This is a genomic window from Pseudoalteromonas sp. HF66, from assembly GCF_011806445.1.
In the GTDB taxonomy this organism is placed as follows: Bacteria; Pseudomonadota; Gammaproteobacteria; order Enterobacterales; family Alteromonadaceae; genus Pseudoalteromonas; species Pseudoalteromonas apostichopi.
This window is the reverse complement of record NZ_JAATOU010000002.1, coordinates 57,672-288,357: the sequence shown is the minus strand read 5'-3', so window position 1 is coordinate 288,357 and position 230,686 is coordinate 57,672. Positions and strand designations below refer to the sequence as shown.

The 230,686-nt window shown below is 39.4% G+C and carries 213 protein-coding genes, 3 tRNA genes and 2 pseudogenes (2 of these 218 only partly in view); 117 read left to right on the top strand and 101 right to left on the bottom strand.

All coding sequences use genetic code 11. The features are described from left to right. Nucleotides 1-743 carry the 3' portion of a 2-methylaconitate cis-trans isomerase PrpF gene (gene prpF / locus HCZ11_RS04145; RefSeq protein ID WP_167657735.1) on the top strand. 427 nt of this gene lie to the left of the window's left edge, so only the last 743 of its 1,170 coding nucleotides appear in the window; its start codon lies off the left edge, out of view; the stop codon is at nt 741-743. A 29-nt stretch (nt 744-772) separates the two neighbouring features. Here prpF and HCZ11_RS04140 read toward each other — a convergent pair whose 3' ends face one another. Further along, nucleotides 773-1,681: an ABC transporter substrate-binding protein gene (locus HCZ11_RS04140; protein WP_130051599.1), complete on the bottom strand. Its 909-nt coding sequence runs from the start codon at nt 1,679-1,681 to the stop codon at nt 773-775. Nucleotides 1,682-1,876: 195 nt separating this feature from the next. Here HCZ11_RS04140 and HCZ11_RS04135 point away from each other — a divergent pair, with 195 nt between their 5' ends. Then, a complete protein-coding gene (locus HCZ11_RS04135) occupies nt 1,877-3,823 on the top strand; it encodes a glycoside hydrolase family 97 protein (protein ID WP_167657734.1) in 1,947 nt (648 codons plus the stop codon). 489 nt (nt 3,824-4,312) lie between these two features. Here HCZ11_RS04135 and HCZ11_RS04130 read toward each other — a convergent pair. From HCZ11_RS04130 to HCZ11_RS04115, 4 genes are all read right to left on the bottom strand, one after another. Further along, nucleotides 4,313-4,389 (bottom strand) — tRNA-Val (locus tag HCZ11_RS04130). Nucleotides 4,390-4,585: 196 nt separating this feature from the next. After that, nucleotides 4,586-4,662 (bottom strand) — tRNA-Val (locus HCZ11_RS04125). Nucleotides 4,663-4,775: 113 nt separating this feature from the next. Next, complete coding sequence (locus HCZ11_RS04120; RefSeq protein ID WP_254869065.1) at nt 4,776-5,795, bottom strand: DUF3080 family protein; 1,020 nt, start codon at nt 5,793-5,795, stop codon at nt 4,776-4,778. Then, the gene (locus HCZ11_RS04115; protein ID WP_167657732.1) at nt 5,770-7,128 is read right to left on the bottom strand and encodes an MATE family efflux transporter; all 1,359 of its coding nucleotides are present in this window, start codon (nt 7,126-7,128) and stop codon (nt 5,770-5,772) included. The genes HCZ11_RS04120 and HCZ11_RS04115 overlap by 26 nt, the downstream gene beginning before the upstream one ends. Nucleotides 7,129-7,222: 94 nt before the next feature. Here HCZ11_RS04115 and HCZ11_RS04110 point away from each other — a divergent pair, with 94 nt between their 5' ends. Further along, nucleotides 7,223-7,849, top strand: coding sequence for a riboflavin synthase subunit alpha (locus tag HCZ11_RS04110; RefSeq protein ID WP_167657731.1), 627 nt, complete (start codon nt 7,223-7,225; stop codon nt 7,847-7,849). 24 nt (nt 7,850-7,873) lie between these two features. Here HCZ11_RS04110 and HCZ11_RS04105 read toward each other — a convergent pair whose 3' ends face one another. Then, a complete protein-coding gene (locus HCZ11_RS04105; RefSeq protein ID WP_130051594.1) occupies nt 7,874-8,077 on the bottom strand; it encodes a CPXCG motif-containing cysteine-rich protein in 204 nt (67 codons plus the stop codon). Between the two features lie 230 nt (nt 8,078-8,307). Next, nucleotides 8,308-9,174, bottom strand: a complete 867-nt coding sequence (locus tag HCZ11_RS04100; protein WP_167657730.1) for a fructosamine kinase family protein — start codon at nt 9,172-9,174, stop codon at nt 8,308-8,310. A gap of 112 nt (nt 9,175-9,286) precedes the next feature. Between HCZ11_RS04100 and HCZ11_RS04095 the strand changes: the two genes are divergently transcribed. Beyond that, complete coding sequence (locus HCZ11_RS04095; protein ID WP_167657729.1) at nt 9,287-9,982, top strand: DUF445 domain-containing protein; 696 nt, start codon at nt 9,287-9,289, stop codon at nt 9,980-9,982. 50 nt (nt 9,983-10,032) lie between these two features. Here the strand turns inward: HCZ11_RS04095 and HCZ11_RS04090 are convergent, their stop codons facing one another. Further along, nucleotides 10,033-10,395, bottom strand: coding sequence for a DUF3718 domain-containing protein (locus HCZ11_RS04090; RefSeq protein WP_167657728.1), 363 nt, complete (start codon nt 10,393-10,395; stop codon nt 10,033-10,035). A gap of 358 nt (nt 10,396-10,753) precedes the next feature. Between HCZ11_RS04090 and HCZ11_RS04085 the strand changes: the two genes are divergently transcribed. The 3 genes from HCZ11_RS04085 (at nt 10,754) to HCZ11_RS04075 (ending at nt 14,272) form a co-directional block, all read left to right on the top strand. Next, entirely contained in the window at nt 10,754-11,539 is a 786-nt protein-coding gene (locus HCZ11_RS04085; protein ID WP_167657727.1) for a hypothetical protein, read from the top strand. Between the two features lie 112 nt (nt 11,540-11,651). Continuing rightward, complete coding sequence (locus HCZ11_RS04080; protein WP_167657726.1) at nt 11,652-13,034, top strand: amidohydrolase; 1,383 nt, start codon at nt 11,652-11,654, stop codon at nt 13,032-13,034. 11 nt (nt 13,035-13,045) lie between these two features. Then, nucleotides 13,046-14,272: an amidohydrolase family protein gene (locus tag HCZ11_RS04075; protein ID WP_130051588.1), complete on the top strand. Its 1,227-nt coding sequence runs from the start codon at nt 13,046-13,048 to the stop codon at nt 14,270-14,272. A gap of 67 nt (nt 14,273-14,339) precedes the next feature. Here the strand turns inward: HCZ11_RS04075 and HCZ11_RS04070 are convergent, their stop codons facing one another. After that, nucleotides 14,340-15,539, bottom strand: coding sequence for an Nramp family divalent metal transporter (locus HCZ11_RS04070; RefSeq protein WP_130051587.1), 1,200 nt, complete (start codon nt 15,537-15,539; stop codon nt 14,340-14,342). A 305-nt stretch (nt 15,540-15,844) separates the two neighbouring features. Between HCZ11_RS04070 and HCZ11_RS04065 the strand changes: the two genes are divergently transcribed. Then, on the top strand, nt 15,845-16,261 hold the full coding sequence (locus HCZ11_RS04065) for an MAPEG family protein (RefSeq protein ID WP_167657725.1): 417 nt from the start codon (nt 15,845-15,847) through the stop codon (nt 16,259-16,261). A gap of 79 nt (nt 16,262-16,340) precedes the next feature. Here the strand turns inward: HCZ11_RS04065 and HCZ11_RS04060 are convergent, their stop codons facing one another. After that, nucleotides 16,341-18,188 carry an ABC transporter ATP-binding protein gene (locus HCZ11_RS04060; protein ID WP_167657724.1) on the bottom strand — a complete coding sequence of 616 codons (1,848 nt, stop codon included), beginning with the start codon at nt 18,186-18,188 and terminating at the stop codon, nt 16,341-16,343. Between the two features lie 157 nt (nt 18,189-18,345). On the opposite strand from HCZ11_RS04060, the gene HCZ11_RS04055 reads away from it, so the two are divergent. The 4 genes from HCZ11_RS04055 (at nt 18,346) to HCZ11_RS04040 (ending at nt 22,050) form a co-directional block, all read left to right on the top strand. Then, nucleotides 18,346-19,176 carry an alpha/beta hydrolase family protein gene (locus HCZ11_RS04055; RefSeq protein ID WP_254869064.1) on the top strand — a complete coding sequence of 277 codons (831 nt, stop codon included), beginning with the start codon at nt 18,346-18,348 and terminating at the stop codon, nt 19,174-19,176. Between the two features lie 3 nt (nt 19,177-19,179). After that, nucleotides 19,180-19,575, top strand: a complete 396-nt coding sequence (locus HCZ11_RS04050; RefSeq protein WP_167657722.1) for a VanZ family protein — start codon at nt 19,180-19,182, stop codon at nt 19,573-19,575. A 61-nt stretch (nt 19,576-19,636) separates the two neighbouring features. Beyond that, entirely contained in the window at nt 19,637-20,545 is a 909-nt protein-coding gene (locus tag HCZ11_RS04045; RefSeq protein WP_130051580.1) for a diguanylate cyclase, read from the top strand. A 119-nt stretch (nt 20,546-20,664) separates the two neighbouring features. Next, entirely contained in the window at nt 20,665-22,050 is a 1,386-nt protein-coding gene (locus HCZ11_RS04040; protein ID WP_130051579.1) for a M28 family peptidase, read from the top strand. Here HCZ11_RS04040 and HCZ11_RS04035 read toward each other — a convergent pair whose 3' ends face one another. Beyond that, the gene (locus tag HCZ11_RS04035) at nt 22,051-24,207 is read right to left on the bottom strand and encodes an ATP-binding protein (RefSeq protein ID WP_167657721.1); all 2,157 of its coding nucleotides are present in this window, start codon (nt 24,205-24,207) and stop codon (nt 22,051-22,053) included. Between the two features lie 223 nt (nt 24,208-24,430). On the opposite strand from HCZ11_RS04035, the gene HCZ11_RS04030 reads away from it, so the two are divergent. The 3 genes from HCZ11_RS04030 to gdhA all read left to right on the top strand — a co-directional run bounded on the left by HCZ11_RS04030 (nt 24,431) and on the right by gdhA (nt 28,524). Then, a complete protein-coding gene (locus HCZ11_RS04030; RefSeq protein ID WP_167657720.1) occupies nt 24,431-26,617 on the top strand; it encodes an LruC domain-containing protein in 2,187 nt (728 codons plus the stop codon). A 2-nt stretch (nt 26,618-26,619) separates the two neighbouring features. Continuing rightward, nucleotides 26,620-27,090, top strand: coding sequence for a hypothetical protein (locus HCZ11_RS04025; protein WP_167657719.1), 471 nt, complete (start codon nt 26,620-26,622; stop codon nt 27,088-27,090). An 81-nt stretch (nt 27,091-27,171) separates the two neighbouring features. Beyond that, a complete protein-coding gene (gene gdhA / locus HCZ11_RS04020) occupies nt 27,172-28,524 on the top strand; it encodes an NADP-specific glutamate dehydrogenase (protein WP_167657718.1) in 1,353 nt (450 codons plus the stop codon). Nucleotides 28,525-28,779: 255 nt separating this feature from the next. Here the strand turns inward: gdhA and HCZ11_RS04015 are convergent, their stop codons facing one another. The 4 genes from HCZ11_RS04015 to HCZ11_RS04000 all read right to left on the bottom strand — a co-directional run bounded on the left by HCZ11_RS04015 (nt 28,780) and on the right by HCZ11_RS04000 (nt 33,466). Continuing rightward, nucleotides 28,780-29,754 carry a transposase gene (locus HCZ11_RS04015; protein ID WP_167657717.1) on the bottom strand — a complete coding sequence of 325 codons (975 nt, stop codon included), beginning with the start codon at nt 29,752-29,754 and terminating at the stop codon, nt 28,780-28,782. 249 nt (nt 29,755-30,003) lie between these two features. Beyond that, nucleotides 30,004-31,719: an AMP-binding protein gene (locus HCZ11_RS04010; RefSeq protein WP_167657716.1), complete on the bottom strand. Its 1,716-nt coding sequence runs from the start codon at nt 31,717-31,719 to the stop codon at nt 30,004-30,006. 222 nt (nt 31,720-31,941) lie between these two features. After that, complete coding sequence (locus HCZ11_RS04005) at nt 31,942-32,388, bottom strand: DUF3010 family protein (RefSeq protein WP_130052294.1); 447 nt, start codon at nt 32,386-32,388, stop codon at nt 31,942-31,944. 64 nt (nt 32,389-32,452) lie between these two features. Further along, nucleotides 32,453-33,466, bottom strand: a complete 1,014-nt coding sequence (locus tag HCZ11_RS04000; protein ID WP_130051572.1) for an endonuclease/exonuclease/phosphatase family protein — start codon at nt 33,464-33,466, stop codon at nt 32,453-32,455. A 249-nt stretch (nt 33,467-33,715) separates the two neighbouring features. Between HCZ11_RS04000 and thrS the strand changes: the two genes are divergently transcribed. From thrS to HCZ11_RS03950, 10 genes are all read left to right on the top strand, one after another. After that, complete coding sequence (gene thrS / locus HCZ11_RS03995) at nt 33,716-35,626, top strand: threonine--tRNA ligase (protein ID WP_167657715.1); 1,911 nt, start codon at nt 33,716-33,718, stop codon at nt 35,624-35,626. Between the two features lie 57 nt (nt 35,627-35,683). Continuing rightward, on the top strand, nt 35,684-36,247 hold the full coding sequence (gene infC / locus HCZ11_RS03990; protein ID WP_130051570.1) for a translation initiation factor IF-3: 564 nt from the start codon (nt 35,684-35,686) through the stop codon (nt 36,245-36,247). A gap of 206 nt (nt 36,248-36,453) precedes the next feature. Further along, a complete protein-coding gene (rpmI, locus tag HCZ11_RS03985) occupies nt 36,454-36,654 on the top strand; it encodes a 50S ribosomal protein L35 (RefSeq protein ID WP_054554888.1) in 201 nt (66 codons plus the stop codon). Between the two features lie 15 nt (nt 36,655-36,669). Further along, nucleotides 36,670-37,029, top strand: coding sequence for a 50S ribosomal protein L20 (gene rplT / locus HCZ11_RS03980; RefSeq protein ID WP_036968189.1), 360 nt, complete (start codon nt 36,670-36,672; stop codon nt 37,027-37,029). A gap of 359 nt (nt 37,030-37,388) precedes the next feature. Continuing rightward, on the top strand, nt 37,389-39,185 hold the full coding sequence (locus HCZ11_RS03975; RefSeq protein WP_167657714.1) for a M14 family metallopeptidase: 1,797 nt from the start codon (nt 37,389-37,391) through the stop codon (nt 39,183-39,185). Nucleotide 39,186: 1 nt separating this feature from the next. Next, nucleotides 39,187-39,828: an MBL fold metallo-hydrolase gene (locus tag HCZ11_RS03970; RefSeq protein WP_167657713.1), complete on the top strand. Its 642-nt coding sequence runs from the start codon at nt 39,187-39,189 to the stop codon at nt 39,826-39,828. A gap of 146 nt (nt 39,829-39,974) precedes the next feature. Next, nucleotides 39,975-40,433, top strand: coding sequence for an Lrp/AsnC family transcriptional regulator (locus HCZ11_RS03965; RefSeq protein WP_036968198.1), 459 nt, complete (start codon nt 39,975-39,977; stop codon nt 40,431-40,433). Between the two features lie 144 nt (nt 40,434-40,577). Beyond that, nucleotides 40,578-42,134: a SulP family inorganic anion transporter gene (locus HCZ11_RS03960; RefSeq protein ID WP_167657712.1), complete on the top strand. Its 1,557-nt coding sequence runs from the start codon at nt 40,578-40,580 to the stop codon at nt 42,132-42,134. A 155-nt stretch (nt 42,135-42,289) separates the two neighbouring features. Beyond that, on the top strand, nt 42,290-43,363 hold the full coding sequence (locus HCZ11_RS03955; protein WP_130051566.1) for a sensor histidine kinase: 1,074 nt from the start codon (nt 42,290-42,292) through the stop codon (nt 43,361-43,363). Next, nucleotides 43,360-44,184, top strand: coding sequence for a LytTR family DNA-binding domain-containing protein (locus HCZ11_RS03950; RefSeq protein WP_130051565.1), 825 nt, complete (start codon nt 43,360-43,362; stop codon nt 44,182-44,184). Before HCZ11_RS03955 ends, HCZ11_RS03950 begins: the two co-directional genes overlap by 4 nt. A 63-nt stretch (nt 44,185-44,247) precedes the next feature. On the opposite strand, the gene pyk is transcribed toward HCZ11_RS03950, so the two are convergent. Next, nucleotides 44,248-45,681 (bottom strand): pyruvate kinase, encoded by a 1,434-nt coding sequence (pyk, locus tag HCZ11_RS03945; RefSeq protein ID WP_130051564.1) that lies wholly within the window; start codon nt 45,679-45,681, stop codon nt 44,248-44,250. A gap of 423 nt (nt 45,682-46,104) precedes the next feature. On the opposite strand from pyk, the gene gndA reads away from it, so the two are divergent. Beyond that, a complete protein-coding gene (gene gndA / locus HCZ11_RS03940; protein ID WP_130051563.1) occupies nt 46,105-47,478 on the top strand; it encodes an NADP-dependent phosphogluconate dehydrogenase in 1,374 nt (457 codons plus the stop codon). Nucleotides 47,479-47,538: 60 nt separating this feature from the next. Here the strand turns inward: gndA and ansA are convergent, their stop codons facing one another. Next, nucleotides 47,539-48,549 carry an asparaginase gene (ansA, locus tag HCZ11_RS03935; protein WP_054561413.1) on the bottom strand — a complete coding sequence of 337 codons (1,011 nt, stop codon included), beginning with the start codon at nt 48,547-48,549 and terminating at the stop codon, nt 47,539-47,541. Between the two features lie 59 nt (nt 48,550-48,608). Then, on the bottom strand, nt 48,609-50,474 hold the full coding sequence (sppA, locus tag HCZ11_RS03930; protein WP_167657711.1) for a signal peptide peptidase SppA: 1,866 nt from the start codon (nt 50,472-50,474) through the stop codon (nt 48,609-48,611). Between the two features lie 199 nt (nt 50,475-50,673). Here sppA and HCZ11_RS03925 point away from each other — a divergent pair, with 199 nt between their 5' ends. The 7 genes from HCZ11_RS03925 to HCZ11_RS03895 all read left to right on the top strand — a co-directional run bounded on the left by HCZ11_RS03925 (nt 50,674) and on the right by HCZ11_RS03895 (nt 55,915). After that, entirely contained in the window at nt 50,674-52,635 is a 1,962-nt protein-coding gene (locus HCZ11_RS03925) for an FAD-dependent oxidoreductase (RefSeq protein WP_167657710.1), read from the top strand. Between the two features lie 61 nt (nt 52,636-52,696). Next, complete coding sequence (locus tag HCZ11_RS03920) at nt 52,697-53,407, top strand: DoxX family protein (protein WP_130051560.1); 711 nt, start codon at nt 52,697-52,699, stop codon at nt 53,405-53,407. A gap of 63 nt (nt 53,408-53,470) precedes the next feature. Continuing rightward, on the top strand, nt 53,471-54,019 hold the full coding sequence (locus HCZ11_RS03915; RefSeq protein ID WP_130051559.1) for an NAD(P)H nitroreductase: 549 nt from the start codon (nt 53,471-53,473) through the stop codon (nt 54,017-54,019). 199 nt (nt 54,020-54,218) lie between these two features. Then, nucleotides 54,219-54,596 (top strand): hypothetical protein, encoded by a 378-nt coding sequence (locus HCZ11_RS03910; protein WP_130051558.1) that lies wholly within the window; start codon nt 54,219-54,221, stop codon nt 54,594-54,596. 83 nt (nt 54,597-54,679) lie between these two features. Continuing rightward, nucleotides 54,680-54,770, top strand: a tRNA-Ser gene (locus HCZ11_RS03905). Nucleotides 54,771-54,822: 52 nt separating this feature from the next. Then, entirely contained in the window at nt 54,823-55,224 is a 402-nt protein-coding gene (locus HCZ11_RS03900) for a hypothetical protein (RefSeq protein ID WP_167657709.1), read from the top strand. Nucleotides 55,225-55,297: 73 nt separating this feature from the next. Beyond that, nucleotides 55,298-55,915 carry an FKBP-type peptidyl-prolyl cis-trans isomerase gene (locus tag HCZ11_RS03895; RefSeq protein WP_130051556.1) on the top strand — a complete coding sequence of 206 codons (618 nt, stop codon included), beginning with the start codon at nt 55,298-55,300 and terminating at the stop codon, nt 55,913-55,915. 227 nt (nt 55,916-56,142) lie between these two features. On the opposite strand, the gene fur is transcribed toward HCZ11_RS03895, so the two are convergent. The 5 genes from fur to HCZ11_RS03870 form a co-directional block, all read right to left on the bottom strand. After that, complete coding sequence (gene fur / locus HCZ11_RS03890; protein ID WP_130051555.1) at nt 56,143-56,586, bottom strand: ferric iron uptake transcriptional regulator; 444 nt, start codon at nt 56,584-56,586, stop codon at nt 56,143-56,145. A 190-nt stretch (nt 56,587-56,776) separates the two neighbouring features. After that, complete coding sequence (gene fldA, locus HCZ11_RS03885; protein WP_130051554.1) at nt 56,777-57,304, bottom strand: flavodoxin FldA; 528 nt, start codon at nt 57,302-57,304, stop codon at nt 56,777-56,779. A gap of 14 nt (nt 57,305-57,318) precedes the next feature. Then, nucleotides 57,319-57,597, bottom strand: coding sequence for a LexA regulated protein (gene ybfE, locus HCZ11_RS03880; protein WP_004586673.1), 279 nt, complete (start codon nt 57,595-57,597; stop codon nt 57,319-57,321). Between the two features lie 2 nt (nt 57,598-57,599). Then, complete coding sequence (locus tag HCZ11_RS03875) at nt 57,600-57,821, bottom strand: DUF2788 domain-containing protein (protein ID WP_036968243.1); 222 nt, start codon at nt 57,819-57,821, stop codon at nt 57,600-57,602. Between the two features lie 99 nt (nt 57,822-57,920). Then, nucleotides 57,921-58,685, bottom strand: coding sequence for an alpha/beta fold hydrolase (locus HCZ11_RS03870; RefSeq protein WP_167657708.1), 765 nt, complete (start codon nt 58,683-58,685; stop codon nt 57,921-57,923). A gap of 131 nt (nt 58,686-58,816) precedes the next feature. Between HCZ11_RS03870 and seqA the strand changes: the two genes are divergently transcribed. The 6 genes from seqA to HCZ11_RS03840 all read left to right on the top strand — a co-directional run bounded on the left by seqA (nt 58,817) and on the right by HCZ11_RS03840 (nt 66,249). Continuing rightward, nucleotides 58,817-59,419 carry a replication initiation negative regulator SeqA gene (seqA, locus tag HCZ11_RS03865; RefSeq protein WP_167657707.1) on the top strand — a complete coding sequence of 201 codons (603 nt, stop codon included), beginning with the start codon at nt 58,817-58,819 and terminating at the stop codon, nt 59,417-59,419. 16 nt (nt 59,420-59,435) lie between these two features. After that, on the top strand, nt 59,436-61,073 hold the full coding sequence (gene pgm, locus HCZ11_RS03860; protein WP_167657706.1) for a phosphoglucomutase (alpha-D-glucose-1,6-bisphosphate-dependent): 1,638 nt from the start codon (nt 59,436-59,438) through the stop codon (nt 61,071-61,073). A 79-nt stretch (nt 61,074-61,152) separates the two neighbouring features. After that, nucleotides 61,153-62,208, top strand: coding sequence for a succinylglutamate desuccinylase (astE, locus tag HCZ11_RS03855; protein ID WP_167657705.1), 1,056 nt, complete (start codon nt 61,153-61,155; stop codon nt 62,206-62,208). Between the two features lie 269 nt (nt 62,209-62,477). Further along, nucleotides 62,478-63,692 carry a thiamine pyrophosphate-dependent dehydrogenase E1 component subunit alpha gene (locus tag HCZ11_RS03850; protein WP_167657704.1) on the top strand — a complete coding sequence of 405 codons (1,215 nt, stop codon included), beginning with the start codon at nt 62,478-62,480 and terminating at the stop codon, nt 63,690-63,692. Continuing rightward, nucleotides 63,692-64,669: an alpha-ketoacid dehydrogenase subunit beta gene (locus tag HCZ11_RS03845; RefSeq protein WP_130051548.1), complete on the top strand. Its 978-nt coding sequence runs from the start codon at nt 63,692-63,694 to the stop codon at nt 64,667-64,669. The genes HCZ11_RS03850 and HCZ11_RS03845 overlap by 1 nt, the downstream gene beginning before the upstream one ends. Nucleotides 64,670-64,677: 8 nt before the next feature. Continuing rightward, nucleotides 64,678-66,249, top strand: coding sequence for a dihydrolipoyllysine-residue acetyltransferase (locus HCZ11_RS03840; RefSeq protein ID WP_167657703.1), 1,572 nt, complete (start codon nt 64,678-64,680; stop codon nt 66,247-66,249). A gap of 61 nt (nt 66,250-66,310) precedes the next feature. On the opposite strand, the gene HCZ11_RS03835 is transcribed toward HCZ11_RS03840, so the two are convergent. Beyond that, entirely contained in the window at nt 66,311-67,483 is a 1,173-nt protein-coding gene (locus tag HCZ11_RS03835; RefSeq protein ID WP_167657702.1) for a putative manganese transporter, read from the bottom strand. A 71-nt stretch (nt 67,484-67,554) separates the two neighbouring features. Continuing rightward, the gene (locus HCZ11_RS03830; protein WP_167657701.1) at nt 67,555-69,180 is read right to left on the bottom strand and encodes a M28 family metallopeptidase; all 1,626 of its coding nucleotides are present in this window, start codon (nt 69,178-69,180) and stop codon (nt 67,555-67,557) included. Nucleotides 69,181-69,290: 110 nt separating this feature from the next. Here HCZ11_RS03830 and HCZ11_RS03825 point away from each other — a divergent pair, with 110 nt between their 5' ends. The 4 genes from HCZ11_RS03825 to HCZ11_RS03810 all read left to right on the top strand — a co-directional run bounded on the left by HCZ11_RS03825 (nt 69,291) and on the right by HCZ11_RS03810 (nt 75,295). Continuing rightward, entirely contained in the window at nt 69,291-70,103 is an 813-nt protein-coding gene (locus HCZ11_RS03825) for a DUF3025 domain-containing protein (protein WP_130051544.1), read from the top strand. After that, nucleotides 70,100-70,888 carry an ABC transporter ATP-binding protein gene (locus HCZ11_RS03820; RefSeq protein WP_130051543.1) on the top strand — a complete coding sequence of 263 codons (789 nt, stop codon included), beginning with the start codon at nt 70,100-70,102 and terminating at the stop codon, nt 70,886-70,888. The genes HCZ11_RS03825 and HCZ11_RS03820 overlap by 4 nt, the downstream gene beginning before the upstream one ends. Next, the gene (locus HCZ11_RS03815; RefSeq protein WP_130051542.1) at nt 70,881-72,089 is read left to right on the top strand and encodes an ABC transporter permease; all 1,209 of its coding nucleotides are present in this window, start codon (nt 70,881-70,883) and stop codon (nt 72,087-72,089) included. The genes HCZ11_RS03820 and HCZ11_RS03815 overlap by 8 nt, the downstream gene beginning before the upstream one ends. A gap of 155 nt (nt 72,090-72,244) precedes the next feature. Beyond that, nucleotides 72,245-75,295 (top strand): ATP-binding protein, encoded by a 3,051-nt coding sequence (locus HCZ11_RS03810; RefSeq protein ID WP_254869063.1) that lies wholly within the window; start codon nt 72,245-72,247, stop codon nt 75,293-75,295. Here HCZ11_RS03810 and HCZ11_RS03805 read toward each other — a convergent pair. From HCZ11_RS03805 to HCZ11_RS03780, 6 genes are all read right to left on the bottom strand, one after another. Next, nucleotides 75,292-76,125, bottom strand: a complete 834-nt coding sequence (locus tag HCZ11_RS03805; protein WP_130051541.1) for a UDP-2,3-diacylglucosamine diphosphatase — start codon at nt 76,123-76,125, stop codon at nt 75,292-75,294. The genes HCZ11_RS03810 and HCZ11_RS03805 overlap by 4 nt on opposite strands. Nucleotides 76,126-76,307: 182 nt before the next feature. Further along, nucleotides 76,308-78,032: a proline--tRNA ligase gene (locus HCZ11_RS03800; RefSeq protein ID WP_130051540.1), complete on the bottom strand. Its 1,725-nt coding sequence runs from the start codon at nt 78,030-78,032 to the stop codon at nt 76,308-76,310. 126 nt (nt 78,033-78,158) lie between these two features. Next, nucleotides 78,159-78,863, bottom strand: coding sequence for a tRNA (N6-threonylcarbamoyladenosine(37)-N6)-methyltransferase TrmO (gene tsaA / locus HCZ11_RS03795; RefSeq protein ID WP_167657700.1), 705 nt, complete (start codon nt 78,861-78,863; stop codon nt 78,159-78,161). A gap of 99 nt (nt 78,864-78,962) precedes the next feature. Beyond that, the gene (locus HCZ11_RS03790; protein WP_130051538.1) at nt 78,963-79,535 is read right to left on the bottom strand and encodes an outer membrane beta-barrel protein; all 573 of its coding nucleotides are present in this window, start codon (nt 79,533-79,535) and stop codon (nt 78,963-78,965) included. A 239-nt stretch (nt 79,536-79,774) separates the two neighbouring features. Continuing rightward, nucleotides 79,775-80,239, bottom strand: coding sequence for an acyl-CoA thioesterase (locus HCZ11_RS03785; protein ID WP_054561436.1), 465 nt, complete (start codon nt 80,237-80,239; stop codon nt 79,775-79,777). A gap of 109 nt (nt 80,240-80,348) precedes the next feature. Beyond that, entirely contained in the window at nt 80,349-81,995 is a 1,647-nt protein-coding gene (locus HCZ11_RS03780; RefSeq protein WP_167657699.1) for an electron transfer flavoprotein-ubiquinone oxidoreductase, read from the bottom strand. A gap of 193 nt (nt 81,996-82,188) precedes the next feature. Here HCZ11_RS03780 and HCZ11_RS03775 point away from each other — a divergent pair, with 193 nt between their 5' ends. Then, nucleotides 82,189-82,938 carry an electron transfer flavoprotein subunit beta/FixA family protein gene (locus tag HCZ11_RS03775; RefSeq protein WP_167657698.1) on the top strand — a complete coding sequence of 250 codons (750 nt, stop codon included), beginning with the start codon at nt 82,189-82,191 and terminating at the stop codon, nt 82,936-82,938. Beyond that, the gene (locus HCZ11_RS03770; RefSeq protein ID WP_130051535.1) at nt 82,939-83,865 is read left to right on the top strand and encodes an FAD-binding protein; all 927 of its coding nucleotides are present in this window, start codon (nt 82,939-82,941) and stop codon (nt 83,863-83,865) included. A gap of 237 nt (nt 83,866-84,102) precedes the next feature. On the opposite strand, the gene HCZ11_RS03765 is transcribed toward HCZ11_RS03770, so the two are convergent. Next, the gene (locus tag HCZ11_RS03765) at nt 84,103-85,035 is read right to left on the bottom strand and encodes a substrate-binding domain-containing protein (protein WP_167657697.1); all 933 of its coding nucleotides are present in this window, start codon (nt 85,033-85,035) and stop codon (nt 84,103-84,105) included. Nucleotides 85,036-85,190: 155 nt separating this feature from the next. Beyond that, nucleotides 85,191-86,588 (bottom strand): asparagine--tRNA ligase, encoded by a 1,398-nt coding sequence (gene asnS, locus HCZ11_RS03760; RefSeq protein ID WP_130051533.1) that lies wholly within the window; start codon nt 86,586-86,588, stop codon nt 85,191-85,193. A 271-nt stretch (nt 86,589-86,859) separates the two neighbouring features. On the opposite strand from asnS, the gene HCZ11_RS03755 reads away from it, so the two are divergent. Continuing rightward, nucleotides 86,860-87,294, top strand: coding sequence for an AAA family ATPase (locus HCZ11_RS03755; RefSeq protein ID WP_130051532.1), 435 nt, complete (start codon nt 86,860-86,862; stop codon nt 87,292-87,294). Between the two features lie 43 nt (nt 87,295-87,337). Here HCZ11_RS03755 and bioA read toward each other — a convergent pair whose 3' ends face one another. Beyond that, a complete protein-coding gene (bioA, locus tag HCZ11_RS03750; RefSeq protein WP_167657696.1) occupies nt 87,338-88,630 on the bottom strand; it encodes an adenosylmethionine--8-amino-7-oxononanoate transaminase in 1,293 nt (430 codons plus the stop codon). A 97-nt stretch (nt 88,631-88,727) separates the two neighbouring features. Between bioA and bioB the strand changes: the two genes are divergently transcribed. The 5 genes from bioB (at nt 88,728) to htpX (ending at nt 93,426) form a co-directional block, all read left to right on the top strand. Continuing rightward, nucleotides 88,728-89,768 (top strand): biotin synthase BioB, encoded by a 1,041-nt coding sequence (gene bioB, locus HCZ11_RS03745; protein ID WP_054553903.1) that lies wholly within the window; start codon nt 88,728-88,730, stop codon nt 89,766-89,768. Between the two features lie 7 nt (nt 89,769-89,775). Then, the gene (locus tag HCZ11_RS03740) at nt 89,776-90,909 is read left to right on the top strand and encodes an 8-amino-7-oxononanoate synthase (RefSeq protein ID WP_167657695.1); all 1,134 of its coding nucleotides are present in this window, start codon (nt 89,776-89,778) and stop codon (nt 90,907-90,909) included. Then, nucleotides 90,906-91,694 carry a methyltransferase domain-containing protein gene (locus tag HCZ11_RS03735; RefSeq protein ID WP_130051529.1) on the top strand — a complete coding sequence of 263 codons (789 nt, stop codon included), beginning with the start codon at nt 90,906-90,908 and terminating at the stop codon, nt 91,692-91,694. Before HCZ11_RS03740 ends, HCZ11_RS03735 begins: the two co-directional genes overlap by 4 nt. A gap of 13 nt (nt 91,695-91,707) precedes the next feature. After that, nucleotides 91,708-92,391 (top strand): dethiobiotin synthase, encoded by a 684-nt coding sequence (bioD, locus tag HCZ11_RS03730; protein WP_167657694.1) that lies wholly within the window; start codon nt 91,708-91,710, stop codon nt 92,389-92,391. A 174-nt stretch (nt 92,392-92,565) separates the two neighbouring features. Further along, complete coding sequence (gene htpX / locus HCZ11_RS03725) at nt 92,566-93,426, top strand: protease HtpX (RefSeq protein WP_167657693.1); 861 nt, start codon at nt 92,566-92,568, stop codon at nt 93,424-93,426. Between the two features lie 38 nt (nt 93,427-93,464). On the opposite strand, the gene HCZ11_RS03720 is transcribed toward htpX, so the two are convergent. Next, nucleotides 93,465-93,668 carry a hypothetical protein gene (locus tag HCZ11_RS03720; protein ID WP_054561447.1) on the bottom strand — a complete coding sequence of 68 codons (204 nt, stop codon included), beginning with the start codon at nt 93,666-93,668 and terminating at the stop codon, nt 93,465-93,467. 80 nt (nt 93,669-93,748) lie between these two features. Here HCZ11_RS03720 and HCZ11_RS03715 point away from each other — a divergent pair, with 80 nt between their 5' ends. From HCZ11_RS03715 to HCZ11_RS03680, 8 genes are all read left to right on the top strand, one after another. Beyond that, nucleotides 93,749-94,228 (top strand): GNAT family N-acetyltransferase, encoded by a 480-nt coding sequence (locus tag HCZ11_RS03715; RefSeq protein ID WP_167657692.1) that lies wholly within the window; start codon nt 93,749-93,751, stop codon nt 94,226-94,228. 81 nt (nt 94,229-94,309) lie between these two features. Further along, the gene (locus tag HCZ11_RS03710; RefSeq protein ID WP_167657691.1) at nt 94,310-94,741 is read left to right on the top strand and encodes a DUF3859 domain-containing protein; all 432 of its coding nucleotides are present in this window, start codon (nt 94,310-94,312) and stop codon (nt 94,739-94,741) included. Between the two features lie 20 nt (nt 94,742-94,761). Further along, entirely contained in the window at nt 94,762-95,172 is a 411-nt protein-coding gene (locus HCZ11_RS03705; RefSeq protein ID WP_167657690.1) for a GFA family protein, read from the top strand. Nucleotides 95,173-95,177: 5 nt separating this feature from the next. Next, on the top strand, nt 95,178-95,489 hold the full coding sequence (locus HCZ11_RS03700; protein ID WP_175580369.1) for an antibiotic biosynthesis monooxygenase: 312 nt from the start codon (nt 95,178-95,180) through the stop codon (nt 95,487-95,489). Nucleotides 95,490-95,773: 284 nt separating this feature from the next. Further along, complete coding sequence (locus tag HCZ11_RS03695; protein ID WP_063529751.1) at nt 95,774-96,133, top strand: group 1 truncated hemoglobin; 360 nt, start codon at nt 95,774-95,776, stop codon at nt 96,131-96,133. Beyond that, on the top strand, nt 96,124-97,008 hold the full coding sequence (locus HCZ11_RS03690; protein ID WP_167657689.1) for a GGDEF domain-containing protein: 885 nt from the start codon (nt 96,124-96,126) through the stop codon (nt 97,006-97,008). Before HCZ11_RS03695 ends, HCZ11_RS03690 begins: the two co-directional genes overlap by 10 nt. Before the next feature lie 66 nt (nt 97,009-97,074). Beyond that, nucleotides 97,075-97,503: a hypothetical protein gene (locus HCZ11_RS03685; RefSeq protein ID WP_167657688.1), complete on the top strand. Its 429-nt coding sequence runs from the start codon at nt 97,075-97,077 to the stop codon at nt 97,501-97,503. Between the two features lie 70 nt (nt 97,504-97,573). After that, nucleotides 97,574-98,182, top strand: coding sequence for a HEAT repeat domain-containing protein (locus tag HCZ11_RS03680; protein WP_167657687.1), 609 nt, complete (start codon nt 97,574-97,576; stop codon nt 98,180-98,182). A 537-nt stretch (nt 98,183-98,719) separates the two neighbouring features. Here the strand turns inward: HCZ11_RS03680 and HCZ11_RS03675 are convergent. Continuing rightward, on the bottom strand, nt 98,720-99,928 hold the full coding sequence (locus tag HCZ11_RS03675; RefSeq protein WP_167657686.1) for a porin: 1,209 nt from the start codon (nt 99,926-99,928) through the stop codon (nt 98,720-98,722). A 171-nt stretch (nt 99,929-100,099) separates the two neighbouring features. Further along, nucleotides 100,100-100,621: a TetR/AcrR family transcriptional regulator gene (locus HCZ11_RS03670; RefSeq protein WP_167657685.1), complete on the bottom strand. Its 522-nt coding sequence runs from the start codon at nt 100,619-100,621 to the stop codon at nt 100,100-100,102. Between the two features lie 207 nt (nt 100,622-100,828). Between HCZ11_RS03670 and HCZ11_RS03665 the strand changes: the two genes are divergently transcribed. From HCZ11_RS03665 to HCZ11_RS03635, 7 genes are all read left to right on the top strand, one after another. Beyond that, nucleotides 100,829-102,415, top strand: coding sequence for an ABC-F family ATPase (locus HCZ11_RS03665; RefSeq protein WP_130052292.1), 1,587 nt, complete (start codon nt 100,829-100,831; stop codon nt 102,413-102,415). Nucleotides 102,416-102,563: 148 nt separating this feature from the next. After that, on the top strand, nt 102,564-103,046 hold the full coding sequence (purE, locus tag HCZ11_RS03660) for a 5-(carboxyamino)imidazole ribonucleotide mutase (RefSeq protein WP_054553887.1): 483 nt from the start codon (nt 102,564-102,566) through the stop codon (nt 103,044-103,046). Between the two features lies 1 nt (nt 103,047). Then, nucleotides 103,048-104,196 (top strand): 5-(carboxyamino)imidazole ribonucleotide synthase, encoded by a 1,149-nt coding sequence (locus tag HCZ11_RS03655; protein WP_167657684.1) that lies wholly within the window; start codon nt 103,048-103,050, stop codon nt 104,194-104,196. 244 nt (nt 104,197-104,440) lie between these two features. Next, on the top strand, nt 104,441-104,671 hold the full coding sequence (locus HCZ11_RS03650) for a DUF2798 domain-containing protein (protein WP_167657683.1): 231 nt from the start codon (nt 104,441-104,443) through the stop codon (nt 104,669-104,671). Next, complete coding sequence (locus HCZ11_RS03645; protein ID WP_167657682.1) at nt 104,668-105,600, top strand: putative sulfate exporter family transporter; 933 nt, start codon at nt 104,668-104,670, stop codon at nt 105,598-105,600. The genes HCZ11_RS03650 and HCZ11_RS03645 overlap by 4 nt, the downstream gene beginning before the upstream one ends. Continuing rightward, nucleotides 105,597-106,760, top strand: a complete 1,164-nt coding sequence (locus HCZ11_RS03640; RefSeq protein WP_167657681.1) for an endonuclease/exonuclease/phosphatase family protein — start codon at nt 105,597-105,599, stop codon at nt 106,758-106,760. The genes HCZ11_RS03645 and HCZ11_RS03640 overlap by 4 nt, the downstream gene beginning before the upstream one ends. Nucleotides 106,761-106,865: 105 nt before the next feature. Then, nucleotides 106,866-109,358, top strand: a complete 2,493-nt coding sequence (locus HCZ11_RS03635) for a prolyl oligopeptidase family serine peptidase (protein ID WP_167657680.1) — start codon at nt 106,866-106,868, stop codon at nt 109,356-109,358. Nucleotides 109,359-109,431: 73 nt separating this feature from the next. On the opposite strand, the gene HCZ11_RS03630 is transcribed toward HCZ11_RS03635, so the two are convergent. Continuing rightward, on the bottom strand, nt 109,432-110,025 hold the full coding sequence (locus tag HCZ11_RS03630; protein ID WP_055021798.1) for a hypothetical protein: 594 nt from the start codon (nt 110,023-110,025) through the stop codon (nt 109,432-109,434). Nucleotides 110,026-110,075: 50 nt separating this feature from the next. Beyond that, on the bottom strand, nt 110,076-110,660 hold the full coding sequence (rrtA, locus tag HCZ11_RS03625; RefSeq protein WP_167657679.1) for a rhombosortase: 585 nt from the start codon (nt 110,658-110,660) through the stop codon (nt 110,076-110,078). Between the two features lie 85 nt (nt 110,661-110,745). On the opposite strand from rrtA, the gene ggt reads away from it, so the two are divergent. From ggt to HCZ11_RS03610, 3 genes are all read left to right on the top strand, one after another. Then, the gene (ggt, locus tag HCZ11_RS03620) at nt 110,746-112,503 is read left to right on the top strand and encodes a gamma-glutamyltransferase (protein WP_167657678.1); all 1,758 of its coding nucleotides are present in this window, start codon (nt 110,746-110,748) and stop codon (nt 112,501-112,503) included. Between the two features lie 174 nt (nt 112,504-112,677). Beyond that, nucleotides 112,678-114,372 (top strand): NAD-dependent malic enzyme, encoded by a 1,695-nt coding sequence (locus HCZ11_RS03615; RefSeq protein ID WP_130052291.1) that lies wholly within the window; start codon nt 112,678-112,680, stop codon nt 114,370-114,372. Nucleotides 114,373-114,506: 134 nt separating this feature from the next. Continuing rightward, nucleotides 114,507-115,223 (top strand): SIMPL domain-containing protein, encoded by a 717-nt coding sequence (locus tag HCZ11_RS03610; RefSeq protein WP_167657677.1) that lies wholly within the window; start codon nt 114,507-114,509, stop codon nt 115,221-115,223. Nucleotide 115,224: 1 nt separating this feature from the next. Here the strand turns inward: HCZ11_RS03610 and HCZ11_RS03605 are convergent, their stop codons facing one another. Further along, nucleotides 115,225-116,577: a DUF2254 domain-containing protein gene (locus tag HCZ11_RS03605; RefSeq protein WP_130051511.1), complete on the bottom strand. Its 1,353-nt coding sequence runs from the start codon at nt 116,575-116,577 to the stop codon at nt 115,225-115,227. 119 nt (nt 116,578-116,696) lie between these two features. Between HCZ11_RS03605 and HCZ11_RS03600 the strand changes: the two genes are divergently transcribed. The 5 genes from HCZ11_RS03600 (at nt 116,697) to HCZ11_RS03580 (ending at nt 119,766) form a co-directional block, all read left to right on the top strand. After that, nucleotides 116,697-117,071, top strand: a complete 375-nt coding sequence (locus HCZ11_RS03600) for an MAPEG family protein (protein ID WP_130051510.1) — start codon at nt 116,697-116,699, stop codon at nt 117,069-117,071. 1 nt (nt 117,072) lies between these two features. Then, nucleotides 117,073-117,978: an ABC transporter substrate-binding protein gene (locus tag HCZ11_RS03595; protein ID WP_167657676.1), complete on the top strand. Its 906-nt coding sequence runs from the start codon at nt 117,073-117,075 to the stop codon at nt 117,976-117,978. After that, nucleotides 117,975-118,607 (top strand): sulfotransferase, encoded by a 633-nt coding sequence (locus HCZ11_RS03590; protein WP_167657675.1) that lies wholly within the window; start codon nt 117,975-117,977, stop codon nt 118,605-118,607. Before HCZ11_RS03595 ends, HCZ11_RS03590 begins: the two co-directional genes overlap by 4 nt. A 45-nt stretch (nt 118,608-118,652) precedes the next feature. Continuing rightward, nucleotides 118,653-119,225: a tRNA-(ms[2]io[6]A)-hydroxylase gene (locus tag HCZ11_RS03585; RefSeq protein WP_130051507.1), complete on the top strand. Its 573-nt coding sequence runs from the start codon at nt 118,653-118,655 to the stop codon at nt 119,223-119,225. Between the two features lie 169 nt (nt 119,226-119,394). Beyond that, nucleotides 119,395-119,766, top strand: coding sequence for a hypothetical protein (locus HCZ11_RS03580; RefSeq protein ID WP_167657674.1), 372 nt, complete (start codon nt 119,395-119,397; stop codon nt 119,764-119,766). Here the strand turns inward: HCZ11_RS03580 and HCZ11_RS03575 are convergent. After that, nucleotides 119,758-120,465: a metallophosphoesterase gene (locus tag HCZ11_RS03575; RefSeq protein WP_167657673.1), complete on the bottom strand. Its 708-nt coding sequence runs from the start codon at nt 120,463-120,465 to the stop codon at nt 119,758-119,760. The two genes, HCZ11_RS03580 and HCZ11_RS03575, sit on opposite strands and share 9 nt — an antisense overlap. Before the next feature lie 408 nt (nt 120,466-120,873). On the opposite strand from HCZ11_RS03575, the gene HCZ11_RS03570 reads away from it, so the two are divergent. Then, nucleotides 120,874-122,451, top strand: a complete 1,578-nt coding sequence (locus HCZ11_RS03570; protein WP_167657672.1) for an ATP-binding cassette domain-containing protein — start codon at nt 120,874-120,876, stop codon at nt 122,449-122,451. Nucleotides 122,452-122,510: 59 nt separating this feature from the next. Continuing rightward, nucleotides 122,511-122,891: a hypothetical protein gene (locus HCZ11_RS03565; RefSeq protein ID WP_167657671.1), complete on the top strand. Its 381-nt coding sequence runs from the start codon at nt 122,511-122,513 to the stop codon at nt 122,889-122,891. Between the two features lie 215 nt (nt 122,892-123,106). Here the strand turns inward: HCZ11_RS03565 and HCZ11_RS03560 are convergent, their stop codons facing one another. Both HCZ11_RS03560 and HCZ11_RS03555 read right to left on the bottom strand, forming a co-directional pair. Continuing rightward, nucleotides 123,107-124,003 carry a hypothetical protein gene (locus tag HCZ11_RS03560; protein WP_167657670.1) on the bottom strand — a complete coding sequence of 299 codons (897 nt, stop codon included), beginning with the start codon at nt 124,001-124,003 and terminating at the stop codon, nt 123,107-123,109. A gap of 57 nt (nt 124,004-124,060) precedes the next feature. Beyond that, complete coding sequence (locus HCZ11_RS03555; RefSeq protein ID WP_167657669.1) at nt 124,061-124,969, bottom strand: hypothetical protein; 909 nt, start codon at nt 124,967-124,969, stop codon at nt 124,061-124,063. A 216-nt stretch (nt 124,970-125,185) separates the two neighbouring features. Here HCZ11_RS03555 and HCZ11_RS03550 point away from each other — a divergent pair, with 216 nt between their 5' ends. From HCZ11_RS03550 to HCZ11_RS03520, 7 genes are all read left to right on the top strand, one after another. Next, nucleotides 125,186-125,323 carry a hypothetical protein gene (locus HCZ11_RS03550; RefSeq protein ID WP_167657668.1) on the top strand — a complete coding sequence of 46 codons (138 nt, stop codon included), beginning with the start codon at nt 125,186-125,188 and terminating at the stop codon, nt 125,321-125,323. A gap of 195 nt (nt 125,324-125,518) precedes the next feature. After that, a complete protein-coding gene (locus HCZ11_RS03545) occupies nt 125,519-126,106 on the top strand; it encodes a hypothetical protein (protein ID WP_167657667.1) in 588 nt (195 codons plus the stop codon). 696 nt (nt 126,107-126,802) lie between these two features. Further along, complete coding sequence (locus HCZ11_RS03540; protein ID WP_130051501.1) at nt 126,803-127,198, top strand: response regulator; 396 nt, start codon at nt 126,803-126,805, stop codon at nt 127,196-127,198. 7 nt (nt 127,199-127,205) lie between these two features. After that, on the top strand, nt 127,206-128,099 hold the full coding sequence (locus tag HCZ11_RS03535; RefSeq protein ID WP_130051500.1) for a MoxR family ATPase: 894 nt from the start codon (nt 127,206-127,208) through the stop codon (nt 128,097-128,099). Between the two features lie 2 nt (nt 128,100-128,101). Beyond that, the gene (locus HCZ11_RS03530; protein WP_167657666.1) at nt 128,102-129,061 is read left to right on the top strand and encodes a DUF58 domain-containing protein; all 960 of its coding nucleotides are present in this window, start codon (nt 128,102-128,104) and stop codon (nt 129,059-129,061) included. Nucleotides 129,062-129,063: 2 nt separating this feature from the next. Beyond that, the gene (locus HCZ11_RS03525) at nt 129,064-131,004 is read left to right on the top strand and encodes a DUF3488 and transglutaminase-like domain-containing protein (RefSeq protein WP_167657665.1); all 1,941 of its coding nucleotides are present in this window, start codon (nt 129,064-129,066) and stop codon (nt 131,002-131,004) included. A gap of 8 nt (nt 131,005-131,012) precedes the next feature. Beyond that, the gene (locus HCZ11_RS03520; protein ID WP_167657664.1) at nt 131,013-132,335 is read left to right on the top strand and encodes a Na+/H+ antiporter family protein; all 1,323 of its coding nucleotides are present in this window, start codon (nt 131,013-131,015) and stop codon (nt 132,333-132,335) included. A 31-nt stretch (nt 132,336-132,366) separates the two neighbouring features. On the opposite strand, the gene HCZ11_RS03515 is transcribed toward HCZ11_RS03520, so the two are convergent. Further along, nucleotides 132,367-134,337 (bottom strand): response regulator, encoded by a 1,971-nt coding sequence (locus HCZ11_RS03515; protein WP_167657663.1) that lies wholly within the window; start codon nt 134,335-134,337, stop codon nt 132,367-132,369. A 173-nt stretch (nt 134,338-134,510) separates the two neighbouring features. On the opposite strand from HCZ11_RS03515, the gene yvcK reads away from it, so the two are divergent. Further along, complete coding sequence (yvcK, locus tag HCZ11_RS03510) at nt 134,511-135,416, top strand: uridine diphosphate-N-acetylglucosamine-binding protein YvcK (RefSeq protein ID WP_167657662.1); 906 nt, start codon at nt 134,511-134,513, stop codon at nt 135,414-135,416. On the opposite strand, the gene HCZ11_RS03505 is transcribed toward yvcK, so the two are convergent. Then, nucleotides 135,381-135,713, bottom strand: a complete 333-nt coding sequence (locus tag HCZ11_RS03505; protein WP_054561483.1) for an Hpt domain-containing protein — start codon at nt 135,711-135,713, stop codon at nt 135,381-135,383. The two genes, yvcK and HCZ11_RS03505, sit on opposite strands and share 36 nt — an antisense overlap. Before the next feature lie 20 nt (nt 135,714-135,733). On the opposite strand from HCZ11_RS03505, the gene HCZ11_RS03500 reads away from it, so the two are divergent. Continuing rightward, complete coding sequence (locus tag HCZ11_RS03500; protein WP_167657661.1) at nt 135,734-136,768, top strand: glycosyltransferase family 4 protein; 1,035 nt, start codon at nt 135,734-135,736, stop codon at nt 136,766-136,768. On the opposite strand, the gene HCZ11_RS03495 is transcribed toward HCZ11_RS03500, so the two are convergent. From HCZ11_RS03495 to HCZ11_RS03430, 14 genes are all read right to left on the bottom strand, one after another. After that, the gene (locus HCZ11_RS03495; RefSeq protein WP_167657660.1) at nt 136,737-138,191 is read right to left on the bottom strand and encodes a sigma-54 dependent transcriptional regulator; all 1,455 of its coding nucleotides are present in this window, start codon (nt 138,189-138,191) and stop codon (nt 136,737-136,739) included. The two genes, HCZ11_RS03500 and HCZ11_RS03495, sit on opposite strands and share 32 nt — an antisense overlap. 103 nt (nt 138,192-138,294) lie before the next feature. Continuing rightward, nucleotides 138,295-139,752: a SpoIIE family protein phosphatase gene (locus HCZ11_RS03490; RefSeq protein ID WP_167657659.1), complete on the bottom strand. Its 1,458-nt coding sequence runs from the start codon at nt 139,750-139,752 to the stop codon at nt 138,295-138,297. Between the two features lie 8 nt (nt 139,753-139,760). Further along, complete coding sequence (locus HCZ11_RS03485; protein WP_167657658.1) at nt 139,761-140,459, bottom strand: AAA family ATPase; 699 nt, start codon at nt 140,457-140,459, stop codon at nt 139,761-139,763. After that, nucleotides 140,456-142,522 (bottom strand): SLBB domain-containing protein, encoded by a 2,067-nt coding sequence (locus tag HCZ11_RS03480; RefSeq protein WP_167657657.1) that lies wholly within the window; start codon nt 142,520-142,522, stop codon nt 140,456-140,458. The genes HCZ11_RS03485 and HCZ11_RS03480 overlap by 4 nt, the downstream gene beginning before the upstream one ends. 1 nt (nt 142,523) lies before the next feature. Continuing rightward, a complete protein-coding gene (locus tag HCZ11_RS03475) occupies nt 142,524-143,381 on the bottom strand; it encodes an OmpA family protein (RefSeq protein WP_167657656.1) in 858 nt (285 codons plus the stop codon). Nucleotides 143,382-143,389: 8 nt separating this feature from the next. Beyond that, nucleotides 143,390-143,710, bottom strand: a complete 321-nt coding sequence (locus HCZ11_RS03470; protein WP_167657655.1) for an STAS domain-containing protein — start codon at nt 143,708-143,710, stop codon at nt 143,390-143,392. A gap of 186 nt (nt 143,711-143,896) precedes the next feature. Beyond that, nucleotides 143,897-145,708 (bottom strand): sugar transferase, encoded by a 1,812-nt coding sequence (locus HCZ11_RS03465; RefSeq protein WP_167657654.1) that lies wholly within the window; start codon nt 145,706-145,708, stop codon nt 143,897-143,899. Between the two features lie 9 nt (nt 145,709-145,717). After that, a complete protein-coding gene (locus tag HCZ11_RS03460) occupies nt 145,718-146,797 on the bottom strand; it encodes a glycosyltransferase (protein ID WP_167657653.1) in 1,080 nt (359 codons plus the stop codon). Further along, nucleotides 146,794-148,269: a GNVR domain-containing protein gene (locus HCZ11_RS03455; protein WP_167657652.1), complete on the bottom strand. Its 1,476-nt coding sequence runs from the start codon at nt 148,267-148,269 to the stop codon at nt 146,794-146,796. The genes HCZ11_RS03460 and HCZ11_RS03455 overlap by 4 nt, the downstream gene beginning before the upstream one ends. A 169-nt stretch (nt 148,270-148,438) precedes the next feature. Then, the gene (locus HCZ11_RS03450) at nt 148,439-149,575 is read right to left on the bottom strand and encodes a glycosyltransferase (RefSeq protein WP_167657651.1); all 1,137 of its coding nucleotides are present in this window, start codon (nt 149,573-149,575) and stop codon (nt 148,439-148,441) included. Next, entirely contained in the window at nt 149,572-150,282 is a 711-nt protein-coding gene (locus HCZ11_RS03445) for an acyltransferase (RefSeq protein ID WP_167657650.1), read from the bottom strand. The genes HCZ11_RS03450 and HCZ11_RS03445 overlap by 4 nt, the downstream gene beginning before the upstream one ends. Then, on the bottom strand, nt 150,275-151,639 hold the full coding sequence (locus HCZ11_RS03440; protein ID WP_167657649.1) for an O-antigen ligase: 1,365 nt from the start codon (nt 151,637-151,639) through the stop codon (nt 150,275-150,277). The genes HCZ11_RS03445 and HCZ11_RS03440 overlap by 8 nt, the downstream gene beginning before the upstream one ends. Next, nucleotides 151,623-153,041, bottom strand: a complete 1,419-nt coding sequence (locus HCZ11_RS03435; protein WP_167657648.1) for a lipopolysaccharide biosynthesis protein — start codon at nt 153,039-153,041, stop codon at nt 151,623-151,625. Before HCZ11_RS03435 ends, HCZ11_RS03440 begins: the two co-directional genes overlap by 17 nt. Nucleotides 153,042-153,050: 9 nt before the next feature. After that, on the bottom strand, nt 153,051-154,202 hold the full coding sequence (locus HCZ11_RS03430) for a glycosyltransferase (RefSeq protein ID WP_167657647.1): 1,152 nt from the start codon (nt 154,200-154,202) through the stop codon (nt 153,051-153,053). Nucleotides 154,203-154,422: 220 nt separating this feature from the next. On the opposite strand from HCZ11_RS03430, the gene HCZ11_RS03425 reads away from it, so the two are divergent. Together HCZ11_RS03425 and HCZ11_RS03420 are read left to right on the top strand one after the other, a co-directional pair. Then, a complete protein-coding gene (locus HCZ11_RS03425; protein ID WP_167657646.1) occupies nt 154,423-155,340 on the top strand; it encodes a glycosyltransferase family A protein in 918 nt (305 codons plus the stop codon). Then, a complete protein-coding gene (locus HCZ11_RS03420) occupies nt 155,337-155,741 on the top strand; it encodes a response regulator (RefSeq protein WP_167657645.1) in 405 nt (134 codons plus the stop codon). Before HCZ11_RS03425 ends, HCZ11_RS03420 begins: the two co-directional genes overlap by 4 nt. Here HCZ11_RS03420 and HCZ11_RS03415 read toward each other — a convergent pair. The 4 genes from HCZ11_RS03415 to HCZ11_RS03400 form a co-directional block, all read right to left on the bottom strand. Next, nucleotides 155,714-156,628, bottom strand: coding sequence for an endonuclease/exonuclease/phosphatase family protein (locus HCZ11_RS03415; protein WP_167657644.1), 915 nt, complete (start codon nt 156,626-156,628; stop codon nt 155,714-155,716). The genes HCZ11_RS03420 and HCZ11_RS03415 overlap by 28 nt on opposite strands. A 145-nt stretch (nt 156,629-156,773) precedes the next feature. Next, a complete protein-coding gene (locus HCZ11_RS03410) occupies nt 156,774-157,208 on the bottom strand; it encodes an acyl-CoA thioesterase (protein ID WP_063705312.1) in 435 nt (144 codons plus the stop codon). A gap of 5 nt (nt 157,209-157,213) precedes the next feature. Further along, the gene (locus HCZ11_RS03405) at nt 157,214-158,032 is read right to left on the bottom strand and encodes a M23 family metallopeptidase (RefSeq protein WP_167657643.1); all 819 of its coding nucleotides are present in this window, start codon (nt 158,030-158,032) and stop codon (nt 157,214-157,216) included. Then, nucleotides 158,025-158,882, bottom strand: coding sequence for a 6-carboxytetrahydropterin synthase (locus HCZ11_RS03400; RefSeq protein ID WP_130051477.1), 858 nt, complete (start codon nt 158,880-158,882; stop codon nt 158,025-158,027). The genes HCZ11_RS03405 and HCZ11_RS03400 overlap by 8 nt, the downstream gene beginning before the upstream one ends. A 207-nt stretch (nt 158,883-159,089) precedes the next feature. Here HCZ11_RS03400 and fabA point away from each other — a divergent pair, with 207 nt between their 5' ends. Further along, nucleotides 159,090-159,605: a bifunctional 3-hydroxydecanoyl-ACP dehydratase/trans-2-decenoyl-ACP isomerase gene (fabA, locus tag HCZ11_RS03395; RefSeq protein WP_130051476.1), complete on the top strand. Its 516-nt coding sequence runs from the start codon at nt 159,090-159,092 to the stop codon at nt 159,603-159,605. Between the two features lie 78 nt (nt 159,606-159,683). Here the strand turns inward: fabA and rmf are convergent, their stop codons facing one another. Further along, complete coding sequence (gene rmf, locus HCZ11_RS03390) at nt 159,684-159,854, bottom strand: ribosome modulation factor (RefSeq protein WP_036968408.1); 171 nt, start codon at nt 159,852-159,854, stop codon at nt 159,684-159,686. Between the two features lie 374 nt (nt 159,855-160,228). Here rmf and HCZ11_RS03385 point away from each other — a divergent pair, with 374 nt between their 5' ends. The 4 genes from HCZ11_RS03385 (at nt 160,229) to gloA (ending at nt 163,148) form a co-directional block, all read left to right on the top strand. Continuing rightward, complete coding sequence (locus tag HCZ11_RS03385; protein ID WP_130051475.1) at nt 160,229-160,861, top strand: TetR/AcrR family transcriptional regulator; 633 nt, start codon at nt 160,229-160,231, stop codon at nt 160,859-160,861. A 60-nt stretch (nt 160,862-160,921) separates the two neighbouring features. After that, nucleotides 160,922-161,914 (top strand): MDR family oxidoreductase, encoded by a 993-nt coding sequence (locus tag HCZ11_RS03380; protein ID WP_130051474.1) that lies wholly within the window; start codon nt 160,922-160,924, stop codon nt 161,912-161,914. A gap of 90 nt (nt 161,915-162,004) precedes the next feature. Next, the gene (locus HCZ11_RS03375) at nt 162,005-162,421 is read left to right on the top strand and encodes a VF530 family DNA-binding protein (RefSeq protein WP_130051473.1); all 417 of its coding nucleotides are present in this window, start codon (nt 162,005-162,007) and stop codon (nt 162,419-162,421) included. Nucleotides 162,422-162,617: 196 nt separating this feature from the next. Further along, on the top strand, nt 162,618-163,148 hold the full coding sequence (gloA, locus tag HCZ11_RS03370; protein ID WP_167657642.1) for a lactoylglutathione lyase: 531 nt from the start codon (nt 162,618-162,620) through the stop codon (nt 163,146-163,148). Between the two features lie 74 nt (nt 163,149-163,222). On the opposite strand, the gene HCZ11_RS03365 is transcribed toward gloA, so the two are convergent. The 11 genes and pseudogenes from HCZ11_RS03365 to HCZ11_RS03320 all read right to left on the bottom strand — a co-directional run bounded on the left by HCZ11_RS03365 (nt 163,223) and on the right by HCZ11_RS03320 (nt 173,958). Further along, a complete protein-coding gene (locus tag HCZ11_RS03365; protein WP_167657641.1) occupies nt 163,223-163,435 on the bottom strand; it encodes a CPXCG motif-containing cysteine-rich protein in 213 nt (70 codons plus the stop codon). Between the two features lie 69 nt (nt 163,436-163,504). Then, a pseudogene (locus HCZ11_RS19760) lies at nt 163,505-163,717 on the bottom strand (DUF6678 family protein); the annotation flags it as partial. 121 nt (nt 163,718-163,838) lie between these two features. Continuing rightward, the gene (locus HCZ11_RS03360) at nt 163,839-165,662 is read right to left on the bottom strand and encodes a phosphotransferase (protein WP_167657640.1); all 1,824 of its coding nucleotides are present in this window, start codon (nt 165,660-165,662) and stop codon (nt 163,839-163,841) included. A 55-nt stretch (nt 165,663-165,717) separates the two neighbouring features. After that, nucleotides 165,718-166,206 (bottom strand): hypothetical protein, encoded by a 489-nt coding sequence (locus HCZ11_RS03355; RefSeq protein WP_167657639.1) that lies wholly within the window; start codon nt 166,204-166,206, stop codon nt 165,718-165,720. Nucleotides 166,207-166,314: 108 nt separating this feature from the next. Continuing rightward, entirely contained in the window at nt 166,315-167,076 is a 762-nt protein-coding gene (locus HCZ11_RS03350) for an SDR family oxidoreductase (RefSeq protein WP_167657638.1), read from the bottom strand. A gap of 9 nt (nt 167,077-167,085) precedes the next feature. Next, on the bottom strand, nt 167,086-167,976 hold the full coding sequence (mmsB, locus tag HCZ11_RS03345; protein ID WP_062569062.1) for a 3-hydroxyisobutyrate dehydrogenase: 891 nt from the start codon (nt 167,974-167,976) through the stop codon (nt 167,086-167,088). A gap of 17 nt (nt 167,977-167,993) precedes the next feature. Continuing rightward, nucleotides 167,994-169,136: an enoyl-CoA hydratase/isomerase family protein gene (locus tag HCZ11_RS03340; RefSeq protein WP_130051466.1), complete on the bottom strand. Its 1,143-nt coding sequence runs from the start codon at nt 169,134-169,136 to the stop codon at nt 167,994-167,996. After that, nucleotides 169,136-169,915 carry an enoyl-CoA hydratase gene (locus HCZ11_RS03335; protein WP_167657637.1) on the bottom strand — a complete coding sequence of 260 codons (780 nt, stop codon included), beginning with the start codon at nt 169,913-169,915 and terminating at the stop codon, nt 169,136-169,138. The genes HCZ11_RS03340 and HCZ11_RS03335 overlap by 1 nt, the downstream gene beginning before the upstream one ends. A 10-nt stretch (nt 169,916-169,925) precedes the next feature. Next, complete coding sequence (locus HCZ11_RS03330) at nt 169,926-171,083, bottom strand: acyl-CoA dehydrogenase family protein (protein ID WP_167657636.1); 1,158 nt, start codon at nt 171,081-171,083, stop codon at nt 169,926-169,928. 110 nt (nt 171,084-171,193) lie between these two features. Next, entirely contained in the window at nt 171,194-172,684 is a 1,491-nt protein-coding gene (locus tag HCZ11_RS03325; protein WP_167657635.1) for a CoA-acylating methylmalonate-semialdehyde dehydrogenase, read from the bottom strand. Nucleotides 172,685-172,776: 92 nt separating this feature from the next. Then, complete coding sequence (locus HCZ11_RS03320) at nt 172,777-173,958, bottom strand: acetyl-CoA C-acyltransferase (RefSeq protein WP_167657634.1); 1,182 nt, start codon at nt 173,956-173,958, stop codon at nt 172,777-172,779. A 341-nt stretch (nt 173,959-174,299) separates the two neighbouring features. Here HCZ11_RS03320 and HCZ11_RS03315 point away from each other — a divergent pair, with 341 nt between their 5' ends. From HCZ11_RS03315 to HCZ11_RS03275, 9 genes are all read left to right on the top strand, one after another. Next, nucleotides 174,300-174,734: a MerR family DNA-binding transcriptional regulator gene (locus HCZ11_RS03315; protein WP_054553803.1), complete on the top strand. Its 435-nt coding sequence runs from the start codon at nt 174,300-174,302 to the stop codon at nt 174,732-174,734. Nucleotides 174,735-174,778: 44 nt separating this feature from the next. Next, on the top strand, nt 174,779-175,954 hold the full coding sequence (locus tag HCZ11_RS03310) for an isovaleryl-CoA dehydrogenase (RefSeq protein ID WP_130051462.1): 1,176 nt from the start codon (nt 174,779-174,781) through the stop codon (nt 175,952-175,954). A 9-nt stretch (nt 175,955-175,963) separates the two neighbouring features. After that, the gene (locus tag HCZ11_RS03305; RefSeq protein ID WP_167657633.1) at nt 175,964-177,571 is read left to right on the top strand and encodes a carboxyl transferase domain-containing protein; all 1,608 of its coding nucleotides are present in this window, start codon (nt 175,964-175,966) and stop codon (nt 177,569-177,571) included. A gap of 10 nt (nt 177,572-177,581) precedes the next feature. Continuing rightward, entirely contained in the window at nt 177,582-178,352 is a 771-nt protein-coding gene (locus HCZ11_RS03300; RefSeq protein WP_167657632.1) for an enoyl-CoA hydratase/isomerase family protein, read from the top strand. 8 nt (nt 178,353-178,360) lie between these two features. Continuing rightward, a complete protein-coding gene (locus HCZ11_RS03295; RefSeq protein ID WP_167657631.1) occupies nt 178,361-180,325 on the top strand; it encodes an acetyl/propionyl/methylcrotonyl-CoA carboxylase subunit alpha in 1,965 nt (654 codons plus the stop codon). After that, nucleotides 180,325-181,230, top strand: a complete 906-nt coding sequence (locus tag HCZ11_RS03290; RefSeq protein WP_167657630.1) for a hydroxymethylglutaryl-CoA lyase — start codon at nt 180,325-180,327, stop codon at nt 181,228-181,230. Before HCZ11_RS03295 ends, HCZ11_RS03290 begins: the two co-directional genes overlap by 1 nt. An 11-nt stretch (nt 181,231-181,241) precedes the next feature. Further along, complete coding sequence (locus HCZ11_RS03285) at nt 181,242-181,940, top strand: CoA transferase subunit A (protein WP_130051457.1); 699 nt, start codon at nt 181,242-181,244, stop codon at nt 181,938-181,940. Nucleotides 181,941-181,951: 11 nt separating this feature from the next. Beyond that, a complete protein-coding gene (locus HCZ11_RS03280; RefSeq protein ID WP_054561524.1) occupies nt 181,952-182,608 on the top strand; it encodes a 3-oxoacid CoA-transferase subunit B in 657 nt (218 codons plus the stop codon). A gap of 388 nt (nt 182,609-182,996) precedes the next feature. After that, nucleotides 182,997-183,875: a LysR family transcriptional regulator gene (locus HCZ11_RS03275; RefSeq protein ID WP_130051456.1), complete on the top strand. Its 879-nt coding sequence runs from the start codon at nt 182,997-182,999 to the stop codon at nt 183,873-183,875. Nucleotides 183,876-183,925: 50 nt separating this feature from the next. On the opposite strand, the gene HCZ11_RS03270 is transcribed toward HCZ11_RS03275, so the two are convergent. Further along, a complete protein-coding gene (locus tag HCZ11_RS03270; protein ID WP_167657629.1) occupies nt 183,926-184,273 on the bottom strand; it encodes a hypothetical protein in 348 nt (115 codons plus the stop codon). Nucleotides 184,274-184,371: 98 nt separating this feature from the next. Further along, nucleotides 184,372-184,824, bottom strand: a complete 453-nt coding sequence (locus HCZ11_RS03265; RefSeq protein WP_167657628.1) for a hypothetical protein — start codon at nt 184,822-184,824, stop codon at nt 184,372-184,374. Between the two features lie 309 nt (nt 184,825-185,133). On the opposite strand from HCZ11_RS03265, the gene HCZ11_RS03260 reads away from it, so the two are divergent. Next, a complete protein-coding gene (locus HCZ11_RS03260; RefSeq protein ID WP_167657627.1) occupies nt 185,134-185,556 on the top strand; it encodes a hypothetical protein in 423 nt (140 codons plus the stop codon). Nucleotides 185,557-185,578: 22 nt separating this feature from the next. Here the strand turns inward: HCZ11_RS03260 and HCZ11_RS03255 are convergent, their stop codons facing one another. The 3 genes and pseudogenes from HCZ11_RS03255 to HCZ11_RS03250 all read right to left on the bottom strand — a co-directional run bounded on the left by HCZ11_RS03255 (nt 185,579) and on the right by HCZ11_RS03250 (nt 188,356). Continuing rightward, complete coding sequence (locus HCZ11_RS03255; RefSeq protein ID WP_167657626.1) at nt 185,579-186,544, bottom strand: DUF5700 domain-containing putative Zn-dependent protease; 966 nt, start codon at nt 186,542-186,544, stop codon at nt 185,579-185,581. Between the two features lie 46 nt (nt 186,545-186,590). Next, a pseudogene (locus tag HCZ11_RS19585) lies at nt 186,591-186,689 on the bottom strand (GNAT family N-acetyltransferase); the annotation flags it as partial. 227 nt (nt 186,690-186,916) lie between these two features. Further along, nucleotides 186,917-188,356 (bottom strand): serine hydrolase domain-containing protein, encoded by a 1,440-nt coding sequence (locus HCZ11_RS03250; protein WP_167657625.1) that lies wholly within the window; start codon nt 188,354-188,356, stop codon nt 186,917-186,919. 127 nt (nt 188,357-188,483) lie between these two features. Here HCZ11_RS03250 and HCZ11_RS03245 point away from each other — a divergent pair, with 127 nt between their 5' ends. From HCZ11_RS03245 to HCZ11_RS03235, 3 genes are all read left to right on the top strand, one after another. Then, a complete protein-coding gene (locus HCZ11_RS03245) occupies nt 188,484-190,556 on the top strand; it encodes a winged helix-turn-helix domain-containing protein (RefSeq protein ID WP_167657624.1) in 2,073 nt (690 codons plus the stop codon). Nucleotides 190,557-190,841: 285 nt separating this feature from the next. Beyond that, entirely contained in the window at nt 190,842-191,261 is a 420-nt protein-coding gene (locus HCZ11_RS03240; protein WP_167657623.1) for a hypothetical protein, read from the top strand. A 193-nt stretch (nt 191,262-191,454) separates the two neighbouring features. Beyond that, nucleotides 191,455-191,922, top strand: a complete 468-nt coding sequence (locus HCZ11_RS03235; RefSeq protein WP_167657622.1) for a hypothetical protein — start codon at nt 191,455-191,457, stop codon at nt 191,920-191,922. Nucleotides 191,923-191,983: 61 nt separating this feature from the next. On the opposite strand, the gene msrA is transcribed toward HCZ11_RS03235, so the two are convergent. Then, on the bottom strand, nt 191,984-193,261 hold the full coding sequence (gene msrA, locus HCZ11_RS03230) for a peptide-methionine (S)-S-oxide reductase MsrA (protein WP_167657621.1): 1,278 nt from the start codon (nt 193,259-193,261) through the stop codon (nt 191,984-191,986). Nucleotides 193,262-193,418: 157 nt separating this feature from the next. On the opposite strand from msrA, the gene HCZ11_RS03225 reads away from it, so the two are divergent. The 5 genes from HCZ11_RS03225 to HCZ11_RS03205 all read left to right on the top strand — a co-directional run bounded on the left by HCZ11_RS03225 (nt 193,419) and on the right by HCZ11_RS03205 (nt 200,638). Continuing rightward, nucleotides 193,419-194,942: a leucyl aminopeptidase gene (locus HCZ11_RS03225; protein ID WP_167657620.1), complete on the top strand. Its 1,524-nt coding sequence runs from the start codon at nt 193,419-193,421 to the stop codon at nt 194,940-194,942. 150 nt (nt 194,943-195,092) lie between these two features. After that, a complete protein-coding gene (gene pxpB, locus HCZ11_RS03220) occupies nt 195,093-195,761 on the top strand; it encodes a 5-oxoprolinase subunit PxpB (RefSeq protein ID WP_167657619.1) in 669 nt (222 codons plus the stop codon). After that, the gene (locus tag HCZ11_RS03215) at nt 195,758-196,693 is read left to right on the top strand and encodes a biotin-dependent carboxyltransferase family protein (protein WP_167657618.1); all 936 of its coding nucleotides are present in this window, start codon (nt 195,758-195,760) and stop codon (nt 196,691-196,693) included. The genes pxpB and HCZ11_RS03215 overlap by 4 nt, the downstream gene beginning before the upstream one ends. Nucleotides 196,694-197,063: 370 nt before the next feature. Then, nucleotides 197,064-198,731, top strand: coding sequence for an asparagine synthase B (gene asnB, locus HCZ11_RS03210; RefSeq protein ID WP_167657617.1), 1,668 nt, complete (start codon nt 197,064-197,066; stop codon nt 198,729-198,731). Nucleotides 198,732-199,063: 332 nt separating this feature from the next. Continuing rightward, nucleotides 199,064-200,638 carry a BCCT family transporter gene (locus tag HCZ11_RS03205; protein ID WP_167657616.1) on the top strand — a complete coding sequence of 525 codons (1,575 nt, stop codon included), beginning with the start codon at nt 199,064-199,066 and terminating at the stop codon, nt 200,636-200,638. A 105-nt stretch (nt 200,639-200,743) separates the two neighbouring features. On the opposite strand, the gene HCZ11_RS03200 is transcribed toward HCZ11_RS03205, so the two are convergent. From HCZ11_RS03200 to HCZ11_RS03175, 6 genes are all read right to left on the bottom strand, one after another. Next, nucleotides 200,744-201,451 (bottom strand): 3'-5' exonuclease, encoded by a 708-nt coding sequence (locus HCZ11_RS03200; protein ID WP_167657615.1) that lies wholly within the window; start codon nt 201,449-201,451, stop codon nt 200,744-200,746. Further along, nucleotides 201,451-203,349: a DUF294 nucleotidyltransferase-like domain-containing protein gene (locus HCZ11_RS03195; RefSeq protein WP_130051439.1), complete on the bottom strand. Its 1,899-nt coding sequence runs from the start codon at nt 203,347-203,349 to the stop codon at nt 201,451-201,453. Before HCZ11_RS03195 ends, HCZ11_RS03200 begins: the two co-directional genes overlap by 1 nt. An 83-nt stretch (nt 203,350-203,432) precedes the next feature. Continuing rightward, nucleotides 203,433-206,510, bottom strand: a complete 3,078-nt coding sequence (locus HCZ11_RS03190; RefSeq protein ID WP_175580366.1) for an efflux RND transporter permease subunit — start codon at nt 206,508-206,510, stop codon at nt 203,433-203,435. 2 nt (nt 206,511-206,512) lie between these two features. Continuing rightward, nucleotides 206,513-207,523, bottom strand: coding sequence for an efflux RND transporter periplasmic adaptor subunit (locus HCZ11_RS03185; RefSeq protein WP_239977600.1), 1,011 nt, complete (start codon nt 207,521-207,523; stop codon nt 206,513-206,515). 137 nt (nt 207,524-207,660) lie between these two features. Continuing rightward, nucleotides 207,661-208,089, bottom strand: a complete 429-nt coding sequence (locus HCZ11_RS03180) for a hypothetical protein (protein ID WP_130051437.1) — start codon at nt 208,087-208,089, stop codon at nt 207,661-207,663. Between the two features lie 159 nt (nt 208,090-208,248). Next, nucleotides 208,249-209,256, bottom strand: a complete 1,008-nt coding sequence (locus HCZ11_RS03175; RefSeq protein WP_055197229.1) for a rhodanese-related sulfurtransferase — start codon at nt 209,254-209,256, stop codon at nt 208,249-208,251. A 199-nt stretch (nt 209,257-209,455) separates the two neighbouring features. Here HCZ11_RS03175 and HCZ11_RS03170 point away from each other — a divergent pair, with 199 nt between their 5' ends. Both HCZ11_RS03170 and HCZ11_RS03165 read left to right on the top strand, forming a co-directional pair. Next, complete coding sequence (locus HCZ11_RS03170; RefSeq protein ID WP_130052288.1) at nt 209,456-210,781, top strand: DEAD/DEAH box helicase; 1,326 nt, start codon at nt 209,456-209,458, stop codon at nt 210,779-210,781. A 2-nt stretch (nt 210,782-210,783) separates the two neighbouring features. Beyond that, nucleotides 210,784-211,614 carry a S1 RNA-binding domain-containing protein gene (locus HCZ11_RS03165; RefSeq protein ID WP_167657612.1) on the top strand — a complete coding sequence of 277 codons (831 nt, stop codon included), beginning with the start codon at nt 210,784-210,786 and terminating at the stop codon, nt 211,612-211,614. A 147-nt stretch (nt 211,615-211,761) separates the two neighbouring features. Here HCZ11_RS03165 and HCZ11_RS03160 read toward each other — a convergent pair whose 3' ends face one another. The 13 genes from HCZ11_RS03160 to gyrA form a co-directional block, all read right to left on the bottom strand. Beyond that, nucleotides 211,762-212,211, bottom strand: a complete 450-nt coding sequence (locus HCZ11_RS03160) for a hypothetical protein (RefSeq protein ID WP_167657611.1) — start codon at nt 212,209-212,211, stop codon at nt 211,762-211,764. Nucleotides 212,212-212,252: 41 nt separating this feature from the next. Beyond that, complete coding sequence (locus HCZ11_RS03155; RefSeq protein WP_167657610.1) at nt 212,253-212,597, bottom strand: hypothetical protein; 345 nt, start codon at nt 212,595-212,597, stop codon at nt 212,253-212,255. Nucleotides 212,598-212,660: 63 nt separating this feature from the next. Next, nucleotides 212,661-213,656: a hypothetical protein gene (locus tag HCZ11_RS03150; RefSeq protein WP_167657609.1), complete on the bottom strand. Its 996-nt coding sequence runs from the start codon at nt 213,654-213,656 to the stop codon at nt 212,661-212,663. A gap of 254 nt (nt 213,657-213,910) precedes the next feature. Further along, entirely contained in the window at nt 213,911-214,144 is a 234-nt protein-coding gene (locus tag HCZ11_RS03145) for a serine kinase (protein WP_167657608.1), read from the bottom strand. Nucleotides 214,145-214,507: 363 nt separating this feature from the next. Then, the gene (pyrF, locus tag HCZ11_RS03140; RefSeq protein WP_063705476.1) at nt 214,508-215,212 is read right to left on the bottom strand and encodes an orotidine-5'-phosphate decarboxylase; all 705 of its coding nucleotides are present in this window, start codon (nt 215,210-215,212) and stop codon (nt 214,508-214,510) included. A gap of 32 nt (nt 215,213-215,244) precedes the next feature. After that, nucleotides 215,245-216,381, bottom strand: a complete 1,137-nt coding sequence (gene lapB / locus HCZ11_RS03135) for a lipopolysaccharide assembly protein LapB (protein ID WP_130051432.1) — start codon at nt 216,379-216,381, stop codon at nt 215,245-215,247. A 2-nt stretch (nt 216,382-216,383) separates the two neighbouring features. After that, nucleotides 216,384-216,665, bottom strand: coding sequence for a lipopolysaccharide assembly protein LapA domain-containing protein (locus HCZ11_RS03130; protein WP_054551349.1), 282 nt, complete (start codon nt 216,663-216,665; stop codon nt 216,384-216,386). 20 nt (nt 216,666-216,685) lie between these two features. Beyond that, a complete protein-coding gene (ihfB, locus tag HCZ11_RS03125; protein ID WP_036968575.1) occupies nt 216,686-216,973 on the bottom strand; it encodes an integration host factor subunit beta in 288 nt (95 codons plus the stop codon). A gap of 65 nt (nt 216,974-217,038) precedes the next feature. Continuing rightward, a complete protein-coding gene (gene rpsA, locus HCZ11_RS03120) occupies nt 217,039-218,706 on the bottom strand; it encodes a 30S ribosomal protein S1 (protein ID WP_054551350.1) in 1,668 nt (555 codons plus the stop codon). Nucleotides 218,707-218,798: 92 nt separating this feature from the next. Further along, nucleotides 218,799-219,512 carry a (d)CMP kinase gene (cmk, locus tag HCZ11_RS03115; RefSeq protein ID WP_130051431.1) on the bottom strand — a complete coding sequence of 238 codons (714 nt, stop codon included), beginning with the start codon at nt 219,510-219,512 and terminating at the stop codon, nt 218,799-218,801. 104 nt (nt 219,513-219,616) lie between these two features. Beyond that, nucleotides 219,617-220,897, bottom strand: coding sequence for a 3-phosphoshikimate 1-carboxyvinyltransferase (gene aroA, locus HCZ11_RS03110; RefSeq protein ID WP_167657607.1), 1,281 nt, complete (start codon nt 220,895-220,897; stop codon nt 219,617-219,619). A gap of 2 nt (nt 220,898-220,899) precedes the next feature. Beyond that, nucleotides 220,900-221,988 carry a 3-phosphoserine/phosphohydroxythreonine transaminase gene (gene serC, locus HCZ11_RS03105; protein WP_167657606.1) on the bottom strand — a complete coding sequence of 363 codons (1,089 nt, stop codon included), beginning with the start codon at nt 221,986-221,988 and terminating at the stop codon, nt 220,900-220,902. 69 nt (nt 221,989-222,057) lie between these two features. Continuing rightward, entirely contained in the window at nt 222,058-224,754 is a 2,697-nt protein-coding gene (gene gyrA, locus HCZ11_RS03100; protein WP_130051428.1) for a DNA topoisomerase (ATP-hydrolyzing) subunit A, read from the bottom strand. Nucleotides 224,755-224,930: 176 nt separating this feature from the next. Here gyrA and ubiG point away from each other — a divergent pair, with 176 nt between their 5' ends. The 5 genes from ubiG to yfaE all read left to right on the top strand — a co-directional run bounded on the left by ubiG (nt 224,931) and on the right by yfaE (nt 230,466). Further along, on the top strand, nt 224,931-225,641 hold the full coding sequence (gene ubiG / locus HCZ11_RS03095; RefSeq protein ID WP_167657605.1) for a bifunctional 2-polyprenyl-6-hydroxyphenol methylase/3-demethylubiquinol 3-O-methyltransferase UbiG: 711 nt from the start codon (nt 224,931-224,933) through the stop codon (nt 225,639-225,641). Next, nucleotides 225,641-226,315 carry an HAD family hydrolase gene (locus tag HCZ11_RS03090; protein ID WP_130052287.1) on the top strand — a complete coding sequence of 225 codons (675 nt, stop codon included), beginning with the start codon at nt 225,641-225,643 and terminating at the stop codon, nt 226,313-226,315. The genes ubiG and HCZ11_RS03090 overlap by 1 nt, the downstream gene beginning before the upstream one ends. Nucleotides 226,316-226,707: 392 nt before the next feature. Beyond that, complete coding sequence (gene nrdA, locus HCZ11_RS03085) at nt 226,708-228,993, top strand: class 1a ribonucleoside-diphosphate reductase subunit alpha (protein ID WP_130051427.1); 2,286 nt, start codon at nt 226,708-226,710, stop codon at nt 228,991-228,993. Nucleotides 228,994-229,063: 70 nt separating this feature from the next. Then, nucleotides 229,064-230,194, top strand: a complete 1,131-nt coding sequence (gene nrdB, locus HCZ11_RS03080) for a class Ia ribonucleoside-diphosphate reductase subunit beta (RefSeq protein ID WP_130051426.1) — start codon at nt 229,064-229,066, stop codon at nt 230,192-230,194. After that, nucleotides 230,194-230,466 (top strand): class I ribonucleotide reductase maintenance protein YfaE, encoded by a 273-nt coding sequence (gene yfaE, locus HCZ11_RS03075; RefSeq protein WP_130051425.1) that lies wholly within the window; start codon nt 230,194-230,196, stop codon nt 230,464-230,466. The genes nrdB and yfaE overlap by 1 nt, the downstream gene beginning before the upstream one ends. Here the strand turns inward: yfaE and HCZ11_RS03070 are convergent. Continuing rightward, nucleotides 230,463-230,686, bottom strand: partial view of a YaeQ family protein gene (locus tag HCZ11_RS03070; RefSeq protein ID WP_130051424.1) — the end only. It continues 304 nt past the right edge of the window; the window shows 224 of its 528 coding nt (coding positions 305-528); its start codon lies beyond the right edge, outside the window; its stop codon occupies nt 230,463-230,465. The two genes, yfaE and HCZ11_RS03070, sit on opposite strands and share 4 nt — an antisense overlap.

The following is a 230,686-nucleotide window of genomic DNA, read 5'->3' as shown; positions in this document are numbered from 1 at the left end:
AAACCATAATAGTACATGTGCCAATTACCAATGGTGAAGTGCAAGAAACCGGTGATTTTGAGCTTGATGGCGTGACATTTCCTGCTGCAGAAGTAAAACTTGAATTTATGGACCCAGCAGACGGTGAAGGCGCATTATTTCCAACAGGTAATTTAGTTGATGAACTTGAAGTTCCGGGTATTGGTATGTTGTCTGCGACGATGATCAATGCGGGTATCCCAACTGTGTTCATCAACGCCAGTGAAGTTGGCTATGATGGTACAGAGCTTCAAGAGGCAATAAACGCTGATGCATCGGCACTTGAAAAGTTAGAAACGATTCGCGCCTACGGGGCGTTGAAAATGGGGCTAATTTCTCATCTTGATGAAGCTAAAGCTCGCCAACATACACCAAAAGTAGCATGGGTTGCACCGGCAAAAACCTATCATGCATCAAGTGGTAAAGTTGTCAGTGATACTGATATTGATTTAGTGGTACGCGCTATGTCGATGGGTAAATTGCACCATGCCATGATGGGCACGGCTGCTGTTGCTATAGGTACCGCTGCTGCCATTCCTGGTACCTTGGTGAACCTTGCTGCAGGTGGTGGTGAGCGTCAGGAGGTAAATTTTGGTCACCCTTCTGGCACATTAAAAGTGGGTGCTGCTGCAACACTTGTTGATGGTAATTGGCAAGTCACAAAAGCAAGTATGAGTCGAAGTGCTCGAGTGCTTATGGAAGGGTGGGTTAGAGTGCCGCAATAGAGCACAATACTTTCAAAATAAAGCGGCGTTTACGCCGCTTTATCGTTTGCGTAGCATTGTTGTTTCATTCCTTGTATAAACTCGTCAAACTTGCCGCTGGCTTGCATCAACTCAATTTCATCATTTAAGTCTTTTAAAACCTTTTGCCAGTGTGGTGTTGATTTACTGACAGAATAATACAGTGGTTTGTATTCAAGTTTAGGTTCTAGCGCTACGAGTGATTCTAGCATTTGCTGTTTACCATTCATTGATAATTCAGACTTATATATGCTTGCTTTTAGTACCTCAAGGTCTGCCACAATCAAGCTGACTCGATTACTTAGTAAAAGGTGGATTAACTGGTATTCATTATTTGCGACGATTGTATCGATCTCTTTATTATCAATCATGGCATCTAATTCTTTAGTGTTTTTATATGAACGGACCACACCAATAGGTAGGTCTTTTACTGAATTTAAATCACCATTAAATGGAATTTGATTTCCTTTTAATGCAACGAATGATAAATCACCTCCAGGAATAGCATGACTCAAAGCGAGTAAATCGTTGCGGGTTTTGTTGAGAAAATTATCAGATACCACATTGTCTTCGATGAAGTATTCCGGAAAGAGAATGTCAGCTCGGCCTAATTCAGCCTCTCTAACAGCACGTGCCCAAGGGTAAAAACTAATATGTACGCCATAGCCTTTCTCTAATAGGGAGCCCACTGTGAATTGGAATAACCAACCTTTGTTACATAGGTTTTCATCAATATAGGGAGGCCAATCTAAGGTTACTAGTTTTAAAACATGATTTGCATCTAGGTTATAACCATAACCACCGTTAAAACGAACAGCTTCTTCAGTCGCTATTTCGCCATTTTTTTGAAAGCTGACAGCCGTTAGGCCTGCAAAGGCTTGAAATGAAGCAAATAATAAAAACACGGTCAGTAGTTTCATAAATTGTCTAAGTTTTTGTTATTTAAATAAAGCTTAGTCTTTTGTAGTAAATATACAACCAATTAACTGTAACATTATTTACTAGGCTAGTGCGTTTTTCGATCACTGCACACATAAATGGGCTAGAATGACAAAACAATCAATTTGTATTATGATATTATTTAGTGGGTTTTTTGCAGCTTAAGGACAACAATAATGATAAAATCAAGTATCTATATTTCACTGCTAGTAAGCTCTTTGCTTGCTCACGCACAACTACCGCTTAGTCTTACAAGTCCTGATGGACAATTAACACTGAAGCTTGAAGAACAGCAAAACCAAATTGTTTATAGTGTAACTTATGGCAAGCAAGTATTTTTGGAACCATCTCAGCTTGGTTTAAATACTAACCTTGGCGACCTTTCACAAAGTTTAAAATATAAGAGCCATACAACGGCTTCTATAAAAGAGAGTTATAAGCTGCATAATGCAAAGGCGAGTGAAATAAACTACACCGCGAACACCTTAAAAGTACAGTTTGAAAACAAAGATGGTAGAGTGCTTGGTGTGCAGTTTAATGTTTCTGATCACGATGTTGCATTTCGTTACCAAGTCACGGGTGTTGAAACAGATACCCGAATCAAGGTGCTATCTGAATTTAGTGCTTTTAATTTACCCGACGATGCAACTACATTTATTAGCCCGCAAGCCTTACCTGAAACAGGCTGGATGCAAACAAAACCAAGTTACGAAGAGCCTTACACCTTTAATGAAGCTCTTGGCACACCGTCAGCGAATGGCGTGGGGTATACCTTTCCTGCTTTATTTAAAAATAGCGATAAAGGTTGGCTTTTAATTTCTGAAACTGGTGTAGATAGCCATTATGTAGGCTCAAAATTGAGCGAAGGCACGAAAGACGGTATTTATCGAGTTTCATTTCCTCAAGCCGGTGAGAATAATGGTATTGGAGCAACCTACGCAGCTATGTCTATGCCTGCAATGACTCCTTGGCGTACTATTACTTTAGGGACCAGTTTAAAGCCTATTGTTGAGTCAACAGTCGCATTTGATCTGGTTAAACCGCTTTATCAAGCAAATCAAGAATATACTATGGGGCGCTCAACATGGAGCTGGATCGTATGGCAAGATCCAAGTATTAACTATGACGACCAAGTAAAATTTATAGATCTCGCTGCATATCTAAATTTTGAATATGTATTAATCGATAGTGGTTGGGATCAAAACATTGGTCGTGACAGAATGGCTAAATTAGTCGAATACGCCAATAGTAAAGGCGTTGATGTTATATTGTGGTACAACTCAAATGGCTGGTGGAATGATGCACCACAAACACCAAAGAATAGAATGAATACCGCGCCTATAAGAAGAAATGAAATGGCTTGGCTACAAAGCATTGGCGTTAAAGGCCTTAAAGTTGACTTTTTTGGTGGCGACAAACAAGAAACTATCAAACTTTATGAAAATATTTTAACGGATGCTAATCAGTACGGTTTAGTGATCACTTTTCACGGCAGTACCATTCCGCGTGGTTGGGAAAGAATGTATCCTAACTTCGTCACATCTGAAGCGGTTCTAGCATCGGAGAACCTTGTTTTTCATCAAAATTCGTTAGATTTACATGCCTATAACGCGACAATTTTACCGTTCACCCGTAATGCTATCGGCGCTATGGATTTTGCCCCAGTGTTTTTAAACAAACGCTTATCTCAAGATCAAACAGTCGGCACTATTCGTAAAACCACAGATACATTTGAACTGGCAACAGGTGTGCTTTATCAATCACCTGTGCAACATTTTGGCCTGACGCCAAATAACCTTGCAGAACAACCTCAATTTGTTATTGATACTTTAAAGGCGATGCCAACGGTATGGGATGAAACACGTTATATCGCTGGCCAGCCAGGTCAAGATGCAACTATCGCAAGGCGTCATCAGCAAACATGGTGGGTAGCAGCTGTGAATGGTGAAAATAAAGCCAAAACATTAGATATCGATTTGCCTATGTTAGCGGGCAAAAAAATCACCCTGTTGTTTGATAAAAAAGATGGCAGTGCTGGTACTAAGCAAGTCACAGTAAGTAACAGTGGTAAGTTAACCTTAAACTTATTAGCTCAAGGTGGGGCAATGATTATTGGTCGCTAAATGTAAGTTTATAGGTGATGAAAAAAGCCAAGTATAAAAAAGCGAGCAGGTTGCTCGCTTTTTTATACCTTTATTTGCTTTGTTAAATTAGACGTGGGTCACAGAGAGCTGGGATGCGCTAATAAACTGAGCTACAGGATATTTTAAATAAGAAAAAATAGAATTGGTACGACCGAGTAGATTTGAACTACTGACTTTTGGACCGGGCCATTAAGAGTGGTAGTGCTCTAATCAACTGAGCTACGGGATATTTTAAATAAGGAAAATAGAATTGGTACGACCGAGTGGATTCGAACCACCGAATATGGAGCGGGTCGTAGAGAGCGGTAGTGCGCTAACCAACTGAGCTACAGGATATTTTAAATAAGAAAAAATAGAATTGGTACGACCGAGTAGATTTGAACTATTGACCTTTGGACCGGGCCATAGAGAGCGGTAGTGCGCTAACCAACTGAGCTACGGGATATTTTAAATAAGGAAAAATAGAATTGGTACGACCGAGTGGATTCGAACCACCGACCTCTACCATGTCAAGGTAGCGCTCTAACCAACTGAGCTACGGTCGTACTGAAATAAAAATCAAGATTGGTACAACCGAGTGGATTCGAACCACCGACCTTTGGACAGGGCCATTAAGAGTGGTAGTGCTCTTTCCTTTAGTTATACCTAAATCATGGTACAACCGAGTGGATTCGAACCACCGACCTTTGGACCGGGCCATTAAGAGTGGTAGTGCTCTTTCCTTTGGTTATACCTAAATCATGGTACAACCGAGTGGATTCGAACCACCGACCCCTACCATGTCAAGGTAGTGCTCTAACCAACTGAGCTACGGTTGTATTTTGATTTGAATAGTTGTTAGCGTGGCTAAACAACGGAGGCTAATATATAGCGACTAGTTGTGTGAATCAAGCAGCTTTAGCTATTTTTGTGCTAAGTGCTGGTTTTTTATTCATAACGGACTAATTTCGCACGCTCGATAGAAATCTTGCCACCAAGAAACATGGCTTTTAGCAGACTGTTTAAGGCGGTGTAAAATTGCGTCATTACTTTCGCTATCCACAAAATGGTCCATTTCAGTGTCACGCCATATTTGATGATAAAGCGGTTGTAGGGTTTCTAATCTACCCACCAAGAATGATTGATAAGGTTGTAATTGCTCTAAATAGAATTTTTTAAATACATTACTTAGCGTTTGTGCCTTTTGTTTATTCTTATTGGCAGGGCAGAGATCATCTTTTGAGTATTGCATAAGTTGTTGTGTTAATTGCTGATTGTAATGTGTTTGCGCGCGTGCCGCCGATATTAACAACTTGTTATATTTAAAACGGCTTAACACTTCTAATTGGCTAATGATTTGCTCTGGGTCTATCTCGTTTATTATACCGGTATTAATTTTATTGTTTAATTTAGCAATCTGCTCCATCGCGCTCACGGTTTCACTAAAACCTGCTGAGTTTTCATCGATGAATGTCGAACTTAGCTGCCAGCTTTGTTTAAATTCGCTTTCGTTTAGCAGCATAGCTTTAAAGTAGTTAGGAAGGTTTGCTTGTTTTTGTGCGGCAGTGAGTTTTATTTTTTCAAACAATTCATCTTGTTTTTCAAAGCTTTCTAAACACTCATTTGCGCTTTGTAAAAATTTAATCTGATAACTTAGAATATTAGCGGGTGTTGCCGTTTTACCAAGCTGGTTATTATGCTCAGCGATGAGTGTAGATAGCTTACACTGTCGTAACTGAGCAAGCTCGAGCATGCCAATAGTTGCTTTTTCATCGTTATCATAAGCGAAATGCTTAACGTTCAGTGTACTCGGTTTAGATAGCTTAAAACTATCAGTTTTGAGCACGTTTTCTAATCTTTGTGCGTAGGTGTGATTTACATCGCCCGAAGAGGGCGTGCAGGCAATAAGTGCCGTGCACGCTATTGCGATAATAGAATTTACAAGGCTATTGGTTTTGCAAAAAAGGTGCATGTTTAAATCGCCTATGAACAGTGAACATCAACATAATTGCAGCGGCACTTAAACCCACAATAATACCTATCCAAAAGCCATGAGGGCCCATCGCTGGAACAATTAAATCTGTACGAGCAAGTACGAAGCCAAGCGCAAAGCCGATCAACCAATACGATACAAAGGTGATATAACCAATTGGTGCCGTGTATTTTAACCCTCGTAAAATACCATTGGCAGAAACTTGCAATGCATCAGGTAATTGATAGATGCAAGCTAACACCATTATTGAAGAAGCAAGAGCCAATACTTCAGGGTTGTCAGAATACAATTGGCTAATAATATCTCGCGCAAAGAAGGTCACACTTGCCAGCATAAAAGCGATTATCGCCGCTAAAATATAACTGGTATTAACAGCATTTCTTAACTGTTGATAATGTTGTTGGCCAAATAGGTTACCTATTCGTATGCTAATTGCAATTGAGAGGCTCAACGGCATCATAAACAGTAATGTAGTAACACTTGCTGCAATTTGATGACCCGCAACGGCAACTGCTCCCAGATGCGCTATAAACAGCGGAATACAAGCGAATAAGGTTACTTCAAAAAACGTGGCCAAAGAAATTGGGATACCTACTTTGGTGATGGTCCATAATGTCGCAGGTTTAGGTCCGGTAAAATTTGCTAACAATGCTTTGGCATCAACCTTTTTACTAAAGTGACAATAAACAACCTGAGTTAGCGCCATTGCTGTAAATACTAGTGCGGTGGCAATACCACAGCCAGCGCCACCATAGGCTTGAAAACCTAACTTACCATGTATAAACACGTAATTTGCTGGAATATTTACCGCTAAACCAATTAAGCTAATGTAAAAAGCAGGTTTGGTCATACCCATACCTTCAGTAATATTGCGATATACACTGAAAAGTAAAAAACCGAAAATCCCCCATTTAACAAAATGAATATATTGCTCGGCTAAATGGGTAATAGACTGTGAGGTATCAAGTTGAACAAGCACGGTATCAGCAAGGCTTGCTAGCCCTAAACCAATAATAGCGAGTATTAGGGCAAGATATAATCCTTGTTGAAAGTAGTGGCTAATACCTTGTTTATCATTTGAGCCAGCAAACTGCGCAATAATGCCAGTTAAAGCCAATAAAATGCCCTGCAGTGCGAGCATTAACGGATTCCAAATACCCGTTGCAATAGAGAGCGCCGCCAAGTCCGTTGCACTTACTTGGCCTGCCATCACGGTATCAACAACCGTCATTAAAATAAGCGTTACTTGTGCCAAAAATACTGGAATGGCTAACGAAATTAACCTTTTGGCTTCCCAACTACAAAAAGACATAATTTACACGACTAAATAAACAGGCAGCCATTGTAATCTATTCATAGATCAATAAAAATCGCAGTTATCTATTTAATGAAGAAAAGAGAAAGCGATGTTCACTGGAATTGTGCAAACGCAAGCTGTTGTGGTTAAGGCTAATAATCAAGGTGGTGTGCTAAGGCTATCATTAAAAGTAGGGCAGCAATTTGCTGAAAATCTGAATATTGGTGCAAGCATTGCCGTTAATGGCTGCTGTTTAACCGTCGTTAAGTTTGACTCTGACTCCCTTGGTAGCTGTGTTATTGATTTTGATGTGATTGATGAAACATTAAAGTTGACCAACCTAGGTATGTTAACTTTAAATGATACGGTGAATTTTGAGCGCTCAGTGACCTTTGGTACTGAACTGGGAGGCCATATCGTGTCGGGCCACATTCATTGTATGGCCGAAATACTGTCAATTAACCACCTTCAAGATAACTGTAAAATGCAATTATCATTAGCAAAAGAGTGGCAAAAATACGTGTTGTATAAGGGATTTGTGAGTGTTAACGGTGCAAGCCTCACCGTAGGTGAAGTAGATGAGCTGGGCTTTTGGCTGCACTTGATCCCAGAAACACTGGCTATTACCAATCTAGATAACTATTGCGAAGGCGATAAGTTAAATATTGAAGTCGATCAGCAAACTTATACCATTATTAATACGGTCGAAAATTATCTAGAGCAACAAGCAAAATAAGTATAGATATATAAAATGAGCAAATTAAAAAATTTGCTCGTCATCGCTATCGACATGTAACTCAAGTTTATTGTGTGCGTAATCTATATGCATATTCAAATGGATAGGGTTGCAGCATGCACTGCAATCTTCATAATAGTCTTGGTCACCGTCGCTAGCATCAAGTGCCACATGAATGTGGTGACCACAATGAGGGCATGAAATCCGTTGTGTGTAATGGTCTTTCATCAGCTTTTACCTTAATCAGGCATGCCTGAGTTCGTTAAATTGCAATCTGAATTAAACTCTAAAACATAAAAAATGAATGTAGATTTAATCAGATTGGTATAACTCACTAACCGAATTGTTTATAAGCGTAGTGCTACAACAAACGGCTAGCATCTTTGTTTATACGCCTTATAAGATAAATATAGTCACGTTTAGTAGTTTATGACATCCATTTTACAGTGATTTCGCGGTTATTTTAGTAGCTGCTGAATATGTTGTTTTGCTTCAGTAAGATAGTGCCCGGCAAATATGTTGGCATTATTGAGCATTGGGTATAGTTGGTAAATAGCTCTACGATGCTCGTAACCTACCTGCAGTGGGTAGATATCGTTATAGGCATCATAAAAGCTATCGGGGAGTGGGGCATAAAGCTCGCTCGTTGCAATATCGCATTCCCGATCACCATAATAACAAGCAGGGTCAAACACACTAGGTACATTATTATAAAAGCCCATATTCCGGCGCCAAAAATCACCGTGTAATAGTGAAGGCTCAACAACATGGCTATGCAGAGCATCTTTAACAAAGGCAATAAAGGTATCTTGATCGACAAGCTCTATGCCTTTTTCTTGTAATAGCTGTAATTGCCAACCTATTCGTTCTTCAGCAAAAAATACATCCCATTTTTTGTGCCAGCGATTAGGTTGTAGAGTTGAGCCAAGAAAGTTGTCGTTATCGAAGCCGAACATGGCTTGAGTATGTTTTTGGTGCAAATTGGCAAGATACTCACCCATTTCATGCCAATTAGTATTATTATGAGGCTGTTTATTAAGCTCTAACCATTCAAGCACCATAAATGAAAACTCTATGTTGCAACCTGTTGTTATGCAATCTGGGATCATAAATAGGCTTTCTTGAGTTAAAAGCTTAAGGTTCAAGGCTTCGCATTCGAAGCGCTCAAGATCACTCAAATGAGCTACTTTCACAAAGAAATGATGTAAATCATCACCAATTTGGAAGTATCTGTCGTTATTTGGCGATTTTAATTGGCGTTTAAAGGTATGCTTAAAATCAAAATGCATCGCTTGGCTAATCTGTTCATTCACTGAATTCCACATAATTTTGTTCGCCTTTTAACCATATAGTTAAACTATGGCAAAAAGACGATGAATTAACAAACCCATAGCGTTAATATTATTAAAGTTTATCGAAGTATTTATGAGGGGTCAGATGAATAAAAGTCTCATTACTAATTTAGTGGCGTTTGCATTAGTATTAGTCGGGTTTTTATTTGAACAAGCAATAGTACTTTCTGTTGGTTTATTTGCGTTATCGGGCGCAGTAACAAACTGGCTTGCTATACACATGCTATTCGAAAAAGTACCATTTTTATATGGCTCAGGGGTCATAACATTAAAGTTTGCCTCTTTTAAAGTCGCTATCCGCAACTTGGTGATGACAGAATTCTTCGCTGAAGAGAAAATCGATCAGGTGATGGCTTTAGCAAAACCAAACATTGATTTAGAGCCTGTGATTAGTGAAGTTAACCTCAGTCCGGCTTATGATTCTTTAATTGAGGTCATCGAAAACTCACAATTTGGCGGCATGCTTTCAATGTTCGGTGGGCGTGATGCGCTAGAGCCAATGCGTGAACCTTTCATTGATAAAATGAAAGCAGCGGTGATTGATATTTCAAAAAGCGACGAATTTAAAATGATTCTTGATGAAAAGCTATTTGCCAACTCTCATCTTGGTGGCTCTTTACATAGTACAGTTGAGCGTTTAGTTGATGAGCGTTTGAATGAGCTTACGCCAACAATGGTAAAAGATATCATTCAAACCATGATCAAAGAACATTTAGGTTGGTTAGTGATTTGGGGTGGGGTGTTTGGTGGCTTATTTGGCCTAATCGCTGCGCTAGTATAATGAAGAAGCTTGTAGCAGGCCTTTAAAGACCTGCTACAGTGAATTAATCATTATTTTGAACCAGCAACAACAATCACTGTGTCATCAGATACTTTAGCGATATCCTGGATAGTTGTTTTTGTAGCTGTTTCAAAATTTAAGTATTTTGCTGAGTTATGAAAACCATAAGTGCTTGCAAACTTATCTGTCGACATATCATTGCAAAGTAGCTTTTCTGTCATTACGCGTTTGCTCAAGCGTAGATCGCGCATTGTGCTTGATACGTTTAATGGTTTGTTAGAGGCAATGGCCATACAGGCTTGCGTGCCAACTGAGTCATCTGCGGCGACAAATTGTGCTGCACTTGCATCAGTTGCTGCTAGTGAAGAACCTAAAATTAATGCTGTACCTAGTGCTGTAGTTAACGTATTCATCTTTCTCTCCAGTTGTTGTCCGTATTACGTTTAGTATGTGCAACCTCGCTTTTATGGATACTTCACACTTCCTGTTTGCTGGGCACGTTTAAAGTATTACGCTAAACAAGAACAATTGCTGTTAATGAAAATCGACAAGATGTAAGTAAGTATGTAGATGTGAACAAGCAAAACTAACCGCTTGATAAGTGCTATTTTAAAGTGTGAATTTTGACACAAATAGGCTGAAATCTTTTTCATTTATTTTATTAAAACGTGTTTTAGCTCGTATTAAAGGCTTAATTTTTACGTGGCTGTTACATTTAAATATTAACTCTACCTTTTCTTAAAAAGGCAAATCAGAGTATAAGGAGCATGAGTGACCACGAAATTAGCAGGCTATTATCAACAAGCCTATGCATCTGAATCAAAACACTTTAATCAATGTTTTTATTGTGGTTGTGAAGCAACTGAGCGAGATTTTTGTCCGCCACTACATATGCTGCAAAGCATTATAGATTTGGGCGAAGAGGCTGAATTTATATCAATTCCAACTTGTTATGAATGCTTTGCATTACTGCATAACGAGCGGGTATTGACCATTGATGGGCGAGTTACAAAACTAAAAAAGAAACTTTCAGCAAAATACGCTAAAGCATTAAGAATTTATCACATGTGGCATGAAAGCGAACTTCACGATATGAGTGATGAATTTGTGCACAGCATAAAAGCTGGTATGAAGTTAGGCGCTGAGGCTGCAGAGCGAATTGCATTCCAAGGTTATAGTTATGCAACCGAAGATGCCAACGTAACAATTCGCGAAAAGCGTGCTGAATTTGATGTGCAAGGAAAAGTCTTTTATGACTTTAAAGACGCGCTCAATTATTGCATTAATGATTTAAATGTAGATCGTACTGAATTTTATAAGCTAGTGGTTGAGGATTATAATGGTGATTTTAATCGTGCTTTAAGCCAATATCGGCATAGGCACGAAAAGGTTACAGCAGCTAATGACGCTGATTCTCTAATCAAAAGCTTTGCGAAGCAGCATAAACAAAACTCTGACTTCGTAACTCGGACTGTGAAACATTTTATCAACAAAGATCCTAGTTTAACGACTGAAGGTGCGTTAGAGCAGCTATATAACAACTACATAAAGAAATAGTGTCCTGTGAGGCTGGTTATTCGTCTTGAATATTGGTGACTGGCCTCGTTTAGTCGCATTAAAGTTAACAATTAGTTAAAGTAATCTAATAATAAAAAAGAGGAACGTAAGAATGCAAAAATTTGCACCATCCTTGTTGGTTATGGCGCTTGGTGTCGCTTTAGCGGGCTGCCAAGACAATGGCCCACAAGATCCAAAAGTCTCAATTAATAAAAATCCATACCCTAGCACCTATCAGCCACTTGCATCACAAAGTACTTTAATCACTAATGCAACTGTTTTAACAGGCACTGGTGAACGTTTAGATAACGCAGATGTTTTCTTTGTTGATGGCAAAGTACAGCAAGTAGGTAAAGACCTTTCTGTACAAGCTGACAAAACGATTGATGCAGAAGGCAAATGGGTAACACCTGGAATTATTGATGTGCACTCACATTTAGGTGCATACCCAACCCCATCAGTGGCATCTCACCAAGACGGCAACGAAATGACCAGCCCAGTTACTGCAGAAGTATGGGTCGAGCATTCAGTATGGCCACAAGATCCTGGTTTCAACCGTGCTCGTGAAGGTGGTATTACGTCATTACAAATTCTACCTGGCTCAGCTAACCTAATTGGTGGTCGTGGTGTAACACTTAAAAATATTCCTTCGCACACAATGCAAGGTATGAAATTCCCTGATGCACCATATGGTTTAAAAATGGCGTGTGGTGAAAACCCTAAACGTGTTTATGGCCGTAAAGGCGTTTTACCATCAACGCGTATGGGTAACATGGCGGGTTATCGCACAGCGTGGATTGAAGCAACTGAGTACAAACGCGAGTGGGATAAGTACGAAAGTGATTATGCCGCGGGTAAAAACCCTGCTGCACCTCATCGCGACATTAAGCTAGATACTTTAGTTGGTGTGTTAGAAGGTGACATTTTAATTCATAACCACTGTTATAAAGCAGAAGAAATGGCCATGATGATCGACCTTGGTAAAGAGTTCGGTTATCACTCAGGCACTTTCCATCACGGTGTTGAAGCATACAAAATTGCTGATTTACTTGCTGAAAATGGTAACTGTGCGGCACTTTGGCCAGATTGGTGGGGCTTTAAAATGGAAGCCTACGACATGGTTCAAGAGAACGTAGCAATTGTTGATGCAGTTAAAAATTCATGTGCAGTGGTTCACTCAGACTCAGATACAACAATCCAACGCTTAAACCAAGAAGCTGGTAAAGTTATGTACCGCGCGAATGATGTTGGTTATGACATCTCTGAGCAACACGCAATCAAATGGATCACCTCAAACGCGGCTAAATCGCTGGGTATTGATGATAAGACTGGTTCACTTGAGGCAGGTAAGCAAGCTGATGTGGTTATTTGGAACCAAAATCCTTTCAGTGTTTATGCTAAAGCAGAGCAAGTATTTATCGATGGTGCCAAAGTTTATGATCGTAATGATGATAAATACCAAGCACAAAGTGATTTCATGCTAGGTCAAAAATAGGAGTAACATTGATGACAAAATTAACTAAATCATTAAAGCTGTCACTTGTTGCTGCTGGCTTATTTTCTGCGACAGCAAGTGCTGCATCGGTAGCGATTGTAAATGCAACACTACACACTTCAACAGAGCAAGGTGTGTTAGAAGGCGCAAGTGTTGTTATTGAAGATGGCAAAATTGTTGCTATTAACCCGGCATCTATCAACGCTGATACAACCATTGATGCAAAAGGCCAAATCGTGACTGCTGGCTTTATCGGCACTATGAACCAATTAGGTCTAGTAGAAGTGGGTGCTGTTGCAGGTTCACGTGATGGTGGTGACGACAAAGCAGGTATCGATTTTGATCCAAGCCTTGCATTCAACCCACGTAGTAGCTTGATCCCTTATGCACGCAAAGGCGGCATTACTCAAGATGTGATTGTACCAAACGGCGGTGAAAGTATATTTGCTGGTCTTGCATCTGTAGTTGATTTATCTGGTAGCTTTGAAAGTGTAAATAAAAAACAAGTTGCACTTGTTGTTCACCTAGGCGAAAAGAGCAAAGGCTCACGTGCTATGTCGATGAAAACACTTATCGACAAGCTTGAAGGCGAAAAGTCAGCTAAAAAAGATGACAAAAAAGAGCCATCAACAGAGCAAAAAGTCCTAGCATCTGTACTTGCTGGTGATATGCCTCTGATTGCGAGTGTTCAGCGTGCATCCGACATTTATGAACTTGTTAAATTAAAAGAAAACTATGGCATTAACTTAGTGATTCATGGTGGTGACGATGCTGTCGTGGTTGCTGATACGCTAGCAAAAGCTGATGTACCTGTGATTATTAGCTCAATGGCAAACTTACCGGGTAGCTTTGATTCATTACATGCAAACCTTGCTAACGCAGGTAAGCTTGAAAAAGCGGGTGTAAAAGTCATTATTGGTGTTGCCGGTGACTCAAGCCATAATGTTTACCAATTACGTTTTGATGCGGGTAATGCAGTGTCTTATGGTATGAGCCAACAAGGAGCACTTAGTGCAGTAACCAGCAACATTGCTGATGTTTTTGGTTTAAACTCAGGCGCAATTGCTAAAGGTAAACGTGCAAATCTAGTTATGTGGTCGGCAGATCCATTTGAGCTTAACTCACACGTAAGCAAAATGTGGATCAACGGTGAAGAGGTTTCAACAGAAGCGCGTCAAGATAAACTACGCGATCGTTATACAACTGACTCAGCGATGCCACGTGCTTACACAAAATAAGCGCTTTAGATATCAAAAAGGCCGCACATTTGCGGCCTTTTTAATGCATATGTCGTAATAGTAAAATTTAAAAAATTAGATTGCTGAGTTTATAAAGGCTAAGGCCAAATATAAGTAGTAGTACCGGGGCGACTACAAGGTTAACAAGCAAGGAGTTGGTGTGTTCTTTCATGATAGATTTTTGATTAACTAACCAAACAAGGTAACAGGTAACGATTGGGAGTAATAAACCATTAGCCGCTTGCGCAAAGATGATGACCGCAACAGGATCAAGTCCAAGTGATGCGACAAGTGAGCCAAAAACGAGGATAATAATGGCGACAAGTTTAAACCGCATATCACTCATTTGTGTTGACCAGCCAAGCATACCGCAAACAGCATAAGCACCAGCAAGTGGGGCAGTAATTGCGCTAGTTAGGCCAGCTGCACATAAACCGATAGCAAAGAAATAATGTGCCATACCACCTAGGAGAGGCTCTAGTTGCACGGCCATATTAGCCGCTGATATTTTTCCTGCATCGCTACCATAAAACGCCACTGATGCCGTTGATAGAATGGCTAAGGTTATTATACCTCCTAAAGTAATCGAGATACTGGTATCAAGGTTCGTTTCTTTAATTACTTTGTTAATGTTTTTAGAACTATCGTGTTTTTCAGCAAGTACTCCTGAATGTAAAAACAGGTTATAGGGCACAATTGTTGTGCCTATCAAGGCCAGTACCGTGGTAATTGAATCATTTGGTAAGCTCGGTATAAAGCCCTTTAATATCTGATTAAGAGGTGGAGCGGCCATAACGAGCGTTGATATAAACACTAAGCTCATCAACACCACTAAAACAATTAACGCACCTTCAATTACTTTGTGCTTGCCAGTGTACAAAAGCACTGCACTTAATACTGCAATAAGTGGTGTCCATAACATTGGGCTGACAGATGGCATAATTTCTTGCAGCCCTAAACTTGCACCAGTCAGATTGCCCGCTTCATAGGCAGCACTACCAATACCAATGGCGCTGATCACTAATATCGCTGCGAGTGCTTTAAAAATAGGTGTTTGAATGGTTGTCCTAAGTGCAGACGCTAAATCTTGCCCAGTAGCTACGCCGAGACGGGCAGCCATTGATTGCAACAAAATAGTTGCTATGACAGAAAACAATAACGTCCAAATAAGAGCAAAGCCAAAATTGGCACCTGCAACACTTGCAGTAGTGATGGTTCCTGGGCCAATAAAAGCGGCGGTGACTAGAAGTCCGGGACCTAAACGCATGATAAAACCTTTTATTATTATTTGTTTAGTGTTTTAACAATAAGATGAAAAACAGCTAACGTTTTAGAAAAAGATCTTAAGGGTATAGAGACTCAAGGTTAGGGTAAAGTAAAAGAGATGATTATCTTTGTAGATATCATCAAAACATAAGAGCACGTTGAAATTGTAAAATTTATACAGTTTACGAAGTAATGGTGTAATACATTTGAAGTTGATAAAAATTGTATCTATAAATCAATAGGTTATTTTGGTCGGGTTTTTGCAATATATAGGCTTACTTGTTGTTGAATAAAAGGATATAAGAAATGCCTGTACTTACTTTTTCAGCCTATTTTGCTGTGTATGTTTATCTAATTATGCTGACTATTCAGTGGATAATCGCGGCTGTCAGTAAAGCAAAGCAGCCAAACGCAGTGCCCGGTAAGATAGATAATTCTTTGAGTCATGATAGCTTTGTGTTTCGCTCGCATCGAACATTTATGAATACTTTAGAAAATAGTCCGTTGTTCTTAGCGACAGTATTTCTGGGTTTTTTTCTAAACTTGAATAGTAGTGCATTTGCGCTTTGTATATGGGTGTATGTGATCGCCAGAATTATCCATATGCTTTTGTATTATATGATAGCAACCGAAAAGAACCCGAGCCCACGAAGCTATTTCTTTTTAATTGCTGCAATGGCTAATATTGTAATGCTGATCTTGATTGGTTTACGCTTAATTTAAAGTGTAAAAAATGAATAACTACAAAGAGGCATGAGCAATTACTCAGTGTTGATGCCTCTTCGTAGAGCGTTAAAATTAACTAATCAACACCAATAAAACCACCAGTTTGATGTGACCACAGAGCGGCATAAATCCCACCTTGTGCAATTAACTGTTCGTGAGAACCTTGTTCAACCACGCCACCTTCATCAAGTACAATGAGTCTATCCATTTGTGCAATAGTTGATAAGCGATGCGCAATTGCTATAACCGTTTTACCCGTCATTAAATCGTCTAAGCTGGTTTGAATTGCCGCTTCTACCTCTGAATCAAGGGCACTAGTTGCTTCATCTAATATCAAAATTGGAGCATCTTTTAACAGTACACGGGCAATAGCAATACGCTGTCGCTGACCACCTGAAAGCTTCACACCTCGCTCACCGACTTGTGCAGCAAAGCCTTTATTACCTTTGCTATCTTCTAAGTCTTCGATGAACTCAAGTGCCTTAGCTTGCTTTGCAGCAGCGAGCATTTCTTCTTCAGTTGCATCTGGCCTGCCATAAAGAATGTTGTCTTTTACAGAGCGATGTAACAGCGAGGTATCTTGCGTCACCATCGCAATATGTTTACGTAAACTTTCTTGGCTTACATCAGCGATGTTTTGACCATCAATACGGATAGTGCCCGAGTCAACATCATAAAAGCGCAGTAATAAGTTCACTAGGGTCGACTTACCAGCGCCAGAACGACCAACTAAACCAATTTTTTCACCTGGTTTTATATCAAGGTTTAAGCCATTGATAACAGGGCCGCGATGGGTTTCGTTAGCCGCTTTACCATAGTTAAATTGCACATTCTCAAAGCTTATCGACCCTTTATCAACGTTAAGGGTGCTCGCATCTGTTTTATCATCTACTTCAATCGGCGTTGATAGGGTTTTCATACCATCAGCAACAGTACCAATGTTTTCAAACAGGCTACTGATCTCCCACATGATCCATTGTGCCATACCGTTTAATCTAAGAGATAAACTCACTGCAATAGCGATAGCCCCAACACTGATGGCACTAATAGACCACAGATACAATGACAAAGCGGCAATGCTAAATACCAGCAAATAATTAAGAGTATTGATAGAAAAGTTCAAGCTGGTAACTAAACGCATCTGCTTATATACCGGCTGTAAAAACACATCCATGCTGTCTTTTGCGTATTGCTCTTCACGCTGCGTATACGAGAATAATTTGATTGTTGAAATGTTAGTATAACTATCAACCACACGTCCGGTCATTTCCGAACGCGCATCTGCCTGCGAGCTGGCTACTTTTTTGAGTTTGGGCACAAAATACATCTGAATTGCAGCATAAAGGACTAACCAAACTAACAATGGCAGCATCAAACGCCAGTCAGATTCAGCGACTAAAAATACCATGGCACCAAAGTAGACTACGATATACATTAGTACATCGAGCAGTTTCATCACTGACTCACGAACAGCTAATGAGGTCTGCATGACTTTTGTCGCAATACGACCAGCAAATTCGTTTTGATAAAAGCTAACACTTTGACGAAGCAAATAACGGTGCGCTAGCCAACGGATAGACATAGGGTAGTTACCCAGTAGCGCTTGATGTAACACTGCTGAGTGAAAAAATACAACTATGGGCAATACTACCAGCAGCACAATTGCCATTTTTGTAAGCTCAGCCTGCTGCTCAATAAATAAGGTATCTGGGGTGTATTGACCGAGCCAATCAACTAATTGCCCCATATAGCTAAAAAGCGAGACTTCTAGAATCGCGAGTGCAGCTGCGCTTAAAGACATTAATAGCAATGAGAGTTCCATGCCTCGTGTATAATGACGACAAAAGGCGAATAAGCTATTAGGTGGTTGAGAAGGTTGCTCTTTCGGAAACGGATTGGTCATCCGCTCAAATAAACGATACATAGACGACGCTTTTTAATAATCAAAGTAACCTTACTATACCATTTGAGTGTATTTTTAGCAGTTCATTTAATTTAAAAACTAATATTAAAATCTATCACTATTCAATTATTTACATCTAGTCGTATAAATGAAAATATAATAAGAAAAAGGAATTATGATGAAAAAGTTTCTCTGTACGTTATCGATCATTTTCAGCTTACCGCTTTATGCTTATCAAACCGACACCTATACGTTTAAAGGTAAAAAAACAGCCATAGAAAAACCTGTGACGGTGACGATACCGGATGGCTATCAAGAATCAAAAAAATACAATGTTATATATGTCTTACATGGCTACAGTGGCAATCATAGTGATTGGACAAAGCTTACAGATATAGAAAAACTAGCAAATCAATATGATGTTATCATTGTTAATCCTGATGGTAACTATGGCTCTTGGTATCTAGATTCAGATATCGACAAAAGTTCGCAATACGAGACTTACATCGCTGAAGATTTAGTCAATTATATAGACTCAACCTATTCGACCAATCGGTCTAAAAGTGGGCGTGCAATCACAGGCTTATCGATGGGAGGGTTTGGCGCGTTGCATATTGCTATCAATAACCAAGCACGGTTTGCTGCAGTATCAGGAATGTCTGCGGGGGTCGATGTTAGGCCGTTTAGTGCAGAGTTTGACCTTGCAAAAGTACTCGGCAGTTACGCTGAAAACAAAGAAAAATGGGATAGCATAGCCATTATTAATAACCTTCATAAAATTGCTGCAGGCAATACGGCATGGAAAAAGGGGGCTGATACCTTACCGATTATGCTTGATATTGGTGTAGGTGATTTTTTTATAGAGCAAAACAGAGCACTACATCAAGCTATGTTAGACCTGCGTATTCGCCATGATTATATTGAACGCCCAGGCATTCATGACTGGCACTATTGGAATAAAGTAATTGCCTATCAATTTTTATTTTTAACCTCTCATATGGCGCCATAAAGGATGTTTCAACGTATTCTTGTGTTAATTGCCATAGGCTTTTTTGGTTTTATAGGTTGGGTTATTTACCTTGCTAATACCGGACAAAAGTCGGTATTTTTTGATCTCGTTGCAGTCATTCCTTACGGTGATAAGTTGGGGCATTTTTGCTTATTTGGTCTACTCACGTTATTCATCAACCTTGCCTTTAAATTTAAGATAATGGCTGTAGGGGGACGACCTATCTATTTAGCTGTGTTGATTGTTAGTACGTTTGTGATTTTAGAAGAGCTAAGCCAGTATTTTGTCGAATCGAGAACATTAGATTTTATCGATTTAATTGCTGACTTTGCGGGTATCGCAGTATTCAGTGCTATTTCAGCTTGGCTTTGCAAAAAGTTATATCCAACTAAGAGCTAAACTTTCAGTAACTTGCTTGGTTTCGTCTATAATCAGTGTAGACCAAGCCTAAAAGTTGCGTATGAACAGAGATACCTCAGATTATTTGTCAGATATTATTGATCTATTACTCGATGCTGTATGCGTAGTTGATGCCAAAGGTACGTTATTGTTTACTAATCCTGCCTTTGAAACAATCTTCGGATACACACCAGAAGAAGCTATAGATAGGAATATGCTGGACTTTGTTTACCCAGAGGACAGGGCCAAAACTATTAATGCCATAAACCAAATTGTGGTCAATGATCAGCATCCACGATTTGAAAATCGTTGGGTAAGGAAAGATGGCAGAGTGGTTCATGTATTGTGGTCTGTCTATTGGTCAAAAGAAAAACAAGTCAGAGTGGCTATCGCTTATGACATAACAGAGCAAAAAAATCTCGAACAAAAACTGATATATATGGCGGGACACGACCCCCTCACCGATCTTCCTAATCGTAGTTATTTAACTACCCAACTTGAAGAGTCATTATCAATTGCAAATACTATTTCAACAGTGATTGCAGTACTTTTTATCGATATAGATGGTTTTAAGCAAGTTAATGATGTTCATGGCCATGGCGCTGGCGACAAACTATTAAAAACGATTGCAATGCGCATTCGTCATGTTTTGAGAAAGGAAGACAGTGTAGGGCGCTTAGGCGGCGATGAGTTTGTGGTTATTCTCAATAGCATTAAACACAAAAGTGATGTTATTAAAATCGTTGATGAGCTAATAGCGGAGATATGTCAGCCTTTAGTTTACAATGATGCGGAGCTTACCTACTCACCCAGTATTGGTGCCGTGCTGTTTCCTGAACATTATGGTGATGCTGAATATTTAATTCAGTGTGCCGATAAAGCCATGTACAAAGCAAAGAATGAAGGGGGGAATCGTATGGTTTTTTATAATGATGGAATAAAGTTACCCGGCGCTAAAAACACAGGTTAGCGTATCATAAACTACAGCAGGTATATGGTTTCAACCTAATAATTTGTTTTCTAACTCATAACTATTGCACGAAATGAAATATTAGTTAGCCTTGAATGATTCATTGAAGGAGTGAAACTATGTTTAAGCGTAAAATAATAACAAATAGTGCTTTTTTTAGCTCATCACTGTTATTGGTAGCGGCGGCTCATGCCACAACACCTCAATATAAAGAACAACAAGCTTTGCATGAAATTGCAAGTGCCGTTTCTAAAACACGTATAGAGCAAGATATTCAAACGCTGGTTGACTTTGGCACTCGCCATACTCTCTCTGAGACGAAATCAGATACGCGTGGTATTGGTGCTGCAAGACGTTGGATCAAGTCTGAGTTTGAGGCGATTTCTAAAGCTTGTGGTAACTGCCTAGAAATCATTGAAGTAAAAGACACTATTTCCGGTGAAAAGCGTATTCCAAACCCGGTTGAAGTTGTCAATATTGTGGCTATTCAGCGCGGTCAAGTTGATGCTAATCGCATGGTTATGATGTCGGGTGATATTGATTCGAGAGCCTCTGATGTAATGGACTATACCTCAGATGCGCCAGGGGCTAACGATAATGCATCTGGTGTGGCTGGCGTGCTGGAATCGGCGCGAGTTTTATCAAAGTATAAATTTAATGGCTCAATTGTTTATGCAGCTTTATCTGGTGAAGAGCAAGGCTTGTTTGGCGGCAAAATTTTAGCTAAATACGCTCAAGATCATAATTGGCGTGTTCATGGTGTTTTAAACAACGACATGATTGGTAACTCAACGGGCATTAATGGGGTAACAGATAACACAACTGCACGTATCTTCTCTGAAGGTACTCGCGTTATAGAAACAAAAGAGCAAGCCCATAAACGCCGTTTTACGGGGGGTGAAGTTGACTCTGCAAGTCGTAACCTTGCGCGTTACATAGATACAATCGCAGACCGCTACATTGAGAACCTGGATACCATGTTGATATATCGACTCGATCGTTTTGGTCGAGGAGGGCATCATCGTCCATTTAACGATGTTGGCTTTGCGGCTGTGCGTATTATGGAAACCAACGAAAACTACAACCAACAGCATCAAGACTTACGTACTGAAAATGGTATTACCTATGGTGACACCATTGACCATGTTGATTTTGCCTATGCAGCGAAATTAACTTCACTAAATGCGGTGACTATGGCTTCAATAGCGTGGGCTCCAGCACCGCCAACGGGCGTTAGTATTTCAGGTGCTGTAAAGCCAAGTACAACCTTAGCGTGGGATGAAAGTGATGATCCAACGGTGGTTAGTTATAAAATCTATTGGCGTTATACCAGCGAACCACAATGGCAATTTAGCCGTGATGTTGGCAAAGTAACAGAAGCAACACTGAAAAATGTCGTGATAGATAACTACTATTTTGGTGTTGCTGCTGTGAACAAAGATGGTATTGAATCACCGGTTGTATTTCCTGGTGATGTTGGCGCATTCGAATGGCCAAACAAATAACTAAATAGGAATAGTTAAGTCATAGCGAACACCACCCAGTTCGCTATGAGCTGCCATAATACGCCAGTTATGGGCTTCGACAATTTGTTTTACAATCGCAAGCCCAATTCCTGAACCTGATTGTTTCACTGTTTTTAAGTCTGGCACTCTATAAAGATGGTCAAAAATCTTTGCTAAACTCTCGTCGCTGACGCCAGGGGCTGAATCTTCATAGCAGATTAATAACCGTGTTTGGTTTTGGCTAATCGTAAAATTAATTTTCCCAGGCTGCTGCGTGTACTTAATCGAATTACTGATTAAGTTTGCAAATAATTGTGAAAGCCTTGTTGCATCACATTCTAGTGTTAATTCATCCGTTATATTTTGTGTGAACCCAACTTCAAACTTATCAAGTTGAATAATCATATCTGCGTGTAAGCTTTGGAAATACTCTGCAGCATTAATTTTTGTTAGGTTGAGCTGAAAACTATTTTGTTCAAGTAGTGATATTTTATTTAAATCACTGACTAAAGTAGCCATGTCGGTGATTTTTTGGTTGAGCTTTTCGTAAGTGAGCTCATTAAATTGAGTTAGGCCTGCTTGAAGGGTTTCAAGGTGTAAGCGTAAACCCGTTAGTGGACCACTTAGCTCGTGAGCAACTTGTGATAATAACTTACTACGTTGACTAATTTGTTTATCTAGATAATTTCGACGCTGTTCAATGAGTTGTTTTCTCTGTCTCACTCTTAATAATGCGATGCCCATTACAGCTAAAAGCAAGCTAAATATTAAAATACTATATAGGATAGTTTGGCGCTGAGAGGCAATAGCTTGGCTTTTTTCATTATCTTGTAGCTTTAAATCTTGAATAGCCAAGTCGCGGTCGCGCATAGCAATGGAGTTTTGCAGCTCAGCTAAACGTTGATTGTAGTTGTTACGGGCAAAACCTTTTTCAAGCTCAGTAATCGTTTTTTGATATAAAAATGCCTGTTGATAATCTGTTTGTTTTTCTGCCACTGTTGTCAGATGCTCAAGGGCAATGATTTGTTTTTGTTGTTTATTCTTGGTTTTACTTAATTGGTAGGCTTGCTCTGCATAATGTTTAGCTTGTTTAAGTTCAGTAGAGCCAATATATAGTTTTGCTAATGTGAGTAACACATCTATATATAAGTGATCGTCATGTTTGAGCTCAGTGATCACTTGTTCTTCAATTGCTAATGCTTGTTCTAGGTTATCCATTTTTAGCAAATTTATAGCAATATTATGGTTTGCCCAGGCAGAATTTCGAGTGCTGTTATAACTCGCAAACACTTGTTGTGCTTGTTTAGCGTAATCCAGTGCTGAAGTGTAGTTTTTTAGCCCATATTCACATTGTGATAGCTTAACAAGACTATGTCCGATATCAGAAAGAGCTCCAGTTTGCTTATCAAAATATAAGGCTGTGTTAAATTCGCCTTTTGCTTTTTCGAATTGTTCTAAATCTAAATAACTTTGCGCAATTGAATAACTCATACCAGCTTGCAGTGAAATAGACGGCGACATTTTCTGAATTACTTCTCGACGTTTTAATTTATATTCGAGAGCAAGGGTCAAACGATCTAACTGTTCAAGGTTACGAGAGTAACCTTGGTATAGTATCTCTTTTTGTTTTAATGTTAATTCGCGTTTATCGTTGTGAATGTACGTCTCTAAAAGGGTTAAGGCTGCTTGGTACTTTCCAGAATTATGATAAGCACTAACAAGGCTCGCCACGGCATCAATCTCATAATCAGTAAATTGCAAACGCTGAAAAAGGGCAACATTTTGTTGAGACAGTTGAATAGCGGTCTCTAAGTCATTTTGTCTGTATGCCAATCGCGCTTTAGCTAGATACAACTCGCTATAAATAGGGGAGTCGTTTTTGTATTGGGGCATGGATTCAAGTTCATCAAAAATAGTTTGCGCTTGTTGAAACTTTCCTAAGTGTATATAAACGTGTATCAATCTAACATTAAAGCTTATTTGCTCTGCAAGGCTGGCAGTTTCGATAAGGTGCTTATCAATACTTATTAAATACTCATAACGTTTTTGATAGTCGCTGATTGTACTGGCTTCATCAATGTTGCTTTGCAGCGTTGATGCAAAAGCACTGCTGAGGTATAAGATACAAAACAGAAGGTAAGAGGTTTTAAGTTTCATAGTGCGGTTTATTATAAATTTATTCCGCATTAGTTTAGCATGCCATTCTTTTAAGTGGGGATGATTCGCTTATGTGACCAAAAAGAGTTGCATTTTGCAATTATCCTTCTCGCATCTTGCAAGTAATTTGGATTGCTCGTTCATAAGATATTGTTACAAAAGTATTTATTTTTTGGAATAGTTGCTGCTTTAAATAATTTCACATCCACAGGAGAGTGTCATTATGAAAAGTAACATAACCGTTTATCTACTATTCGCACTTGCAACGGGCTTCGTAAGTGCAGCACCATTTCAGCAGTGCCCAAGTAAAGCATTTTTGATTCAGGGAAAACCCGCGCAAATGTTTGGCGTTGACCTAGTATCTGCTAAATCTACAGTGCTAGCTGCAACACTCAATTTTACTTCAGAAGCTAACAACGAAAGTGTCAATGCGGTTGGCTTTAATTATAAAGACCAATATATGTATGGCTTTAGTAAACAATCCCCGAAAAGTGTTGTGCGAATTGGTGACGAATACATATTAGAGCGGTTAAATGTAAATGGACTACCAGACACCAACTTTTATGTTGGTGATATTCAGGTAAATAGTGAAACTAATCAGGCTATTTATTATTTATATCACCCTAAATTTGGCTTGTTTGGTATAGATTTAACAGAACCATCTGATGCGTATCAAGCAGAATTAGTAGCGGACTCAGCTAATTGGGGGTTAGCTATTTATGATTTTGCGTTTCATCCTCATAGCAATCTTTTATATGCGGTTGAGTCAAATGGCGACTTATATGAGATAGATTTAGATAATAAGACACCCACTTTTGTCGCAAACCTCGACATAGCCGGCGATACCGGTGCAAATGGTGCCAGTTATTTTGATGTACAAGGCCAGTTTTATTTTAGTAATAACCGCAGTGGTAAAATCCATAAAGTAGATTTAGGTAAAAGCCCTGTAGATGGTTATACACCGACCGCTTCAGTATTTACTTTGGGGCCTACTTCAAACCAAAATGATGGTGCACGCTGCGCTATCGCAGAAGTAAAAGTAACTGATAATTCAATAGACTTTGGCGATGCACCCATGCCATATAAAACAGTACTTGCTGATAGCGGTGCCCGTCATTTGTTTGACCCTAATGAAGACCAATCAAATTTGGTTTATCTAGGCGCATATGTTGATGGTGAAAATATCAACATAGAAGCAGATTTACAGGCATCTCCGGTCGATAGCTCTGATGATGGCGTTAAGTTTGTAACTGATTTCGTTGCTGGCTCTACTAGTCAGGTAATAGTAACAGCCCCTAATGATAATGGTTATTTATATGCTTGGTTTGATTGGGATCAAAACTTCCAGTTTGACTCTGATGAAATTACAGTGAGCAAATATCGCTTAAATCAAGGTGATAACAGTGTACTAGTCGATGTACCTAGTGATGCTGTAATGGGGGCTACATGGGCTCGTTTTCGTGTGACCGATGGCAGTGAGTTAAGCCCAATTACAGCCAGTGGTGGGGTAACAGGTGGCGAGGTAGAAGATTATCCAGTAACAACATATGGTAGCTTGGTATACCCAAGTGAAAATGGCTGGGTAACCCTTGCTTATGAAGATCAATGGCCATTTGCCGGTGATTATGATTTTAATGATTTAGTTGTTAATTATCGTACAAAGTTAATAGAGAAAGATGGCCAAGCGCTTGGTTATAAGATTGAAGGAGAATTAGTAGGAATAGGCGCAAGTTACCATAACGGTTTTGCTGTTAGATTAGCTCAGTCCTCAGGTGGAAGTTTAAAGCGAATATTACGAAACCAAGTAAATGAGAGCGAGATTAGTTTAATTATTAATAATGAAGTGCAAACACACACCGTGTTAGAAGAAGGTGTTGATGATGCCATTCTCATTATAATGCCAGATACTTGGTCGTATGTAAGCAGTCAAAGCGGGTGCAGTTTCTTTCGTACTGAGAATGGTTGCTATACCAGTAGTAAAGTTGGTTTTACTTTGAGCGTTTCTTTAAATACCGGTGTTTCTTCAGTAAATGCACCGAAATACACTTTAGATCCTTTTATATTTGGAGCAGCTGATTTCAGCCATGGGCAATTTTTAAGTGGAAAAGACCCAAGAAGTTGGGAAGTTCATTTAAAAAATCAAGCACCGACAGAAAAGTTTGACCAAAGCTTTTTTAATTACCCTGAAAGTGATGATGCATCAAATAACCTATTTGGATATTACTTTCAATCACCTACTGGTTTACCTTGGGCTATTGAGGTTGGAGCTGAGTGGGCACATCCAAAAGAGAAAGTTGATATAACATTAGCTTACAGCGAATTCAAAATATTTGCAGAGTCATCTGGGCGTGAAAGCACACTTTGGTTTAATAGTGCAAAGCTGGAAAATGTTATTTTACGAGGAAAATAATCATGAAATATTATACTTTAATAACTTTTAGCCTAATGTTGTCAGCATGTGGTGGCGAAAGCAACTCATCAATTAAGACAGAAAGTGCTATACAGACACCCACCACAAGTACAGCTACTGAAACAACTGGAACAGATATAAGTGTAGAAACAGAGACAATGGTGGACTTAATGATTGAACCGGAATTTGATTTAAGTAGCAAAATGGAACTAAGCGTAGATGTTGATTTAAACATGGGTGATAGCAGAGCGTATGTAAATATTTGTCTAAAAGGTGATGATAACAGAGCAGATTACAGCCAGTGCTTACTGCGTGCTCCATTAAAACAAAGCAAATTGTTATCTAGTGTGATGCTTGCAAACAATGCGATACAGCTGGTGGCTGAAGTGTGGTTTTATGACTCTCAAAATGAGCCTCTACGTTTTTATTGGCAGTATGATGATAGGCAACCATCCGTGTTTAGTATTCGCTAAAATAAGTGATCGATATTATGTTTTTTTAAGTTTAATTTTAAGAGACCGATTATTTTCAACAGCTTAAAATAGGATTTTGATATGCAATATATAGAAGAGGTACTGCAAACTGTAAAAGAGTCTAACCCAAACGAACAAGAGTTTTATCAAGCTGTTGAAGAAGTGTTGACATCAATTAGTCAGGTAGTTGAAGCTAATAGTGAATATCGAGAACATGCTATATTAGAGCGATTAGTTGAGCCTGAAAGACAGGTAGTTTTTAGGGTACCTTGGCTTGATGACAATGGCAAAGTCCACGTTAACCGTGGTTTTAGAATTGAATTTAGCTCGACCCTAGGTCCATATAAAGGTGGCTTGCGTTTCCATCCGAGTGTTAATCAAAGTGTGGTTAAATTTTTAGGCTTTGAGCAAGTTTTAAAGAATTCACTGACAGATTTACCTTTAGGAGGAGCCAAAGGTGGTGCTGACTTTGATCCAAAAGGTAAAAGTGATAATGAAATTATGCGTTTTTGCCAGTCATACATGACAGAGCTTTATCGTCACATTGGTGCAAATACAGATATTCCTGCTGGCGATATTGGTGTTGGCACTAAAGAAATAGGTTACTTATTTGGTCAATACAAACGCATCACTAATCAATTTCAAGGTGTACTTACCGGAAAATCAGAAATTATGGGTGGTTCAGCTTTAAGAACAGAAGCAACTGGCTATGGTATCGTTTACTTCTTGAGTGCAATGCTAGATGCTAAAGGTGAGTCCTTAAGGGGTAAGAGGTGTTTAGTGTCTGGAGCTGGTAATGTTGCGCTATATCTGATGGAAAAACTCGATGAATATGATGCAATAATACTAAGTTGTAGCGACTCAAAAGGTACACTGTATTGCAAGGATGGGCTTGACGTGAAATTAGTTAAGCATTTAAAGAAAGAAAAAGGAGCTGAGCTTAGGGATTATTTGAACAAGCATAAAGATGCTGAATTTACGCCTGTTAATCAATACCCTAGTGAAGGTCATCAAGTATGGCAATATGAAGCCGACATTGCACTTCCGTGTGCAACACAAAATGAAATTACCGAAAAAGATGCTTTAACACTTGTAGAAAATAACTGTTTGATCGTGTGTGAGGGCGCAAACATGCCAACCACAGTCGATGCGCTTAAAGTATTTAAAAAGCACAATGTCTTTTTAGGACCAAGCAAAGCAGCAAATGCGGGCGGTGTTGCCACGAGCCAATTTGAGATGGCTCAAAATGCAAGTATGCAAAAATGGCGGCCGAAACAAGTTGATGAAAAGCTTCAGCAAGTTATGAAGTCAATTTTTGATACTATTTCATCGACAGCTAAACAGTATTCTAATGAATACGACCTTGTACTTGGTGCGAATATAGCGGGGTTTGAAAAAGTTGCAGATGCAATGTTAAAACAAGGTGTTGTGTAATGCTTCATAATTAAAAAATATTCTTTTTAGTAATATAAAATGAAATATAAAAAGACACCCACTTTTACTTATGTAAAAAGTAGGTTGTCACAGCCTTTGGTTGAGCACATTATATATACAAATGATATTTAGTTCTTTTTCACTATTTGAATTTAAGTTTTAGTTATTAATTCTAGCTAAAATAAAATTCAAAACGTAGACATTTACGATTTATAAAATAGAGAAATAAAAGTAGTGATTGTATAGTTTTAGAATTTAGCAAAACAAAGTTTGGCTATTAGCTATTGAGCTTCTTCGTTTTCTTTTCATGAGTATTGCATGAGCTGTAATTGCTTGCTCTTTACCAGCTACATTTTTAAATGAACGTGTAAATGAGGTCGTGAGTGAAAGCCAGTTGCTAGCACTTATATTTAACCTTTCTATAATTGGGGCCGCTTCATCAGGTATTTTACCTGGTTTATTATTTCGTATAGAGCGGCCAGTCCAATCAACGAGTTGCAGGTATGTTTTTAGGTCAAATGGCAGACCTTTAGGTGTACGTTTATGTTGCTCACCAGCAAAGCGCATGAGTGCTTTCGGTTGCTTACCTGTTTCAGATGATTGAATTCGCATTTTAATACTTGTGTAGTCGGACTTTTCTGGTAAATCAGCTGCTTTGGCTCTAATCGGGTTTAAGTCAACATAAGCAAGACAAGCAGCAAGCGCAGCTTCATCTAGCAAAGCTTGTGATTTGAAACGGCCTTCCCAAAATCGCCCTTTGCAACCATCTTCTTTATTGGCCTTTCGAGCAATACCTTCATTAAGAACTCGCATAAACCAACTAATACTGCTTAGCCTTTCTCGATAAATATTAATTCGAGCATTTAAAGCTGCGAGCTCCGCCTGTGTAAGTAATTCACCACTTAAATACCGTTGACATAAAAAAGAGCTTTTAAACAACTTGTGCCATCTTATAAGAATAGCTTTATTATTTAATCGCTTAGATTTTTCTAAATTAACATGGAGTACCAAATGAGTGTGATTGCTCATAACAGCATAAGCACAAATATCAATACAAAATATATTGCCAAGCTGAAGTAATTTCGTTTCAACCCAATCGCGCCGGTGCTCATAAGAGCGACCAGTAAGTGGGTCTTTTCCACATAAATAAGCGCGGCGAACGCAACGTGAAATACAGTGGTAATAAGGTGTGTTTGAAAGGCTAATTAAGTTCTTCCGTGGTGTTGCCATGCTCTTCTCCTCCATGAGTTGAACATTTTAAGTTTAGTCATAATTTTGAGAAGTGAGAAATATTAAGTTGGGTGTCTTTTTTAAATTTATCTTTTTAAATTTATTCTTTAGAAATAGAGTTGAGTTTCCTCTTTAGAATTAAAATGGGTGTCTAAATATCTTTTCATAATTTAGGAGTCATAATAAATTTAAAAAGCTCAGGCGTTGCTGAGCTTGGCTGAAATTAGGTTGTATTTTGCAAGCAAATGATTACGAAAAAGCTTTTTCGCTGAGGAGTTCTTGCATTTGTTCGCGCATTTTGAATTTTTGTAGTTTACCAGTCACTGTCATTGGGTATTCTTCAACAAAGCGAATGTATTTTGGTACTTTGAAATAGGCAAGTTTGTCTTTTAAAAATTCGCGAATGGCATTTTCATCTAGCACTGCATCATCTTTGGGTTGTATCCAAGCGCAGACTTCTTCACCATATTTTTCATCGCTAATACCAAAAATTGCTGCATCTTGAATGCCGGGGTAGGTATACAGAACCTCTTCAATTTCTCTTGGGTATATGTTTTCGCCACCGCGGATAATCATGTCTTTGATACGACCAACTATTGCAACAAATCCATCTTTATCCATTACACCTAGATCACCAGAATGTAACCAGCCTTCTTTATCGATAGTTGCGTTAGTTTTTTCTTCGTCGTTCCAATAACAACGCATAATGCCTGCGCCACGGCTACATACTTCACCGGGTATACCTACTTTTTGTACGTCGCCTAATTCGTCGATAATTTTAACTTCAGTATGTGCTAATGCACGGCCTACCGTGGTCACTTGTTTTTCTAGCGGTGAATCGGTTTCTGTAACATTATTGATAGGGCTACATTCAGTTTGACCATAGCCAATTACCACTTCTGTCATATGCATCAAAGTATGAACTTTACGCATTACTTGTTCAGGACACGTAGAACCGGCCATAACACCTGTACGTAGGCTAGATAAATCGTAGTTTGCGAATTCTTTGAGTTCTAACTCGGCAATAAACATGGTCGGTACACCATGTAAACCAGTGCAACGTTCTTTTTCAACCACTTCAAGGGTTGTTTTAGGATCAAATGAATCACCAGGGAAAACCGCGGTGGCACCTTTACTTATACATACTAAATTACCAAGCACCATACCAAAGCAATGATAAAGGGGCACAGGTATACATAGTTTATCCATATGAGTAAGTTTCATCGCTTGTGCCATTAAAAAACCATTATTCAAGATGTTTTTATGCGATAAAGTAGCTCCTTTTGGATTACCTGTGGTACCAGAAGTAAATTGAATATTGATATCTTGGTCACAATGCAAAGTGGCAGCAATTGCATCAAGCTCTAGCTTATGGGCATCTGTAGCGCGTTGCATAATATCGCTAAAACTAAACATCCCAAGTGCTGGCTCGTTACCAATTCGAATTATGTTTTTTAAATGTGGTAGAGCGCTTAAATTTAATTCACCAGGTTCTGAATTACTAAGCTCAGGCGCTAGTTCATTGAGCATGCTAATATAATTACTCGCTTTAAACTCACTTGCTGTGATAAGTGTTGAACATTCAACACTGTTCAGAGCGTATTTTAACTCGTTTGGTCGGTATGCAGGGTTAATGCATACCATTATTGCCCCAATCTTGGCTGTGGCAAATTGGGTTAAGCACCATTCAATATTATTAGGTGACCAAATGCCTACACGGTCACCAGGTTTAACACCGATAGCTAACAACCCCATGGCAAGCTGATTAATCTGATGTTGATATTGTTTATAAGTTAAACGGATCTGTTGATGATGAACCACTATAGCGGGGTGTTCTGGGTAATTGTCGACAATATCATCAAGGTACTGCCCGATTGTTTTATCTATCAAAGGACTGTCTGTGCAACCTTTATAATAACTATGAGAAAGTGGAAGCGCATTACTTTGTGTGTTCTTTGTCTGCATTGTTATCTCCGTGTCCGGTTAATTTGTTGTCGTGGACTTGATGCAAAAGAATTGAAAAACATTGTGGGTGATTTTCAAAACATGCGTACCTAATTAACTAAACATAGATTGTCGACAAATAAAAGCTATATAAGACTAATGTACAGAGGGATTTTGAGATTACAGAAAAGTAAATGGAATCGTGGGTATAAAAAACGTGCCGAAGCACGTTTTATTGTTAGGTTATTGTTCGTCTTGCTTATATGTCTTACGCATTAGGTATACATAGGCACTGATAAAGGCATTTTCCTGGAACTTCTTAAGGCCTGTATCTTCGAAATCGATAGGTAAGGGGTTACGTTTTAGCTGCTCTTTAATTGTCGTTGCAGAAAAAATCTGTACATCCAATTCGTCAATCAGCTGAATAGCTGTTTCCATTTTAAAGCCTTTCGCGCTTCCGGCGAACTTACCTTTTGGCTGACGCTCTTTAATCGCAACAGAGTCAATTTGATAATCTTGCATTAGCTTTCTAAAATCAAACTGAAACTTACGCATAACCTCAGTATCATTACCATTTGCTAAAGTAAAGCGTGTTTGTCTGATGTCACGGATATCAAATACATCATTGTCTTTGGTTAAAATACAAAGTAGTACGTCACTACCTGTGATTTCTACACCGCATGTTCTCATGGTCATTCTCTAAATAACTTAATTTGCGCAATTATAGCAAGTAACGTTATGAAAAACAGTTGCTTTAAAAATGAATTTTTATAGCAATAATACTGTGGTCACTGACACTGATATCTTCGATTAATTGTGTCGGTGAAATATGTTTGTCATAACTTTCATAGTCGAGCGTTTTAACCTTAGAAACTTGGCAATCAGGGTTAAAATGCGCTGAGGCGAGAATGTAATCAAGCACATTACCTTTCCCTTGGTAATAATGGCTGAAGGGTTTTGATTTATTCTCATTAAAACAGCGGCTAAACTCAAAGCTGTCTGTTAAACCAACAACGGGTTCGTTATGTTCTATGCAGGGTTCACAACGAGTTGGGTGAAAACCTTGAGTCATGAATGACAATGTCGGACTGGTAAGTACATCATTAAAATCACCCATAACTAATGTTGCACACTGTTTTTCTCGCTGGGTTTTAAGGGCGTCATAATAAACAATCGATGCTTCTAGTGATCGTGAAATTTGTGATTGCATGGTGCCGACTGTCTGGTGTAGCAAATGCAAAAGTGGATCTTCAAGGTTATGTATATTAAGTATGTGCGCCATTGACTGCACTCGTTGTGATTTAAAATGAACCACATAAAAGCAAACTTCACCAAATTCAGGAAGGTCAATTAAACACTTAATAGGTGTGCGATTAAATTTGAACTCGTTTTGATTATTTAAATACTCAAGTAATTCGGGGCAAGGTGCTAGTGCCTCAACTGATTTAAATGGGTATTTACTTGCAATTGCAACCACAGGGTTGAACAATACTTGCGGGTACAACGCATCATGAGATGGGTTATCGACTGTTTTAAAGTAGTCATAGCCAGCTTCTTTACATTGAACTTCTAAGGCATGTTGACTAAACACTTCTTGAAATGCCACCACATCCGGGCTTGATTCACTCAAAAAATTAGCAACAAACAATTGTTTTTGTTGCCACTGAGTTTTGTTATACCGCTCATGCAATTGATAAAACGAGTAGGGGGGCGCGGTATAATTTAATAAGTTAAACGTTGCAAACTTGAAAGAACGCGAGTTTGACATCTTGATTACCTTAAAAGTATTAACTCATTAAGTATGAAATGAGTTAACTAATTGTCAATTTAGTCTTCTAATTACTTGTATTTGAGTACGTGAGCGGCGACAATGGTCGCTTGTATTTGCGAAGACTCAGTAAATACGAGCTTAATTAGCAATGCTTATTCGTAAAAGCGTTGCAGAGTTACTTAAAATTAATTTTAAAATATTACATGTGATGCATTGTAGGCATCACCACTGTATTAAGGATGTATAATGCCAGTTATTACCCTCCCTGACGGCAGTCAGCGTAGTTTTGAAAACCCAGTAAGCACATATGACGTAGCAAGCGATATCGGTCCCGGACTTGCCAAAGCAACCATTGCCGGTCGAGTTAATGGTAGCCGTGTTGATGCATGTGACTTAATCACCGACGATGCGCGATTAGAAATTATCACAGCAAAAGATGATGATGGTTTAGAGATCATCCGTCACTCGTGTGCGCACCTTATTGGTCATGCGGTTAAGCAGCTTTTCCCTGAAGCAAAAATGGCAATCGGTCCGACCATCGATAATGGTTTTTATTACGATATCGATATGGAACATTCTTTAAGCCAAGATGATTTAGATGCTATCGAAAAGCGTATGCTTGAGCTTGCAAAAACAAACTACGACGTTGTTAAAAAGACCGTAAGCTGGCAAGAAGCACGCGATACTTTTGAAGCGCGTGGTGAAACATATAAGATGGAAATCTTAGACGAGAACATTGCAAAAGATGACCGTCCGGGTTTATACCATCACGAAGAATACATCGACATGTGTCGTGGTCCACACGTACCAAATATGAAATTCTGCCAACACTTTAAAATTATGAAAGTGGCAGGTGCCTATTGGCGTGGTGATTCAGAAAACAAAATGCTGCAACGTATCTACGGCACAGCATGGGCAGATAAAAAGCAACTTAAAGCATATTTAAAACGCTTAGAAGAAGCTGAAAAGCGTGACCACCGTCGTATTGGTAAAGCACTTGATTTATGGCACTGGCAAGAAGAAGCTCCAGGTATGGTGTTTTGGCACAATGATGGCTGGAGTATTTACCGTGAACTAGAAGACTTCGTTCGTGAAAAGCTACGTGAGTACGATTACGAAGAAGTAAAAGGCCCGTTAATGATGGACCGTGGTTTATGGGAAAAATCAGGTCATTGGGACAAATACGCAGATGCGATGTTCACAACTGAATCTGAAAAGCGTGAGTATGCAATCAAACCTATGAACTGCCCAGGTCACGTACAAATCTTTAATCAAGGTTTAAAATCATACCGTGATTTACCATTACGTATGGCTGAGTTTGGTTGTTGTCACCGTAACGAACCATCAGGAGCACTTCATGGCTTAATGCGTGTGCGAGGATTTACACAAGATGATGCGCATATCTTCTGTACAGAAGAGCAAATCATGGATGAAGTTTCTGCATGTATTAAAATGGTTTATGACACATACGAAACGTTTGGCTTTGAGAAGATTGTTGTAAAACTTTCTACTCGTCCAGAAAAGCGTATCGGTGAAGACGAAATGTGGGATAAAGCAGAGCTTGCGCTTGCTGAAGCACTTAAAGCAAACGACATTGAGTTTGATTACCTACCAGGTGAAGGTGCATTCTACGGTCCTAAGATTGAATTTACACTTTATGACTGTTTAGATCGTGCTTGGCAATGTGGTACAGTGCAGCTAGACTTTGCATTACCGGGTCGTTTAGGTGCAACTTATGTTTCAGAAAACAATGAACGTCGTACACCTGTAATGATCCACCGTGCTATTTTAGGTTCAATTGAGCGTTTCATCGGTATTTTAACTGAAGAATATGCTGGATTGTTCCCAACATGGCTTGCTCCTAAGCAAGTAGTGATCATGAATATCACGGATAAACAAGCTGATTATGTGCAAGAAATTGTACAAAAATTAAATAAACTTGGAATTAGAGCCGCTGCTGACTTGAGAAATGAGAAGATTGGCTTTAAAATCCGTGAACATACGTTAAAGCGTATTCCTTACTTACTTGTTGTTGGCGATAAAGAAGTTGAACAGCAAGAGGTGGCAGTACGTACTCGCACAGGTGAAGACCTAGGCAAATTTAGTGTTGATGATTTTATCGCAAAAGTAAGCGAAGAAATTAAAAATCGACAATAAATCATGAGCGTGTAGGGCATAACAAACAGCCAACTACACGCTTTTTATTTTATATTCTTGGAGGATCGTACCATTAGAGGCGGCAAGAAAGGGCAACAAACAGCTCAAAAAAATCGTATCAACGAAGATATTACAGCTAAAGAAGTTCGTTTAATTGGCATTGACGGTGAACAAGCTGGCATCGTGTCATTAAAAGAAGCACAAGCTATGGCTGATGATGCGGGTGTAGATCTTGTAGAAATCAGTCCTAATGCTGAGCCACCTGTTTGTAAGGTTATGGACTACGGTAAGTTCATCTTTGAAAAAAGCAAAGAACTAAAAGAACAAAAGAAAAAGCAAAAGCAGATCCAGGTTAAAGAAATCAAATTCCGTCCGGGCACGGATGAAGGTGATTACCAGGTTAAGCTTCGCAACTTACGCAAGTTCTTAGAAGCGGGTGACAAAGCTAAAATTACTATCCGTTTCCGTGGTCGTGAAATGGCTCACCAAGAAATTGGTATTGAATTATTAAACCGTGTTAAAGCTGATTTGGAAGATGTTGCACAAGTAGAGTCTTTCCCAAATCGTGTTGAAGGTCGCCAGATGGTTATGATGATGGCGCCTGTTGCTAAAAAGCAATAAACGCGGTATATTACGCACCGATTTTATTTCAGGTCTGCAAGTAACAGTTTTCTGTTCACCTGAAATAACCGGTTTAAGTAAGGTTGCACTGCTTTTGTAGTGAACCTTCACCGGACTATGGCAGTAAGTTAGGCCTTTAAAGAAGAGCTATTTTATATCTCTCGCCTGCTTGCTAATGTTTAAGCAATACATTTGGAGTTATTGCAATGGCTTATAAGCTAAAAACTCACAGAGGCGCTGCTAAGCGTTTCAAGAAAACTGCTTCTGGCGGTTTCAAGCGTAAACAAGCGCATCTTCGTCACATTCTGACTAAGAAAACTTCTAAGCGTAAATTACACTTACGTCCTAAGATGATGGTTCATAAGAATGACCATGGTCTAGTTTCACGTATGTTACCATTCGCTTAATAGGAGTCTTCAGAAATGGCAAGAGTTAAACGCGGTGTTATCGCACGTGCACGTCACAAAAAAGTTTTAAAGCAAGCTAAAGGTTACTACGGAGCACGTTCACGTGTTTACCGCGTAGCTTTCCAGGCAGTTACTAAAGCGGGTCAATACGCTTACCGTGACCGTCGTGCTAAGAAACGTACTTTCCGTCAACTTTGGATTGCACGTATCAATGCAGCTGCTCGTCAAAACGGTCTTTCATACAGCCGTTTTATCAATGGTCTTAAAAAGACTTCTGTAGAAATCGATCGTAAGATTCTTGCAGATATCGCTGTTTATGACCAAGTTGCATTCGCAGCGCTTGTTGCAAAAGCAAAAGAAGGCCTAGCGGCTTAATTTCGCTTTTCATAAAGTTTAAAAAGGAGCCTAGTGCTCCTTTTTTTGATCTTATTCCAATCCGCTTAATTAAGTAGTCTATTTTGAGGCAATAAAACCTCGTTGATAACAAGGCGAAAATTTCTTTATTTAGTTGTTCTAAATGAGAAATTTTTAACGCAGTTAGCGACAGGTTTAATCCCTCAAAATGATTAAGTATTATTGCGGGTTGGTATTAAATAATATTCATAAGTAACATCGATTCTGCATAGCGTATGTCGTTTGCTCCATTTTTTTGTTGAATCACCGCAGTTTACGCAATCCCTTCAGATTAGTTGTTATAATTTCCACAAAGAATAAGTACCGCACTTGAGAGTGATATGTTTGCGAGTTTAGTGTTTTTATCTGCTGTAGTAACTTTAGACAGCCACTTACCCCCATTGTTACCATGGCAAGGTGACAGTGTGTCTTTGATGCAAGAAAAAGGGCCATTGACCACAGATTTTGAATTAAGTGAAGGCACTTTATCACCAAATTATGCTGACACTATGGCATTTGTTGATCGCCTTGTTGCGGCAAATCCAACACAGTTCAAAGTCACGACTATTGCAAAGAGTAGCTCTGACCGTGCGGTCAAGATGTTAGTGGCGAATGAGCAAGGCTTATTTGATGCGAAACAACTCGTAGCAGATACAAAACCAACCATTTTGATTCAAGCAGGTATTCACAGCGGTGAAATTGATGGCAAAGATGCCATGTTTATGCTTTTACGCGATATTGCGACAGGTAAACGCCGCGATATTTTGAGCAAAGTAAATATTCTGTTTATCCCTATTTTAAACGTTGACGGTCATGAACGTAGAAGCAAATATAACCGTATAAATCAGCGTGGTCCTATAGAAATGGGTTTTCGGACAAATGCTCTAAATTTAAACTTGAATCGAGATTACACAAAGCTTGATACGCCAGAAGTACGTGGCGTGATGAAAGCAATTAATCAATTTAAACCCGATTTATATGTGGATATCCATGTAACCGACGGCGCTGATTATCAATATGATGTGACCTACGGTTACAACCCCGTTTTTTCCAGTGAGTCACCAAGCGTTTCTGAAGCGTTAGATAACCTTTTTAAACCAGTAATAGACGCAAAGCTTGAAAAAGCAGGCCATATTCCAGGTCCGCTAGTTTTCGTTATGGATAAGCGTGAGTTTAAAAAAGGCTTAGCTGGTTGGGTCGCTACTCCGCGTTTTTCAAATGGCTGGGGGGATTTACGTTCACTGCCAACCATCTTAGTTGAAAATCATTCATTAAAACCCTACAAGCAACGTGTTTTAGGTACCTATGTTTTTATTGACGGTACGATTGATGCTTTAGCTGCAAACGATAAAGCGCTTAATGAAGCTGTTAAAAAAGAGCTTGATTTTAAGCCAACGCAATTAGTCGTTGAGCGTGGTTATGCGAAAGAGCCAGATACTATCGAATTTAAAGGTATCGCTTATTCAAGAACAGAAAGTGCATTGTCAGGGCAGCCTGAAGTTAAATATTTAGGTGAAGCTAAAAACTATGACGCATTACCAATTTTTTGGCAAAAAGACGTTAAAAAGACCGTTAATGTTCCTACAGCGTTTTATATTCCGGCTGCATACAGTCAATTGGTTGCAAAGCTTAAACTTCATGGTATCGACGTAACGACATTGAATGAAGCTATTTCTGAACCATTAACGCAAGCAAGCGTTGCTGATTATTCATTTGCAAAAACGCCTTTTGAAGGACGTTTTCGCGTAGAGGCAACATTTGATTACAATACAGTTGAAAATATCGATATAACAGGCTGGTATAAAGTCTCAACGGATCAGTCCTATTCTGAACTGGCAACGCACTTGTTACATCCTGAAGCGCCTGATTCATATTTTGCGTGGGGTGAGTTCAATACTATTTTTCAGCGTACCGAGTATGTGGAAAATTACGCTTTAATGCCGTATGCACGACAAATGTTAAAAGATAAGCCAGCACTAGCTTTAGAGTTTGACAAAAAAATTCGTGAAGATAAAAACTTTGCAAAAGATGCAGATGCTCGTTTGCATTGGCTTTATGAGCGTACACCATTTTATGATCAAGGCTATTTAAAATATCCAATTTTAATGACGTTTGAGCAGTTACAAAAAGGACAATAACATGAAAATCATAACTGTTCCTGTCACTGGTTTTGCCCAAAACTGTCGAATTATTATTTGTAAGCAGACAAATAAAGCAGCTTTAGTTGACCCAGGTGGTGATGCAGAAAAGCTACAAGCTGAACTTGCAGCTTTAAATTGTCAATTAGAGGCAATTTATTTAACACATGGTCATTTAGACCATGTGGGTGCTGCAAAGCAACTCGCAGAGCACTTCAGTGTTGATATCATTGGCCCACATTTAGATGATAAATTTTGGTTTGATGCCTTACCCATGCAAGCACAAATGTTTGGTTTTACGGCGATTTCGCCATTTTATCCAACGAAGTGGCTAAATCATGGTGATACAATCACAGTGGGTGAACTTGAATTATCAGTACGCCATTGCCCAGGGCATACGCCTGGTCATGTTGTTTTTTATCACCAAGGTTCAGAACAAGTGATAGTAGGTGATGTAATTTTCCAAGGCTCTGTTGGTCGTACTGATTTTCCGAAAGGGGATAGTGCGCAATTAATCGAATCAATTAATTCTGAGATCTTATCATTCTCAGATGAGGTTGCTATTTTGCCAGGCCACGGTCCGAATACCACCGTAGGGCATGAGCGAAAAACAAATCCATTTATTAGTGGACGTTTTGGTTAATGCCAACTCGTAATATTTGCTAAATACTTTATTAAATGGATTGGTATAAAATTGCAATTTTTTTGCATAAATAGTAGAAAATAGGCAGACTGATTTTTAAATCAGTTATATAATTTAACCAGTATTTTTACAGAAAAAGAAATAAAATGTCTCTGAACCAAGTAGATCGCCAAATTTTGGCATTATTACAGCAGGATGCTAGCTTATCTACGGCAGAAATTGCCGATAAAGTTGGTTTATCTCAATCTCCATGTTGGCGTCGTATTGCTAAGCTTGAGCAAGATGGCTATATCAAAGGTAAAGTTGCTTTGCTTGACGAGAAAAAGCTTGGCTTTGATATGTTGGTTTACGCCCATGTTCGTTTATCTAACCACGGTAGAACAAATCTAGCTGAATTTGAGCGTTTAATTATGAGCTATGATGAAGTAACTGAGTGCTACAGCATGGCCGGCACTATGGACTTTATGCTTCGAATTATTTCTAAAGGCATAGAGGGTTACGAGCAGTTCGTACGTGATAACTTATTAAACCTTGAATTTGTACAAGAGGTTCACTCGAACGTAACAATGACTTGTGTTAAGCGTAGTACGTCTCTACCTCTTTAGTCTTTTTCTACTACGTTTTATTTTTTCGAAAACGGTTAGTGCTTTTAGGCACTAGCCGTTTTGTTGTTAATAATTGTTAACTTTTGCAGATTTTGCTAGAATTCTGCGCCTTGCCGAAATGCATTCACTATAAAGAGGATCTTAATGTTTAACTTACTCAGCAAAGCGCCAAGCTCTGCTAAAAACGATATTCTATCAGGCCTGACAGTTGCGTTGGCGTTAGTACCAGAAGCGGTTGCGTTTGCTTTTGTTGCTAATGTAGAACCATTAGTTGGTTTATATGCCGCATTTATTGTTGGCTTAATTACGGCTATTTTTGGTGGTCGTCCAGGTATGATTTCTGGTGCTACCGGTGCACTAGCCGTTGTAATGGTAAGTTTAGTATTAGATCATGGCGTAGAGTATTTATTTGCAACCGTCTTATTGATGGGAATACTGCAAGTGCTCGCGGGTATTTTTAAGCTTGGAAAGTTTATTCGAATGGTCCCGCATCCAGTAATGCTGGGCTTTGTAAACGGTCTTGCTATTGTGATTTTCTTAGCCCAACTAGGTCAATTTAAAGTACCCGATGGTATGGGTGGTCAACAGTGGATGGAAGGGCAAGCACTATATATTATGCTTGGTTTAGTAGCGTTAACTATGGCTATCATTCACTTCTTGCCTAAGTTAACCACTGCAGTTCCTTCATCGTTAGCTGCGATTGTAACCGTGACCGCGATTGTGATTGGCTTTGATTTAGAAGCACGTACAGTTCTTGATTTCTTAAAAGGGATGACTGGCAACGAGCAAGCTACTATTGCCGGAGGTTTACCTGAGTTCCATATTCCTATGGTGCCATTTAACCTTGAAACATTAAAAATTATCTTCCCTTATGCGTTAGTTTTAGCGGCAATTGGTTTAATTGAGTCATTATTAACATTAACTTTGATTGATGAAATTACTGAAACTCGTGGCCACAGTAATAAAGAGTGTATTGGTCAAGGTGCAGCAAATATTACCTGTGGTTTCTTCGGAGCAATGGGTGGCTGTGCGATGATTGGTCAATCTATGATCAATATTAATTCGGGTGGTCGCTCACGTTTATCTGGCATTAGTGCAGCATTAATACTGCTAGCATTCATCATTTTTGCAGCCAGTTTAATTGAAATGATCCCACTTGCTGCGCTTGTTGGTGTTATGTTTATGGTTGTTTTAGGTACTTTCGAGTGGGCAAGCTTCAAAATGATGAAGCGTGTGCCTAAGTCTGATGCCTTTGTGATTGTACTTGTATCAGGTGTAACCGTAGTAACAGACCTTGCAATTGCAGTATGTGTGGGTGTCATTGTATCGGCTTTAGTATTTGCCTGGCAGCATGCGAAACACATTTACACGAGTAACTACATCGATGAACAAGGCTCTAAAGTGTATGAGCTTCATGGTCCATTATTCTTTGGCTCGGTTAAGAACTTTGCTGAGTTATTTGATGTTAAAAATGACCCTGATGATGTGATCATTGAATTCAAACACAGCCGTGTAGCTGATCACAGTGCAATTGAAGCAATTGATAGTCTTGCTGATAAATACGCTAAAGCAGGCAAACAATTACACTTGCGTCACTTAAGCCCAGACTGTATTCAGTTATTACATAAAGCACGTGACTTAGTTGAAGTTAATGTAATTGAAGATCCAAACTATAAAGTTGCTTCAGATAAATTAGCTTAAAAATAAAGCGTTTAAAAAGCGAAGGCTCACAAGGTCTTCGCTTTTTTAATGTCTGAATAATGCGGTAAGGCTATAAAAAATTAAGATAGGCGGCAGTGCTTTGTTCTCGTGACTATCGGTATAATAAAAATAATTATGAAAGGTAATCTTATATTTTGAATTGGCAATCATTAGTTGATAATCGACAACGCTTTTTCTGGGTTTTGCAAATTGCAGGCTGGATAGGGTATGCGTTAGTTAATTATATCGGCTCAAAAGTCTTTGAAATGCGTGATATTTACGTATTTGTTATTGTGTTAAACGCCTATGCAGGCTGTTTAATGACAGTACCTTTGCGTTATATGTACCGTAAAGTGTGGAATGCTTCACCTTGGGTATTGATGCTCGTGGTTTTTGGTGCTTCATATGTTACTGGGACACTTTGGGCTGTAGTACAAAAATTCAATTTATGGGAAATCTACCGTCACGGTTACCGCCCAAATGAGTGGTTTTATTACTTTCAGCAAGGTTTAGATTCGGTTTATATCATTCTTTGTTGGAGTGGTTTGTATTTTGGGATTAAGTATTATCAGCTATTGCAAAGTGAGCGTCAAAAAGCTTTAAAAGCAACCACTATGGCTCATGAAGCACAGCTTAAAATGCTGCGTTATCAACTTAACCCACATTTTTTATTTAATACCTTAAATGCAATCTCCACGTTGATTTTGGTAAAAGAGAATAAAGATGCGAATTTAATGGTGTCTAAATTGAGTGATTTCTTGCGTTATACACTTAATACCGACCCCATTAAAAAGGTGCCGTTAGAACAAGAAATTCATGCATTGATGCTGTACCTTGAAATCGAAAAAGTTCGCTTCGATGAGCGCTTGCAAGTAAATGTTGATGTAAGCGAGCAAGCAAAAGAAGCCTTGGTACCAAGCTTAATCCTTCAGCCTATAATCGAAAACTCGATTAAGTATGCGATAGCGCAATTAAATGAAGGCGGTGTGATTGATATTAAAGCACAAGTTTTTGCAAATGAACTATTATTGGAAGTAGGCGATAATGGTCCTGGCACTGAGCTAAAAAATGGTCAACTAGTTAATTCACATGGCGTTGGCATAGCAAATACACAGGACCGCTTAAAAACACTTTATGAGAACAACTACTCGTTTGTTCTCTCTGACAATACGCCAAGTGGGTTAAAAGTTAATCTGCGCGTTCCGTTTGAAAAGGCTGTTAAGAAATGAGCAAAATTAGAACTTTGATCGTTGATGATGAACCGTTAGCAAGAAAAGGCCTAGCTGTTCGACTTTCTGAGTTTGACGATTTAGAAGTCATTCGTTTATGTAGCAATGGTCAGGAAGCAATTGAAGAATGCTTATCAGGCAACATTCAATTGGTTTTCTTAGATATTCAAATGCCAAATATGAACGGTTTTGAAGTTGCAAGAGCACTTAGCGAGAGCGTAAATCCATTACCAGCTATTGTGTTTGTAACAGCTTTTGACCAGTTTGCAGTAAAAGCATTCGAGATTCATGCGTTGGATTATATTCTTAAACCAGTCGATGACAACAGACTAAAACAGGCGGTAGAAAAAGTGCATACCTATTTAAAAACGCAACAAGATAACGCCCATAAGAAAAAACTAGCGAGCTTTGTTGCAGGTATTACAGGCAATAATTGCGAAGAAATTCTAAAGAAGTTAGCAACGGGCGATAGCCTTGCTGATCGTCGTTATCCAGAATCATTAGCTGTAAAAGAGCAGGGCGAAATTGTCCGTGTGCCAGTAATTACAATTCAATGGGTTGATGCAGCAGGCGATTATATGTGCTTACATTGCCAAGATGGACAAACTCACATACTGCGCAAAACAATGAAAGAGCTTGAACAAGAGCTTGATCCGCAATTATTTGTCCGTGTTCATCGCAGTGCAATAGTGAATACAAAGCAAATTAGCAAGCTTGTTACTCAAGTAAGTGGAGAATACCTTTTAGTGTTAGATAACGGTCAAGAATTAAAAGTAAGCCGCAGCTACCGCGACAAAGTTAAAGCAGCACTTGCTAGTTAACTAATTAAATACAAACAAAAAAGGCGCAATCTATTGCGCCTTTTTTAATGAACATTAAAAAGTTTAAACTGTTACAATCTTCATTGTGTTGGTAGCACCAATTGTTTCCATCGCATCACCGTGAGTTAAAATCACAGTATCACCTGCTACAAGAGCACCTTGCTCAACAAGCGTATTTAGTGCGTCACGAACCATACTGTCATCTTCACATTTTGTTGAATCGAAGAATACAGGGTAAACACCACGGTAAAGCGCTGTCTGACCAAGTGTGTTAGCATGACGTGATAGTGAATAAATTGGTAAACCAGAGCTAATACGCGACATTAGTTTAGCTGTGCTACCTGATTCAGTTAGTGTCACAATCGCTTTTACAGAATCTAGGTGGTTAGCTGCATACATAGCAGATAACGCAATTGATTCAGCATTTGATGAAAAACGGCTGTCTAAACGGTGCTTAGAAACGTGAGTTTCTTTTTGTGATTCTGCGCCTAAACAAACACGAGCCATTGTAGCTACTGTTTCTTCAGGGTAGTCACCAGCCGCTGTTTCTGCAGATAACATAACTGCATCAGTGCCATCTAAAACTGCGTTTGCAACATCCATAACCTCAGCACGTGTTGGCATTGGGTTATCGATCATTGATTCCATCATTTGAGTTGCTGTAACCACAGTACGGTTTAGTGAACGCGCACGGCTAATAATTAGCTTTTGTTTACCAACAAGGGCTGCATCACCAATTTCTACACCTAAATCACCACGAGCAACCATAACTGCGTCTGAAGCAAGTACGATATCGTCGATTGCTTCAACGGTTTCAACCGCTTCTGCACGCTCGATTTTTGCAAGTAGTTGTGCGTTTGAGCCTGCAGCTTCTGCCAAAGATCGAACATAACGCATATCATCGCCACTACGCGGAAATGAAACAGCAATATAATCAACACCAATTTCAGTCGCTGTGATTAAATCTTCTTTGTCTTTCTCGGTAAAAGCTGGGGCTGTTAAACCACCACCTAGACGGTTGATACCTTTATTGTTTGAAAGTACGCCACCTACAGTAACAGTCGTGTGAACTAGGTCACCATCAACGCTATCAACAGTTAATTGAATTAAACCGTCGTTTAATAACAATAAATCGCCTGTTTTAACATCGTTAGGTAACTCTTTATAGTCGATACCTACTGCATTAACGTCGCCTTGGCCCTTTTCCATTTTTGCATCAAGGGTAAATTTTGCGCCAACTTCTAGGTTTACTTTGCCGTCTTTAAACGTAGATACACGAATCTTAGGGCCTTGTAAGTCAGCAAGGATAGCAACGTGTTTGCCTAAACGCTTAGCAATGCTGCGTACCGCTTCTGCGCGGTCTTTATGATCTTGTGCAACGCCATGTGAGAAGTTCAAACGAACCACATTTGCACCTGCACGAATAATTTTTTCTAGGTTGTTATCGCGATCAGTTGCCGGTCCAAGGGTCGCAACAATTTTTGTGCGTCTTAGCATCAAATTCTCCTGTGCGCTCAAATATATTAAGCGAATTGATGGTTATCTATTAAAATGTCGTGCTATAAACCTTAATTATAGGCTTATACATAAGCACAATGTAGAACTCATAAGTAAAAAATGATTGTTTTTACTTATGAGAATCTGGCTCTTTGTATGAATTTTAAAGTTTACAAAGTATGAATGACGTTATTATGACACCGGTGTCAGGTAGCGTCAATACACATACCTTTTTAAAGGGTATTATAAAAATCTGGTCCGATGCCTTAGTAATTTTGATATACTGAGCGAAACGTCGCTTCATGATTTCTTAGATTTCTCTCAAGTTGGCTCTCAAGCTCGCATTTTTGGGCTGCTTGGGTATAATGCGCGCGTAATTATTTTGATTAACTAACCAATAGTTGTTACCGAGGAGGACACTAAATGCAAGTTGCATTAGTAGGGTTAGGCGTTATGGGTAAAAATCTTGCCCTCAACCTGATTGAAAAAGGGCTGACTTTAGTAGCTTATGATAAAAACCCAGATGCGGGTGCCGAGTTACTAAGCTGTGCAAAAACACTCGGTTTAGCAGACCGTTTACACATTGTGTCAGATTTAAATGATATGGTAAGACGCTTAGAGCCACCTCGTTCAATTCTACTTTTAGTTCCTGCTGGTGAATTGGTTGATAAAGTATGTACAGAGCTTGCAGAGGCAGGTGTTGACTGTGATGACATTATCGTAGATTGCGGCAACAGTAACTATAAAGATGGTATTAGCCGTAAGCTTAAATATCAAAACAAATTTGAATTTGCCACTATGGGGATTTCTGGTGGTGCTGAGGGCGCACGTCATGGTCCAGCTATGATGGCAAGTGGTTCAGAAGGCGGCTGGGAGCGTGTTGAGCCGTGGTTTGAAAAAGTAGCTGCAAGCTACAAAGGTGAGTCATGCTTTGCGCGAGTAGGCCAATCTGCAAGTGGCCACTTTGTGAAAATGGTACATAACGGTATCGAATATGCGTTAATGCAATTAATCGCTGAAATGTATCAACTACTTCGCTTAGGTACTAATCGTTCACCAAAAGAAGTTGCTGATATTTTCAATGAATGGTCAGAGGGAACTTTAAATAGCTACTTGCTGTCAATCTCTAGCCATATCTTAAGCCTTGAAACAACTGAAGGTGAACCTCTAGTTGATTTAATCGACAATAAGGTTGGCGCTAAAGGCACAGGCCTATGGACTGCACAAAATGCTTTAGAACTGGGTATTGCAGTACCATCATTAGTCGCAGCTGTGCAAGCTCGTCACTTAACAAATACTTGTGATACACATGCAGCTAAAGAAATGACTTACGCTGCTAAATCAACTGACTCAGTTGACTTAGATTTGGATGAGTTAAAAGATGCATTCACACTGGCAAGTTTACTTGCTTATCGTCAAGGCTTAGCACTTATCAAAGGTGCATCACGTGCTCATCAATGGAAAGTTGACCTTTCGAAAACGCTACAAACATGGCGTGCAGGTTGTATCATCCGTGCTGATTACTTAGATAATGTAGCTGATGGTGTAGAGTTTATCGATTCTATGCAGCGTGAATCAGCAGCATTACGAAAAGTAACAGGTGCTGCAGTTGCTTCGGGTCTTGCTTTCCCTGTGTTAACAGCAACGCAAACTTACATCGCGACGTTAACTACACCAAGTAATGGTCATCTTGTACAAGCACAACGTGACTATTTTGGCGAACATGGTATTAAAACGCATAGTGGTGAGATATGCCATTTAACAGACTTAGTTGAGATTGACGAAAAAGTTCGTTAATTATCAAAAAGCGTAAAAAAGGCACCAATTGGTGCCTTTTTTGTATTTGATGATTTTATTTTAACGGCTTAACTCACCACGTAAGTTGTCTTGCATCAAGTGACGAATAGTTTCAACCTCGAGCTTTTGGCTGAATAAGTAATGTAATTTAGTCAAACAGGCTTCTAATGTCATATCGTAGCCACTGATGACACCACAATTTAATAATGCATTACCTGTTGCATAACCACCCATATTTACTTGGCCTTTTAAACACTGTGTTAAATTAACTATTACCATACCGCGTTTACTTGCGTCATTAAGTATATCTAAAAACGCTGGATCTTGTGGGGCATTGCCCACACCAAAACTTAATAAAACAAGTGCTTTAATGTCGTCATTAACTAAACTTTTCACGACTTTTGGACTGATCCCGGGATATAGATAAAGCACACCAATTGGCTGAGGTGTGATATTTGATACCTGTAGTTCATTATCTACGTATGGGCTAAGTTGACCTTTGATCAGTTGAATATTGATTCCTGAAAGTGCTAGTGGTTCAAGATTAGGTGAAGCAAATGCATCAAAGCCATCGGCATGCGCTTTTGTAGCACGGTTACCACGAAACAATTGGTTATTGAAAAATAGGCTTACTTCTGCAATAGGGTAATTAGCTGCTAAGTACATCGCATTTAGTAAGTTCACTTGGCCATCAGAACGCAGTTGAGAGAGCGGTATTTGCGAGCCAGTCACAATTACAGGTTTCGTTAAGTTTTCGAACATAAAAGACAGGGCCGAAGCTGTGTATGCCATGGTATCGGTACCATGTAGCACTACAAAACCATCATAGTCTTGGTATTTACTTTTGATATCGTCAGCGATTAATTGCCAGTGGGCAGGGGACATATCAGAAGAATCAATAAGCGGGCAATATTCGTGAATATCAAACAAAGGCATTTCATCACGATTAAACTCTGCATTATTGACCACTGTTTCTGTTAAAAAACCTTCTGCCGGAACATAGCCTCGGCTCGATTTTTTCATACCAATAGTACCACCTGTATAGGCGATATATATACGTTTACGTTTCATAAAAAAAGCCCAGTTAAACAACTGGGCTTAGTATACCTAAAATTGCTTTGCTAAGTAACTTATTGAATTACGTTACATACTAAACAACGAGCGTAAACGCCTTGAGGATCGTTATAATCTTTTAGGTTATCAATTTCACTACTTAACTGATTTATTAGGCTTTGTAAGTTAGCTTGCGTAGCCAATACTGATGTAGATGAATCAGTTTTAGCAAAGAAACTCTGAATAGCCGCTGTGCCTAAGATATCTTGTAGCATCTGCTCTTGTGGTGTTAATGACTGTTTGATGGTTTTAACATCATAATGCTTAAGCTTAGCAAGCTCAGCTGCTGCTTTAATTGCATCTTGTTTATCACCTAACTTATCAACTAAACCAAGGTCTTTTGCTTGAGTTGCAATCCATACACGGCCTTGGGCAATTTTATCAACTTGTTCAGGGGTCATGTTACGTGCTTCAGCCACCACATTTAGAAAGCGTTTGTATGCATTTTCAACGCTCATTTGAATGATATCTGACATTTTCTCATCAAGAGGGCGAGCTATAGAAAAACCAGCAAGGTCCGTTGTTGCAACGCCGTCTGAATAAATACCCAATTCAGCCATGGTGTTTTCAAAAGTCATGAAAGTACCGAATACACCGATTGAACCTGTGATTGTGCTAGGAGCAGCCCAAATTTCATTGGCTGCTGATGCAATCCAGTACCCACCTGATGCTGCCACTGAGCTCATTGATGCAATTACTGGTTTACCTGCTGCTTTTAGAGCTAATACTTCAGCGCGGATCACTTCAGAGGCGAACATGCTACCACCACCTGAGTCAATACGAAGTACAACAGCTTTTACTTTGTCATCTAGGCGTGCTTTACGAAGTAGGGCAGCTGTCGAATCACCGCCAATTTCACCGGCTTTGCGCTCGCCATCTACAATCGTTCCTTTAGCAACAACAACGGCAACTTTTTCAGTGATTGGGTTATCGAACTCAACGGGTGGTTTTACAAGTGATAAATACTCACGAAAGCTAACCTGTTTAAAAGTTTTACCCGTTTCTTCTGCACCCACTAACTCAATAAGTTGCTGGCGAATTTGTTGTGATGTTTTTAAAGAATCAACCCATTGATTATTTAACGCATACTGACCTGAGTTACCGTCAACTGCTTGCATTTTTGTTAGATATACTTCCATATCCTCATCAAAATTGCTTTCATCGAATGGACGACTCGCTGCAACATCAGTTTTATACTCGTTCCAAAGAGCTGTTAACCAGACACGGTTAGCTTCTTTTGCTGCATCTGACATGTCATTACGAATAAACGGTTCTACAGCTGATTTATAAGTACCAACACGGAAAATATGTTGAGTTACTTTTAATTTCTCAAGGGCATCTTTGAAGTAAAGCGGGAACATGCCGTAACCTTCAATGCTAACACCGCCATATGGGTGCATTGATACTTCATTAGCATGGGCAGCAATATAATATTGTGCTTGTGTGTAGTAGTAACCTGTAGCAATAACTTGTTTTCCAGCAGCTTTAAATGCATCAATTGCTTTGGTTATCTGTTTTAGCTTATTGATGTGCGCGCTAGGCATTTTTTGCAGGTCAAGTAGCATTACAGTGATGCGATCATCTTTGGTCGCTTCGTTGATCACTTCAACAACATCATCAAGAAGGATCTCTGATGGTGCTTCTTTGCCCATTGTTGCATCGTTGATAGCTGCTTCTACAGGATCAACATAGGTTTTTTCTTCAACAATTGGGCCGTTTAAGTTTAGGCGTAGCACGGTTCCATCTGCTACCTTTACTTGGTCTTCTTCACCAGTGATGGCAACAAAGAAGAAAATTACTAGTAATAAAAATAATATGTTTAGGACCAAACGGCGGGAAAAATTAATCCCGGTCCAAATGCCTTTAAATATCTTTGCTAGCAAAATAAATCCTTAATTCAGTACAGCTTAGTAGTGAACTTATCTTAGCTTAGAATAACTTTAAAATTAACTGTTAAATAGTAACAGAGTGTTTAAAACCACAATTTGCTACAGATTAATTAATAGCGAAAAGTTGATTATTCTAAGTTATTGCCGCAGAATCTATTTCTAATAGAGGTTCGACCAGTTAACGGGGCACACAATGTTAGAACAAAAATTACAATTACCGCATACCGAACTTCGTAATCGTTTGGTTATGGGCTCAATGCACACTGGCTTAGAAGAAGGCTGGCATAACCGTAAACGCTTACGTGCATTTTACGAAGCACGTGCCAAAGGTGGCACGGGTTTGATAATTACAGGGGGCTATAGCCCTAATTTACGCGGTAAGCTCTCACCATTCGCATCAACATTTAATTCATTTTATGATGTGATTAAACACAAAGCTTATACAGAAGCCGTACATCAACATGGCGGTAAAATTTGCTTACAATTATTGCATGCAGGTCGCTACGCATATCATCCATTTAATCAAGCGCCAAGTGCAATTCAAGCTCCTATTAATCCTTATAAACCTAAAGAGATGTCGTTAGGGTCAATTAAAAAGACCATAAAAGACTTTGCACATTCAGCAAAACTAGCTGAAAAAGCAGGCTATGATGGTGTTGAAATCATGGGTTCTGAAGGTTATTTAATTAATGAGTTTATGGCTAACCACACCAATAAAAGAACAGACAAGTATGGTGGTAGTTTAGAAAATCGAATGCGCTTAGCTTTGGATATAGTTAAAGCGGTGCGCGCTAAAGTGAGTCAAAAATTCATTATAGTATTTCGCTTGTCAGTGATGGATTTAATTCCTAATGGATCAACGCCCGATGAAGTAAAACAACAGGCTTTAGCTCTTGAACAAGCAGGTGTCGATATTTTTAATACCGGTATAGGTTGGCATGAAGCCCGTGTACCAACCATCGCAAGTATGGTACCACCGGGGGCATTTAAAGAAGCATCAAAACGCTTAAAAGATACGGTATCAGTGCCTGTTATCGCGGTTAACCGCATTAATACACCAGAAATTGCTAATGGTATTTTAGCGGCGGGTGAGTCAGATTTAATTTCGATGGCACGTCCTTTATTAGCGGACCCTGATTTTTTCAATAAGTACGTTAATAATAAAGCTGAGCAAATCAATATTTGTATCGGTTGTAATCAGGGCTGTTTAGACCATGTGTTTAAAAACAAACGTGCAACTTGTTTGGTTAATCCACAAGCGGCTTTTGAATTAGATTACAGTTTAGAAAAAGCAAAATTTTCACGATTAGTCCTGGTTGTTGGTGCAGGCCCCGCTGGCCTTGCTGCAAGTTGTTACCTAGCAGAGAAAGGTCACAAGGTGACCTTAATTGAACGTAAAGAGCAAATGGGTGGTCAGTTTAACTTAGCAATGCAAGTGCCAGGTAAAGAAGACTTTAACCATACACTCAATTATTTCACTAATGAATTAAAGCGGTTGAATGTAGATTTGCAGCTTGGTACTGACTTTACTGATGATATGCTTAATCAATACGATGATGTGGTGTTTGCAACGGGCGTACGTCCGCGTGAAGCCAAAATCGAATGTGGAGATGGGAAACGCGTATTTGCTTATGATGAAGTTATTCGTGGTGAAGTCGAACTTGGTGAGAAAATTGCTATTCTTGGTGCCGGAGGTATAGGCTTTGATATGGTTGCCTTTTTAAGTGAGCATAAAGGGCAAACTATAGAGCAGTTCAAAACTCAATGGGGCATTGAATGTGAAGCTGCACCTGATAAAGACAACCGCCAAATATACATGCTTAAGCGCAGTGCAGGGCGTTTTGGTAGTGAGCTTGGTAAAACGACAGGTTGGATCCATCGTCAAGTTGCTAAACAGCACGATGTAAAACAAATTGCTGAGTGTCAGTACATAAGCTTTGATGAAAAAGGTTTAAAAATTACTGTTAAAGGTGAAGAACAAATCTTAGATGTAGATACCGTGATTGCTTGTATTGGTCAGGTTTCAAATACTGAAACTTTTGAAAAAGAAACTGAAAACGCCAAAGTACACGTAATTGGAGGAGCCAAGCTTGCTGCAGCCATTGATGCAAAACGTGCAATTTTTGAAGCATTACAAGTTGCTCGTAAAATATAATTGAAAGTAAACTAGAAAACTCGCGGTCTGTGTGATTAATAAAATTAGTCACGAGACCGCTATGTTGAACACACATCTTCGACCTTTATACAACCGCATCTTAAACAACTTTCAGTTTTTAGATGGACTACCCAGCCTTTTAATTCGCTTAATTTTAGCTCCAGTGATGATAATTGCAGGTTTTAATAAACTTGCCTTAAGTGGTGATGTCACTCACTTCCACCAATACTTTTTAGCATCCAATGATATTGTTGCATGGTTTGGCAATAACGAATGGGGCTTAGGCCTGCCAATGCCCTCCGTACTAGCATTTTTAGCGGCATGGACAGAATTTTTAGGGGGGATATTTCTTTTATTAGGTTTATTTACCCGCTTAACCGCAATTCCTTTGATGATCACTATGGTTGTTGCAGCGACTACAGTACACGCTAGTAATGGCTGGTTTGCTGTAACCCCCACAGATGCAAGCACTAGCCCAGCAAGAGTTCTCAATTGGCTTTCAATACCAGGTAGTGAAGCCAGTTTGGTTAATTCAGATGAAGCAAGTGAGAGATTGACTAAAATGCGCGAGTTGCTAGAGACTCATGGTTATACAGAATACCTTTATGAAAAAGGGAAACCTGTGATCTTAAATAATGGGATTGAATTTTCCGCAATTTACTTTGTTATGCTGTTAAGTTTATTTTTTGTAGGTGGCGGTCGTTACGTTAGTTTAGATTATTGGTTAACTAGAAAAGTACCGAATAGCTTTATTGCTAATAAAGATAAATGATAAGCTAGAGTTATATTGCCTCTACTTGATAGGGGCCTTGTCTTAAGCTTTTACGGAACATTCATGGACGCTTTAACGCTATTACAAACTCGACAATCAGACCCTCGCCTTGTAGCACCAGGGCCTACGGCAGAACAACTTGAAATTATTAAGCGCGCAGCTATCAAAGTACCAGATCATGGCTGTATTGCTCCTTGGCGGTTTATTGTTGTAGAGGGGGATGCTCGGAATAAATTGGGTGAAATCTATCACCAAGCTGCTGTTGCTGAAAAACAGGATCAAAGAACGATTGATCGAGCAAAAGAATTACCGCTGCGTTCACCTATGATGATAATTGCTATTGCAGATGTAGCAGAAAACCCAAAAGTGCCTCGGATTGAGCAAGTGCAAAGTGCAGGATGTAGTGTTCTTGCAATGCAACAAGCTGCGTTTGCACAAGGTTTAGGAGGTATTTGGCGCACAGGCTATTTTGCACAGAGTCCAGCAGTGAAAGCAGCACTTGGCTGTAAAGAAGAAGATGAAATTGTTGGTTACCTATATTTGGGCACGCCAGAAGTAGATATCAAAAAGCCAATTAGACACAAGCCAGAGACGTTTTTTGAGAATTTATAAATAGTAGGAACTTTTATACAGTTAAGCAGTCAGACACTATTAAGCTTACTTATGTTAGTTTTTTCAGATTTAGCTTAGCTGTAAGAAGCGCACGGATGCAAAAAACGAAATAATTCTTCTTCAGTGTGTTTTTTAATCGGTTATTTTTTGTTAACGTATGGATGGTCTTAAAAAAATAACGATAAAGAAGACGAGAACAATGGGAAACTTATTTTTACGTGAAAAAGAAAATTGGTTCGCTTGGTCAATTTGGGGCATAATTGGTGCTGTAGTCACTTTCTTTGTTGCTATGGCGACTAATCAACCTCATTATCTAGGCTTGTCTGCAGTAGTTGTATTACTCTTCCTTACATGGTGGATGCAAAGCACTAAACGTTTCGATTTTGGTCGCGCCTTTAAAATATGTTGTTATGTTTTAACGCTCACTTGTTTACCGGCATTCGTGTTAGTCATCATACCTAGTTATAACCTCAATAAAATTGATGTGATTGTTCAAGGCTCTGGCTTTGCACTTGTCAGCCTAATTGTTTGTCTGGTGTGTTCTTTAATTGCAAAACGCCCGAAGCAGTATTATTGATAGTTATAGATTTTAGTTTTTTAAAGTTTTTTACAATTAAGGCTTTACAACGTACGCAGTAAACACTATTATGCGCGCCGTACGGAGAGATGGCAGAGTGGTCGAATGCACCGGTCTTGAAAACCGGCAGGGGTTTGTAGCCCCTCTAGGGTTCAAATCCCTATCTCTCCACCATTATTTAGAAAAACCGCCTACAGGGCGGTTTTTTGCTATCTGGAGATAAGTAATGTCAACAAGCGAGTCTTCTTTTACACCAATACGTTTTGTAAAACATGTTTTACTTTGGTGTATCTTTTCTTATTTTTATCACAGCGGAATCAACGTACTCGTTGCCATGGCCCATGATGCACAACCTGATTACGGATTATTATCTTCAATAGCTTATGGAATAGGCTTTAATGTATTAGTTGGTCATCTCATTGGTAAATACGACAAACACTGGCCTACTATCGCAGCCTTTGTAATTTCTTCGATAGGGCTTATTGTTTTGCCTTTAATCATGTTAGGCAAAGAGGGCTTAATGAGTGGCTTTTTTATTGCATCGATGATCGCCACTTTACCAGTTGCGACTTTCGTTATTGATAAAATAAAGCTGCGAATTAGTGCAAACACTGAGCAAACGCAGTAAAACTAGGCGATATTCGTTGTTTTTTTATGTTAGTATGACCACGTCTTTTAACTAAATAAACGTGAATTAAAACATGTCAGATAATTTTACAACAGACGCTGAAAAAGCAAGTTACGGTATTGGTTTACAAATGGGTGAGCAATTAAAGGCGAATCCATTTGAAGGTTTAAACTTAAACTCTGTATTTGAAGGTATGAAAGACGCATACACTGGTAACGATTTCCAAGTTGAAATCCCAGCAATTCAAGCAGCATTTGAGAAAATCAACGCTGAGATCCAAGCTCGTCGTGAAGAAGAAGCTAAAGTTCTTGCAGCTGAAGGTATTGCATTCTTAGAAGAAAATGCAAAACGTCCTGAAGTAACAGTAACTGAGTCAGGTCTTCAATATGAAGTACTTACTGCAGGCGACGGTGAAAAGCCAACTGCAGATTCAACTATCCGTGCACATTACCACGGTACACTAATCAATGGTACAGTATTTGATAGCTCATATGAGCGTGGTCAACCAGCTGAGTTCCCTGTGGGCGGTGTAATCAAAGGTTGGACTGAAGCGGTACAAATGATGGGTACTGGTTCTAAGTGGCGTTTATACGTACCACACGAACTTGCTTACGGTGAGCGCGGTGCTGGTGCGGCAATCGCTCCTTTCTCAACGCTAATCTTTGACGTTGAGCTATTAGATATCATCTAATTGATTTCTAATACTACTCGTAATAATACTTGGTCATTTTAAGGGTTAAATCTATCGCTAACTGCGTTAAAATTTCTCATTTAGAACAACTAAATAATGATTTTTTGCCTGTTATCAACGATGTTTTTATTGCCTCAAAATAGATTACTTAATTAAACGAGTTGCTATTCAGACATAAAAAAACCTGCTTCTAAGCAGGTTTTTTTATGTCTGAATTTAATACTCAATTAGCTATTTGATTCAGCGAATTCTTTACACGCAGCAGTGTCTTCACATTCACCGTATAGGTAAAGAGAGTGGTTTGTTAGTTTGATGCCATTCTCTTTGGCGATCTCTTCTTGACGACGTTCGATAGTGTCGTCTTCAAACTCAACAACCTTACCACATTTAAGGCAAACTAAATGATCATGGTGAGTGCTACCCGATAATTCAAATACTGATTTTCCGCCTTCGAAGTGGTGGCGAGATACAATACCTGCATCATCAAATTGATTTAGAACACGGTAGACAGTTGCAAGACCAATCTCTTCGCCTTTGTCTAAAAGAATTTTATAGACATCTTCAGCGCTGATGTGTTGGTTGTCTGGAGATTGTAAAATCTCTAAAATTTTAATACGAGGCAGTGTTACTTTTAACCCTGCTTTTTTTAATTCCAAGTTGTGATCAGTCATTCAATCTGTCTCAATTTTATTTAGTTTTACTAGGCATCATTAAGATGCACACGACACATTAGCAACTGTTAGAATAACGTGCCTAGTTACTAAGTGCAAAGAACAATTCGTCTTGTTGCAGTTTTTTTGAACAAAAATGAACTGGTTGTGCATCTTTACATCAGCTAGTAAATGCGAGTAGTACTTGTTATTAATCAGCAAGTTCTGCTAAACACATTTCTTCATAAACCTGAGCACACCAGTCTTTAACACGCTTTTCTGTAAGTTCTGGTTGACGGTCTTCATCAATACCTAAGCCAACAAAATTGCTGTCATCTATAAGAGCTTTTGATGCTTCAAAGTCATAACCTTCTGTAGACCAATGACCAACAACGATTGCACCACGCTCAGTTACGATATCGTTGATCATACCCATTGCATCTAAGAAGTATTCAGCATAGTCTTCTTGGTCACCGCAGCCGAAGATAGCTACTAGTTTACCTTCAAAGTCAACTTCTTCTAATTCAGGGAAGAAGTCATCCCAGTCACATTGAGCTTCACCGTAGTACCAAGTTGGAATACCGAATAACAATAAATCGAATTCAGCAATCTCTTCTTTTGAACTTTTTGCAATGTCATGAACTGCAACTAGCTTTTTACCTAATTCCTTTTGAATCATTTTAGCTACGTGTTCAGTATTGCCTGTGTCACTTCCGAAAAAAATACCTACGCTTGACATGGATTTAAAACCTTCTATCTATCAATAGCCAATCTTTCTTGTAAAATTGTTTCAATCAACGCGCTACGGCTAATATTCTGCGCATCTGCCATATCGCTTAATGCTTGATATAACTGTGATGAAACCTTAAATTCTACACGCTTTAAACCACGTGCTTTATCTCGCTTTATTTGATTACGTTTATTTACTTTTAATTGCATGTCACGAGGTAGGGGATTCGTTTTAGGTCTACCTGGACGTTTTTCGTATTCAAATAAATCGGGTGTTGTTCTATCTGTTTCTGACTTTGCCATGTCTAGCCCACACCTGCGCCTTGCCAGAAGACTTGAATAAGCCCTTTCGCTATAAACCCAGAACAGCCTAAAAATAGCACTAACCAAACGATGTATCGGCCAAATCGTGGTACATCACCTTTTTTAAGGACATCTTGAATTGCCATTCCAATAAAAAAGAAAATACCAGCTAAGCCAAAATACAACCCTAAGGTATCAAATTCGTTAATTAACTGACTGACCATCAACGTATAAACCTTTAAATTAAACGGCGCGTACTATAGCACAAAAATTTGTAATAATTTAGTGCGCACGATCAAAAACAGCGAATTTTATCAGCGCAATTATTGTGCTAAAAAATCACTGATTGCTTTATTAACGGCAAGTGGTTTTTGCGCATGTAGCCAATGACCTGCACCATGAATAATTTTTGCTTTAGCATTAGGAAATAAAGCCATAATTGCGGGTCGATGCTCAGCTAAAATGTAATCTGAATCATTACCTTTGATGAACAAAGTATCACATAAACAAGAATCATTTTCACCAACTCGCGCTAAAATATTTTCATACTGCTGATATAAAACCGCTAAATTAAAGCGCCATTGGTATTTGCCTTCGTCATTCTTAGCAAAACTTTTCAATAAAAACTGACGGACACCCATCTCATCAATGTGTTTTGCAAGAATCTCATCAGCGGTTTTTCTATCAGTTACATTTGACTCTGCCACCTCATTGAGGCCTGAAAAAATAGCGCTATGACGGGGGGCATTGGCAACAGGAGAAATGTCTAACACCACAAGTTTATCGATGAGCGACGGATGATTAAGTGCTAATTGCATGGCAACTTTACCACCCATTGAATGCCCAATGATGTGAGCCTTACTTATATTTAAATGTTTTAGTAATTCACTAACATCATTAGCCATTGCGTGATAATTCATTGTATCACTGTGAAAAGATCTACCGTGGTTACGTAAATCAATATTGGTAACCCGGTAATTTTCAGCTAAGGCTTTTGCAATTACATTGAGGTTTTCAAGCGAGCCAAACAAACCATGGATCAATACAACGTCTGAACCTTGACCCAATTGTTGGTAGTTTAATAGCATTTTCAACTCCTAATTTTAATGGCAGTATTTTGCCTAGTGAAATTACAAAATGCAAAACATAGAGAATTGCTGCGAGCTTAGGTATAATCATTGAGAACTTTTAAAATGTGACCCGTAAAGACAGGAATAACATGAAAAAAATCGACATAGACGACGAGTTATATCAATACATTGCAAGCAACACGCAAAGTATTGGTGAAAGTGCATCAACCATTTTACGTCGTTTATTAAACCTCTCTGATGGCGCCAATGCCCCAGTTGAAACAACTACTAAAACTGAACAAGAACACCCAGTTGTTGAAGTAAAAGAAGAAGCAAAACAAGAATCAAGTCTCGAACCAAGCGACGAAAATGTTGACGAGGCTGCTGAAACTGTCACAGCATCGACACAAGTGAAAGGTAATGTGTTTAATGTATTAAACAAAGAAGAGCTAGCAATGCAAAAAGGTGTTGTTGGTCGATTCTTATTTATACTTGCTGCTTTATACAGAACGCATAAGAAAGATTTTGCTAACGTACTTGAAATTAAAGGCCGTGACCGTGTTTATTTTGCTACAAGCAAAGAAGCACTTCTTGAAAGCGGTAGCAGCATGAATCCAAAAAATATCACTGATACTGAGTATTGGGTGATGACAAATTCAAATACAACCAGAAAAAAAATGATGCTTCACGAAGTGGCACTGTGCTTAGGCTATAGCGCGGATGAAGCAGAAAAAATTCGTGATTACTTATAATCCATAAGGAAATAATATGGCGATTCATCCTGATGCAGGTAAACCTGCACCGCAATCAAGCTTAGTGAATGTACCAAAACTGATCTCGGCTTATTACTTAAATGAACCTGATCTGGAACAAAACCCAGAGCACTGTGTTGCTTTTGGTACTTCTGGCCATCGTGGTTGTTCGTTCGATGTAAAATTTAATGAATCGCATATTTTAGCGATCACACAAGCAATTTGTGATTACCGTAAAGAAAATAACATTTTTGGCCCACTATTCCTTGGTAAAGATACCCATGCATTGAGTGAAGCCGCTTTTAACTCTGCAATTGAAGTACTTGTTGCAAACGAAGTACAAGTCATCGCACAAGAAAATGATGATTACACACCAACTCCTGTAATCAGTCATGCTGTTGTTTGTCATAATAAAGAAAACCCAAATGAATTAGCAGATGGGATTGTTGTAACACCTTCACATAACCCGCCAGAAGACGGTGGCTTTAAATACAACCCACCAAACGGTGGCCCTGCTGACACTGATGTGACTAAATGGATTGAAGACAGAGCGAATCAATTACTTTTAGAAGATTTAGTTGAAGTAGAGTTATTCCCTTATGCTAAAGCATCACGCTCGGGCTTTATTAAGTACCAAGATTTAATTACACCATACGTAGATGATTTAGTTAACATCGTTAATTTAAAAGCAATCAGCGATGCAAAAATCAAAATAGGTGTGGATCCTTTAGGTGGTTCAGGTATCAATTTTTGGCCTGTAATTGCAGAAAAATATAATTTAGACATAACGGTCGTAAATAAGTCTGTTGATCCAACGTTCTCGTTCATGCCTTTAGATAAAGATGGCAAAATTCGTATGGATTGTTCATCTCCTTATGCAATGACTAACCTTATTGCGCTAAAAGATGACTATGATATCGGTATTGGAAATGACCCAGATTATGACCGTCACGGTATAGTGACACCTGATGGTTTAATGAACCCAAATCACTTTTTAGCAGTTGCAATTGACTATTTATTAAATAACCGTAACTGGTCAAAAGATGTTGCTATTGGCAAAACCCTAGTATCTAGCGGCATGATTGATAAAGTGGTTACTCGAAATAACCGTGCAGTAAAAGAAGTACCTGTAGGCTTTAAATGGTTTGTTGAAGGTCTAAGCAAAGGTACTCTCGCTTTTGGTGGTGAAGAAAGTGCAGGGGCGTCTTTTTTACGCTTCGATGGTACCGTGTGGAACACTGATAAAGATGGCTTTATTTTAGGCTTACTAGCTGCTGAGATTTTAGCGGTAACGGGTAAAACACCGTCACAGCTTTATAAAGAGCTTGAACAAGAGTTCGGTGCACCTATTTACAAGCGTATTGATGCTCCCGCTGATGCGCAGCAAAAATCACGTTTAAAAGCGTTATCAGCAGACGATGTAAAAGCAAACACGTTAGCAGGCGATACAATTACACAGAAGCTAACCCATGCACCGGGTAATAATGCGGCTATTGGTGGTTTGAAGGTTGTTACCGAAAACGGTTGGTTCGCTGCTCGTCCATCGGGCACTGAAGACATTTATAAAATTTACCTTGAATCATTCAAAGGTGAAGAGCATCTAGCATTATTAGAAAAAGAAGCGAAAAAGCTGGTTGATTCAGTAATTAGCTAAATTCTTTTTTACCCTTTAAAACGGCTGAGATTCTCAGCCGTTTTTGTATTCTACTCTCACGTATTTTTAGGATAGAACTATGAGCTATTCAACTCCTTCATATCTCCAAAAATTAAAAAGTACTGGCGACTTTTTAACACTAACCCGAAACAATGAATTTTCACTAGATTCTTGTGCTTTTAACCTTGAAAACGGCACTGATGTCACAGTTCACGATACTGGCATCATAGAGTTTCAACCAAAAGAGCAAACAAACAAAGATATTGTACTTTCGAGTGCGGTGCACGGTAACGAAACAGCACCAATTGAAATCTGTGACCAATTAATCAAGGCAATCATTACACAAGAACTTGTACTTAAACAGCGTGTATTGTTTATTTTTGGTAATCCAAAATCGATAAATATCGGTAAACGCTTTGTTGATGAAAACTTAAATCGTTTATTTAATGGTCATCACACTGTTGAGGGGGTTGATTCAAATCCTGAGCGAGTTCGTGCAAAGCTACTTGAAGATGTAGTTTCTGATTTCTTTGCAAGAGGCAACCAAGGTAGTGAACGTTTTCATTATGACCTGCATACTGCAATTCGAGGCTCTAAAAATGAAAAGTTCGCTGTGTATCCATTCTTACATGGTAAACCGTGGAAAAAATCACAGCTGCAATTCTTACTTAGCTGTGGTGTAAACACTGTATTAATGATGAAATCAGCGGCAACAACTTTTAGCTACTACTCATCGTTTGTACATGGTGCTGATTCATTTACCGTAGAGCTTGGTCAAGTAAAGCCATTTGGCGAAAATGATATGTCACGATTTGAGAAAACCAAACAAACATTAATTGCATTAATTAGTCAGGAAACTGTTAATTACAAAGAATTTAATGCAGGGGATTTTGAGTTGTTTTCAGTTTATAGAACAATAAACCGTACTTGCGAAGATTTTAGTTTCCCATTTGCTGATGATGTCGAAAATTTCACCGGTTTTGCAAAGGGGGATTTATTAGCAACTGATGGTCAGACCAGATATGAAGCGGAAGTGGACGGCGAAGCTATTATCTTCCCAAATGCTGATGTAGCCTTAGGTCAACGTGCTTTACTTACAGTTGTCCCAATGCAAGTTGATAGCAACTTTATTTAAAATCTCTGCATTATCACCCACCGATTTTTGGTTAACTATATGACAATAAAGAATTTATTTCGTTGTATAGTTAACTTTCCATGCGTTTTTAGCCATTTATCACCTATTCGTCTATGATTAGTTGAATAACAACTTACGTTAACGTAAAGTGACGGCAGTTTAATTTAATTAGATTGAATATTACGCAAACTTTATCCTTACAGCTCATGCTGATAAAAATAGTAATAAGGGCAGTGGCGTAGGTTTCTGACAACGAAAGAAGGTAGGTTATGAGTAATCCAAATAACGTATCGCTAAACATTAATCATGAACTGTCATTTATTGATGGTCACGCATTAACGATCCCTACATTAAGCATTCTTAATGAGGAAGGCGACATCCACGAAGGTGCAACCGCACCCGATATCGACAAAGCAACAGCAATCCGTTTATACGAGACAATGCGTTTTATTAGAGCGCTTGATGAGCGTATGCAAGCAGCACAGCGTCAAGGTCGAGTTAGCTTTTACATGCAATGTTTAGGTGAAGAGGCTGCTGTAACGGCATCGGCTGCAGCGCTTGACCAAAATGACATGATCATGGCCCAGTACCGTGAACAAGCCGCTTTACGCTATCGTGGTTTTAGCCTAGACCAATTCATGAACCAAATGTTTTCAAACGAAAAAGATTTGGGTAAAGGTCGCCAAATGCCAATTCACTACGGCTCACGCGAACTCAACTATATGACCATTTCATCTCCGCTTGGTACGCAAATTCCGCAAGCAACAGGTTATGCGTATGGTCAAAAAGTTCGTCACATTGATGCCCAAACAGGTGAGTTGAACAGTACGATTGATAACATCACCATTTGTTATTTTGGCGAAGGTGCGGCATCTGAAGGTGATTTTCATGCTGGTTTAAATATGGCTGCAGTTCATGAAGCACCGGTTATCTTCTTTGCACGTAATAATGGCTATGCGATATCAACACCTGCAGATGAACAATTTAAAGGTGATGGTATTGCATCACGCGGTGTTGGCTATGGCATTAAAACAATTCGTGTTGACGGTGCTGATGCGCTTGCAGTTTATGCTGCAACGAAAAAAGCCCGTGAAATTGCTACTACCAAAGGTGAACCAGTTTTAATTGAATCGATTGCCTATCGTTTAGGTGCTCACTCAACCAGTGACGATCCTAGCGGCTACCGTACAAAAGACGAAGAAGCAAAACATAAAGGCTGTCCAATTGAGCGTTTCCGTAAGTGGTTATTAAAACAAGGTTGGTTAGACGAAGCGCAAGACGCAAAAGATAAAGAAACAATTCGTGAAGAAATCTTAGCTGCTCTTAAACGCGCTGAAAAAGTTGCAAAACCAGCATTAGAAGATCTTATTTCTGATGTTTATGATAAGCCAATTCCAACACTGCAAAAACAATACGAAGAATTAAAAGAGCACATTTTGCAGCATCCTGATGCTTATCCAACAACTGCAGGGAGATTAAAGTAATGGCTAAAATGAACATGCTTCATGCAATTAACTCTGCCCTTGATATCACCATGGCAGAGCATCCAAATGCATGTATTTTTGGTGAAGACGTTGGCTATTTTGGTGGTGTATTCCGTGCAACATCTGGCTTACAAGAAAAATATGGTAAGCACCGTGTGTTTAATACACCATTAACTGAGCAAGGTATTTTAGGTTTTGCTAATGGTCTAGCTGCGTTTGGTGCGCCTGCTTTAGCTGAAATTCAATTTGCAGATTATATTTTTCCTGCATTTGACCAAATCGTAAATGAATCTGCTAAATTCCGTTACCGTAGTGGTAATGAATTTAATGTAGGCAACCTAACAATTCGTACTCCTTATGGCGGTGGTATTGCGGGTGGTTTATATCATTCACAATCACCAGAAGCTTATTTTGCTCATACACCGGGTTTGAAACTTGTTGTGCCACGTAACCCTTATCAAGCAAAAGGTTTGCTTCGTGCATCAATTAAAGATGATAACCCAGTTATTTTCTTTGAGCCAAAACGCTTATACCGTGCATCAACAGGTGAGGTACCAGAAGAGGATTACAGCATCGAGCTTGGTAAAGCAGAAGTCATTCAAGAGGGTACTGATGTTACTTTGCTTGCTTGGGGTGCACAAATGGAAATCGTTGAAGATGCCGCTAAAAAAGCTGCAGAGCAAGGAATTAGTTGTGAAGTCATCGACTTACGAACTATTTTACCGTGGGATGTTGAGACAATCGCTAAATCAGTAACCAAAACCGGTCGTTTAGTGGTTAGCCACGAAGCGCCAATCACAAATGGTTTTGGTGCAGAAATCGTTGCAACAATTCAACAAGAGTGTTTCTTACACCTTGAATCGCCAATTGCTCGAGTGTGTGGTTTAGATACGCCATACCCATTAGCACTTGAAAAAGAATATGTGCCAGATGCACTTAAAGTGCTTGCTGCGATTAAGCAATCTGTAGAGTTTTAGGAGTCAGTATGTCTAAAGATTTTATCTTGCCAGATATCGGCGAAGGCATCGTAGAATGTGAAATTGTTGAATGGTTAGTTGCAGAGGGCGATTCTGTAAAAGAAGATCAGCCAATTTGTGACGTCATGACCGACAAAGCGCTTGTGCAAATTCCAGCTGTCCATGATGGTGTGATCAGTAAGCTTTATTATGCAAAAGGTGATATTGCTAAAGTACATGCGCCATTATTTGCGATGGATGTTGATGGTGAAGCACCTACGCAAAACGAAGAAGCTCAAGCTCCAGTTGAAGCAGCCGCAATACCTGAATCTGGTGAACATTTAGAAGATTTCATTTTACCTGACATCGGTGAAGGTATTGTTGAGTGTGAAATCGTTGAGTGGTTAGTCAGCGAAGGTGATGAAATCGTTGAAGACCAAGCTGTGTGTGATGTAATGACAGACAAAGCATTGGTTCAAATTCCGGCTAAATATACAGGTAAAGTTGAAAAGCTTTATTATAAGAAAGGCGATATTGCCGCTGTTCACAGTCCATTATTCCAAATGAGCATTGTAGGCCAAAACTCAGAGCCTGATGTAAGCTCTGCGGTAGTTAAAGCGCAAACAAATGCAGCGACTAAGCAAGCACAAAAGCATGTGTCTGCATCAAATGAGACTAAACAACTTAATAAGAAAGCAGTTGCTTCACCAGCTGTTCGTCGTAAAGCACGTGAACTTGATGTAGATTTAACGCAAGTACCAGGCTCTGGTAAAAATGGCCGAATTTACAAGCAAGACATCGAAGATTTCTTGAACGAATCACCAAGCCAAGCAGTAACACAACAAGCTGTTCCTAAAGCGGCAGAGCCTGTAAAAACTGCAGCATCCACAGCTGGTGGTAGTCATGTTGAGCCTATTAAAGGCATTAAAGCGGCAATGGCTAAGCAAATGGTTGCGTCAGTATCGACAATTCCGCATTTTACTTTTTGTGACGAAATTGACCTGACAAAATTGATTGCTATGCGAAGCGAACTTAAAGAGCAGTATAAGCAACAGGGCGTTAAGTTAACTATGATGCCATTCTTTATCAAAGCTCTATCGCTTGCAATGAAGCAGTTCCCAGTACTTAACTCACAAGTGAATGATGATTGTAGTGAGCTGACTTATTTTGACGACCATAACATTGGTATGGCGGTTGATTCTAAGATTGGCTTATTAGTACCAAATGTTAAAGCATGTCAGTCAAAGAGTATTGTTGATGTTGCAAATGAAGTTACGCGCTTAACTGAAGCTGCACGGGATGGACGTGTATCACCAGATGATTTAAAAGGCGGTACAATTAGTATCTCTAACATTGGTGCTATTGGCGGCACAATTGCAACCCCGATCATCAATAAACCAGAAGTGGCCATTGTTGCATTAGGTAAGTTACAACATTTACCTCGTTTTGACGAACAGGGTAATGTGGTTTCAGCAGCCATTATGCAAGTAAGCTGGTCTGGCGACCATCGAGTGATTGATGGCGGAACAATTGCCCGCTTCAATAACTTGTGGAAGTCTTATTTAGAAGATCCTGCAAAAATGATGATGGCTATGAGCTAACATTATTAATAAATAAAAAACCAGCCTCGGCTGGTTTTTTTTATAGTATTTAATTTATATTTTAAAGACCGTAATAGTACAATCCATAACCGAGTAACAGCGCAGGTATTGTTGAATAGACTGTCGCCATTAAAGCTGCTTTTGGTGCTAATGCGATGGCTGGGAAGAGAGCATCGCCATCATTTGATATTGCATTTGCTGCCATCGCACTAAATGGGATAATGCCTTGAATATAAAGTGTCATTACGACAATTTGCGGCCCACAGCCTGGTAACAAACCTATTGCTACAGCTACCAAGGGAGCAAGATAAGCATATTCAGAAAACCATGCTTTTAAATCAACACCTAGCAAATTAACTAAAACTTCAAATAGCATGAAACTGGCGACAACCCATGCTGTAACAAAGTGCGTGTCCATTAACACTTTCGTGAGCTTTGAAGGTGGATTGCATGGAGCTTCTTCGCTGGTCACTTGTTTATAACTGCTGCCTTTAGATGAAAGAGCCCATACAACTACAATAAATAGCGCCATGATTGAACCAAATAAGGTAATGCCATGATTAATACCATTACCAAATACGCTAAGGTCGGTATTGGTGGCAATAACAATAGCAACAATCAAGCTTGGCATTAAGGCAAATTTCCAAACCGGGCGGCTAAATATTAAAGCTTTTGGTTGGCATTGAGGTTGTTCGCTGAAGTCACTGGCCTGCGTAGGTTGAAACTTATCTGATTTATGAAATGTATTAACCACCTGTCCGCTAATTACGCCTACACTAACACCGATTACCATCATTAATAACCCATCAAGAGGGCGGGTTGCTAATAACAAAAATGCAGCATCACCCATGGTTGCTGTTAATACAGCGACCACAGAGCCAAAGCTAGCTTGTTTTTTGGTAAATTGGGTAACTACAATAATGGCACCTCCACAGCCAGGTAAAGCACCTAAGATTGACGCAAAACCGATTTCTAGGATGCCTGATTTAGCTCGTAAATAGCTGAGCTGTAATTGAGGTAGCCGATCAATCAAGTAGTAATAGATTAATAAAGTGGCTGCAACAAACACAGATACTTGAAAAAAAGCATCACTTAACGCTTGGAGGGTAAATTCACGGCTTGCTGGTATTGCCAAAGAAATTAGCAATAATAGGGGTAAAAATAAGCGTTTATTGTCCGTAATATAACACCTCGCTTTATGAGTGGAATACCTCGTTTGTGTTAATGAGAGCATACAGTGCAACCTAAAAATTAATCAGGTTACACTGTATTACTGATTTAAATGAAAATCAATCTCATTTGCATCTATTTGCGTTGAAACTCAGAGCTCGCATTCCAGGTCGGCCATTCTTTACGCTCTGAAATATCAAAACCTACTTGATAGAATAACTGAAGATCCTGAACGGCACCTGATAAATCCCATTCATCACGGTAACGATCGCAAGGCTGATGGTAACAACCGCGAAGAACTAAGCTCATACGCTTACGGTAATTTGCAGTTTCTTCATCAAGGGCTTCACTGCCGCCGCCAGCATACATTGCTGGTACACCCATGTTTGCAAATGCAAAGTGATCAGAACGATAGTAACCACCCGAAGACGGTTTAGGATCGCCAGATACAGTTCGGCCTTGTGCTTTAGCAGCTGTTTCTAACAAGCTATCCATTTCTGATTTGCCGATACCAACAACACTGATATCTTTCACTTTACCTAATAGATTTAAGCTATCCATGTTGATGTTTGCAACAGTTTGAGAAGCTGGGATCACTGGGTTTGCAGCGTAATATTTTGATCCAAGTAGACCTTGTTCTTCAGCGGTTACTGCTAAGAAAGTCATTGAGCGGCTAGGGTGCTCAGGAAGGCTAGCAAATGCTTCTGCAACTTCAATTAAGCCTGCAGTACCTGTCGCGTTATCGTGGGCACCATTATAAATTTGGTCACCTTTACGTGTTTTATCTGTACCAAGGTGATCCCAATGAGCTGAGTAAATGATGTGCTCGTCTGGCTTTTCGCTGCCAGGTAACGTTGCAATGAAGTTATATGAAATTGACTTTTTAATCGTGTTATTTACTTCAACGCTAGCTGTTAGGTCGCCCATATCAATATGGTAAGCACCTTTTGCAGCATTTGCTTTCATAGTATCGAAATCTAAACCTGCTTTTGTGAATAGCTCTTTGGCAACATCAGTTGTTATCCAGCCTTCAACAGCAACACGATCCATGTTGTTATTTTCTTTTTGGAAACCAAATTGCTCACCGCTCCAAGAGTTTTCAACAACTGACCATGGGTAAGAAGCTGGTGCTGTTTCGTGGATAATAATTGCACCAGCTGCACCTTGACGACTTGCTTCTTCATATTTGTATGTCCAGCGACCATAATAAGTCATGGCATCGCCAGTAAATAAATCTGGGTTTTTAGTCGCATAACCTGGATCATTAACTAGCATTACAACTGTTTTGCCTTTTACGTCTAAGCCTTCGTAGTCGTTCCAGTTGTACTCTGGCGCATTTACACCATAACCAACAAATACTAATTCAGAATCTTTAATGCTTTGTTTAGCACTAATACGGCTACTACCCATTACCATATCTTTTTTATACTGATAATCTTTGCCGCCAATGGTAAGTACCATGTTTGAGTCTGCTTCAAGTGAAACAAGCGGTACTTCTTGTAAGAAGCTATCACCGTTACCAGGCTCAAAACCCAATGCTTTAAATTGGTCAGTTAAATAGGCAAGCGTTAGCTCTTCACCTTTCGATGATGGTGCACGGCCGCCGAATTCATCAGAAGCTAACACTTTAATGTGCTCTGCTAGTTGCTCTGAGTTGATGCTTTGATAGGCTTTTTCTACATCACCTGATGTGATACTTGTTGAAGCACAGCCTGCAAGAATGGTACTTGCAAGTACTGTCATTGGAAAATAGCGTTTCATAATAGCTCTTTTTTTGTTTTATGGTGGCATTAGTATATGAGGTTCTATTAATGAGAACCAGTTTTTACGGTAAACTACCCACAATACATCAAGAAGTTAAAAAATAAGCAATGAAACGATTTAGCGCACCAGAGCAATGGTCAACACAATACCTTACAACCGGTGCTTTTAGTGACCTAGCAACGCTGTTTAATATTGACAAATTATCGAATTGGCCGTCTTGTGACTGGTTTAATCAATATTTAAATGCCAAAACAACACAAGGCACAGTAATAAGCTTTGTAGAGGATGAAAAATTTGCCGACGAAACTCGTTATTATGAGCAAATTATTTATGAAACAGGGCAAGTACCAACAAGACAACAAAATTGGCACGACCTTTTTGGTGGATTTATTTGGTGTTTATTTCCAAAAACAAAAGCACTGATAAATCATCAACATATCGAAGAAATTAAACTGCATGGTCTAAAAGAGCGCAGTAAACACCGTAATGCTCTCACCTTATTCGACGAATGTGGTGTAGTACTGGCAATTACCGAACAAAGTTGGCAACAACAATTACGCGATCATCAATGGCATCAAGCATTTGTTACACAACGTGAGCAGTGGGGTAAAAATATTCGCCCGTTCATGTTTGGCCATGCTAACTACGAGATGCTCACTCAGCCTTATATAGGTTTAACAGGGAAAGCATTATTTGTAATTGTACCCAATGACATATTTTGTAAAGATTTAAGCGAGCAATATGCGTATCTAGATCAACGTCTTTATGAGATGATTAAAGTAGATGATTGTTTACGTGATAATAAGAATTTATCTCCATTACCCTTGTTAGGTGTACCAGGGTGGTGGACTGAAAATGAAAATCCAGAATTTTACAGTAACACTGATTACTTTAGACCTAAACGAAGGAAACGCACATGATTGAAGTTGCAGGGCTTAAAAAGAAATTTAAGCTAACAAAAGATCATAAAAAAAATAAAACGGACAATGTAGACCCCCGCGAAGATAAAGAGTTTTTCCATTCTGTAAGAGACGTCAGCTTTAAATGTAATAAAGGTGAAGTGCTTGGCTTACTCGGCCCAAATGGTGCAGGTAAAACAACGACCCTTAGAATGATTTCAACAGCATTAAAACCAGATGAAGGCAGTATCACCATCTCTGGTCACGATATTGTTAAAAAGCCATTAGTTGGCCGCAAATCAATTGGTTTTCTATCTGGTAGCACTGGCTTATATGGGCGTTTAACGGTTAAAGAAAACGTAGAATATTTTGCCCGTTTACATGGCATGAGTAAAAAGGCGGTAGCGGCACGTTGTGATGAACTATTCAGCTTACTTGATATGCACAACTTCATTGATAAGCGTGCCGAAAACCTTTCCACAGGTATGAAGCAAAAAGCCAATATTGCTCGCGCTGTTGTTCATCATCCTGACGTGGTAATTCTCGATGAACCAACGACAGGTTTAGACATTATGACCACGCAAACTGTAATTAGCTTTATTCGTGGCCTTAAAGAGCAAGGTACTCCAGTCATTTTTTCAACTCACCATCTAGATGAAGTTGCATTACTTTGTGATCGCGTTGCAGTTATAAATCAAGGTATTAGTTGCTTTGATGGCACATTAGAACAGTTTAAACAAACTGGTCAAAGTGAGGAATTAAATCAAGCGTTTATGAATATTTTAACGGAGAGTCGTGATGTTTGAAGTATTTAAAAAGGAATTAAAAGAGCTGTTACGTGACCGTAAAACATTGATATTCGTTGTCGCACTGCCAGTTGCTATTTTCCCTCTTTTATTTGCTGTGATGGCATTTATTAGTTCACAAGCAGCACTCGAAGCTGAGCAAGAAGTGCATACTTACGCCATTATTAATGGTAATTACGCGCAAGAATTTACAGATAAGGTGTTTTATCATAAGAGCTTTGCATTATATAAAGGCGACGAAACCTTTAATACGGTAGAAGATCTCACTAAAGCGGTTAAAGCGGGTACCATCGATATGGGTATCTATTTACCTTCAGACGCTGAGCAAACACTCGATAACGCTAAACAAAGTGAGTGGCAAGTTGTGTATAACGACGCTAAGGCGATTAACTTCTTATTTGACCGCGTTAAAGAACTTGCAAAAGAGTATGGTGATAAACTGCGTACTACTAAACTGTTAAGCTTTGGCGTATCAGAGCAGCAACAAGCCGCGATTATCGAGCCAATTAAAGTTGTTAAGGTCGATACTGCAGATAAACGTGAAAATCTGGGTGAAAAAATTGGCGGGTTTATTCCTTATCTACTTATTCCTCTCGTATTGATGGGCGCAACGTACCCTGCTATTGATTTAGGGGCTGGTGAAAAAGAGCGCGGTACACTCGAAACCCTTCTACTTACACCAATCACGCGCACACAGCTAGTGTTAGGTAAGTTTGTAACCTTGCTGGCTTCTTCAATTGCGACAACCACTATTACAGTTCTTAGTATGGGTGTGTGGATATCGGTGGCCATTGCTTTTGTAGATTTAGCGGTTGTTAAAAACGCATTTAGCTCTTTAACTGTATTAGATTTAGGGCTGATTTTTGTGTTGTTATTGCCTATTGCTGCAATCTTCTCATCATTAGCATTGGCTATTTCAATTTATGCGCGAACTTTTAAAGAAGCACAAAACTATATGGCTCCGCTAAGCATAGGTGTAATTTTTCCAATTATGATTGCGTTGATGCCGAATGTTGAGCTTACGAGCAAAACAGCCTTTATTCCTGTAACAAATGTAGCTTTGGCAATCAAAGAAATCATTAAAGGCACAGTCGATTACACACTAGTGGGTTTAATTTTCTTAGCAACAGTCATTGTGGCAGGGGCACTATTAGCATTTTGTGTTAAATGGTTTAATAAAGAAGATGTCTTATTTAGATAAGAATTTATTGATTTTACCTAATAATAAAGCACCAATTTGGTGCTTTATTTGTATATAGAACAGGCTAACTCCTTACTAATCCTTATTAACTAAAATTTTTTCTGTATACTCCACTTTAGTTATCATTCTCTCCTATACTCTAAAGCAGAGTAGCAATGAAGGCTTTCGATTCAATGGATTCTGGACATTCAGCGCATTTCTTCCAACGTAATAAACTACCAATACTAGCAATTTGTATACTCTTGATATTGGGCAGTATTGTTACAGTAAAATATGAATATGATCTTCGAGAAGAGGTATTTAGCCGCGCACTTGAACAGATGCAGCGAGAACTAGATAGAAAACAAAGTGTGTTTAAAACAAGTCTAAGAGAGAATGTTTCAGCCCTTAATTTCTTAGATTCCACCCCACCAGTACTCGCTATAATGCGTTCCACTAATGATAAACAGGTAGATCCGGTTTTAGGCACGCCTATTTCTGCTTGGAAATACCGCCTCGCAAAAATCTTTAGTGGTTTTATGACTACAGATAAAGAATTAGCGCAGGCGCGATATATTTATATTGCAGACAATGGCAAAGAAGTTGTTCGTGTTGATAATGTCAACGATCAGGTTATTAGAATTAGTGAAGAGAACTTACAGCATAAAGGCCATCGTGATTATATGCGAGTTGCTGCAGAGCTAGAAGATGGTCAAGTTTATATATCACCAATTAACTACAACCGTGAAAATGGACGATTACAACAGCCTTACGTTAGCACATATAGGATTGCTAAACTTGTAAAAGACACTGAAGGTAAGCCGTTTGCTGTTTTGATCCTAAACTATAATGCCGAAGACCTTATCAATAAGTTAACAAGTAATACTGCTAAAAAGCTATCTGTGTATCTTTTAAATGCTCAGCAGCAATTTATTTATCACCCAAAGGAGTCGTATCGCTTTAGTTTTGAGTTGGACGACCCTCATTATTGGTCTGAAGAATTTAGTATCGATCAACAAATGAATGCCAATGATTTTTTTGATGTAATGAATCTTCCTGAAAAATTATATGCTCAGAAAACTATTGAGTTTGAAAATGACATTCACATGCAGCCATTGACTCTGGCTGTTTCTATAAAAACCGAGATACTCTTGCAAGAAATCAATCAAAAACGTATGAGGTTTATAAGCACTTTATGTTTAATGATTATTTCTGTATTAATACTATTTACTATCTATCAACGCGATATTAATAGAAAAATTGAGCTGAGTTTTCTAAAAGAAAAGAATAGTAAAATCATAGAAAACTCGACAGATGCTATCATTATGGTTCAGCCAAATGGAGTTATTTGCAATGCCAATGAAACAGCAAAAACGTATTTTGGTATCACCGAGCATTCAACCCACTTTGATACATTGTTTGATTATAATGAAGAAGATTTTCAAGGGGTTGGCGAAGCCATAAAAAAAGGGCAACGATCTACGTTTGAAGCTGTGCACATTAATGAACAAAACACGCATTATTTTTCGATCACAATGACACCTGTCTATGATGCAGCAAAACAACAATATCAAATAGCGGCCATACTTCGTAATATTGATTCACTTAAGTGTGCTCAACATCAACTTGAAAAGCTTAATACTACATTAGAAGAAAAAGTGAAAAGTCGCACAGCAGAGCTTGAAAAAGCCACCGAAGAAGCTCTTGCAGCAAGTAAAGCTAAAAGTGAATTTGTAGCTAATATCTCACATGAAATCCGCACCCCGATGAATGGGGTACTTGGTATGCTGGAAATGCTCGAAGAAGAGCCTTTATCTACTCAGCAAATGCAATACTTACATTATGCAAATACCAGTGCCAACTCATTGATGACACTGATCAATGACATTCTCGATTTTTCTAAAATTGAAGCTGGTAAACTTGATTTAGATAGTCATGAGTTTGATGTTGTTTCAGTGTGCAGTGATTTAATAACATCGATGGCCGTTCAAGGTCAGAAAAAAGGCATTGAAATACTGTTCGATGCTCATGCTATTACTAAGCGTACTGTAATGGGTGATAGCCACCGCTTAAAACAAATTCTCAATAATTTACTCAGTAACGCATTTAAGTTTACACATAAAGGTCATGTAAGTTTAACGGTTAAGGAACAGCTGCATTCAGACAATACGCTTTGCCTAAGCTTCGTTGTTGAAGATACAGGTATTGGTATTTCGAAAGCAAACCAAAGTAAATTGTTTGAAGTGTTTACCCAAGAGGACTCAAGTACAACACGGCATTATGGTGGCAGTGGTTTAGGGCTTTCAATAAGCCGAAAACTCGCTCAGTTGATGGGTGGTGATATTATCGTTGAAAGTGAAAAAGGAAAGGGCAGCCGCTTTTGGGCAAGTATTTGTGTATCGATAAGTGAGTCGTCAAAAGTGCCGCATCAAAGCAATGTACTGAATGATAAACAAGTAGGCTGTGCAATTCATTATGAATTACTGGCTAACAATGTTGAGCTGCAACTAGCGACACTAGGCCAGAGTCATAAAATAACGCATTTAACTGATGTTTCTGAAACTGATTTTAATGATTTAGATTTACTTATCATTGATCATAAACATCCAGAACTAAACAATGTGTTGAGTTTTGCAAATCGCTATCCCGACACCTGTGTATTAATTTTAGGTGTTATGACATCACTTAAACAAAAAGAAACATTACCGAGCAATTGTACTGTTATTGCAAAACCTGTCACTCCTGATGAATTAGCCTATAAACTCGCGGTTTTATTTAATGACAATGATTCTGTTATTGAGCGTAAAAATACAGATACTAAAGAAATTATTGAGCTTGATTTAACATCTCGTTCAGTGCTTATCGTCGACGATAACATGATTAATATAGAAGTGAGCAAAGCCATTTTAAGAGATAGCCATGTTCATATTGAATCAGCCAGCGATGGTCTTGAAGCAATTGAGGTATTGAATAACAGCGAAACTCAATTTGATCTGATCTTAATGGATTGCCAAATGCCAAACTTAAATGGTTATGACTGTACTAAAGCTATCAGACAGGGCAAAACAGGTGATAAATACCAAGATGTCGTGATCATTGCTATGACAGCAAGTGCCATGGCGGGTGATAGAGAAAAATGCCTGAGTGTTGGCATGAACGACTATATCACCAAGCCAATTAAACAAGCCACATTGCGCAAAAAGCTATCAATGTGGCTGAAGTCTTAAGCTGCATCTTGGTTTTTATTAAACGCAGCTTTTGGTGTTAGTTTACTAATATCAGCAGAGTGAATCACTTTTTGTGTTTCACTCCAGTGCAGTAATTCAATACGCCCAGAGCTGTTTTCTACTAATGCAGTGCAGTTTTCAATCCAGTCGCCATCATTGCAATACAAAATTCCATCAACCACTTTAACGGCTGGGTGATGAATGTGCCCGCAAATGATGCCATCGACGACTTGTTTTTTTGCTTCGTGGATGGCCGCTTTTTCAAATGCATCAATTGCTTCACGTGCTTTATGCACTCGTGCTTTGATCCAAGAGGCTAATGACCAATAATTACCGCCAAATAGACGGCGAATGCGATTAGTCCAGCGATTTAAAAATAGTAAAAAGTCGTATCCTGCATCGCCTGCAATGCTGATTAATTTGTTGTAGCGAGTTGCTGAGTCAAAATCGTCGCCATGTAAAAGTAAAAACCGTTTGTTGGCTTTAGTTGTATGAATATATTGTTTATGTACTTCTATACCGAATAATGAATCATTAGCATAATGGCGAAAGGTTTCGTCGTGGTTACCCGGTATGTAGATCACTCGTGTGCCATCTTTCGCTTTTTGTTGAATAAGCGCTAACACATCATAATGACTAGGATGCCAAAAAAACTGTCGTTTCATTGACCATAAATCGACAATATCACCGACCAAATACAACACATCGCATTCAATCGCATTTAAAAAGTCTAGTAAATACTGCGCTTGGCAGTCTTTATAACCTAAGTGAACGTCGGAAATCCAAACGGCAGGATAGTGGGTTTTACTACTACAAGTGGTGTTATTCATGGCATTTACTCATGGTGTAATAAAGTAAATGCTAGGTAGAATCAATGACAGATAAAAGACGCTTTAGCGAAACATCTATGACAATTAATCCCAATCCGCAATAATACTTAATTAAGCGAATTGGTAAAATAAAACAAAAAAACCGCCGAAGCGGTTTTTTATATTTTGTAGAGCTGACTTAATTAGCCTTTAACAAGTGCTGCAATTTCGGAAGCGGCACTATCTAAATCAAGCATTAGCTTTTCGCCAGTATGGCGGTTTTTAAGCTCAACCTTGTTTTCATCAAGGTTACGCTCACCAATAACTAATGTGAAAGGCACACCTAGTAACTCCATGTCGTTGAACATTACACCAGGGCGCTCTTTACGGTCATCAAATAACACATCTAAACCGGCATCTTTCAAACCTTTGTAAAGGTTATCTGCAATATCAGGAATACGATGAGACTTATGCATGTTCATAGGTACGATAGCTAAATCAAATGGCGCGATAGGTTGCGGCCATTTAATACCGTATTGGTCGTTGTTTTGCTCAATAGCGGCAGCCACGATACGTGATACACCAATACCGTAACAACCCATTGTCATTACTTGGTTTTTACCTGTTTCACTCAAAACGCCTGCTTTCATTGCTTCTGAGTACTTAGTACCAAGTTGGAAAATATGACCTACTTCAATACCACGTTTGATTTGCAGTGAACCTTGACCACATGGGCTTGGGTCGCCTTCAACGATATTACGGATATCAGCCACTTCGTAGTTTTCTACATCGCGATCCCAATTGATACCACTGAAATGTTCACCATCTTTATTAGCACCTGCTACAAAGTCAGCCATTACGTTAGCTGTGCGATCAACAATAATTGGCATTGATAGACCGACAGGGCCTAAAGAGCCAGGTTTTGCACCAATCGCTGCAACGATGTCTTCTTCTTTTGCCATTTCAAGCGGTGAGTCTACAAGCGGATGTTTTTCAGCTTTTAACTCGTTTAATTCATGGTCGCCACGTAATACAAGGGCAACTAAACCACGTTGTTCGTTTTCATCTGGTGCGCCATACACGATTAATGTTTTAACGCCTCGATGAGGTTTAACACCATAGTGCTCTTTAAGCTCAGCAATTGATTTTGCATCAGGCGTTGGGAACGCTTTTAACTCTTTACTTGCAGCTGGGCGTTCTTCAGTCGGTGCTAATGCTTCTGCTTTTTCGATATTTGCAGCGTAATCACTTGCATCACTAAATGCGATTGCATCTTCGCCTGACTCTGCAAGTACATGGAACTCGTGTGATACGCTACCACCAATAGAACCTGTATCTGCAATAACAGGGCGATAATCAAGACCAAGACGCTCAAAAATGTTACAGTATGCTTTGTGCATTACTTGGTAGGTTTTCTCTAAACACTCATCACTTAAGTGGAAAGAGTAAGCATCTTTCATTGTAAATTCACGAGCACGCATTACACCAAAACGAGGGCGAACTTCGTCACGTACTTTTGTTTGTACTTGGTAAAGAGTAAGCGGTAATTGCTTATAAGAGCTGACTTCTTTACGAACAAAATCCGTGATCACTTCTTCATGAGTTGGACCTAGCGCAAATGGACGATTGTGGCGATCAGTAATGCGTAGCAATTCAGGTCCAAACTGTTCCCAACGGCCAGACTCTTCCCAAAGATCAGCAGGTTGGATAATAGGCATTAACATTTCTATAGCGCCGGCTTTATCCATTTCTTCACGTACAATGTTTTCTACTTTTTTAAGTACGCGTAGTCCAGAGGGCAACCATGTATACAAACCCGACGCAACGCGGCGGATCATGCCTGCTCGTAGCATTAATTGATGAGAAACAATTTCTGCATCAGACGGAGTTTCTTTAAGTGTTGCGAGTATATATTGACTGGTACGCATCTCTATTCCAAGTAGTGTTAAAATTATTATCGTTTACTCAAGACGTTTGAGTAATAACAAGCTGCTAAGTTTACCAGTGGAAGCACTGACACTAAAGCGCTATGTGTTAAAAAAAGTGTTAAAAAACTAGCATTTTTCAATGCTGGTCACTGTATTATGATTATCCTGAACATGCCACCTAATATTAAAATCATATAAGGTCATACCGTAGCTTTGCTCTGAGTCACGTTGCTTTTTGTATGCAGGGCGAGGATCTTGCTTTAATACATTGCTTATAAAGGCTTTTAATTCAGGTTGTTCGGTTTGTTTTTCGATAAACGCAAGAGCTTCATCACTAAACTCGACACTCATATCTGTTTCTGGTCGGGTATCGGCAAAACCAGCGGTGGCGTCGGTCATTGCATCTGAATACGGCAGGTAAGGCTTAATGTCCAAAATTGGTGTGCCATCGAGTAAATCAATACCTGATAGTAATAAGCTTAACTGACCATTTTTATACTCAATACCTTCAAGTTTTACAGCACTCATACCAATTGCATTTGGACGGAAGGTGGCACGTGTTGCAAATACGCCTTTTCGTTCGTTACCGCCAAGGCGAGGGGGTCTAACCATTGCTGAGTAGCCTTTATCAGCGGTTTCATGAAATCTGAATAATAACCAAATATGGCTGAATTCATCGAGACCACGTACAAACTCTTCACGATTAAAATCACTACTAAATACTAGCTTTGCTTTAGCTTCAGGAACCAAGCGAGGTTGGCGAGGTATAGCAAACTTTTGTTTGTATGGAGATTGAATGTGGCCGACGGCGGTTAATTGGTATTCGCTCATTGTGCAATGTCGTTAAGAAAATCTAACGACATTTTACATGCAAACACAAAAAAAGGCAGTCGAGACTGCCTTTTAAATATTTAGACTGTATAGTCTAAATTAAAACATGTATTGGAATGATACAGACGCTACATCCATATCTGGGTCAATGTCATCTTCTAACTTATAGCGCTCATATTCTAAACGTACTTGCACGTTTGTTGTAAAAGCATACTCAATACCTGCACCATAAAATACATCGCCGCCATCTGTGTCAGCACTAATGCTGCCAAGCTCGCCTAGATCTTGCTCAATTTCAGCGTCCCACTCTAGCCAACCACCTTTAGCATAAACAGAAAAGTTATCAGTAATTGGTGCTGCTAAGCGTGCCGCAAGAGAAACACCGTCAATTTCAGCTTTAGAATCGATATCACTTACTTCATCAAAATTTTGGTATGCAAGTTCAAGGCTAAGATACTTATTAAACTGAGTACCAATATAACCTTTTAGCATTTGCGAGTCGTCATCGAAGTCAGTGTCATTTTCGCTATCTTCAAACTCGAAAGAATATTGGCCATAGCCGATACCGGTATAAATACGCGGAGAATCCATTTCGGTAATATCTGCATGTGCTGCATTGTTAAAACCCAGTAGTGCTAAAGAAAGTGCAGAAATTGAAATTGCTTTAATCATTTAATAGCTCCTTTAAAAAATAAATAAACGAATGTTTCGCGTCATTCACAAGGAGTGTTGCAATGACAATGCCAACGCAAAAACAAAGCCTAAAGTATTGTTTTTAGGCTTTTTTAAGCGTTTTTTTGAACAGGTTGTTGAAACTGTAATCAGGCATTCAGTTTGGCAGTCGTAACAATTTCAGGGTGCTCTGTAGAAGTTACTAAGTGCAGATTTTAAATTCGCGTTGTTTTGTATTTTTACGCTTTTTGCAAAAGGGTTTCTGTTTCAATCGCGATCTCTTTCATTTTAATCGCATAGTTTTCGATTTTCTTCTCTTCATCTGTTACTGCTGTATATGAAGGCACTTCAATTGGGTAACCCGCTTCATCCATGGCAATAAAACTAATAACGCAATGATTGGTTTCAACCAGGTTTTGTGTTTTTGGATCGCCACAGCGTACTTGAATAAAGATTTGCATGCTTGTTTTACCAGTGTGGGCGATACTTGCTTTCACTTCGACTATTTGGCCAACCAAAATAGGGCGCTGAAACTTCACGCCTGCGACAGAGACTGTAACGCAGTAATGACCACTCCAACCAGCAGCACAGGCGTAACCAGCTTGGTCAATCCACTTCATTACCACACCACCATGAACCTTACCGCCAAAATTTACATCGGTAGGTTCAGCTAAAAAACGAAAGGTTACACTTGAAGACGGCATACTTTACTCACTTTTATAATAAATCACGACATTTTCAGCATAGCCTAAAAAAGGGGCCGAAGCCCCTGCAATTTAGGATAAATTTTAATTAAATGAGTAACGTGCGTTACTACATGTTAGGGTAGTTTGGTCCACCAGCTCCCTCAGGGGTTACCCAAGTAATGTTTTGACTAGGGTCTTTTATGTCACAGGTTTTACAGTGAACACAGTTTTGCGAATTGATAACAAACTCTTTCTCACCTTCGACTTCCTGAACTTCGTAAACACCAGCAGGGCAGTAGCGTTGTGCAGGCTCATCAAATTGTACCAAATTCACTTTGATGGGAATCGAGTTATCTTTTAGCTTTAAATGACATGGCTGCGATTCTTCATGATTGGTATTTGATAAAAACACAGATGATAGTTTATCGAAGCTAAGTTTGCCATCTGCTTTCGGGTAGTCGATTTTTTCAGCCTGATCAGCAGTGACTAAGGTGGCATGGTCTGGCATGTTATCTTCAAAATTAAACGGTAAGCTGCCACCGAATAGGTTTTGATCAAGCGTATTGTAAGCACCGCCTAAGAACTTACCTAGTTTATGCATAACAGGGCCAAAGTTCCGCGATTGATATAGCTCTTTATAAGCCCAGCTTTGTTCAAAGGCTGTTTTATATTCAGCTAAATCAGCATTTTCTTTACCATCACCTAGGGCTTCTAAAATGACATCAGCTGCGACCATGCCAGACTTCATTGCCGTATGATTACCTTTAATTTTGGCAAAATTTAATGTGCCAGCATCACAGCCCACGAGTAAACCACCCGGAAAGTGCATTTTTGGTAATGAGCGCAGCCCACCTTTTGCAATAGCCCTAGCACCATAAGCTATACGTTCGCCCCCTTCTAAAACATCTTTAAAAATAGGGTGATGTTTCATACGTTGGAATTCATCAAACGGACTCAAATGCGGGTTCGAATAGTTCAGATCAACAATTAAACCAACAACAACTTGGTTGTTGTCGCTGTGGTACATAAACGCACCACCGCTGGTATCACCTGTTAACGGCCAACCTGTACCATGTACTACGGTGCCTTCTTTGTGTTTACTTGGATCGATTTGCCAAATTTCTTTGAAGCCTAAACCGTAATGCTGTGGTGACGCATCTTTATCAAGGGCAAAGTGTTTGATTAGCTCTTTACCTAAATGACCGCGGCAGCCTTCAGCAAATACGGTGTATTTAGCTCTAAGCTCCATACCTGGCATATAACCATCTTTTTCGTTGCCGTCTTTATCAAGACCCATATCGCCGGTAATAATGCCTTTAACTGTATCTTCTTCAATGATTAGAGAGTGCGCGCTAAACCCTGGGAAAATTTCTACACCTAAATTTTCAGCTTGCTCGGCTAAAAAGCGACACACATTACCCATAGAAACTATGTAATTACCGTCGTTATGAAAAGTTTTAGGACTAGCAAAGTGGGGGATGCTAGTGGCTTTCTCACTGTTATTGAACCAGTAAATGTCATCTTGAGTTACTTTAGTAGTAACGGGAGCGCCTAATGACTGCCAATCAGGTAGTAATTCATCGAGTGCTTTAGTCTCAAAAACGGCACCCGATAAAATGTGTGCGCCCACCTCAGAGCCTTTTTCTACCACACAGATCATTAATTCTTGTTGTTTTTCTTGTGCTTGTTGAGCCAATCTAATTGCAGTTGATAAACCTGCTGGGCCTGCGCCTACGATGACTACATCAAATTCCATGGTTTCGCGTTCGACCATATTAACCTCTTCTCGGTGACGGACCTGCTGTAAAGAACCTTATTTCATACTTGCAAATGAAACGTTACAGGCTGTGAATACTTTAAGGTTATTTTAGGTTGACGTTTACGTCAACAGGAAGTAGTCTGAATTCATAAAATAAATAAGTTGACGCGAAGGTTAACTTTGAGAACACACAATTGATGGAGTCACGATGAAAGTCCTCGTTCCAATTAAAAGAGTAATTGACTACAACGTCAAAGCACGCGTTAAAGCCGATAAAACGGATGTTGATTTAGCTAATGTGAAAATGGCGATGAACCCGTTTTGTGAAATTGCAATTGAAGAAGCTATTCGTTTAAAAGAAGCAGGAACTGCCACTGAGGTTGTTGCTGTGACTATTGGTAATAAATCATCTCAAGAGCAATTACGTACAGCGTTAGCACTTGGTGCTGATAAAGCCATTCATATTGAAACAGAAGAAAAGCTTGAGTCTTTGCATGTTGCTAAATTACTTAGCAAGATTGTAGAGCAAGAATCACCTGAGCTAGTTATTTTAGGTAAGCAATCGATTGACTCTGACAACAATCAAACTGGGCAAATGCTTGCTGCATTAACTGGTCGTGGCCAAGGTACCTTTGCGTCTAAAGTGGACGTACAAGCAGGTACGGTTAATGTAACACGTGAAGTAGACGGCGGTTTACAAACTGTTGCGCTGAAACTCCCAGCTATCATTACCACAGACTTACGTTTAAATGAGCCACGCTATGCTTCATTACCAAACATTATGAAGGCTAAGCGTAAACCGCTTGATGTTATTGCCGCTGATAGTCTCGGTGTAGACCTTACTCCTCGCGTGCAATTGGTTGAAGTTAACGAGCCAGAAAAGCGCAGCGGCGGTATTGTTGTAGAAGATGTAGCGACATTAGTAGAAAAGTTAAAAACAGAAGCGAAGGTGATCTAAATGAAAACATTAGTGATAGCCGAACACGACAAAGGTGTTCTAAAGCCTGAAACCAATAAAACGGTTACAGCTGCTGTTAAACTAGGCTTTGATGTAGATTTATTACTTGCAGGTGAAAACTTATCTGCAATGAGTGAGCAAGCAGCGTCAATTGCAGGTGTAAGCAACGTTTTAATTGCAGATGATGCAGCTTATGCACACCAACTAGCTGAAAACGTCGCGGATCTGGTTTTATCTTTAGCAGATAACTATTCACACATTGTCGCGAGCGCAACAACAACGGGTAAGAACTTTATGCCGCGTGTTGCAGCACTTCTTGATGTCGCTCAAATCTCTGAAATCATTGATGTGATTGATGCTGATACCTTCAAGCGTCCTATCTATGCTGGTAATGCAATTGCGACAGTAAAATCACTTGATAGCAAAAAGGTTATTACCGTTCGTGCAAGTAGCTTTGATGTTGCACCAGAGCAAGCACCTGTAGCTGCAACTAGTGTTACAGGTAAAGGTTCAGTTGGTCTGAGCGAGTTTGTATCAGAAGAACAAACTGAATCAGAACGTCCAGAGCTGACTGCTGCACCTGTGGTTATTTCTGGTGGTCGTGGTATGCAAAATGGTGAAAACTTTGCGTTGTTAAATGGTATTGCCGATAAACTAGGCGCAGCCATTGGTGCTTCACGCGCCGCTGTAGATGCGGGCTTTGTACCAAATGATATGCAAGTGGGTCAAACAGGTAAAATTGTTGCCCCAGATCTATATATTGCTGTGGGTATCAGTGGTGCAATTCAACACCTAGCGGGTATGAAAGACTCTAAAGTGATTGTTGCCATCAATAAAGACCCTGACGCACCAATTTTCCAAGTCGCTGACTACGGTTTAGTTGCGGATTTATTTGATGTGTTACCAGAGCTAGAAAGTGCTCTGTAACCCATAACGATTCTGGTTGTTAAAAGCTGTTCACCTTTTCGGTGCGCAGCTTTTTTTCGTTTTATACAAATCCGCTTAATTAAGTAGTCTATTTTGAGGCAATAAAACCTTGTTGATAACAAGGCAAAAATTTCGTTATTTAGTTGTTCTAAATGAGAAATTTTTAACGCAGTTAGCGACAGGTTTAATCCCTCAAAATGATTAAGTATTATTGCGGGTTGGTATTATATCTTCAGATTACTGTTTTACCGGAAGGTAACCAAACTCAAGCAGCTTCTGTTGTATCTTGTGTGATTTAACAATTACATCGAGCCTATTACCAATCTTTTTTGAGCGTGGTGATTGTGTATTAACAATAAGCACAAGAGGCCTAACAAAGGCATAATCGCCATTTTGAATTGATTCGACTGAAGGGCTAACACCATCAATCTGTAGTAAAGCAACCTTATTAATGCGTCTGTCATTTTCTAATTTACTGATAGCACCATATGAATCATAGGCAATGGCATTTGGTATACGTTGCACTATACCCAGTGCTTGATTGAACTGATCGTAAAGCTCAACTTTCTTATCTGAAAATAAACCTCTGTTACCCGCTATTTTTAGGCGTATAAAGTTACTGCCAGGTTCTTGGATATAATCTAAATTTAGATATTCTAAAAATACATCAAAGCTGCCATGGTTAGTGCCTTTACTAAAAAGCAGGATCTCATCATTTTTTGCACTAAGCTCAGGTGTATAAGGTGAAACCTCAGACCACGCCTTTAGTTTACCTTGGTAGATATCGCTTAGCTTTTTAGTGGTAAGTTCAGTGATGTTTAAGTTTTTATTTACAAAAAATGCGATTGCATCTTGGGCTATGATAATTTGCCGCAAAAAAGGCCAGCGTTGTTGTTCTTCTTTTGATAAATAACGGGAGCTGGTGCCGATATCGATAACATTTTCGGCAATGGCTTTAATGCCTTTATCACTGCCCATCGGTCTAATTTGTATGCTATTGCCAAACTCTTGGCTTAAGTCATCTTTTATATCGACTAATAATTCTGTCACTGTGGTTGAGCCTGCAATAAAAATTGGTTTCGAATTAATATTTTCTTCAATTGCATACGCACTATGTGCAGAGATAAGGGTTGTAGATAGCAAAAGGGCTTTCATAGAGCGAAATAGCATAGTAGACACAAACTCCTTAATAGTTAGCTTCTTATCAATATAGGCAATATGTCTGGCTTTGCTAATTCTTTAGACTGTAATTTTTTAAAATTTTTAATGATTTACACACAAAAAAGCCGCTCGAAAGCGGCTTTTAAATAATCTAGCGTTACTTATTAGTAAGTCGCGCTGCCTTTTGTACGAGGGAAGGCGATAACGTCACGAACGTTGCCCATACCTGTTACATAAGCAACTAAGCGCTCAAAACCTAAACCAAAACCAGAGTGTGGAACAGTACCGTATTTACGCAGATCACGGTACCAGCTGTAGTCTTCTTTATCTAAGCCCATTTCTTCTAAACGTTTGTCTAGTACATCTAGGCGCTCCTCGCGTTGAGAGCCGCCGATGATTTCACCGATACCCGGCGCAACGACATCCATCGCTGCCACTGTTTTGCCGTCTTCGTTTTGACGCATGTAGAACGCTTTTATATCACGCGGGTAATTTTTGATAACTACTGGTGCGTTAAAGTGTTCTTCAGCAAGGTAACGCTCGTGCTCAGATTGTAAATCTACACCCCATTCAACAGCGAACTCGAACTTCTTGCCGCATGCTTTTAAGATTTCGATAGCATCAGTGTAATCGACTTGAGCGAAATCTTTTGTAACGAACTCTTCTAAACGAGAGATAGCTGTTTTCTCTACACGTTGTGCAAAGAATTCCATGTCATCACGACGTTCAGTTAATACTGCATTGAAAACATATTTCAGCATGTCTTCAGCAAGTTTTGCGATATCTTCTAAATCTGCGAACGCAACTTCAGGTTCAACCATCCAAAACTCTGCTAAGTGACGCGATGTGTTTGAGTTCTCAGCACGGAAAGTAGGGCCAAAGGTATAGATTTTTGACATTGCAGATGCGTATGTCTCACCATTTAACTGACCAGATACAGTTAAGAACGCTTCTTTACCGAAGAAATCTTCGCTGTAATCGATGTCACCTTTATCTGTGCGTGGCAAGTTTTGCATATCTAAAGTAGATACACGGAACATTTCACCTGCACCTTCACAGTCACTTGCAGTGATAATAGGCGTGCTGATCCAGTAGAAACCTTGTTCGTGATAAAAACGGTGAATCGCTTGTGCTAAACAGTTACGTACACGAGTTACTGCGCCCATAATGTTAGTACGAGGGCGAAGGTGCGCATGTTCACGTAAATACTCAATGCTGTGACGTTTAGCTGACATAGGGTAAGTATCTGGGTTCTCAACCCAACCTAATACTTCAACAGAGTTAGCCTGAATCTCGAAAGACTGACCTTGGCCTGCTGAAGGAACAAGGATACCGGTTACTGAGACTGAACAACCAGCAGTTAAACGTGTGACTTCATCATAATTATTGAGTGAATTAGGTACTACCGCTTGAATAGGATCAAAACACGAACCGTCATGAACGGCTAAAAATGAAATTCCTGCTTTTGAATCGCGGCGTGTACGGATCCAGCCTTTTACTGTTACTTGGCTGTCTACCGCAACCTTGCCTTTTAATAGCTCTGAAATCGCTAAATGGCTCATCTTCACTCCAATGATATAAGTTGCCTAATATTATAATGCTGTGCATTGCACTTGAATCGACTATCTTACCTTCGTAAATCAAATAAAAAAACTATTCAGGCGTACTCTTTAGTAGTTTTTCTTCAATTGGATAAAATAGCAGCAATATTTTGCGTAAAATTTGCGTTTATTTAAATTCTCGCTGCGCTAATTGGTTATTTTGTGGCATTATTAACAATTCTCAACAGGATAACTGTCCTTTAGTCTTTAATTAATTTGTATAACAGGTGCTATGAAACAAGTTTTTATTCTTCGCGGCTTACCAGGTTCAGGTAAATCATATTATGCACAAAGCCTTGCTGATGAGTTGGTAGCAGGTAATGAAAGTGACTATGTAGTGTGCGCAACAGATGATTATTTTTACAATAGCGAAGGTGTATATCAATTTGATAAGTACAAGCTACCTGAATATCATAATCTAAACCTTGCGCGCTTTATTAATGCTTTAGCAGAAGAAATTCCGCTAGTGATTGTTGATAACACCAATATCAAAAAGTGGGAATTTATCGCTTACGCACAAGCTGCCACTGCATTGGGTTATCAAGTAAAAGAAGTCATCGTTGGTGAAATTAAAGATAAATCATTGCAGCATCTTTACGCCAAGCGCTGTGAACATAAAGTACCGCTTCGAATGATCAGTAAAATGGCATATATGTTTGAATGGTAAAGTTTAAAGGAAAAGGAAGCAGCAGCTTCCTTTTTTAATGTCTTCAATACGCTTGTTGTTCAATGGCTGCAAAAATAGCATCACATAATTTCGTTAGGCTTTGTTCATTGCTTATATATGGCGGCATTAAATAAATTAACTTGCCAAATGGGCGGATCCAAACACCTTGCTCTATAAAAAAGCGTTGAATTTTAGCTACATCAACATTTTGATTAAGCTCTACAACACCAATAGCGCCTAATGTGCGCACATCAACGACTGCATCGAGTTGCTTACATTTAGTAAGTTGGGATGTTAGCACGTCATTTATGTGTTCAATTTGTTCTTGCCAAGGTTGCTCTAGTAGTAAATCAATACTCGCGCAGGCTGTGGCACAGGCAAGCGGGTTACCCATAAACGTTGGGCCATGCATTAATACGCCGGCTTCACCTTCACTGATCCCAACAGCGACTTTGCTGGTGGTTAATGTTGCTGATAGCGTCATCATGCCACCTGTTAATGCTTTGCCAATACATAAAATATCTGGCTCGATATTGGCATGTTCAACAGCAAACAAGGTACCGGTGCGGCCAAACCCTGTGGCGATTTCATCACAAATAAGTAAAACATCATACTTATCGCAAAGAATGCGCAGGTGTTTTAAGTAATCAGGATGGTAAAAAATCATGCCTCCGGCATTTTGAACAATGGGTTCAATGATAAAAGCAGCCACATCTTGATGATGAGCTGCAAAATAGCTTTCAAGCGTATCCGCTTCAGCAGGGCTAAACTCTTCATTAAATTTAGAAATAGGAGCCGGCACAAAAACATGTTCAGGTAAAAACCCTGAATACATGCTGTGCATTGAATTTATTGGATCGCAAACGCTCATGGCTGCGAAGGTGTCGCCATGATAACCCTTTAGCGGCGTCATTAACTTTTGCTTGCTGGTGTATCCTTGGCTTAACCAGTATTGCAAAGCCATTTTGATTGCGACTTCAACACTCACAGAGCCACTATCGGCTAAGAACACTTTATCAAGTGAAGCAGGTGTCATACTTACCAACTTTTTACACAGCTCAACAGCGGGCTCATGAGTTAAGCCACCAAACATGACATGGCTCATTTTGCTAACTTGCTTGGTGATTGCCTCATTTAAAACAGGGTGGCAGTAACCATGAATTGCACTCCACCAAGAGGCCATACCATCTATTAGGCTTTCACCTGTTTCTAAGAAAATACGATTTGCATTTGCATGACTTACTGGATACACGGGAAGGGGTTGAGTCATAGAAGTATAAGGGTGCCAAATATGGTCACGATCAAAATCTAAATCTACCGGTTGTTTATTAATCATATGTAAACTTTATATCACCTCAATTCGTTGACAATGTTACGTCAAGTCGTAGACTAAGCCAATCAAACCGTCCTAATAATTTAAAAAAGAGACTATTATGGAGCACGCAGTTGTCCGTCACGATTGGACTCACCAAGAAGTAAAAGCATTATTCGAAATGCCATTCAATGATTTGTTATTTAAAGCGGCCAGTGTTCACCGTGAAAACTTCAACCCAAATGAAGTACAAATTTCTACTTTGTTATCGATTAAAACCGGTGCTTGCCCAGAAGATTGCAAATATTGTCCTCAGTCAGGTCATTATAAAACAGACCTAGACCGTGAGCGCCTTATGGAAGTAGAAAAAGTGGTTGAACAAGCGCGTGTTGCTAAAGAAAAAGGGGCAACACGTTTTTGTATGGGGGCTGCTTGGTCTGACCCTAAAGAGCGAGATATGCCATATATTTCAAAAATGGTAAAAGAAGTTAAAGAACTTGGGCTTGAGACTTGTATGACACTTGGCATGCTAGATAACGAAAAAGCTCATGCATTAAAAGACGCCGGTCTTGATTACTACAACCATAACCTTGATACATCGCCAGAGTATTATCAACAGATCATTACAACACGTACTTATCAAGACCGTTTAAATACCATTGATAATGTACGTGATGCCGGAATGAAAGTGTGTTCAGGTGGTATAGTCGGTATGGGAGAGCAGGCTGCTGATCGTTTTGGTTTATTAATGCAATTAGCAAACTTGCCGCAACAGCCAGAGAGTGTGCCAATTAACATGTTAGTTAAGGTGAAAGGCACACCTCTTGAAGATGTAGAAGACTTAGATCATTTTGAGTTCATTCGTACTATCGCAGTTGCACGTATTATGATGCCTAAAAGTTATGTTCGTTTATCAGCTGGCCGTACTGCGATGAATGAACAAATGCAATCTATGTGTTTCTTTGCTGGTGCTAATTCAATTTTCTACGGTGATAAGTTACTGACTACAGAAAACCCTGAAGCAGACGCTGATATGATGCTGATTAAAAAATTAGGTATGAACCCAGAAACCCGTGAAGATTATTCTGATGAAGCGGTTGCAGCATCGCTTTCTTCAAAAGTTGCCGATAAAGCAACATCAGAACTATTTTACGAAGCGTAACATTTAAATGGCTTTCGATTTTATTGCCGAGCATCTTGAAGAGCGTCAAGCAGATGCATTACTGAGACAGCGTCAACTTGTTGAGCAATCAAGCGGGCGTTTTATAAAAGTTGCTGGTAAACAATATTTAAATTTTGCCAGTAATGACTACCTTGGCTTTGCTGATGATTTTATCGAAATACAAGCGCAGCAACTAGGTAGCCACAGTTCTGCTCTAGTGAATGGCTATAATAAAGCGCAGCAACAGCTTGAACAGTGTTTATGCAAGCTATTAGGCTTTGAAAGCGCGATGTTATTTAATAGCGGATTTAGTGCTAATAGCAGCGTATTAAAAGCATTGTTTCAAGATAAAAGCGTGGCGCAATCATCGGCAATTTTTCAAGATAAGCTCAATCATGCCAGCTTAATTGATGGCGGCCTTCATTCTGCTGCTGCTATGGTGCGTTTTAATCATAACGACCTAAAGCATTTAGAATCTCGGCTACAAAAGTCAAAAGCAAAGCATAAACTCATTGTGAGTGAAGGGGTGTTTTCAATGGATGGTGATAAAGCCCCCATTGAAGAACTGTTTAAACTTGCTAAACAATACGATGCATGGCTCATGATTGACGACGCCCATGGCTTTGGCGTATTGGGTGAGCAAGGCTTAGGAAGTTGTGAGGTAATCAAGCCAGATTTATTAATTATCACCTTTGGAAAGGCACTTGCAAGTAGTGGTGCTTGCCTGCTTGCGTCAAAACAAATGGTTGATTACATGCTGCAGTATAATCGTGAATACATCTATTCAACAGCGATGTCACCATTGATGGCAAGTTGTACCCTTGAGCGACTTGAAAAGTTAATTAAGGCTGATGAGAAACGCTCTCAGCTTATAGAGAATATTGCCTACTTTAGAGTGCTTGCTAAAGAGCATAACTTAGCATTAATGGAATCAACAACGGCTATACAACCTTTGGTTCTAGGTGATGCAGAACATACACTTGCCGTTGCGAATAAGCTCAAAGAAAAAGGTGTATGGTTAACTGCTATTCGACCACCCACGGTACCTTATAATACGGCACGACTTAGGATCACCTTAAGTAGCGCGCATCAACCTGACGATATAAAACAGCTGGTTGATGCGCTAGTGGAGTGTTTATGATTGTTCAACTGCAAGCCGCTACAAATTGTCAAAGTAATAAGCTAACAACACAAACTAAGTTTTCTAGAGCCGCTGCAAATTATGCAAGTCATGCCAATGTTCAAAAACAAGCTGCTACACACTTATTTAAAATGATGGCAAATAAGCATCAGCAGGGTACTTGCCTTGACTTAGGGGCAGGGCCTTTAGTTAACACGGCAATGCTTAAAACACATTTTGATACTGTACTGGCAATGGACTTAAGTCATTCCATGCTAAGCACAGAGCAAAGCCCGCGTTGTTTAAAAGTGTGTGCTGATATGGATAACTTACCTTTACAACAAAATACACTTGATTGTGTATTTAGTAATTTTGCAATGCAATGGTCTGCTGATTTTAAAGAACTGCTTAAAAACCTTTTTTGTTCTTTAAAAATAGGCGGAAAAGTCTATTTAAGTTGCGTTGTAGATGGATCGCTTAAAGAGATTAAACAAGCATTTAGTTGTATAGATCAGCAAAGTCATATTAATCAATTCCATTGTGCTAATAAGGTTATTGAGTATGCAAAATCTGCGGGGTTTAAACTGAATTTTGCTGCCGATAGATGTTACATAGATACCTATAATTCACCCTTAGAAGCCCTGCGTTCGATTAAAGCTATTGGCGCTACATCACTACAAACTAAGCAAAAACGCCAAGGGTTATTAACGAGGCATGCCCTCAATAGTGTTTGTAAGGCATACCCTCTGGTTGATGGGCATGCTAGAGTGAGCTATCAAGTTGTCCTTTTAGAACTAGAAAAATAGAATTAATTAAATAATGAAAGAATTTTTTATCACTGGTACAGACACCGATGCTGGAAAAACCCATGTAACCAGTTTGTTGTTAAACTTGCTGGCGCAACATAAACAGCGTGCCGTTGGTTTTAAACCTATTGCTGCAGGTGCAGAAGAAGCATTTGGTCAGCTAGTTAACGATGATGCTTTAACTTTAATGGAAAGCTCATCGATTGGGGTTAAATATAACATTGTTAACCCCTTTACTTATGAGCCGCCCATTGCACCGCATATTGCCGCTGCTCAAGTAGGCGATAGACTCACATTTGACAAGCTCGATGCTGCTTATGCGAATGTAAAAGCACTCAATACTGATTATATTCTTACAGAAGGTGCTGGTGGCTGGTGTTTGCCTATCAACGAAACTGATTTGCTCTGTGATTGGGTTAAATCACAAGACCTTCATGTTATTTTAGTGGTTGGCTTGAAGCTAGGCTGCCTTAATCATGCTTTATTAACTGCTGCTCACTTTAAAGCACTTGGTGTCAATTGTGTGGGTTGGATTGCAAATCATGTAGATCCTAACATGCGTGAGCAAGACGCAAATTTAGAAACCTTAAAATCAACATTACCTTTCCCGCTTTTAGCGATTAGTCCTTATACAGAAGGCACTCCTAAGTTAAAAATTTACAAAACCTTACTTGAAATTTTATCTATCAACCCATAATAATTGAGTTGTTACTTTTGACATACTCTGTCACAATTGGTTGCAATTAGTTCCTTGCGACCAATTGCATACGTCTTAAACTAAGTCGGAAGTAAGCCCAGATAATTTTATTAACTAACGATTTTTAACCATGTCGTTAGTTAATACAATTGGTATGTTTATTCTGAGGTTTTTATGAAGCGTGTATTTTTGTTTCTACTGACTAACTTAGCGGTAATGCTAGTGTTAGGTATTGTGTTGTCTATTGTGATGAGCGTGCTGGGTATTAGCCATCGCAGTCTAGGCGGCATTTTAGTTATTTCAACCGTATTTGGTTTTGGTGGCTCGTTTATTTCGTTATTTATGTCGAAATGGATGGCAAAAAAATCAACCGGTGCACATGTTATTGAACAGCCACGTTCTGAAACAGAACAATGGTTAGTTTCGACGGTAGCGGCGCAAGCAAAAAAAGCAGGTATCGCGATGCCAGAAGTGGCTATTTACGATAGCCCTGAAATGAACGCATTTGCGACTGGCCCAAGCAAGAACAACTCACTGGTGGCTGTGAGCACCGGTTTATTACACAACATGAACCAAGATCAAGCTGAGGCTGTATTGGCTCATGAGGTATCACACATTGCAAATGGCGACATGGTAACGCTTACTCTTATTCAAGGTGTAGTGAATACCTTTGTTATCTTTATGGCGAAAGTATTAGCAGGTATTGTTGATAACTTCTTAAATAGTGATGAAGAAGAGGGCGGTAGTAGCTGGACTTACTTCTTGTTCGATATGATTTTCCAAATGCTATTTGGTGTTCTAGCAAGTGTGATTGTTGCTTACTATAGCCGTAAACGCGAGTTCTCTGCGGATGCCGGTGCAGCAAGACTTGTAGGTGCAGACAAAATGCGTAGTGCCCTTGAGCGCTTAAAACAAAACCACCCATCACAACTAGAAGGTTCAATGATGGCGTTTGGTATTGCAAGCGGTAAAGGTGTTGCCGAGTTATTCTCATCGCACCCACCACTTGATGAGCGTATTAACGCATTACGTTAATTGTAAAGACGAAAAAGCCAGCTTGATGCTGGCTTTTTTTATTGTTGGTTTTTCTCGCGCTCGAGTTGTTGTGGTAATAAAACCTCAACAATTTCACGGGCCGGTAAGGTATACCTTACACCATCGAACATCACTGAAGTGTGTTCATCAATACTAGTGATCCCTGTTAAAGTCCAGCCTTCGCCGCGTTCTTTACAGTAGACTGTGGTGGTAGGTTGGATTACTTTAAATTCTTCACTCATCGAACTTAATCTAATTGCTTGAAATTGCATTTATAGTAAGACAATAATGCCAGCTCATAAAGTAAAAAGAAGAAATTAACGTGTCAAACCACGATGACTTAGCCTTTGACTTACGTCCCATTCGTCATAAAGATTGTCAAGCGATTTGGGGTATTTTAAAAGATCCCCATGTTCAATCGTTTAATGATTACAGTAGTGACATAACGAAAGGTGACGTATATGACTTTATTCAAGGCGACATAGAACGTTTTTATAATCAACAAGGCATTCGTTTAGTTATTGTTTTAAGAAGTAGTGGGCAAGTTATTGGCAGTGTTGGCCTATTTAACATAATTAACGAGCAAGGTATGTTGGGATTTGAATTGTCATCGCAATTCTTTGGCAAGGGGATAATGCAAAAGGTATTAGAAATGCTATTTGACAAACTGACTACCTTTGTAGCGACTCCGCTTAACAGTGTGGTGGCTTTAGTTAATCCAAATAATAGTGCAAGTATTAAGCTGTTAAAAAAATGCGGCTTTCAAAATCATGAAGCTCACTGGATAAAGTATATTAACTAATTACTATAATATTACAATCTTGTTCTGCTAGTGTTGCTACTATAAAATGGCGTCTCATTTTAAAAAGGAGCGCTTGCAACGATGGCAAAAGCCAAACCAATTATCAGTATTGAAAGTTACGGCATTTACAGCCATTGGGATGCAAAAGAGAAAGACCTGCCTCAAATCACCGAGTTTACAACAGACGTTCCGGCACAGTTAGATATTGAATTTGGTTTTATTGTTAACATTAAAAAGGCTAAAGGACAAAAAATAAAGTTTTGCATTTACCATCCAGATATCCCAGATGAAGATGGCGAGATCATGCCACCATTTGAGGGCGAACAGTACGTTAAAACAAACGATTGGCAGTTTTACTTAGGTGATACTATATGGGCACCTGTTGATAATAAAGTTGGCATTTGGCGCATGACTATTGAATTAAATGGTCATATAATTGCCGATAAATCCTTTAACTTATTAAAGGAAGCCGAAGGTACAGCCACTGATTTTTGGAAGCATCGCGGCTATTAATCTTTAATCTGAGAGGGACTATGTATCAAGGAAGTTGTTTGTGCAGCAAAGTAAAAGTAACAATTGCTGGTGGTATAGACTCAATTATTCATTGTCATTGCTCTTTATGTCGTAAAAATTCAGGCACAGCCTACGCAACCAATGGCTTTATTCAACGAGATGGTTTTAACCTCACAGAGGGCAAGCAGCATCTGAGTGCCTTTGAATTTAAACCCGGTAGAATTCGTTATTTTTGTAGCTGCTGTGGATCACCAGTTTATAGTGAGAACAAAGATGACCCAAGTCGTTTACGTATTCGCTTAGGTTTGTTAGATAGCGATATAAACGAGCGTCCGATCAGCCATAACTTTGTAAGTTCTAAAGCAAACTGGGATACGTTTGACGCAGAAATACCATGCTATGATGGTTTTGAACCAAGTAGAGCGAAGTAATAGCCATGATTGCGAATACACCTAAACCGCCTTATTACGCCGTAATTTTTACGAATATCTTATCTGAGGATACCGCTGGGTATGAAGAAGTGGCCAATAGAATGGTTGAGCTTGCAGAGCAACAACCAGGGTATTTAGGCATGGAGTCTGTTCGTGATGGTTTGGGTATTACGGTATCGTATTGGCAAAGCTTAGATGCGATAAAAGCCTGGAAACAAAACATTGAGCACTTAAACGCCCAACAGCTCGGCAGAGACAAATGGTACAGCGCCTTTACAACGCGTATAGCTAAAGTAGAACGTGATTATTCATTGTGATAGTCATTAACCACAATAAGAACACATCATACAATTTTGGGGTTAATTTCAATCTCAGCATATCTTTGAATTTGAGATTTTTAATCAACAGATATGGTATATAAGAGGGGCTAATAATATTCACGTGCAACAAATGAGAATAATCCCATTATTTGCTTATTCAAAAAATGCAAAATCTCTTTTCCTTTCTATAATTTAAATATCAATAGCTTGCAGACTTTCTTGTCATCTTTTGTGGTGCCTTATTAGCTAGTTAAATGTTTATCGATAATACAGGACTCGGTGTGGAATCTTCTTTGTTTATCAAATACGGTGGTTTTTCTCGAATTTATACCGTCATAGAAAAGTTTTATGACAATATTTTGAAGTCAGAAACCCTTAATGCACATTTTAAAAATACCAATATGGAAAGGCTGATTCATCATCAAACAAGTTTTATCTCATCTTTAATGGGTGGACCTGATTACATCAGTGATGAACAGCTAGCACAAGCCCATAAAAATTTAGGTATTAATCTTAAAGATTGGCAAGAAATGATAAATATCTTGTCGCTTACATTTTCTGAACAAGGAATATCAGAAGACGACGCGAAGCAAGTCATAGCTAAGCTTGAAACAAAACGAGACTTTATCGTATGCCATTAGAACAAAACAACGCGGATTATTCTGTTTTAAATTATTTGCAGTTACCTGTCGTTGTTTTTTCGGCTAATGAACACAAGAAAGTATTTCAAAACAACTCATTTCAACTTGTTGCACAGCATTATCTAGATGCATCGAACAATCCAACTAACAGAGGCTTAGTACAATTAATTATTTCAAAATTATTAGAAAATGATACAGATAAGCTTGAAGTAGAAATTAATGATGCTTCATATCGTCATATTTTTAGGTTTACTGCAAATGCAGTCGGGGAGAACGTCATTGTTGAAGGTGAGGATATAACCGAACTTAAGAGAAACCAGTTTTTGTTTAACAGAACAAACTCATTGTTAGAAGACTACAGTAAGCAAATGTTTGAACTTGGCCATACTGACCAACTAACAAATGTGCCAAATAGGCGAGCCTTGTTTGCAAAATTCAGTCAATTACAATCAAAACATGAAGAATTTAGTTGTACTGTTTCACTTATCGATCTTGATCACTTTAAGCATTTTAATGATTCATTTGGCCATGATTTTGGCGACCAAGTATTAGTCACCTTTGCAAAGCATGTAAAAGATAGCATTGATGATACGTGTTATTTTGTAAGATTTGGCGGTGAAGAGTTTTGCCTTATCCAAATAAACAATAAAGACACGGTTTGTTTTGCCAATACCGAAAAACTACTACAAACAACAAATACCATAAAGCTTATGACACCTAATGATTCATATATAGGCATGTCGTTTAGCGCAGGTGTTTCTGTGTATGGTAAAGACGGCATCTCACTTGATGAGCTTTTAAATAATGCTGATAAAGCACTTTATTTAGCTAAAGAGAATGGCCGTTCGCGTGTAGTAAAGTTTGAAGGTGCTTAAAGCGCTAAATTTTTATTATTTATCTACTATATTGTGTTGGTTATTTGATGCTTGAGTGCAAAGATTATGAATAAATGGAAATTCCTTCGTATTGCTTTAATATCCTTCATTGCAGTCTCATCTCTATTTACTCCGCTTGAGCCGAAGGCTAACCCGGCTATCAATTTGAGTGCATTAGGTGTTATTTTTGTATTTACCTTTTTGGCTCTTTTATTTGTTGTTGGCATGCAAGTTGTTAATCCTCTATCAGCGAAGGTATGGCACAAGCCTGATTGGAATCGCAATCCATTCAGCTTGAAAGACCCAATTCAGTTCTTTCATCTTGCTGCGTATATAATGCTTGTTCAAGGCGCTGTTGTTTTATCTCGATTGCTTATCTCAAGTATTCCATTTTACTTAGAAAGCCTAGTCCCGCTCGTTATAGGCGCTGGGGTACTAATTGGAATCAAGCTTGCTATGCTTCTTTTTAGGATGAAGTATGCTGAGAACACCTAACAACAGAATTAGAACGTTCATTATAAAGCGATTATTTAGCTACCCTATATGTATTACGAAGAGCTGAATAATGAATGAAATAATGGAACAACTGAGAGACAAGAAATCCCAAAAACGTCGTTCAGCAGCGAAGAAGTTGCGGAAGCTAAAAGATATTAACGCTGGTCCGTATTTATTGGCTGCGCTTGAGAATGAACTCAATGATGAAAGGACTTGGGAAACACAGTATCAGATGATCATGGCTATAGGTGAATGTGATTATAAGCCAGCATTGCCATTTTTAAATGGACTCGTAAAGCAAGATAATAAAGCAACTATGCTTTACGTCGCTATTGGAGATGCAATAGTAAGACTTTCTACAGAGAATGAAAGAGACACTGCTACAATATTTAAGCTTATTGATATTGGCAATGAGGCACTCATTGAAGGGGCTTTTCGAGCAATGGCTATGCTAAAAATGATACCGGGTGATAGTGAGATAGAAAAAATTATCAATTACGTTGCTGCAAAAGATTTGAACCAAGGTATTCATTTTTGGGTCGTAGCAGCAGCTCCTGGGTGGTCAGGATTAATAGTAGAAGAATACTTAAATTATTGTGAAAGGTCACCGCGTGAAGAAATCACCAACGCTGTTGCTCTTGGACGTAAGGGAAAGTACAAGAAATGGAGTCCACTGTAAAATGAAAAGCAGTAAATACGCCTTAACGCGTAGCTACCTAGCATCATTTTTAATTTTATTTAGTGGCGGAGTCAATGCAGTTGTTGAGCTATAAATGCTTAAAATGAATGGCTAATAGGGTAGTTATAATCTTTATAACAAGTTTAAGCCAAACGTTTTATGACTTGGCATCATACAGTTCCAAAAAACACTCAATACTTGTTTAACTTAAATGTACTTAATGTAACTAGCATCACACCAATAGCAAAGCCCATAACTAAACCACCAGATAAATCGGAGCTAACACCTAAAACAGTATCCGATTCTCTGACATGTGTTAGCCAGTAAAAGAGCAGAAATGAAACGCTAGAGATTGCACAGAGAAGAATAAGTTTGGTCCTGTTAGACATATTAACCTCAATTATTTTCATTTTTTAGTTTTATGACTGTTAAGTAATAGCATTTGTTGGTTGATATTGCGACAAAAAAGAAAAATGTATTGCAGTATTTTTATCGTGAGTTAAAGCCCACAAAAGTGGGCTTTAGTGTTAATCGTGATTACAAAGTGTAATTAAAACCAATGGCAATACCGTCATCTTCGGTTTGTGACATCTGTGCTTCTTGCTCAGCGTCATTACTCGAAAAGTCGCTAAAGTCTTTACGGGCTTCAATATATAAAATGGTATCTTCTGCCATGAAGTAGTGCGTACCAATTACTGCAAATTGACGCTTAAATACATCTTCAGGATCGGCATTAAAGTTTGGCTGAATAACATAGTCATCGCCGGCATCAAATACGTTATAAGCTACAAAGGTACGAATGTCATTATCAAAGCGATAGCTGAAGATAGACTCCAAACCAACGGCATCTTTAATTAAGCGACCTAAGTTGTCAGTATCGTGGTTTTCGTTTTTATTTATATTCGCTGATGCATACCAACCAGGTTTATAAAAATCACCATAGGTAATGCCCATACCATAAATTAAATCATTTACAGATTGGTTTCTCCCACCTGCATACACGATATCAAACTGACCGCGGTTAACACCCGCAGTTACTTTTAAATTAGGGCTAACCGAGTAGGTGAGTGCGGCGCCATAAGTAGAATTAAATTCTACTTTTTGTGCGGCGTTATTTCCTTGGTTCCAAAGGACCTCACATGATCTCATTGATATATCAACGATATCACAGGTATAAAAGTCATCAGATTTCAGTTGTGCTTGAAGCGCTAAATGAAAATTACCCCAGGTATTGCGATACTGCAGTACTTTATCGCCGCGACCTGTGCCATTTACAGCACCGTCATCTTTATTGTAGGTATAAACACCCGCAGCATTACCATCCCATACTAAGCTGTAGTTGGTGTTGTAAACAACGTCGTACCATACACCCCATTGTTTACCTAAAGTGACTTGGCCGTAATCGTCATGTTTAAGACCAACATAGCCTAAACGGTTATATAAAAACTCATCTTGAATTGATTCAAAGCGATTGCTGTATACGATATCGCTGCTACCAACAGGGTTAACACCCCATTCAAGTAAAGCAAAAGCTTGCCAGCCGTTTTTTAATTGGCGCTTAAAATCAAAATTAATGCGTGATGCACCGTTTACTACCTCAGTTTCGCCTTGCGTATTAATAATTCTTGCATCGATAAAGCCACCAACAGTAACGCTATTGGTTTGGTCGTTATAGATTTCGATGGCATTGGCTGTCGGTATGGCAATCATGCCTGCAACAAATAAGGCAGTGTGTGTTCTTTTCATAAAGTACCTTGATTAATTATTGTCCCTAATAGGTATAATTTAGTTAAAGGTAGGAGATTATCAAAGCTAAAATAGGGTAAAAAGTGAAAAATTATCATGCTACAAAGCGTCTTTGAGGAAAAATTATTCATTTTAGGTTCACTATATTGAATTATCAATGAGTTACCAAGGCTAAAAAATAGACACTTTCTGGCTTAGCGTTCTAAGCATTAATTTAGTATTTGGTGTTTCGGCACCTAGACCATATAACAAGGTCATAAAATAGCAGTCGAGTAATATAGCTGCTTTTACTTTATTAAATTGCGGCTGGTCGGCAAAAACTAATGATTGTATTAGCTCCATGTGCTGTTGCTGGAATGGCTGCGAAAACAATCGCTGGCTAAAAAGCACTTTATAAAAGCGATGATGTAAACAATAAAACTGATAAAAATATTGCGCGTAATGATTAATCTTTAAGCGAGCAGGGCGGTGTATATCCGTTTCTTTGGCGCGTTCTAGCACATCATTAAATTTATCATCAAGGCATGCTTCTAAAATAGCCACTTTATCAGAGAAATGATTAAACAAGGTGCCCACTGCTATGTTGCTTGCTGCAGAAATTTGCCTCGTTGAAGTATCATTAAACCCTTGCTCAGTAAAAAGATTCCAAGCCGCCTCTAAAATACGTTGGTGAGTATCTGCATGTTTGCTCATTCTTAACCTACTGTTTATAAATAGTTATATTAAAAGTGAGCGTGCTCATGTGATTAAGTGAGCGCGCTCATTAAAGGTAGTCGTAAGAGTTGAGCTTGTAAAATTAGCGGGGGTATTTAATTAAACTTTCATGGCGTGCTAAGCGGCTTTAGTTTAAAATTGCCCACAGTTTCGTTTTTACTTTTTTACCCGCTGGAGGGTACCGCTATCATTAGTACAGCTAATATCACCATGCAATTTGGTGCTAAACCTTTATTCGAAAATATTTCAGCAAAATTTGGCGATGGTAACCGTTACGGTTTAATCGGTGCGAATGGCTGTGGTAAATCAACCTTCATGAAAATCCTAAGTGGTGAACTTGAGCCATCTTCAGGTAATGTCAGCACAGATCCAAACGAACGTATTGCAAAACTAAATCAAGACCAGTTTGCTTACGAAGAGTTTTCTGTAATCGACACAGTAATCATGGGTCATAAAGAGCTGTGGGAAGTAAAAAAAGAGCGTGACCGTATTTACAGCCTACCTGAGATGAGCGAAGAAGACGGCATGAAAGTGGCTGATCTTGAAACTGAGTTTGCCGAAATGGATGGCTACTCAGCAGAAGCTAAAGCAGGTGAGTTACTAATTGGTGTAGGTATTGGTACAGAGCAACATTACGGCCCTATGTCTGAAATCGCACCGGGTTTTAAACTGCGTGTGTTACTTGCACAAGTGCTGTTTTCTGATCCAGATATCATGCTACTCGATGAGCCTACCAATAACTTGGACATATACACCATCAAGTGGTTAGAAGACGTGTTAAACCAGCGCGACTGTACCATGATCATCATTTCGCACGACCGTCACTTCTTAAACTCTGTATGTACACACATGGCTGACATCGATTATGGCGAGCTTCGTATTTACCCTGGTAACTACGATGAGTACATGTTTGCAGCAACGCAAGCTCGTGAGCGTCTACTAAGCGAAAACGCGAAGAAGAAAAGCCAAATTGCTGAGCTTCAACAATTCGTATCGCGCTTCTCTGCGAACGCTTCAAAAGCAAAGCAAGCAACATCACGTGCGAAACAAATCGATAAAATTCAGCTTGAAGAAGTTAAAGCATCTTCTCGTCAAAGTCCGTTTATTCGCTTTGAGCAAGAGAAGCAGTTATTCCGTAATGCGTTAGAGCTAACAAACTTAGCGCAAGGTTTCGAAGAGACCTTATTCAGCGGCCTTGAAGGCTTAGTTGAAGTAGGTGAGCGTATTGCGATTATCGGTGAGAACGGTGTTGGTAAAACAACATTATTAAATACTTTAGCTGGTCGTTTAGCACCAAAACAAGGTGAATTTAAATGGTCAGATAACGCTAATATTGGGTATTACGCACAAGACCATGCTGACGAGTTCGAACAAGACATGAACTTATTTGAGTGGATGGAACAATGGCAACAAGAAGGTGACGACGAACAAGTTGTTCGTAGTTTCTTAGGTCGTATGCTGTTTTCACAAAACGACATCAAAAAGTCAGTTAAAGTGATTTCAGGTGGTGAGCAAGGCCGTATGCTGTTTGGCAAAATTATGATGCATAAACCAAACATCTTATTAATGGATGAGCCAACCAACCACATGGACATGGAATCTATCGAAGCGCTTAACTTAGCACTTGAAGCATACGAAGGGACATTATTGTTCGTATCTCACGATAGACAATTTGTATCATCGCTTGCAAACCGTATTTGGGAAATCAAAGACGGCAAAGTTATAGACTTTAAAGGTACATACACTGAGTACCTAGCAAGCAAAGAAGCTTAATTAGCTGATGAGTGATTAAAAGCCATGCATGTCATGGCTTTTTTGTGCTTCTAGAGTCGCATCTTGATGTGAGTTAGGTATATAATACCCGCCACAAAATAAGGACAAAAGTCCGCTTTTTAGAAAACAATTTAACTGAGGTGTATTTATGACTGTTGGCATTATTATGGGTTCCAAATCAGACTGGCCAACGATGGAACATGCGGCGTTAATGCTAGAAAAATTCGGCATTGAATACGAAACTAAAGTTGTTTCTGCTCACCGTACCCCTCAATTACTTGCTGACTATGCAAGCTCAGCTGCAGATCGCGGTATTAAAATTATTATTGCTGGTGCAGGTGGTGCAGCGCACTTACCTGGTATGGCTGCGGCGTTTACATCACTGCCAGTTTTAGGTGTACCAGTTAAATCTAAAACACTTAATGGTGTAGATTCTTTATTATCTATTTGCCAAATGCCTAAAGGTGTTGCGGTAGGTACTCTTGCTATTGGTGAAGCTGGCGCTGCTAATGCTGGCCTTTTAGCGGCACAAATTTTAGGTTGCCAACAGCCTGAAATTTTCGCAAAAGTTGAAGCATTCCGTAAAGAACAAACAGACACAATCTTAGCTAATCCTAATCCTGCAGAGTAATATGAATATTCTAATTTTAGGTGCAGGCCAGTTAGCTCGTATGATGAGCTTAGCGGGTGCACCGCTTGATTTAAATGTTGTTGCCTACGATGTGGGAAGTGAAAAAATCATTCACCCATTAACTGGTGAAGTTCGTAACAGCACATTACAACAAGCTATTGATAACGCAGACGCTATCACCGCAGAGTTTGAACACATTCCTGATGATGTACTAACACTTTGCTGTCAAAGCAATAAGTTTTATCCGGGTAAAGCGGCAATTAAAACAGGTGGCGACCGCGCACTTGAAAAAGCATTACTTGATAAAACAAATGTTGAGTGTGCGCCTTACCAATTAATTACAGAAAAAGCTCACCTTATCGCTGCTGTAGAGCGCTTAGGCAAGCCGCTTGTGATCAAAACCTGCCAAGCGGGTTACGATGGTAAAGGCCAATGGCGCTTAAAGTCAGATGACCAAATTGACCAAATCTGGTCAGAAATGGCAGATTTCATTGCATCTGGCACCGAGAGTGCTCCGCACTCTATTATCGCAGAGAAGATGATCCCATTTGACCGTGAAGTATCTATCATTGGTGCACGCGACAAAGCAGGTAACACAGTTATTTACCCATTAACTGAAAATCAACACACCAATGGTGTGCTTACGCTTTCAGTTGCTGGTAAAGAAAAAGCAGCGATTCAAGAACAAGCTGAGCTGGCATTTAACAAGTTAGCGCAAGAGCTTGACTATGTAGGTGTATTAGCAATCGAGTTTTTTGATGTACAAGGTACGTTATTAGTTAACGAAATTGCGCCACGCGTTCATAACTCTGGTCACTGGACACAGCAGGGTACACATTGCTCACAGTTCGAAAACCACATGCGTGCTGTTGCAGGTTTACCACTAGGTAGTACAGAGTGTCTTCGTCCTACTGCTATGATCAACGTATTAGGTCAGCCTTCAATCCCACACTCAGTACTAGCAACGCAAGACGTTACTAGTCACTGGTATGGTAAAACGGCTAAACCGGGTCGTAAGATGGGTCATATCAATGTATCGGCTGATAACCTTCACCAATTAGGTGAGCGTTTAGCAGCACTTGCTGAAATCTTGCCAGAGCAAGACTACCCAGGTGTAGCTGCTACCAGCACCCAACTTATTTTAAACTAATCAGTTTAAATTCTTAAAAGCCGAGTTTGTCTCGGCTTTTTAATCGCTATAACTTATACCAATCCGCAATAATACATAATCATTTTGAGGGATTAAACCTGTCGCTACCTGCGTTAAAAATTTCTCATTTAGAACAATTGGTATTACCCGCAAACTTCGCTAATTTTGTACCTCTTGTCTCAAAGCACTTGCGTCAGGAACATCTTGCTATAGACTAATATTTTTATATTAATATTAGTTCGTTATGTTACATCCTCGATTTAGAACAGTCGTATTTGCGTTTTTTATGGCGCTGTTTATGTCTGGATTTATGTCTTTAGTGATCAGTATTTTTAACCTTGGTTTAATCGATAACATTGCAGCCAATTGGCTTAAAGCATGGGCTTTTGCTTTTTGTGTCGCATTTCCTACCGTTATTTTAGTCGCACCTGTGGTTCATAAGTTAACCAATAAATTTATCAGAGCACCGTTGTGATAGCCGAACGCCCAAAACAATTTCTTTTTATTGCACTATTTTTAGCATCGGCTTTACCTTTTGTTGGCTCTGCTACGGCACTTGTTGTTGGTGCTTTGTTTGCTATGGTTTTAGGTAATCCATTTGCAATTCAGTCACAAAAAATTAGTAAATGGATGCTAAAGTTAGCTGTTATTGGCTTAGGCTTTGCTGTTGATTTTAGTCAAGTAATAGAAGTAGGGCGCAGCTCAATTGTACTTACTATTGTCAGTATTACCGCGATTATTGGTCTTGGCGAAATTTTATCTCAGTTGTTTAAGTTAAATAAAAATACCGGTGTACTCATATCATTTGGTACCGCAATTTGTGGTGGTAGCGCAATTGCAGCAATGGCGCCAGTTATCAAGGCAAAAGATCACGAAGTCGCGATATCTTTAGCTGTAGTTTTTTTACTTAACGCACTTGGCTTGGTGTTATTTCCAATGATTGGTCATTATTTTGGCCTGACTGAGCATCAATTTGGGGTATGGGCGGCACTGGCTATTCACGATACTAGTAGTGTAGTTGGGGCCTCAGCTGCTTATGGCGCATCAGCTCTTGCAATTGCCACCACTATCAAGCTCACTAGAGCGATGTGGATCATACCGTATACTAGTATCGCAGGTGTTTTTTGGAAATCAGATGAAAAAGCCAGTATCCCATTGTTTATATTTGGGTTTTTAGCAGCTGCATTGATCAACTCAAGCTTCCCTGAGTACCAAACACTCTGGCATGCACTTAATGTTGGCGCTAAACAAGTTTTGATAATGACCTTATTTTTGATTGGGAGTGGTTTATCAATTTCGGTCTTAAAACAAGCGGGCATTAAACCTTTTATCATGGCGATGATCTTATGGATCATTGTCAGCAGTATTATTTTACTACTTATTGTAGACGGATTTATTTCATGAAAAACGCTTTATTAACTTCTTCAATAGCACTGACTTTAGGCTTATTTGCCAACAATGTATCGGCTGCTGATTTACGAGTTGCCACCTTTAACGTAAGTATGGACGCAACCAACTATGCAAAAAAAGGTGAAGCGATTGATAAAGATGCTTTAAGCAAAGCTTTAGCGAGCAACCACCAGCAAATACGCAACATTGCCGAAATAATTCAGCGTGTAAGACCGGATGTTATTTTACTTAATGAGTTTGATTATATTGATGCAGACAAAGGCATCAACGTATTTCGTAAAAACTACCTGCAAGTATCGCAAAATAAGCAGGTTGCTATCGATTACCCGTATTACTTTATTGCACCCGTTAACACCGGTTTAGCTACCGAGTTTGACCTAGATAACGATGGTGTAAAGGGGCATTACAAAGGTGATGCTCAGGGTTTTGGCTTCTTTGAGGGGCATTATGCAATGGCTGTATTGTCGCGCTATCCAATCGATTTAGATAAAGCGCGCACACTACAAACATTCAAATACAAAGACATGCCAAATGCACAAATGCCTATAGACCCTAAAACAGGTAAAGACTGGTATTCTGCGGAGGAATGGCAAGCAATTCACCTAAGCTCTAAATCATTTTGGGATTTACCAATTGATGTAAAAGGAAAAACGCTTCATTTGCTTGCTTCGCATCCAACCCCACCGGTTTTTGATGGTGATGAAGACCGTAACGGTAAGCGTAATCATGATGAAGTACGCCTGATTGCAGACTACATCAATAATGCTAACTATATTTATGATGATAAAGGCCAAAAAGGGGGCTTAAAAGCGAAAAGCCGCTTTGTGATTGTGGGTGATTTAAATGCTGCGCCAGAAGGGGGTAAGGCTCGCCCGAATACCACAGACCAAATTTTAAAAAACCCATTAGTGAATACCTCTTTTACGCCAACAAGCAAAGGTGCTAAAGAGTCGTATAAAGAAGATTTCGCTAAAAACTATACCGCTTATTGGCAAGCTCGTGCTGATTACGTATTACCATCAAATTATGGTATTGAGATTAACGATGGTGGGGTTTTTTGGCCACAGAAAAGCTCTGAACTGTTCCGTTTAATTAAAGATCGTAACGCATCGTCTGATCACCGTATGGTATGGCTTGATATCAGTTTAAAATAAGCTGTTATTAAACGGAAAAGTTTGGCTGTTTATCCTATAAAAATTGCTATTTCATCAGTGCTTCTGCTTAAATAGGGCGAATTATAATAACCCGTAAGAAGCACTATGAAATTCAAAACCACTGCTAATAAAACGTTAGTGGCTCTCGCAGTCGCATCTAGCTTCATGCTAGCAGGTTGTCAATCAACCGCCTCAACGCCTTCTGAAGAACAAGTTACCAATGTAGCCCCAGTTGTTGCTACTCCTGCTGATACAGGTTCAGCTGAAATCACGTTAGAGCAAGCAATGGCTCATCCTGATTGGTTAGGTCGTCAGCCTGAGCGTGCTTTCTGGAACGGTGATTCTAACAGTATCGTTTATGCACAAAAGCAACAAGGCAATGAGTTACGCGATTTATACGTTCAAGCGGTAAATAGCCAATCTGCATCACAATTAGCGTTAAATAAACTACACACTGTAGGCGCTAAAAACGCAGTTTACTCAGCAGATAAAAAGCAACAGGCTTATGCATTTGAAGGTAATATCTTCATTAAAAACTTAAGCACTGGACAAATTACGCAAATTACACACGACAGCGCAAAGCAATCAAAACCACAGTTTTTAACTGATGGTAGCCTTGCTTATCGCCAAGGTAATGCATTTTATAAAGTTGATTTAGCAACCGGTCGCCAAGTTGAATTAGTTAACTTACACCTAGATGATGCACCTAAAGGTGTACAAGAGCCAGACACTTATATTGCAAAAGAGCAACACAAACTAATTGATTATATTGCGCTTACTCATAAAAACAAAAAAGATCGTGAAGAGCGTAAAGCACAAATCAACGAACAAAACGACAGCATTGCTAACGCACAGTTTTACTTAGGTAAAGGTAAACGTTTAGCAGATGTACAGCTTTCACCAAATGGCCAAGCACTTGTTGCAGTAACCACAGAAAACCGCTCATGGCGCGATGAAGGCGATATCATGCCTAATTACATTGCCGATGATGCGCGCGTAAAAGCAGAAAAAGTACGCCGTCGTGTTGCTGATGAAAAACCAATCAGCTCAGACGTTGTTTACATTGACCTTAAATCAGGCGAGCAAACAACCCTAGCATTCGATACTTTACCTGGTTTTGATGAAGACGTTCTTGCAGCTGTTAAGAAAGAAAACTACGCTCGTGATGGCAAAACTTATAAGTCTGAAAAAGCACCACGTGCCATCAACCTAATGATGGATTGGGGTTGGGACCAGAGTGCTATCCAATGGAACACAGACGGTTCACAAGTGGCTCTTATGCTTGAAGCATGGGACAACAAAGACCGTTGGTTAGCCACTGTTGATACACAAAACAACAAGCTTGTTTCACAACACCGTCTACATGACGATGCGTGGGTAAACTATGCATACAATGATTTTGGTTGGTTGAACAACTCAGATACCCTTTACTATTTATCTGAAGAGTCTGGTTACAGCCACATTTACAAAAAGCCACTAAACGGTAAAGCAACGCAGCTTACTAAAGGCCAATTTGTTGTTTCTAACTTAACGTTAACGGATGATAACTCAGCAATTTACTACAAAGCTAACGTTGAGCACCCAGGTCTTTACGAAATCTATCGTGTAAACCCTGCAAACGGTGAATCTGAGCAAGTAACCAACCTCGATGGTATGACTGACTACCAGTTAAGCCCAGATGAAAGCAAACTATTGCTAACTCACTCAAAAATTAAGTCGCCACCTGAGCTTTATGTTGCTGATGCAAAAGCAAATACCCAAGCAACTCAGTTAACGCACACGGTCTCTGATGAGTTCTTAGCGAAGAAACTAATCGCACCTAAGATTGTTGCTGTGCCTTCAAGCCACACTGATCAGCCAATTTACGCAAAAGTATATTACCCAGCTGATTATAAAGAAGGCGAAACGGGTAAAAACCGTAAAGCGGTTATCTTTAACCACGGTGCTGGTTACCTACAAAACTCACACATGGGTTGGTCTGGTTACTTCCGTGAGTTTATGTTCCACTCACTATTGGCTTCAGAAGGCTACGTAGTAATGGACATGGACTATCGTGCATCGAAAGGTTACGGCCGTGATTGGCGTACAGCTATTTACCGTCAAATGGGTACGCCTGAGATCCAAGATTTAGCAGATGGCGTAAGCTGGATGGCAGACAACGCAAATGTAGATACACAAGCTGTAGGTACTTATGGTGGTTCTTACGGTGGTTTCATGACGTTTATGGCGCTATTCACACAGCCTGATTTATTCAAAGCAGGTGCTGCACTTCGTCCGGTAACTGATTGGGCTCACTACAATGGTCCGTATACGTCTAACATCTTAAACCACCCAGATGTTGACCCAATTGCCTATGAAAAGAGCTCACCAATTTACTTTGCTGAAGGTCTTAAGAGCCATTTATTAATTAACGCGCCTATGGTTGATGACAATGTATTCTTCCAAGACTCAGTTCGCTTAGTACAGCGCTTAATTGAGCTAGAAAAAGAAAACTTTGAAACAGCGATCTTCCCAGTTGAACCACATGGTTTTGTACAACCATCAAGCTGGTTAGATGAATACCGCCGTATTCATAAGCTATTTAAAGAAACGCTTTAATTAATAAGCGTAAATGAAAAACAGCCACTTTAAGTGGCTGTTTTTGTTTGTAATAGAATTTATCTAAAATGGGTTATTTGCAGTAAAATTCACTCACATCGAGTACAGTCTTGCTTTGCTCTAAGTCGTTTTCAAAAATTAAATTATCACCCTCTAAACTCATTTTATAGTCTCTCATCCATGATAGATTGGCTATTAACTCCAATTCATAGCGATTAAACGAAACAGGACACTTTAAATACACATAATGGTGAGCAGTTCCAAAAGCTCCAGGGTCTGATGTGTAGACATAAAAGGTGCGATATTCAAATGCCTGTTCTTGGTGAACGTAATCAGTATTTGAGTTAAATATGTTGTTGAATAATATAAGTAAGCCAATACCAAAGAACATTAAGCATGAATATAAAATACTAAGAATAAGGGTCAAATGAGCAATAATTTTATTCTTAAACGATTCTATAACGATACTGTATTTTGCTAACAACAGACAAAACCCAATACAAAGTGAGCAAAATACTATGGTGTAATAAATATTATCAAGGCTTGCCATAAACGTTGGTGAAACAAATTTTAAGTTTACCAATTGGCCAAATAGCCCAGCCAATAGAGGCCCGTAAAGACAGAATAGTATAATGCGAAGGTAAATATGTCCTTTATTTTCATTCATTTAAAGTTCCTTTTTCGAGTTAAAAGAGAAGTTGTAAAAAGTGAGAAAGGTTACTCGCGATTTTTTATTATTTTTATAAAGACAGGTAAAGCCAACAGTGTGCCGCCAATTGCGCCGATAAAGTGGGCATCAATGGCAACATTAGAGGCGATTAGCTGACTCACCGATTCACTCGGGCCTGCTATTTGCTCCCAAATCACTTTAGCCCAAGTACCAGCAAACAATAACCAGCCTGAAAACATGCCTGCTTGTACATCTTTAACTGCACCCCAAATGATCACACCGTGCAGTAGGGCACTTAACCCGGTGTAAATTTGGATATCTGGGCAAAATAGCCACACACCTAACCCACACCACAGTGCAAGAATGGCAATATTAAACGCATAGCGAGCAGGGCTTGTATGTTCAGCGTGTAGCGCCCAAATTAATAAAATTCCGGCACAATTTAAGCCTAAATGGGGCCAATTTGCGTGTACAAATTGACTAGTAAAAATGCGCCAAAATTCACCATTTGCAACTAAATCACGGTTAAATTCAAGATATTCATTTAAGTTGAAAGTTGCAAACAACGAACTAAGTAGTACTAAACACAAAGGAGGCAGAATATATTCTAGTTTCAGGGGCAGGTTTATCATGTTATTTTTATTGTATCTGAGATTGTCGCCTATTGTGCACGTTTAATTTTAAGATGCCAAATACACTACGGGATTAAGTTTATTTATGTTATTCAAAACCAAAGCGCTGTTAGCTCTGTCCACTTCATTAATTTATTCAACTGCTATTTTTGCTACCCCTGCAAAAGTTGAGACTCGCGAACCTGAAGCCGCAACAGGCTTTGCTCATAAACAGGTTGTTGAAGGCGATAAGTACATGGTCGCTGCAGCAAACCCTTATGCAGTTAAAGCTGGCCAAAAAATGCTTGAACTAGGTGGCTCTGCAGTTGATGCTGCAATTGCAACTCAACTTGTTTTAACACTGGTAGAACCGCAATCGTCGGGGATCGGTGGTGGTACATTTATGATGTACTTTGATAATAAAACAAAAAGCCTTACTAGTTTTGACGGTCGAGAAACTGCACCAAGTAACGCTGACGAAACACTCTTTTTAGATAAACACGGTAAAGCTGTGAAATGGATTGAAGCGGTGGTAGGCGGTCGCTCTGTAGGTGTACCTGGTATTTTAGATGCCTTTGCCACTGCTCATAAGCGTTACGGAAAGTTAGACTGGCAAACCTTGTTTGGCCCTGCTATTGAATTGGCTGATAAAGGCTTTATTGTATCACCGCGTTTACATCAGTTACTCGCTAAAGAGTTAAACCCAGGGGTTACAAAGCTACCTGTTATTCGTGATTATTTCTTCCCAGATGGTAAACCGCTTGCTGTTGGCACTGTTAAGAAGAACCCAGAACTTGCCGCACTTTATAAAGATATTGCTAAACAAGGTATTGATGCTTTTTATAAAGGTGAAAACGCAAAAGAACTTGTCAATGCAGTGCAAAACTCAACGGTAGCACCGGGTACTTTGAGTGTTGAAGACTTAGCTAATTACAAAAGCAAAGAACGAGCACCTGTATGTGTTGATTATCGCCAGTATGAGGTTTGTTCAATGGCTCCACCAAGTAGTGGTGGTGTAGCTGTATTACAGATTCTGGCCTTACTTGAACACAAAGATATGTCTAAGCTTAAACCAAATTCAGTTCAAGCTCTGCATTACTTTACACAAGCATCGCGTTTAGCGTTTGCAGATCGTAACGTGTATATGGGCGACCCTGATTTTATGCCAATCCCTACACAAGGTTTACTTGATAAAGATTACCTTACAGGTCGAGCAAAGCTTATCTCTGAAAAAGATGCCCACGCTGAAGCAGGCACACCACCAAACTCACTTGCTTATGCACAGGATGATGCTTACGAATTACCATCAACCACCCATGTATCGATTGTGGATAGCCAAGGTAATGCAGTGTCAATGACAAGTTCTATCGAAATGGCATTTGGTTCAACAGTAATGGTGAACGGGTATATTTTGAACAATCAGCTAACTGACTTTGCTTTATCACCAACAAAAAATGGTAAGCCGTTAGCAAATCGTGTTGAAGCAGGTAAACGTCCGCGTAGTTCAATGTCGCCAGTAATGGTGTTTAACAAAGATGGCAGCTTACGCTTGGTAGTCGGTTCACCGGGTGGTAGCCGCATTATTGATTACGTTGCTCAAGTGGTTGTGGGTGTGCTTGATTGGAACTTAGATGCGCAAACTGCAATTAACTTACCGCGCATTACTAATCGTAATAATTACACAAGCCTAGAAAAGGGCACTGAACTTGCCAACGCTGAAGCCGAATTTGTTAATCGTGGACATACAGTTCGTATCTTAGATTTAAACTCTGGTTTACATGCTGTTGAAGTAAAAGACGGTAAGCTTTATGGCGCAGCCGATCCTCGCCGTGAAGGCATCGCTTTAAGTGATAAAAGCCACTAAAAACAAGCTCAGCAGCCTTAAAGCTGCTGAGTTTTCATGTATACTATCTAGTAAGCTCTTTAGAGCATAAAATTCATTTTCTTCAATGGTCTGACAAGGTGAATTGTCATTGCAATTTCGCCTTCAAGAGTAATAATGTCAGATCATAATTATGACGCATCAAAGCTTGGAAATATGACTACAAATACCGATCCAAATTATCTTTATATTCCTTATTCAGGCCCAGGTCTGATCGAAACGCCACTATTAAATAAAGGCAGTGCTTTTTCACAAAAAGAAAGGGAAAATTTCAACTTAGCCGGTTTACTGCCACCGCGTTATGAAACGATCGAAGAACAAGTTGAGCGTTGTTACCAGCAGTATTCAAGCTTTAGCGATAATTTAAACAAGCACATTTACCTTCGTGCTATTCAAGATAACAACGAAACACTTTACTACCGTTTAGTGCGTGATCATCTTGAAGAAATGATGCCAATTATCTATACACCAACAGTAGGTGATGCCTGTGAAAAGTTCTCAGACATTTACCGCAGTGCCCGTGGTCTATTTATCTCTTACGAAGATCGTTTCCAAATTGATGATATTTTACGTAACGCCACTAAAGGCAAAGTAAAAGTTATCGTTGTAACTGACGGTGAGCGTATTCTTGGTCTAGGTGACCAAGGTATAGGTGGTATGGGTATTCCAATCGGTAAATTATCACTATACACAGCGTGTGGTGGTATTAGCCCAGCTTACACGTTACCAGTAATGATTGATGTTGGTACGAATAATGAAAAACTGCTTAACGACCCTATGTACATGGGTGCTCGTCATAAACGTATTTCGCAAGAAGAGTATGACGAATTCTTAGATCTATTCATCAAAGCTGTTAAACGTCGTTGGCCAAGTGTGTTACTTCAGTTCGAAGACTTTGCACAACCAAATGCAATGCCATTATTAAAACGCTACCGTGATGAAATCTGTAGCTTTAACGATGACATTCAAGGTACTGCTGCAGTAACAGTAGGTTCTTTATTAGCTGCATGTCGTGTTAAAGGCTCGAAACTTTCAGAGCAAAAAGTCGTGTTTGTCGGAGCAGGTTCTGCTGGCTGTGGTATTGCTGAGCAAATTATCAGTACTATGGTTGCTGAAGGTATCAGTGATGAGCAAGCTCGTTCTCAAATCTTCATGGTTGACCGTTTTGGTTTACTTACTGAAGGCATGGAAGGCTTACGTGACTTCCAACAAGCCCTTTGCCAATCTAAAGACGGTTTGAGCGAGTGGACATACAGTGGTGAGTACGCATCTTTATTAGATGTAATGCACTGTGCGCAACCAGACATCCTAATTGGTGTATCTGGCCAACCTGGTTTATTCACAGAACAAGTTATTCGTGCAATGCACGCATCTTGCCCACAACCGATTATCTTCCCGTTAAGTAATCCGTCTAAGCAAGTTGAAGCACTTCCTTCAGACGTAATTGAGTGGACAGACGGTCAAGCGATTGTTGCCTCTGGTAGCCCATTTGATCCGGTTGAGTATAACGGCCAAACTTTCCCAATCCCGCAATGTAACAACAGCTACATTTTCCCGGGTATTGGTTTAGGTGTTATTGCTGCTAAAGCAACACGAATTACAGATGCGATGCTGATTGTATCAAGTGAAACTCTGGCAGAGTCTTCGCCACGTGCTAACACAGGTAAAGGTAGCTTATTACCAGCACTTACTGAAATCCAATCATTAAGTAAACGTATTGCGTTTGCGGTAGCTAAAAAAGCCATGGAAGAAGGTGTGGCACTTGAGCTGAGCGATGAAGCGCTATGGGCTGCAATTGAGAAAAACTATTGGCTTCCAGAGTACCGTAACTATAAGCGTCGTAGTATCTAAGCTATAACACGTTGAGTTATTGAAAAAACAGGCTTTAATGCCTGTTTTTTTATATTGTTTTAAAAGGCCTTGTTCATATTCAATTAACTCTTTAAGGTGATAATGAACGGAGTTAATAATTAAGGAACAGTATTATGCGTAAGTTAATTTTCACCGCGATGGCCACCGCGCTAAGCTTTAATGCGTTAGCACAAGCTACACCTGATGCACCGCATATTTACATTCAAGGCAACGCAACTATCAAAGCTATCCCTGATAACGTTAAACTAACAGTGGGTATTGTTGAAGTAGATAAAGATTTAATTGCCGCTAAAAACAAAGCCGATGCAACCATGGCAAAAGCTATTAAGCTTGCTAAAAGCCAAGGTGTGAATGAAAAGGGCATTTATGCGTCTAATATCTCTATACACCGCCAAACAGAATACAACCGTGAAACAGGCAAGCAAAACTTTGTCGGCTATAGAGTAACGCGCAGTCTATCTGTGACTTTAACTGATATTAAAAAGTACCCGATTATGCTTCAGCAATTGGTGAACGCGGGCATAAATGAAATTAATCAAACACAGTTTATATCTAGCCGTTATGAAGAGTTACAAAAGCAAGCTCAAAAACTGGCAATTAAAGATGCGCGTGATGCCGCAAAAGAGTTTGCCAATGATTACGGGGTAGAGCTTAAAGGTCTTTATACCGCTTCTAATAGCCCACTAGAAACAGGAAACCAGCCTTATATGCGTGCAAGTAAAATGGTTATGGCTGAAGCTGCACCAGATAACTATGTACCTGATGCATACAACGGTGGCGAGCTTACGATCACAGCTAGTAGCTATGCCGTTTACTTAATAGAAAATTAGTCTATTGATTGCTGGTGAAGCTTGCCAGCAATTTTTCACCTTGTTGCTCTGAAATACGGGCTATGGCTTTAAGCATATTAGTAATTTGTTCTCGGTCATACTCATTACTAATATGCGTATCGATATCTTCAATAATCGCCCCTAAATAAACAAACAAACTATCTGTTGCTTTTTCGTTATCAGATGCTCTAAACAATATATTTTTAAAAGCTTCAAGTACGTTAACCATGACATAGGCGTCATTTTTTGCGTAGTTACGAATAGGCGTAAAGTTATCGTGCAGTAGCTCATCGAATGATGTTTCGTGTATATAAAGGTGTGGTTGATTGTTCTCGCATCGTTTAAGCGAGTAATTAACATCATAAATATCTAAACGTAAAATCAATAAGATACTCAGCATATCAATGGCTTTTACCGCAGTGCCAGGATCATTAATCCCCGGACTCATGGCTTTTACTGCAATTTCTGAAATTTGTGTCATACCGTAGCGGTAATGGTCGCTGATATACTCTTCGATATAAAAGATAAAACAGTTTAGTAGTTGCTCTACAAGCTCTGGGTTGTCAGATAAGTCAGTATCACATTTTAAAAACGGATAACCTTTAACCGTAAAGAAGCCTTGCTTAACCGAGATATAAATTTTTATACCGTGCTGTTGGCACAATGCGCACAATTTATCGCTATGTGCGCCTTTAAAGTAGCCTTCTGTTTTACTTTTTATGCTATGCCAGTCATCAAAGTCAGGAAAATGCTCAACTGGGTTTTCTTGTTGCATATTAATAATGCATTTAAGCTCGCCTTTGGTATTTTTAAATAGATCGTTTAACACATTATCGACCTGAATCGCTTTAGAAATTGAGTGAATAAAAAACACAAAAAATCCCAACGAAATCAAACCAAAAACCAAAGAAAAGAAGATACCCAAAGATGGAATTCCCATATCTCCATCGCCAATGGTACGTATGTTTATCAACATTAATATAGTGTAGATAATACTACCAAGATAAAAGCCAAGCACTAATTGGTGCGATTTACGGGTAATTAGTCCAGGTAATACTCGAGGAGAAAGGCTAGCACTGGCGCTGTTTAGCACTACCATAACCATAGAAAAGCTAAAAACCGTTAACGAGATAATGCTTCCTGCAAGCGTACTGAGGATAGTTCGGGCGTTTTCTTCGCTGTCGACCAACAACACGCCAATCAGCTTTTTAAACTCCATTGATAGTGAAGAGTACTCTACTGCAATGCTAATTAATCCGAAAATCAAAAACATGACAGAGAGCATTGAAGGGTAAAAACCGATACTACTTACCATTTCACGGTAATTATCGGCAATTTTTCTTGGCGTAAACATGCACTTCCTTAAGAACTGTTAGACATTAAATATCATACTGAGCTAACCTAACTACTTACTTAACAGCCTAGCAATAAACAGTGCTAAGCGTCTAACTTTAAATAAAAATTGGAAAAACTGTGATTGTTTCAACTTTTGCTGCCATTTTGGCCATTTTATACATCCAACTTAGCTTTCGTGTAATTAAACTTCGTAAAGCAAAACGTATTTCACTAGGCGATGGTGGTGATGCAAGCCTACAAGCAGCTATACGTACCCATGCTAATTTTATTGAATATGTGCCATTTTCATTGATTCTGCTATTTTTATTAGAGTATCAGGGTCTTCCTAGCCATTTCTGCTATATTTTAGGTTCAATGCTTGTTGCAGGCCGTTTTTGTCATAGTTATGCACTCGTTGATAATATAATGAAATTACGAGCGTTAGGAATGATACTCACCTTCTTAACTATTTTGATCAGTGCAGTGATGTTATTAGTTACACAGGTATTCTAATATGCAGAAAGTTGTTTTTACTCTTACCTTACTGTTTTTAACAAATATTTGTTCGGCAAATGTAAAAACAATCAATGCAAAAAAAGCGGTTGCTATTCCACCTGAAAGTCTTAGGGTAATTTACCCTAAGACTTTGCCAAACCTTGATGAAAAATTACTTTATCCTCTTATATTGCTTCGTACCGCACTTGAGAGAAGTGGTTATAATTTTACTTTAACACCGTCACCAAGACTATTAGGACAAAACAGAGTTCTTAGAGAAATAGCAACTGGAACTGGTATTAATGTGTATTGGAGTATGACCAATACTGAACGTGAAAAAATGTTATTGCCATTGAGAATTCCTATTTTTAAAGGACTGTTCGGGTGGCGTTTAATGTTTACAACTAAAAGGCAATTACCTTATCTAAGCCAAATCAAGACATACGACGATCTCAAAAATATTATATTTATACAAGGCCAGCACTGGCCTGACACAGATATTTTAAAAGGCAACAATTTAACTGTGGCTACTTCTCAAGATTTTGAGTCATTATTCGTTATGCTTGATAAAGGAAGAGGGCAGTTATTTCCTCGCTCTATACTCGAAATAGAGGAGGAAAAGGCTAATTTCGAGAAAAAAATCGACTTGGTTGTTCTTCCGCAACTAATGCTTAAATATAAAAGTCCTATTTATTTCTTTTTTAACAAAGATAAGCCTGAAATTGCAAAAGCGGTGAATGAGGGTTTAAAAGTTATGCGTAAAAACGGTGAATTTGACGAGCTATTCTTTAAATATAATCGTGATTTCATTAAAAATGCCCACGTTCATGACAAGATTATTATAGAATTGAACAATAACGAATTACCAAGGTTAACCCCAGTAGAAGATAAGTCGCTGTGGTTATCTATTGATAAGGTGCCATGAGCTCAAAAATTTTTATAATCGGTTTACCACGAACCGGCACAACCAGTATATGTAACAGCTTTTTAGAACTCGGCTATAAAACCTCGCACACAGCCTATACCCAACAAGCAATTACCAACGCAGACGTTATTGCCGACACCCCTGTATTTAGTGAATATGTTTTACTTGATAAACACTTTGCAAACAGCCGCTTTATAAATCTTGAGCGCGACTTAGCTAAATGGCTACCATCAATCAGACAGCTATTAACACGTATGCACACTAATTTAATGCGCCCAGACGGTGGCTTTAATATTCACTTAAAACGCTGTTATCTTGATGTGTTTGGCCACTATAGTTTGGCAGATTTAGAATCTGATGAGTATTTAACAGCCTGTTATCAGCGCCATCAACAGCAAATAGCAGATTACTTTAAAGGCTGTGAACATCAATTACTAACACTTAATGTTGCTGACCCTAATAGCCCGCAACTATTGCAGCAGTTTTTAAGCACGGAACAACCAATCAGCTTTAAACAGCTTAATATTCGGGGCAAGGTCACAGCTTGGAATGACATAAAACACCCAGATAAAGTGTCATCAACCCGAAGTGGTAAAATTGATAAATCTCTTGGTTATAATCATAAGTAAAATACGCTAGAATCGCCGCCATTATAAGTTAAGTTGTTCCTTATTATGTTTGAATTAAAATACCACACGCCATTTGAATGGACAGAAGGAGTCTTGGCTGACTTCAATACCTTTTTACAAGATCATGCTGCAGCAGAAAAAAAAGCCTCTGGTATGGCTATGTCTATGCTTTCACACTACCCAGATCGTCGTAAGCTCGTTAAAGCTATGACTGATTTAGCGTTAGAAGAAATGATTCATTTTAAACAAGTTTTAAAATTACTAATGGAACGTGATGTTTCCCTTGGTAATGATCAAAAAGATCCTTACATCAAACAAATTCGCGCGGTTTTCAGAAATGGTCGTGATGAATTTTTAATGGACCGCTTATTAGTGGCTGGTGTAATAGAAGCTCGCGGACATGAGCGTTTTTCGCTTGTCGCTGAAGCCTTACCAGCAGGTAAAGAAAAAGAGTTTTATGTCGCGATTGCTAAATCAGAAGAAAAACATAAAAACTTATTCGTTGAACTTGCCTACGAGTATTTCGATAAGCAAGAAGTTGATGCTCGCCTTGAAGAAATCCTTATCGCAGAAGCTGAAATCTGTAAAAATATACCGTTTACAGCGGCACTTCACTAGTAGTGATGTTAATGTATTAGGCTAGTTTGCCTAATACATTAAACAACATTTAAAACAAGAATTAAGTATCTTGAAAATAGTTTTACCAATCCTAATTAATTAAATAAACAGCATACATTCATCTTCATCACCTATAGTTAGGTTAGTACCTAATTTTGAGGAATAGAGCATGAAATGGATGATGACTCTTACGACGTTGTCGTTAATAGGGATTGTAATCACCGGTAATTCAATTTATACAGAAGTGAAACTCTTTCGTTCGAATGACAAGCCATCCGAAATAACAGCAAGTATGTATCGTTCGTTAATTTGGCATAGCGATATCTATAAAGAAGAGCAATTTTTAAATACGGCACGAAGCTACCTCAGCGATGGCATAATTGATACCCGTGAATACAGTAAATTAACTAGCTTAGCGAATAAAGTTGCTGGCCCAATTATTTACATTCAAGAAAACGATGAGCAGCTGTGGCATGCACGGCTCACCTATAAAAAATACCTTGATGATCAAACTGTCGAACGACTGGCCAGCTTACATTGATGAAAACTGGTTTATCAGTGTTTTAAGCTCAACTATAGTAGGCTTACCACTGAGGTAATTAGTGTCAAGATGATAGCTATTACCTAGCCAATAAGGCTCTTTAGTGGTGTTATGACCGTGCACTGAAAAATCGATACTTGGGTTTATTACTGGCTTCTTTGCTTTGGTTAAAGCTCTATCCCAAAGTAGTAAACTAATAGCCTTTTCTTTATCTTTTGTTGGATTATTCCAATCCCAATCAGCGCACGTGGTATGCGAGAGGCCGATTTTTATACCAGCGTATTCAACAAAATAAGAAAGAGGGCACTTTAGAAGTTGCTGAAAGACAAATTTAAGCTCTTCATCGGTTGCTTGGGTGTGCCAATGGCCGCCATTTTCAACCCATAAGCGATAATAATCTTCATTATTTGCTAATAATGATTCAAGTAGCATGTGCTCGTGGTTACCTAAACACATGTTTACACCCAACTCTTTAAAACGTCTTAATAAAGCAATGCTGTTATCACCCCGGTCTATTACATCGCCGAGTGAAAAAAGAATATCTGTGCTTGGATTAAAATTGACAGAGCAGAGCGCCTGTTCAAATTTAGCTAAATCTGCATCTAAATCGCCAATGACAAAAACACGCTTATGTTCAGCAATTTGCAGCTTAACTTGAATAGGGTTTTGTGAGGCATGCTGGCTTTCAACTAAATTCAAAATAGATTCCTTTAAATGTTCAGTGGCTTAAGAGTAACATAACTCGTTGCCATTTAGGCAGTGGATGGTTATTATGAGAGCTCATTTTTAGGAGTATCCGCCAACATGAACATCTAAACCTGTTATCCAATTTCAATTTATCTTTTTGGACCAACAGGGTTAGTAGGCGTTGCTCACTATCACTTACATTATATTCCTTCTCGTGTGATCAAATGCCTAATACCAATTCTCTTAATTAAGTGGTCTATTTTGAGGCAATAAAAAATCGTCGATAACAAGGCAAAAATTTCGTTATTAAGTTGCTCTTAATGAGATATTTTTAACGAAGGTAGCGGCAGGTTTTATCCCTCAAAATGATTAAGTATTATTGTGGATTGGTATCACTGCCCCTGTAATACAGGAGGCACTATGCCACAACTTCAAACTTTCAATTTATGTTATCAACATGGCAATGGCGATGTTGTATTTAACGACCTTTCATTTTCTCTCACTGCAAAAGTTACTGCGTTAGTTGGCAGGAACGGCTGCGGTAAATCTATATTAGCGTCAATACTTGCTAAGCAAAAAAAGCCAAGCTCTGGCACGGTTGTTTGTAATTCAACCCTTGGCTTTTATGAGCAAATGGACGATGTAAATCAGGCTGATAATCTAACAATTGCAGAGGCTATTGGCTTAGAGTCTATGTTTAATGCCCTTGAAGCGATAAACCAAGGGCAAGTTACAGAGCAAAATTTAACTTTACTAGAAGACAATTGGGACTTACCAGAGCGCTTTAAGGCAGAGCTTTTGAGGTTAGGTATAAAAAGCAAAACCCCTAACTCATTAAGCAAATATTTAAGCGGCGGGCAGTTTAGTCAATTAAAGCTCTGGGCGCTATTTAACTTCTTTAATCACGATATTTTAATACTCGATGAACCTTCAAACCACCTAGATGCACACGGTAAGCGCTGGCTTATAGAGCAAATTAACAAATTCAAAGGACAAATATTACTGATTAGTCACGACCAAGAATTATTAGAACAAGCACATGAAATATGGGAACTAACAACCCTTGGTTTAACACAATATGGTACGTGTTTTTCACAATACCAAAGTCAAAAGCACAAGCAAGTTGCTGCGCTTGCAAACAAATTAAACCACGTTGTTAAACAGCAAACAATACTCAAAGCAGCAGAGCAATTACAACAGCAAAAAACACTTAAGCGAGCAGCTCAGGGAGCAGCACTTAGAAAGTCTGGTAGCCAACCTAAAGTGTTAATGGATGCGAAAAAAGATAAAGCCAGTGCAAATTTATCTTCGCAAAGTAAAAATACCGCTAAGCGAGAAGGTAAGCTAAATAGCAATAAACAACAATTTTTAAGTCAGCTTGAACAAGTGAAAGCCCAACAATTTTATTTATCGCAAAAAGATGAGGCTAAGCATCACAAAGTACTCAGCCTGGATAATGTAGTATTAGCATATGGTGCCCAAAAGTCGCTAACTTTTCAGGTGTACAGTGATGATAAAGTTCATTTAGCTGGCGCTAATGGCGCCGGAAAATCAACCTTACTTAAAACTCTTATAGGAGAGATACCAGCTAAAGTAGGGGAGTTATATTCCAACCAAGCTCTTTATTATTTAGACCAACATTTTACACTCATAAACAACGAGCTAACCATGCTTGAAAATCTCATGACTTACTGTAAAGATTTAAGCCAGAGCACCGCGCGAACTTTACTTGCAAGTATTGGCTTTAGAAAGGATGCTGTATTTAAACACGCCGCATTTTTGAGTGGTGGCGAGAAAATGAAACTAGCCATGTGTATTGTTAGTAATATTGAAAGCACTGCATTCTTGTTATTAGATGAGCCTGATAATCACCTAGACTTTGAATCAAAACAGTTATTAGCAAAATCATTACAAGACTTTAAAGGTGGGTTTATAGTAGTAAGCCATGATAAGTATTTCGTAGAAAGTATCGAGTGCAATAAGATAATTGTCATATAAAATATACATTTAAAAATTACCATGCTAGGGTGGTTGTAGGTTTATTACAAGGAATGACAATGAATTTTACAGCCGCTTACCGCATTTTTATTGCTTTATTCATGCTGATTGTAACCGTTGGTTTAGGCATGACGCTCAATGATTTTACCTCTGTAGTCTACGTGTTTGTGCCGTTATTATTGATGCTAGGAGCTTCATTTATACCGTTTTTTAAAGCACGAAAACTACGTTTAGTACTCTTTGCCGCACCTATTGTTATTCTCTACAGCGTAGGTTTTTACCCATGGCTTACAAATTACCAAGAAGTCGCCGTTTCATCATCTACCTCAACCCTCGATTTTATCATCATCCCAGTATGGGCCAGCTTATACGGCGCTGGATTTGTAGTGCTGCATGAAATTGGGCTAGGTGTTGCTAGGGCGTTTAATTGGGGGAAATGAGTAAGCAATAAGCACCCTCAAGGTCATACACCTCAGTGGCGTTATTGGCTTTGTTTAAATGAATTTGGCCATTTAGCACTAACTTAAAGTTAGAGCGTTTAGAGCGTTTGGGTAAGGGGAGTGGGACTGTCATCGTTACCAGGCTTTAAGTAAAACACTGGTAACGAGTATAAAATTTAGGGGATAAGTTTTCGGCTGGAAAGGGGTTTACATCGTTAAAGGAGGTTGCGAGCTCTAAGTTCTCGGTCAAGCTCTGGTGATAACGCCTTTAACCAGTAAATTTCTTTTAGTTGCCTACATGTTAAACCAGCTATTACTTCAAACACAAGCTCTGCAGACTCATGAGAATTTTCTTTTGTTTCTTCTCTATATAACTTGTAAGCAATTTCCAAGAACATTAACCAAACAAAAATATGGAGACGGTGGAATATTATCAGTTCAAGCGTATCGCGATGTACATTCATTTCTTGCTTATAAAAAAGCAAAGCAATGGTTTTTATTTTTTCAATATATTGGTAAGTGTCCGTAAATATCAGCTTTTTAAAGCTTTCACTGGCTGTACCATTCTTTACTTGGATGCTCCTTATTTCAAAAAAATAGTCCGATAAAAAATCAAGATGTGTCATGAAACGTTCATCATCAGGAAACTCTTTTAATTCTGTTTTAAAACCCCAGCTACCTTCAGTATAAAGTCTGGAATCACCTTCTGTCCGCTTAAATAATACTTTCTTTTCTAAAAGAATATCTATTGAATCTGTTATTTCGAATAAGGCTTCCTTGAACACGCTAAAGTTTTGAGTGTCAGTTTGTTCTTTTAGTACTACTTTTGTTGCCTCTAACTCTTGCTTTTGAACCTCCAATGCTTTTTTTGAATCACTCCATGTTCTATATAGTAATAATACTGAAGCAAACAATAAAATAGGTGAAATGGCATTGTTAAGGTATGTTGCTGTTGTAATCCAGTTTTCAATAGGTGCGTTATTATTAAATGAAAAGCGCCTAAAAAACTCTATCCCTATAAGTGAGCATGCAATAGCAGCACTAATTACGGTAAGTAAACCCAAGGGAATACGGGGTTGTTTTTTTTCTGAATGTTTAGTTTTAAAGTTCATAAACGTCTTTGTAAGCCGATGTCTCTAAGTGGTTATTTAATATCCCTGATAAATTCTTTATTCAAAAAAATTATCGGGGATATCGTCGCTGAATTGGATTAGACGTTTTGCGATTTCTAAATCGTAAATAAGCATAAATTCTTGAATTAACTCTTTTTTGTACACACTTTCAGTGCTGTGAATTTTTCTTAAAAGTAGCATTGTGGATTTAACATATTGATTAATTAGAAGGTTTTCCATGTAGATGGCAGAATAGACATCAAAAAAGATATTCTGAACTTTATATGCTTCAAGTCCAATAAATTTGTTTAAGTATTTGCATTTATTAAAATTGAGTCCATAGCATACACTTATGTGTGTTCCTCTGATAATGAGTTCTTTTTGAGATTGCTCAATTTGATATAGCTTTAAATAAAGTTCATTAGAAAAATCATTTTTTGAGGATTGTGCTTCATAGTCAAAACCAATTGACTTGTAAAACTCAAGGAGTCTCGGATTAGAGTTTTTGTATAGCCCATCTAAAAAATTAAAAAGCTCAACATTTGCTGAACTATTATAAAAAAGATCAAAGACTTTAAGCTTTTCATTCATCTTTTCATTTAGATAAAGTGACTGCCTACTTAAAATATCTAAGTCGTCTTTTCTCCTCTGATTAGATAATTGTTCTTTGATAATATTTCGCGTCAGGCTTAATTCAGTTCTGCTTGTTCTCCATGTTAACCAAAGAAGTACAACGCTAAAAAATAGAAGTATTGGTGACAGGAGACTATTCAATATTGAAGATGTATCTTTCCAGTTATTTAACACTTGCTCTGGTGTTCTATCATTGATATCCCAGGTGAATATTGGGAAATCTTCCGTAAATTTAAATAGTACAAAAAGAATAATCAATATGAAAAATACAATTATTCCATAGCCAAACATCCTCATCACATTTGCTGAATATTCAGGTTTATTTTCAGTCATTACATTCCCTCGCTTAAAGAATCCTTTTTACACGAATCTCAACTACTTAACAACTAAGCAGCGCCACGTATAGAGCGGATAATTGCACCATTACTTTTAATGTTAGCTACAACAACACCCACCACTTCACGCGCAATGTCTTGGCCAATAAGCTTAATACTTTACTCATTGGCTGAGTTTAATCAGTTAGTTTTGGCATTAGACATAGAGTAGGGCATGACAGCAAATACAAACTCAATAAACTTACTTTTCATTGTCATTGTGCAAATTGGTGGCGCGTTCGCCACTGTTGCCAAAGTGAAAACAGACATTACTTCGATAAAGCGCGTAATTGAAAATATGGTGAAGATATAACGAAACTACAGTATAAATATTGCTATCTGAGACATATTTAAAGTTCGTAAGACCGAGTAACGCTTGTGAAGCTAAACCCAATGACTATCTTAAATTAATAGAGAAACTGATAGTTTGAGTAGACTTTGATTTGGAAATAACATTAAGTTAAATTGACAGTTAAGTATAAGGAAGAACAGAACACTAAGGATAGTTTTGAATAAATTCATAATTTTTCTCTTTTTATTGCCCCTCGTTATTATCTCTTTTGGTGCCTCAGCAAACGCAGGACTACCTATGATTATGCTTGCAGTGCCTGTGTATTCGATCTCTTTGTTACCAATAATTGCTATTGAAGCAATATACCTTCGAAATAGCTTATATTTAACCAAAGCACTATCGGCAAAAACGGCATTTGTTTCAAACTTAGTATCTACAATTGTTGGGGTTCCTCTAACTTGGGTAATTCTTGTTTTAATACAAATGCTGACAGGTGGTGGCGGAGCGTATGGCGTGGATACATTTGTCGGCAAAATGTTAGCAGTAACGTGGCAAGCACCTTGGTTAATCCCTTATGAATCTGACTTACATTGGATGATTTTATTTGCAGGGTTATTCCTACTTATTCCATTTTATTTTGTATCATGGTGGTCTGAATTTTTAGTTTCAAAGAAAATGCTTGCAGATACCGGACTCAATAAAAATGACATTAAGACTAAAGTTAGGAATGCAAACCTAATCACATATAGTTTGTTAGCGTTTTGGCCAATTGGCTGGTACGTAGTTGGCTACGTATTAATGTAACTGGGAATTTTTGAAAGTCTAAAATTAATAAATCATTTTTATATTCAGAAATTGTAAATTCTTACAGAGAAGTTGATCACTCATTTTGATTAATTCATTACCAATGATATTCAGCGTCTAACTTACTTAAATCAAATCGTACAGCTGCCCAATTTGAATTTGTAGGGCATCTAAGTGGCTTTGGTTATAACGAACAGTAAATCATAGTCAATGAACTTAAAGCCATTACGGTTACAGGCAGTGAAAAAATTGCTTTTATATTTTTGGGAAGCCGTACAAGAAAGGCATTTCAAATCTAGGTTTGTAAAAAGTCATCGTTGTAGTCTTATTGGAATGAAGTAAGTTTGGTTGAAAATTTACAAAGTAAAAATGAGCAGTTTATAAAAAACTATAAAACCGTGAAAACCCAAATTAAGCAAAAAAGGGGCTAAAAAACCTTAAAATCTAACGACTAGTGAGGCTGGTTATAAAGACAAATACGCTATTTAACATAATATAAATTATAGGAAGTAACGCAATGGTATATCGTGGTACCTATTCTTTATATACGCTAAGTCCAATACTAGACGGTATCGGACATAATGATGGTGTTTTGTCATATTATCTATTTTATTAGTCTGAGTTTCTTGAGCTTACTTATCGCATGACATATATTAAAACTATCAACTTAAGATGTAACGATAAGATGTAAACGATATGGAATTTGTGAAACCGTTAGAACCTATTCTGATAATCGACGATATGCAAGATATTCGCGACTATCTAAATCAAATTTTAACTGGTCTTGGTTTTGACGATATTTTAGAAAGTCGAGATTTTGAATCAGCCAAAACTCTAATTGAAGAAAAGTCACCAAACGTTATCTTTCTTGATATTGAGCTACCTAACACTGACGGTGAGGAAATTCTTGAATATTTGAATGACCGACATCCCCATACTCACGTTGTTATGTGTTCAGGTCATAACAGTCTTGAGAATGTTCAAAACACTTGGGAATTAGGCGCCCGAGGTTTTATTGCTAAACCTTTTAACTCAAAAAAAGTCGACTCTGTTATGAAACGTCTAGAATTGATGGAAACCATAACAAATTAAGTAGTTTATGAATTCGACAATCCAACTCATAATTGATGATCTGTCTACGGTCATTTTTGGCAAACAACAACAAATTAAACTTGCTTTAGCATGCTTATTCAGTAAAGGTCATTTGCTCATTGAGGATTTGCCTGGTATGGGAAAAACCACTTTATCTCATGCACTTGCAGCAGTTCTTGGATTGTCGTATCAACGTATTCAATTCACAAGTGATTTATTACCTTCTGATATTCTTGGTACAAACATTTTTGATGCTAAAGAACATAGTTTTTCTTTTCATCAAGGCCCTGTATTTAGCCAAGTTGTTTTAGGTGATGAAATTAATCGTGCTGGTCCTAAAACACAAAGTGCGCTTTTAGAGGCAATGGAAGAAAAACAAGTGACGGTGGATTCGGTTAAACACGCCCTACCATCACCATTTTTTGTTATTGCAACTCAAAACCCAGTGCACCAATCTGGAACTTATCCGTTACCAGAGTCACAATTAGACCGATTTTTCATGCGTATCAGTTTAGGTTTTCCTGATAAACAAGCCGAGAAAAACCTTATTTTAGGTCTAAACAACCGTAACTATGATGATTTACCTGTTCGCATTAACTCAGAACAACTCGCTGTTATTCAAAAAGAAATTAATACTGTAACAATAAGTCATACGGTTGTTGACTACATACTAGAACTAGTCGCTTTTACTCGCCAAGATAGTCATTTTGTAAACCCATTATCACCAAGAGCAAGTATTGCACTTGCTCGTGCTGCAAAGTCATGGGCGTATATCGAAGGTCGTGATTTTGTTTTGCCTGAAGATGTACAAGCGGTTTTTCCTAGCGTGACTGATCACCGATTGGGGTTAAATTCTGGCGACAGTGGTTATGCACTTAAACATGTGCCTGTAAGCTTGTAAACATGTTAAAGCGCCCTGCTTTTGTTAAACAATTTCGTCAATTAGTTTTTAATAAGTTATTAAAAAACAAACATAAAAAAAACGAAATAGAACTCCAACATAAAACTATTTATGTGCTTCCTTCTAAACTTGGTGGGCAGTTTCTAATAATTGCCCTACTTAACTTTGTGATGGGTATTAACTATCAAAATAACCTTATATTAGCGATGGCTTATTTAATGGTTGTTGTTATGGTATTTGCGATACTAACTGGCTATAAAAATGTCAGAGGTTTATTGGTTAAATATCTTTCAGTGAAGGAAGATTATGCACCAAAAGCGCCCGTAGCACGCTTTGAACTACAAGCAAAATCACGCTGCGAATTAGTAAAACTAATCAATAATAACATCGAATCTGAAGCTGTTTCACTACAAAGCAACGAGAAAAACTCGGTTGAAATAGCACTTAAATGTAGCGAACGTGGTGCTTATGGTTTTGACAGAGTGAAAATTATTAGTCATTTCCCTTTTGGCTTAGTGTCGGTTTGGAGCTACATAGAGCCCATAGATACAGTTTATGTTTATCCAAAGCCAATACCCACAGAAAAGCTTGATACACAACTTCATGACAATGACGAACATGATGGCGATAATGCACAAATCAAAGCCGGTAATGATGACTTTTATCAACTCACTTCTTTTGTGCAAGGCACTGCACTTAATAAGGTGTCGTGGAAACACTACGCTAAAACTCAGCAGCTATTAACGAAAGAGTTTACCAGTGATGCATCACAGGAATTAGCTCTTAATTACAATACGTTAACAGGAAATAACGAGCATCGATTAAGCCAATTATGTTTTTTAGTAAACCAGTTAACCGATCAACAAATCGCTTTTTCGTTAACTTTACCCAATAAACATATCACAAAAGGTTTAGGGCGAAGTCATCAAGAAACTTGCCTGAAAGCTTTAGCGGAGTTTTAAGCATGAATACCCCGCTTATTAATACCGTTTTATCACTTCTGTTTATTGTTATTAGTGGTTTTTTGTTTACTGAAGTAACTACTCCATTTCTAGCCATATTGGCTGGCCTCAGTTTTTTAAACCTGTTTTTAGGTAAATTTTATAAAAAACTAAATGGATTGGTGGCGAATATTTTGGCAGCAATTTGCTTAGTTGCCTTATTTGTTCTGGTTGGCGTGGGCGATACAGTAAAGCTATTTGTATCCATGATGCTACTTGCTAGTAGCTTTAAATTGCTCCAGGCGAAAACCGTCAAACAGTATCAAACCGTTTGTTTACTGGTGTTTTTTAACCTTTCAACGGTGTATTTATTCCATCAAGGATTGTTTGAAACCTTGGTGGTCAGTGTGCTTTATATTGTGATCTTTGCGGTGCTTGGCTATTTAACTAGCCCACAAAGCTTTAAGGCCGCTAATAAACAAAGTTTTAAAACCATACTACTAGCTTTACCTATAGCGGCATTTTTGATTTTGTTTTTACCGAAAATACCGGCGTTTTGGCAATTACCGGGGCCAAAGCTTGCGAAAACGGGTTTATCAGAGCAAGTTAACCCCTTTTCTATTGCGAAATTAGCTGAGTCAGATGATTTGGTTTTTCGGGTAGAACAACAGCCTGGGCAAGCCTTACAGGCCCCCTATTACTGGCGCAGCCTTATTCATGATGAGTTTAATGGCAGTGAATGGTTAATATCGGACATTTTGAAATCTCAACAATTTAACCAAATTCGCCGTACAGTTACTCAAAGTAATAGCGTAAATTATCAGATTATTGCAGAGCCTTCATCTTCAAATTGGCTATTTGCACTTGGCTTTGCACAAAGTGCTAATTCAGATGTGCACTCAACCTACAATGGTTTGTTAAAACGCAAAGGTAACTTAAACAAAAACATTAAATACGCGGTAACGAGCAGTCAGGCTTCGATGAACCTTAGTGACTTTGAAAAACGCTTATACACTCGCTTACCTAAAACAACCAATCCACAAACAACGGCATTGGCAAAACAGTTGTCTGCTGAGCATGAAAATGCGCAAGGTTACTTTAACGCGCTACTTGATTACTTTAATCAGCAGCAGTTTGCTTACACATTAACGCCTACACCAATGTATGGTGATAATACGCTAGACCAGTTTGTATTTGATACCAAACGTGGCTTTTGTGGGCACTATGCGAGCACCGCTGCATTTATGTTTCGTGTTGCCGGTTACCCTGCCCGTGTTGTGTCAGGTTATTTAGGTGGAGAACAAACTAAAGCCGCTACGCTTAACATTTACCAATATGATGCCCATGCATGGGTTGAAGTGTTCTTTGATGAAAAATGGCATATTTTTGATGCTACCGCTGTTGTTGCTCCTGAACGTTTAAACGGTTCGTTATCACAACTGGGAGATTTAAACGAAAGCTTTAACGACAATCTTAACTTTGGTCTAAAACGTTGGAGTCATTTTAAAGCAATAAACTGGCTGCGAATTCACCTTGAAGAGCTCGATTATAAATGGACTAACTGGGTGCTTACGTTTGACCAAGAATCTCAGCAAAGTTTGTTTGATTCACTGTTTGGTAATAAGTCTGCATGGCTAACACCATTAATTGTATTAGGTACGTTATTACTGAGCTTTACTGGTTATTTCTTATATAACAAACGCCCTATTCGAAATAGTGAACCGTTGGTTGATGACATCACTAAGCTTTATCAGTGGGCAAAAAAGCAAGGTATAGAGCCTCTAGACACTAACACGCCACTACAAAATATTGCTTTAATTAAACAGCAAAAGCCTAGATCAGAGGCATACCTAAGCGAGTTTGAGCAAATAATCATCGAAGTACGTTATCAACAGCAATCATATAACCAAAATCGCAAAAACCGCGTACGAGTTCTGTTAAACTCTCTCAAAACAGCCAAATAGAGAACAATATGAATGCAGTAATTGTCGGCGTTATGTTGATGCTGATCCTGACACTTTGTCGAATTAATGTCATTGTGGCGATGACGCTAAGCGCAATTGTTGCGGGTTTGACCGCAGGCCTAGGTTTATCTCAAACCGTTAATGCATTTAATGATGGTTTATCGGGTGGCGCTGAAATAGCACTGAGCTATGCGATGTTAGGTGCATTTGCGGTGGCAATCTCGAAGTCGGGTTTAACACGCATTTTAGCGTCTAAGTTACTAAAGCAAGTAAACGAAAACAGCCATAAAGGCGAAACGACGCTTAGTTATCTTATATTAAGTATTATTTTGCTGTGTGCGATTTCGTCGCAAAATTTGATACCCGTACATATTGCTTTTATACCCATTCTAATTCCGCCATTACTTGTGGTGTTTAACAAGTTACTCCTTGATAGACGTGCCATTGCGTGTATTTTAACCTTCGGCTTAGCTACCTCTTATATGGTGCTACCTTATGGTTTTGGTGGCATTTACTTATACTCGATACTCCACAAAAACCTCACTGAAAATGGCTTAGAGATTGTTAATACTCAAGTTCCGATGGCAATGATCATTCCAGCTATTGGAATGTTGTTTGGCTTATTCGTTGCGGTGTTTATCACTTATCGAAAACGCCGTAGTTACGACTCGCATACTTTAACAGAACAACAAAATGAAGTTGTGATAGAACAACCTAAAAAGGTATTAGTTGTGGGCATAACAGCCGTACTTTGCTCTTTAGTCGCACAAAATATCAGTGATTCAATGATCCTTGGTGGTCTTGTTGGTGTGGCCATATTTACCTTGTTTGGTGTTGTAAAACTTGAACAAAATGGTGATGTTTTTAGTAAAGGCATCGCTATGATGGCGATGATTGGCTTTATTATGATTTCTGCACAGGGCTTTGCTTCAGTTATGAAAGCAACGGGTGATGTAGCCTCATTAGTTAGCTCTGCAGCAGGTATCATTGAAGGTAACAAACCTCTTGCGGCTGCATTGATTTTACTCGTTGGATTACTAATAACCATGGGAATAGGTAGCTCGTTTTCGACGGTGCCAATTATCGCGACTCTATTTGTACCATTATGCATGGAACTAAATTTTTCGGTAATGGCTACAGCTGCACTGGTTGGTACTGCTGGAGCACTAGGTGATGCAGGCTCCCCTGCTTCTGACTCAACACTTGGCCCAACATCCGGTCTAAATGCAGATGGTCAACACGACCATATTTGGGATTCAGTGGTGCCCACTTTCATCCATTTTAATATTCCGCTACTTGTTGCTGGCTGGGTTGCGGCAATGGTGTTGTAAAATAAAGAAGCCCCATTATTTTGGGGCTTCTTTATTGGCTAAACAAAATGCGTAGTGCGCGGTTTAGATCATGAAATCGAATTGGTTTGGTCAGCACTTTGTTCATACCAGCCTCAAGGCAAGTGGCTTTATCTTGATGTGATGCATTGGCTGTTAAGGCAACAATGGGTAAAGTCATTTTTAATTCTTCACGCATGTATTTAGTTGCGGTAATACCATCCATCACTGGCATCATCATATCCATAAGAACTAAATCAAAGTGTTGCTGTTGTACCTTATCGATCGCTTGTTGGCCATTATCTGCAAGGGTAACGTGGTGATTGAGCTTTTCTAAAAAGGTTTTGATTAGCACTTGGTTGGTTTTGTTATCTTCTGTAACAAGAATAGCCATTGGTTCAAGAGTTTGCTCATGCTCTATTGATTGCTGATCATCGGCAACAACAGAATATGGAATATAAATAGTAAACTTAGTGCCTATATTGATTGCACTAGCTACTCTAATCTCGCCTTTCATTAAATCAACAAGGCTTTTGGTAATGCTAAGCCCAAGGCCAATCCCTTCTACTTGTCGATTAACACCATAGTCATGCTGTTTAAAGGCATCGTAAATGCTGGCTATTTGAGATTGAGAGATCCCCTGCCCAGTATCTGCTATCTCAAATAACAAATGGGTATCATTGAAGTCAGCGTTAAAATTAACTGTGCCTACTTTGGTAAACTTGAAGGCATTATCTAAAATATTAAATAGAATTTGCCCGACCCGGACCCCATCAATATTAATTTTGTTGGGTAAGCCATCGCTTATCTCTGTGGTAAACAAGACATTAGAGCCTTGAGTGGTTTCTTGAAACTGTGCAGTAATATTTTTAACTAAGGCATTTATATCTGTCGCTTTGACATCAAGCTCCATCGAGCCACTTTCAATTTTTGAAAAATCCAGTACATCACTGATCAAATCAAGCAATAAGTCAGCGCTTGAGTTTGCGTAATCAAGCCAACGAGTTTGTTTGTCATTAAGTTGTGAATCGGCTAACAACTCCAACATGCCGACAATGGCGTTCATAGGAGTTCTGATCTCATGGGACATCACAGTTAAAAACTGTGACTTTGCTTGGTTTGCTTCTTCTGCTTTTTCTTTTGCTAATTGTAGTGCTTGCTCACGCTCTTTGTTAACCGTGATATCTTTTGCGATGCCTAAATAGCCGCGAAATTTCCCGCTTGAATCAAATTGTGGCTTACCACTCAAAGAGACCCAGGCCGGAGGCGACGAATTAACTTCAAATTCAAAATCTAAAAACTCAGCATGATCTGCCAGCAAGTGTTTAAAGTGTGACCATTTTTTTAACTGATTTTGTTCCTGCTCAGTGATAATGGCATCAAAATTTTTATGTAAAAAATGGCGTTTGTATAAGTTACTATGGCTGGCGGTAGTTAAAACATTAATAAAGTGCTCATCTTTATTAGTACGCCAAAACCATTCGCTGGCGAAGTCTCTGAATAGTTCTGATAACTCTCCAAGTCTTGTTAGTAAAGAGGTTGAGTGAAACTTTTGCCGGTTAAGCCTTGTTTGCGCAGCTAATTGAACCGCTACTTGCTGTAATAAGATTTTGATTGCGGTTTGTGATTTATCATTAAAACTAGCCTGCTTTTTTATATCAAAAAAGACCAAGCACTGCGTTGTGTGTTCAGAAATATCAACATGAAAAATTAGGTTATTTACGAACTCATTACTATAAAACAGCGAGTTATCTTCATTAAGCAACCACTGTGACTGCGCTTGTTGTAACTTTGACTTTAATATTGTTTCGTCAAATTCAATGTACTTAATAGTACGCATTTCGAGGGATGCTTTTGAATCTTCGAAGTTTATTAAGCAAAACTCTTTAAACGAAAAATATGGCAGAAGCACTTTTTCAAGTTGAGCTTTTAATGCACGGCTATCATTTATGCCATGAAATGCCGTTAGCTCAAGTTGTAATTGCTCTAAGTTTAACTCTGCCATTGCCATTCCTAGTTAATATTGCATCGCATATTGCAAATATAGAAAACAGTTCTCAGTTTAGCCATAAAAATATCAAAATAAATTATTTAAATTTCATTGTGTTATATAAATCCGAACACTTGGTACGGGCCATGCTACCTAAATATTAAATAAGCTTAATTAAGGCGAGTGTTATGAAAATAGTATGCATAGGCGGCGGACACGGTTTATCCCATATGTTAAGTGCAATTAGACCTCACTGCGCCGAACTGACAGCTATCGTTGCAACCACAGACAACGGCGGAAGCACAGGTAAATTACGTAAAAGCCAAGATGTAGTTGCGCTTGGTGATATTAGACGTTGTTGTTTGCAATTAGCTGATAGTGACTCATTAATCCATCAAGTTTTTCACCACCGTTTTGATGGTGGTGAACTCAATGGCCACAGCCTAGGTAATTTAGCCTTATTAAGCTTAACCCAACAAACTAACTCAGCAACTCAAGCGGTTGCATGGTTCAATGCTATGTTGGGTAATTCAGAAACGATTCTACCCATGTCAGACGAACCGACTGATTTACTAGCGGTTATGTCATCAGGCATCAAAGTATTTGGTGAATGCGATATTGATTCACAAGAAGAGCTCCCAGACTATTTAACGCTCTCACAAGATGTGAATGCTGCTCCTGGTGTGGTTAAAGCTATTGAAAACGCCGATATGCTAATAATTGGCCCTGGAAGTTTAATTACCAGTGTAATGCCTGCCATGTTAGTTGAAGACATAGCTAAAGCGGTGCAACAAACATCAGCATGCCGATTGTTTATCGAAAATATTGCCAAAGAAGCCAGCGTAATTAAATCGCTCGATATGCAACCGGTTGATTGGCTCGAAGGCATGCTTGGTTACCGGTTTTGTGACATGAGTATCTCTTTAGATGCGCTTAGTGAAATTGTGTCTCACTTTGACGATGTTGTTAAATCGCCAAACCAGCAGCACGACATTGAGCAGCTAAGTAATGTATTTGGCGAAATATTAAAAATGCCGTTAAGTCTAGAAGCTGAGGAACTAGTCAGTAGCAATCAAACTTTGCGCGTGAGTTAGCGTTTGTGCAAATTGGTCTTGCAGTAAGGCTATTAAGCTTTGTAGTTCATCGTCAAATTGTGATGCCTTCGCTTTTTGCTCAATTTGTTCTGCAAGGCCGCCTACGGCTAATGCCCCGTAACTACGGCTACTGCTTTTTAAACTGTGGGCATTTATTTCGATTTCAGACTGTTTCGTTGCGTCAGCAAGATCAGCAACGATTTGGCGGGACTCAGTGATATATACCTGCAAAAGTTGTTTTGCTAGGTCGTCACCAACATCCTGTTGTAATTGCGTATAGGTCGCAGTATCTATCATGGTCTCACCTTGGAGTGAATATGAAATACAGTGTTATTTTATTCGTAGATTCAAGCTTAATTGGTGGCATCGAAAGCCATTTGATTGCCATGAGTAAGCTGTTAGAACGATATAATATTATGAGCTCGGTACTATTTTATCAAGATCATAATAACCGTGAATTATATAAGCGCTTAGAAAATGCAAATATCACTTTCGGTTTTGCTGGCGGAAATTTAAAAAGCTTGAACGAAATACTAAAAATGTTTCCTCGCTCAGCGTTAATCCACACCCATGGGTACAAGGCAAGTATCATGGGCAAGTTAGTGTGTCGCTGGCAAAACCGCCCTTGTATTTCAACCTATCATGCCGGTGAAGCAGGCACGGGGAAGGTTTATTTTTACATTAAGCTCGACAAACTGCTAAGTTACTTTTCACTTAACTTTGCTGTTTCTAGCAAACTCACCGAAGAGCTTTACAATGCTGAATTACTTGAAAATTTTATTCCAGTAAATGAGCATACTAAAGTTTTAGGTCTAAAAAATAATGATCAATTAAACGTTGGATTTGTTGGTCGTTTATCCCATGAAAAAGGCCCTGACATTTTTATTGAAACAGCCAAACGATTCAACACACCTAACTTAAAATTTCATATGTTTGGTGATGGCCCTATGGTCAATGAGCTTGATATGTCAGCGGTGAGTTATCATGGCCAGTGTGACCAACGAAAAATATGGCAACAACTTGATGTATTGGTGATCTGCTCTCGGGCTGAAGGTCTACCTATGGTGGCATTAGAAGCTATGGCACACGGGGTACTCGTTATTGCATCGCCTGTTGGTCAGTTACCACAGATAATAAAGCACCTATCAAATGGGTTAATGATGACTGAAAGTACAAGCGACGCTTTGCATAAACAGCTGAACAACGTACTTATGTTGAGCGTTGATCAAAGAAGTTACATGCAAGGCAATGCACAAAAACTTGTTCAACAACGTTTTTCTGGAGAGCAGCAATTTAAGCAGCTAGATAGAGTCTATAGCTCTAGCTTACTTGCATCTCTTCCCAGCTTTTAATTTTACGATAAATCGTAGATGGACTCACATCCAAAAGAGCTGCAGCTTTAGGAATATTGTTATCACAAGCATCAATGGCTTGCTCAATATAACGTTTTTCTACTAACCAAAGCGGTTCAATATCAGCTTGAGAAAATGCTGTTACTACTTCGCTCATTACAGGAGCAGATTCTGTTGTCGGTGTTACAAGGCTCTTTGTTGCCATGCTTTCTGAATTAACAGTGGAAATAGCAGCTGTGGCTGTATGTGTTTGGCCTTGTGCATTTGGTAAGGCTGGGATCATACTCGCTTCTATATAGTCTTCATCATGCAAAACGAGAATGTTACGAATAGTATTTTCTAATTGGCGAACATTACCAGGCCAGGCATAGCTTAAAAACAAGTTTTTAACCCCTTCTGACATGCCTTTGTATGTTCGTCCTTCTTCTTTACTGATCTTTTTAAATAACGCATCAGCAATTTCTATTACATCTTTACCACGCTGATTTAATGGGGGTAATGCAATAGGGATAACATGTAAGCGGTAATATAGGTCTTCACGAAAACGGCCTTCTTGCACTTCTAATAATGGGTCTCGATTGGTGGCACAAACAAAGCGGACATCAACTTTAACTTCTTTTTCACTACCTACTTGCTGATAACAACCGGTTTGAATAAAGCGCAGTAGCTTACTTTGTAAGTTGATGTCCATTTCACATAGTTCATCTAAAAACAATGTACCACCATCAGCTTGGCCTGCAGCACCTTCGCGATTAGCAATCGCACCAGTGAACGCCCCTTTTAAGTGACCGAATATTTCACTTTCGATTAGATCTTTTGGTATTGCTGCACAGTTAAGGGCTACAAAGGGTTTATTAGCACGCGGTGACGCTAAATGTACCGCACGGGCGCACAGCTCTTTACCTGTACCACTTTCACCGGTAATAAACACGGTTGCTTTACTTGCGGATGCTGACTTTATGATTTGGTAAACAGATTGCATTTCTGATGAGCTACCAATCAAATCATAATATTTACCGTTCTCGTATGTTGTTTGATAGCTTTTGACTGTTTGTTTTAAATCTTTAAGTTTTAATGCGTTGTTTACTGTAATGCGAAAACGATCGGCTTCGATTGGTTTTTCTAGAAAGTCACTGGCACCGAGTTTAATGGCTTTGATTGCCATTTCTTTAGTGGCATGCCCTGTTAAAACAATCACTTGTGGAGCTGAGTCTGGGTCTAAAGAGGATAAAATATCTAGCCCGTTCATATCTGGCAGCATAACATCTAAAATTACTAAATCAGGCTCAAACTCCTGCAGAGCAACTACGGCTTGTTCACCATTGTAGGCAATGCGTGTTTCGACCCCGGTTGGGATCAAATATGATTGGTACATCAGCGCTAGCGATTCTGTATCTTCAACAATGAGTATTTTAGGTGGCATTACAGACTTCCTTTATTATCGTTTTATGCTGAGATAAAGTGATTATTTAACAGTTCCTTATTAGTAGCTTAGTGCGTATTTGACCGGTTTGTAAACTCAAACTTTAGTGTTTATTGATCACAATTAACGAGGCATCGTCTATTTCAGCAGTTAACTCAACCTGGCTTGCCTGCCAAAGTGCATAAGCAAACTCTTCACTTTGCACATTTTCGTCAGTTAATTTAGTAATAATTTGGTCTACATCGCTTAATTGCTGATTATCAAGCCAACCATCGGTGAATAATAAAATTTGTTCAACGTTATTTAAGTCATAACTATAATGTTGATAAACATGATCATCACTAAGGCCTAGTAAGGGATCAGTGCCGCTTAGCTGGATCAATTTGCCATTTTTGGTTATCACACAGGGGGCTGGGTGGCCTGCGTTAAACCAGTGAAGTGTGTTATTTTCAATAAAACTTATTAGTAAAGTGACTAGACTATTTTTACATAACCGCTGTTCATACAGGGCTTGGTTTAAGGTTGTTAAAACGTTTTGTATTGGGATTTCTGTCGCTAAACAGCCACTTAAAAAGCCCTTTATGGCAAAACTTTCTTTTAGTGCTGTTATACCGTGCCCCATCATATCGCCAATGATCACGGGCGCTTGCTGCTGGTGGGGGTACATACAAAAATCTCCTCCATTTTGGCTGATAATTGAGCCAAAATTATAGGCATTAAACTCCCCTATTTTTTGCCTTGTTTGCATACGCTCTTCGTTAATTAAATACTTTAATGCAGAAAAACGATGCACAATGCGCTCGATACTTTGTAATAACCGAGTTTTGCTAACGGGTTTTACTAAATAATCATCAACACCTAACAGGTTTATACGTTTTATAAGTTCTTCACTGTCATCACCTGTCAGCATAACCACAGATAAATTAGTTTTTAGGTTAGATTGATTAAGCTTTTTAAGTAAAGGCTCACTTGTGCCATTTTTAAGTTTATGATCAAGCAATAAAATTGTTGCCCCAGAGGTGAGAATTTCTTGCCAACCCGATTCACTGTCTTCACAGCAAATAACCTGAAAATGCTCAGATAAATAAGCATTCAGTAAAGCAAGTTGTGCTTTATCATCGTCTATGTATATAAGCGTGGGTCGTTTATCGATATTGGTTAAACAAAAAGAGAATGTATTCTGTTGGCCAACAGTTTTATAACAAGCGTTTGGAAAGTAATGCTTGATGAGCGCAACCCCCATACCCCCTTCAACTAATTCACCACTGTCTAATTGCCACTCTGATGCTTGTTGATTAAATAAATCATAGCTTGGCATGCTGTCTTTAAATTCTATTAGCAGCTGTTTATCGGGCAGTTTATGCATAGCAAACTGCACATGCATTGACGTTTCTTGGCTATGGCGTAACAGATTAGTTAGGTATTCGGTTGCTACTAACCCTGCTGCATCTATATCTTGATTTTTAACACTGATCGCCGTCAAAACATGTTTTAAAATATGGCGAATCTCACTGACTGTAGGCCAGTCTAAACTAAATGATCTTTGATATAAGCAGTCCATACAGGTTCTCAATAAGGTAAAAACAACCAGCGCTGTTTAATAACTTTGTTTAACAAGTACTCTGTGAGTTTAGGCCATTTTGGTTGAAACGCTTTGAGCGTTTTCACGATGCGGCTACCCAATGGAGCAAACTGATGCTGAGCGACAACAACTTTTACGTTATTAACGCCTGCGTGTTCTAGATTTGCCATACCGTGACATAAAGCTTCTTCGTCGTTATAACCAAGAGATACCGTTAAAAATGTGAGATCAGTACACAAACTCAGAGCATGCAGTGGTACATTGCCACGATTGCATTTAAGAGCAGGGCTCATATCTAAAAAAATATAGTCGTACTCTTGTTTTATGCGTTCTATTGCATCATTTAGTACACTTTTATTTTTGACCGATTCGAGCTCTTTAAGGTGCTGCATGGTGAGCAAATCTACTTGCTCAGTATTGATAATATTCAACTGACATGAAATATCACTGAAGCACCAAGACTCCGGTGTTTCTGGCTTTTCGAACTTAAATGGATTTAACGGATTTAAGTCGATAATCAGCACTTTGGCGGCTTGCAAACTTAAGCGTTTTGCGACACTGGCACAAAGTGATGTAGAGCCCTCGTTGCCGGTTAAAGATATAAAGCAAATACAACGCGCTTTGCTGTTATCTATTTCATTACACACGGCTTCAAGTTCTTGATATTGTGCTGGTATTAGTTTCATAAGCCCACCACTAAAGCTACAACAGTAATAAAGTCTAAGAAGTTTGATTTAAACTGGCTCATTAAATCCTGACCTTTGTCTGGTACATACAGGGTATCGCCAGCACGTAACACAGGGATATACGCTGAGTTAGGGTTTTTAACGAACTCTTCTAAATCAAATACACGAGACTGCTCTTTACAGCATGAATGATTTACCACCACGATTTTGTCGATAAGCGCTGAGCTTGATGGGCCGCCCGCTTCTGCAAGTACATCAAGTACGGTCATAGTGTCATCAAAGCTATAACGACCAGGCTTTTCAACTGCGCCCATGATGCGAACTACTTGCTCTTTTGGCGTACGTAACCAGTCTTTATCTTTTTCTGGGATATAGATGGTATCGCCCGGTAAAACGTGTGGAAATAAGGTTTCATCACCGGTTTCAAAATACAATGCAAGGTTTAATTTACTGACTCTTGCAGCATTGCCGTTACGATGAGTAATACGAATATTGCGTAAGTCAGCGTTATCTGTAGGGCCATCAGCAGCGGCTAAAATGTCGATAAAGTGCATATTAGTATTAAATGCATAGCGACCTGGTGAGCCCACCTGCCCCATAATGTAAATAGACTTGCTTGATTCTTGACGGATCCATTGAGACTTATTGTCTGCAGGGTCAACTGGTAACTCTTCAACAATAATGGTATCGCCGGCAATTAAACTTGGTAGTGCATACTTACCCGAATCATTTATGGTGTATTGCTCTAAATCGAAACGTTTAGTCACCTCACCGTTTCTAACAATTTTAATATCATTAATATTGGCACCTTTAGTTGGACCGCCAGCATGGGCAAGTAAATCAGTAAAATCCATTTCAGGGCTCCACTCATAACGACCGGGAGATAAAATTGCACCGATAATTTTGATGGCACGTTTTGGTGGTACTTTTAACCAGCTTTTTTCGTTTTGATCTGTTTTCTCTGGGACAAAAATGACATCCCCTGGGTTTAGGCTTGGCACTTTTACTGTTACTAAACCTTCGCTGTAACCTTGTAGGTCAAATAAAATACTTTCACCCGCAGGGGTTAAGATTTTAATCTGGCGAGTTTCAGCAAAACGGGTCGGGCCACCTGCATTAGCAAGAATATCTAAAAAACTGGTGCTTTCTCCTGCTTCATAAGCGCCCGGCTTTTGTACTTCGCCCATGATATAAACCGTTCTTGAAGTCGTATTTACATCATCAACCATGATTGGCACATAAATGGTTGAGCCCGCCTTTAGCTCAGGCATAGTGTCGTTGTTTGGTTTATCTAGATATGCTTTTAAATCGAACACAACTGGTGTTTTATCAACGATAACGCGGATTTTGGTTACATCGGCATAACGAGTAACACCTTCAGCACGCATTAGCGCATCGAGTACACTCATGTTTTCTTTAAATGAAAAACTACCCGGATTATGTACTTCGCCAAGTAAGGTAATTGCACTGTTATCACTCGCATCACCTGATGCACTTAAGGTTTGTGCATCAAAATCAATTTGTACGTTACCTAGTAGTGGAGACACTGGTACAAATACCGTGTCAGCACTTTGTAATACAGGTAATAAATCAATGTTGCCAGAGTCTAAGTAGGCTTTATAGTTAAACTCAATCACATCGGTGCCACGGCGGATTTGTAAACGGTCTAATTGAGCGCCGGGTTTTAAGCCACCTGCACGGGCTATTACCATTTGAATGTTGCCATCTTTAGGAATACTTACTTGTGATGGGTCGTTCACATAGCCCATAACATTGATAAAAATATCTCGTGAATGAATTTCGACATAAAAGTCATCCATCGCCACATACATTTCACTTAATGCTATGCGTAGTTGGTTTTGCACATCATCTAGCTGTAAGCCTGCTACTTTAAAACGACCTAGCTCTGGTAAGGTAATAGAGCCTTCTTTATCAACTTCAAACGGTTCGCTAAATTCAGCTTCGCCTGGTAGGTATAAGTAAAGTTTATTACCGACTTCAATCTCTTCTGCGAAAGTAGGTAACGCGAATATAAGTAAGCAAAGTAAGATTAACTGTTTCATGTTATTGCTCCTTAGGACCATTTAAGATTTTAGTCCAGCGGGATAATGCATGTTTTTGTTTAGTGGCTTTATCGTCACTCATGTCGATAATAATTGCCTCTACTCGTCTATCTGAATGACGTTTAGAACGTGAGTCAGGTTCGTCGCTGTACGGTGTAAAACTACCTTGCGTTAAGGTTGTTATTGTCGCTGGGTTTACACCATAAATACCTAGCCAGTGTTTTACTGTTTCTGCACGCTTAAGTGCTAACTCATAGTTGTTTTGTTGCTGACCACCAATGTCAGCATGACCAACAAGCAGTAAGTTAACTTCATCAACTTGTTTAATTAAGTCAGCCGCTTGTGCTAAACGTGTGATGTATTTGGGAGTAACCTGAAAATCATTCAGCGAGAACTGATTATCACTATTTAAAAGCTCAGTGATCTGGTCTTTAAGAGATGCTGTCATGTTTTTTTCAGTATCAGTAACGCCTGCACATTGGCTCATCGCATTAACAGTTTCAAAGTGCTTCGCAAGCTGATTTAAACCGTGATAGTGAATAAGTAAATCATGCTCAGCATCAGACCACATTTGCGCTGCTATTAGGCGTCTTATACGGTTTTCGTATATTTGTGCTTTTAGCAGTTGTGCTGGCATACATTGCTGTATCCCTTGTGCTTTTAATAAATCTAACTTTAAAACATGATGTTGAAATTCGCTTAGCACCACGGTTTCTTGTGTGTCATAGATCATCTCGTGTTGTTCATCAGTAAGCGGATAATTTTGATATTTTTCTGCCCAGCCTCCTTGCCCCTCATCAGGCCAAGAAGCACATCCACCAAGCGTTAGCAAAATGATTGTAAATAGTATGTGCTTCATAAATCACCTCACGCGATATCAGCTTGTTCGATAAATGGAATCGTCTTATCAACTCTTAATAGACTCATTAGTTTGTGTGGTTGCCCAGACACATTAAGCAGTGATAATTTTTGCCCTTTTTTCTCAATACGTTTATATAAGAACACCATGGCACCAATGCCAGATGAATCAATAAATGTAGTAGAGCTAAAATCGAGTACCACACTTTGCTGTTTGCCATGTGCAACCTCTTCAAACTGATCTTTAAAGCCATCGACGGCTAGACCAGAAAAGTCTCTAGGTAGTGAAATTAGTTTGGTATCGTTAGAAAATGATGTGTTGTTAGCCATGATCTTCACCTTAGTTAAATTGGTTAGTCATAGTAACTAGTACAACTAAAATGCCAGTTTATAAGGTGTTGAAATTTAAAGGTTAAATGATGGGGTGATGCATAATGCAATTAACTTTTTAGTGTTAATTTGCATTATGCAACGTGATTTGCTTAATTTATTTGATAAAAAAGACGTGGATTGGTATCACTGCCCTTTGCCTGTAAAGACAACTTGTAATGTTTTAACCACAATTGAAAACTCAAGCTTCGCCCAAGCACGCGGTGATGACATACTCAGTGAATAGGCGTAATCCCAGCCAATTTTACTGCGTGCATCGTCTATGGTTTCGTCATAACCGTTCATCACTTGAGCAAGACCAGAAATACCTGGTTTAACCCCGTAAGTACGCTGGCAAAAATAAGGGATGTCTTTTTCTAATTTACCATAAAAAACAGGACGCTCTGGTCTTGGGCCAATTAATGACATCTCGCCTTTGAGCACATTAATTAATTGCGGAAGTTCGTCAATTCGTGTTTTACGCATAAAGCGCCCTACTGCCGTTATTCTTGGATCATCTTTACTGGCCCACACAGCACCAGAACGCGACTCAGCATCAACAACCATAGAGCGAAACTTATAAACATAAAATAACTCAACGAAGTCATCTGAGCTTTCACCCACTCTAAGTTGCTTAAAGATGATAGGACCTTTAGATGTAAGCTTTATAGCCAGCGCTGCAATTAAACAAATAGGCCAAACTAGACTTAACGCAAATAAGGCACCTGCAATATCTAGGCTTCGTTTGATGACTCTAATAACAGACTTGGTTTGTGCTTTACTCGCAGATTTTACACGTTGCCAAGGGGTGTCGAAGTAACCTTGTTCATAACGAATGATCCCCCAAAGTGCTAAAAAGTAGCTATTTAAGATGTAATTAACTTTATCGACGATAGGAATGCGTTTTTTAAAGGCGAATAGTGTTTTAACAGCTTGTACTGCGTGAAGTGACAAAATGCCTGTAGCAATCAATTGTGACCACATAGACTGCGTGACGATAGCCTCTATAAATACACAAGCATAAATACAGGCTAAAATAATTGGCATAACCCCACGCAATACTTTGTGCGAGAAAAAGTTCATACAAGTCCACCCTAAACGCGGGTTAAGTAATAAAAGAAGCGCTTTTATTTGTTGCCAATTACCGGCACCTAATCTTACTCGGCGTTTATAATCCTCACTTTGCTCATCGCATTCTCGCTCGTAAATGATTACGTCTTCATCAACAATGGCTTTACCACCTTTGCTTAAAGCTTTCATTGATAGCACGAAGTCGTCGTTAATGGTGTTTTTCTCTAATTCATTTGCATACTCAGCTCGCATGGCAAACATTGCCCCTGGTACGCCAATCACAGCGCCAAGGTTTGACTCTGATTTTTTCACTTGGTTTTGGTACTGCCAGTAGGCTTTTTGCGCAACAGGGGCATTTTCATCTAAGGTGTAAACACCTGTCGAAATTGCCACTTGCGGATCACTAAATTGCTTAGCTACTTTGTTTAATGCATCAATGCTCAATAAAGCACTAACATCAGTGAACATTAAAATATCATTGTGATATTTCGCCATCCCCATCAAGGTATTTAACCCTTGTACTTTACCTTGGTTTTCATCACGATGGTGAAAATAACACTGCACGCCTTGCTTATGTAATACCTGCTGTGCTTTAAGAGCTTGTTGATAGCTTTTATCGGTGCAACCATCAAAATAAACATGAATAGAATAATGATGAGTGTCATATACTAGTGATGCTAGGTTATAAAGCTTTTCTGCTATATGCGCTTGTTCATTGTAAGCACACATCAAAACAGCAATATTCGGTGTGTAGTTGTCATCAAAAACGGTTTGCTTGCTTGTTTTTTGCTTTTTGCCTGCAACACACTTTAGTAATAATGGGTAGCCAATATGATGATATGCAGCAATACACATCAAAATGATAAATAATGTAGTAAAAATAGTCATGGTTGGCTCCTACACTGCTAATGCAGAATATAAATTGTCGTATTTACTACTCATGGTTCTGGCATCCGCAATAGCAATAGCGTGATGACGAATACATAAACCATGCGGAAGTCTACTTGCTCTTAAAATAGCCGGTGCAAGTTTGTTAAATTCGTGAGGAGACACAAGTTCACCTTCATTCTTAGTAAGAACTTCATGAATGCCTCCAACATCGGAAGCTACAACCGGAATACCACATGCCATGGCTTCAATAATTGATAATGGCAAACCCTCTCGTTGTGAATACAAACACATAACGTCGATACTCGAATAAAAGGCCCGCATGTCCTGTACATTACCTAAAAAGTGCACGCGTTCGTTAAGGCCTAAATTACGTACCAAATTCATTAAAGTGACTTTCTGTTCGCCGTCACCTGCAAACACAATATGGTAATCCTGAGGTAAATAATGCAATGCATGAATAAGATCTTTGTGACCTTTTCCTTCAATTAACCTGGCCGCACAGCCAACCAACTTAGCTGTGTGGGGTAAGTTAAGCTGACTTCTAGCCGTTGTTTTATTTATAGCCACAAAGGTATCGAAATCAATGCCATTTAAAATTGTGCGCTCAGGAATGATTGACGTTTTAGCTCTAAATTCGTCAGCAACAATACGTGCATCAGCAACCCAATAAATATTCGTTAACGAGTTAAGTAACTTAGTGAAAGTGCATTGTTTAACGTTATTTAAATACCAGGCATCATGAATTGTTGATATATGACGAACCGAATCACCGGTCAACGCACAAGCAAGGCCGGCATAAATAACAGGACCAACATGATGACTGTGAATAATATCGATATCATGATCTTTTATTAATGCCTTTATCTTTGCGATAACAGAAATACTCACGCCTGGTTTTTTGTTTAAACAAATCACGCGATGGCTAAATTGTTCAAGCTCTGGCCATTGCTCAAACGCAGATTGTCTATCTCCCTCAAGAGAAACAATAATACTTGAGCTACTAAATTGGCTGTTTTTGAGTAAAGTAATTGCCATTTTTTCTAGGCCACCTACTTGTAGGTGTTGAACTAAGTGCATGACATTCATGATTTATCTCCTTCAATATTACCGAAGTTAGATTCGGCATTGACGATAGGAAGTACTGTTACCACCTCTGAGCTGGTAAGTTTTTCGATGGTTTTAATATCTTTTAAGTGACTGTCACAAAGTGCAGCAACAAATACGCTTGCACTACCTGTGAAAATTCCAAGCACAATGCCAACGATAACGGTCATCAGCATTGATGTATTGATAGGTTGTGTTGGGCTATAAGCTCGCTCAATTGTTTTAACTTTGTCAGGTCCTTCGTATTTAACTAATTTGCCCGTAACTTTGGCCATTTCGTAACGGCTCAGCATGTCTTTATAAAGTGATTGTTTAACATCGTAATCACGCTCTAGTTTACGTAATTGTTTTTCTACATCACTGGTTACTAACAGACGTTCACTGACAAGCTGCACTTGCTCTTCGAGCATTGCAAATTCTTGCTCTTGCTGAAGTAAATTATTACGGGCCTCTTCAAGCGCAAGAAGTTGTGATACTAAAACACTGCTCTCTTTACCATCACCAGACGGAAGCGTATTAACCATTTGCCATAACTGATCAAGATTCGTTGTGTCTAGCTCTTCACTAGATGCTAACAGCGCCTGTTGGCGACTTTTTAAGTTTGCCAGTGTGCGTTTTTTCTCGATAATCTTGCTATGTTTATCGGTATAGCGTGTTCTCAAAAGACTTAATTCAGATTCAGTACGAATTATCTTTTCTTCTAAATTGCCTAAAATTGGATTGGCCTGCCCTACTTTACTCACTAAGGCATTCAGTTTTGCTTTAGACCCAGAAAGAGCAATCAGCTTTTGTTGTTTTTCGCTTAGTAAGCTGTCGAAGGTTTGGCGATTGCTATGTAATACATCGGGTAAGGTATTACTATTTTTGGTTTTAAAATCAGCCAGGGCTTCTTCAGATAACTCAAGTTCTTCGCGTAAACTATCGAGCTGTTTAAAGAAAAACTGCTCAGAAGTATCAAGTGACGCCTTTGTTGGTGCTAATAAACGTTCAATAAATTTTTCTACCACCTTTTCAAGTACTGGCTTCATTTGTGATTGGTCATGCCAAATAAAGTTAATGCGGACCAGCTCATCGCCAATTAACGAAAGAGATAATGCTTTAGATAGTTTTTGATGGATTTCTTCAACTTGTTTGGGTGTTGCATCTTCAGCTATTAATTGGGTTTCTTTTGCTACTGCAATAAGTACCTTACGGCTGATAACTAAGGTACGCAGCGCTGCCATACGATCAGAAAGCTGAAACGAAAAAGACAGATCATCTAAGTAAGGGTTAAGTAGTGCAGACTCTTCAATTAAGATGGTTGCGTGATTGGTATATTGTTTTTGTGCAGATAAACCAAGCGCAATGACGACGATTGGCACAATGCAAAACGGAATAATAAAGAGCTTAATACGCGTGTAAAGCGCATAAAGCCCTAAATAAATTAACCGTTTGATCTGCTCTTTAACTAACATACTTTACCTTTTGCTTTGCATTTTGCGAAATCGCTCGGTTTTAATTTGCAAATTGATAAAAACAACCGAGATTTCTATAGATAGTTAGTTAATTGCAGTTAGTGAGCCAAAATGAAAAAAGCCGCATCTTGTAGCGATACAAGATGCGGCTTTGGGTTGAAAGGTTTATTTAGCAAAACCTAAGTTGTTTACAGACCAACTTGGCTTTTGCTTGCCAGCTATGATCACTTGCCTGCCGAGATTGGTTTGCTCGCCAATTCAAGTTGTTTGATTTACTTAGGCTTACAGCATAGTCGACACGCTCAATAAAGCCCTGGTGGTTGTCTGCTATTAATATGGTCTCTTGGTACGGATTAACCGCAGCAAAGCGTGTCGTGACAATCGGTGTGCCTGTGGCTATGTATTCTTTTAATTTAAGTGGATCACAGGCTCTGATCTGCTCATTATCAACAAATGGCAAGATAGATACCTGCCAATGCTGAGAAAATGAAGCTAAACGATCATGTTCTACAGCCGGTATATGGTTTACATTGTCTAACTTGATTAGATCAGAGAAGTCTTCGACAAGGTGGCCTATCAATACTAATTGATACTCAGGCCTATCTTTAGCTAGCCTTAACAATAAGGCTTTATCAAGCCAAGCATTCAAGGAGCCATAAAAGCCAATAATGGGTCTGCTTATTTGTTCAAGTTCAGAGGCTTTCGGTGTTTGCGTGGTGAATAGTTCTAAATCGACCCCATGAGAAAGCATTTTAACTTTAGATTTCGGCATTTTGTTGGCAAGAAACTCACTCACAACATAGATAGTGTCAGCTTTTTCGATAAGGTCACTTTCAAAAGGCTCGACCATTTTATGATCAACCCCCGCAAGTGCAGAGAAGTCATCACCACAATAATAAATGACCTTATCTTGCTCTCGCGGTGAAATTAAACTAATTGCAGTAGGCACACTAAGCCAATAAACAATTGGCTCATCATCTATGAAACCTTTTCGATTAAAAATCCATTGATTAAATAGCCTTACTATAACGCTATCGTGCCAAGGTAAAACCGCTAATGTGTGTGCTGTTAAATTAATGTTCTGGCTAGTATTCGTTGTTTTAGCATTTGACCCTGTGCGCTTTGATAAAAAAAGGCTTTTTAATTTATTAAAAACTCGTTTCACATCAATCAAGCGAAATGTTGGTTTTCGCATACCAATCGAGTTAATCCAAATAACCTGATGTTGTTTTGCTAGTTGTTTAAATAGGTGCTGTGTACTACTTGGGTGACTTTGCCAGTCTTCACCGAATGTAATAAATTTCATAGCGTCCCCTCCAGCTGTTTAACAATTTTTGCTGGATTGCCAGCAACAATAGTATTTGCTGGCACATCTTTAGTAACTACAGCGCTTGCAGCAACTATAGCACCCTCGCCTATTGTTACACCTGCAAGCACAGTTGCGCCGGTGCCTATCCAAGCGCCTTGTTTGATAATGATATCGCCAACTTGGCATTCATCATCAGGGTCACCTAGAGCACGTCGTGCAGAGTTTAGAGGGTGACCAGGAAAACCAGCTAAAAATACCCGACCTGCAAGGCGAACATCATCTTCTAAAACGATTTTTCGGCCAACAGAAAACGCATTTTGCCAACCAATATCAACATTACTGCCAATTATAAGTTTGGGTGTGTAACTACCATGACTACGCCCACAAAAAGTACTGATGCCACTAATTCGTGTGTTGTCATTACAGCTAATTTCAAGTTTTCCTAAAATTTGCGGCATACCAGAATACAGGTATAAATTTGCTTTTGAGCCCTTAATTTGGCTTTTAAATAGTGGTGTGTAATAAAAAATGCGCCCAAGCTCACTCACTACAGTTTTAACCAATAAATGCAGTTTATATATAAATGAATGAATACCTGGGATAACCCACATTTGCGGATTGCGAATCGATTTCGCAAATTGAAAAAGTGATTTTGCAAATGGGCTGTCACTTGATTTAAGCCATTGTTTAATATTTTCACTCATGTGAGCTCTCCCTTTGTCTATCAATTACAAGCTTTTCTAATGCAATAGTTAAAGCAAGAATGATATAAATAGGCCATGTAAATGCCTGAGTTAAAAAGGTGCCTGACACCATAAAGCCAATTAGGCCGCCCTTTAGCGCTTTCGCATTTACATCTATTTGTTTGTCATTAATCTGTTTATTCATTAAGAACACACGGTTCAAGGTGCGATAAATACAGGCAATCACTAATACAAAAATGCATATTCCGACGATGCCTGTTTCACCTAATACCTGAAACCACGTACTGTGTACTGCATGATTCTTGCCATCCCAATGTGGGCTGTAGAAATAGTAATTAACGACAAAGTTATTAACCCCAACCCCAGTTAATGGATTATGTATTGCCATATTGATTGCAGCTTGCCATGCGTAAATACGGCCCATAGCTGATTCATCAACACCACCTTCATGGGAGCCGCCACTTTGTCTATCTGCAATACCTGCAAAGGCAACCATGGCTAACATGCCCACAGCACCAATGCAGCCGACCACTACAGGATTTTTAACTTTCTGGTAAATAAAGAAACTAAGTACAGCAGCAATGCCAAGTAAGCCTCCTCGGCTTTGCGTGGCAATAACACCGCTGATTGCGATAACTAAGCAAATAAATGCAATGATGCGTCTAAATTTATGGGCATTAGAATCAAACACTTCAGCTGCTAAAAAAGACACAGGAAACATCATTACAAGTGATAAATCGTTAGGGTCACCAAGCTGCGAGCGAAGTTCTCGCGAAATAGTGACGCGGGTACCTTCTACTAGGCCAATACCGTTCATTTTATTACTCAGGGCAACTGAGGCAATGGCGGCACCTGAGATCATGATGCCAATTCTAACCACATTAAAATGCTTTAATGTGCTCATCCACCACGAGATTGCAAATACCATAATGAGTACTTTTGTTAGTACACCTGACCAGTACTCCATCGCTAAACCGCGATTTGAGGCACTAAAAACGCAAACAGTAAGCCAAATAAACCAAACAAAAAATATCAGATGATTGGTATGCCAATGTGGCTTTAATTTTTGTGAGATAAACAGGTGCCAAGCTATTCCCAATAGTGACGCAAGCGCGAGTAACTTAGGAATTTTAAAAGGCATTAAAAAAGGAAAAGCTTCGTGTAATCTAAAGTAGCTAAATAAAATAAACAAAATTATAAAAGCCACACTTACCTTTACTGCAGTGAAAGCGGCAAAAGGTAATAGCAGCAATGCAAATACTGCTATTGGGCCCAAAATGGCATAGGTAACAACTACAAGTAAGGTTACTAAAATGCCATTAATGAATAACTGATTTTGTTTATAGTAATTGAGCATGGTGATGCTCCTTCATTAAGCTTGTAATTACATGCTTAATCAAAGATTTATATTGGAATACTAGGCCAACTAAATAAATTAAACACACCACCCATTTAGCATAACTAAGCTCGTTAAACTGTAATGTGATAAACGTTATAGAGGCCAATGCTAACCAGCTTGGAATTAATGCAGCAAAATTTAGATTTAGAGGTTCGAAATATTGACTAACTGAGTAAAGGCAAACTAATTTAAAACTTTGCATAATGATTAGCGCCAAAATAGCGCCTTCAACACCAAGTTTTGGCACTAAAAAGTACAACAGGCTAAGACCTAAAAGTGCCGTAAAGAAATTTATAATTGATACAAACACACCATTCTTATGCATGTAGCAACCAATATTGAAAATATCGCTGTGATGGCGTATGGCAACAACAATAATTAATAAAATCAGCCAACTATCTTTGCCATGGTATTCAGCAGGAAGTACTGAGTTTAATGCGATTGGTGCCAGTAAACTCATCAAAACACACATAGCTAAGCCTGCATTTAATGAGGTTATTGCATAATTTTGATATTGCGTTTTATCTTGCTTAATTAAGCTGAAGCGCTTAGCAAACCACCAAAGTCGGATTGGCTCAAATGTAAATGAAGTTATAATGGCGAATTGTGCTGCGACGTAATAACTTGCTAAAACACTCTCGTTGAACTGTGCAACAATGAACCAGTTCTCGGCACCATTACCGGCATAAACAAACAAACCTGATGCGATAATTGAAGTTAAGAATACAGTCTGTGATTTTTTTATTCTCCAGCTAAAGCGAGAATAGCTCACTTTAAGTGCACTTCGCATATCACTTAAGGTTAAACACATAATAATGAACGTGCAGACAACACCTGAAACCATTACACCGGTTACATTAAAACCAAGAACTAACAAAGTGATTGTTAAACAAGTTTGTATGATCGTATGCGCAATACTAAAAAAGCAATATTTTTGCGCGTAGCCAAATAAACGGTAGTAGGTGTACGGGATAGCAAGTACCGAGGCAAAAGTTAAATTTAAAATAAGTAACCTAAAATCAATCACCTTTATTTGCGCAGGTAAGGTTGCAATAATTTGCTCGCTAAATATAAAGCTACAGCCTAAAAAAAGCGCACTAAAACAGGTTGTTAATACCAGAGAGTCTCTAAATAACGCCATTTTTTCACGAAAAGATGGATACTGTTGTTTTAGCAGTAGCTCAGGTAAACCAAGCGAAACCACTAAAGAGCATAGCGCCGACATGGTCACTAAAAAGTTCAGCTCACCAAACTCGCTCTTTTCTAAAAAGCGAGTTGTAATTGGTAAAAGCAAAAAGCCAAACCCTTTTACTGCAAAAATAGCTAAAGCAAAGTAACCGATTTGTTTTAAGTTACTCATAAAACCTCCCTATAAAGATTCAACCCATTTGGAAAGCTGCTGCGCTTGTTTAACTGCGTTATAATGCTCATTCACATGCTGCTTGGCATTTTGACCAAGTAAATACCGCTTTTGTGGTGATAACTGGTGAAATTTAAAGAGCATTTTGCTAAGCCCGGAGATACTGCCTGGCATACACTTCATACCAACGCTTGGGGTAACAATTTCGTTTGCTCCCATTAACGTGGTAGTCAGTACAGGAAGACCACACGCCATAGCTTCTTTTAAAACTAACGGCCCTGTATCACGATCGCCATTTTCTGCGACACAAAAAGGGGCAATAAGGGCCGAGTAGAAAATCAGGTTTGAACTAACCCAGTCATGAGGTTTTTCACCTAGAAAACGTATATATTTACGAATACCTAACTCTTCAGCCATGTACATTAAATCGTTCAGCATTGGACCGTCCCCTACTATATCGAGGGTAATACCAAACTCTTTTGGAATATGCTTAAGTGCAGGTAGTAGAAATTGCAGACCTTTCTTTTCAACTAGACGGCCGATAAAAATTAAACGCACAGATTCATTTAGGGACGATGGTACAAACTTAAATTGGCTAGTATCGATACCACAATGCAACAATTTAACATTGCTCTTCGAAAAGCGTTTAAATTGCATAGCCATTTCTTCACAAACTGCTATTGAAAAATCACAAAGAGCTAATTTGGGTTTTAAGTCTGCGTTGTTTACGTAAACATCATGGCCATGACCAATAGAAGATACTGTAATGTCTGCAAGTTTTGCAGCAACGATACCGTATGCAAGTGGTCCATGCATAAAATGACAATGTAAATGATCTATCTTTGCAGCTTTTATATAACGTGCAATTTGATAACCATAAGCAAGCAAGGATTGTGTTGAAATTGATTTAAATTGAATTGCTGTATACGTTGCCCTCGCTAACTTATAAATGTTAAACATAGAAGGTAAGATTGATTTAAACGCAGGCTTAGTGATTTTTTTAACTTCAATGGCACTGGTTAAGTTAATCAACACACTGGTTTTTTCAAATGTAAGAACTGTCACCTTATGCCCTGCATTTAGAAGAGCTTTAATTTCCGTAACAACAAATGTTTCAGATGCAATCGGAAAGCTTGGGACCAAAATAGCAATGTGCTTCATAAAAACGCTCCTATAAAAACTGTTATAAGAGCTATGGCAAGTTCCATACCCAGCAAAAAAACCGAAATATTCCCGAATTGAGATAAAAAATTACCGAAGATTTGCAAAATGCAACGCACAAAGAGAAAAGGCTGAGTAATTTAACAGAAAATACAGATTTAAAGCTGGCTTTTAAATTGCGTATCCTTCAATACGTAAATTAATGCTTTTGGAGCATATTATGAACAGCCAAGTCAGTATTATCATTCCTAACTACAACTGTTTGCAGTATCTAGATACGTGTATTAACAGCATTTACCAGCAAAAAAATGTAAATTTTGAAATCATTATTGTTGATGATGGCTCTACAGATGGCAGCAAAGAATACCTTGAGCAACTAGCTGCTGACAAAAGTGAAGTACGCATCTTTAGCCAACAAAGAAAAGGGGTTGTCGCTGCTCGTAACCTGGCAATTACGCAAGCAAAGTCAGAGTACTTAGCTTTTTTAGATGCCGATGATTATTGGTCAGCAGATAAACTTGCAGCTCAGTTATCATTTCATAAAAAACACCCAGATTGCGTGTTAAGTTTTACTGACTACATGCATTTTAATGAAAAGAACGAAGATATAATTGGCTGTTTTGATTACTGGCCTGAGTTTAAATGCAATGAAGAAAACACAGACTTCCAATTTCTTGATAATCCAATAAGCCAAATGATCACCACCAACATTGTTGGCACTTCGTCGGTCATGGTTAAGCGCTCTGCCATTGTTGAGGTGGGTGGTTTTGATAATAAGTTAAGTAGCGCTACCGATTTAGATTGCTGGTTAAAAATAGCTAAAAAAGGTTATGTAGGTTATTCAACCCTGTGTGCAATGCACTATCTAATGCGTGCTAACTCTATAACATCAAATAGAGAAAATAGATTAGCAGCGATGGTCGAAATTATTAATCGTAACCAATCTGTTGTATCAAACAATGAACGAAAAAAAATTAAAGCACGATTAAGTGAATGCTATGGCGAGTTCTACCGTGAACTTGGTCAGTATTCAAAAGCACTTATGTATTCAAACAGAGCCTTTTGGCTATTCCCTCATAAACGAAACTTTAAACATATGCTGTATGACTTGAAGCACTTATTTGGAGCGCATTCATGAAAAAAAACATTGTAATCATCGATGATGATGAAGCAATTTTACGTTCGCTAAAACGGTTATTAGGTACTAACAACCATGTAATTTGTTTCAGCGACCCTCTATCGGCAATTGAGTATGCGAAAAAGAACTCAATTAGTTTAGTCATTTGTGATTTGCTTATGCCTGCAATCAGTGGTTTTGCTGTTTTAGAGGATATTAAATTGCTACAGCCGAACTGCTCTCGCCTTTTGATTACTGGCTATGCAGAGCTAGAAGCTTCTAAAAGTGCACTTAACAATAATATAGCTAATATGATTACCGCAAAACCTTGGGATAACTTTGAGCTAACTATGCTGGTTGATATATTAATTGAAAATAGTCACCTTAAATTTAATCAATGCGTAGAAAATGTGAGTTCATAGTGCAGCAGTTTGTGGTCGCTGCCGTTTACTGAGTTAACACCAACATTAGATAAAGAAATATCTTCACTCACTAAACAATGATCTATTGGTAAACCCAAAACTTTTAAATCACTTAGCTGATTATTGAAATACCAACTTGTATAAAAACCTGCGCGATTAAAGCAACTGCTTTTAGTCTTTATAAAGTACCGTGACCAAGGTACTGTATTAAAATCACCGGCAACTAACCAACTCCCTTTCAAGTTTTTAATTTCATTACTAACTTCACTTAATACCCTATTTCTCTGACTCCATAAAGTATGAGTTCTAGGTGATGGAGGATGAAAAAAAACACTATTTAACATAATGTTATTGTACAAGAAACTAAGTTTTACATAGCCAAGTTTAGGATTATCAAAGCGTTTAATTTGCCTTTGCACAATAGGTAGCTTGGAGATAACAAGAATGCCAAATGGTGCCCCTTCAACTTCAGCATAACCAAACAAATGATATTGCGTGTTGAGTTCATCAAGCACATGTCGCTGCGTATCATTAAACTCAAACAGTACCAAGATATCATTTTGCGTACCAAAAAATTGACTGTCGATGATCTGTGCTAAGTTAGGATTGCTATATTGCAAATTTACTTGTGCGATTTTGATATCGGAATTTTTAACAGCTTCAGATGATGAGTAAGGTTTAAAGTGAAATAGAACTAAGCCAATACTTAAAAAAACTAAACAAAAAGAAAGCTTTTTACTCCATAACAATAAAAGTATTGCAGGTAATAAGCTACATATAATCAGCACGCCACGCAAAGCGCCTGCTAAATCAAACAGGTAACCTTCGAGTTGATTAAAAGCCAACAATATAATTAATATATAAATAACCATTAATATTAAACGCATCGCACTCCCCCCTTTGATTACTTATAGCTGCATATTTTGTTCCTTGCTGATAGATTCATATAACATAACTAGTATGATGTGTTCTTCAACGGTAAAAAATTAAGCACCCGAAGGTACTTAATTCACTTTAAACTTGCAGTAAGTCTTATTCGAAACCGTTAATCATTTTATCGCAAACTACCGGAGTTGGTCTGTGGTTATCATCAACAGCAACAAACGTAAAGCTACCTGAAATAGCTAAGTGCTTGTCATCTTTGTGCATTCTTTCTAAAAAGATTTCAACGTCTACTTTAAGGCTGGTATTACCTACATGTACAACTTTAGAGATAAGCTCTGCGAATGTACCAGCCGGAATGGCTTCTTTAAAATCTACACGGTCAGACGAAATCGTTACAAGTGGCTTACGACAAAAACGTGTAGCAGCAATAAACGCTACTTCATCCATCCACGCCAACGCGTCACCGCCAAATAAAGTATTGTGGTGGTTGGTACGGCCAGGAAAAACAGTTTTTGTTACTGATGTTGTTGAGTCAGCAATACGCTTTGCAATAATAGCGTCACGATCGATTTGTTGTGTCATAGTCTCTACTTTTTATTAGCTAATGTGTCTTGCATCATTAGCGCAGGGTCAAGGCGTTCATTCTTCCAATTAAAACGCCAGTCTAAATGAGGGCCAGTTACGCGACCAGTCGCGCCGATCTCAGCAATTTTATCGCCACGCTTAATTTCATCCCCTACTTTTACATCTAATTTGCTTAAGTGTATGTAAGTAGAGGTAACGCCATGGCCATGGTCAAGAATTAAAGTACCACCAGAGTAATATAAGTCAGCATCAGCAAAAACCACTGTGCCGCTCACTGGGGCATACACTGGACTACCCGTTTTATTGGCAATGTCTAATCCAAAGTGTGGTCGACGAGGTTCACCATTAAAGTAGCGCTGGCTACCATAAACACCAGAAATTCGCCCAACTGCAGGCTTATAAACGGGATCTAAAAAATAACGTAAATCAGAATTAACTTGTCTAGCTTTACGAACAGCAACAGCTTCACGGCTAATACGTTCAGACACTTCTTTAGGGGGCGAAACATATTTTTTTGCAACACCGGTGATTTTATCAATTTTGTAATCACGTTTTGTGATCACAATTTCTTGTTCGTGACTTACACCTGCCCTATCAACCCAAGAAAGGGTATGATTTGCCTTAGCATCACGACCAAAACCGAACACAAACTCACCATTTGTTGAAAGCTTAAGATGCTCACCATTTAAGCTAACACTTTTAGCACCTTCAATATGGCCAGTCACTAAACCGCCTTGAGTTAAATGTCCTTTTAATTCAACAGCACTTGCAGTTAAAGAAAACAATCCTGCAAATGCTGCTATTAGTAATCCTTTACGCATAACTTATAGACCCCTTGCCAACCCCTTCATAAGCTGTAATTTTTACTTCTGATTCAGGGTATTGGTTTTTAACTTGTGAACTTAAGTAGTCTGCAATGCACTCAACCGTAGTATCGCAAGGTAAAATGTCGCAGCGTGACTTATCAATCGCCATTTCAAAATAGCCTTGCTGTGATGTATAAGCAAAACATACATCGTTATCTTGTGCTGTTACATGCTTAAGGTCTGATTTATTAATTTCATCTTCAGCTGTTGCTAAATAAATGTCTTCCCATTTATCTGCCCACTCTTTTTGTAAGCGAGGCATAGCCATACCATCAAGGCTAATACCAATTTGTGAGCGATGACCATGAATAATACGCTGACAATTACCATCGTGCTTTTTAAGACCGTGACTATAGTGATAGTAAAAGCTTTGGCTGTGCTCTGGGTATAAATTAATTTCAATCTTTTCAATGTTGCTAGGTAACTCAGGCATAATAGTTTTAATTAAAAACTCAGTTACCGATTTTTCATCAACAATATCAGCATCAATTAAACAAAATGCTTGATTTGGAGCACTCATAGCTAAGTGGTAATTATCACCAAAGTGACAATCTAACACGCTGTGATCAGCATGCTTTATAATTGAACCGTTTAGACTGTTAGGCACAGCAAGTTTATGGTCGATACAGTTATCAATAATGCCCTTAATCTGTTTTTTGACTAAACCAAAATCAAGGACCATCGACTCATCATTTAATTGACCGTGCAGAGTTAAATCCACAATCCAGCTCTCGCCAACTGCGCCGCGTTTATTACACAAGTAAGAAAAATCAATCACTGTTAGTGAGTTTACAAAAAGGATCATAAATTTCCTTTAGACTGGTTAAAGAATCACAGCAATTATAATGATTTTTACTTCACAATGCGCGGTTTTATCTACCTTTATCAGCGACACTTTAATTAAATGGTCATAAAACAAGCGAAAAATAGCAAAAAATTAACTGCTCCGAGTTGTTTAGCGTACAAGTGTACGCTAAAGTACGGGGCAATTTCTAAGCGATGAATAAGAGTTATGGAACCTAAAAACAGCTATACAAAAGAAGAATTGGTCCTTTGTGGTCAAGGTGAAATGTTCGGTGAAGGCAACTGTCGTTTACCAAGTGACAACATGCTAATGATGGACCGCATTATCTCTATCACTGCTGACGGTGGTGAGCACGGTAAAGGTCAGATCGTTGCAGAACTAGATATCAACCCTGATCTTTGGTTCTTCGACTGTCACTTTAAAGGTGACCCGGTAATGCCAGGTTGTCTAGGCCTAGATGCAATGTGGCAATTAGTTGGTTTCTTCCTTGGTTGGTCAGGTGGTCCTGGTCTTGGTCGTGCACTTGGTGTAGGTGAAGTTAAGTTCACAGGTCAAATCCTACCAACTGCTACAAAAGTAACCTATCGATTAGACATGAAACGTGTAATTAAACGTAAATTATTCATGGGTATGGCTGATGGTACTGTTGAAGTCGATGGCCGCGTTATTTATGAAGCAAAAGATCTAAAAGTAGGTCTTTTCCAAGATACATCTGCGTTTTAATCTTTAATTTAAGATACAAAATAGCAGGTACAAAAAAGCCCCTTGATGGGGCTTTTTTGCGTGAATAAGGTGCCTATATTAAGTTTTGAACATATTACGGTTTTCAATGGCCTCTCGCCAGCCACCCAACCATTCAGATTTAGGGTCGATTTGTTGATAAGGGCATTGTTCTTTTGAACGGCCTGCCAAGCCTGCTTTATAACCTTGAGAATGAGCTCTTTCTAAACGATCTCTTTTCTGTCTCTTCATAGGTAATATCCTCACCTTTTATATTTATAGATATGTAGCGAAATTGACATCTACATTTAATGAATAGTTAATAAAACTGTTAAATTCAAATGGCAAAAAACAATTAAATAGTTTGACAATAACTAACATGCTGATGCTCAAATGAATTAACATTTAAAATGACTAAGTGGTCGTACCTCTTCATCTAAAACGACCTATAAATACACTTAAATTCAGCTAAACACGATACAGCTCTTTTTAGCCTCCTAAATTATGACCAACACTTTTTTAGCAAAGTTCCCATTTAAATTGTAATCATGACAAATTTATGATGATTACAATTTAGTCAAATTAATTCTTGCATATTAAAAACCGATCGGTCTAATATAGTCGTCATGGAAAAACATAGCAAAGTGCCAAGCCGTCGCGGCAGGCCACCCAAAATAGCGCGTTCAAATGCAGATACTCGTGCCCTATTAATTAATACGGGCTTAGCTGTATTGACCGAAAAAGGCTTTAGCGCAACAGGCATTGATTTAATTTTAAAATCGGCTCAAGTGCCAAAAGGGTCTTTTTATCATTATTTCAAAAGTAAAAATGATTTTGGCTTAGCACTCATCGATGCTTATGACAATTATTTTCAAGCAAAGTTAAAACGCCATTTAACAAACGAAGCTACAACACCTCTTGAGAGAATTGTGCTGTTTGCAAATGATGCTAAACAAGGGATGGCAAAATTTGAATTTACACGTGGGTGCTTAATTGGCAATTTAAACCAAGAACTCAGTTACCTTGATGATTTCATGATTGAACGCATCAAAAAGGCTTACAATAGCTGGCAAGCATTAATTGAACAGTGCTTACTTGACGCTAAAAAGCTAAAACAAATACCCCAAGCATCAGATTGTAAGATGCTTGCTGAATTTTTTTGGATTGGCTGGGAGGGTGCAGTAATGCGCTCTAAACTTGATAAATCAAGTGAACCGCTTACCCTTTATACAGCACAATTTTTACGCTTAATTTTATAAAGCCGTTTTAAACGGTTTTATTTTAACCATTAAAAGACGATCGGTCTAAAAGGAGTCAACATGACAACATCAGTAAAATCGGTAGTTATAAACAAAGATGATCAAGGCTATCATGCCGAGTACACAGACTTTCCCGTAGAAAATATCCACCAGCACGATGTAAATATTGATGTTGACTACAGTACCTTAAATTACAAAGACGCTTTAGCTATCACTGGTAAAGGCCCAGTAGTAAGAACATTTCCAATGATCCCAGGCATCGACCTTGCTGGCACTGTTAGCGAATCTAACAGTGATGAATTTAAAGTAGGGGATAAAGTATTATTAAATGGCTTTGGGGTTGGTGAAAAATACCTAGGCGGTCTTAGCGAAAAAGCATCAATGAGTAGTGATTGGCTGATCCCCCTACCCGCTAACTTAACACCAAAGCAAGCAATGCAAATAGGAACAGCTGGTTATACAGCTATGCTAAGTATTATTGCTTTAGAAAAACAAGGTATCACGCCGCAAAGTGGCGAAGTCCTTGTAACTGGTGGTAATGGTGGCGTGGGTAGTTTTGCTATCTATTTATTAAACAAGCTTGGCTTTGATGTTGTTGCTACAACAGGCCGCATGAATGAAGCACAGCACCTTGAAAAATTAGGTGCAAAACGTGTTTTATCGCGTGATGAATTTTCGTCACCGGGCAAACCACTAGCTAAAGAACAATTCGCTGGTGCAATTGATTCAGTAGGTAGCCACACACTTGCAAATGTTTGTGCATCAATAAAATATGGTGGTGTTGTAACAGCGTGTGGTTTAGCACAAGGCATGGACTTCCCAGCAACAGTCGCGCCGTTTATCCTTCGCGGTATAAGCCTTATGGGTATAGATAGTGTAATGCGTCCTAAAGAAGACCGCATTGAAGCATGGCAGCGTTTAAGCGAGCTTGTTGAAACACAATACCTAGATACCATATCGCAAGAAATTCCTCTTTCACAAGCGATAGCAAATGCAGAAGCGTTACTAAAAGGTGAAATTCGCGGCCGCGTTGTGGTTAATTGCAAAGAATAAGCTCGAAAACAAACATTCTTAGCAAGTTAGCTATAAAACTAGGGTAAAGGCAATTATACTTACCCTAGTTTTGTAATACCGGACAGTCTAATGAGTAATAAAGAAATTTTCAGCAACAACCCACTGCAAGGTGTTGGTATTGAACAAGTCGTAACAGAGCTTGTCGAACAATATGGCTGGGAATTACTCCACGCCTATATGCGTTTAAACTGCTTTAAAAATAATCCTGATGTTAAATCTGCGGTTAAGTTTTTACGTAAAACCCAATGGGCACAAGAAAAAGTAGAAAACTTTTATTTGTATCGTCTTAAAAACTTACCACGCCCTGATGATGTAAACTATGAATTGCCACCTCGCGATCGTGTGATCCCTGCTGATCAAAAACCAGGTGATCCTTGTGAGTTAAGTTTTACCGACGCTAAACGCATTCATGCTAAAAAAGAAGCCAAGCAGCAAGCACGAGCACGTAAGCAGCGTTCAAATGCGAGTAACCCTTGGGGTAATTGATCGACAAAAGCTGTAAGTTTTATGCTATAAGTTGAAATGAGCCGCCTGTTGGGCGGTTTTTTTATATGAGTGAGTTAGTAAGTTAAGAATTGAAGTGCTACCTAAACACGTCAATAATATTTGTTATTAATTTAAGGGTAACCTGATTATGTTAGACTGATTGCATCATCAGTAATTTGAGTTAAAAAGGATGTGTATGTCTAACTACAACGAGTCAACTGAACAAATCGCAAACGCAACGCAAGATTACGTAATGCAACAAACAATGTTGCGAATTAAAGATCCAAAGCCATCTTTAGATTTCTACCAAAACGTTTTAGGCATGAAGTTACTGGGTAAATATGACTTCCCTAAAATGGAGTTTACACTGTACTTTTTAGGTTATGAGCAAGACATGCCAAAAGGCAGCGATAAAGAAAAAGCGCAATGGGTGTTTCGCCGCCCTGCACTTATCGAGCTTACACATAATTGGGGCACAGAAAGCGACGACAGCTTTGCTGGTTACCATAGTGGCAATGAGGAGCCTAAAGGCTTTGGTCATATCGGTATTAGCGTGCCAGACGTGTACGCAGCATGCGAGCGCTTTGCAAAATACGATGTTGAGTTTGTTAAAAAACCTGACGATGGCTCAATGAAAGGCTTAGCCTTTATTAAAGACCCAGATGGCTATTGGATAGAGATACTCTCAGCTGAAGGGATCACTGAGATAATTGAAGAGCATAAGTAAAAGTCAATCACTCATAAACCTGCTATTTAGCAGGTTTTATATTTCATAACTTAGAATTCTTACAATCTTAATTTCTAAAAATTAGAAAAACCACTACTTTCATCATCACTTGATACTGTAACTGAAAGCTCTTGATCTATGCTTTCAAAAACTAAAAAGTTTATTGGCTTACAACAAACCGGACAATCTTCGATGTACTGCTGATCCAAGTCTGCTGGATCTAGCAAGATTTCTATTTGCTCACCACAATAAGGACAAGTAATCCTTTTCTCTGTTAATTGATTCATTAGTTATGTTCCTTATTATTGAGATTACTGTTAGTAATTTTTATTTAAATAAATTCAAACATGTAATTATTAGGTTGCATCAAAAAGATCGTAGCACTTAGGAAGGTATCCCCAAATCCTTATAGTTGTTTTGCCATTTTCGTAAGATAAACCTATCTTATCTAAAAGCTCAGTTAACCTCTGAGAATGATCATGCTCTTTTATAGATTGATTCCCTCTGACGTCTACCACTTCTTCTATAAAGCACAAATCTAGCCACCGAACACCTATAAAAGGAAATGGTAAATGATAGTACTACTTACAATCCCATTCTGATATGTGCCCAGTTACCCATTTTGAACGAAAAGGTGGTTGCCAATTTTGTCTTTCTCACTAGCCGATGTATAAGCCAAAGGCAGAAGGCTCAGATGTCTAACACTCTTTTTGGATCTCGCGGATAAAACTCATCAGGCTGTTTAGTGCACAAATCAAATTCACGGGTATTTTTGTAAGGTAGCTTCATAAAGCCTGCCACACCGACATCAGTGATATTGACAGCATATTGCATAAGCTTGCTTAATAAGCGTTTAAATTCAGGCTCTTTACTGGCATCAAGCAAACGATAGTAATGATGTATTTTCATCCTATCAGGTAAGGCTTCAAAAATTATACAGCCAGTATGGTGTATTTGGTTTAGCTCAAATACGCACTTAATGACCTTTTTCGGGAGCTGTAACTGCTCATCAGGGTCTTTACCATCTTCAAAGTAAGAATGCGGTCTGGTTACGTCTGAGGCTTGTAAATCCATTACTTCATAATCAAGCTCAGGTAAATGCTCAAACTTAAATGCACCGGTGCCATCCCGTTCCAGCTGAATGGTTTTACGTGCATCAAACAGGCAACATTTAAAGAGACCTTTTTGTTCAATTCCCTGCGCCAACATCACAGTGTTGTTTATGGCATCGGTAAACGCAGTGCCAAGTGTTTCATCATGCAGAATAAGCGAAGACTCAACAAACAGGGAGTTTTCTTTCCAATGAAAGCTCAAGCCCCCTACTACCGGGTATTTAGCTAAACGGCTTATTGATGCCAGAAAAGCTTTTTCGGTGTCGCCGGTATCAAATAAAAACTCTTTGTAGTATCTATCGAGCTGAGCGTCATTTACATCAAGTAATTGTTGATTATGGTCGGCTTGCCTTAAAAATTGCTTACGTGAGCTGTAAACCACCGTATCTGGGTGCTCATCAAACTCACTAAACCAATAAGGAATATAAGGGCGAATGACTTTACGAGGTAGCTCAGGTAGGTAAGCTTTAGCCATTGTAGGCATATTACGCATAAAATAATCACCCGCCCCATCGCGAGTGGCCTTATTTTTTGAAAGCATACCATCAATGACTCGGGCAAGCTCCATAGGTAAATTTAAGCTTGTAGCCGGAATAACCGCTGCACCAAATCGGCAAGATTGAGCTGAGGCTAATGCATAAAGGGTTGAGGCAACACCTTGTTCATCAAATCGTGGCGATGATTGTCCACCTGACATTTGCTCGTCACCAATAAAATACACATCACCCATACGTGCATTCGTGGTGCTTATATCAGCAGACATAAGATCCATAAAATTGCTGGCAACCGGATTCCCTTCAGCGTCTATTTGTGCATAAACAGAGCTGCCCCAGTCTACCAACGCCAATTTATTGGTTTGTTCATCATAAACAATATTAGAGGGTTTAATATCGCCATGCACAATTGGCTGTGGACTTAGACCATTTTTGTGTTCACGCAAATCTACAAGCACATTGCGTAGCCTAAGAGCCAGCGCCATGACTTTTGCTGCACTAAAACGCCCCTGTTTGATGGATATTTTTTCTAAGTCTTCACCTAGAGCGCGTTCCATCATTAAAATACCTTGCTTTTTAATGCGTTCAAAAGCATAAAATTTGGGCACCAGCGGGTTATTAACTTGCGAGAGCATGTAGGCTTCGTCTTCTAAACGGTCACGCACACTTTGCGCGAGGGTTATACGTGAAAACTTAAATACCCAAGGTAAGCCTTCATCATCAACACCCGCAAAAACAAATCCAAACGCTCCAGAACCAATCAATTCAACGTCACTGTAACCAAGCAAGGTCAGTTGTTTAATACAAATGTTAAGCCATTGGCGGTGCTTTTTAGCATCATGGTGAGACAGCAAGTAAACAGACTGTTCTTCATTGATATAAAAATTGCGGATTTGTTTGGGATTCACTGCATCTCTCAAAGTTAAGCGGCATTTAACCGCTTAATTATTGAATGCTAGACAGTTAATTACAAGGCTTTTGCTCTTCGATGATCCAGCCATGATTTTTAAAGACTAATTCTGAAAAAATTAAGATGGCGCCAGCAAGTAAAATAAGCTCGTTGAGTGATATGACTTCTGCCATGAATATCCATCCCAAAACAAAAAATGCTAAGGGATCGAGATACCTGAAATACCAAGCGACTTTTCGTGTTTTACCGTATGTGATTCTGTAGCGTTGTACTAATTCACCTTCACACTCTAATGATATAACAGCTGAGAACTTGAAGAAGGGTTTAACGCTTATACACAACTGACAGGATTTACCATCAATATTAAACTCATGAACAGATTTTGTTTTAAAGTTACGTGATTCTGCTATTAATTCACCGTCTACTTTCAGAACTTCTTTACCTGAGTAAGCAGAACCCCAGTATTCAATTAAATGTTCACCCAGTTTGAAGTTAGCTTTAATTCCCTTGCTCATTGATACTGTAATGCCATGAGTGTTCATAAAAAATCTCCTTATAATTATGAAGTTAAGATACTTTAAAAATAAAAAAACGGCAAGCTAGGCTTACCGTTTTGGTACTTTCAATGGGTAAAGGGTTACCATTTAAAATTAAAGGCGAATACCGCCATCAATTTCAACAACACGACCCGTAAAGAAATCATTCTCTACAATGTATTGTGCTGTTTGGGCTATTTCTTCAGCTTCACCAAAACGACCGACAGGCGTTACCGCCATCATGCGTTGTTTTGCTTCTGGTTTCATAGCATCTGTCATCGCAGTGCGGATAACACCCGGTGCGATTGCACCAACACGAATATTAAAGCGACCTAACTCTTTCGCCCAACCTGTTGTCATCGCAACAACACCGGCTTTAGATGCAGCATAGTTTGTTTGGCCAATGTTACCAGCGCGTGCAACGCTAGACATATTAACGATAACGCCACCTTTGCCTGACTCAATCATGTGGCTCGCGGCTTCACGGCCTGCTAAAAATACACCGGTAAGATTCACATCAATCACTGATTGAAACTGAGCCAACGACATTTTATCAACCACTTTGCCTTCTTTCGCTTTAATAAACATACCATCGCGTAAGATACCTGCATTGTTAATTAACACACCGATATGGCCAAAGTCTTTGTTAATAGTATTAAACGTTGCTACAACAGCGTCTTCATCGGTCACATTGGCAGCATAAGCCATCACTTTTGTGCCATGTTTAGAAAGTGCAGATACTGCAGTATCAAGTAAGTCTTGTTGCATATCGATAAGTGCAATGTTAGCACCAAGTGATGCAAATTTTTCGGCCATCGCAAAGCCTAAACCTTGCGCACCACCTGTAATTACGATGTTGTTGTTTTTAATTTCCACAACAAACTCCTACTTCGAGAATAATTTAAAAATAGCGCTAAAATCATCACTACCTGCACCTTGATGCTGAAGCATAGTGTATAAATTCTTCGCCATTGACCCCATTGGGGTAGATGAATTACTTTGTTGAGCCGCTTCCATAGCAAGGCCTAAATCTTTCGCCATTAAATCAACCATAAAGCCCGGTTTGTAATCATTACTTGCTGGTGCCGTTTCCATTACACCTGGGCATGGGTTGTAAAGTTCAAGTGTCCAGTTACGGCCAGAGCTTGCGGTCATGATGTCACTTAACACTTTTGGGTCGAGCCCGTTGTTAATACCCATTTGCAGGGCTTCACTGGTACCTGCCATTAAAATGCTCAGTAGCATGTTGTTACAGATTTTTGCCACTTGGCCAGCGCCAATATCACCAGCATGGAAGATGTTTTTACCCATATCAACTAAAGCAAGCTTAGCTTTTTCAAAGTGGCTTTGCTCACCACCAACGATAAAGGTTAAAGTGCCTGCTGTTGCACCAGCAACACCACCTGATACCGGCGCATCAACAAAATCAATGCCTTTTTGAGCAAGTTCGCTGCCCACCTGACGCGCTGACTCTGCGTCAATGGTTGAGCAGTCAATGACTAAGGTTTTGCTATCAAGTAAGTTGATAAGACCCGTTTCACCTAAGTAAAGCGACTTAACATGCTTGCTTGCCGGAAGCATACTGATAAATATATCTGCACCAATGGCACACTCAGCCGCATCATTTGCAGCAACTGCACCTTTATCGGCAAGTTCACTTACTGCTGTTTTATTTAAGTCAAACACACGAACTGTGTGACCCGCATTAACAAGGTTTGCCGCCATCGGGCCACCCATGTTGCCTAAACCAATAAATCCTATTGTTAATTTAGCCATTTGTTTACCCCTTGGACTTAAGATGAAGTTAACGAATTGAGTGGATGAGTTTGCTCATCCCAGCGTGGTGTAAAGAAGCTATCTACAACTGCTTCGTCGATATCGCTAAGCGATTTAAACTGCCAGTTAGGTGCACCGTCTTTGTCGATTAAAAGCGCACGGACCCCTTCTTGGAACTCGCCTACTTCGCCACAGCGTACCGACATGCCTAGTTCCATTTTGAAGCACTGTGCTAATGTCATCTCTTTTGAGTTTGCTAATTGACGTTCAACCAGCGCACAACTAAGCGGACAACCATGCGCTAATGACTTTTGCGCACGTGTGAGCCATTTGTCTTCGGTATCTAAACCTTGGATGTAGTCGATTTTGCCCTGCAATGAGTCAAATTCAGCCAACTTTTGAATAACCTCAAGATTATCCTTTACGTTTCCTTTAGGTACACGGCCTGAAATATTATCGATTGAGATTAAAATTTTAGTCAGCTTTTCGTGGTTTAATGAAGCCGTTTTGCCCCACTTTTCATCAGTGATGGCCGTTAACATAGCATCATATTTATCGGCAGTTGCATAGTGATCAGCAAGATTTACAAACAATGCATCTTCAGCATTGATAGACGCTGCAGTTAATCCTAAAAATAGACCAACTTGCTCAGGCATTTTATGTAAGAAATAACTGCCACCAACATCAGGGTATAAACCAATGGTAAGCTCAGGCATTGCAATACGAGAGGTTTCTGTTACCACGCGGTGACTTGCCCCTGCCATTAAACCTAAGCCGCCACCCATAACAATGCCATTACCCCAAAGTAAAATTGGTTTTTCATAGCAATGAATCAGATAGTCTAATTTATACTCAAGGGTAAAAAAATCTTCGATGTAATTAGCTGGCTCACCCGTGCTCATTGCTTTATGCAGGCTTACTACATCGCCACCGGCACAAAATGCTTTTTCGCCAGCACCTTTTAAAATAACCATGGCAACAGTGTCATCTTCAGCCCATTTTCTAAGCTGAGGCTCAAGCAGTTGGATCATGTCGTAATTTAAGGCGTTTAACGATTTTGGCGCATTGAGTGTAGCAATTGCAATGAGGCCACTTGCGGCCTCAGCAGTTTCAAACACCACAGGCGCATCTTGATGATTTAGTAGTGTTACATTAGTCATTAGCCATTTACCCAATTAGCTTTACGCTTTTCTAAGAACGCATTCACACCTTCTTTTTGGTCTTGCGTATCAAATAATTGTACAAATAACTCACGCTCTAGTGGCAATGCATGAGCCATCGGTTGTGTCCGACCTTTTTGAATAAGCTCTTTACATGCAGTAACAGCAACCGGACTTTGCTCGCCAACTTGGTTAGCAAGTTTCATTGCCGCAGCTAAACTTTCGCCAGCGCCAACCACTTCTTCAACAAGGCCTATCTCGCGTGCTTTGTCTGCTTTTAGGCGCTCGCCACATAAGATCATGCGTTTTGCCCAGCCTTCACCTACAAGCCATGCAAGATTTTGCGTACCACCAGCACATGGCAGTAAGCCAACTTTTGCTTCTGGTAATGCCATTTGTGCTTGCTCTTCGGCAATACGAATATCACAAGCAAGTGCAACTTCAAGGCCGCCGCCCATGGCATAACCATTAATTGCTGCGATTGATACGCCACGGAAATTGGTTAGTGCTTCAAATGCATCACCAAACACTTTTGACATAGTTGCAGCTACACCTTTGTCACCACTGGCAAACACGTTTAAATCGGCACCAGCGCTAAAGAACTTTTCACCTTGACCTGTGATCACTAATGCATACACATTTTTTTTGGCATTTAGCTCAGTCACAGTCTCTTTAAGTGCTGTTAATGTATCTTGTGTCCAGGTATTCGCTGGCGGGTTGTTCATGGTTAAAACCGCTACGTTACCTTCAATATTTAAATCAATCGATGGATTAGACATAGTATGCTCCTTATAGAATGTCGCCAGCTGACTCGGCTAAGATACGACGTGCGATAATCACACGCATGATTTCGTTTGTGCCTTCAAGTATTTGATGCACACGTACGTCTCTAAAATGACGCTCTAATGGGTATTCTTTGATGTAACCGTAACCACCGTGAATTTGCAGTGCATCATCACAGACTTTAAAACCAACATCTGTTGCAAAACGTTTTGCCATTGCACAATAAGTGGTTTTTTCGCTATCACCGGTATCTAGTTTAAATGCCGCTAAGCGAACCATTTGACGAGCCGCAACAAGTTCTGTGTTCATATCGGCAATTTTGAACTGCAATGCTTGGAAAGCAGCTAATGGCTTACCAAATTGCTCACGTTCTTTTAAGTATTCGCGTGCGGTGTTAAGTGCTGCTTGCGCTGTACCTAACGAACAGGTAGCAATATTAATACGCCCCCCGTCTAAGCCTTGCATTGCAAACTTAAAGCCTTCGCCTTCTTGGCCTAATAAGTTAGACGCAGGAACTCTTACACCTTCAAAACTAATTAAGCGTGTTGGCTGGGCATTCCAACCCATTTTTTCTTCAGCTTTACCGTATTCAATACCCGCTGCGTCAGCAGGAACAACAAATGCCGAAATACCTGCTGCGCCTTCGCCACCTGTGCGAGCCATAACAACGAGTAAGTCAGTTTCACCAGCACCCGAGATAAACATCTTAGAGCCTGAGATCACATACTCATCGCCCTCTTTTACTGCTTTGGTTTTTAGCGATGCCGCATCAGAGCCAGAGCCAGGCTCAGTTAAACAGTAAGAAGCAAGTAACTCACCCATAACTAATTGTTCACAGTACTGGGCTTTAACATCATCAGTACCAAAACTTGCAATCATCCACGTCGCCATATTATGAATGGTCAACATAGCAGTGGTTGCTGTACAGCCCATTGCAAGCTGTTCAAAAATAATGCTTGAATCTAGGCGAGATAAACCTAACCCGCCTGCTTCCTCAGGGGTATATAAACCACAAAAGCCAAGCTCACCGGCTGCTTTTATCGTGTCTTTAGGGAAAATGTGTTCTTGGTCCCACTTGGCTGCATGTGGTGCAAGTTCAGACTCTGCAAACTGACGGGCTGTTTCAGCAAACGCTTGCTGATCTTCGGTTAAATTAAAGTCCATAGTAGACCTCTATTTTGTTGTCTTATTCTTGTGTGAATAACGATTGTTGTCGTTTAAATGTGTGTTCTTTGAGCGAGCGTGTGCTCGCTCAGCAGTAAATTAATTACGGCTTATTTAAGGTTGATACTCATGTTAGGACCTGAGGCGATATCATCCTCGAACCAACGTGAAGTAATTGTTTTCGTTTCTGTGTAAAAACGAATACCTTGCTTACCATAGGTGTGTTGATCACCGTAGAATGAGCCTTTCCAACCTGTGAAAGAGAAAAACGGTAGTGGCACAGGAATTGGCACATTGATACCAACTTGACCTACTTCGATTTCATGTTGGAATTTACGTGCAGCAGCGCCGCTTGATGTGAATAACGAAGTACCGTTACCGTACGGCGAGTTATTGATAAGCTCAATCGCCTCCTCAAGAGTATCTACAAACATACAAGCCAATACAGGACCAAAGATCTCTTCTTTGTATAAATCCATCTCGGTTGTTACATCAGTAAATAGCGTTGGACCAACCCAGTTACCTTGCTCGTAACCTTCAACAGTAAAGTCAGAGCCATCAATTAAGCACGTTGCACCTTGTGCTTTACCACTTGCGATAAGTGATAAAATACGATCTTTAGCTGCTTTTGAAGTTTGTGGACCGTAAGCTGCGTTTGCATCATCCCACACTCCAGGGCGTACGTTTTCAAAGCCTGCTTTAATTTCATCAACCCAGTCTTTTGCTTGACCAACAAACACAGCAACCGAAATACCCATACAACGCTGACCTGCAGCACCTACTGACGCGCCAACTAAGTTATTAACAACATGCGCTTTACTCGCATCAGGCATAATAACCATATGGTTTTTTGCACCTACACAGGCTTGTACACGCTTAAGATTTGCAGTGCCTTTTGAATAGATGTATTCACCTACACCACACGAACCAACAAATGAAATAGCACGTACTGCTGGGTCTTCTAATAAACGGTCAACTTGTGGTTTTGTACCATGAACAACTTGTAACACCCCTTTTGGTGCACCCGCTTCAACAAATAGTTCAGCTAAACGCATTGGTGTTAGTGGATCTTGCTCAGATGGTTTCAGAATAAAGGTGTTACCACATACAATAGCCAGTGGGAACATCCATAATGGGATCATCGCAGGGAAATTAAATGGCGTAATACCCGCACATACACCTAACGGCTGCATGTAAGAATAGGTATCAATTTTACGGGCTACGTTTTCCATAGTTTCGCCCATCATCAGTGATGGAGCATTAGCTGCTTGCTCAACAACTTCAATACCACGCCAAACATCACCTTTGGCATCTTCAAATGTTTTACCCAGCTCATGACAAATAATCGTCGCAAGCTCGTCATGGTTTTCTTTTAGTAGTGCAGCGTACTTCATCATAATGCGCGCACGCTCAGAGATAGGTACTTCTTTCCAAGTTTTAAAAGTTTCTTTAGCAGATTCAATGGCTGCATCCATTTCTGCATCTGTTGCACACGGAACTTGAGCTAACACCTCTTGATTTGCAGGATTGATAACATCAATCAGCTGCGTTGAACTTGATTGGGTAAATTCGCCGTTGATAAATAAAGGTACTTGGTGCATGAGGCACTCCTCCCCAGTGGGTATAAAGAGGCCGCAACATGATAGTTTTTAAAATACGTTGCGGCTGTGAGAGATTAAGTTCGAAAACGTAATTAAATTGCTTCGACTGCCATAGCAACAGCTTCACCACCACCGATACACAGTGAGGCAACACCTTTGCTAAGACCACGATTCTTTAATGCATGAATTAACGTTACTAAGATACGCGCGCCACTGGCACCAATTGGGTGGCCGAGTGCACAAGCACCGCCATTGACATTTACTTTGCTTTCATCAAGTTTTAACTCGTTAATTGCAAGCATAGTCACCATCGCAAAGGCTTCATTGATTTCCCATAAATCAACATCATTAACAGACCAACCTGCTTTTTCTAAAAGCGATTGCATAGCGCCAACCGGTGCTAGCGTAAATTCGCTAGGTGCTTGTGAATGTGTGCTGTGAGCAACGATACGACAAAGTGGTGTTAAACCTTGTGCTTTAGCATCTGATTCACGCATTAACACAAGCGCTGCTGCACCATCAGAAATTGATGAAGAGTTTGCAGCTGTGATAGTGCCGTCTTTTTTGAATGCAGGACGTAAACCAGGGATTTTATCAGGACGTGCATTACCTGGTTGCTCATCAATCGCAACAGTCACATCACCTTTACGCGTAGAGATAGTATGCGCTGCAATCTCGTTCGCAAATGCGCCGGTTTCAATCGCGCTATTTGCTTTAGTCAGTGAGTTAAGCGCAAAATTATCCATTTGTTCACGACCAATTGAATACTGATCGGCAGTGTCTTGAGCAAAACAACCCATTGCTTTGTTGTCGTAAGCATCTTCAAGGCCATCACACATCATGTGATCTTTTACTTCACCATGACCCATACGCATACCTGAACGTGCATTCGGTAACATATAAGGCGCGTTACTCATGCTCTCCATGCCACCAGCAACCGCTGAGTTGATAGAGCCTGATTTAATTAAGTCATGGGCAAACATCGCAGCCTTTAAGCCAGAGCCACACACTTTATTAATTGTTGTTGCACCAGTACCTTGATTAAGGCCCGCTTTTAACATCGCTTGGCGCGCAGGTGCTTGACCAAGACCAGCTGGTAATACACAACCCATAATTACTTCATCAATCTTATCGACTGATAAACCGGCTTGCTCTAAGCTACTTTTAATAGCTGTAGCACCTAAATCAGTTGCGTGTGCACCACTTAGTGCGCCCATAAAACCACCCATAGGGGTACGTTTTGCGGCAACAATAACAACGGCTTCAGTAGTCATAATTGGCTCCATGTAAGTGGTTATCATCATGTGTTCAAATCATGTGTAACCAAACAGTTAATTTGTTATAGTTTAAATTCGATTTAATTCAGCATACATAATATTTACGTTTACGCCAACGTAAATCTAAAATCAACTTTTTTGCGGTCGCTAAAACTGTAAACTTATCTGTATTTTGTTGTATTAAAAATCGAACATCTGCTTACAAGGCTAGATAAATTAGGCTTTTCAACAAATCCAACCAGTTATCTTTATAAGTCTAAAGTATAACTCCCAAATCACCCTTTACCTTTACGTAAACTTCACTTATATTGGTGTTATTCGAATGAGGTAAATAAATCATGAAACAAGACAATCAAACAAACTTCGAAAGCGCAGCAGTTGAACCTGCTAGCAATGAGCAAACGTTTAGTATCAGCGAACTAGCAAAAGAATTTGATATTACAACCCGCTCTATCCGCTTTTATGAAGACCAAGGGCTGATCTCACCTGATCGCAATGGTCAAACCCGTATTTATTCAAAACGCGACAAAGTAAGGCTAAAACTTATTCTACGCGGTAAACGCTTAGGTTTTACCTTGGCTGAAACGGGCCGTTTGTTTGAACTTTACGATGCAGATAAATCAAGTGCAAAACAGCTTGTGACTATGCTTGACCTTATCGCAGAGAAAAAAGCGGACCTAAGCCAACAAATGGACGACATTAAAGTCGTACTGATGGAATTGGTTACAGCAGAACGTCGCTGTCGTGAAACCCTTAATAATTTAGACGAATAACCTGACAACAATCTCGTCAACAGACTCTCACAGGAACACACATTATGAGCACTATTTCACTATACAAAGAAATGAACTTCGGACTTGGCGAAACAGCAGACATGATCCGCGATCACGTTAATAGCTTTGCTAGCCAAGAAATTGCCCCACTTGCGGAACAAACAGATTTAGACAATGCCTTCCCTAATCAACTTTGGCCACAGCTTGGCGAAATGGGTTTATTGGGTATGACAGTGCCGGAAGAATTTGGCGGTGCAGGCCTTGGTTACCTTGAACATGTCATTGCAATGGAAGAAATTAGCCGTGCAAGTGCATCGATTGGTTTAAGTTATGGTGCTCATTCAAACTTATGTGTTAACCAAATTAACCGTAATGGTACTCAAGCACAAAAAGAAAAATACCTGCCTAAGCTAATCAGTGGTGAGCACATTGGTGCCCTTGCGATGAGTGAGCCAAATGCTGGTTCTGACGTAGTTTCAATGAAATTAAAAGCTGAGAAAAAAGGCGATGTATTTGTGCTTAACGGTAACAAGATGTGGATCACAAATGGTCCAGATGCCGATACCTTTGTTATCTATGCAAAAACAGACTTAAATGCCGGCCCTAAAGGGATTACAGCTTTCATCGTAGAGCGTAACACGCCTGGATTCTCAACAGCGCAAAAGCTAGACAAGCTTGGTATGCGCGGCTCTAACACCTGTGAATTAGTGTTCGAAAACTGTGAAGTACCAGCAGAAAACATTCTAGGTAACTTAAACGAAGGCGTAAAAGTACTTATGAGTGGTCTTGATTATGAGCGTGTTGTACTAGCAGCTGGCCCGCTTGGCATTATGCAAGCATGTATGGACATTGTTGTTCCTTATATTCATGAGCGTAAGCAATTTGATAGCCCAATTGGTCAATTCCAGCTTATTCAAGGCAAAATCGCTGACATGTACACGCAAATGAATGCAGCTCGTTCATACGTTTACACGGTAGCGCGTGCCTGTGACCGCGGTGAAACAACACGTAAAGATGCTGCTGGTGCGATTTTATATGCGGCAGAGCTTGCGACTAAAATGGCGCTTGATGCTATCCAAATCTTAGGTGGTAATGGTTATATCAACGAATATGCGACAGGTCGTTTATTACGTGATGCAAAACTATATGAAATTGGCGCAGGTACATCTGAAATCCGCCGCATGCTAATTGGCCGCGAATTATTCACTGAAAGCCGATAGGACCTTGTTATGACGATTTTAAAATCGAGTGTAAATCCACACGATCCGCAATTTTTGCAAAATCACGACAACATGGCCGCTCTCGTAGGTGATTTACGTGAAAAAGTCGCTGATATCCGTTTAGGCGGTGGTCCAGCCCTGATTGAGCGACACCAAGGTCGTGGTAAGTTGTTTGTTCGTGACCGAATTGAAACGCTACTTGATGAAGGCTCGCCATTTTTAGAGATTTCTCAATTTGCTGCCTTTGGTGTGTACGAACAAGCTATTCCATGTGCGGGTGTTGTTGCCGGTATTGGTCGTGTGAAAGGCGTTGAATGTATGATCATCGCCAATGATGCAACTGTAAAAGGCGGTACATACTTTCCACTAACGGTGAAAAAACATCTACGTGCACAAGATATCGCAGAACGTTGTCATTTACCGTGTATTTATTTAGTTGATTCAGGCGGTGCAAACCTGCCTGAACAAGATGATGTATTTCCAGATAAATTACACTTTGGCCGTATTTTCTACAATCAGGCACGTATGTCTGGTAAAGGCATTCCACAAATAGCGGTCGTAATGGGTTTATGTACCGCAGGTGGAGCATATGTACCGGCTATGGCTGATGAAAGTATTATCGTAAAAGAACAAGGTACAATTTTCTTAGCAGGTCCGCCACTGGTTAAAGCGGCTACAGGTGAAGAAGTGAGTGCTGAAGAGCTGGGTGGTGCTGATGTTCACTGTAAAACATCAGGTGTTGCCGACCACTATGCTGAAAACGATACTCATGCACTTTCTATCGCGCGCCAATGTATCGAACGAATTAACTATCAGCGCCCTACTGCACCCTTACTTGATGATGTTAAACCACCGCGTTACGACATTAACGAAATTTACGGCATTGTTGGTACCGACCTTAAAAAACCATTTGATGTCCGCGAAGTGATTGCCCGTGTTGTTGATGATTCATCATTTGATGAATTTAAACGCTATTTTGGCGAAACCTTAGTAACCGGCTTTGCAAAAATCTTTGGTCACCCTGTGGGTATTGTTGCCAACAACGGCATCCTATTTAGTGAGTCAGCGCAAAAAGGCGCGCACTTTATACAGTTATGTGCACAACGCAAAATCCCTTTGGTGTTTTTACAAAACATTACTGGCTTTATGGTTGGTAAAAAATACGAAGCCGAAGGCATCGCCAAACATGGTGCCAAAATGGTAACCGCTGTTTCATGTGCTGATGTACCAAAATTCACCGTGTTAATTGGTGGCTCGTATGGTGCAGGTAACTACGGTATGTGTGGCCGCGCGTTTGAACCAACCATGATGTGGATGTGGCCAAATGCCCGTATCTCTGTGATGGGTGGTGAACAAGCTGCTGGCGTTCTTGCACAAGTTAAACAAGACGGTTTAGCCCGTAAAGGCGAAAGCATGACTGATGAGCAAGTCAGCGAGTTTAAAAAGCCAATTATCGAGCAATACGAAAAACAAGGTCATCCATATTACGCCAGTGCCCGCCTTTGGGATGATGGCATTATCGATCCTGCTGATACTCGCAATGTATTAGGGCTTGCCTTAAGCGCAGCTAAAAATGCACCAGAGCGCGATTCACAGTTCGGCGTATTTAGAATGTAATGGAGGCCTTATGTCAGTAACACTCGAAATAACAAAATCAAATGTGGCTGTGCTGGTACTAAGTCGCCCTGAAAAACACAATGCATTTAACGAAGAAGTCATCAGTGAGCTGATCCGTTTAATTGAACATGCAAATAGCTGTGATGTGCGCGCACTGGTTCTTAAAACCGAAGGTAAGCATTTCTCTGCTGGCGCTGATTTAAACTGGATGAAATCTATGGCTGGCAATGACTTTGCTGAAAACTTAGCGGATTCAATGCAGCTCGCTAAGCTTATGAAAGTACTTGCTACAAGCCCTCACCCAACGGTTTGTGCAGTGCAAGGTGCAGCCTTTGGCGGTGCATTAGGCTTAATTGCCTGTTGTGATATAGCTATATGTCAAGACGATGCACAATTTTGCCTAAGTGAAGTAAAGCTAGGTCTCGTTCCTGCAGTTATCAGCCCTTATGTTATTAAAGCCATTGGTGAGCGCGCTGCACGTCGTTATTTTTTAACGGCAGAGATATTTGACGCTCACACGGCTAAGCAACTTGGTTTAATTCACCAGGTCACTGGCGATTTACAAACAGCCCTCGACAAACACTTACAAAGTCTGGTTAACAATGGCCCTGTCGCTGTCAAAGCAGCGAAGCAGCTTATTAATGATGTCGCAGGTAAAGAAATTGATGATGCACTTATTGAATTAACCGCTGAGCGCATTGCACGCATTCGTGTATCTGAAGAAGGCCAAGAAGGTCTCACTGCTTTTTTTGAAAAACGTGCCCCTAACTGGCAGAAATAGGAACCATTATGACAACAAAATCATTGAAAAAAATTCTCGTTGCCAACCGTGGTGAAATTGCCTGCCGTGTTATGCGTACAGCTAAACAAATGGGCTTAACGACGGTCGCTGTGTACTCAGATGCGGATAAACATGCTCAGCATGTAAAGCTAGCTGATGAGGCGTATCACATTGGCCCTGCACCAAGTAAAGATTCATACCTAGTAGCAGACAAAATCATCGACGTTGCTAAACATGCAGATGTTGATTGTATTCACCCTGGTTATGGTTTTTTATCTGAGAACTGTGACTTTGCACTAGCATGCGAAAAAAATGATATCGCTTTTATTGGCCCGCCAGCATCAAGCATTGAAGCCATGGGCTCAAAAACCCGTGCTAAAGAAATTATGCACCAAGCAAATGTGCCTTTAGTGCCTGGTTATTATGGTGACAATCAAGATACTGATTTCTTACAAGCAGAAGCTGAAAAAATTGGTTATCCAGTTCTAATCAAAGCAGCCTTTGGTGGCGGTGGTAAAGGCATGCGAGTTGTTGAACACGCAAAAGACTTTATCAGTGCACTTGAAGGCGCAAAACGTGAAGCTAAAGCCGGGTTTGGTAACGACTTAGTACTTCTAGAGCGCTATGTCACTAAACCTCGCCACGTTGAAGTACAAGTTTTTGCCGATAGTCATGGTAACTGTGTGTACTTAGGCGATCGTGACTGTTCTTTACAACGACGTCACCAAAAAGTAATTGAAGAGGCCCCTGCACCTGGTTTATCTGATGCACTTCGCAAAGAAATGGGTGAAGCAGCGGTACGTTGTGCCCAAGCGATTAACTATCGCGGTGCAGGTACGGTTGAGTTTTTATTATGCGGTGATGAATTCTTCTTCATGGAAATGAACACCCGTTTACAGGTAGAGCACCCAGTAACAGAAATGGTAACTGGTGTTGATTTGGTGAATTGGCAAATCAACATTGCGGCAGGTCAAGCATTACCTCTTAACCAAGCTGATATTCAGCTACAAGGCCACAGTTTTGAAGCGCGTATTTATGCGGAAGATCCTAGCAATGACTTTATTCCGTGTTCTGGTCACATTGACGCCCTATTTACACCGAACGAATCTGAATTTGTACGAATAGATACAGGCATTGCAGCAGGTGATGAAATTAGCCCGTTCTACGACCCTATGATCGCTAAATTAATTGTTCATGACGATAACCGCGAGGCAGCACTGGGGCGTTTATCGAAAGCACTTGAGCAATTTCACCTAGCAGGTTTTAGTTGTAACGTTAATTTCTTACATAACCTTACTAACCACCCTACTTATCAAGCAGGTGCACCCGATACGCACTTTATTGAAGACCAAGGTGAGCGCCTTGTTGCTAAAAACGAGCAACAGTCAGTTATTGCAACCGTGGTGGCAGCCTATGCGTATGCACATCAACTAAAAGGTGAAAGCAGCAGCCCATGGCAACAATTAACAGGCTTTATGCTAAACAGTGACGCTAAAACCACGATTCCGTTTGTTGATCTAGACGTTTATGCGGTTAAAACCTCAGATGGTTTTAGAATCAGCCTTGACGGGGTTGACTATACAACTTCGGGCAACGTTGAAAATGGCCTTGCAAACCTAGTCGTTAATGGCGAAAAAGTTGTTGCTCATATTAATCAAACAGACTCTCACATCACAGTGATGTACAAAGCACAACAAAAGGTGCTTGAGCTGATTGATAAACACTATATTAGTGAGCACGAAAGTGATGCACTACCACTTGCCGCGCCACTCAACGGTACTGTTGTTAAGCATTTAGTTGAGGTAGGTAGTACTGTTTCTAAAGGTGATGCGGTCGTCATTATTGAAGCTATGAAAATGGAATACACCCTTAATGCCCCGCATGATGGCGTATTAACGAGCTATTGCTTTGCTGAAGGTGAACTGGTGAGTCACGGTGATATGCTAGCGATTGTTGAAGAGCCGGAGGCGTAATGGCACAGTTTCCTGATTTTGTTCGCATTGTAGAAGTTGGCGCCAGAGATGGTTTACAAAATGAAGCAGCCGTTAGTACTCAAGATAAAGTAGCACTGATCAACGCCCTAGCTGAAGCTGGTCTTAAAGATATTGAAGCAGGCGCATTTGTGTCACCTAAATGGGTGCCACAAATGGCTGATTCTAGCGATGTAATAAGCGCTTTAAATTTACCAGACGTTAATTTAAGTGCCCTCACCCCGAATTTACGTGGTGCAGAAGCAGCTAAACAAGTCGGCATACAAGAATTTGCTATCTTTACAGCTGCAAGCGAAGCGTTTTGTCAAAAGAACATCAACTGCTCTATTGATGAAAGTATTGATCGCTTTAAAGATGTCATGGATTTTGCCAAAGCGAATAACATTCGTGTTAGAGGCTACGTTAGCTGCGTTATGGGTTGCCCATATCAAGGTGATGTCGACTACAATGATGTATTAAAAGTATCAGAGCGATTACTCGAGCTTGGTTGTTACGAAATTAGCCTAGGTGACACCATTGGTGTGGGTACGGCGAAAAAAGTAGATGAGTTATTAGATTTACTCTTGCAACATATTGATAAGTCGAAACTCGCTGTACATTTTCACGACACCTATGGACAAGCGCTCACAAATATTTACACCGCGCTAAACCGCGGTATAGCAACGGTTGACAGTGCTGTTGCAGGCCTAGGTGGTTGCCCTTATGCCAAAGGCGCGTCAGGAAATGTTGCCACTGAAGATGTAGTTTACTTACTACAAGGGCTTGGCATAGAGCATGGAATTGATTTAGAAAGACTGGCGAAAGCTGGTTGGGCTATTTGTAGTGCATTAAATAAACAACCTGTCAGCAAGGTATCACTTGCTCTAAAGAACACTCAGAATAATTAAGGAGTAGGCTCATGGCCGGTTTCGATAAGGTGGTTTCAAGTTATGAAGCTGCAATGGAAGGTTTAAAAGATGGCGATACCATTATCGCAGGTGGCTTTGGCTTATGTGGTATTCCTGAAGGACTTATCAGTGAAATTAAGCGTAAACAGACTAAAAACCTAACTGTTGTTTCGAACAACTGTGGTGTAGATGATTTTGGTTTAGGCATTTTACTTCACGATAAACAAATTAAAAAAATCATCGCTTCTTATGTTGGCGAGAATGCGCTTTTTGAACAACAACTTTTAAATGGCGAAATTGATGTAGTTTTGACACCGCAAGGGACGCTCGCTGAAAAAATGCGTGCTGGTGGTGCTGGTATTCCAGCATTTTATACTGCAACGGGTTACGGTACCCCTGTTGCCGAAGGTAAAGAAGTCAAAGAGTTTGATGGCCGCCCGTATATCTTAGAAGAATCAATTACTGGTGAGTTTGCCATTGTTAAAGCTTGGAAAGCAGACCGCTACGGTAATCTTGTATTTCGCCATACAGCAATGAACTTCAACCCGATGGCTGCGACAGCAGGTAAAATTACTGTTGCTGAAGTAGAAGAGATTGTAGAACCAGGTGAACTTGAGCCAAGCCAAATTCATACCCCAGGTATTTATGTTAATCGCGTGATCAAAGGCGACTTTGAAAAACGCATCGAACGTGTAACAACTCGCGATTAAGGAGCAATAAAATGGCATTATCACGTGAACAAGTTGCAATGCGTGTTGCACAAGAGCTACAAGATGGCTATTACGTAAACCTAGGTATTGGTATCCCTACTCTAGTTGCTAACTATGTCCCAGATGGCATCGAAGTCATGCTACAGTCTGAAAATGGCTTACTAGGCATGGGTGCGTACCCAACTAAAGACCAAGTTGATGCAGATATGATCAATGCGGGTAAAGAAACCGTGACAGCAGCCACAGGTGCAGCAATATTTAATAGTGCAGATAGTTTTGCCATGATACGGGGTGGTCATGTAGACTTAACAGTATTAGGTGCATTTGAAGTTGACCAGAACGGTAACATCGCATCGTGGATGATCCCAAAGAAGCTAATTAAAGGCATGGGTGGCGCGATGGACCTCGTTGCTGGCGCGAAGAATATTATTGTTACGATGACTCATGCAAGCAAGCATGGCGACTCTAAGTTATTAGAAAGTTGCACTTTACCGTTAACTGGGGTTAACTGTGTAAAGAAAATCGTAACTGATTTAGCCGTACTAGAAGTTAAAGACGGCGCATTTCATCTAATCGAACGCGCTCCAGGCGTGTCGGTAGACGAAATCATTAGCAAAACGGCAGGCAAATTGCTTGTTGAAGGTGATGTTCCAGAGATGGCTTTTTAAGCTACTCACATCCCATGTACCGACCTCATTCCCAGTGCCAATGGCGCTGAGTTACCCAAAATCCCTCGCAAGAGGGATTTTTTTTATCTAAAGTTAGCCTTTCGCCGCACCATTTTGTCACATAAATAGTATAAAATGCCCTACCTTAGTGAATCGCTAGTATCTATTACTTAGACTATTACCAAAAAGGTAAAACTGCTAAGATCACTTTTTTGCTAAACATTAGCCTAAACATAGATTAAACGAGCGATTTGCGGCTGTTTTTTATACAATACAGCAAGAGTTAGCTATATTCATTCTTTAATCTCTATTTTTTTACATTTTGGGATAATAATTGCTTAGCAGTTAATTAACTAACAAGCGCTATTGAGACTTACTGAAATTAACTATGCAAACACCTATACGTGGCTTACGCTCATTTTGTTTTGCTGCTCGCACTCTTAGCTTTAAAGATGCAGCAAACCAACTTTACCTTACGCCTTCTGCCGTAAGCCATCAGATCAAACAATTAGAAGAACAATTGGGTATTGAACTGTTCGAACGTCAAACCCGCTCTATCCGCTTAACTGCGGCTGGTAAGAATTTTTATGACTCTGTATCGCCGCTTATTAAAGCGCTAGAAAAAACCATCAATGAGTTTAGTCAGTTACAAGAAAATGTGACTATTAGTATTACGCTACCTGAGTTTTTCGCTAGTGAGCTTTTAATGCCAAAACTAAGCGAATGGACTAGCGAACATCCAAATACAAACTTACAGCTTAATACCTTAAAAACGCGTAAAGAACTGACTAAGCAAAGCGACTTGTCTATTGTATTGTCTTCGTCTAAACCGCATGAAGGCGTTGTACATGAGCTATTTTCGCTATCGTACACACCAGCTTGCAACAAAGAAAACTGGCAAGCATGGCAAGAAAACCCGTTTCAGGCCTTAAACGAAGTACCTCTTATACTTCATAAAGCACGTCCTTGGGCTTGGCACCAATGGGCAGAGCATGCTGGTATTGATGACTTTGCACCAAAACAAATTATTCAGGTTGATAGTATGTTTGGTGTGGCACGTGCGGCTCAACAGGGCATGGGTATTGCTCTTATCCCCTTGCCAATTAGTCAAACTTGGTTTGATGAGCAGTGGTTATTTAATTTCACCGATATGCCACTAAAAACCAAAGATAAGTACTACTTAGTACAACACGAGCCGGCAGAAACCAATGCACAACTAGAGCTATTTATTAAATGGATGATAGATACTTTTAAACACCTTAAGTGAGTGATAGAGCGTAATGACCCTCAAGTTAATTGAGGGTCAATTTTTAAAATTTAGCTTTTAGACTTGGTCACCAAAATACTCACTTTGTTTTCACCAATTTCAAATGACGCTTGTTTACCATATTCCACAATAAAAGAAGGTGTAAAATAGCTGCCAGCGAGCGTGATTGATGTTTCTACAGCTGCTGTATTATTATGTTGCGGTATCACAGTAACTTCATAGCTAAACCCCTCTCCTATAGAGATGGTCGCAGGTTGCTTTTCTTCCACCAGCATTACTGGCGATGCTAGTAAATCATTCGCTTTATAAACTGATGTTTCTACTTGAAAACTATCAGCTGCGAAACAGCTCGTTGATGCTAGTAATACCCCTGCTATTAAACCTAACTGTTTGTACATATTTATTTCCTTATCTCATTATAGGGTTTATCCGTAATTTATATCAGTTAGTACGTTTATTAGATACACAGAAATTTCTGAATCTCAAACTATCTCTGTTAAAGCTTTCGGTAATAAACATCAATGGTATGTGTTATGGCTTCATAGCGGTTATTTTCATGTTTAAAACACGCTTTGCGCTGCTCTTTCTCTTCGTAGTTTTTACCTGCAACAACGACTTGATCTAAAGTTTGTGAACGTGCACAAAATTGTCTTTTTGAAATTGTTTCTATTTTGACTGATTCAGCTTTTGAGCGCGGCAATGAACTAGGCTTTGGGTTTTGCTTCATGCCTTCAAGTAACTCAGCTTTAGTAACAGGCACAGTATCTGACCCTATCCCTGGAATATGTAATGTTTGTTTAATCGTATAGTTTTTACTTAATAATGGGGCAAACAAAGATACATCGTTGCTCAAATAAGCCTGCTCAAAATTAAGATAAACAGCGACTTTATCTTCAGCAGCATTGGCAATAACAGGCCCTATAAGTAACAACGCGAATATCAGTTTCATGGTTATACGCTTATTTTTATGAATAAACTCAATGACTATACATACCACCATAAAGTACCGATTTTATTTTTAATTAACAACAATTTGTTTGTTTTCCGTACTCTTTAGCTATTAAAACCCCGTGTCTACTTTATCGGGGTCAGATTCAGAAGGCTGACGGCTCAAAGATTAATTCACTGCATTAGACTAAAGTCTATAGGTTAAATTTCCTCATCTATTAGGTCATTTTTTATCGTTTGTTGAATTTGCGCTGTTCAATTAAAGTTCATTTATCGGCGATTGATACCGATTTAAATAGAGGAAAAGATTATGTTTAGTACACTTATGAAACGCGTTGCACTTAGCTCTTTATTAACTTGTTCAGCTATGGCAGTGGCTGATCAAAGTGACTACAAATTGATGGTAATTGACCAGTCTATTACTGCTAATGTTGCAGAAAACCGTCAATACGAACAGGCATTCAATGACTGTGCTTTGAGTGTGAAAGATAAAAAGTTCTCTGAAGCTGAAACACTATGCTCAAAAGCAATCAGCTTACTAAGTTCTAGTAAAGTACCTAGTCATAAACGTCGCGAATTAACGTCGTTTACGTTAAGCAATCGTGGTGTTGCCCGCATCATGTCTGAAAACGACACTGCAGCACTGTCTGACTTTTACGAAGCAGTACAAATTTCAGGTAACGAGTTAGTTGAACACAACTTAACTCGTGCTAAAAAGAACTTAGCTTTATAAGTTTTTACAGAATTGTGTTGTCTCAAAACCCAGCTTCGGCTGGGTTTTGTCGTTTATGTGTTTTTAGTTTTTTGTTTTGCGATTCTATTAATGAATCAAGCTCTTTAAGTAATAGGCTCTCTACGGTCTTTTTATCCAATTTTGCCAATTGTTCTAAGCTGTAATTTTTGCCAATTTCTTTAGCTAAAATATAACCTAGATAGTAACCTCTCCTGTATGGTAGGTTTGTCTCGTCCTGTGTGAAATTGAAAAATGAAGAATATGTTTCAGGCTTTATTGAATAAAACTTTTTCTTAAGGTCAACGAGAGAATACAGCTCTCTTGATTGAATCTTTTCAATCAGATTGTCAGGTATGTTTAGCATCAATTCATCATCACTCGCTGACGGGCTCAATTGATGTGAAACGTAAGTTGCTAAACCCTCAGTCCAAATCGAACACCATAGCTCAACATGACATTGAAATAAATTTTCATGATAAACATGAAATAGTTCGTGATGAAAAAATGGCGTATCATTTTTCCAATTATGATATTTGGCCATAAGATCGACACCAAACATTAAGTAAGACTTACCATTCAAATCACGAGTTGCACCATTGAACCTTCCAAGCGAGTGAAGTATGTAAATGGGTGTTTCAGATTTGAAATCGGGGAAAGTAGCAATGAATGATTCCATACTGCTATTTAAATCTTTAGATAAACGCTTATTTTTTGAGTGATAAACCTCTTCTATTGCACTAAAACCCGCAATAGCTTTTAAAAAGCTTTTATCACTATAAAAAGGTGCAAATTGAGAAGCGAAATGTTGAGAGAACTGCTCTGCTCTCTTTTCTTGTGTCAAAGTCTGGGTTGACTGATATAAAGTATAAAAATCATCAGCGAGATTAATTACTTCGACGTCAGCTGACTGGGCGTTAGCAAACGCCTTAAATGAAAGCACTCCAGATATGAATGTTGGCAGTAAAAGAGCTTTAGATAGATTTATCATAATTATAATTAGTAATATTTGTCATGTTAAGTCAGATACGTTGAGGCTTTGGTATTCCGGACGCCCAGTAGCTTTTTGAAATAAACCTGTAAATTACATCAATATCGAGGTCAGTTTTATCCGTGCTGATTTTATATGCTTGCACCAGTATCCCTTTATGATGTTAACACCTGTTATTTAAGAAGTTTAGTTTTAACAAAGTTACTAACCGATTGCTACATATAAAATTAGAGCGCATTTTAAACAGGGAATAGCCTACTGACACAAACACTGCCACAACGTAAAACCATTACATTGTTATTAAATTTAACAATAATAGATTTGCATGTTGTTTATTAGGGGCTTTAATACGCCCCTAATTTTAATTAATTTTTACAAACGCTTTATTAGTTGATCTACTTTTGCCACAACAGGCCATGCAGAAGATTGATAATTGCCTAGCACAACTAAAATATACCCCTTGTCCATATACATATTTAGCCTGGCAGTCATACCTAAATGCGAACCATTATGCCCAACAATCGTATTTCCTTCTGAGTTTCGGACTGAAAACCCATAGCCCCAGTTTTGCGCATTAAGTTCAGGCTTTGCTGTAAGGGCGACTTTAGAAAGCTCAAGACTGAGTAACCCTCCATTTTGCATAGCCAAGGCGAACTTATGTAAATCGCCTACCGTTGAGTATCCACCACCTGCTGGTCCCCCTTTCACTGATTGAAACATTAAGTTTTCAGTTACTTGACCCGTTTCTACTGAGAACCAATAATTCCGAGCAGTGTTCTTGACCGGTACGTCTAGATCAAAACTTCCGCTTTGTTGCATGTTGGCTTTTTGATAAATATTTTTGTTAATGAAATCAAAATAACTTTCGCCAGTAACATTCTCAATAATCTGACCAAGTAATGTCACACCTGTATTGCTATATCGCCATTGTGTTCCAGGTTCAAATGTTGTGTTAATAGACGTGTATAAATGTTGAATATCTTTGAGTGAACGCACTTTATTTTCTATTTCGCTATACCCAGACATATTGCCAATACCCGATGTATGACTTAATAAATGTCGGATCTTAATTTTTTCAAAGTCGCCCTTGCCTAAAAGGCTTTTATCAATAAATTTGGTTAACGAATCATCAAGAGATAATTTGCCAGCTTCAATCAATTGCAATATAGCAACACTCGTAAACATCTTATTCATTGAGCCAATCTGAAACTTAGTATCTAAGTTATTTTTTACATCATAGCGATGTGAAGCGAGGCCATATGCAGCGTTAAATAAAACATTATTATGTTTGGCAAGTAGTATTGTGCCAGAGAAAGCGCCATTCTTAGCAAGCCTCTCAGTATATTCTTTAACCTCGTTAACTAATTGAGACTCAGTAAATGAACCTTTAGAGTCTGGGCTTTGAGGGTCAGCCTCGATATACCAACCCGTAATTGCTTGTAATGGCTCATTATTAAAAAGAATAACCACCTCGTGCTGCATTTCGGTATTTTTTGAATACACTTTACTGATATGTCGTATACGATTATTTGAGGTTTCAAGCTCTGTTGAAATAACATTCAACTCGCCATGGAAAAGTGCGGTGTTGATAGAATAACCAACATATCGATCTTTGCCTGTACCATCCCAACGCGCAAGAGAGTCTGGCGAAAAGTTCTTTACTACAAATCCTTCAACCTTATTTAAATCTTTGCTGTTCAAAACAGTGATGAATTGATTAGCCAAATTGTTATAGTCTAGTTCTTTTGTTGCCTGTGCTTGTTGACTAATGCAAGAGATAAAAATTATAAGGGTAATTAAATATTGCTTCACTTTATATTCCTTTTACTATTTATTGATTAAGATGGCACTGGGCCTTTTGATAATTTTTTACTGTTATGAATCGTAAAAAGCGATGAAGCACCAATTAAGAAAACATTAAGAAAGCATTAAGCTTAAAATGACCAATAATAACAACAGGATAAGATTAGCTTTGAGTGTGAGTGAATTGCCAAATCAATTTTGTATTAATGACTTTCTGATTGATGTTGAAACTGGCGAGGTAGTAAGTGAAGGTAAAGTCCAAGTTATAGAACCTAAAGTGATGGCTCTTCTGCTGGTTTTTGCTCAAAGACCGCGACAAGTTCTATCGGCCGAAATGCTTTTTGAAATTGTCTGGCCACAGGCAATTTACAGTCCAAACTCAGTTCGAAGAAATATCGCACTTTTAAGGCAAGCATTGTCTGATGACAACAAAAGCATTATCAAAACACACCCAAAACGAGGCTACAGCCTTGACGCTCAAATACATTTTCCTGATAAGAAAGCAATCACCTCATCTAAAGAACTACTACACAAAAAATATTTAAAACAAGCACTGTTACTTGTCCCTGTTCTATTTATCTTTATATTGTTTTTTAGTTTCTTTAGCTCAAGTAATGACATTTCTCTAGAGAACCTTGAGCCAGTTACGGCAAGTAATGAAAAAGAACGCTTCATGCAAGTAAGCCCTGATGGGCGGTTTGTCGCTTATATTCAAGCTACCAATAAACCAAACAAGCGAAAGCTTTTAATAAAAGACCTAAAATTAAATGCATATTGGCAACTAAATACAACCTTAAAAGCGTTTACCTATCTTGCATGGGATAAAAACACAAATGCACTGGTTTATTCATTTAAAGGAGAAGAAGGTATCTCATTTAACCGCTTACTACTGAATGAACAGGCTAAAGTAGTAAATGAAGAAAAGCTTTTCTCGCGTAGCGATATTACTTGGAACAGTTTGTTTTTTATAGATGACCAGCAAAACCTTTATTATTTGGCTAATCGAAATAGCTCCGAGCACAGCCGAAATGTAAGCTTGTATCGCCATAACTTGATAACTGGCAATTATGAAAAACTACTCCAGCCAAGTGATGACTTTAAACCTTATAAACTCGCTTTATCACCAGATCAAAAACAATTAGCATTAGTTGGGTTTAATGAAAATGCAATATCTGAAGTAAAGCTTTTAAACTTAGCTAATAGCGAACTTACATCAGTCGGTAAAATCGATCATAACTGGCATTTTATGGATTGGTTTGAAGATGGTGATTCTTTGCTACTAAGCAATGGCAGTGAGTTAAAGCAACTTAAATTAAGCGGAGAACTAACTACTCTTAATTTTAAAAGCTATAACTTTTTGGTTTATCCCCAAATAGTTAAAGACAAGCTTTATTTTATTGAAGCTAAGTCTGATCAAGATATCTTAATTAGTAGTTTAGATTTACTGCCTACTCCTACCAAAATTATAAACTCTAACACTATTGATAAAGGAGCTGCACTTTCACCGGATGAAAAACACATTGCCTACATGTCAATGAAACATGGACTACCTCAACTTTTTTTAAAAAATATAGAGAATGAAAAAGAAACATTACTGTTTGAGAACACTAAGCAAGAATTTGCTTTATCAAAGCCTATCTGGGACATCTCGGGAACCCGCATAGCAAGCAGTATAAATAACAAACCGTTTATTATTGAGTTTGAACAGAACCAATTCTCAGTCAGATGGTTAAATGAAATCATTGGTAAACCAATAGCGTGGTATAAAAAGTCAGATGCCATTTTGTTTGTTGATAAGAACACCCACAATGACGAGATAGTTAGGTTTAATTTAACTACTAATCAGATAGTGTCATTGAAAACACAATTGACCTATAAAGAAGTCTTTTTAAATGATAAAGACGAATTACTGAGCTTTCACAATGGCCGAGTTATCAGCAATGGAGACACTAACCTTTTAAATAATAAGCATTTTATTTTAAGTGTCTATCCACAGGAAAATGGTTTTTTCTATCAATACACACAAAATCAGACACCTACTATGAATTTTTATGATTATAAACAAGGTGTTCAAAATCTAAGTAATGATTTTCAACAGTTTTGCGTAGTGTTTTGTAGCCAAATAACAGCACTAAACGGAAATACCATTTTATTAAAAGAACAACATGATACGGCAGATATTTTAGTTTTGAAAATAGCTCTAAAGTAATAGCCATTCTTCTGATATCTGCCGTTTACCTACAAATCTACTTGCTAGGGGCACTCTCTGAAATAAAGCAATGACATTAGTGTGTAAGTTTAATAGCTTAACTGGTTTTTTAATATTCAAATTCCCCCCTCTACTACCCCGCCACACCTCAAATACTGAGTAATTACTCTATAGGTTAAATTTCTTCATCTATCAGTTTTAATTTAATCGTTTGTTTAGCTTATAGGAATATTTTAAAGTTCACTCGTTGGCAAGAAACACCAACTTATTCAGAGGAAAACTATCATGTTAAAAACACTTGTAACCACTATTGCACTTAGCTCTTTATTAACTTGCTCAGCGATGGCAGTAGCCGATCAAGCTGATTATAAACTGATGGTTATTGAGCAAGCTCAAACTAACGACAATGCAACTAGCCAATACGAAACTGCCTTCAACCGCTGTGCATTAAGCGTTAAAGAAAAGAATTTTTCAGAAGCGGAAAACCTGTGTACTCAAGCAATTTCTCTTCTAAGCACAAGTAAAGTACCAGGTTACAAACGCCGCGAATTAACATCGTTTGCACTTAGTAACCGTGGTGTTGCACGCATCATGTCTGAAAACGATACTGCTGCACTTTCTGACTTTTATGAAGCAGTGCAAATTTCTAAAAACGAACTTGTTAACCATAACTTAAGCCGCGCAAAACAAAACCTAGCGCTGTAAAAGTTACCCCAACCAAATTGTTGTCGAAAGCCCGGTTCTTGTGTGTTCTGACCGGGCTTTTTTCGTCTTAAATATCTGCTTTATAGAATACTTTTCTTCACCTAACGGGTGCGATTATCTCGTTTGTCAGTTTTATACAGTGTTTCTAACTTTATAGAGTAAGCATATTGCTTACACTAACAAGGAGAAAACAATGTTTAAATTAAATCTTAAACCCTGCCTGTGGTTAATATTATTTGTTTGTTCAAATTTTGTATTTGCCAACAACAACGACTTTAAACTCATGGTTGTTGACGATAACGCAAGCTCAAAAGCAATTATGCAAGGTAACTTTGCTAATAATTCTTTAGAGACAATGAACGAAGCTAACAACTATATCGTGCCATTTAATCGTTGCGTTGCGAGTGTGAAACTGAAGCAGTTTGATAAAGCTGATCAAGATTGCTCTCAAGCAATCGCGATGCTTAAAAAGGTCAATGCTCCACACTATAAGCGTAATGAACTGACGTCTTATGCATTAAGTAATAGAGGTATTGCCAGACTAATGGCGAAAAATGATACGGCAGCCATTGCCGATTTCTATGAGGCTGTGCAGCTAAATAATAACGAGCTGGTGTCGTTTAACTTAAATCTCGCTAAACAGGAATTAAAATTGTGGTAAAAAGTCATCAGGCTAAAAGAAAACCAGCCATGTCGGCTGGTTTTCTTATTCCAATTACCTTTTAAGATTTATCTCTTGGCACAAAATCAAGCACTGTAGCATTTATGCAGTATCTATCTTTACCTCTTGGCCCTTCACCAGGGAACAAATGACCTAAGTGAATGCCGGAGCTTTTTGACTTAAGCTCAATTCGCTGCATGCCGTAACTATTATCTTCATGCATTGTCACACTATCTTTTACAGGATGAGTAAATGAAAGCCAACCGGTGCCAGAATTGAATCTGTCTCGGGTGTCAAAAAGCGGCGCACCACTTAACTTATCAATGAAAATTCCATCAGGTGTATTTTTAAAGATATCGTATTGTTTACAAAAAGGGCTGTCTGTAGTCGCATGAAAAGCCACTCTAAAAGCTTCACTGTCACCCAGCTTAAATGCGCCTAACGCTTTGTAAAACTCACCTTTACTAACATACCCTTGGCGACCATAAACCTCTTCACCATTTTCTATAAATAATAACGTGGGTGTTGCCCATGTTGGCGTTTTAATCGATAAGCCATCAAGTTCATCAGCATGGCGAAAAGTCATAGGGATTGACCCCATGTATTCATTGGCGACCTCTTTTTTGAATTTTTCACAGTATGGGCAATAACCTTTAGCATCTATCACTACAATTTGCTTACCTGCCAATAAGGCTGTGTTATCAACCTGCTGTTTTTCTACTGGTGTAAAAACAACGCCTGTTGAGTGATCTGGGCAATAACCATTAGGATTTTTCTTTAAATAATCTTGGTGATAATCCTCAGCAGCATAAAACGCATCAAGCGGTTTTATCACAGTTACAATCTTGCCAAACCCTGCTGCTGTTAGTTTCTCTTGATATTCATCTTTAAGTTTATTGGCAATCTCGAGTTGCTCATTATTACTAGTCAAAATTGTTGAGCGATATTGAGTACCAATATCATTACCTTGGCGATTTAGCTGAGTAGGATCATGGTTTTCAAAATAGTGTTTTAAAAGTGATTGTGTTGTTAACTCGTTACTGTTGTATGTCACTTTAACTACTTCTGCGTAATTGTTTTCATCAAAACGACGAGAACTACGAATAATATTTTTGTAGGTTGCTTTAAATCCATGCCCATCAGCATAACCAGATACCGCATCTAACACGCCATCCAGTGCTTCATAACGTTTTTCTGCTCCCCAAAAGCAACCCGAGCCAAGCACTATAGTTTCGATATGCCCTGTTGCATTATCTGGCATTGTTTCAGCTTTAATTGGGCTGATGGTAAAAATGGCACTGCAAGTGAATAGTGTCAGTAACATCGACTTAATTGTCATACTAATTTCCTCGTAAAAGCCTGTATTTAATAGAGACCGAGCATAGGTATTAATAATTTCAACTTAAACGCATGCAAACAGCGATTCACCGCTAACAATTTAACTCTTAACCTTATTTACGGTAAAACACAGCTTTTTAACATTGGGATATTAAAAAATGAAAATTGCACACAGCTTATCTGCTATTGCATTAGGATTAACACTTGCTACGCAAGTGAATGCCGCAGAGTTCACTTTTGCAAAATCAATTAAACCGAACGACAACACCTTAGTTTTATTTTTAGATACAGATAGCCAAGTTGCTAACTTTAATTATTTAAAACCAGAAACCCAAACTCACTTAAACAAAGTTATTGAGTTTAGTGACTTTAAAGCTGGCTATGGCAAAACATTAGAAGTAATCGCGCCAAATGGTAGCGAACACCAACGCATCTTACTTGTTGGCTTAGGAGAGCAGCCGAAGCTGGATGCAGCAAAAATGGCAAAACTGGGTGGTAATGTTCACGCTAAATTACAGTCTGCTAAACAAGCAACTGTAAGCCTAGATTTTTCTGAGTTAAAAGACAGCGCAATCAATGCTAAATACGCTGCTGAATTTGCTCATGGTGCGAATTTACGTGACCATCGTTTTGAGCAATATAAAAAAGAACAAGACAGCCATGTTGTTAACTACACGGTTGATGTTGAAAATTTAGACCAAGCAGTCAAAACTCACAAATTACTGCAAAGTATTGAGCAAGGTGTTTTTTTAGCGCGCGATTTAACGTCTGAAGTTGCAACAGAAATGACTCCTGCTGATTTTGCAAAAGCTGCAAAAGAGCTTAAAAAGTTAGGTGTTAAAATCACTGTTTTAGAACCTAAGCAAATCAAAAAGCTTGGCATGGGCGCACTTGAAGCGGTTGGTCGTGGTAGTGAAGAAGGTTCACGTTTAGTTGTTGCTCATTATCAAGGTAATAAAAACACGCCTATCGCATTAATAGGTAAAGGTATTACCTTTGATTCGGGTGGTTATAGTATTAAAACAGGTGCATCAATTGCCCGCATGAAGTCAGACATGGCAGGCGCAGCAGCAGTACTAGGTACTGTAAAAGCAATGGCACTTGCTAAAGCCGATACTAACGTAGTTGCTGTGATGGGCATGGCTGCAAATATGGTGTCACAGTTTTCTGTAGCGCCGGGTGATGTAGTTAGAACTGCTGAAGGTTTAAGCGTTGAGATTGTCAATACGGATGCGGAAGGCCGCTTAGTTCTAAGTGACGCAATGTGGTATGCCCGCGACAAGTTTAAGCCGAGCATTATGGTAGATGTTGCAACCCTAACAGGCTCTAAAATTCGTGCTGTGGGTAATGAATATGCTGCGGTATTCTCTGATGACGATACACTTGTTGAGCAGTTAACAGTGGCTGGTAAACAAGTAAACGAAAACCTATGGCGTTTACCACTAGGTTACAAAGATGCCTTAAAATCTGACATTGCTGACCTAAAAAATATCGGCTCACATGGCCCTGGGGCGACTACAGCTGCAAGTTTTTTACAACACTTTGCTGGTGAAACTCGCTGGGTTCACATTGATATTGCTGGCAACGCGCTAAACTCTAAAGCTAAAGATGAACTAGCTGAAGGCGGAACTGGTTACGGTGTACGTTTATTATCTAATTGGTTATTAAATAACGCAAAGTAATTGCTATTGCACTTTTCAAGTGGCTATAAGTAATTATAGCCACTTGATTGTCATGAGTTTTTCTAATTAACACCAAAGACACATTTACATCATCAACATCCAGCCTATATGCTAAGAAGCATTAAGGGATAATAATAAGATTAATGAGTAATGACGACGACCAATAACACACCTAAGATTATGGCGCTCACTACACACAGCATTTTTTTTGATGCCTACGTGACAGGAAGCGACACACTTAATACACAAAAGAAAATATGGGCATTAGCTCAGTACTGTAAAAATAGTGATGATTTTGTTGATGTAGTTCCTGCCAATAATAATTTAACCCTATATTTAAAAGAACCAACTCAACTTGCAGGCTGGCTACCAAGATTACTTGAGCAATGGCACGAACTTAAATCCAGTGACTTTAATTCGCGTCATCATAAGTTAGCTACGCGCTACGGCGGTGAATATGGGCCTGATATCGCGCATGTTGCTAAGCATCATAACCTCTCTGTCGACGATGTTGCTCAAATGCACTGCAATGCCAAATACCATGTTCTGTTTTTAGGCTTTAAACCCGGCTTTGCTTATTTAGATGGTTTAAATCCAAAGCTTTTTACACCTCGTCATGCTGAACCACGGCTTTCTGTACCAAAAGGTTCTGTTGCTATCGGCGGTGAGCAAACGGGTATTTACCCTGAAACTTCCCCCGGTGGCTGGCAGATTATCGGCCATACAGATTTTAAATTATTTGATATTAATGCAGCTTCACCATGTGCTATTGAGCCCGGCGATACTTTAGAGTTTGTTATTCAGGAGGTGTTAAAATGATCACTATCATCAAACCTGGCATGCAAATGTCTATACAAGATCAAGGTCGCACAGGATCTCGTCACTTAGGAATTGGTCAATCTGGTTGTATCGACCCTTATGCGCAAATAATAACGAACCGTTTAGTCGGCAATGATGATAATAATCCAGTAATCGAAATCACCTTAGGCCTTGCTGAAATACAATTTGATAATGATTATTACATTGCACTGCATGGCACTGATATGAAAGCCACAGTGAACGGCAATGCCGTGGAACCAGGATGGAGTTTTTATATCAAAAAAGGTGATGTATTAAAGCTCAATGCAGCACGCCATGGTTTTAGAAGTTACCTTGCGATTGGCGGCGAGTGGCATTTACCAGAGCCTATTTTAGATTCTTACTCAACTGATATTTCAGCTGGTTTTGGTGGTTTAACCGGTCACGCACTACAAACTGGTGATACCTTTCAAATTACGCCTAAGTACAAGACCAAAATTGGTTTAGGCGCCATGCTTCCACCTAAAAGTACGCAAATACGAATTCATGCTGCACCACACGCCGCGTTGCTACCTAAAAACACCATAGTAAACTTTATTAATCATTCATGGCATGTGTCTCCTAACAGCAACCGCATGGGCACAAGACTATTAAGTGATGAGTGTGATATCAGCCATGATATTTCACTACCATCTATGGCTGTTGCTCCTGGGTGTATCCAGTTACCGCCAAACGGTGAACCCATAGTGCTTTTAAATGATGCGCAAACAACGGGGGGTTACCCATTACTTGGTACAGTGATCGAAGCAGATCTTCGTCACTTTGCACAATTAAAACCAGGCGATTTCTTACACTTTAAGTTTGTGACACTGAAAGAAGCGCATGAAGCACAAGAAAAACTAACTGCACACTTAAACCAACTTGCGATAGCCCTTAACTATATCAATAAATAACTCATAATTTATTTAAGTTAAAATTAGCGAGCAAAGATAAACTTTGCTCGCGCTATCTTTACGACTTGTCTATACATTTAAAAAGGTAAAAAGCCTCACATTTTTTTGCACCAAAGCTGTGCAGGTCATTTAGTAATAAGAGCCTTTATATTAGGCCCTATATCACCTAATTTGTGCAAATCAAGCATTTAAACTGCTCAGCCTTTAACCACTTACCCCATACTGGTGCAAAGACATAATCCTAGGTGCATATTTTATTCTCAATTAATTAAAAAACCTGTGTGACTTAGGTAATTATTTCTGTTAAAACAAACATTCGCAGTTATATAAATTCTGTTAACTGCGCACATAATTGGAATGAGGAGTCACTATGTGTTCAATATTTGGGGTATTAGATATTAAATCTGATCCCACTCAATTGCGAAGCCAAGCAATTGAGATGTCAAAACTATTAAGGCACCGCGGACCAGATTGGTCTGGCGTATATTCATCTGATAAAGCTATTTTAGTGCATGAACGTCTTGCTATTGTTGGCGTTTCGAGTGGTGCACAACCATTGTACAACCCAGAGCGTACAAATATTCTTGCTGTTAATGGTGAAATTTATAACCACAAAGAATTAGCTGCAAGCTTAGAAACTGATTTTACTTTTCAAACTCAGTCAGACTGTGAAGTTATTTTGGCTTTATATAAGCAAAAAGGCCCTGAGTTTTTAGACGATTTAAATGGTATTTTTGCCTTTTGCTTATACGATGAAGAGCAAGATGCCTACTTAATTGGTCGTGACCATATCGGTATTATTCCACTTTATACAGGTCATGATGAACATGGTAACTTTTATGTTGCTTCAGAACTGAAAGCACTTTCGCCAATTTGTAAACATATTGAAGAATTCCCTCCGGGTCATTTCTTATGGAGCAAAGATGGGCAACTTCGTAAATACTACAGTCGTGATTGGCAAAGCTATGATGCTGTAAAAGACAACGAAGCAAAAACAAGCGATGTAAAAGAAGGTTTAGAGGCTGCTGTTAAACGTCAATTAATGTGTGACGTTCCATATGGCGTTCTATTATCAGGTGGTTTAGATTCATCTGTTATCTCGGCTATTACGCAACGTTTTGCTGCAAAACGTATCGAAGACAATGACGAGTCTGATGCTTGGTGGCCAAAACTACATTCATTCTCTGTGGGTCTTGAAGGTTCGCCTGATTTAGCAGCTGCACAAAAAGTAGCTGATATGATTGGTACGATTCACCACCCTATTCACTTTACTATTCAAGAAGGTATTGATGCACTACGTGAAGTGATTTATCACATCGAAACGTATGATGTAACAACCATTCGTGCCTCAACACCAATGTATTTAATGGCGCGCCAAATTAAAGCTATGGGTATTAAAATGGTGTTGTCTGGTGAAGGTGCCGATGAGCTTTTTGGGGGTTACCTTTACTTCCACAAAGCGCCAAACGCGCAAGAGTTCCATGAAGAGCTTAATCGTAAGGTATCAAAACTAAACATGTTTGATTGCTTACGTGCTAATAAATCGATGGCAGCATGGGGCGTTGAAGCGCGTGTTCCATTCTTAGATAAAGAGTTCGTTGATGTAGCAATGCGCATCAACCCAGAAGCGAAAATGTGTAAAGACGGTAAAATTGAAAAACACATCATTCGTGAAGCGTTTGACGGCTATTTACCAGACGAAGTGCTTTGGCGCCAAAAAGAACAATTCTCTGATGGTGTTGGTTATAACTGGATTGATACTTTAAAAGAGTATGTAAACGATCAAGTTAGTGATCAAGACCTAGCTAATGCAAAATACAAATACCCGATTAATACCCCAGATTCTAAAGAGGCGTATTTCTATCGTAGTATTTTTGAAGAGCACTTCCCAGGTGATGCAGCTGCGAAATGTGTTCCGCATGGCAAATCAGTTGCTTGTTCAACTCCTGAAGCGCTTGCATGGGATGCATCATTCCAAAATAATGCTGATCCTTCGGGTCGTGCTGCGGGCGTTCATAACGACGCGTACAAGAAGTAGTAAATTTGTGCTGCAAACACTATGTTTGCAGCACTTTCATCTCAACTAAAATAATTTGCTTTGAAATAATACTGTCATCAAATTATTCCTCACCCGCAGCAATTTGTTCACAATTCCAACAAAAAAAGAAAAAAACTGCATTTATTCGGCTGTTTAGGGACAAAACCATTTACATTTTTTTTCGAGCTCCTACACTAAAGATTAGACTTTGGTACAAATTTAGTTCGTCTACAAACTATTTTTTAATTTCCTACGTAAAAAGAGGATTAGTTGAACTTGTGCCATCCGGCCGTTTAGCTTTCTGCTAGATATAACTACAACAAGAGGTATTCATGAGCGAACATCATGATAAGTACAGTATCGACAATACCGACTATACCGTCGGTCAGGACAATGTACAAAAATGGGGTTTTGATGTGCATAACCCTGTATTTGGCATCAGCGCTGGTTTAATTGCCCTATTCTTAGTGGCAACATTAGTTTCAGATGCTGAAACAGCAAAAACTACCCTGAATGGTATTAAAAACGACATTATTAATAATTTTGATGGCTTTTTTATGTGGTCAGCAAACTTATTCGTATTGTTTTGCTTAGCATTAATTGTTTCACCATACGGTAATATCCGCCTTGGTGGTAAAGAAGCACGCCCAACTCACTCTCGTATTTCTTGGTTAGCAATGCTATTTGCTGCAGGTATGGGTATTGGGTTAATGTTTTGGGGCGTGGCAGAGCCAGTCGCGTACTTTACAGGCTGGTACGAAACACCACTAGGTGTTGAAGCAAACACACCAGAAGCCGCTAAATTGGCAATGGGCGCAACTATGTTCCATTGGGGTCTGCATCCTTGGGCAATTTACGCTGTTGTTTCTCTTTCGTTGGCATTCTTTTGCTACAACAAAGGGCTACCTTTATCTATTCGCTCTATTTTTTACCCTATTTTAGGCGACAAAGCATGGGGCTGGCCTGGGCATTTAATCGATATTCTAGCAGTGCTTGCTACCCTATTTGGCCTTGCGACCTCACTTGGATTAGGCGCACAACAAGCGGCCGCAGGTATTAACCATGTATTTGGCACTGATAGCGGAATTGGTTTACAAATTGGCGTTATTGTTGGTGTAACTCTACTGGCTGTGATCTCTGTTGTTCGTGGTATTGATGGTGGTGTAAAACTGCTTAGCAACGTAAACATGCTTATCGCTCTAGTGTTACTAGTATTTGTTGCAATCGTTGGTTTTGCCGCAGCTTTTGGCAACCTTCCTAACACAGTAATGGGTTATGTTGAAAATATCATTCCACTTAGTAATCCACATGGTCGTGAAGATGAGACATGGATGCACGGCTGGACAGTATTCTATTGGGCTTGGTGGATTTCATGGTCACCGTTTGTAGGTATGTTCATTGCGCGCGTATCTGAAGGCCGTACAATTCGTGAGTTCTTAATTGCTGTACTACTAGTCCCAACTATTGTCACCATCTTCTGGATGTCAATTTATGGTGGTATTGCTATTGAACAAGTGGTTGATAAAGTAGGTGTGCTAGGTGAAAAAGGTTTAACTGATGTACCACTGGCTATGTTCCAAATGTTTGAAGCTCTGCCAATGTCGCAAGTGCTTTCGTTCATTGCTATTGTGCTGGTACTTGTGTTCTTTATCACTTCATCAGACTCAGGTTCATTAGTAATCGACTCAATCACTGCAGGTGGTAAAGTTGATGCCCCTGTACCACAGCGTATTTTCTGGGCATCAATTGAGGGTGCTATTGCAGCGGCACTTGTTTGGATTGGTGGTACACAAGCTATCGAAGCATTACAAGCTGGAGCCGTATCAACTGGCTTACCTTTCACATTTGTATTGCTACTTATGTGTGTGAGTTTAATCCTTGGTTTAAGAACAGAACCAAGAAACTAACCACTCAGCTCTAAAAAATAAAAACGCCGCATTTGCGGCGTTTTTTATTTATAAGCTTTGGTCAATTAATTTAAATTACCCGATATATAGTCGGTGCAACGGTTGTTATATAAGAAATTCGCTTAGCGGCGTATCTTGGCGGTAATGATATGCGATTTGCGCTTGTAATAGCTCTGCGGTAGCAGTGGCATCATTCAGCGCATTGTGGTTTTGATACGCGGGCAGCGAATAACGAATACGAGAATCAGCTAATCGCACAGAATCAAGCTTAGAGTTGAATAATCTACCTAGTAACCCCTGCTTTGCTCGCAGAGCACGAGTTTCCAGATCTAGCGTGTCTATAACGGCAAACTCAAGGCCTTCACCTAATCGAGCTTGCAACGCTTGATATAAAAAATGCCTTTCAATGGGTGCAAAATGCACCACAATCACTTTGCCCTTCAATGCTGTTAGCAATGGTTCCATAATTGTTGAGAAATCTGGCGCATCGCTTACTTCTGAATGGGTTATGCCATGAATAACAATCGACTCTTCAGCAAGCTTACGCCTTGGCTGAACAATCCAATGCTGGCTATCTTTACAAAAGATACGCTTAGTATTAAATGGGATTAAGCCGACACTGACTATATCGTCATTTTGAAAATTTAGACCTGTTGTCTCAAAATCAAGCGCCACTAAGGGAACGTCACAGATTGGTATCTTTAGGTCACAAATGGCAGATTCATAAAACTCTTGAATTAACGGCTGTTTACTAGCAGCTAATAACTGCTGATACCGAGTCGGCCAATCAAGTTTTACCCCTTGTTTTGCCATTACTTAATCCCTGAGTTAGCAGAGTATCTGAATTTAAGGAAACTCTGCGCTTTATCAAGAATCGCAAATGCCTCTTTTAGATTTCGTTGCTCAAAAGGAGAAAGCAAATGAGGCTCAAGATCGTTATCAGGTTCTTCATCAAGCTTTTCAATTTGCCATGCTTGGTGCCTAATTCTGATCATGGCAATATATTCAAGGGCATCACGTAGATCTTGTGCCTTACCCTCGGGCAGTAATTTAGCTTCGATAATATCTTCCAAACGCTCGAATGAATTTTGTTTGCGGCTACCTACTGCCAGAGCATGTACACGAATAACATCTGATAAAGGCGCAGTTCCACGGCGTTTTAAATTCATTGACCGCTTATGCTGACCATTGTGCTCTAACACAAAGTCTTTAAAGAAACCTAAAGGCGGTGTTCTATTTCGTGCATTGGCAGCAAGATTAGCCAAGAAACGTTTATTCTTGCGCCCTTCTGTTGCAATGAATCGCTTAAGCTCATCAGCCCACTTGTTTTTACCGTAAACGCCATCTAAATCAAAAAAGATGGAACTATGTAATAATGCCTGTGGTTTTGGTTCTGCCATCCAACCGGCAAATTGTTCTTTCCACTGCTCCCGCGTTAAACGCCACTTTTTAAAAGACGCCATAATTTCACCTTCACAGTATTTATAACCACACTCGGCTAAACCATCACAGACAAAATCAGCTAACTTTTGAAAATAATCGTCGTGTAATTCTTCATTAAAACTATTATCAAGGATAATGGCATTATCTTGGTCAGTGACAATTAATTGTTCATCACGAGCCATTGAGCCTAAAGCGATAAAACAATAAGGAACTGGTGGCGGGCCAAATTTTTCTTCGGCTAAATCAAGCAAACGTTGTTTAAATGTGCGTCCTATCACAGCCATAGCTGTGCCTATCATATGTGAGTTAGCATCTTCATTTACCATGCGCACAAACACATTAGGTAGTTGTCTTGCATAGTAAGCTAAATCTTCAATCGATTGCTGAGCTAATATACCTCGCACCAACAATAAGCTACTTTGCGATTCGTAACGTAAAATATCCGATAACGAAATAACACCAATGGGTTTTTTCTTCACAACGACTGGCAGGTGGTGAATGTTATCTCTGAGCATAGCAAGCACGGCTTCAAACACGTACGCATTACTATCAAGCAGAACTAAGTCTGTCTGCATAATTTGCTCTGCTGGCGCTTCGTAACTCAAACCTTCAGCAATCACACTGGTACGTAAGTCTCGGTCAGTAATGATTCCTACCACCTGACCGTCATCATCATCGGGATCATCACTAATTGGTTTATCCGCATCAGTCACTAATACTGAAGATACCGACTCTTGTGTCATCAATTGTGCAACCATTTGCACAGAGGCACTTTTTGCAACAGTCACTGCATCACGGTGCAGTAGTGACTTCACTTTTGCTGTAGTTAAGTCGTTGCTATCCGCTTGTTCAACAATTGCCTGATGAAGGCGCACATTACCATCGGCTTCAAAAAAGTCAGCAAATACTTCGTATTCATCACAGTATTGGTTAAACAACTTCACATTGATGCAATAAACTAAGGTATCTTCAAGTGCCTTTGCCGGAAAACGCACTTTACGGTTCATAAGAAGACCCATTGAACCAAAAATTCCACCGATAGTTAAACGGTTATATAAATCACCATCACGCCGATACATTTCAACGGCACCAGTGCGTATAACAAATAAGTCTGCAATATCATCACCATAATTTAATATTTCTGTGCCGGCCCGAAAATAGGCTATTTCGACTTGTGATGCGAGTTTATTTACAGCCTCATCAGGTAGATCATCAAAAGGAGCATGATCGGAGAGAAATTGGGCAATATCAACGTGTTCGGCTTGCATACGCGTACCTAGTTTTAAACATTTGATTTAATTGTGAGGGTAATTGGCTATTTTTTCAAAGAAAAATAGCCAATTTGTTAGGATTAAGCCTTTTCTAACTCTTCAGCAAGAAGTTTCGACTCATCACCTCTTGGTTTTGTGAAGCGCGCTAGACCAAGATAAATAACCGGTGTTAAATAAAGGGTAAATAACACCGCAAGTGCTAAACCGCCAAACACCACCCATCCAATCGCGTTACGAGCCTCTGCTCCAGCGCCAGTAGATAGAATTAGTGGTAATGCACCCAGTAAGGTTGAAACCAGTGTCATTGCAATTGGGCGAAGGCGAACTAATGCGGCCTCTTCAACAGCGACTCTTACCGTTCGGCCTTGGTCACGTAACTGATCAGCAAACTCCACCAGCAATATTGCATTTTTGGCAATCAAGCCAATCAACATCACTAATCCTATTTGCGAGTATATATTTAATGAGGTACCTGTTAGATACAAGGCTAAAATGGCTGACGTAATACCAAATGGCACTGTAATCATCACCACTATTGCACTATTAATACTTTCAAACTGCGCCGCAAGTACCAACAGTACAATTAAAAACGCCAATACATAGGTCATCAATACTTCATTGGCAGTTTCTTCGAAGGTTAATGCTTCACCTTTAAACGCCAAACTAATACCAGCAGGTAGAGATTGCTCTGAAATATCACGGATTTTTGTTACCAGCTCAGCAATTGTAACACCCTCTGGCATTTCCATACTTAGCTCAATAGCACGACGCTGTGCATGGCGCTCTAGCTCTGCAGCCACACCTTCTTCTGTGATAGTCGCAACACTACTAAGTGGCACTAACTGACCGTTACGGCCGCCAACATACAAATTAGCTAAATCGCTTGGATTAGTGATAGTTTGGTTTTGAGCTTGCAACATGATTGGGATTGATTGATCACCAATGTTTAAATCAGCAATATCATCACCATTAATTGCAGCTCGTAGCGTTACTGATATATCACTAAGCGATACGCCAAGCTCTTCGGCACGACGTCTATCAATATTGACCCGTAATTGTGGTTGTGACGGCTGATATGAAATACGCACAGGTGCCACTTCTGGCACTGCCTTTTCAATCTCAGCAGAAAAGTCTTGTGCTGCTTTAAATATCTCAAGATAGTCTTGCCCTAATAACGCAAGCTCAATACCACCACCTTGACCGCGTAAATTCAAACTATTTGAACCACCTGGGTAACCAGCCGCACCTGGAATATTTCCTAAAGGACCACGAATCTTATTGATGATTTCTTGCTGGCTAAAGTGACGTTCGTCCCAATGTTTTAATGGCACAGTGATAAATACAATATTTGGATCCCATTGCCCAACAACAGTATAAATAGACTCAATATCACCACTTTCTACATACGGCAGTAAGATATCTTCCATTTGCACGGCTTGCCTGTCCATAAAGTTCAAGCCAACACCATCAGGACCTCGTGCAAAAATACGAATTTTGCCGCGATCTTCTGTTGGTAATAGTTCGTTATCTAAATTGAAATACAGTGCCCCAGAGCCTGCAGCAACCAACACACAAGCAAAAAAGGTTAGCCATGCATGTTGAAGAACTCCGTGTATTGTGCGCTTATATACGGCGGCTAAAACATGGCCAACTTTAGCAAAAGGATGAAAACCGCCCTGCTTTAATTTCAGTTTTGAAGTTAGTGCAGGTACCAAGGATAAAGCAACAAAACTTGAGATGATCACCGCGCCAGCTAGCACACCACCAAACTCTCTAAATAACCGCCCTGCTGTTGAAGGTAAAAAGGCAATTGGCACAAACACCGCAGCTAATACAGCGGTTGTCGCCACAACAGCAAAGAACACCTCGCGAGTACCAACCACGGCAGCAGCACGACGTCCTAGACCTAAACCGCGTTGACGCTGTATGTTTTCACTGACCACAATTGCATCATCAACAATTAGGCCTGTTGCTAATACTAATGCAAGTAAGGTAAGTATATTAATTGAGAAACCAAGGGCCCAAATCAGTGCTAAAGAGCCAATTAACGCAACAGGTATCGCAAATGCAGGAACAAGTGTTGCCCGCCAAGAGCCAATAAACACCCAAAGTGTAATCACTACTAATAGTACTGTCAGTAATAGTGAGTTAATTACCTCATCAACTGAGCTTCTAATAAACTGCGCATCGTCAGAGGTTAAAGTAAACTCCATTTCAGGAAAACGTTCACGCATACGCTCAATTAAAGTGAGCACTTCATCAGAAATTTCAATGGTATTAGATTGCGCCTGACGAATAATTTCCATGCCAATAACAGGTGTGCCATTGAGCCTGACAAATGAGCGCGGATCTGCTGGACCAAAGTAAACAGCAGCGACATCACCAATACGAGTATCATCACGGACAATGATGTCTGCCACTTGCTCTGCAGACACTGACGTTGCATCAGCACGAACTATTACCTGTTGATCGCTTGATTTTAAACTACCCGCAGGCACATCAAAGGGAGCTTGACGAAGTACATTAGCAATATCTGGCACCGTAAGGTTAAAGCTGCTCAGCTTAAGCGGGTCGATGCGCACTCTAAGTACCCGTTCACGGTCACCATTTAAGCGAACATCGGCAACCCCGGGAATGGTTAAAAACTGCGGAGCTAAATCAACATCAACGCGCTCTGTCAACGCCTCAAGGGACAAACTATCGCTTGATACTGTTAAAGAGACAACCGCTTCGGCATCGTTATCGGCTTTAATTATTGATACCCGTTCAACTTCTTCGGGTAATTCTCGTTGTACTCGCGCTACCGATTCTCGCGTTTCGTTTGCAGCATCATCTAGATTAACACCGGGGCGAAACTCAACCACAATACGGGCATTGTTTTCTTCACTTTGCGCACGAATTGACTTAACACCACTGACCCTAGCAACCGCTCCTTCGAGCTTACTGGTTACTTCGGTATCTACAGTTTCTGGTGAGCCCCCAGGAAAAGAAGCTGATACAGTAATACGAGGTCTATCAACATCAGGAAGCTCTCGTACTTCAACTCCCGCTATTGCAGCAATACCAGCGATAATAATGAGTAAGTTAAGTACCACAATTAAAACAGGGCGACGTATCGCCATTGATGGCAGATCTTCCATCATAGGTTGCTGTTTCATCATTACTCCTTGGCTAGCTGCACTTCATTAATGAAATTAAGCTCTTGATTAGGTCTAAGGCGTTGAACCCCTTCAGTTACCAGTAAGTCGCCTTCTTTTAAGCCTCCTGAGACTAATAAACGCCCAGCTAAACGCTGCTCAATTTTTACATCAACGCGGGTTGCTTTATTATCAACACTCTTCCAAACATAAGGGCCTGCAGCTCCCCACATCATCGCTGCTTCTGGTACTACGGCAAGCTCTTCACCTAGAATATTTATATGTACACGGAAGCTCATACCCGGCATAAACTGTTGATCATTATTATCAAGCTTAGCTTTTGTTCTGAGTGTGCGGGTTTGTGCATTGATACGTGAATCAAGCTCTGCCACTTTAGCCGTGTAAGTTTCATCGCCTAACCAAGGCACCACTTCGACTGCTGATTTTTGTTTAAGCACAGACACAGCTGCCTCTGGGGCATTAAAATTAATATAAAGCGCTGAAATATCATCGATGGTAGCGATGGCTGTTTGGGTTGTGATCCTGTCGCCCACTTCAACGTCAGTTAAGCCCATAACACCGCTAAATGGAGCGCGAACTTCACGGTCTTCACGCTCTGTTTTTGCTTGCATTAACTTCACTTTAGCTAGTTCGTAAAGTGTTTTGGCATCATCTAAATCACTTTGCGGTACCGCACCACGGGAATGGCTTTCCTCAAGCCTTTTCATGGTGCGCTCAGCATCTTTTAAAGTAATTTCAGCTTCCATCAGCGCAGCTTTTTGTCTGCGCGAATCAAGCTCTAATAGTAAGTCACCTTTGGCAACCTTATCGCCGGGCTTGAAGTAAACAGCAGTAACTCTATCCCCAACAGCTGGGTAAAGTGTTACAGAATGAATAGCTTCAGCATTACCCACGGCTTTTATCTGTTGTTTAGACTTTTCAACAGACACTGATTCTACAACTACATTAGCCGCCTCAGCGACAGAAACACAACTAATACAGGCAATTAAAGTCCATGTATGTAATTTGCCAATTGTCAAAATTTCACCTAAATAAGAATCGTTTTAATTGTTACGAAGTGTAACAGCTTTGTGATCAATAAAAAGCTGACTTCGTTTAATAAACAATTAGCCAAGGTGAAATAGACGACGCGCTCTCGCGTGTTTATTAATTAGAAACGGCAATGTAATGAATCTGTTTCTTTTACATGTGCTTCACTGGCAATGGTTACCTCAACACATCCATATGCACTATTTACTTGCTCCTTTTGAATAAGCGTAAAATTCCCTTCTTGCTCTGATCTTAAAGAATATTCAAAGGCATCATTACTACCTTCTGATATCGCAGTCACTATGCCGCCAACAAGCGCCCCAGCAATAGCGCCTGCAATCATATCTTCGTGGTTACCATCTAACTGATCAACAATGCCTATAGTAGAACCTGCAGCAATCCCTGTTTTAACGTTGGATGACAATTTAACAGGTTGCACTGACATCACTTTTGCGTAAAAGCGTTTGATCATTACATTTTGGTCTGCTCTATCAACACCTTGCGAGGCACAACCTCCTAGAAATAGTAAACCTAGTAGTAATTTCTTCATTGTTTTTTCATCCCATCAGTTTAAAGCTTAAGTAAGATTCTATTCCTGATATAAGTTAGAGACTGTTTGAGATGTGTAAGAAACTGTATGTGGCTAATATACGGGCATAAAAAAACCCCAGACAATGCTGGGGTTTCTATCAATTTATAAAGCTAACAATTACTGTTGGCGCTGTGCTTCTTTTTGCGCTTTTTTAGCTTCTTTTCGCTTACGAAGAACTTCCTGTGCTTCGTTACCGATATGGCCTTCACCGCGAGCTTGTGCTAATTCGATTTGCTTTTGACGCTCAGCAAAACGTGCACGTTGCTCTTCTGTTAAGCTATCGTGACAGTGATGACACGAAACACCTTCCATGTATTCAGGCTTTTGCTTTTCTTCTTCAGTGATAGGCATACGACACGCATGACATTGGTCGTAAGAACCTTTTTGTAAATCGTGATTTACTGCAACACGGTTATCAAATACAAAACACTCACCTTCCCACATAGTTTCTTCCTTTGGTACTTCTTCTAAGTACTTAAGAATACCGCCCTCAAGGTGGAATACTTCGTCAAAGCCTTGCTCTTTCATGTATGCAGTTGATTTTTCGCAGCGAATACCACCGGTACAGAACATCGCCACTTTCTTGTGCTTTTCTGGGTCTAGGTTTTCTTTAGCCCAAGCAGGGAATTCGCGGAACGTTTTGGTGTTTGGATCAACCGCATTTTGGAAAGTACCGATCTCGATTTCGTAATCGTTACGCGTATCGATAAGAATCACTTCAGGGTCTGAAATTAATGCATTCCAGTCAGCTGGTTTTACGTATGTACCCACTACTTCACGTGGGTCGATACCTTCAACACCCATAGTTACGATTTCTTTTTTCAGTTTTACCTTAGTACGGTAGAACGGGCATTCGTCATCGTATGACTCTTTTGTCACGATGTTATCTAGGTTTGGTTGTGAATCTAACCATGCAAGTAGGTTATCGATACCTTCACGCTTAGCAGAAACAGTACCGTTGATACCTTCAGCCGCAAGTAACAAAGTACCGCGTACTTCATTGTCTTCCATCACTTTAAGTAATGGTTGGCGAATCGCTTCAAAATCAGGAAGGGCTACAAATTTGTATAGTGCGCAAACAACAAAGTGCTCGCTAGTTACATTGTCTTTATGAACAGCAGTCATGGTTTTACCTTTTGCTTTAAATGCCCATGTGGGGCGTTAACCGAATCGCAAATCCGGCGCATTGAGGGCGCGTATTTTACGCGAATTAGCGATAATTGCAAAAACTGATGCGAAATAGCTGTGTTTTTACTGTCTCCTAGTAAGGCAAGTGCGTTATAATGAACAGGATTTACAAATTTTGCTCATCGGAGATTACGCATTGCACTTTACTGAACTTGGGATTGATACACGCCTCGAAAAACAACTTGCGCATCAAGGCATCACCCAGCCCACTGACATTCAAGCTCACGCGGTACCTACAGCTATCGCAGGCCATGATATTTTTGCACAGTCAAAAACAGGATCGGGCAAAACGCTGGCGTTTTTATTACCTGCTGTACAGCGCGTAATGAAGCAAAAAGCTCTCAGTAAACGCGACCCTCGCGTTTTAATCGTTGCGCCTACCCGCGAATTAGCAACCCAAGTATACAGCCAATTAAGATTATTAATTGCTGGCACAAATATTAGTGCTGTAAAAGTACTCGGTGGTGAAAACTTTAATGACCAAATTAAAGCACTTCGTAAAGACCCTCATTTTGTAGTGGCAACTCCGGGGCGTTTAGCTGACCATTTAAGTCAACGCTCATTACAGCTTTCAGGCTTAGAACTGTTAATTTTTGATGAAGCCGACCGTATTTTAGATTTAGGCTTTACCGAGCAAGTTAAAATGATCAACGACCTTGCTGATCACCGCTTACGTCAAACGTTATTGTTCTCAGCAACCCTTGACCATGCACAAGTTGATGCGCTGTCACGTAACTTGTTACGTTCACCAAAACAAATATTGTTAAGTGCCTCAAACGAGCAACATAGTGACATTACTCAGCAACTTTATTTAGCTGATCACTTAGATCACAAAGAAGCCCTACTTGAGCACTTTGTAAAACAAGACAATGTTGGTCAGTGTATTATTTTCACCGCAACACGAGCTGACACCCAACGCTTAAGTCAGTTGTTGAATGATAAAGGCTTTAAAGCACAAGCACTCGCAGGTGACTTAACTCAGGCTAAGCGCCTTGAAATCATGGATGCCTTTAGCCGTGAAAACTTCAAAATTTTGATCACTACCGATGTTGCATCACGTGGTCTTGATTTATTAAGCGTGACCCACGTTATTAACTTTGACCTACCAAAACATGCTGAAGAATACGTGCATCGTATTGGTCGTACAGGTCGCGCAGGCTTTAAAGGTACAGCTATTTCGTTAGTGGGCCCGAAAGATTGGCCAAGCTACAAAGCAATTAAAGCATTTTTAAATGATGAATTAAGCTTTTTCACCGTTGACGGCCTTGTTGGTAAATTTAAAGGTCTACGTGAGAAAAAGCCAAACACAGTTTGGAAAAAAGCAGAGAAAAAAGTAGCTGCTAAACCTGCTAAACCAAAACGCAAAGCAGCCCCTAAGAAGCCAAAAGCCCCTATTCAAGCACCAATTGATGTAGATGGTTTTGCTCCAATGCGCCGTAAGAAAAAGCCAGAACAGGAATAACAATGAGTATTTTAGGAACCACACAAACCCTTTTCGTTAACGAAATATCTAACGAAGGTGCTTATTTAGATGGCCGTGATTTAGGCGAAGTATTCTTACCAAGCAAAGAAATTGACTACGAACTAGAAGCTGGCGACAGCGTGCAAGTATTCATTTACTTAGATCACGCAGGTCACCCAACCGGCACCACAAAAAAACCATTGGCTGAGGTAGGCGAATTTGCCCTACTACGTGTTAAAGCGATTAATAGCACCGGTGCGTTTATGGATTGGGGTCTCGAAAAAGACGTACTAGCACCATACAACGAACAAAAGCCAAAAATGAAAGACGGCTTTTCGTATCTTGTACGTTTGTACCTAGATAACGCCAGCCAACGTATTTGTGCATCGAGCAACTTTAATAAGTTTTTATCAAAAGATGAACCAACTTACTCTGTAATGGAAGAAGTTGACTTAATCGTTGCCGGTAAAACAGACCTAGGCTACAAAGTACTCGTAAACGAAGCCCACATTGGTGTGGTTTACTACAACACGGTATTTAAAAAGCTATTTGTAGGCCAGCGCTTAAAAGGCTTCATTCAGAAAGTACGTGAAGACGGCAAAATCGACGTACTACTTGAAAAACCAGGTATGGGTAAAGTAAACGACTTAGGCGAAAAAATCTTAGATAAATTAAAAGCCGAAGGCGGCGTACTTCACCTAGGTGATAAGTCAGACCCTGAAGCAATTAAAAAGACTTTCTCAACCAGTAAAGCAAACTACAAAAAAGCCATAGGCGGTTTGTTTAAGCAAGGTTTAATCGAGATTGAAGCAACGTCGATTAGGTTGAAATAAGTTGCGAGTTAACAAGTATATAAAAAGAGTAAAGTGAAAGCTTTACTCTTTTTTAGTTTCAATAACTATATAATTCACATTTTGAGTTAATTAAATTTATCAAAAAAACCTAAATTAATCTGAACATACGAGATTTTATACTCGATGTTAAATGCATTCTAGTGATGTTGTAGGCCATATAGGCTTATTGTTATCGCTATACAAAACACCAAAATTAATGTTTGTGAGGTTATTAAATTTAAATTGAAGTTCTAGCCATTCTTTTTCAAACGTTACAGAAATAAACGAGCCATAATCATCAACAGAAGGTTCAGAGTCTAGTTCGGTCTTAATAATTGATAAAACTTCGGCCATTGGCTTACCAATAAGTTGATAACCAAACAAAGCTACACTTTTATTGTAAACTTCGATCCAGCCAAGACAATTATCGTTGTCAATTTCAAAAGTCAGCTCTATTAAAAGCTGGTTAAACTGCAATCGCTTATTTTCTGAATCGGTGAAAAATATTTTATCAGGTACACCTAACGCAGAAACAGCTTGCGTCTCCGTAAGACCAAATTGAATTGTGTCGATTCCATGCCCTAGTTTGATTTCCATTAATTCAATCCTTTTAAGCGAAAACAGGGTTTTATATGCAATTAGATATTCGGCTCAACATATCTAAGCCTTGGTTTTGGTTCAAAATAAACCAAGAAGTTATTATCGTCGTTCGCTAAATAGACTCTTAAAACCAACTCACCGCCCCACGCTTGAAAGGCAATTCTTGTAATTTCTTCTTTATAAATATGAAATACTAACTCCGTTCCGTAAAATAACTTTACACTCACTGAGTTATTCATAAATGGTGAATGAGTAAATATTAATTTTTCGTCGGTCTCATAAGTCTTAATGAATGAGAATAGCCCTTCATCATGATCATATTCGCAAGAATAACCAAATCCTTTTTCAAAAAACTCTACTTCATCAGGAAACTCATAAGTCAATTTTACACCTTGCTACAACTGCAATTAATGTAAAGTAAAGAGTTTGTGATTACGGGTAATTCTCTAGCTTTCATTAGCAAACAATCTGGCGTCTTCAAGTTGCCCTTCTGTACAGACCCATCTCCAATGAATGTCTTCAATCTTATTACCTAGTATTGATAACTCTTTTCTTAAGCGGCTTCTATCTCTGGTAAGCCAAAACCAACCACTTAAATTATATCTCACAAAAATAGTTACTTTCGTTTCTTTAAAACTCTCATGATTTAATGAGTCATTATATAAATCAACTATGTCTTTCTGAATATTTTTGTCCATAAGGAAGTCATTTGCTTCATCAATTTTATTCTCAAACAAATCTAAATACTTCCAATATTCGATATAAGCTTTAACTAAAATAAGCTTTAGATCACTACCTGTCGGGGCATTTCTAGAAGCTTTTCTTGCAAACTCAAGCATTTCTTCGTTATCACCGCCCCACTTTTCAGATAAAGCAATGATCATGTGCATGTGTGCAGCCCAGTTATAAGGATCTCTAGCTATTGCTTCCTCATAATATTCAAATTTAAGTTCATCGCTATCTGAGTACCATGTAGCTACCATAATCAAGTATGCCCATGGTGTAGGATCCTCTGGTGTTTTATCTGCACATTCTAATAATACTTGCCTAGTTTTATCCAATCGTCTGAAAAACTCTTTCCATTGAGCTTCTGATATTTCAGCTCCACGACCATAGCCCCTTGCAGACCAAGACCATTGTAGTAAACGAGCTCCATAACAAAGTAGAGCATCCCCGGAGTCTGGATGAGAATTTGCCCACTTATCTAAAGCTTGAGGAAACATTATTCGAGACATACTTACAGAATAAAAATAACGCTCCTCATGGCTATCTAATGTTTCAAATAACTCTTTAAGGTCACTATATTGTTCAGGTTTATCTAAAACGTTGTAAGCTTTTATACATCCGTAAGCACATTGTCTACGTTTATTATTCTTATGTTTTCGATGGAAATACATCAACATAGATAAAATTGATAAAGCACACAAAATCAAAAAAATCATTCAAAATCCAAATTTAATAAATAAAGTTTAATGTAGTTTGTAAGTATTCAATGCCTACCAACAACCGCTCAAATCCAATCATGTTCTTCATCAGTTGATGTTTCTTTATTAACGAACTCTGATATTTCAGCTTTCATTGTTTATAATTCGCTAATACTCTCTTCTTGGGTTGATAAGTAGCTACTTAAAGCAGCAAAAAAGAATCGTTATGCTTACTTGATCCAAGCATGTTGATATGTGTTAGGTGTCGATTGTTACGAAACCTTCGCCCAATGATCTTTACCAAGTGGGTAACACAATATAAAGAAACCACTTTCGTCACAAGCAGCAGGGTTAATATTTGGAAAATCTCTAAACCCAGATTGCTCTTTTAGCCTTCCAACAGCTGCAATTGCCTCTTGCTCAGAAGCATAAATCCCGATTGTCTTTACACATTCATTGTTTTCAGAAATTATGTGCAAGTGCTCTAGCAGGTATACTTTATCCATAGACACCTAACATTTAAATAGTGCGTTCATCGCGCATTCTTTGCAGACTTAACGCTAATTATCTGGTTTCTATATTTTTAACAAATTCCCTAAATGATTACTACCACGAAGTTTTTTAAGACATTAAAGTCAAATTAAAATAAGTAATCTGATCGCAACGTTCATTGCTGAAAAGAGCAGTTTAGCAATTGATTAAACATGATATTTAGCCAATCTTAATAAACACTTTTTGATCGCTAGAGTTCTAGGGAATTCACCTGATTAAGTATTGTGAGCTTGCCACAAAAACAAAAAGAGCATTGTATATAGCGTGATATAAATCACGCATACAATGCTCTTTAGAGACTATTTTAAATAACGAGGTTATTTTAGTGAGTCGTTAATTTCTTTTAGTGTTGCAACTGGGTCTGCCGATTGGGTGATTGGGCGGCCTACAACTAAATAGTCGCTGCCATCTTCAACGGCTTGTTTAGGTGTCATGATGCGTTTTTGGTCACCTGCATCGCTGCCAGCTGGGCGAATACCAGGGGTAACCAGTTTAAAGTCTGCGCCGAGTTCTGCTTTTAGCTTTTTCGCTTCTTGTGCTGAGCACACTACCCCATCAAGGCCTGATTCTTTAGCAAGGTTTGCTAGGTAAATTACTTGCTCTTCAGGTGTTTTATCTACACCTAAACGAGTAAGCTCTGCGGCATCCATACTAGTAAGTACAGTTACTGCAATCAGTAATGGTGCGTCATCACCAAACTGCTCTAAAGCTTGTTTTGCTTTAGTCATCATTTCAACGCCGCCAGAGGCATGCACGTTAACCATCCATACACCCATTTTTGCAGCTGCTGTTACAGCTTTAGCCACTGTGTTTGGAATATCGTGAAATTTTAAGTCTAAGAATACATCAAACCCTAAGTCGATTAGTTCCTTAACAAAGCTAGGACCAAAATACGTGAACATTTCTTTACCTACTTTAAGACGACACGTATCAGGCGATAATTGCTTTACAAACGCAAGAGCTGTTTGTTGATCATCGTAATCAAGGGCAATTAATACTTTTTTTGAATCTTCGACAGACATAACTTTCCTAAAAACTAATGGACTAATATATATTAAAAACCGTCTATGCCACGGCTTGGAACAATTGTTTCCCAGTGCTTACACGATGGACATACCCAATAAATGGTATGACTGGTAAAGCCACAGTGCTGGCACTGAAAATCAGGTTTGGTTGCGATATAAGAGGTTACTAGCTTATCAATTTGATCGAGTACATCTTTAATATCGTTGTTTTGTTTGGCAAGTAGCTGTAATAAAAAGCTAAAGCCCCGAATAGTTGGATGACGCTTTAAACTATCCGTTAAAAATTTTATCGCTTGCTCTATGTGACCTTGCTCAAGTAAGGCTTGGCAGTGTTTTATTTTTATTAATACGCCACCTTTATCGAGCAGTTCATTAAGTAATTCGTAAAACTGATGCGTTAAATTTAGCTTTTGATAACTGAGCGCAAGCTCTTCAATAAATACTGGCGCAAAAAACGTGAACTGACTGATTAGCTCGCGCCAATAGTAAATTGCTTTTACATAATCTTCATTGGTAAAGGCACTGTGACCAAGCTCATATAATGGACGAATGGCTTTATGATTTAAGCTAATGGCTTTACGCATAATTTGCGTATCATTATCTTGTAAGGCCGCTTCACAGTAAAAATTGGCAATGGCTTTTACATGCTGAGGTTTAGTGAACAACTCACTGTGGGCCTCGTACATGTTAATGCCCTTTTCCCATTCACGAGTTTGTGAATAAAGATTGATAATTGGTTCGAGCGCTTCTTTATATCCTGCTTTTACGAGCCAAACTAAATGCTCTTCTGCGCTATCTAATAAGCCTGCCATGATGTAATCTTCAGCCAGCTCTAAACGACTGGTTGCAGCTTGTTGTTCATCAAGGCTTGGGTGTTTTAATAACAACTCATGAATTTTAATTGCGCGGTCAAGCTCGCCACGGCGGCGAAACATAGTTGCCAGTGTTGAATAGTGTTCAACTGAGTCGGCAGCAACTTCAAGTAGATTTATAAGGTGCTCTAAGCCTTGGTCTTCTTCTCTGTCTAAGAGAAATTTAAGGCCTTTAGAATATTCAGAGGTGATTTGGCGATTAAGCTGATGAGCTTGGTTTTTAGCGCTGTTTTTACCCATTATCCAACCGTAACCGGCTGCAACGGGTAAAAGTAAAAACAGAAGCTCAATCATGATTAGGTGTCTTTATTAGCAACAAGCTTTTTATTGTTTTTTTCAGGCGCTAATTTTTTCTTTAAACGATAATTTTGCCACTTTAACTGAGAAAATAGTGTAAAGCTTATAAAACAACCAATTGCGACACCTAAAATAAAGCAGATACTTATTACAACAGCTAGGGGTAAAGTATTACTAGCGATTAAATAATTGATTTGCACCAATTGTGGATTCTGTGAACCAAGTACAAACGCAATAAATAAACACAGCGCAATTAATACAATTTTTAATACCCTAAACAAGTAACTACTCCTGTATAAAACTAGGCAATACTCGCATTTACGCGGTCACGTAACTCTTTACCTGGTTTGAAATGTGGTACGTGCTTACCGTCTAACTCAACTGTTTCGCCAGTCTTTGGATTACGACCTGTGCGAGGAGAACGATAATGCAATGAGAAACTTCCAAAGCCACGGATCTCGATGCGATCTGAGCTAGATAATGAACCGGCCATTTGTTCAAGAATTTCTTTAACGGCATTTTCAACATCTTTCACAGGGATGTGTGCATGTTGCTCGGCAAGTTGTTCTATCAATTCTGACTTAGTCATAGCGTTTCCTTAAAGAGTGGTAAAGGAAGGGCAAAACTGCCCTTCCAATTTTAAAAGACTAGATATTAGTCTTTTTGAGCATTTTTGAATGCTGCAGCCATAGCGTTTTCGAACGCTGGCTCTTCTTTCTTAAGCTTCTCTAGTACTTCTTTCTCTTCTGCTTCGAAAAGAGCTTTAACAGATAAGCTTAAAGTGCGGTTCTTACGATCAACACCAACGTATTTCGCTTCGATTTCGTCGCCTGCAGAAACTACAGTAGTAGCATCTTCAACACGCTCTTGAGCGATATCAGCTACACGGATGTAACCTTCAACGCCTTCGATAAGCTCAACAGTTGCGCCTTTCGCATCAACTTCAGTCACTTTACCTTTAACAATAGCACCTTTTTTGTTTGCGTCCAGGTAGTTATTGAATGGGTCAGCTTCGATTTGTTTAACGCCTAGAGAGATACGCTCACGCTCTGGGTCAACTTGTAATACGATAGCAGTGATTTCGTCGCCTTTCTTGAATTCACGTACAGCTTCTTCGCCAGGCGTGTTCCAAGAAATGTCTGAAAGGTGAACAAGACCGTCAATACCGCCTTCAAGACCGATGAAGATACCGAAGTCAGTGATTGATTTGATCTTACCAGTAACTTGGTCGCCTTTGTTTTGTAGACGAGCAAATTCTTGCCATGGGTTAGCAATACATTGCTTAAGACCAAGAGAAATACGACGACGCTCTTCGTCGATTTCAAGAACCATAACTTCAACAGTGTCACCTAGTGAAACAACTTTTGAAGGGTGGATGTTCTTGTTAGTCCAATCCATTTCAGAAACGTGTACTAGACCTTCTACGCCTTCTTCGATTTCAACGAAACAACCGTAGTCAGTAAGGTTAGTTACACGACCAGAAAGCTTAGAACCTTCTGGGTAACGACCAGCGATAGCTGCCCATGGATCTTCGCCAAGCTGTTTAAGGCCTAGAGATACACGAGTCTTTTCTTTGTCGAATTTAAGAACTTTAACTGCGATTTCGTCGCCAACATTAACGATTTCTGAAGGGTGCTTAACACGCTTCCACGCCATGTCTGTGATGTGTAGTAGACCGTCAACACCACCAAGGTCAACGAACGCACCGTAGTCAGTAAGGTTCTTAACGATACCTTTAACTTCTTGACCTTCAACAAGGTTAGCAAGAAGCTCTTCACGCTCTTGTGAGTTTTCTGATTCGATAACTGCACGGCGAGAAACAACAACGTTGTTACGTTTTTGGTCAAGCTTGATTACTTTGAACTCAAGCTCTTTACCTTCAAGGTGAGTTGTGTCACGTACTGGACGAACATCAACAAGTGAACCAGGTAGGAAGGCACGGATTGAATCAACTTCAACAGTGAAACCGCCTTTAACTTTACCGTTGATAACACCAGTAACAGTCTCTTGCTCTTCACATGCTTTTTCTAAGCGGATCCACGCTTCGTGACGCTTCGCTTTCTCACGAGAAAGGATAGTTTCACCGAAACCGTCTTCGATTGCGTCTAAAGCAACATCTACTTCGTCGCCAACAGCAACTTCTAGTTCACCAGCAGCATTTTTGAATTGCTCAGCAGGGATTGCACTTTCAGATTTAAGACCAGCATCAACAAGTACGATGTTGTTCTCGATTGAGATAACAGTACCTTTAACGATAGAGCCTTGCTCTGCTTCAAAACCCTTAAGGCTTTCTTCAAATAACTGCGCAAAATTTTCTGACATTATACGTCTCTAAATAATTAAATAACCAATTAGCAACCATGCTGCATGGGGTTGTTAAAATAGCGCTGGCTTCCTGCCGGCACCTTAATAAATTACTTTTTAGCTTTTGGAAGCTTTCCTGCAAGTACTGCTTCGTCGAGTAAAGTTACAACTTTATCAAACACTTGCATTGCATTGAGCTCACTAGTATCAAGCTCAATAGCGTCTTCTGCAGGAACAAGCGGCGCAACTTCACGCGTCATATCGCGGTGATCACGAGCTTTTATGTCCTCAAGTAGACCACTTAGTGTAACATCAAGACCGCGTTCATTCAACTCAGCAAAGCGACGACGAGCGCGCTCTTCAGCTGATGCGGTTAAATAAATTTTCAATGGTGCATCTGGAAACACAACTGTGCCCATATCACGACCATCGGCAATTAGGCCGCTCTCAGTACGAAACGCACGTTGACGACGTAATAATGCTTCTCTCACCCGTGGTAATGCAGCAATCTTTGATGCCGCAGCACCCACTTCTTCGTTGCGGATTGTGGTTGTGACGTCTTCGCCTTCCAAGACAATTTTAGAAGTATGTGTTTGGCTGTCGACCAAAAACTGTACATCTAAGTTTGCAGCTAACGGCACTAGCGCATCTTCATTATCTAGTTCAATTTGATGATGAAGCGCTGCAAGTGACAGCACACGATAAATCGCTCCACTGTCTAATACATCCCAACCTAATTTCTCGGCTAACAAGCGACAAACAGTTCCTTTACCTGAACCACTTGGGCCATCGATGGTGATTACGGGCATTGATAACGCCTGCATTTATAACCTCCTGCAATGCACACCAAAATAAATCCGCGATATTATACGTCAGTTCTTGAAATAGATCCGCATCTAGAGTGTAACTTTTTATATTTTCTTCTGTTTTATTGACTTGAGACAGACTCTAGTACTTTGAAAAACGTTGGAAAAGTTTTGTATGTACATTTAGGATCGTTAATGGTTATCGGCTTCCCGCCAACAGCAACCATCGCAAAACACATGGCAATACGGTGATCGTTGTACGTATCAATCGCTACATCATTGAATGTTTCTGGTGGTGTTATTTCGATGAAATCTTCACCCTCAACAACTTCTGCACCAACTTTTCGAAGCTCAGTAGCCATTGCATATAAACGGTCTGTTTCTTTTACACGCCAGTTATAGATATTACGAATCGCCGTTGTACCTTTTGCGAAAAGCGCAACGGTTGCGAGAGTCATCGCTGCATCAGGAATTGCATTAGCATCAATATCAACCGCCTTCAGCTCGCCTTTACGAACCACCAGCTTTTCATCGTACCAATCGATTTTAGCGCCGACTTGTTCCATAACTTTGGCAAAACCAATATCACCCTGAACAGATGCAGCACCTACCCCATTAATTTCAATTTCGCCGCCTGCTATTGCAGCCGCCGCAACAAAATAAGAGGCGCTTGAAGCATCACCTTCGACCATAATACGCTCAAGTGCTTGATACTGCTGACAGCCTTTAACGTAAAACGTTTCATAGTTGTCATGACTCACAATAACACCGAAACGCTTCATCACATCTAGGGTAATATCAATGTAAGGCTTTGATACCAGTGTGCCTTTAATGGTGATTTCTGTGTCGCCATTAAATAATGGCGCCGCCATTAGTAACGCAGTTAAGAACTGGCTCGAAATACTGCCATCAATTTCAACTTTACCGCCGCTGATTTTGCCGCCTTTAATGGCCAGTGGTGGATAGTCTTTATGCTTAAGATATTCAACATCACCACCCAGAGCTTGCAGTGCATCAACCAAATGGCCGATTGGGCGCTCTTCCATACGTGGCTCACCCACCAGCTGATATTCGCCTTCTACAGCAGCTAATACAGCTGTCAGTGGACGATAAGCAGTACCAGCATTGCCTAAAAATAATGGCTCACTTGGGGTTTTAAATTTACCTGCAACCCCCTCTACGGTAGCCACTGTTTTATCTTCATTAAGCGATACATTTACGCCCAAAAGATTTAACGCACCTAGCATATGACGAATATCATCACTGTCGAGAAGGTTTTCAACAACCGTTGTGCCCTCTGCCAGTGCTGCTAACAGTAAGATACGGTTTGATAAGCTTTTTGAGCCTGGCAGTGTCACACTACCATTTACTTTTGAGATTGGTTCAAGACGAAGCTGTTCCATAATTAGCTGTGCTCCTTGGCGAATTTTTCCATAAAATTAACCAAAGCTTGAACACCTTCAAGTGGCATCGCGTTATAAATGCTTGCGCGCATACCACCAACAATACGGTGACCTTCAAGGGCTAATAAGCCTGCTTCTTTTGACTCATTAATGAATTTTTCATTCAATGATTCATCGTTTAACCAAAACGGTACGTTCATGCGTGAACGGCAATGCTTGGCAACTTTATTACTATAAAAATCTGAGCTATCAATAAAGTTGTAAAGTAATTCTGCTTTTGCGATGTTTTGCTCTTCCATCGCTTTAACGCCACCGTTTGCTTCAAGCCATTCAAATACTTCAGCAGCTAAGTACCACGCAAATGTAGGTGGTGTGTTATACATGCTGCCTTGTTTCGCTTCTAATGCGTAATCAAGAATTCCTGGCTTTGCAAGGCCTTCACGTTCAAGTAGCGTTTTACGAATAATAACAATCGATAAACCAGACGGGCCGATATTTTTTTGTGCGCCAGCGTAAATAAGATCAAACTGATTTACATCAAATTCGCGCGATAAAATAGTCGATGACATATCAGCAACAATCGGTGCAGATGGATGTGATGGTACTTCGAAAATCTCAATGCCATCTACGGTTTCATTCGGGCAATAGTGAATGTACGACGCATCAGCAGGTAATTCCCAGCCGCTTGCTGGTTTGATAGAGAACTGACCATTTTGCTGTTCATCATCACGTACATTAATACTTTCAACAGCAGTGAATTTAGCAGCTTCTGAAGTAGCACCTTTAGACCATACACCGTTTTCACAGTACACAGCTGGTTTATCATTAAGGTGAAGATTCAATGGCACAGCACTGAATTGACCACGGCCACCGCCGTGCATAAATAACACTTCAAACTCATCACTAATATTCATTAAGCGACGCAGGCTTGCTTCACATTTAGCAGTAAGTGCTAAAAAGTCGCTGCTGCGATGGCTAATTTCCATCACAGAGACACCTAAACCTTGCCAATCTATAAATTCTTTTTGTGCTTTTTGCATAACTGCCGGCGGTAGCATTGCCGGTCCTGCACAAAAATTATATTTAGTCATTACTTTGCCTCATTCCAGTAATTATAGTGCGGATAAAAAAAGCGGCCGAAGCCGCTTTTTAAATCAATGTTATTCTGAAGGTGGGTTATCACCCGTTTCTTCAGTATTGGTATCGACTACTTCAACGGCCTCGCCTTCGATGGCTTCAAGCTCATCAACTTCGATTTCTTCGATACGTTGTAAACCAACTACTTGCTCTTCGTCAATAGTTCGTATCAAAATAACGCCTTGAGTATTACGACCAACCGTAGAAACCTCATTAACACGGGTACGTACTAATGTACCGCGATTAGAGATGATCATGATTTCGTCGTTTTCGTCAACTTGTACTGCACCAACCACAGCGCCATTACGCTCGCTTACTTTGATTGATACAACACCTTGTGTTGCACGGCTCTTCGATGGGTAATCTTCAAGTGCTGTACGCTTACCGTAACCGTTTTCTGTCACAGTTAGGATCGCACCATCTGACTTAGGTACGATTAACGACACAACGCGTTGGTCGTCAGCCATCTTAATACCACGAACACCCGTTGCTGTACGGCCCATCGGACGAACACCTTTGAAGCGGATTTCCGGGTTACCGTTTTCGTCTAGCACAGGGTTGCCGTTTTCATCAACAACTTCTGACTCTTCTGCTTCTTTAAAGCGGACAACTTTACCGGCATCAGTGAATAGCATGATTTCATTCGTGCCATCAGTGATATCAACACCAATTAGGCTATCACCTTCATTCAGGTTAACAGCGATAATACCGCTCGCACGTTGACGGCTGTATGCTGTAAGTGGTGTTTTCTTAACTGTACCAAACGCAGTGGCCATGAAGATGTATTTATCTTCTTCGTACTCACGTACTGGTAAGATAGCGGTAATACGCTCATCAGCTTCAAGTGGTAATAAGTTAACAATTGGCTTACCACGCGCTGCACGGCTTGCTAATGGTAACTGATAAACTTTCAACCAATATAAGCGACCTGCAGTTGAGAAACACAGAATTGTATCGTGTGTGTTAGCAACCAATAGACGCTCGATGAAGTCTTCATCTTTCATCTTAGTTGCTGACTTACCTTTACCACCACGGCGCTGTGCTTCGTAATCAGAGAGTGGTTGATATTTAACGTAACCTTCGTGAGAAAGCGTTACTACAACGTCTTCTTCATTGATTAGGTCTTCAAGGCTAATATCGTGAGCAGCTGCACTGATTTCAGTACGACGTTCGTCACCATATTGCTCTTTAATTTCTACTAGCTCGTCGCGGATAACTTCCATTAAACGATCTGGGCTTGAAAGAATGTGTAAAAGCTCAGCAATTAGATCAAGTAAGTTTTGGTACTCGTCTAAGATTTTCTCATGTTCAAGACCTGTTAGTTTGTGTAAACGAAGGTCTAAAATTGCTTGTGCTTGTTGCTCAGATAAATAGTACTGACCGTCACGGATACCTAAATCAGCCGCTAACCAGTCAGGACGTGCTACGTTATCTTCACCTGCCTTTTCAAGCATAGCTTTAACTGTACCAAGTTCCCAAGGACGAGCTGTTAATGCTGCTTTTGCTTCTGCTGGGGTTGGTGACTTACGAATAAGTTCGATAATCGGGTCGATATTCGCAAGAGCAATCGCTAAGCCTTCAAGCGTGTGAGCACGGTCACGGGCTTTACGTAAATCGAATACAGTACGACGTGTAACAACTTCACGGCGGTGAACGATAAACGCTTCAAGCATTTCTTTTAAGTTGAAACACTTAGGTTGGTTGTTATCAAGTGCAACCATGTTCATACCAAACACAGTTTGTAACTGAGTTTGTGCATATAGGTTGTTTAAGATTACTTCACCAACATCACCACGTTTGATTTCGATAACGATACGCATACCGTCTTTATCTGATTCGTCACGTAGTGCGCTAATACCTTCAATCTTCTTATCTTTAACTAGCTCAGCGATTTTTTCGATAAGGCGCGCTTTGTTAACTTGATAAGGAATTTCGTGAACAATAATGGTTTCACGACCAGTTTTTTCGTCAACTTCGATTTCAGCGCGAGCACGGATATACACTTTACCACGACCGGTTAGGTACGCTTGCTCAATGCCTTTTTTACCATTGATAATCGCCGCAGTCGGGAAATCCGGACCCGGGATATATTCAATAAGGTCAGCAATTGACATGTCTGGGTTTTGGATCAGCGCTAAACAACCATTGATAACTTCTGTTAAGTTATGAGGTGGGATGTTTGTCGCCATACCAACAGCGATACCCGAAGAACCGTTTACTAATAAGTTAGGTACTTTAGTAGGTAATACGTCAGGAATTTGCTCAGTACCGTCGTAGTTAGGTACGTAATCAACCGTTTCTTTTTCTAAATCAGCTAATAATTCATGTGACATTTTCGCCATACGGACTTCCGTATAACGCATTGCTGCCGCAGAGTCACCGTCAACAGAACCAAAGTTACCTTGGCCGTCAACAAGCATGTAGCGTAATGAGAAAGGCTGCGCCATACGAACGATGGTGTCATATACCGCGCTGTCGCCATGTGGGTGGTATTTACCGATTACATCACCAACAACACGTGCTGATTTCTTGTAAGGTTTATTCCAATCATTATTGAGTTCGTTCATTGCGAACAAAACGCGGCGGTGAACAGGCTTTAAGCCGTCACGTACGTCTGGCAATGCACGACCTACGATTACACTCATGGCATAATCAAGGTAAGAATTTTTTAATTCATCTTCAATATTGACTGGCAGAATTTCATTGGCGAGATCAGTCATTTGATTTCACATTCCTTCAGTATTGACTCATTAAGAGGCAAATCGCCGTCTTAAGAGCTTTAGTTATTATTTCCTGACCATGCTATCACAATTTATTTAGATTTACAGGCGCTAAATCTTTGCGATTTATTAATTTACCCCTATATAATGGCCTCAGATTAACGAGGAAGTTTTTTATGACCGAGCATCAAAATGTAGATAATGCAGAAATTGCAAAGTTTGAAGCCATCGCAGAACGTTGGTGGGACCGCGACGGAGAGTTCAAACCCCTTCATGAAATAAATCCTCTTCGCTTGGATTTTGTCGCAGATAAAGTAGGCGGCTTATTTGATAAGGAAACCTTAGATGTTGGCTGTGGTGGCGGCATCTTAAGTGAAAGCATGGCCCGTATGGGCGCTAAAGTAACTGGCATTGATATGGGCCAAGAGCCATTAACCGTTGCTAAGTTACATAGTTTAGAAACAGGCGTGCCTGTTGATTATATAAAAGTACCTGCAGAGCAATTTGCTGCTGAGCACCCTGCTCGCTTTGATGTTGTGACGTGTATGGAAATGCTTGAGCATGTTCCAGATCCTGCTTCTATTATTCGCGCTGTAGCAGAACTTGCTAAACCTGGTGCCGATGTATTCTTTTCAACATTAAATAAAACACCAAAAGCTTATTTGTTTGCCATTGTTGGTGCTGAAAAGCTATTGAAAATGGTACCTGAAGGTACCCATGACCATAAAAAATTCATTAAACCTGCACAGCTTATTGCATGGGCTGAAGAAGCTGGATTAAAAGTACGCTCCAGTACAGGTCTTAACTATAATCCGTTTTCTAAGCAGTACAGCTTAAACGATGATGTAAGTGTTAATTACATCCTGCACTTTGAGAAACTAGCGTGATGAGTGGTGTGCAAACACCCTCTATCGATTTTGATGCCTTTATCTTTGATTTAGATGGCACTCTACTCGATACTGCGGATGACTTAGGTGGTGCATTAAACCGCGTGTTAGCAGATGCCAATGTGGCCCCTGTTGCTGAACATGTATATCGCCCTGCAGCTTCTAATGGTGCAAATGCATTATTAGAAGTAGGCTTTGGTGATAAATGGCCAGAACTTGAACAACTCGCTTTGCGCCAACAGCTTCTTGATTACTACGCCGAAGATATCGCTGTACACAGTAAATGCTTTAATGGCATCGAGCAGCTTTTAATTGCACTTGAGCAAAACAATATTAAGTGGGGCATTATGACTAATAAGCCCGGCTTTTTAACTGAGCCCTTAGTACAAGCTATACCCTCTTTGAGTAAAGCGATGGCGGTAGTAAGTGGCGATACATTAGCTGTTTCAAAACCATCTCCCGATCCACTTTTACACACAGCTGAGATCTTAGACGTTGATCCGTGTCGCTGTTTATATATCGGTGATGCTGAACGTGATATTCAAGCTGCAAAAGCTGCCAATATGTATAGTGCAACGGCGTTATGGGGTTACATACCCAGTGTTGATGCTGCTCTTGACTGGCAAGCGGATTTCAATTGGCAAACACCCATTGATGGATTTAACCATATATAGTGTTATTTGATAGATGAAACACCATATATTGTGATTTGATTCACTTTTGAGCATTCTTTGATGATAAAAAAATCAGTCAAAATTTATTTTTAAAAACGATAAATTTTCTGGATCTTTTGTTGATTTCTACAAATTTCGTCTTCTATGAATGTTCAAAGGTTAATGGTTACTAACACAATACGTTTATCCAATAGTTATCCACAAAATGGGGCAATTCTATCCCTTGCAAAACAACGCAGACCACACTATCTTGTGATCTGCAATTTAAACAACACCAGATATTGTGGCTAAATGTTATTCAATTAGTTCACCCTGGTATTGAATAATAATAATTACATAAAGAATACCTTTGTCTTTACAACGATAATTTCCCAAGGAATACAGGCAAAACTATGAACCAACAGCTATCTGTAAGCAAACGTGACGGCCGTAAAGAGTCACTTGATCTAGATAAGATCCATCGCGTGATCGCTTGGGCCGCAGAAGGTCTAGAGAATGTGTCTGTCTCACAAGTTGAATTAAAATCTCATATTCAATTTTATGACGGCATTCGTACCGATGACATTCATGAAACAATCATCAAAGCTGCAGCTGATCAGATCTCTAAAGATACGCCTGATTACCAATACCTAGCTGCTCGCTTAGCTGTATTCCATTTACGTAAAAAAGCGTACGGTCAATTTGAGCCGCCACGCTTATATGATCACATCACGAAATTAGTTGAAGACAAACGTTATGATCAACACCTTTTGGTTGATTATACCGAGCAAGAAATTGACGAGTTAGATGCTTACATCGATCACAACCGTGACTTAAACTTCAGCTACGCTGCTGTAAAGCAACTTGAAGGTAAGTATTTAGTTCAAAACCGTGTTACTGGTGAAATTTACGAAAGTGCACAGTTTTTATATATCTTAGTTGCTGCAAGCTTATTCTCTGATTATCCAAAAGAGACGCGTATTGATTACATCAAGCGTTTTTATGATGCAGTGTCTACCTTCAAAATTTCGTTACCTACGCCAATTATGGCAGGTGTTCGTACGCCTACACGTCAGTTCAGCTCATGTGTACTAATTGAATGTGGTGATAGCCTAGACTCTATTAATGCGACATCATCTGCGATCGTTAAATATGTTTCGCAACGTGCTGGTATTGGTATTAATGCGGGTCGCATTCGTGCGCTTGGTAGCCCTATTCGTAATGGCGAAGCGTACCACACAGGTTGTATTCCATTTTATAAGCACTTCCAAACTGCTGTTAAGAGCTGTTCACAAGGTGGTGTTCGTGGCGGCGCAGCTACGCTGTTCTACCCACTTTGGCATTTGGAAGTTGAAAATTTATTAGTTCTAAAGAACAACCGTGGTGTTGATGATAACCGTGTACGTCACCTTGACTACGGTGTGCAGTTCAACAAATTAATGTATAGCCGTTTAATCAAAGATGATTACATCACATTATTTAGCCCATCAGATGTTCCGGGTCTATACGATGCGTTCTTTGAAGATCAAGCGAAGTTTGATGAGCTATACATCAAGTACGAGCAAGACGAGTCAATTCGTAAAAAACGTATTAAAGCGATTGAGTTATTCTCAATGTTTGCACAAGAGCGTGCGAGCACAGGTCGAATTTACTTACAAAACGTTGACCACTGTAATACGCACAGCCCGTTTATCTCGACTGTTGCGCCAATTCGTCAATCTAACCTATGTTTAGAAATTGCATTACCAACTAAGCCTCTTAGCAATGTAATGGACGAAGAAGGTGAAATTGCCCTTTGTACGCTTTCAGCGTTTAACTTAGGTGCAATTGAGTCACTTGATGAATTAGAAGAGCTTGCAGAGCTTGCCGTACGTGCTCTTGATAACTTACTTGATTTCCAAGACTACCCTGTTCCTGCGGCTAAAAACGCAACTATGGGTCGTCGTACGCTAGGTATTGGTGTTATTAACTACGCATACTACTTAGCGAAGAACGGTAAGCGTTACTCAGATGGCAGCGCAAATGCCCTAACTCACAAAACATTTGAAGCTATTCAATATTATCTAATGAAAGCATCAAATGAGTTAGCGAAAGAACGTGGTGCGTGTCCTAAGTTTAACGAGACAACGTATTCTCAAGGCATTATGCCAACAGATACTTATAAGCGTGACCTAGATCAGTTCTGTGATGAACCTCTTCACTTAGATTGGGATTCATTACGCGAAAGCATTAAAGAGCATGGTATGCGTAACTCTACGTTATCTGCACTTATGCCTTCAGAGACATCATCGCAAATCTCTAACGCAACAAATGGTATTGAGCCACCACGAGGTCATATCAGCGTTAAAGCAAGTAAAGATGGTATCTTAAAGCAAGTAGTTCCAGATTATGAAAATCTGAAAGATAACTACGAGCTACTGTGGGATATTCCTTCAAACGATGGTTACCTACAGCTTGTTGGTATTATGCAAAAATTCGTTGACCAAACGATCTCTGCAAACACCAACTATGATCCATCTAAGTATGAAGGCGGTAAAGTACCTATGAAGGTGCTATTAAAAGACCTACTGACTGCGTACAAACTCGGTGTTAAAACTCTGTATTATCACAATACACGTGATGGTGCATCAGACTCTCAAGATGAGTTAACACCAGAGGTAGAAGATGACGGTTGTGCAGGCGGCGCTTGTAAAATCTAATTAAATTAATAACATAACAAAAGCGGGCTCATTAGCCCGCTTTGTCCTGACTGTTTTTTGAGAAATCACTATGTCTTATACAACTTTTAGCCGAAATCATAATAACCAATTACAAGAACCGATGTTTTTCGGCCAAACGGTAAACGTGTCACGTTACGACCAACAAAAGTACCCTATCTTCGAAAAGCTAATCGAAAAGCAACTTTCGTTCTTTTGGCGTCCTGAAGAGGTTGATGTAAGTAAAGACCGTCTTGACTTCCAAGCGTTACCAGATCACGAAAAGCACATCTTTTTAAGTAACTTAAAATATCAAACTTTACTTGATAGTGTGCAAGGTCGTTCACCTAACGTTGCGTTACTACCAATTGTGTCTATTCCTGAGTTAGAAACGTGGATTGAAACATGGGCGTTTAGTGAAACGATTCACAGCCGTTCATACACACACATTATTCGTAACGTGACGCAATCTCCTGAGCTTATCTTTGATGATATCGTAAGCAACGAGAAAATCAGCGAGCGTGCTGATGCCGTAACTAAATATTACGACGATTTAATCAACATGATTTCTGTTTACAACCTTTACGGTGAAGGAAAACATGTAATCAACGGTGAAGAAGTTAAAGTCAGTTTATTTGACCTTAAAAAGCAACTTTATCTTGCTATGATGTCGGTGAATATTCTAGAAGCTATCCGTTTCTATGTTAGCTTTGCCTGTTCATTTGCATTCGCAGAGCGTGAATTAATGGAAGGTAATGCGAAAATTATCAAGCTAATTGCACGTGATGAAGCTCTACACCTTTCTGGTACACAACACATCTTAAACATTATGCAAGAAGGTAAAGACGATCCAGAAATGGCCATCGTTGCCGCACAATGTCGCGAAGAAGCGATTCAGATGTTTGTTGAAGCAGCTGAGCAAGAAAAAGATTGGGCTGAGTATCTTTTCAAAGATGGTTCAATGATTGGTCTGAACAAAGATATTTTATGTCAATACGTTGAATACATCACTAATGCCCGTATGACTGCAGTAGGCCTACCAGCACAGTTCGAAAGTAAGAGTAACCCTATTCCGTGGATCAACTCTTGGTTAGTATCTGACAATGTTCAAGTTGCCCCACAAGAAGCTGAAATTAGCTCTTACCTTGTAGGTCAAATTGACTCTCAAGTTGATGCATCTGACTTTGGTGACTTCGACCTGTAATGAGCTCAAACACAACTGCAGAGGTTATCCTTGCAGGAACAGACAGCCAGAATCTTGAATTTGATTCTGGCTGTTCATCTCTCCTTGAATGCCTAGAACAACACAAAATAGATGTCCCCTACCAATGCCGTGAAGGCTATTGTGGCGCATGCCGTGCTAAATTAGTCGAAGGTGATGTGAGTTATAATCAAGAGCCACTCGCGTTTGTGCGGGCAGGTGAAGTATTACTATGTTGTAGTAAACCCAATGGAAAAGTAAAACTTGAGCTTTAATGCCATACAAGCTCGCTAGTTTGGTAGAAATTTTCTTTATCAGAGACACTCACCATTTGCTGATCAATTGTAACATCCCACTGTAGATTTTTAGTTAAATGACTCGCCAACTGCTCAATGAAGTTATCATCAAACGCAATTAAATGACCATTACTGATCAGCTCCAACTGATGTTCATTTTCTTGTAACCAATTGTTGTTTAATGTTGTTACAACCCAAA

Coding starts and splice junctions, on each gene's coding strand:
- HCZ11_RS03420 (WP_167657645.1), top strand. CDS start 155,337: ATGAAAAAAAACATTGTAATCATCGATGATGATGAAGCAATTTTACGT.
- HCZ11_RS03375 (WP_130051473.1), top strand. CDS start 162,005: ATGAGTAATAAAGAAATTTTCAGCAACAACCCACTGCAAGGTGTTGGT.
- HCZ11_RS03870 (WP_167657708.1), bottom strand. CDS start 58,685: ATGCTATTAAACTACCAACAATTGGGTCAAGGTTCAGACGTTGTATTG.
- pyrF (WP_063705476.1), bottom strand. CDS start 215,212: ATGTCTGTCGAAGATTCAAAAAAAGTATTAATTGCCCTTGATTACGAT.
- HCZ11_RS03260 (WP_167657627.1), top strand. CDS start 185,134: ATGTTTAGTACACTTATGAAACGCGTTGCACTTAGCTCTTTATTAACT.
- HCZ11_RS03675 (WP_167657686.1), bottom strand. CDS start 99,928: ATGAAAAGAACACACACTGCCTTATTTGTTGCAGGCATGATTGCCATA.
- bioB (WP_054553903.1), top strand. CDS start 88,728: ATGGAGCACGCAGTTGTCCGTCACGATTGGACTCACCAAGAAGTAAAA.
- HCZ11_RS03255 (WP_167657626.1), bottom strand. CDS start 186,544: ATGATAAATCTATCTAAAGCTCTTTTACTGCCAACATTCATATCTGGA.
- ggt (WP_167657678.1), top strand. CDS start 110,746: ATGTTATTCAAAACCAAAGCGCTGTTAGCTCTGTCCACTTCATTAATT.
- HCZ11_RS03900 (WP_167657709.1), top strand. CDS start 54,823: ATGTCAACAAGCGAGTCTTCTTTTACACCAATACGTTTTGTAAAACAT.
- asnB (WP_167657617.1), top strand. CDS start 197,064: ATGTGTTCAATATTTGGGGTATTAGATATTAAATCTGATCCCACTCAA.
- HCZ11_RS03485 (WP_167657658.1), bottom strand. CDS start 140,459: ATGAAACTAATACCAGCACAATATCAAGAACTTGAAGCCGTGTGTAAT.
- HCZ11_RS03630 (WP_055021798.1), bottom strand. CDS start 110,025: ATGAATGAAAATAAAGGACATATTTACCTTCGCATTATACTATTCTGT.
- ihfB (WP_036968575.1), bottom strand. CDS start 216,973: ATGACTAAGTCAGAATTGATAGAACAACTTGCCGAGCAACATGCACAC.
- HCZ11_RS03450 (WP_167657651.1), bottom strand. CDS start 149,575: ATGAAATTTATTACATTCGGTGAAGACTGGCAAAGTCACCCAAGTAGT.
- gyrA (WP_130051428.1), bottom strand. CDS start 224,754: ATGACTGATCTCGCCAATGAAATTCTGCCAGTCAATATTGAAGATGAA.
- HCZ11_RS03700 (WP_175580369.1), top strand. CDS start 95,178: ATGATTGCGAATACACCTAAACCGCCTTATTACGCCGTAATTTTTACG.
- HCZ11_RS03325 (WP_167657635.1), bottom strand. CDS start 172,684: ATGCACCAAGTACCTTTATTTATCAACGGCGAATTTACCCAATCAAGT.
- fabA (WP_130051476.1), top strand. CDS start 159,090: ATGGAACCTAAAAACAGCTATACAAAAGAAGAATTGGTCCTTTGTGGT.
- HCZ11_RS03265 (WP_167657628.1), bottom strand. CDS start 184,824: ATGAAACTGATATTCGCGTTGTTACTTATAGGGCCTGTTATTGCCAAT.
- HCZ11_RS03150 (WP_167657609.1), bottom strand. CDS start 213,656: ATGATTTTTTTGATTTTGTGTGCTTTATCAATTTTATCTATGTTGATG.
- rmf (WP_036968408.1), bottom strand. CDS start 159,854: ATGAAGAGACAGAAAAGAGATCGTTTAGAAAGAGCTCATTCTCAAGGT.
- HCZ11_RS03290 (WP_167657630.1), top strand. CDS start 180,325: ATGGCACAGTTTCCTGATTTTGTTCGCATTGTAGAAGTTGGCGCCAGA.
- HCZ11_RS03240 (WP_167657623.1), top strand. CDS start 190,842: ATGTTAAAAACACTTGTAACCACTATTGCACTTAGCTCTTTATTAACT.
- HCZ11_RS03455 (WP_167657652.1), bottom strand. CDS start 148,269: ATGTTAGTTAAAGAGCAGATCAAACGGTTAATTTATTTAGGGCTTTAT.
- HCZ11_RS03480 (WP_167657657.1), bottom strand. CDS start 142,522: ATGAAACAGTTAATCTTACTTTGCTTACTTATATTCGCGTTACCTACT.
- pyk (WP_130051564.1), bottom strand. CDS start 45,681: ATGCTAAGACGCACAAAAATTGTTGCGACCCTTGGACCGGCAACTGAT.
- lapB (WP_130051432.1), bottom strand. CDS start 216,381: ATGATTGAGCTTCTGTTTTTACTTTTACCCGTTGCAGCCGGTTACGGT.
- pxpB (WP_167657619.1), top strand. CDS start 195,093: ATGACGACGACCAATAACACACCTAAGATTATGGCGCTCACTACACAC.
- HCZ11_RS04055 (WP_254869064.1), top strand. CDS start 18,346: ATGAAAAAGTTTCTCTGTACGTTATCGATCATTTTCAGCTTACCGCTT.
- HCZ11_RS03470 (WP_167657655.1), bottom strand. CDS start 143,710: ATGGCTAACAACACATCATTTTCTAACGATACCAAACTAATTTCACTA.
- HCZ11_RS03430 (WP_167657647.1), bottom strand. CDS start 154,202: ATGAAGCACATTGCTATTTTGGTCCCAAGCTTTCCGATTGCATCTGAA.
- seqA (WP_167657707.1), top strand. CDS start 58,817: ATGAAAAAAATCGACATAGACGACGAGTTATATCAATACATTGCAAGC.
- fur (WP_130051555.1), bottom strand. CDS start 56,586: ATGACTGATCACAACTTGGAATTAAAAAAAGCAGGGTTAAAAGTAACA.
- HCZ11_RS03330 (WP_167657636.1), bottom strand. CDS start 171,083: ATGGACTTTAATTTAACCGAAGATCAGCAAGCGTTTGCTGAAACAGCC.
- aroA (WP_167657607.1), bottom strand. CDS start 220,897: ATGGAACAGCTTCGTCTTGAACCAATCTCAAAAGTAAATGGTAGTGTG.
- HCZ11_RS04025 (WP_167657719.1), top strand. CDS start 26,620: ATGAAATATTATACTTTAATAACTTTTAGCCTAATGTTGTCAGCATGT.
- HCZ11_RS03500 (WP_167657661.1), top strand. CDS start 135,734: ATGAAATACAGTGTTATTTTATTCGTAGATTCAAGCTTAATTGGTGGC.
- HCZ11_RS03305 (WP_167657633.1), top strand. CDS start 175,964: ATGACGATTTTAAAATCGAGTGTAAATCCACACGATCCGCAATTTTTG.
- HCZ11_RS03845 (WP_130051548.1), top strand. CDS start 63,692: ATGGCTAAAATGAACATGCTTCATGCAATTAACTCTGCCCTTGATATC.
- HCZ11_RS03740 (WP_167657695.1), top strand. CDS start 89,776: ATGGCTTTCGATTTTATTGCCGAGCATCTTGAAGAGCGTCAAGCAGAT.
- HCZ11_RS03875 (WP_036968243.1), bottom strand. CDS start 57,821: ATGGTCAGTCAGTTAATTAACGAATTTGATACCTTAGGGTTGTATTTT.
- HCZ11_RS03225 (WP_167657620.1), top strand. CDS start 193,419: ATGAAAATTGCACACAGCTTATCTGCTATTGCATTAGGATTAACACTT.
- HCZ11_RS03655 (WP_167657684.1), top strand. CDS start 103,048: ATGAATATTCTAATTTTAGGTGCAGGCCAGTTAGCTCGTATGATGAGC.
- HCZ11_RS03200 (WP_167657615.1), bottom strand. CDS start 201,451: ATGGCAAAACAAGGGGTAAAACTTGATTGGCCGACTCGGTATCAGCAG.
- HCZ11_RS03495 (WP_167657660.1), bottom strand. CDS start 138,191: ATGCCACCTAAAATACTCATTGTTGAAGATACAGAATCGCTAGCGCTG.
- HCZ11_RS03770 (WP_130051535.1), top strand. CDS start 82,939: ATGAAAACATTAGTGATAGCCGAACACGACAAAGGTGTTCTAAAGCCT.
- HCZ11_RS03720 (WP_054561447.1), bottom strand. CDS start 93,668: ATGAGTGAAGAATTTAAAGTAATCCAACCTACCACCACAGTCTACTGT.
- HCZ11_RS03915 (WP_130051559.1), top strand. CDS start 53,471: ATGGACGCTTTAACGCTATTACAAACTCGACAATCAGACCCTCGCCTT.
- HCZ11_RS04095 (WP_167657729.1), top strand. CDS start 9,287: ATGAATAAAAGTCTCATTACTAATTTAGTGGCGTTTGCATTAGTATTA.
- HCZ11_RS03385 (WP_130051475.1), top strand. CDS start 160,229: ATGGAAAAACATAGCAAAGTGCCAAGCCGTCGCGGCAGGCCACCCAAA.
- rrtA (WP_167657679.1), bottom strand. CDS start 110,660: ATGATAAACCTGCCCCTGAAACTAGAATATATTCTGCCTCCTTTGTGT.
- HCZ11_RS04065 (WP_167657725.1), top strand. CDS start 15,845: ATGCCTGTACTTACTTTTTCAGCCTATTTTGCTGTGTATGTTTATCTA.
- HCZ11_RS03270 (WP_167657629.1), bottom strand. CDS start 184,273: ATGTACAAACAGTTAGGTTTAATAGCAGGGGTATTACTAGCATCAACG.
- HCZ11_RS03920 (WP_130051560.1), top strand. CDS start 52,697: ATGTTGAACACACATCTTCGACCTTTATACAACCGCATCTTAAACAAC.
- HCZ11_RS03285 (WP_130051457.1), top strand. CDS start 181,242: ATGGCCGGTTTCGATAAGGTGGTTTCAAGTTATGAAGCTGCAATGGAA.
- HCZ11_RS03810 (WP_254869063.1), top strand. CDS start 72,245: ATGAAGGCTTTCGATTCAATGGATTCTGGACATTCAGCGCATTTCTTC.
- HCZ11_RS03355 (WP_167657639.1), bottom strand. CDS start 166,206: ATGAACACTCATGGCATTACAGTATCAATGAGCAAGGGAATTAAAGCT.
- HCZ11_RS03320 (WP_167657634.1), bottom strand. CDS start 173,958: ATGACTACTGAAGCCGTTGTTATTGTTGCCGCAAAACGTACCCCTATG.
- HCZ11_RS03590 (WP_167657675.1), top strand. CDS start 117,975: ATGAGCTCAAAAATTTTTATAATCGGTTTACCACGAACCGGCACAACC.
- cmk (WP_130051431.1), bottom strand. CDS start 219,512: ATGCAGGCGTTATCAATGCCCGTAATCACCATCGATGGCCCAAGTGGT.
- HCZ11_RS03670 (WP_167657685.1), bottom strand. CDS start 100,621: ATGAGCAAACATGCAGATACTCACCAACGTATTTTAGAGGCGGCTTGG.
- HCZ11_RS03965 (WP_036968198.1), top strand. CDS start 39,975: ATGTCTCTGAACCAAGTAGATCGCCAAATTTTGGCATTATTACAGCAG.
- asnS (WP_130051533.1), bottom strand. CDS start 86,588: ATGAGCCATTTAGCGATTTCAGAGCTATTAAAAGGCAAGGTTGCGGTA.
- HCZ11_RS04105 (WP_130051594.1), bottom strand. CDS start 8,077: ATGAAAGACCATTACACACAACGGATTTCATGCCCTCATTGTGGTCAC.
- HCZ11_RS04120 (WP_254869065.1), bottom strand. CDS start 5,795: ATGCACCTTTTTTGCAAAACCAATAGCCTTGTAAATTCTATTATCGCA.
- HCZ11_RS03830 (WP_167657701.1), bottom strand. CDS start 69,180: ATGAAACGCTATTTTCCAATGACAGTACTTGCAAGTACCATTCTTGCA.
- HCZ11_RS03180 (WP_130051437.1), bottom strand. CDS start 208,089: ATGAAGAAATTACTACTAGGTTTACTATTTCTAGGAGGTTGTGCCTCG.
- HCZ11_RS03090 (WP_130052287.1), top strand. CDS start 225,641: ATGAGTGGTGTGCAAACACCCTCTATCGATTTTGATGCCTTTATCTTT.
- HCZ11_RS04035 (WP_167657721.1), bottom strand. CDS start 24,207: ATGAAACTTAAAACCTCTTACCTTCTGTTTTGTATCTTATACCTCAGC.
- HCZ11_RS03440 (WP_167657649.1), bottom strand. CDS start 151,639: ATGCTCAATTACTATAAACAAAATCAGTTATTCATTAATGGCATTTTA.
- HCZ11_RS03835 (WP_167657702.1), bottom strand. CDS start 67,483: ATGCTCTCATTAACACAAACGAGGTATTCCACTCATAAAGCGAGGTGT.
- HCZ11_RS03535 (WP_130051500.1), top strand. CDS start 127,206: ATGAATTCGACAATCCAACTCATAATTGATGATCTGTCTACGGTCATT.
- HCZ11_RS03820 (WP_130051543.1), top strand. CDS start 70,100: ATGATTGAAGTTGCAGGGCTTAAAAAGAAATTTAAGCTAACAAAAGAT.
- HCZ11_RS03710 (WP_167657691.1), top strand. CDS start 94,310: ATGGCAAAAGCCAAACCAATTATCAGTATTGAAAGTTACGGCATTTAC.
- HCZ11_RS03570 (WP_167657672.1), top strand. CDS start 120,874: ATGCCACAACTTCAAACTTTCAATTTATGTTATCAACATGGCAATGGC.
- HCZ11_RS04115 (WP_167657732.1), bottom strand. CDS start 7,128: ATGTCTTTTTGTAGTTGGGAAGCCAAAAGGTTAATTTCGTTAGCCATT.
- HCZ11_RS03400 (WP_130051477.1), bottom strand. CDS start 158,882: ATGATCCTTTTTGTAAACTCACTAACAGTGATTGATTTTTCTTACTTG.
- HCZ11_RS03145 (WP_167657608.1), bottom strand. CDS start 214,144: ATGGATAAAGTATACCTGCTAGAGCACTTGCACATAATTTCTGAAAAC.
- HCZ11_RS03215 (WP_167657618.1), top strand. CDS start 195,758: ATGATCACTATCATCAAACCTGGCATGCAAATGTCTATACAAGATCAA.
- HCZ11_RS03680 (WP_167657687.1), top strand. CDS start 97,574: ATGAATGAAATAATGGAACAACTGAGAGACAAGAAATCCCAAAAACGT.
- rpsA (WP_054551350.1), bottom strand. CDS start 218,706: ATGTCAGAAAATTTTGCGCAGTTATTTGAAGAAAGCCTTAAGGGTTTT.
- HCZ11_RS04015 (WP_167657717.1), bottom strand. CDS start 29,754: ATGGCAACACCACGGAAGAACTTAATTAGCCTTTCAAACACACCTTAT.
- HCZ11_RS03465 (WP_167657654.1), bottom strand. CDS start 145,708: ATGACTATTTTTACTACATTATTTATCATTTTGATGTGTATTGCTGCA.
- HCZ11_RS03410 (WP_063705312.1), bottom strand. CDS start 157,208: ATGACACAACAAATCGATCGTGACGCTATTATTGCAAAGCGTATTGCT.
- HCZ11_RS03380 (WP_130051474.1), top strand. CDS start 160,922: ATGACAACATCAGTAAAATCGGTAGTTATAAACAAAGATGATCAAGGC.
- HCZ11_RS03340 (WP_130051466.1), bottom strand. CDS start 169,136: ATGACTAATGTAACACTACTAAATCATCAAGATGCGCCTGTGGTGTTT.
- HCZ11_RS04135 (WP_167657734.1), top strand. CDS start 1,877: ATGATAAAATCAAGTATCTATATTTCACTGCTAGTAAGCTCTTTGCTT.
- HCZ11_RS03280 (WP_054561524.1), top strand. CDS start 181,952: ATGGCATTATCACGTGAACAAGTTGCAATGCGTGTTGCACAAGAGCTA.
- HCZ11_RS04010 (WP_167657716.1), bottom strand. CDS start 31,719: ATGCAGACAAAGAACACACAAAGTAATGCGCTTCCACTTTCTCATAGT.
- HCZ11_RS03540 (WP_130051501.1), top strand. CDS start 126,803: ATGGAATTTGTGAAACCGTTAGAACCTATTCTGATAATCGACGATATG.
- bioA (WP_167657696.1), bottom strand. CDS start 88,630: ATGATTAATAAACAACCGGTAGATTTAGATTTTGATCGTGACCATATT.
- HCZ11_RS03405 (WP_167657643.1), bottom strand. CDS start 158,032: ATGCGTAAAGGATTACTAATAGCAGCATTTGCAGGATTGTTTTCTTTA.
- ubiG (WP_167657605.1), top strand. CDS start 224,931: ATGACCGAGCATCAAAATGTAGATAATGCAGAAATTGCAAAGTTTGAA.
- gdhA (WP_167657718.1), top strand. CDS start 27,172: ATGCAATATATAGAAGAGGTACTGCAAACTGTAAAAGAGTCTAACCCA.
- HCZ11_RS03460 (WP_167657653.1), bottom strand. CDS start 146,797: ATGAATGTCATGCACTTAGTTCAACACCTACAAGTAGGTGGCCTAGAA.
- nrdA (WP_130051427.1), top strand. CDS start 226,708: ATGAACCAACAGCTATCTGTAAGCAAACGTGACGGCCGTAAAGAGTCA.
- HCZ11_RS03475 (WP_167657656.1), bottom strand. CDS start 143,381: ATGAAGCACATACTATTTACAATCATTTTGCTAACGCTTGGTGGATGT.
- HCZ11_RS03445 (WP_167657650.1), bottom strand. CDS start 150,282: ATGAGTGAAAATATTAAACAATGGCTTAAATCAAGTGACAGCCCATTT.
- HCZ11_RS03925 (WP_167657710.1), top strand. CDS start 50,674: ATGTTAGAACAAAAATTACAATTACCGCATACCGAACTTCGTAATCGT.
- HCZ11_RS03840 (WP_167657703.1), top strand. CDS start 64,678: ATGTCTAAAGATTTTATCTTGCCAGATATCGGCGAAGGCATCGTAGAA.
- HCZ11_RS03515 (WP_167657663.1), bottom strand. CDS start 134,337: ATGGCAGAGTTAAACTTAGAGCAATTACAACTTGAGCTAACGGCATTT.
- HCZ11_RS04050 (WP_167657722.1), top strand. CDS start 19,180: ATGTTTCAACGTATTCTTGTGTTAATTGCCATAGGCTTTTTTGGTTTT.
- HCZ11_RS03295 (WP_167657631.1), top strand. CDS start 178,361: ATGACAACAAAATCATTGAAAAAAATTCTCGTTGCCAACCGTGGTGAA.
- HCZ11_RS03205 (WP_167657616.1), top strand. CDS start 199,064: ATGAGCGAACATCATGATAAGTACAGTATCGACAATACCGACTATACC.
- yvcK (WP_167657662.1), top strand. CDS start 134,511: ATGAAAATAGTATGCATAGGCGGCGGACACGGTTTATCCCATATGTTA.
- HCZ11_RS03520 (WP_167657664.1), top strand. CDS start 131,013: ATGAATGCAGTAATTGTCGGCGTTATGTTGATGCTGATCCTGACACTT.
- HCZ11_RS03735 (WP_130051529.1), top strand. CDS start 90,906: ATGATTGTTCAACTGCAAGCCGCTACAAATTGTCAAAGTAATAAGCTA.
- HCZ11_RS03685 (WP_167657688.1), top strand. CDS start 97,075: ATGAATAAATGGAAATTCCTTCGTATTGCTTTAATATCCTTCATTGCA.
- mmsB (WP_062569062.1), bottom strand. CDS start 167,976: ATGGCTAAATTAACAATAGGATTTATTGGTTTAGGCAACATGGGTGGC.
- HCZ11_RS03505 (WP_054561483.1), bottom strand. CDS start 135,713: ATGATAGATACTGCGACCTATACGCAATTACAACAGGATGTTGGTGAC.
- HCZ11_RS03335 (WP_167657637.1), bottom strand. CDS start 169,915: ATGTCTAATCCATCGATTGATTTAAATATTGAAGGTAACGTAGCGGTT.
- HCZ11_RS04040 (WP_130051579.1), top strand. CDS start 20,665: ATGTTTAAGCGTAAAATAATAACAAATAGTGCTTTTTTTAGCTCATCA.
- fldA (WP_130051554.1), bottom strand. CDS start 57,304: ATGTCAAGCGTAGGTATTTTTTTCGGAAGTGACACAGGCAATACTGAA.
- HCZ11_RS03800 (WP_130051540.1), bottom strand. CDS start 78,032: ATGCGTACCAGTCAATATATACTCGCAACACTTAAAGAAACTCCGTCT.
- pgm (WP_167657706.1), top strand. CDS start 59,436: ATGGCGATTCATCCTGATGCAGGTAAACCTGCACCGCAATCAAGCTTA.
- HCZ11_RS03245 (WP_167657624.1), top strand. CDS start 188,484: ATGACCAATAATAACAACAGGATAAGATTAGCTTTGAGTGTGAGTGAA.
- HCZ11_RS03640 (WP_167657681.1), top strand. CDS start 105,597: ATGAAAAACGCTTTATTAACTTCTTCAATAGCACTGACTTTAGGCTTA.
- HCZ11_RS03825 (WP_130051544.1), top strand. CDS start 69,291: ATGAAACGATTTAGCGCACCAGAGCAATGGTCAACACAATACCTTACA.
- serC (WP_167657606.1), bottom strand. CDS start 221,988: ATGACTAAATATAATTTTTGTGCAGGACCGGCAATGCTACCGCCGGCA.
- tsaA (WP_167657700.1), bottom strand. CDS start 78,863: ATGAGCGAATACCAATTAACCGCCGTCGGCCACATTCAATCTCCATAC.
- HCZ11_RS03365 (WP_167657641.1), bottom strand. CDS start 163,435: ATGAATCAATTAACAGAGAAAAGGATTACTTGTCCTTATTGTGGTGAG.
- HCZ11_RS03975 (WP_167657714.1), top strand. CDS start 37,389: ATGTTTGCGAGTTTAGTGTTTTTATCTGCTGTAGTAACTTTAGACAGC.
- HCZ11_RS03435 (WP_167657648.1), bottom strand. CDS start 153,041: ATGAGTAACTTAAAACAAATCGGTTACTTTGCTTTAGCTATTTTTGCA.
- HCZ11_RS04075 (WP_130051588.1), top strand. CDS start 13,046: ATGACAAAATTAACTAAATCATTAAAGCTGTCACTTGTTGCTGCTGGC.
- HCZ11_RS04005 (WP_130052294.1), bottom strand. CDS start 32,388: ATGAGAACATGCGGTGTAGAAATCACAGGTAGTGACGTACTACTTTGT.
- HCZ11_RS03415 (WP_167657644.1), bottom strand. CDS start 156,628: ATGCGTTTAATATTAATGGTTATTTATATATTAATTATATTGTTGGCT.
- rpmI (WP_054554888.1), top strand. CDS start 36,454: ATGGCTTATAAGCTAAAAACTCACAGAGGCGCTGCTAAGCGTTTCAAG.
- rplT (WP_036968189.1), top strand. CDS start 36,670: ATGGCAAGAGTTAAACGCGGTGTTATCGCACGTGCACGTCACAAAAAA.
- thrS (WP_167657715.1), top strand. CDS start 33,716: ATGCCAGTTATTACCCTCCCTGACGGCAGTCAGCGTAGTTTTGAAAAC.
- HCZ11_RS04060 (WP_167657724.1), bottom strand. CDS start 18,188: ATGTATCGTTTATTTGAGCGGATGACCAATCCGTTTCCGAAAGAGCAA.
- HCZ11_RS03780 (WP_167657699.1), bottom strand. CDS start 81,995: ATGGTCGAACGCGAAACCATGGAATTTGATGTAGTCATCGTAGGCGCA.
- HCZ11_RS04000 (WP_130051572.1), bottom strand. CDS start 33,466: ATGTCAAACTCGCGTTCTTTCAAGTTTGCAACGTTTAACTTATTAAAT.
- HCZ11_RS03490 (WP_167657659.1), bottom strand. CDS start 139,752: ATGGACTGCTTATATCAAAGATCATTTAGTTTAGACTGGCCTACAGTC.
- HCZ11_RS04070 (WP_130051587.1), bottom strand. CDS start 15,539: ATGCGTTTAGGTCCCGGACTTCTAGTCACCGCCGCTTTTATTGGCCCA.
- ansA (WP_054561413.1), bottom strand. CDS start 48,549: ATGAAACGTAAACGTATATATATCGCCTATACAGGTGGTACTATTGGT.
- HCZ11_RS03960 (WP_167657712.1), top strand. CDS start 40,578: ATGTTTAACTTACTCAGCAAAGCGCCAAGCTCTGCTAAAAACGATATT.
- HCZ11_RS03805 (WP_130051541.1), bottom strand. CDS start 76,125: ATGAATAACACCACTTGTAGTAGTAAAACCCACTATCCTGCCGTTTGG.
- HCZ11_RS03165 (WP_167657612.1), top strand. CDS start 210,784: ATGAGTATTTTAGGAACCACACAAACCCTTTTCGTTAACGAAATATCT.
- HCZ11_RS03635 (WP_167657680.1), top strand. CDS start 106,866: ATGAAATTCAAAACCACTGCTAATAAAACGTTAGTGGCTCTCGCAGTC.
- HCZ11_RS03790 (WP_130051538.1), bottom strand. CDS start 79,535: ATGATTAAAGCAATTTCAATTTCTGCACTTTCTTTAGCACTACTGGGT.
- HCZ11_RS03775 (WP_167657698.1), top strand. CDS start 82,189: ATGAAAGTCCTCGTTCCAATTAAAAGAGTAATTGACTACAACGTCAAA.
- HCZ11_RS03425 (WP_167657646.1), top strand. CDS start 154,423: ATGAACAGCCAAGTCAGTATTATCATTCCTAACTACAACTGTTTGCAG.
- HCZ11_RS03175 (WP_055197229.1), bottom strand. CDS start 209,256: ATGACTGCTGTTCATAAAGACAATGTAACTAGCGAGCACTTTGTTGTT.
- HCZ11_RS03950 (WP_130051565.1), top strand. CDS start 43,360: ATGAGCAAAATTAGAACTTTGATCGTTGATGATGAACCGTTAGCAAGA.
- HCZ11_RS03610 (WP_167657677.1), top strand. CDS start 114,507: ATGCGTAAGTTAATTTTCACCGCGATGGCCACCGCGCTAAGCTTTAAT.
- htpX (WP_167657693.1), top strand. CDS start 92,566: ATGAAGCGTGTATTTTTGTTTCTACTGACTAACTTAGCGGTAATGCTA.
- astE (WP_167657705.1), top strand. CDS start 61,153: ATGAGCTATTCAACTCCTTCATATCTCCAAAAATTAAAAAGTACTGGC.
- msrA (WP_167657621.1), bottom strand. CDS start 193,261: ATGACAATTAAGTCGATGTTACTGACACTATTCACTTGCAGTGCCATT.
- yfaE (WP_130051425.1), top strand. CDS start 230,194: ATGAGCTCAAACACAACTGCAGAGGTTATCCTTGCAGGAACAGACAGC.
- HCZ11_RS03310 (WP_130051462.1), top strand. CDS start 174,779: ATGAGCACTATTTCACTATACAAAGAAATGAACTTCGGACTTGGCGAA.
- gndA (WP_130051563.1), top strand. CDS start 46,105: ATGCAAGTTGCATTAGTAGGGTTAGGCGTTATGGGTAAAAATCTTGCC.
- HCZ11_RS03560 (WP_167657670.1), bottom strand. CDS start 124,003: ATGAACTTTAAAACTAAACATTCAGAAAAAAAACAACCCCGTATTCCC.
- purE (WP_054553887.1), top strand. CDS start 102,564: ATGACTGTTGGCATTATTATGGGTTCCAAATCAGACTGGCCAACGATG.
- HCZ11_RS03550 (WP_167657668.1), top strand. CDS start 125,186: ATGACAGCAAATACAAACTCAATAAACTTACTTTTCATTGTCATTGTG.
- HCZ11_RS03555 (WP_167657669.1), bottom strand. CDS start 124,969: ATGACTGAAAATAAACCTGAATATTCAGCAAATGTGATGAGGATGTTT.
- HCZ11_RS03315 (WP_054553803.1), top strand. CDS start 174,300: ATGAAACAAGACAATCAAACAAACTTCGAAAGCGCAGCAGTTGAACCT.
- HCZ11_RS03235 (WP_167657622.1), top strand. CDS start 191,455: ATGTTTAAATTAAATCTTAAACCCTGCCTGTGGTTAATATTATTTGTT.
- HCZ11_RS03595 (WP_167657676.1), top strand. CDS start 117,073: ATGCAGAAAGTTGTTTTTACTCTTACCTTACTGTTTTTAACAAATATT.
- HCZ11_RS03755 (WP_130051532.1), top strand. CDS start 86,860: ATGAAACAAGTTTTTATTCTTCGCGGCTTACCAGGTTCAGGTAAATCA.
- HCZ11_RS03705 (WP_167657690.1), top strand. CDS start 94,762: ATGTATCAAGGAAGTTGTTTGTGCAGCAAAGTAAAAGTAACAATTGCT.
- HCZ11_RS03765 (WP_167657697.1), bottom strand. CDS start 85,035: ATGCTATTTCGCTCTATGAAAGCCCTTTTGCTATCTACAACCCTTATC.
- HCZ11_RS03605 (WP_130051511.1), bottom strand. CDS start 116,577: ATGTTTACGCCAAGAAAAATTGCCGATAATTACCGTGAAATGGTAAGT.
- HCZ11_RS04140 (WP_130051599.1), bottom strand. CDS start 1,681: ATGAAACTACTGACCGTGTTTTTATTATTTGCTTCATTTCAAGCCTTT.
- HCZ11_RS04080 (WP_167657726.1), top strand. CDS start 11,652: ATGCAAAAATTTGCACCATCCTTGTTGGTTATGGCGCTTGGTGTCGCT.
- HCZ11_RS03650 (WP_167657683.1), top strand. CDS start 104,441: ATGTTACATCCTCGATTTAGAACAGTCGTATTTGCGTTTTTTATGGCG.
- HCZ11_RS03190 (WP_175580366.1), bottom strand. CDS start 206,510: ATGAAACAGCAACCTATGATGGAAGATCTGCCATCAATGGCGATACGT.
- HCZ11_RS03585 (WP_130051507.1), top strand. CDS start 118,653: ATGTTTGAATTAAAATACCACACGCCATTTGAATGGACAGAAGGAGTC.
- ybfE (WP_004586673.1), bottom strand. CDS start 57,597: ATGGCAAAGTCAGAAACAGATAGAACAACACCCGATTTATTTGAATAC.
- HCZ11_RS04110 (WP_167657731.1), top strand. CDS start 7,223: ATGTTCACTGGAATTGTGCAAACGCAAGCTGTTGTGGTTAAGGCTAAT.
- nrdB (WP_130051426.1), top strand. CDS start 229,064: ATGTCTTATACAACTTTTAGCCGAAATCATAATAACCAATTACAAGAA.
- HCZ11_RS03580 (WP_167657674.1), top strand. CDS start 119,395: ATGAAATGGATGATGACTCTTACGACGTTGTCGTTAATAGGGATTGTA.
- HCZ11_RS03970 (WP_167657713.1), top strand. CDS start 39,187: ATGAAAATCATAACTGTTCCTGTCACTGGTTTTGCCCAAAACTGTCGA.
- bioD (WP_167657694.1), top strand. CDS start 91,708: ATGAAAGAATTTTTTATCACTGGTACAGACACCGATGCTGGAAAAACC.
- HCZ11_RS04100 (WP_167657730.1), bottom strand. CDS start 9,174: ATGTGGAATTCAGTGAATGAACAGATTAGCCAAGCGATGCATTTTGAT.
- HCZ11_RS03525 (WP_167657665.1), top strand. CDS start 129,064: ATGAATACCCCGCTTATTAATACCGTTTTATCACTTCTGTTTATTGTT.
- HCZ11_RS04030 (WP_167657720.1), top strand. CDS start 24,431: ATGAAAAGTAACATAACCGTTTATCTACTATTCGCACTTGCAACGGGC.
- HCZ11_RS03785 (WP_054561436.1), bottom strand. CDS start 80,239: ATGCCGTCTTCAAGTGTAACCTTTCGTTTTTTAGCTGAACCTACCGAT.
- HCZ11_RS03895 (WP_130051556.1), top strand. CDS start 55,298: ATGTCAGATAATTTTACAACAGACGCTGAAAAAGCAAGTTACGGTATT.
- HCZ11_RS03850 (WP_167657704.1), top strand. CDS start 62,478: ATGAGTAATCCAAATAACGTATCGCTAAACATTAATCATGAACTGTCA.
- HCZ11_RS04045 (WP_130051580.1), top strand. CDS start 19,637: ATGAACAGAGATACCTCAGATTATTTGTCAGATATTATTGATCTATTA.
- HCZ11_RS03160 (WP_167657611.1), bottom strand. CDS start 212,211: ATGGAAATCAAACTAGGGCATGGAATCGACACAATTCAATTTGGTCTT.
- HCZ11_RS03530 (WP_167657666.1), top strand. CDS start 128,102: ATGTTAAAGCGCCCTGCTTTTGTTAAACAATTTCGTCAATTAGTTTTT.
- HCZ11_RS03615 (WP_130052291.1), top strand. CDS start 112,678: ATGACTACAAATACCGATCCAAATTATCTTTATATTCCTTATTCAGGC.
- gloA (WP_167657642.1), top strand. CDS start 162,618: ATGTCTAACTACAACGAGTCAACTGAACAAATCGCAAACGCAACGCAA.
- HCZ11_RS04090 (WP_167657728.1), bottom strand. CDS start 10,395: ATGAATACGTTAACTACAGCACTAGGTACAGCATTAATTTTAGGTTCT.
- HCZ11_RS03275 (WP_130051456.1), top strand. CDS start 182,997: ATGCAAACACCTATACGTGGCTTACGCTCATTTTGTTTTGCTGCTCGC.
- HCZ11_RS03690 (WP_167657689.1), top strand. CDS start 96,124: ATGCCATTAGAACAAAACAACGCGGATTATTCTGTTTTAAATTATTTG.
- HCZ11_RS03815 (WP_130051542.1), top strand. CDS start 70,881: ATGTTTGAAGTATTTAAAAAGGAATTAAAAGAGCTGTTACGTGACCGT.
- HCZ11_RS03195 (WP_130051439.1), bottom strand. CDS start 203,349: ATGCAAGCCGAACACGTTGATATTGCCCAATTTCTCTCCGATCATGCT.
- HCZ11_RS03300 (WP_167657632.1), top strand. CDS start 177,582: ATGTCAGTAACACTCGAAATAACAAAATCAAATGTGGCTGTGCTGGTA.
- HCZ11_RS03910 (WP_130051558.1), top strand. CDS start 54,219: ATGGGAAACTTATTTTTACGTGAAAAAGAAAATTGGTTCGCTTGGTCA.
- HCZ11_RS03565 (WP_167657671.1), top strand. CDS start 122,511: ATGAATTTTACAGCCGCTTACCGCATTTTTATTGCTTTATTCATGCTG.